Raw genomic sequence first — 187,803 nt, 5'->3', positions numbered from 1 at the left:
ATATTGCTCTTTATTTTAGTGATGTCAACTTATTGGAAGAACTCCAAGAAAATGGACAGTATTATCAGACTGTTGAAAAATCTAGGGGACAGATTGAAGTTAGAGAATACTGGGTGTCTTCCGAGATCAAATGGTTGTGTCAAAATCATCCCAAATGGCATAAGTTACGTGGTATTGGGATGACTCGTAACACGATTGATAAGGATGGACAGCTGAGTCAAGAGGAACGTTATTTTATCTTTAGCTTTAAGCCGGATGTCCTCACATTTGCCAATTGTGTACGAGGTCATTGGCAGATAGAGAGTATGCACTGGTTATTGGACGTTGTTTATCATGAAGATCATCATCAGACATTGGATAAAAGAGCCGCATTTAACCTAAATCTTATCCGAAAAATGTGCTTATATTTTCTCAAAGTGATGGTATTTCCTAAAAAAGACCTCAGTTATCGTCGCAAACAACGGTATATTTCTGTCCATTTGAAAGATTATTTAGTCCAATTATTTGAAGAAAGAGGCTAAGCAGATGATTGATTTAAAAAGGAATCTTTTCAAAATTGATGTCCGGGCACAAAAGGATGAAGAGAAAGTTTTCATGCGTACGGCGTGGATTTTAGTGCGATTTTGAATGCTATTTGAATTGAAATATGGTAAAATAGAAAGTACTAATTATTTTGGAGATGACATGAGTATCGATGATTATAGGCCGACCTATACGGTAGAGGCTGTTTATGATTTAAGGGCAAATGATTTGTTGCGTCAGGGAATTTCAGCTGTTTTAGTGGATTTGGATAATACTTTGATTGCTTGGAATAATCCGGATGGCACGCCAGAGGTTCGTGCTTGGCTGGATGAGATGACAATTGCTGACATTAGTGTTGTAGTGGTGTCAAATAATAATCATGCTCGAGTTGAGCGTGCCGTTTCGCGATTTGGTGTTGACTTTATTAGTCGTGCGATGAAGCCATTTGCTTATGGTATTGATAAGGCAATTGACCGTTATGGTTTTGATCGTGAAGAAGTGATTATGGTTGGTGATCAGTTGATGACTGATATCCGAGCTAGTCATAGAGCAGGAATTAAATCAGTATTGGTGAAGCCTCTTGTTCAGTCCGATGCTTGGAATACAAAGATTAATCGCTGGCGAGAACGTCGTGTTTTAGCGAAGTTAGAAGAAAAATATGGTAAATTATCATATCAAAAAGGAATTTAATGGAAGAATTATTTTGTATAGGCTGTGGTATCCAGATTCAATCTGAAGATAAAGAAAAAGCTGGTTTTACGCCAGCTGCTGCTTTGAAAAAGGGTATGGAAACAGGAGAGCTCTATTGTCAGCGCTGCTTTAGATTGCGGCATTATAACGAGATTACGGATGTTCATATTACCGATGATGAATTTTTAAGACTTCTTCACGAAGTGGGTGATAGTGATGCTCTTGTGGTTAATGTGATTGATATTTTTGACTTTAATGGTTCTATTATTCCCGGTTTGTCTCGCTTTATTTCTGGTAATGATGTTTTACTAGTTGGGAATAAAAAAGATATTTTGCCAAAGTCTGTTAAGGGTGGTAAAGTTACTCAATGGTTGACCGAACGTGCACACGAAGAAGGTCTTCGCCCTTTAGACGTTATGTTAACGAGCGCTCAAAATAAATATGCGATTAAAGACTTGATTGAGCGTATCAATGAGTTACGTAATGGTCGAGATGTTTATGTTGTGGGGGTCACTAATGTTGGTAAATCGACCTTAATTAATGCCATTATTCAAGAAATTACAGGGGATAAAGATGTGATTACGACGTCCCGTTTCCCTGGAACGACCCTTGATAAAATTGAAATCCCACTGGATGACGGTAGCTTCATATTTGATACGCCAGGTATTATTCATCGCCATCAAATGGCTCATTATTTATCCCCTAAAGAGCTAAAAATAGTGAGTCCTAAGAAGGAAATCAAACCTAAGACGTATCAATTAAACCCAGAACAAACTCTCTTTTTAGGTGGTTTGTCTCGCTTTGACTTTATCAATGGGGAGCGTCAAGGGTTTACAGCTTTTTTTGACAATCAACTAGAATTACATCGTACAAAATTAGCAGGAGCAAATGCTTTTTATGATAAGCATGTTGGAACTTTGTTAACTCCGCCAGGTAAGAAAGAGTTGACAGCATTTCCTAAATTGGTTCGTCATGAATTTACAATTAATCAGAAAATGGATATTGTTTTTTCTGGTCTAGGATGGATTCGTGTTAATGGTCAAAAAGACTCAAAAGCAATAGTTGCTGCATGGGCTCCTGAAGGCGTCGCTGTCATTGTTCGTAAAGCGATTATTTAAAAATAAAAAAAGAAGTTGGAAAAAAATGCTTACAAGTAAACAAAGAGCTTTCTTAAAATCTGAGGCTCATAGCTTAAAACCGATTGTACAAATTGGTAAAAATGGATTAAATGATCACATTAAGACTAGTATTCGTCAAGCTTTGGATGCTAGAGAATTGATAAAGATCACTTTGTTGCAAAATACTGATGAAGATCTTCATGAAGTTGCAGAGATTTTAGAAGAAGAAATTGGGTGTGATACGGTTTTGAAAATTGGTCGTATCTTGATTCTCTATAAGGTTTCTGCTAAGAAAGAAAACCGCAAGTTGTCCCCTAAAGTTAAAGCAATCTAGTCCTTTTATTTGTATAGGGGCTGGTCTTATGAGACGAGGACTATTGTCGCGAGAATTTTGGAGAAAGTATGGCATTAGAATTGTTGACGCCTTTTACGAAGGTGGAATTAGAGGAAGAAAAAAAAGAAAGCAACCGCAAACAGATTGGGATTTTAGGAGGGAATTTTAATCCTATTCACAATGCACACCTTGTGGTTGCAGATCAAGTTCGCCAGCAATTAGGATTAGATCAGGTGCTATTGATGCCTGAATTTAAACCACCGCATGTGGATGCCAAAGAGACTATTGATGAGAAGCATCGTCTTCGCATGTTGGAATTGGCTATTGAAGATGTTGAAGGGCTAGCTATTGAAAGCTGTGAACTTGAACGTCAGGGAATCAGCTATACTTATGATACGATGCTTTATTTGACTGAGCAGCATCCTGATGTTGATTTTTATTTTATCATCGGAGCTGATATGGTTGATTATTTGCCAAAGTGGCACCGTATTGATGAATTGGTCAAACTCGTTCAATTTGTTGGGGTTCAACGTCCAAAATATAAAGCTGGAACCTCTTACCCAGTGATTTGGGTAGATCTTCCTTTGATGGATATTTCTTCTAGTATGATTAGGGATTTTATTAAAAAAGGTCGCCAACCCAATTATCTCTTACCTAAGCGGGTTTTAGATTACATTACTCAAGAAGGTTTATATCAATGACATATGAAGATTATCTTCCTTATAGCAGGACTGAACTGTTAGCAAAAATTGCAAAGCAGATGAGCCCTAAACGTTTTAAACATGTACTTGGCGTGGAAAAAGCTGCCTTGAGTTTGGCAGAGCGGTATGGTTGTGATTCTAACAAAGCAAGCTTAGCAGCTCTTTTGCACGATTATGCTAAGGAATGTCCTGATCAGGTATTTTTAGACTTGATTGACAAGTACCAATTATCTCCAGAATTAGCTAAATGGAATAATAATGTCTGGCATGGTATGGTTGGTATTTATAAGATTCAAGAAGACCTAGGGTTGCAAGATAAAGAGATTTTGCGAGCTATTGAAATTCACACCGTTGGTGCTGCTGAGATGACCTTGCTGGATAAGGTCTTATACGTTGCTGATTATATTGAACAAGGTCGCATCTTTCCTTTGGTTGATGACGCTAGAAAAATCGCGCAGCTTGATTTGGATAAGGCTGTTGCCTATGAAACAGTGAACACTGTCGCCTATTTAGCCTCAAAAGCGCAGCCTATTTTTCCACAGACCTTAGATACATATAATGCGTTTTGCAGTTATTTAAAGGAGAAGTAATTGAAAAAGGCATTGATAACTTGGTAATGATAGGAATGCTCACTAATTATTGTATGGATACGACAGTGAGGGTTGCTTTTGAACTAGGCTATGAGGTGTCAGTGATAGAACATGGTTCAACAACTTTTGACGATGAGGACATTCAGGCTTCACTCCTGATTGACTACCATGAGAGTTTGTGGGATGGTAATTTTGCTCGAGTAGAGCCTTTAGATGTGATTTTAAATGAGGAATAAAATGAAAAAAGAAGAATTATTAGAGATTGTGGTTAAGGCTGCAGATGAAAAGCGGGCTGAAGATATGTTAGCCCTCGATTTAGAAGGTTTAACCAGTTTGACTGATTATTTTGTGATTGCGAGTGCAACAAATAGTCGTCAATTAGAGGCTATTGCAGATAATATTCGGGAAAAGGTAAAAGAGGCTGGTGGAGATGCTAGCCATATTGAAGGTGATAGTCAAGCAGGCTGGGTCTTGCTTGATTTGACTGATGTGGTGGTACATATTTTTTCTGAGGATGAGCGTTACCACTATAATCTTGAAAAATTGTGGCATGAAGCGCCTGCTGTGGCTCTAGATGCCTATTTAGCTTAACGTTACAAAGAGACCTTGTCAATACGACAGGGTTTTTGAGGATGATAATGGAACATAATTATGAAAAATTTGCATCAGTTTATGATGCCGTGATGGACGACTCTCTATATGACTTGTGGACAGATTTTTCACTTCGACATTTACCAAAGTCTAAGGGTCGAAATCGTTTGTTAGAGTTGGCCTGTGGAACTGGTATTCAGTCAGTTCGTTTTGCTCAAGCAGGTTTTGATGTGACTGGCTTAGATTTGAGTCAAGACATGTTGACTATTGCTGAAAAACGGGCTCAGTCTGCTAAAAAGAAAATTGATTTTATTCAAGGCAATATGCTGGATTTGTCACAGGTGGGGCAGTTTGATTTTGTCACTTGCTATTCGGATTCCATTTGTTATATGCAAGATGAGCCTGAGGTAGGTGATGTTTTTAAAGAAGTCTATGATGTTTTAGCGGATGATGGCATCTTTATTTTTGATGTACATTCAACCTATCAAACAGATGAACTTTTCCCAGGTTATTCCTATCATGAGAACGCAGATGATTTTGCAATGGTTTGGGATACGTATGCTGATGAAGCACCTCATTCTGTTGTTCATGAATTGACATTCTTTCTTCAAGATGAAGATGGGCGTTTTTCTCGCTTTGACGAAGTGCATGAGGAGCGAACGTATGAGTTGTTGACCTATGATATTTTGTTGGAGCAAGCTGGTTTCAAGTCATTTAAGGTCTATGCGGATTTTGAGGATAAGGAGCCGACTGAGACTAGCAAGCGTTGGTTTTTTGTGGCGCAAAAGTGAAGATAGACCTGTTTTCATAGACTGGTCATTGACAGGCTTTTAAATCGGTAAATAATCAAGAAGATGAGGATCTTATGACGGTTACAGGTATTATTGCGGAATTTAATCCTTTTCATAATGGGCACAAATACCTCTTGGAGCAAGCGCAGGGCTTAACGGTTGTTGCCATGTCTGGTAATTTTATGCAACGGGGAGAGCCAGCACTTGTGGATAAGTGGACAAGAGCTCAAATGGCATTAGCAAATGGAGCTGACCTAGTGGTTGAGCTCCCTTTTCTGGTTTCTGTGCAATCTGCCGATTATTTTGCTCAAGGGGCTGTGGCTATTTTGGAAAAACTAGGCATTGATCAGTTAATGTTTGGTACAGAAGACTATTTAGATTATCAAAGCTTGGCGACTATTTATGAGGCAAAAGCAGAGCAGATGGCAGCCTATGTGGCTGACTTACCAGAGTATCTGTCTTATCCACAAAAAACACAACATATGTGGCAGGCATTTGCAGACGTGTCGTTTACGGGTGACAAACCTAATCATATTTTAGGCTTGGCTTATACGAAGGCTTGTGCAGGTAAAGGCATTGCTCTGACTCCCATTAAGCGTCAAGGTGCGGGTTATCATTCGAAAAATAAGTCACATCAGTTTGCTTCTGCCACAGCTATTCGTAAACACCTTTCGGACAAAGTATTTGTGGATAAGTCTGTTCCTGACGCTAGCTTATTATTAACTTCTCCACAGGTTTCTTGGGATAATTATTTCCAATTGTTGACTTATCAAATTCTTACTCATGCGGACTTAACACAAATTGTTCAGGTTAATGAAGAGTTGGCAAATAGAATCAGCGCAGCAATTCGGACTGTAGAGACAATAGACGAACTGATTGATCAAGTAGCGACCAAACGTTATACGAAGGCGCGTGTACGGCGCGTGCTGACTTATATTTTGGTCAATGCCATGGAAACTTCACTACCTGAAGCAGTACATGTTTTGGGATTCTCTGATAAGGGGCGTGTCCATCTGAAGTCACTCAAACAACGTGTCTCTATCGTTTCTCGGATTGGATCAGAGCCTTGGGATGCTTTAACCCAACAAGCGGATGCGATTTACCAGCTAGGCAATCCAGCTATGGCAGAACAAACTTGGGGACGCTGGCCAATAATGCGAACAGAAAAATAAAATCATTCTTGACCCTCACGTTAGGTCATAGCTTATACTGTTTGTTAAGGTGAGACTGAGAATACTAGTAACTTAGTATCACCTTGCTGAGGAGGAAGTGGTTTGAAAACGGTAAAAGAAGTCAGTCAATTAGTTGGGCTGAGTGTGCGTACCTTGCATTATTATGATGAGATTGATTTGTTAAAACCAACCTTAGTTGGGGATAATGGCTATCGTTTTTATGATGATTATGCGCTAGCACAGCTTCAAGATATTCTACTGTTTCGCGAATTGGACTTTCCTTTGAAGACCATAAAAACATTACTGAATAGTCCGGCTTATGTTCAAGGAGCAGCTCTTGCTGATCAGATTAGATTACTGGAAATGCGTCAACAGCATTTGCAAGAACTTATCCAGCATGCTAGGGCTTTACAAGAAGGAGGAGAACAAATGGGTTTTAAGGCTTACGACCATTCTCATATTCAAGCCTTTGAAGAAGAGGTGAAGGAACGTTGGGGAAAAACAGATGCTTATGTGGCTTATGCGACTAAAACTGCTATGAGGCCAGAGCAATTATGGCAAGACATGCGAGAAATCTTTAGGGGCTTTGGAGATATCAAGGATCAAGCTGTATCTAGTCAGGCAGCTCAAAAACAGGTAGCCAAATTACAAGACTATATTAGCCAGAATCTTTATCCTTGTGAAATGGAGATATTAGAAAGTCTAGGGCTTATGTACGTTAGTGATCAGCGTTTCAAAGAGACAATAGATCAGATGGCAGGTATTGGGACAGCTACGTTTGTTAGTCATGCCATTAGTCACTATTGTCAATCCTAAAAACTGGTTCTTTATTTGTTAGGTAAAAGGTCTATGACCAATCTTGCTATGAATCATCATTACCAAAGGAGACATCTTAATACTCCTTTGGTTTTTTGTTTAGCCATAATGGGACTAATCATTGAAAAGAGGGTTTCTATGAACTCCTACGAACTTGAGGAAGCTCCCTAATGTAAGCAGGCAGTATTGTCGTCAAAATTAAGGAGGAAAGATGATACCGTTTGTTCTTATGTTTAATAGTAACAGGAATTAAGGTGAGAAAAAAGAAATAAAAACCTGCTATTCCTGAGATTGACCTAATAAACTAGTGATAAGTCTTTGTTTTAGTGATATACTTAACTAGTAAAAAATTAACTAGTTAACAGTTAAGATATGATCTTTTAAAGGAGTATAATCATTAACAATGAAACCAAGAAAACGTTTATTATGTTTAATGGGACTTGTCTTGACCTGCCAGCTAAGTTTAGCCGCTTGTCAGTCACAGGTCAAAACAGATAAGGCAGCAGAACCTAAAAAGCATCACACTCATAAAAAGAGTAAGAAAACAAGTGCTGTTAGGAGTAAGAAAAATGATAAGAAAACCGGCGTTGCTGGGATTGATAAGCCAACAGATGATGTTTTTTTATTGACAGATGAATCACAAATTGAAAGTAAAACGGCAACAGGAATTATCGTGAAACATGATGGTCATAGCCATTTTTTCTTCTAGTCTGATTTAAAAGGAAGTAAGTGGGATTATTTAATTCCTAAAGGCTATAAAGATACTTCGCGCCAAGAAACGACCTCAGCGGCAACATCAAAAGCAAGCACAACAGGTCATCACGGGGATGCACCTGCTTCAGATGGTTATGTCTTTAATCCTAATGATATTGTGTCAGAAGATGCTAAAGGCTATACGGTTCGTCATGGAGATCACTATCACTATATCTGGAAAAAGGATTTGGTAGTGACTGCTCGTCCAACAGTCCAGCAAGGACCTCAGCAATCACCATCAACAAATAGCTCTTCTGCTCATCATAAGGATAACAAGCAACCAAATGGTTCTGAGAATGGTAACCACCATGACAATATTGGTTCTCAGTATAACCATGTGGATCCATTAGGGGCCTATAGGGTTAATGCAGAAGGAAAGAAAGAATTTTCTGGAATTCACTATGCAACAAGTGATGGCTTCTTATTTGATGGTAAGCACATTATCGGAAACACAGCGGATGGTCTGCTAGTGGCTCATAATGGTCGTAAAGAAGATGTTCATCTTGTTCCTTATGCACAATTAGTGGACAGCAAATGGGCACATTTGATTCCAGAAGACAAGCGTCAGCAGGCTGAAAAGCATTATCATGGAGAAGCTGATGAAACTCCTAAAACATCTGAAAAAGGACAGGTGATGACAGGTGAAGATTTTGTCAATCAGGCCAAAGACCTTGATCCAGAATTACAACGGATTATTTTAGACAAAATAGAACGTGTTTTCCGTACCAATGCTGGGCGCTCAAAAGAAGAATTGTCGCCATTAATCAAGATTGATTTGGAAAATAATATTTTCACCTACCCGCACGATGATCATAGTCACATGGAACCCATTGATGCTTCTAAGCCATTCGGTAAAGGGGATAAGATTTATGATTTTGTTGATTACAATCTTCCAAGTAAGCCAAAATTGGAAAAACACGATGTGATTGGACCAATTTTCACAAATACCAATAGTTCTCGTGATTTAGACAAGAAAAAACTCTTAGAAACTCATCCAGAATTAAAAGAGCATTAATAGTTTTTATGCCTTGAGTTTCTTAGCGCAAGATAGTGGTGGTCAAGAAGGTTACATCAAACAGCCAGGCTCTCTTCGTGTTGGAAGTCAAGAGACTCAAGCTGTTACCTATCTCATCAAAAAAGGGCAAACGATTAACAACTTGAAAATAGAGGTACCAACTCCTCTAGCTAAGGAGCAGTATTTCTTTAAAAAATGGTCCAGTCAGTTGCCAACAGATGGTAAACTGGAGAAAGATTTGGTTCTCACAGCAGCCTTCCGTCATGATAAACATAAAAATACCCAAGCTTTCTTTACCGGAGACCCTAAAGATTTAGATGTGAATATTGGGGATTATTCCGTCGTGAATTTCACAACACTAAATCATGGGAAATTAAACTATAAAGGCAACTCACTTGCAGGCTTTAGTTTCCGAGTCCGTAATGATTTAACATGGAAGAGTGTTCTAGATAGTGGTTTCATTTTTCCGACACCTGTTCCAAATGATGATAATATCGAATTTATTCGTTGGGGAGGATCAGTAGATTTTCCGGAAGGAGCAGCTGTCAATAATAAAGTCGAGGCAAGTATTTTCTTGGATAAATTTGGTCTAAAACGTCCAATTATTGGGGCATATGTTCCAAGTGATGCTAAGAATCCGACTAAGGCTGATGATCCAAAACGTTTGCACACGAATAGTGTGACAGATCCTTATGATGAATCAAAATACATGACCATTGTGATCGATGCAGGTGAACACGCAACATTGCGGACACATTCTACGGAGAGTCGTCAATTAGCGTTTGTAGTGCGTCAAGGAACAACATAGGATGAATTTGCGAAAACTTTGGTAAATGTAGCAGTGATTCCTGAAAAAGGCTATGTTTATAAAGGACACGATTTAGCCCTTTCAAAAGGCTCTGACAAGGTTCAGCCTGGTGTTTATAAGGAAATAGTGGTTGAACAGGCGTCTGATAAGGACAAAAAACCATCTCAGGACAACTGGTTGGATGAATTCACAAAAGCTGAAGAGAAAGATGCTCAAGTAAAAACAGATGGAGCTAAACCAGGGAAGGAAGCAGAGGCTGAAAAACCAGCAGGACCTAAATCAGAAACCAATAGTCCAGAAAAAGCTGATAAAGAACCTCAAAATGCAACTCCTATTAGTTCATCAACTGATCAGGAAAAACCTAACAAATGGCATTTAGGGGATGATGAGCCAGTATCTGGGGAACCTGCGCCATTACCTCCTGTATCTGAAGAAGACGGAGATGACTTATTGCCTTAACTCCTAAGAAATGGTTATGTTAACACATCCTTAAAAAGAAACCTATGCCAGAACATTAATCGTTCTGAGCGAGGTTTCTTTTGTGTTTTTCCTTGAAAGTTCTTTCTTTTTAAAAAGTAAACCTATATAATAAACCTAGGTAACAATAAAAAGGAGACTAAAAGTGAATAAAACAGAAGCTTTAGCTATTTTGGCAAGTGGAGCAGATTGGTGGCCATACTACGCCCAAGCTATCCTAGTAAAGCAGGAGAAGTCAGGTAATCGTATTCGGCTAAACACGCTTTTAAATGCCAAAAGTGGTCTTTGTTCAGAAGATTGTGCGTACTGTGCCCAATCAAAAGATAGCAAGGCGCCTATTAATCGCTATGGGCTTTTACCAAAAGATGAGATTATTCGTAAGGCTCTAATTGCTAAGAAAAATAAATCAAGCGTTTTTTTTATTGCTTTGAGTGGTACACGATCTACAACGAGAGAAATTGCCCTTTTATGTGATGCGATTCAAGAAATCAAACACGCTATGGATATGGAAATTTGTCTCTCTATTAGTCTGGTGACTAAAGAACAGATTCAACTCTTAAAAGAGGCTGGGGTTGATCGATTGAACCATAACATTAATACCCCTCGTGAGAATTATGATAAGATTACCACGACACATACCTATCAAGACCGCGTGGATACTCTTGAAATGCTTAATGAAATAGGGGTAGACACTTGTTCAGGTTTTATTTGTGGTATGGGTGAAACGGACCAGCAATTGGTAGATCTGGCCTTTGAGCTAAAGGCTTTAGGACCTTATTCTGTTCCAGTTAATTTTTTACTGCCTATCGATGGGACAAAATTAGAGGGGCACCACCAACTAACACCAACAAAATGCCTAAAAATCCTAGTTATGCTCCGCTTATTATTTCCTGAAACAGAGTTGCGAGTTAGTGCAGGTCGGGAATATCATTTGGGCGAACTCCAACAAATGGCCTTGTTAATTGTAGATTCTATCTCTTTAGGGAATTACCTGACTGAAAAGGGAGCAGACATTTCAGACGATCAAAAGATGATTGATCAGTTAGGTTTAGCTGTTGAGGGAGTTTGTTAGGTCTAGCAATTGACTTGTTAGTTACAACCTATTACGGTGTCTTGCCTGCCTTGGAATTCTTAATTTACTATCTTTTTTGAAAGTGCTATAATAAGAGAGTTAAGATTCCTTTCGACTGAGCAGGTTGGAAAAGAAGACTATTAAAATTGTTATTAAGAGGAGACAAAAATGGGACGTAAGTGGGCAAATATTGTTGCTAAGAAAACGGCTAAAGATGGAGCAACTTCAAAAGTTTATGCTAAGTTTGGTGTTGAAATTTATGTGGCTGCCAAACAAGGTGATCCAGATCCAGAGCTAAACACAGCCCTTAAATTTGTTATTGATCGTGCGAAACAGGCACAAGTTCCAAAACACGTTATCGATAAAGCTATTGACAAAGCAAAAGGTAATACAGATGAAACCTTCGTTGAAGGTCGCTACGAAGGCTTTGGACCAAATGGTTCAATGATCATTGTGGATACCCTAACGTCAAATGTTAACCGTACGGCTGCCAATGTCCGCACAGCTTATGGTAAAAACGGAGGTAACATGGGGGCTGCTGGTTCAGTATCTTACATGTTTGATAAAAAAGGGGTTATCGTTTTTGCAGGAGACGATGCTGACAGTATCTTTGAACTGTTACTAGAAGCAGATGTTGAAGTTGATGATGTTGAGGCAGAAGAAGGAACAATCACTGTTTACACTGCTCCAACAGATCTTCATAAGGCTATCTTGGCTCTTCGTGAATCAGGTATTGCTGAATTCCAAGTCACAGAGCTTGAAATGATTCCTCAATCAGAAGTAACGCTTGAAGGTGATGATCTTGCGACTTTTGAAAAATTAGTAGACGCTTTGGAATCTGACGATGATGTTCAAAAAGTTTACCATAACGTTGCAGATTTTTAATCTAAACAAGCAAAGGAAGAGCTGAAAATGGATTTCGGCTCTTTTTGAAACGTTATCTAAGAAACTGTTGCTAAAAAGATGTTAGGTTGTTTGCTTTATTCATAAAAAAGGTAATAGCAAAAGTGTATCAGCTTGATAGGAATTAATTATTAGTTAACTCTAATTAAAAGTGGTACACTAGACACAAGAACAAAAAGGAGAGATAGGATGATTAAAAAACAATATTTAGGAATGGCAACAATTGCCCTAGCATCAACCCTTGTGCTAGCAGCTTGTGGGTCCTCAAAAACAGCTGAGTCAGGAAATCAGGGGAGTTCTAAAGAAGTCTTATTTGCAACGGTTGGAACAACAGCTCCCTTTTCTTATGAAAAAGGTGGTCAACTAACTGGTTACGATATTGAGGTGGCTAAAGCAGTCTTTAAAGGATCGGATGATTACAAGGTGTCCTTTAAGAAAACAGAATGGTCTTCTATCTTTACAGGTTTGGACTCAGGAAAATACCAGATGGGTGGTAACAACATTTCCTTTACCAAAGAGCGTTCAGCTAAGTACCTCTTTTCCTATCCAATCGGTGCAACACCGTCTGTTTTAGTTGTTCCAAAAGACAGTGATATCAAATCTTATGATGATATTGAGGGGCACTCTACTCAAGTCGTTCAAGGAACAACCAGTGTTACCCAGCTAGAAGCCTTTAATAAGGAACACAGTGACAAACCGGTTACTCTAAAATTCACCAATGAGAACATTACCCAAATGTTAACCAATTTGAGTGAAGGTAAGGCAGATTTCAAGATTTTTGATGCCCCAACCGTTAATGCCATTATTAAAAATCAAGGGTTAGATAATCTCAAAACAATTGAACTCACCTCAACAGAGCAACCATTTATTTATTTTATCTTTAGTCAAGATCAAGAGAAATTGCAAAGCTTTGTTAACAAGCGTATTAAAGAATTGACTGCTGACGGAACTCTTAGCAAGCTCGCCAAAGAGCACCTTGGCGGTGACTATGTGCCATCAGATAAAGAGATAAAACTTCCTAAAGCTAACTAAACCAGCTATTAACCAGTTATTCATCTAGAAGACTGGTTTTTTTGTCAATTGATATATAGTTTTTAACTATAGATTTTCCTAAAAAATGCCAATTTGAAAACTATAACAACTTGAGCTAAACTAAAACACATAGAAAGCAGAAAGGAATTAGGAAATGACAATAAAACGATTTGTAACCATTTTAGGAGTAGCTGCCTGCGCTGGGGTAGTTTTGACAGCTTGTTGTGGTAAAAAAGAAGATGCTAAAACCGTCACTGTTGGTTTAATGACAAAAACAGCTTCAGATGAGGCACGTTGGGACAAAATTGAGGAGACCTTGAAGAAAGATGGGATCAAACTAGTCTATAAAGAATTCACGGATTACTCGCAACCCAATAAGGCTGTCGCTTCTGGCGAAGTAGATATCAATGCCTTCCAAACTTATAATTACCAAGATAACTGGAACAAAGAAAATAAGGGAAATCTGGTGACTATTGCTGAAACTTATATTAGTCCTCTTAACCTCTTTTCTGGAACAGATCAGGCTGGCAAAGCCAAATATCAGTCAGTAGATGATTTGCCAAAAGGAGCTCAAATTGCTATTCAAAATGATGCCACAAATGCTAGCCGTGCCCTCTTTGTGTTACAGGGTGCGGGGTTGATTACCTTAAATGTTTCCAGTGACAAGTTAGCCAGTCAAGCTAATATTGTGGAGAATAAAAAAGGCATTACTATTAAAGAGTTAGACGCCAGTCAAACAGCGCGTGCACTTAAATCGGTTGATGCAGCTATTGTCAACAATAACTATGCCGTCCCTGCTAAATTAGACTATAAGTCATCACTATATAAAGAAAAGGCGGACGAAAATGCCAAGCAGTGGTTTAATATCTTAACAGGAAAGAAAGGTTGGGAAAAGTCACCTAAAGCTAAAGCCATTAAAGCCCTCGTCAAGGCATACCAAACCGATGAGGTCAAAAAGATTATTATCAAGACATCCAACGGCGTTGATTTGCCGGTTTGGGACAAGTAAGACTAAAGGAGCGTTTCTCAACCTCTAAAAAGTCTAAGCTTTTTTAAAAGCTTGGGCTTTTTAAAACATCAAGATATAGTTTTAAACTATATATAATACTAGCTATTTCCAATTTGAAAACTATATCTGAATAAGATAGAATAGACACAGTTATTAAATGAATTGAGGATAGATGAATGACATTAAAAAAAGTTATTGGATTAGTTGGGATTGCTCTTGCATCAACAGTATTGGTGGCTTGTTCAGGACAACAAGATGATAAAAATACCTTAACGATTGGGGTCATGACAAAAACATCATCAGACCAAGCCAGATGGGACAAAGTCGAAGAACTGTTGAAAAAAGACAAGATTACCTTGAAGTACAAAGAATTCACAGATTATTCCCAACCTAACAAGGCTGTTGCCAATGGTGAGGTTGATATTAATGCCTTCCAACACTATAATTTCTTGAACAACTGGAACAAGGAAAATAAGGAACATTTGGTGGCTATTGCTGATACCTACATCAGTCCAATTAACCTTTTCTCTGGAACGAGTCAAGATGGGAAAGCTAAATACAAGTCAGTAGCTGATCTGCCAAATGGTGCTCAAATTGCAGTACCAAATGATGCGACCAATGAAAGCCGTTCTCTTTATGTGTTGCAATCAGCTGGTCTCATTAAATTGAATGTTTCTGGTGATCAATTAGCAACCATTGCTAATATTTCAGAAAACAAAAAGAAATTAGATATCAAAGAATTAGATGCTAGCCAAACTGCACGCGCCTTGGTATCAGCTGATGCGGCTATTGTCAATAATAGTTACGCTGTTCCTGCAAAAATTGACTACAAAACCTCTCTTTTCAAAGAAAAAGCAGATGACAATTCAAAACAGTGGATTAACATTATTGCAGGTCAAAAAGATTGGGAAAAATCAGAGAAGGCTGATGCTATTAAAAAACTCATCAAGGCTTACCAAACTGATGACGTGAAGAAGGTAGTTGATAAGACTTCAAATGGTGTTGATGTGCCCGTATGGTAAAGCTTTAACAATTGTTATAACAGGAGGATAGAGGCGTGTCTAGCACGCCCTTTCTTGCATTAAGGAGGAAAAGTATGGAGATGTCCACAATAGAGGAACAGTTAAAAGATTGTTGGGAGCACCCTATAACCAAAGATTATCTAGTCGTGCTGCGTCAGTTAATTGCTCACCGCTCTATTTTTGCACAACAACTAGGGCTTGAAGAAACTGCTCAGTTTTTAAAAGAGATTTTTAGTGCTGCAGGAGCTCAAGTTATTGTGGATCAGTCCTATGCGGCTCCTTTTATATTAGCTACCTTTAAGAGCCCTCGACCAGATGCCAAGACAGTCATTTTTTATCAGCACTATGACACGGTACCTGCTGATTCTGACCAAAAATGGTCTAGTGATCCCTTTACCTTAACAGAACGAGAAGGTCATTTGTATGCAAGAGGCGTAGATGATGATAAGGGGCATATTATTGCTAGGTTAACAGCTCTTGTGAAATACCTTTCTCAAGCACAGACTCTGCCTGTTACCATTGTGTTTATGTTGGAAGGCGCCGAAGAATCTGCCTCAGTAGACTTAGAAAAATATCTGAAAAAGTATGCAAGGAACTTGCAGGAAGCAGACCTCTTGATTTGGGAACAAGGTATTCGAAATGAACAAGACCAATTGGAATTAACTGGCGGCAATAAAGGGATTTTAACCTTTGATATGACTGTTGAGAGTGCTAAGCTTGATATCCATTCTAAATACGGTGGGGTAATTGATTCAGCAACCTGGTATTTGCTAGAAGCTATCGCTTCTTTGCGAGATAGGAATGGCCGTCTTTTAGTGCCAGCCATTTATGAGCAGGTGCAGGAACCAACTAAGCGAGAACTAGATCTGATTGAGACCTATGCTATCGAACAGTTGGATGATTTTAAAAAGCTTTACGGACTAGAGCTTCCTATGTTACAATCAGAACGGCGTGATTTTTTGAAAACCTATTATTACCAACCGTCCATAGGTATTCAAGGAATACAGTCGGGTTATCAGGGACAGGGCGTCAAAACCATTATTCCTTCACAGGCTTCCGCTAAGATGGAGGTTCGTCTAGTGCCTGGACTTGATCCCAAAATCGTGTTCGAGCAGATTCAAACTCATTTGTTAGACAAAGGTTTTGATAAGGTCAATGTGACCTATACGTTGGGAGAAAAAAGTTATCGTAGTGATTTGTCTGCGCCAGCTATTCAACAAGTGATAGAAGTGGTGAAGTCCCTTTACCCTAAAGGATTATCCCTTTTACCAACGTCAGCTGGAACAGGGCCTATGCACACTGTCTTTGAAGCACTTGGAGTTCCAATTGTAGCATTTGGGTTGGGTCATGCTAATAGTCGGGATCATGCAGGCGATGAAAATATTGCTATCGCAGATTATTGTCGCCATATCGTACTAATAGAGGAGTTATTAAAATCTTATGAATGAAGCGATTATTCAATTAGATCATATTGATATTACCTTTCATCAAAAAAAACGGGTTATTGAGGCCGTTAAAGATGTCACGGTTCATATTAATCAGGGAGATATTTATGGCATTGTGGGGTATTCAGGTGCTGGGAAATCAACCCTTGTGCGTGTGATTAACCTACTACAAGCACCAACAAATGGGAAAATCATCGTAGATGGAGACGTAACCTTTGACCGAGGGAAAATTCAATTGCCAGCTGAGGCCCTTCGCCAAAAACGTCGTGATATTGGCATGATTTTTCAGCATTTCAATTTAATGGCTCAAAAAACAGCCAAAGAAAATGTTGCCTTTGCTCTCCGCCATTCGTCGTTAAGTAAGACTGAGAAAGAACAGAAAGTTATCGAGCTGCTAGAACTTGTAGGTTTATCAGAGAGAGCAGATAACTATCCTGCCCAGTTATCGGGTGGGCAGAAACAAAGGGTGGCTATTGCGCGTGCCTTAGCCAATGATCCTAAAATTTTAATTTCAGATGAGGCCACATCAGCACTAGATCCAAAGACCACCAAACAAATCTTGGCGCTCTTGCAGGAATTAAACAGCAAACTTGGCCTCACCATTGTCATGATCACCCATGAAATGCAAATTGTTAAGGATATTTGTAATCGTGTTGCTGTTATGCAGAATGGTGTGTTGATTGAAGAAGGTTCTGTTCTCGATATTTTTTCAGATCCAAAAGAGGCATTGACACAGGAATTTATTACCACTGCAACGGGGATTGATGAGGCTTTAGAAAAAATTAACCAACAAGACATTGTCAAACACTTACCTGCAGATGCCCTTCTAGCTCAGTTGAAATATGCAGGAACGTCTACTGATGAGCCTTTGCTGAATAGTATTTACCGTCAATTTGAAGTGACAGCTAATATTTTGTATGGCAACATTGAAATTTTAGATCATGTCCCAGTTGGTGAAATGATTGTTGTACTGGAAGGTAATGCAGCGAATATTGCTGCGGCTGAAAAAGCTTTGCATGAAGCTGGTGTTGATGTCAGCATATTGAAGAGAGGAGCCTAGATGACACAGTTAATTCAAACCTATTTACCAAATGTTTATGAGCTTGGCTGGTCAGGTGACGCGGGTTGGGGACTAGCTATTTGGAACACTTTATACATGACCATCGTGCCTTTTATTGTTGGTGGGACCATTGGTCTGTTTGTTGGCTTATTACTTGTACTAATGGGGCCTGGTGGTGTGATAGAAAACAAGTTAGCTTGCTGGATTATTGATAAAATCACTTCTATTTTCCGTGCTATTCCTTTTATCATTTTAATTGCTATTTTAGCTAGCTTTACTTACCTGATTATGGGAACTATTTTAGGAGCAACTGCTGCCTTGGTACCATTGACCTTTGCAACTTTTCCTTTCTTTGCTCGTCAAGTACAGGTTGTTTTTTCAGAACTTGATAAAGGAGTAATTGAAGCAGCACAGGCTTCGGGAGCTACCTTCTGGGATATTGTCAAAGTGTATTTGAGCGAGGGTCTCCCTGACTTGATCCGTGTGTCAACTGTAACCTTGATTTCCTTGGTTGGTGAAACAGCGATGGCGGGAGCTATCGGAGCTGGAGGTCTAGGAAATGTGGCCATTTCTTACGGCTACAATCGTTTTAATAATGATGTGACCTGGGTTGCAACTATTATTATCCTTTTGATTATTTTTGCTATCCAATTTATTGGTGATAGCTTGACCAGACGGTTTAGTCATAAATAAACGAAACAACACCCTAAGTAAAAACTTAGGGTGTTGTTGTTTAGATGATGTCATTAGCTTTTCTTCGTTTTACTTAGAATGAGTCCGAGTAGGAATCCAATAATGGCAAAGATAATCCATCCCATTGAAAATTGTCCAAGTGGAACTGTTTTTTGGAAGAAAGTTGTCACTGGCTCTGGCAAGTTGAAGAGACCAGTCATTTGAGAAAGTGTGGATAAGGCATCAAAAATAGCAGGAATAATAGTGAGTCCAATAGTTGTTCGATAAACGATAGAATCATTGTTAAAGTATTTTTGTGCCAAGACAAGGAAAATTAAATCGACTGTTAATGGGTATAAAAGGAATAAAACAGGTGCCGACCAGTTGATGATAACAGATAAACCACCAAAGTAGAAGAAGGCAGAAACCAGAGTAAAAATAGTTGACCAGACAATATGAGATAGAGCAGGAACTAATTTATGGAAATATTCAGCACTTGAGGTGATTAATCCTGTGGAGGTGGTTAGACAGGCCAAAAAAATGACAATAGCAAGAAAGGCTTGCCCGATACTACCTAGATAGAAACGAGAGGCATGACTTAAGATCTGACCACCATTGACAGGACTACCATCGAGGGTAAAACTGCCATCAATAAAAGGAAACAGGGATTGTGAGGTCGCTCCAATACGGCCAACAAAGATATAGACAAAAGCTAATAAGAAAATAGCAATGGTTCCAGAGATAAGGGTGACTTTGGTAACTTCTTTGTCAGTTTTAGCTCCAAATTGTTTGGTCGCTTCAATGACGAGAATGGCAAAAACAAGTGATGCCAAGGCATCCATAGTCCCATACCCTTGAATCAGTCCTGCAATAAAAGGAAGGTCTTTGAAAGCATTGTTAACCCCAATCCCTGCGTTGAAGGCATTCCCATAATCACCTGCTGGGTGAACAAAAGAAGCAATGACCAAGATAGCAATCACAACTAACAAGGTTGGCGTCAAGAATTTACCGATGTTTTCAGCCAATTTACTAGGTCTAATGGCCAGAAAATAAGATAGCCCAAAGAAAAGAACAGCATAGATAGCTTTATTGGTAAAATTATCTCCTAAAATCGGTGCAATCCCCACTGAAAAGGAAGTAGCACCTGTTCTTGGGATGGCAAAGAAAGGCCCGATAGAGAGGTATAGAACAGAGGAGTAAAAGATAGCGTACCATTTGGAAATAGGACGTGCTAAGCTCTCCACATCATCTGAACCAGACTTAGCGACAGCAATTACTCCTAAGAGGGGCAAGGAAACACCGGTTAAACAAAAACCAATAATGGACCATAAAATGTTATGACCTGAGTAGATGCCTAGAAATGCTGGATAAATGAGGTTGGCAGCTCCGAAAAAGAGGGCAAATAACATAAACCCGATAACAATATATACATTTTTCTGTTTCATTTATGAATAGTCTTTCTATTAATACTAATTTGAAGATTCTAACAATTTTAACGATATATATGTTAAAATGACAACAGAAGCTATTATATCGAAGATTAGTCTTATCGTCAATAGAAGATCAGTGCAGAAGAAGCGCGCTACCCTCTTTTCTTCTCTCCGACTCACCCGATTTGACGAATAGCTAGAATTATATTATTATAAAAAACATGTAACTTTATAACTTTAGTAAGGATGTGACGAATGAAAAAAGTATGTGAACTATGGGTTAGGGTTAGCCTAATCAAAAAAATTGGTATTGGTGTGGTCATTGGTGTTATTTTAGGACTTCTTGTTCCTGATTTTACGGGATTAAGCATTCTAGGGAAGTTATTTGTAGGTGGTTTAAAAGCTATTGCTCCTTTCCTTGTTTTTGCTTTGGTTTCTCAAGCTATTTCTCATCAGAAAAAAGGGAAAGAGACCAATATGACCCTAATCATTGTTCTCTATTTATTTGGGACTTTTGCAGCAGCTTTGGTAGCTGTTTTGACGACCTATTTATTCCCGCTGACCTTGATTTTAAATACGCCAGTCAATACTGAATTTTCAGCACCTCAAGGGGTGGCCGAAGTCTTTCAAACACTCTTACTAAAACTGGTTGATAATCCTATCAATGCCTTGGCGACAGCTAATTATATTGGTGTTTTATCATGGGCTTTAGTCTTTGGACTAGCCTTAAAAGCAGCAAGTAAAGAAACAAAGCATCTTATCAAAACAGCAGCAGAAGTAACCTCACAAATTGTGGTTTGGATTATTAATTTGGCACCAATCGGAATCATGAGTCTAGTTTTTGCGACTATTTCAGAAAATGGCATTGGGATTTTATCTGATTATGCCTTGTTAATTCTTGTTTTAGTGGGGACTATGGCTTTTGTTGCTCTCGTCATTAACCCTCTCATTGGGTTTGTGGTGATGAGACAAAATCCTTATCCCTTGGTGTTAAGATGTTTACGTGAATCAGGTATCACCGCTTTCTTCACAAGAAGTTCAGCAGCTAATATTCCAGTTAACATGCAACTTTGTGAAGATCTTGGGCTAAGTAAAGATACCTATTCGGTGTCAATCCCTCTTGGGGCAACCATCAATATGGGTGGTGCAGCCATTACGATTAATGTTTTGACACTTGCAGCGGTTCATACATTCGGTATTCAAATTGATTTTCTAACGGCTCTCTTATTGAGTGTTGTTGCAGCAGTATCTGCCTGTGGTGCTTCAGGTGTTGCAGGAGGATCCTTACTCCTTATCCCAGTAGCATGTAGTTTATTTGGTATCTCAAATGACCTTGCGATGCAGGTTGTTGGTGTTGGCTTTATTGTTGGGGTGATTCAAGACTCTTGCGAAACAGCTCTCAATTCATCAACCGATGTCCTTTTCACAGCTATTGCTGAAAATGCTTTTTGGAAACGTAAGCAAGCCTAATGAAGGTAACAAAAATATCTAAAAACGATTCTTGGAGTTCTCCAAGAATCGTTTTTGTTATTTAAGATAGCCAAGATAATCAAATTTTTCAAACGTGTGGTCATTAGCGATGGCTACAATGATAGTATTGGGTTCTAAAGGTTCGAAAGGTTTGACATTGGTATCTAAGGTTTTAACTTCTTTTTGACGCATGCCAATCACATTTAATTCATATTTGCGACGAACATCTAGTTCGGAAAGAGATTGTCCTTCCCAGCTTTTAGGAATGACAAATTCAATCATCGAAATACCATGTTCCAAATAGATGATGCTTTCAATATGTCGTCTGAGAAGGTTTGAAGCAACACGTTTTCCGGAATCACGCTCAGGAGTGATGACTTTAGTTGCTCCGATACCATATAGAACTTCTTCAAAAATTTTATTTTTAGCTTTGGCAATAATGGTTGGAACACCCAATTTTTTACAGTGCATGACAGCAAGAACTGAGGATTCCAAGTTATTTCCTGAAGCGATAACTACGGTGTCACAATGTTCAATCCCGACAGCTAGTAAAAATTCTTTGTCAGTAATGTCTCCCACAGCAGCCTTAGTCACTAAATCAGCAACTTCTTTGACATGGCTTTCTCGAATATCAATGGCAATAACATCTTGATCGAAATTACTTAATTCTCTAGCAACAGTACGGCCAAAGATACCAAGACCAAGAACACCGACAGTTTTACGTTTTAACATGTTTTCTCCTTAACCCACTAGAATATCGGTAGTGGCATATTGAATGGTTTTTTCTTTTCGTTGAATTAAACTGATGAGGACAGTGATTGGGCCAACACGGCCAACAAACATAAGGACAATAATAATCAGACGTCCTGCTGTTGATAGCTGTGGTGTTAAATCCATGGACACACCAACAGTGGCGATGGCTGAAATAGATTCGAATAAAAGGGGAATCGGAGCAATATTTGGCTCCACACTAAGCAAAAGGATATAGCCTGTCATCAAGACGGCAAAGAAGAAAATGAGCACCGTCATGGTCTGCTTAATAGTTTTATTAGCAATAATGCGATTTCGGAAGGTAACTTCTGATTGTCCAGATAGTTCTGCTTTGAAGAGTAAAAAGGTGATGGCAGCTGTTGTTACTTTGATACCACCCGCAGTCCCTCCAGGAGCGCCTCCGATAACCATTTGAATCATATAAAGAATATTGGTGGGTGCCAGAGTATCGTTATAGGAAATTGTTGCAAAACCCGCAGTCCTCATGGTAACTGTTTGGAAGAAAGAAACCATGAATTGTTGAAACTGATTGTAATTGGCAATGGTTTTACTGTTGTCTTTTTCTAAAAACCAAGATAAGAAAGTTCCAAGAACCAGAATGACAGTAGTTGTTTGAATAACTAATCTAGATTGATTGGATAACTTACGAAAGGTTGCACCATAGCAGTGGGGCCGCTCGAAAAAGAATTTTTTGACAGCGAGTCCAAGATCTACCCAAACAGCAAACCCTAAACCTCCTGAAATAATTAAGAAGGTAACAATAAGATTGAGTGTGGGATTCAAAACAAAGTCCTTGAGACTAGAATTTCCCAAGTTATCAAAGCCAGCATTACAAAAGGCAGAGATGGCTAAAAAGATACTGTTAAAAATGCCATTTTTCCATCCAAAACGAGGAATAAAGTCCGTCATAATGACAAGCGCAGCGATTGCTTCAAGCCCAAAGGTCACTTTATAAGCAAAGAAAAGATAGTGCTTTAAATCCTTACTATCCCCACGGTTCAAGGCTGATTGGAGCAAAGTTTGATCGCTCAGCCGCATTTTACGTTTCAAGGCAAAGGTACTCATGGCAATCAAAGTGACCAAACCAAGTCCGCCAATTTGCATGAGCATCATGGTAATGGTTTGTCCGATGCCATTATAGACCTCAGCAACGGGAACAACGGATAGTCCTGTCACACATACCATTGAAACCACATTAAAGAAATGGTCAAGATAGACAGTTTCAGGTCCGTTTTGATAATGGGTAAAAGGCATGGATAACAAGAGAGTCCCAATCAAAATCACAATCGCAAAACTAAAGGTTAAACGCTGTGTGACCGATAAGGATTTGATAAATGAGCGTTTCATGTTTCCTCCATAATAATATCTCATACTATGATAACAAAAATAAGCTAAAAAAGCTAAGTTTGCTCTTAGCTTTTAACTAGTCTTTATAAAGGTTTCTTGTTGGGTAATCCTGCTTTGCGAGGGTATTTATTTGGGGTTTCCTTTTTCTTTTCAACAACGGTGATATAGCGAGCATCCCCGTTTGGTAATTGATAATGATGGTTAGTCGTTACCTTACCAAAGAGAAAGGAGAGGGCTGTTTTGGCATCTTCTAATTCTTGGTCAGCGGCTTGTGCTTTTAAAGCAATCAGCCTTCCGCCAATTTTTAGAAAAGGAATCGTTAATTCAGCTAAAACTTGCATCCGGGCGACTGCTCTAGCGGTGACGACATCAAATTGTGCACGGAAGTCCTTGTCCTGACCAAAATCTTCTGCTCTACCATGGAAAAAATGCACCTTGTCTAATGCTAAGGATTCTGCCAAATGCGTTAGAAAAGCAATTCGTTTGTTGAGAGAGTCGATGATAGTAACTTCGAGATTTGGAAAGAGAATCTTCATAGGTAGGCTAGGAAAGCCAGCTCCTGCCCCAATATCTAATAAACGAATCGGTTCATTGGCTAAAAAGCCCTGTAAGATAGGAGCGATAGAGTCATAGAAATGCTTGAGATAAACGTCATTTTCTTCCGTGATGGCGGTTAAATTAATCTTGTTGTTCCACTCCACTAGCAATTTGAAATAAGTATCAAATTGCTCTTTTTGTTTCATGGTTAAAGGAAAACCATCTTCCTCTAAGGTGTGGTAAAATTCTTGGGGTGTCATTTGTATCCTCTGTCTTTGATTATTGCTATTATTTTACCATAAAATACAGGAATAAAAAAATCTCATAAAAATCATTAGAAATAGGTCCTCAATACTTGCTATTAACTTGAAAATTGCTATAATTGAGACACAAAGATTAAAGGAGACATACTATGCCAACAGTTTTGATTATCTTAGTCGTTTTAGGGTTGCTTGCTCTATGGTTGATGGTAAGTTACAATAGCCTAGTCAAATCTCGAATGCATACCAAAGAAGCTTGGAGTCAAATTGATGTGCAGTTGAAACGTCGTAATGACTTGATTCCAAATCTTATTGAGACTGTTAAAGGTTATGCTAACTACGAGCAAAAAACATTTGAAAAAATCACTGATTTGCGTGCGCGTGTTGCTAATGCCTCAACCCCTCAAGAAACCATGGCAGCTTCTAATGAATTGAGTAAACAGGTGACCCATTTATTCGCGGTCGCTGAGAATTACCCAGACTTAAAAGCCAATGAAAACTTTTTGAAATTGCAAGAAGAGTTGACTAATACGGAAAATAAAATCTCATATTCTCGTCAACTATACAATTCAACAACTTCTAATTATAACTTGAAATTAGAATCTTTCCCAAGCAACATCGCAGGTAAACTATTCGGCTTTAAACCAAGTGAATTCTTGCAAACACCTGAAGCTGAAAAAGAGGTGCCTAAAGTAGGCTTTACCTTTTAAGCTTCAGCAAGAAACGACAAATCATCGTAAGAGAAGGGAGTAGCATGCTTTACCAACAGATTTCACAAAACAAGCAACGTACCGTTTTGTTGTTAGTTGTCTTCTTCCTTCTGCTAGCTCTTATTGGAGCTTCCGCAGGTTACCTCCTGGTGGACAATTATGTGATAGGCGTGACTCTGGCCCTTATTATAGGTGCGATTTATGCGGTTAGCATGATTTTTCAGTCTACAACTCTTGTGATGAGCATGAATTCTGCTCGAGAAATTAGCGAGTCAGAAGCTCCAGATTTTTATCATATTGTAGAAGATATGGCTATGGTAGCACAGATTCCTATGCCAAGAGTCTTTATTATTGAAGACCCTTCTTTAAATGCTTTTGCCACAGGGTCTAGTCCTAAAAATGCAGCCGTAGCAGCAACCACAGGCTTACTTCAAGTGATGAATCGTGAGGAACTTGAAGGGGTTATTGGGCACGAAGTTAGTCATATCCGTAATTATGATATTCGTATTTCAACGATTGCGGTTGCCTTAGCCAGTGCGGTAACGCTCATTTCAAGTATTGGGGGGCGGGCACTTTGGTATGGGGGTGGTTCGCGTAAACGTAGTAACAATAATGATGAAGGCTTAGGCATCATCTTGTTGCTCCTGTCGTTGTTGTCTCTCGTTTTAGCGCCGTTAGTAGCGAGTTTGGTTCAGTTAGCGATCTCTCGCCAAAGAGAGTATTTGGCAGATGCGAGTTCAGTTGAACTGATTAGAAATCCCCAAGGGATGATAAGGGCTCTTGAAAAATTGAAACAATCTCAGCCGGTAAAATACCCTGTTGATGATGCTAGTGCGGCCTTGTACATTAACGAGCCCCGCAAAAAAGGTAGTTTCAGTTCATTATTTAGTACTCATCCTCCCATTGAAGAGAGGATTGAGCGATTACAACACATGTGAGGGCTTGAGGCTAGCTCAAGCCTCATTTTCTTTCGTTTTTGCTTTTTAATATTCAGAAAAAAGAAGGTTATTCTAAGAAAACAGGGCTCCCTTAACCTATTTTTGATCCAAATGATTGTAGAAAAGCTTAGAAGGAGAGGAGAATCCTTTATTTTGAGGATTATCAGATGTTAAGGTTAAAAAATGTAAGAAAATTGTCATATAACTATTGACAAATACCTGATATAATAGTAAAAATAGATTAGAATTTTATTAGGAGAAAATGATGTTAATTCTTTCTGAAATCAGAAAACGTCCAGACGGTCTTCATTTTGACCAAGTGTGCGACGTTAAAGAAAAATTATTGGAACGCAACCCACAAATTCTGGATCTTAAAGACGTTAGGGTTGTGGGAGATGTGCACTATGATGCTGGTTTGTACTTGTTACATTATCAGCTAAGCTATGAGGTGACCTTGCCTTCAAGTCGATCGATGACTCCTGTCAGCTTAAAAGAAGTTCAAGACGTTCAGGAATTGTTTATTGAAGCCACAGATGTAGCAGGTAAACAAGATATGGTTGATAATCAGTTAGTTTTGGTCTTAGAGGAAGACAACATCGATCTTGACGAAAGCGTTGTGGACAATATCTTGCTTGCGATCCCTTTACAGGTATTGACTGAGGAAGAAAAACAATCTCAAGAATTACCAACAGGTAAGGACTGGACCGTTCTGACTGAGGATCAATATCAATCTTTAAAAGAGGAAAAACAAAAAGAAAATAATCCTTTTGCAAGCCTCCAAGGATTGTTTGATGAATAAAACTGAATATTAAAGATGTCTGTAATTTTTATTTGAAAAAAGGATTATTCTTTGATATACTCTTTAGAGAATGTAGTTGCTCGTTTGTAAAGGCCTTTTATCGGCCGCACAGGAGTGAAGAAGGTGATATTATCAGAAACTTTCGTACTCATTAAGTGATAATAAGTAACCATTTGAGACTTGGCTCTCAAAGATGAAAAAATTAGATTGACCTCGTGGCCTTCTTTCTGGGAGAGAAAGAAAGTCTGAGAGGATAAGGGTTGGTGTAAATGACAAAGAAAATTTTAATTATTGAAGATGAAAAGAACCTTGCACGGTTCGTTTCACTCGAATTGCAACATGAAGGTTATGAAGTAACTGTTGAAGTAAATGGTCGCGAAGGTTTGGAAACTGCCTTAGAAAAGGATTTTGACTTGATCCTCCTTGACCTAATGCTTCCTGAAATGGATGGTTTTGAAGTGACTCGTCGCTTACAAACTGAAAAAACAACTTACATCATGATGATGACTGCGCGTGATTCGATTATGGATGTGGTTGCGGGATTAGACCGTGGAGCGGATGATTACATTGTGAAGCCATTTGCTATTGAAGAGTTATTGGCTCGTATCCGTGCCATTTTCCGTCGCCAAGATATCGAATCTGAGAAGAAAACCCCTAGTCAAGGAATTTACCGTGATTTGGTCTTGAACCCACAAAACCGTTCAGTTAACAGAGGAGATGATGAAATCTCTTTGACGAAACGTGAATATGATTTGCTTAGCATTTTGATGACTAATATGAATCGTGTCATGACACGTGAAGAGTTATTGTCAAATGTTTGGAAATACGATGAAGCTGTTGAAACAAATGTAGTGGATGTTTATATTCGTTACCTTCGCGGCAAAATCGATATTCCAGGTAAGGAGTCTTATATCCAAACCGTTCGCGGTATGGGCTATGTTATTCGTGAGAAATAAGTAAGATGGTAAAGCAGAAACAGAAGAAATATAAAAAATCGTTACCAAAACGTTTATCGAATATCTTTTTTGTTCTCTTTTTCTGCATTTTCTCTATTTTTACACTGATTGCCTACAGTTCAACTAATTATTTCTTGTTGAAAAAGGAAAGGCAATCGGTTTTTCAAGCCGTAAATATTGTTAGAGTTCGTCTTTCTGAGGTGGACTCTAATTTTACATTAGAGAACTTAGCAGAAGTTTTGTATAAAAATGATAAGACACACCTTAGAATTAATGACCGAAATGGGAGTCGTGTGATTCGAAGTGAGCGGGATATTACCAATACCCTTGATGCCAATCAGGACATTTACGTCTATAATGTGGACAAGCAGATGATTTTTACCACAGACAATGAGGAAGCTTCTCCTGGTTTGAGAGGTCCTATCGGTAAAGTTTTTCATGATCACATTGAAGATCAGTATCGTGGCTTTTCCATGACACAAAAAGTTTATTCCAATCGAACAGGAAAATTTGTAGGGTATGTTCAAGTTTTTCATGATTTGGGAAATTATTACGTGATTAGGGCCCGCTTACTCTTTTGGTTGCTTATGGTGGAACTATTTGGCACAAATCTGGCCTATTTGATTATTTTAATTGCCACTCGACGTTTTTTGAAGCCGTTGCATAATTTGCATGAAGTGATGCGCAATATTTCCGAAAATCCTAACAATTTAAACTTACGTTCTGACATTTCGTCAGGGGATGAAATTGAAGAACTGTCGGTTATTTTTGATAACATGCTGGATAAGGTCGAAACGCATACCAAGCTGCAATCTCGCTTTATTAGTGATGTTAGTCATGAGTTACGGACGCCGGTTGCTATTATTAAGGGGCACATTGGTCTCTTGCAACGCTGGGGCAAAGATGATAGTGATATTCTCGAAGAAAGTTTGACGGCTACTGCGCACGAGGCGGATCGGATGGCAATTATGATTAACGATATGCTGGATATGATTCGGGTGCAAGGGTCCTTTGAAGGGCATCAAAATGACACCACGGTTTTAGAAAATTCTATTGAGACAGTCATTGGAAACTTCCGTGTGTTGAGGGAAGATTTTGAATTTACATGGCACTCAGAAAATAACGAAACTGTGGCGCGTATTTATAAAAATCATTTTGAACAGGCCTTGATGATTCTGATTGACAATGCGGTTAAATATTCTCGTCAAGATAAGAAAATCTCGATTGATCTTAAGGTGAACGATAAGCAAGAAGCTATTGTTAGAGTCCAAGATAAGGGAGAAGGGATTTCTAAAGAAGATATTAAACACATCTTTGAACGCTTTTATCGGACAGATCAATCTCGTAATCGAACCAGTACTCAGGCTGGTTTAGGCATAGGCTTGTCTATCCTCAAACAGATTGTGGATGGCTACCACTTACAGATGGAAGTTGAAAGTGAATTGAATCAGGGATCTGTCTTTATTTTACACATTCCACTAGCGGTTTCGAAAGATAGCCAGTGAATTGATGATCAATTATAATGAAAAAAGAATGGCAGTGGACGTTACCACAAGATGGTAGGTTCAAGGGCTGTTCTTTTTTCTGGATTTTGCTACCTCATTTGAAACAATTTCCCTTAGCCAGATTCCCTGACATATCCTTTTGTTATCCTTGAAAATATGATAGAATAGAGTACTAGATTAATTTGATAGAATTGGGGTGTTTGCGTGCGTTGTCCAAAATGTAATTATAATAAATCAAGTGTTGTCGATAGTAGACAAGCTGAAGATGGCAATACCATCCGCCGTCGACGAGAATGTGAAAAATGCCATACTCGTTTTACAACATTTGAACGTGTTGAAGAACTCCCTTTGTTAGTCATAAAAAAGGATGGCACAAGAGAGCAATTTTCACGAGATAAGATTTTGAATGGCGTTGTTCAAAGCGCCCAGAAACGCCCAGTCTCAAGTACGGATATTGAGAACTTAATTTCGCGTATCGAGCGAACCGTTCGTACAACTTATGAAAATGAAGTGTCAAGTACTATTATCGGTAATTTAGTGATGGATGAATTGGCAGAACTCGATGAAATCACTTATGTTCGTTTTGCCAGCGTCTATAAGAGTTTTAAAGATGTTGATGAAATTGAAGAATTATTGCAACAAATTACCACTCGTGTGCGAGGAAAAAAGAAAAGTAGTTTAAATGATGAAACCCATTGATACCTTTACCTATCTTAAACGCAACAAAGTTTCCTGTGATGCGACAAGCCTAATTCAGTTGTATTTCCCTATTATTGGAAGTGACGCAACTGCGGTTTACCAATATTTTCTTCATTTTTTTGATGATGGGGCTAGAGCCCACAAATTTAGCGGTGTTTTAAACCATTTACAGTTTGGTATGAAACGTTTCGAAGATGCTATGGTTATGCTAACAGCAATGGACTTGGTGGTTTTATATCAGCTTCCGGACGCCTATTTGATCAAATTGCAGCAGCCACTAGGACATGAAGCATTTTTAAAAGAACCTGTCTACTCTCGCTTACTCGAACAAAAAATTGGAGAATCAGCAGTGTCTGAATTACAATTAGCTATTCCTAACCAGGCGAGAAATATTTCTAAGCGGTTTTCGGATGTTTTTGGCACCGATGGCCTATCTCCTAAAACCTCTCAAAGTGCTCGAAAAACGTTTGATCTAGATAGTTTCCAACAATTGATGACTAGGGATGGCCTCCAATTTGAAGATAGCCAAAAAGATGTGATTAGTCTTTATAGTATTTCAGAACAATACGAAATGAATTGGTTTGATACCTACCAACTGGCTAAGGCGACGGCTGTTAATGGGAAAATTCAACCTAAGCGCTTGCTGGCCAAGAAACAACAGGCTGCTAAAGAGCCAAGTAATGATACTTTTTCTCAAGCAGAGCAGGTCATTTTACGGGAGGCTAAGCAAGACAGTTCGCTTATTTTCTTGGAGAAGATTAAAAAAGCGAGACGAGCAACGGTCACTAAAGATGAAAAAACCTTGTTGCAGACTTTGGCTAAAATGTCTTTTCTTGATGATGTGATTAATGTCATGGTCCTCTATACCTTTAATAAGACCAAGTCGGCTAACTTACAGAAAAGTTATCTGATGAAGATTGCCAATGATTTTTCCTACCAGCAGGTATCAACAGCCGAAGAGGCTATGTTAGCCTTACGAGCATTTACAGATCGTCAAGGCAGTCGGCAGGCAAAACCAAAAACAAGTCAACAAACAAATGTTCCTAAGTGGAGCAATCCTAATTATCAGGAAACGACAAGCCAAGAAGAACAAGCTAAACTAGATGAATTCAAGCAGGCAGCTTTGAAGCGACTAGAAAACCTTAGAAAGGGTGGTGACTAGATGGAAAAGATTGGAGATACCATGGCAAAATTGGGTCAAAACAGTCGTGTTAATAGCGACCAATTGATTCAGACCATTTTGGCAGATCCTGAAGTGGCTGATTTTATCAGCCGACACCATCTGTCACAAGAACAAATTAATCTGAGTTTGTCTAAATTTAATCAATTTTTGGTAGAACGTCAGAAATATCAGCTCAAGGATGATTCTTATATTGCTAAGGGATACCAACCTATTCTAGCCATGAATGAAGGTTATGCTGATGTCTCTTATTTGGAAACCAAAGAATTGGTAGAGGCTCAAAAACAGGCCGCTATCTCAGAACGGATTCAACTGGTCAGTTTGCCAAAGTCTTATCGCCATATTCATTTGTCGGATATTGATGTTAATAACGCTAGTCGTATGGAAGCCTTCTCGGCTATTTTGGATTTTGTGGAACAATACCCATCATTAGAGCAAAAAGGATTGTACCTATATGGGGACATGGGGATTGGCAAGTCCTACTTGTTGGCTGCTATGGCTCATGAATTGTCTGAGAAAAAAGGTGTCTCAACCACTCTTTTGCATTTTCCGAGCTTTGCCATTGATGTTAAAAATGCCATTTCAAATGGCTCTGTTAAAGAAGAAATTGATGCGGTGAAGAATGTGCCGGTGCTCATTTTAGATGATATTGGTGCAGAGCAAGCCACTTCTTGGGTCCGTGATGAGGTGTTGCAGGTGATTTTGCAGTACCGCATGTTAGAAGATTTACCGACTTTCTTTACGTCCAATTATAGCTTTGCAGATTTGGAGCGTAAATGGGCGACTATTAAAGGAAACGACGAGACTTGGCAAGCTAAACGGGTGATGGAACGTGTCCACTATTTGGCTAGGGAGTTTCATTTAGAAGGAGTTAATCGCCGTTAAGTTTGGGATAACAATCAAGAAGAATAGACAAGTGTATTAGTGAGAGAAAGAAAAGGAGAATCATGGTTTTACCTACCGTTGCCATTGTGGGCCGTCCAAATGTGGGCAAGTCCACCTTATTTAATCGAATTGCTGGAGAGCGTATTTCAATTGTGGAAGATGTCGAAGGCGTTACTCGAGATCGTATTTATGCTACTGGAGAATGGCTTAATCGCCAGTTCTCATTGATTGATACAGGTGGTATTGATGATGTTGATGCCCCGTTTATGGAACAAATCAAGCACCAGGCTCAAATTGCTATGGAGGAAGCGGACGTTATTGTCTTTGTCGTTTCTGGTAAAGAAGGGGTGACCGACGCTGACGAATATGTGTCTAAAATTCTGTATCGAACCAATACCCCAGTCATTTTAGCCGTTAATAAGGTTGATAATCCTGAAATGCGTAATGATATTTATGATTTTTATTCACTTGGTTTGGGTGATCCTTATCCAGTTTCTTCTGTTCACGGGATCGGAACAGGGGATGTCTTGGATGCCATCGTTGAAAACTTACCAGTAGAAGAAGTCGAAGAAAATGATGATATTATCCGCTTCAGTTTAATCGGTCGTCCTAATGTTGGGAAATCTAGCTTGATTAATGCTATTTTAGGTGAGGATCGCGTTATTGCTAGTCCTGTCGCAGGGACAACACGTGATGCCATTGACACGTATTTTACTGATGCCGACGGTCAAGAATTCACCATGATCGATACTGCTGGAATGCGCAAATCTGGCAAGATTTACGAAAATACAGAGAAATATTCTGTCATGCGAGCGATGCGTGCCATTGACCGCTCTGATGTGGTCTTGATGGTTATCAATGCTGAAGAGGGAATCCGTGAATACGATAAGCGAATTGCTGGTTTTGCACACGAAGCTGGTAAAGGAATGATTATTGTCGTTAACAAATGGGATACCATTGACAAAGATAACCACACGGTCTCCCAATGGGAAGCGGATATTCGGGATCAATTCCAATTTTTGGCTTATGCTCCAATCATTTTTGTGTCAGCTTTGACAAAGCAGCGCTTGAATAAACTACCAGAATTGATTAAGCGTATTAGTGACAGTCAGAATAAACGTATCCCATCTGCTGTCCTTAATGACGTTATTATGGACGCTGTTGCTATTAACCCAACACCAACCGATAAAGGGAAACGCTTGAAGATTTTCTATGCGACACAAGTTGCGGTCAAGCCGCCAACATTTGTGATTTTTGTTAATGAGGAAGAATTGATGCACTTCTCTTACCTACGTTTCTTGGAAAATCAAATTCGTGCAGCCTTTACCTTCGAGGGAACACCGATTCATCTGATTGCACGCAAACGGAAATAAGGAACGGTCCTCTGTTAAAATAGTAATTTTAAAAAGACATTATCAGTCACTGATAAGGATTGTCGTCTGTATGTCACAGGAGGCAATCCTTTTTATGATGCTTTTTAGAGGTAGGGAAAGAGTCTTTAGCATCAAACAAAGAAAACAAGAAAAAGGATTTTTCCAAGAAATCTCATTTGATTTTTGTTATAATGAAAAGATAAGCAAAAAGGTGGGATGGATATGGCTAGATTAATTCCAGGACGGATACGGAATGAAGGTATAGAGCTCTATGAACAAGGTTTAGTCAGAATACTAGATGATCATGAGGGACTTCTACAAGCTGAAGTAGGGCCCTATCACGTTCAATATGGGGCTGATGATGAGGACGTAACTTGCCAATGTGATGTGTTTGAGGCGAGACAGTATTGTAAACATATTGCAGCAGTGGAGTACTTTTTAAAAAATGATGAGGAAGGCAAACGATTTTCAGAGCAACTGAGTGATCAAACCGAACATAAGGCAGAAACGCAAAAAATGACCTCTTTTGGAAGTCTCTTTTTGGATAGTCTAGCAATGAACGACGATGATACCATTAAATACCGCTTATCAGCCTTAGGAAGTCGTAGTCCTTTTTCGTCAGATTACTGGTGGAGTTTGAAAATTAACCGTTTGCCAGATGACCGTTCTTATGTGATTCGAGACATCAAAGGCTTTTTGCAATTGGTCAAAAAGGAAGGGTTTTATCAGATTGGTAAAAACTATTTTGAACAGCTGTCTTGGTTACAATTTGATCAGCCAAGTCAAGAATTAATCGACTTTTTATGGCGGTTGTCTTCTGATACAGATAAAGGGGAGCAAGATAATGTCTTTCCTAATCATGGAAGGCATTTACGCCTACCTAGTGGCTTTTTTGAGGAAGGTATCCACCTACTAACAGGTCTTTACGATTTCAGTTTTGAGGGACCTTCTCAAACCTATCATCATCTGTTTGTTCGTCCTTTAGATGCAGAAGCAGGGCTTTACCACTTTAAGGTAGAAGTGCATCGACAATCGATTGAGTTGCAAATTACCGAAAAAAATGTGCAATATTTTTTCGACAATGCTTATCTGCTTTACCAAGATACTTTCTATCACCTATCTTTAAAACAAGCTAAAATGGTTCAAGCTATTCGTAGTCTACCAATTGATGCTGATTTGGCAAAACACATTCATTTTGACTTAGATGACCAGGCTAAACTGGCTGCTAGTTTATTAGAGTTTAAGCAAATTGGAAGTGTAGAGGCTCCTAAGAGTTTTACCATTCGTGATTTTGACGTGACTTTCCAGTTTGACTTAGTTGGACAGGATGAAATAAGTTGTCAACTGCTCTTCGACTACGGGCATTACCAGGTGGCTGATAAGGCAACTTTGGATCAGCTTCCCTTTGCTAGTAACTACAAAAAAGAAGAGAAAATCAATCGTTCTTTGAGGGCCTTTGGCTTTTCCCCGCAGTTTTATTCTAAAAAACGGTTATCTAGTAAAGCAGAACTTTATGCCTTTTTCACGGAAATGGTTCCATATGTTGAACGTATAGGGACAGTAGTGTTAAGTTCATCATTAGAAGGACTAAGGTCTAAGGAAAGGCCTCAGATTGCTATTGAGCGCAAGGGAGGATTATTGGATATTTCCTTTGATTTTTCGACAATCGTGGAAGATGATATCGATGATGCCCTAACTGCCCTTTTTCAAAATAATTCTTATTTCGTGAGCCAATCGGGGCAGCTCGTTGTTTTTGATGAGGAGACGCAAAAGGCTAGTCACAGTTTACAAGAATTAAGGGCAAAACATCTCAAAAATGGGCATATGCAACTGGATGGCATTGCTGCCTTACAAGTGTCACAACTTTTTGAAGGGATGTCTTCAGTACACCTTTCGAAAGAGTTAGAAGAATTGGTGCATCATTTGCAACATCCGGAAACGTTTGCTATCAAACCGCTATCGGTACAAGCTCAGGTAAGAGATTACCAAAGACAAGGGATTCAGTGGTTATCGATGTTAGACCATTATGGATTTGGAGGCATCTTAGCCGATGATATGGGACTTGGAAAAACCTTACAAACCATAGCTTTCTTATCTAGTCAGCTGAAACCCGATAGTAAAGTATTGATTCTATCGCCTTCAAGCCTTATTTATAATTGGTTGGATGAATGCCAAAAATTCACTCCTCAGCTAGACGTTGTGGTTTCCTATGGCTTGAAGCAAGTCAGAGATCACCTTATTGAAGAAGGCCACCAGATTACGATTACAAGCTATTCTTCTTTTAGACAAGACTTTGAGACTTATCAAGCCTTCGAGTACGATTATTTGATTTTGGATGAAGCGCAAGTGATTAAGAATGCTCAGACAAAAATTGCGAAATGTTTGCGTGCTTTTAATGCCAAAAATTGCTTTGCTTTATCAGGGACACCGATTGAAAATAAATTGCTGGAAATTTGGTCCATTTTTCAAATTGTTTTACCAGGTCTTCTTCCTGCTAAAAAAGAGTTTTTAAAAATGACGGCCAAGCAGGTATCGCGATATATCAAGCCCTTTATTATGCGTCGTAAAAAAGAAGACGTCTTACCAGAATTACCTAACCTGATTGAAATGACTTATCCAAATGAAATGACGGATAGCCAAAAAGCAATCTACTTAGCACAGCTAAGGCAAATGCAGGATCAGATTCGAACTGCCAGCGATGCAGATATTAACCGTCGTAAAATTGAAATTTTGTCAGGGATTACGCGATTGAGGCAGATTTGTGATACTCCAAGTCTCTTTATGGACTACGATGGGGAAAGTGGTAAGTTAGAGAGTTTGCGAACTTTGTTACTACAAATCAAGGAAAACGGGCACCGCGCCTTGATTTTCTCTCAATTTAGGGGAATGTTGGACTTAGCTAAGCAGGAGATGGATGCTTTAGGTCTCACGGCCTACCAAATGACAGGATCAACCCCTGCTAATGAGCGCCAAGAAATGACAAGAGCCTTTAATAACGGTTCTAAAGATGCCTTTTTGATTTCTCTTAAAGCAGGAGGGGTTGGACTCAATTTAACAGGAGCAGACACAGTGGTGTTAATTGACCTATGGTGGAATCCTGCCGTTGAAATGCAAGCTATTAGCCGCGCACACCGGATTGGGCAAGAAGATAACGTAGAAGTTTACCGCCTAATCACTCGGGGTACTATTGAAGAAAAGATTTTAGAATTACAAGAAAGCAAACGCAATCTGGTAACAACTGTCTTGGATGGGAATGAAAGCCGTGCAAGTATGTCTATTGAAGAAATTAAAGAGATTCTAGGTTTAGAAATCTAGAGATGTTGGTCAGTTTCGCTAAAGAAACTGACTTTTTCGATGTCGAGAGTCAAAATTGATGACAAGAACTACTTTCGTCTAGTGAAACTAGTAACAAGTAAGGGAAAAAGCACACGATGTCGTCTCTTGACGTACGACTCAAGTGTTTTATTCAAGTAGAATTCTATAGGAATACTTTGAAAAATAAGAGTAATTACGCTATAATAGGGAATGCTACATGAAGGGAGAAGCAGAAAAAGGATGACAAATACTCAATTTCCTCTGGTTGCAGATGGTGTTCCGATTATTGATACAGCCAAGCAGATGGCTTTATACGAGAACGAAGACCTCATCACTAATATCCATGGCTATTATCAAGACAAGGATTATGATGATGTCACAAAAAATTACCAATTTGCAGACCAAATCATGTCTCATCAAAGCTCTTCTTCTCATCAGCGTCTTCAAACCATCAACGAAGGTCGTAGCTATGCCAAAGAGGCACGCAAAAAGGCAAAACAAGATCTTAAGGAAAAAAGACAGGCTTATCTTGCCAAAGAGATGACTTATGTTCCTAAGCAAGTGCCAAAGACAAAACGTCCTGCTGAATCAGTTCTGCCTAAACAGAGACCTGAAACTGAGATGAGTCGCTTTACCGAAAAACTGCATCAAGAAGATTATATTTTAGCAGAGCTTCCTCGGGAGTATAAAGAGCCTGACAATTCATCACATCAAGGTTCAGCAAAGAAGAATAATTACGATTTTTTGAAGCGTAGCCAAATTTATAATAACAAAGAAACTAGAGAACAACGTGAAAAAACAATTGCGCAAGAGCTTAACCTAAGCCGATTCAAAGACCTTGAATAAGGGGATTTTTATCAGGCGCAAGTAGGATTACAAAGGAGTTAAGATGTCAAAAACCTATCATTTTATTGGAATTAAGGGATCTGGAATGAGTGCCCTAGCTCTTATGTTGCATCAAATGGGACATAAGGTTCAAGGGAGTGATGTTGAAAAATATTATTTTACCCAGCGAGGCTTAGAACAAGCTGGAATCACGATTCTTCCTTTTAGCGAAGATAACATTACCGAAGATATGGAACTTATCGCAGGAAATGCCTTCCGTGAAGATAATAACAATGAAGTTGCCTATGCTATCCAACATGAGATTCCATTCAAACGCTATCATGAGTTTTTAGGAGACTTTATGAAGCAGTTTATTAGTTTTGGTGTGGCAGGTGCTCACGGGAAGACGTCAACCACAGGATTATTGTCCCATGTCTTAAAGAATATTACGGATACTTCCTACTTGATTGGAGATGGCACTGGCCGTGGTTCAGCCAATGCACAATATTTCGTTTTCGAATCAGATGAATATGAGCGTCATTTCATGCCTTATCATCCAGAATATTCCATCATTACCAATATTGATTTTGATCATCCTGACTATTTTACAGGGATTGATGATGTGCGAAGCGCCTTTAATGATTATGCCAAACAGGTTAAGAAAGCCTTGTTTGTCTACGGTGAAGATCAGGAATTAAAGAAAATCACAGCTAACGCTCCGATTTATTACTACGGTTTTGAAGAGGGGAATGACTTTGTGGCATCTGATATTGCTCGCACCACCCATGGCTCTGATTTTACAGTGAAACATGATGGTCAAATTATTGGTCGGTTCCATGTGCCGGCTTATGGTCGTCATAATATCTTGAATGCAACGGCAGTGATTGCTAATCTATTTGTTGCTGGTATCGATATGGAACTTGTGGCAGAACACCTGAAAACTTTCTCAGGGGTCAAACGTCGCTTTACTGAGAAATTAATTAATGAGACGATTATCATTGATGATTTTGCTCACCATCCGACAGAAATTGTTGCGACCATTGATGCTGCGAGACAAAAATACCCAAATAAAGAGATTGTAGCCATTTTTCAGCCGCATACCTTTACGCGAACTATTGCTCTCTTGGATGACTTTGCCTTGGCCTTGAACGAGGCGGATAGCGTCTATTTAGCACAGATTTACGGCTCTGCTCGTGAAGTGGATAAAGGAGAGGTCAAGGTCGAAGATTTAGCTGCTAAGCTGACTAAGCCTGCTAAGATCGTTACTGTGGATAATGTATCGCCTCTTCTTGACCATGACAATGCGGTTTATGTCTTTATGGGAGCTGGAGATATCCAGTTGTACGAACGGTCTTTTGAAGAATTATTGGCAAACTTAACCAAAAATAATCAATAAACAATTCCTGCCCTAGGCAGGTTTTATCGTCCTAAAGGAGGTTTTGATGCTTATTAGACAGGTCCAAGAAGCTGATTGGGAGACTATTGCTGCTATTGAACGTGATAATTTTTCACCACAAGAAGCGGCGACAAAGGAAGCTATTGGAGAACGAATTCGCCTTATTCCCGATACTTTTTTAGTGGCTCTTATTGATCAAAAAATTGTTGGTTACATCGAAGGACCAGTTATGGCTAAGCCTATTTTGGAAGATCATCTTTTTCATCATGTTAAAAGCAATCCTGTAAGTGGTGGCTATATTGCCATCACTAGCCTTTCGATTGATAAGGCTTTCCAACAACAAGGAATTGGGATCGCTCTTTTGGCAGCAATGAAAGATCTCGCAGTAGCTCAGCGTAGAGATGGTATTATTTTGACTTGTCATGATTACCTTATCCCTTACTACGAGATGAATGGGTTTCATAATCAAGGTCTCTCAGAATCAGAGCATGGTGGAGCTATTTGGTATCAAATGTTTTGGCACCCTTAAAAGTCATGTCATCATCGGTCATTATTTGTTAAGAATAAGTAACAAACGCGTGATTTAATTGCATTTATAAGGCTTTTAAGTTATAATGGCGGTTGATTATATTTAGGAGGATTGGCTTTGACCGATTTTAAGGAAGATGACTACAAAAACCAGCAACGAAGCTTTAAAGAGCAGATTCTTGCTGAGTTGGAAAAAGCAAATCAAATCAGAAAAGAAAAAGAAGAAGAGCTTTTTCAAAAAGAACAAGAGGCAAAAGAAGCTGCTCGGCGTACAGCCCAGCTTTATGCTGAGTATAAGAGACAGGATTATTTGAAAAAAGCGACAGCGACAGCGACAGGGAATCCCCAATCAGATGATCAGTTAGCTGGTGACCCCTCTCTCACATACCCTGAGCATCAAAGTATACCAGAATCAACAGAGGCTAATAATGAAACTGTTGATAAGAATCTGGAAACAGAGAATCCACCTGCATCTGCAGCAGATATGGAAACAAGTCGAGAAGAAGTCGGTAGACAAGACGCTTTTTCTGATATGACTCAGGAGGAAGTAAGAACTGAGAAAGGCGAAGCAGTGAGACGAACAGTAAATAAACGCCAACAGACAGATCGCATGGCGAAAAAGATTTCAACCATTTTGATTAGTTCCATTATCATTGCTCTTTTAGCTGTCGGTTTAGCAGGAACGGTGTATGTTTATAGCGCCCTTAACCCTGTTGATAAAAACAGTAAGGAGTTTGTTCAAGTTGAGATTCCTTCAGGATCTGGTAATAAATTAATTGGACAGATTCTCCAAAAAGAAGGCTTGATTAAAAATAGCACCGTCTTTAGTTTTTATACGAAATTCAAAAACTTTACCAATTTCCAAAGCGGTTATTATAATTTGCAAAAAAACATGAGTTTAGAAGAAATTGCTAAAGCTTTACAAGAAGGTGGAACAGCAGAGCCGACCAAACCCGCGCTAGGCAAAATCCTTATCCCAGAAGGATATACCATCAAGCAAATTGCCAAAGCTGTTGAACACAATAGCAAAGGAAAAGACCAAAAAGCTAAAACTCCATTTCATGAAAAAGATTTCTTGAATTTAGTGGCAGATGAGACTTTTATTCAAAAAATGGTCAAGAAATACCCAAGATTATTGGGAAGTATTCCAACAAAGGAAGCAGCTGTTTACCGCTTGGAGGGATACCTTTTCCCTGCAACTTATAATTATTACGAAGAAACCACATTAGAGAGTCTTATTGATGACATGTTAGCAGCTACAGATGCTACTTTAGCACCTTATTACGATCAAATCGCTGCAAGTGGCAAGTCAGTTAATGATGTTTTAACCTTGGCTTCTTTAGTTGAAAAAGAAGGTTCCACCGACGATGATCGACGTCAAATTGCAAGTGTCTTTTACAATCGACTTAATAATGGGATGGCCTTGCAGTCAAATATTGCAATCTTATATGCTATGGGAAAACTTGGTCAAAAAACAACTTTAGCTGAAGACGCTGCTATTGACACAACCATCAATTCTCCTTATAATATTTATACCAATACAGGATTGATGCCTGGTCCGGTTGATAGCTCAGGTCTTTCTGCTATTGAAGCAACGATAAACCCCGCTTCAACGGATTATTTATACTTTGTGGCCAATGTCCATACTGGTGAAGTCTACTACGCAAAAACATTTGAAGAGCATTCCGCAAATGTTGAGAAATATGTAAATAGTCAAATTCAGTAAATACAAACATGATGCCTAGGCATCATGTTTGTATTTCTGATTAGTTAAAAAGAAAAAGAAAAGAGAACGATTATGGCTGAAAAAACCTATCCAATGACCCTAACTGAAAAAGAACAACTTGAAAAAGAATTAGAAGAATTAAAACTTGTTCGTCGCCCAGAAGTTGTGGAACGCATTAAAATTGCTCGTTCATATGGAGATCTTTCTGAAAACTCTGAGTATGATGCTGCTAAAGATGAACAAGCTTTTGTGGAAGGTCAAATTTCAACTTTGGAAACAAAAATCCGTTACGCTGAGATCATTGATAGTGATGCAGTAGCAAAAGATGAAGTTGCTATTGGTAAAACTGTTGTGGTTCAAGAAGTTGGTACGACAGACAAAGACACTTACCACATCGTTGGTGCTGCAGGAGCAGATATTTTCTCAGGTAAAATTTCCAATGAAAGTCCGATTGCACAAGCCTTAATTGGTAAAAAAACAGGTGATAAGGTTAGAATTGAATCACCAGCAGCTACTTATGATGTTGAAATCATCAGCGTTGAAAAAACAAATTAATCAGATGAAGTCATTATTTGCCTAACCACTATGTGTTTTGGTCGCTAATGGCTTTTTTTGTACAGTCTTATGAGGTGGTCTGACAATGGGGTTAAGTAATAGCATTGATATCAGGTAAACTAGCGATTTTCTGATGTCTTTCTGGTATTAACGAATAGCAAATCAAAAGGCTAGGACCATTTAGGTCTAGCCTTTTTTAGTTATTCTAGTTAACGTTTTCGTTGTTTTCCAGCGTTACGGTTTGATTTTGTTTTTTTAGGCAAAATAGCTTGTTCCATGTTTTGTGAAGGAGTAACATCCTTACGAGAAGAAGTTGATTGGTATGCCTTAGGCGGGTTTTTAGCGTATTCTTCTTCGATTTGTTTATGCAATCGAGGTTTCAAGATGTAAGTGGTGATTAACTGTTGAATGATACTAAAGAAACCACCAACTAGCCAGTAAAGACCAACACCTGCAGGAAGGGAGAAGGACATGACTATCATCATGATAGGCATGGTGTACATCATCGCCTTCATTTGCTCGCGTTGTTCTTCTGAAACGGCCATCATTGACAACCATGATTGGAAGAAGTAAAGAGCAGCGATAATTGCTGTTAACACTAAACTACGGCTACCAAGGTCAATGCCCATAAAGGTGCTTGTCGATACCCCTTTAGTGTATTGAGCGGCAAAGTACATGGCAGAGAAGAATGGCATCTGGATGAGAAGAGGTAAACACCCGATACCTCCAAGAGGATTAATCCCATGGGCACGCTGAGCAGCCATTAATTCTGTTTGGGCAGCCATTTTTTCCTCTTGGCTACTTGCCTGTTTGATACGCTTATTGATTGGTTCAAAAACGGGTTTCAAGAAGGCCATTTTCTCAGATTGATAACTTGCTTTCCAAGATTGGTAAAGTCCCAGAGGTAAGATAAGCGTTCTCACAACAATGGTAACAATGATAATAGCAAGTCCATAACCTAGTCCGGCATTGTTTGCAAAGTAATCAATAAAATATGACATGGGTTTTCCAAGAAATTCCCAAATCATACCTTTGGGATTTCCGTGAGCGTCTCTTCCCACACAGCCTGTCAAAGTGAATAGAATTGACAGAGCTAGTCCTGAAAAGAGGATGCGATTTAATTTTAGTTTCAATGTGTTTATCCTCTAATTTTTAATATACTTATCTATTTTACTGTTTTTTTCAGAAATTCACAATAGTTCTGAAGTCCGATTTTTAATTGCTTATTCGAAAGTCCTGAAAGTCTTCAAAATTAGCCATGGTAACATCTACATAAGTGACTTTTGCCCATTTGGATGGTCCTTTGCGGACTTCTTGAATAAATTTGGCTATTTTATCGGAATCTTTTGATTGAGCCAGAATTTCAACGGTCCCATCGCTATTATTCCAAACACGGCCATAAATATCTCCCATGTCTAGAGCTAAAGTATAGGTAGCGTATCGAAAACCAACACCTTGTACACGTCCAGAGACCAGTAAGCGAACTTTTTTCATCAGCAGTCCCTCCTTGGCTTTATTATACCACATGCTTAACAGGAAATCCCTTCAGCCAATTGCCTACTTTCTATCACTTTTACTAAAGACAAGAAGACATAAACGAGATAGTCGGCAGGGCTAACCGTAAATGAGATTGGCCTATATTTTAAACATCGTATCAGAAGATAGTCTTTTAAATCTAAAACATTGAACTGACCAAAGCTTGATTATCTAGCAAGTTAGTGCTTTAAAATATTGACGTGTATGATATAATAGGCGCATGGTTATTACATCAAAAGCAAATCAACTGATTAAACAAACGAAAAAATTACTGCAGAAAAAGCATCGCCAGCACTCCTATTTAATTGAAGGATGGCACCTTTTTGAAGAAGCTCAACAATCTGGTCAAGGTTTTCGACATATTTTTGTTCTAGAAGAATTGGCTGAGCGTGTCGCTGATCAAGAAAAAGTGGTTCTTGTTAGTGCAGACGTATTAAAAGAATTAACAGACTCCCCCAGCCCTCAAGGGATTATCGCTGAGGTCGACATGCCCCAGTTAGCCTTTCCAACAGACTACCAAGGGAAATACTTGATTTTAGAAGATGTTCAGGACCCAGGTAATCTAGGTACCATCATTCGTACAGCAGACGCTGCCGGATTTGATGGGGTGTTTCTTTCAGAAAAATCAGCAGATGTTTACAATTCAAAGACTCTACGTTCTATGCAAGGAAGTCACTTTCATCTTCCCATTTGGCGGACAGATATCTACAAAATTTGTCGGGAAATGCAAGAACATAACACCCAGGTTTTAGCGACGACACTATCAAAAGTCTCTGTTGACTACAAAACAGTTCCACACCAAGAGAGTTTTGCATTGGTCATGGGTAATGAAGGGCAGGGCATTAGTGCTGAAATGACAATCTTAGCTGATCAATTGGTTCACATCACAATGCCAGGTCAGGCAGAAAGTTTAAATGTTGCTGTAGCGGCAGGAATCCTCATTTTCAGCTTCATTTAAGCTAATATGCTATAATGGAAGTGTGAGGTGATTAAAATATGCATTATACAGAAGATAAAGAATACATGGAACATGTTGGTCATTTGATTGCTCATCCTCGCTTCCAAAAATTAGATGGTATTGTTCAGCACCACCATTCGACACGTCTAGAACATTCTATAAACGTTTCTTATTCAAGTTATAAGTTGGCTAAACGATTTGGCTGGGATGCTAAAAGCACTGCCAGAGGGGGATTACTCCATGACTTCTTTTATTATGATTGGCGCGTGACCAAGTTCAACAAAGGTCATGCCTGGGTTCATCCGCGTATTGCTGTACGAAACGCGAAAAAATTGACAGAACTCAATAAAAAAGAAGAAGATATTATTTTAAAACACATGTGGGGAGCAACGGTCGCTTTTCCACGCTATAAAGAAAGCTATATTGTGACTCTGGTCGATAAATATTGGGCTGTTAAGGAGGCCGCAACCCCCTTGAGGCAAAAATGGACGAATCGACGGTTTTTACGTCGTAAGACACTTCAAAGTCACAATCGCTAAGTAAAGGAGATTTTATGAACGATCATGTCATTTACACGCAATCCGATGCGGGTCTAAATCAATTTTTTGCAAAGATTTATAGTCTGGTAGGTATGGGAATTGGCCTGTCAGCCTTTGTTTCTTATTTGATGCTCTACCCTTTTAGAGACAACCTCGTATCTATCATTGCTAATCAACCCATGGTCTACTATGGGGCTGTGATTATTGAGTTAATTTTGGTTTTTGTGGCAAGTGGTGCTGCTCGTAAAAATACACCAGCTGCCTTGCCTCTTTTTCTCATTTATTCTGCCTTAAACGGTTTCACGCTTAGTTTTATTATTGCTATTTACACACAAACAACTGTATTTCAAGCCTTTGTTTCCTCTGCTGTTGTTTTCTTTGCAATGTCAGTGCTTGGTGTGAAAACCAAACGTGATATGACCGGTCTAAGGAAGGCTATGTTTGCTGCTTTGATTGGGATTATTGTAGCTAGTCTGATTAATCTCTTTATTGGCAGTGGGATGATGAGTTATGTCATTAGTATTATTTCCGTGCTAATTTTCTCAGGTCTCATCGCATCAGACAATCAAATGATTAAACGTGTTTATCAAGCGACAAATGGTCAGGTTGGAGATGGCTGGGCGGTAGCTATGGCCCTTAGTCTATATCTAGACTTTATTAACTTATTCATTAGTCTTCTTCGTCTTTTTGGACGAAATGATTAAGGTTGAAAAAGAAAATGTTTAACACTCTCTTTTCAGATTGAAGAAAAAGTCTGCTTGCTTCACAGTTATTATTTTTCATGATACTTGACTTAGGTAGCACGGACGGTAGCAACTCCCTACGGGATTTCATACCTAGAGTTGAGCCTAAGTCTCAAAATCTCTGAACGCCAGAAATGTTATGTTTCTGGCGTTTTTGCTACGTCGTAAAGTATAGAGCTTGGGCTCATTTCGCTTGCCTACGACTAAAACAATGTAAAAAGTGATACTATTTTTTGATGACATGGTAAACAAATCCTCTTAGAGGTTCTTTGTCTACAACCTGAAGAGAGGGTTCAACGCTCCCTTTTGTCTACTTTCTATATGAGTCATCAGATAACAGGACTTCTATGAAAAAGGTTGCGTTAGTTGAGATGATGCTTGTAAAAAAAGCAAGAGAAAGTCGTGAAAAGCCTATGTCTTAATTTGTAAACTCTTCCTTTTTTTGGTATACTATAAAAGATTAAAAACGAGGAGAATATAGATAGATATGTCAACAACTATTTGGATTTTATTACTTATTGTTGCCCTTGGGGTAGGTGTTTTTGGTGGGATTTTTATTGCCCGTAAACAGATTGAAAAAGAAATTGGTGAACACCCACGTTTAACACCAGAGGCTATTCGTGAAATGATGAGCCAGATGGGGCAAAAACCAAGTGAAGCAAAAATCCAACAAACTTACCGTAATATTGTGAAACAATCAAAAGCAGCCGTTGCTAAGGGTAAAAAATAAGAAATAGTTGCTATAAAGGAACCTTGTTAGTATCGTTAAGAGTGAACAGTCTTTGATTTTCAATGTTCGTTAGAACATGTCTTGTCAGTTAGGGTTGTCAACTGTTCAGGGTTTAAAAAGGAACTCAGTTGGCTATTACCAACTGAGTTTTTCATGTTGTCAATAAGAAAGTAGTAGTGATGGATACAAGACCAATTGGTTTTTTAGATTCTGGTGTGGGAGGTTTGACCGTAGTTCGTGAGTTGATGCGGCAACTTCCTCATGAAAAAGTGGTATATATTGGTGATTCAGCTAGGGCCCCTTATGGTCCAAGACCTGCTGAGCAAATTAGAGAATACACATGGGATCTTGTCCGTTTTTTGCTGACCAAAAATGTGAAAATGATTGTTTTTGCTTGTAATACAGCAACAGCAGTAGCTTGGGAAGAGGTCAAAGAAGCTTTGGACATTCCTGTTTTAGGTGTGATTTTACCTGGATCGAGTGCAGCAATCAAATCGACAACCAAAGGTCAGGTTGGTGTGATTGGAACACCGATGACAATAGCTTCGGACATTTACCGTCAAAAAATTCAATTACTAGCACCAACAGTAGAGGTGACTAGCCTAGCTTGTCCTAAATTTGTCCCCATTGTCGAGTCTAATGAAATACGTTCTAGCGTCGCTAAAAAAGTCGTCTATGAAAGTTTGACGCCCTTGGTGGGTAAAATTGACACGCTCGTTCTAGGCTGTACGCATTATCCTCTGCTTCGTCCGATTATTCAAAACGTTATGGGGCCGTCGGTCAAGTTGATCGATAGCGGGGCAGAATGTGTTCGGGATATTTCTGTTCTTTTAAACTACTTTGAAATTAATGGTAGTCGCTGTCAAGAAAAGGTGAAACACCATTTTTACACAACGGCAAGTCCTGAAATCTTTCAAGAGATTGCCTCAGTATGGTTAAACCAAAAAATAGATGTGGAGCATGTGACCTTATGAGTGAGAAAATTTATGAATACAAAGATGAGACCAATTGGTTTATCGGGAAGATGACCGGTCATAATATGATTACGGGGTGGGGAATAGACCGTGAAATCATTAAAAGAATAGATGATCTTTTAGATGGTATTGCCGCAACGTTAGACTGGGAAAATCCTAAAGGTTATGATGTTTCAGTGGTGCGGTACCAGTCTCCTTTGTCTCTCATCACCTTTATTATCGATATGATTAACCAAGAAACCCAGCGTGAGATTAAGGTGATTCCCCATGCAGGCACGATTCTGTTAACGGAAAATGGGCAACTACTTGCTGTTTATCTCCCAGAAGGTGGTGTGTCAACAGATGCGTTTTTTGCTTCCAGTACGGATGGTTTTGGGGACACTCTTTTAATTGCCACCAGAAATGAGGGGAAAACCAAAGAATTTCGTCGTTTGTTTGGAGACCTCGGGTATCGTGTAGAAAATCTCAACGATTATCCTGAATTGCCAGATGTAGCAGAAACGGGTGTCACTTTTGAAGAAAATGCCCGCTTGAAGGCGGAAACCATTTCACGCTTAACAGGGAAGATGGTTTTGGCAGATGATTCGGGATTAAAAGTAGATGCTTTGGGTGGCTTACCTGGGGTTTGGTCTGCGCGTTTCTCAGGACCAGATGCCACTGATGATAGCAACAATGCTAAATTATTACACGAGTTAGCAATGGTTTTTGATAAAAAGGACCGTTCAGCACAATTCCATACAACGTTGGTAGTAGCTGCTCCCGATAAAGATAGCTTGGTTGTTGAAGCTGAATGGCCAGGCTACATTGCTACACAACCGAAGGGAGACAACGGCTTTGGCTATGATCCTCTCTTTATTGTAGGAGAGACAGGACGTCATGCAGCAGAATTAGAGGCTGATGAAAAGAATCACCTGTCTCATCGAGGTCAAGCTGTTCGAAAATTAATGGAGGTCTTTCCAATATGGCAAGCAAAACAATTATAGTAATGAGTGATTCTCATGGCGATCGAGACATCGTTCAAGCCATTAAAGATAAGTATCTTGGTCAAGTTGATGCTATTTTCCATAATGGGGATTCTGAATTGAAAAGTTCGGACCCTATTTGGGATGGGATTTATGTGGTTGGAGGAAACTGTGATTACGACGCTGGTTACCCAGATGATCTCGTCACACAACTAGATAATCTTACCATTGCTCAGACACACGGACATTTGTACCACATTAATTTTACGTGGGATAAATTGGACTATTTTGCTCAAGAAGCAGAGGCAGATTTCTGCCTATATGGTCACCTACACCGTCCAGCAGCCTGGCAAGTTGAGAAAACGATTTTTGTTAACCCTGGATCTGTTTCACAACCTCGTGGTGAGGTCAATGAAAAACTATATGCCCGTATTGACGTAACAGATACTACTATTAGGGTCAACTATTTTACCCGACAACATGAGATTTACCCATTACTGTCTAAGGAATTTAAACGATGATTGCAAAAGAATTTGAAACGTTTTTAATGAGTCATTTGGATAGCTACCTCATTCCAGCGGAAGATTTAGCCATTTTTATTAACACGCATAATGCAGACCATGTGATGCTACTCTTAGTTAGCAACGGGTTTTCAAGAGTTCCGGTGATTACGCGGGAGAAAAAATATGTGGGAACGATCAGCATCTCTGATATCATGACTTATCAAGCTCAAGGACAGTTGACTGACTGGGAGATGCGTCAAACGGATATCGGAGAGATGGTTAATACAAAAATCGAAACCATTAGTATTACTTCTAGTTTAACGGAAATCATGCATAAGTTAGTTGATTATCCTTTCTTGCCAGTTGTAGATCAAGAAGAGCGCTTTGTCGGTATTATCACTCGAAAATCGATTTTAAAAGCAGTCAACAGCCTTCTGCATGATTTTACAGACGATTATACCATTACTAAAAAATGATAACCTATATTGAAGCTTTTATTGCGAGTAAAACCTTATCTTTAAATAGTCAAAAGGCTTACCAATACGATTTGCAGCAGTTTTCTCAAGTTGTTGGGGAACGTATTAGTCAGGACAAATTGTCCCTTTATCAAAACAGTTTATCGGCAATTAGCCCATCCGCTAAAAAACGAAAGATATCTACGGTTAATCAGTTTTTGTATTACTTGTATCAGGAAAATCATTTGAGCCATTATTTTAGAATAACGGACCGAACAAAGATTCCGACAGCTAACAAACAAGACCTTGCTCTAATTGATCGGGACTGTTTTTACCAAGATACTCCATTGGCAGCGGGCCAGTTAATCGCTTTGTTGATGCTAGAACTAGGATTGACGCCGAGTGATTTAGCCTGTATTGAGGTGGCGAATCTCGATTTAACCTTCCAAGTGTTGAGGTTACAGACAGCAAAAGGTGTTCGTGTATTGCCGTTATCTCACCAGCTTATCCCGTTCTTAGAAAGACAACGAAATGGTAAAAAGAGATACCTCTTTGAACACCAAGGTCAAGCTTTTTCAAGGCAGTGGTTTTTTAACCAACTAAAAGGATTTCTCGAAAGCATAGGGTATAAGGAATTAACCGCACAAAAATTACGGGAGCAGTTTATTTTGAAGGAAAAGTCGAGAGGAAAATCAATCATGGAGCTTAGTCAGTTTCTAGGATTGAAAAGCCCAGCGACTTTAGAAAAATATTACAAATCATAATGGATATAAAAGTTAAAGATTTTGAAGGACCTCTAGATTTACTGCTGCATTTGGTGTCCAAGTACAAGGTTGATATTTACGAGGTACCGATTGTAGAAGTCATTGAACAGTACCTTGCCTACATTGAAACCTTGCAGGCTATGAAATTAGAGGTTGCTGGCGAATACATGCTGATGGCAAGCCAATTAATGCTCATTAAAAGCAGACGTCTTCTTCCCAAAATTGTCGAAGAACCTCAAGACGATGACAATCTAGAGCAAGACTTGCTGGATAAAATTGAAGAATATAGTCGTTTTAAAGCTCTTAGCCAGGAATTAGCTGAGCTGCACAATCGTCGGGCCAAATATTATTCAAAGCCCAAGCAAGAATTGATTTTTGAAGATGCTGTTTTGCAAGAAGACAAAACCGTGATGGATTTATTTCTTGCTTTTTCCAAAATCATGACGGCTAAACGAGAAGCCTTTAAAAATAACCATACGGTGATTGAACGTGATGATTATCGAATTGAGGACATGATGGTGTCGATTGAAAAACGGCTGGAGAAGGATAAGGTGGTTAGCCTATCTGCTATCTTTGACGATTGCCAGTCCCTAAACGAAGTGATTACCTTATTTCTAGCCAGCTTGGAATTAATCAAGATGCACTTAGTTATTGTAGAACAAGCCACAAATTTTGGTCAGATTATTTTGAGAAAGGAGATGCCATGAAGAGCTATTTGTCACAGATAGAAGCATTGCTATTTGTTGCAGGTGAAGAAGGATTGAGCCTAAGGCAGTTGGCAACCATGCTCTCCTTGACTCCAACAGCTTTACAACAACAATTGGAAAAGCTCTCTCAAAAATATGAATCTGATTCAGACTCTAGCCTTTGCTTAATGGAATCATCAAATACTTATAAACTGGTGACCAAGGAAATTTTTGCTGATCTTTTACGAGATTATGCTAAGGCTCCTATCAATCAAAGTTTATCTCGTGCCAGTTTAGAAGTATTATCTATCATTGCTTACAAGCAACCTATTACTCGGATAGAGATTGATGATATTCGAGGGGTCAATTCAAGTGGTGCCTTAACCAAGTTATTAGCTTTTGAACTCATAAAAGAAGCTGGAAAGAAAGAAGTGATTGGCCGTCCTCGCTTGTATGCCACGACAGATTATTTTCTTGATTATATGGGAATTAATCATCTGGACCAGTTAGTGGATGTGTCAGCTATCGAATTAGCCGATGAAGAAAGTGCTCTTTTCAAACAGGAGACTGAGAATGACTGACTAGGTCTCACTCGAGTTCCTTGGCATTTAAAAAGAGGGACATGACTTTGGCTTACCCAAGCTTACTGGTAATATCGTGACGACCAGTTGCCCAAAAGAAAGAAGAAAAAGAATGAGAATTAATAAATACATTGCCCATGCGGGTGTTGCCAGTCGTCGTAAGGCTGAAGAATTGATTAAGCAAGGCCTAGTCACCTTAAATGGTCAGGTCATTACGGATTTAGCAACCACTGTTAAATCGGGAGACGTGGTTGAAATAGAAGGAAGTCCTATTTACAACGAGGAAAAGGTTTACTATTTGCTTAATAAGCCACGCGGTGTTATTTCCAGTGTGTCAGATGATAAAGGCCGTAAAACGGTACTGGATTTACTGCCTCAGGTTAAAGAACGGATTTACCCTGTTGGGCGTTTAGACTGGGATACATCAGGTGTTCTTATTCTAACCAATGATGGTGATTTTACTGATACCATGATTCACCCAAGAAATGAGATTGATAAGGTTTATTTAGCGCGTGTCAAAGGTATTGCAACGAAAGAGAATCTTCGTCCGCTAACGCGAGGAGTGGTGATTGATGGGAAGAAAACGAAGCCGGCTCGTTATAATATTATCCGTGTAGAAGCAGATAAGAATCGTTCCATTGTCGAACTGACAATTCATGAGGGACGAAATCATCAGGTTAAAAAAATGTTTGAATCTGTGGGGCTATTGGTAGATAAATTGTCCCGTACACGTTTTGGAACTCTTGAGTTGACTGGTTTAAGACCAGGTGAATCAAGACGATTAAATAAGAAAGAAATTAGCCAACTGCATAATTTGGCCAATACCAAAAAATGATCACAACATTATTAGTAGCACCTGTTAAAGCTTATCAACGTTACATTTCCCCTTTATTTCCGCCAACATGTCGTTACCGACCAACATGTTCAGCTTATATGATCACTGCTATTGAAAAGCATGGAGCTAAAGGGGTATTAATGGGATTAGCAAGAATATTGAGGTGCCATCCCTTTGTTTCTGGTGGTGACGACCCTGTTCCTGATTATTTCAGTTTAAAAAGAAATAATAAGGCTCTGAAAAAATGAAAAAAAGACGGGACTTTGGCAAAAATAGATTGACATTCATTGTTAAAGTGTTATAATAACAAATAAGTATTCGTTGGTTTAAATCAAACCTGTTATGATTTAAGTTAGCGAGTCACCATCAACCACATTGTTTGCTGAGCATGACTCCGGGCAGTGTGGTTTTTTTAATGAAAAGAATAAGTGAGATTGTCATGAGAAAAGAAATCCTTAACCCAACCTATAAAGAAGAAAATAGTCGTAACCATGTTGTCTTGTTTCAACCACAAATTCCCCAAAATACAGGAAATATTGCGAGAACTTGTGCAGCGACCAACGTTCCTCTTCACATTATTAAGCCTATGGGCTTCCCTATTGACGATCGTAAAATGAAACGGGCTGGTCTGGATTACTGGGATAAGCTAGATGTGCGTTTTTATGATAGCTTAGAAGATTTTGTTGCTCAATGTCAGGGGAAACTACATCTGATTAGCAAGTTTGCAGACAAGGTTTATTCTGAGGAAACCTATGCTGATGATCAGCCTCATTATTTCTTGTTTGGCCGTGAAGACACGGGTTTGCCGGAAGCATTTATGCGAGAACATGCAGAGAAGGCATTGCGTATTCCTATGAATGATGACCACGTTCGTAGTTTGAATGTCTCAAATACGGTCTGCATGATTGTTTATGAAGCATTGAGACAACAGGAATTCAAAGGCCTTGAATTGAGCCATACTTATCAGCATGATAAGTTAAAATAGAGCAGATTGCGGTGTGAAAAATAGGTTAATCCTAGAGAAAACTGTGTTTGGGAGAAAGGCTTTGCCAGCTAGTAGAAATAGTGTCGCATCGTCTCATGTAGAAGGCGTTGTCATGTCTGTTAGTCTGTAAATTGGTTATGGCGTGACTTCTTGACGAGTGTTGGTACCATAGCTCACCTCGTCATATCTTTATTGTTACCACCTCATAAAGATGACGGAATAGTTAGCATGGTAAGACGGTCACATATCCTAAAATAATGAAACACAAAGAGAGTAGGTTAAGAAACTGCTCTTTTTTTGTTTAAAAAATAGTCAAACCTATTGCTATCTAGTGATAAATTTGCTATGCTATAAGTGTCTTCAGGGCAGGGTGTGATTCCCGACCGGCGGTAACTAGGTAACTAGAAGTCCGCGAGCGCAAGCTGATGTGGTGCGATTCCACAACCGACAGTATAGTCTGGATGAGAGAAGACCGGGTTTTTTGCGTAGGCTTTTTTGGGCTACACAATTACGAAGGAACTTCTTTCAATTTGAAAAAATTGGAGGAATTTTTTAATGTCAAAGACACATAAAATGGTTATGGTTGCCATCCTTTCAGCCATCTCGTTTGTTCTGATGCTATTTAGCTTTGCCATCATTCCTGGCGCTGAGTTCCTAAAGATTGAGTTTAGTGTCATACCAGTGTTACTTGGCTTGGTTTTAATGGATTTAAAGAGTGCTTACTTGATTTTGTTATTGAGGTCCTTGTTGAAACTCTTTTTGAACAATCGTGGGGTTAATGATTTTATTGGTCTCCCAATGAATATTATCGCTATCGCTTTATTTGTGACGGCTTTTGCCTTAGTTTGGAACCGTCAAAAAACGCTTAGTCAATATGTATTTGCTAGCTTACTAGGCACAGGTTTATTAACGTTTGGCATGGTTGTTCTCAATTATATTTTTGCGATTCCCCTCTATGCTAAATTTGCTAATTTTGATATTGGTGCCTATATTGGGATTGCTAAGTATATGGTGGCTATGGTGATTCCATTTAACCTTGTTGAGGGGTTGATATTTGCAATTGCTTTCTATTTCGTGTATATTGCAAGTAAGTCTATTTTAGAAAGATATCAACACTAATATTATGAAAAACAAACAAAACCACTTTTTAATAGCTTCTTTTGCCCTACTGATTTTTGTCATGATTGGCTATACGGTTAAATTTTTCCCTGAGAGTTTGACGTCGCTTGATAGCAGTATTCAAACTGCTATAAGGGGGACGCTTCCTCAGAGCGTGACCCGTTTTTTTAGGATTATCACAGTATTTGGAAATGTAACGACACAACTTCTTGTAGTGACTGTATCAGTTATTGCTTTCCTCTTCATAAAGTGGAAAATGGAAGCCCTTTTGGTTTTGTCAAACGGTTTTGTGGCTGCTTTATTGATTTCAAGTTTTAAATTATTGTATCAACGACCAAGGCCAAGCATTGAACACCTGGTTTATGCTGGTGGTTTCTCTTTCCCAAGTGGTCATGCTATGGGGAGCATGTTGATTTTCGGAAGTCTGTTAATTGTTTGCCATCAGCGCATCAAATCAAGACCCCTACAAGTAGCAGTAGATGCTTTGTTTGTGACCCTGATCTTATTGATAGGCCTGTCTCGTGTTTATTTGGGTGTCCATTATCCAAGCGATGTCTTGGCAGGATTTATTTTAGGGTTTGGGATTCTTCATTTCCTCTATCCTTGTTATGATCAAAAACGCTTTGAATGGCGGTTCCTCTTGAAACAGGACTAGGGAACTTAGAAAACAGAAAAGATATTCGTCTGGAGATATCATTATTAAGAATGTGTCTGGTAGTCAAAAGGGTAAGCTTTTGAATGCTAGTCATATTCTTTTTTTGATACCGTCTTAGCAGTTTTTTCTGCAAGATGGTGATCTTGCTGCTTGTCTTTTATGCTACAATAGGAGTTATGAAGAAACGATACCAGACTTTGAACGATTACTATCGTACCCTTTTCGGGGCAAAAATTTTTAAAGTACCTATTGATGCGGGATTTGATTGCCCTAACCGTGATGGAACGGTGGCTCATGGTGGTTGTACTTTTTGCACAGTTTCAGGTTCTGGAGATGCTATTGTAGCACCAGATGCCCCGATTCGGGAACAATTTTACAAAGAAATTGACTTTATGCACCGTAAATGGCCAGAAGTTAAGCAGTACTTGGTTTACTTCCAAAATTTTACGAATACCCATGATAAAGTTGAGGTGATTCGAGAACGTTACGAGCAAGCCATCAATGAACCGGGAGTCGTTGGTATTAACATTGGGACAAGGCCTGACTGTCTACCCGAGGAGACCATTGCTTACTTGGCAGAATTGGCAGAGCGCATGCACGTGACGGTGGAATTGGGCTTACAAACGACCTATGAAAAGACATCTGAAATGATTAACAGAGCTCATTCCTACGACCTCTACAAAGAGACGGTGAAGCGGTTAAGGCAATACCCTAAGATTGAAATTGTGTCGCATTTGATTAATGGATTGCCAGGTGAGACACATGAGATGATGCTAGAAAACGTCAGACGCTGTGTGACAGATAATGATATTCAGGGAATCAAACTTCATTTGTTACACTTGATGACCAATACTAGAATGCAAAGGGATTACCATGAAGGACGCTTGCAGTTGTTGAGTCAAGAGGACTATGTTTCAATTATTTGTGACCAATTAGAAATTATTCCTAAGCATATTGTGATTCATCGTATCACAGGGGATGCCCCACGTGACATGTTGATTGGCCCTATGTGGAGCCTAAATAAGTGGGAAGTGCTGAATGCCATTGACAAAGAAATGGAGAGACGTGACAGTTGGCAGGGCTGTAAGGTAAGGCTGACCGACAGCTATATGCCCAAGGATGACAGATTTGGATAGGAGAAGAAAATGATAAAACGCCCTATTCACCTCTCGCATGACTTTTTAGCAGAGGTTATGGATAAGTCTAGTGTGGTTGTGGATGCCACGATGGGCAATGGGAATGATACTGCCTTTTTGGCACAATCAGCGAAAAAAGTTTATGCTTTTGATGTGCAAGAACAAGCTATTAGAAAAACAAGTGAGCGGTTAGCGCACCTAGGATTATCAAATGCTGAGCTGATTTTAGCGGGTCATGAAGCGGTTGATCAGTATGTGACAGAGCCGGTGCGCGCAGCTATTTTCAACCTTGGTTATTTACCCAGTGCGGATAAGTCTGTGATTACCTTGCCAGCTACCACACTATTAGCTTTATCAAAAATTCTAAAGCTTTTGGAAGTTGGTGGTCGGGTTGCTATCATGGTTTATTATGGGCATGAGGGTGGCGATATGGAAAAAGATGCCTTGCTTGATTTTGTGCGGCAGTTGGATCAGCGTTTGGTTTCTGCCATGCTCTACAAGCCTCTCAATCAAGTCAATACACCACCTTTTTTAGTGATGTTAGAGAAATTAGCAGATTTCTAGCTTTGAAACAGCTTGGAAACCAGGGGATTATTTATGTGGAAAAAGAAGAAATCCCTAGGCTTTGCCCATAAATGTGATATAATGAAGTCACTATATTATTTTCTAGGAGTTACATTAACATGGAAGACCCTGTGAGTCAGCCTTTAGTCATTCAATTTTTAGTATTATTTATTTTAACCTTGTTGAATGCCTTCTTCTCAGCTAGCGAGATGGCATTAGTCTCTTTGAACCGCTCTCGTGTAGAGCAAAAAGCTGCTGATGGTGATAAAAAATACGCTCGTTTATTACGAGTGTTAGAAGAACCTAACCACTTTTTGTCAACCATCCAGGTTGGCATTACCTTTATTAGTCTCTTATCAGGGGCTAGTTTATCAGCTTCCCTTGGAAAGGTGGTTTCAGGTTGGTTAGGAGGTTCAGCGACTGCTCAAACAGCAGGTGGAATCATCTCTTTGATTTTCTTAACTTACGTTTCGATTGTTTTGGGAGAATTGTATCCAAAACGGATTGCCATGAACCTTAAAGACAAGCTGGCGATTGTCTCAGCTCCTATCATCATTGGACTAGGTAAGGTGGTAAGCCCCTTTGTTTGGCTCTTGTCAGCATCAACGAACTTGTTGAGCCGTATTACCCCAATGACCTTCGATGACGCGGATGAGCAGATGACGCGTGACGAAATTGAATACATGTTATCAAACAGTGAGGCGACTCTAGATGCTGAGGAAATCGAAATGTTACAGGGGATTTTCTCGCTAGATGAAATGATGGCGCGTGAAGTCATGGTTCCAAGAACAGATGCCTTCATGATTGACATTAATGATGACCCGCTTGAGAATATTCAAGAAATTTTAAAACAAAGTTTTTCGCGTATTCCTGTCTATGATGTGGACAAGGACAAGATTATTGGCTTGATTCACACCAAGCGCTTGTTAGAATCAGGTTTCCGTCAGGGCTTTGAAAACATTAATATGCGAAAGATTTTACAGGAACCTCTGTTTGTTCCTGAGACGATTTTTGTGGATGACCTTTTACGTCAGCTGCGCAACACCCAAAATCAAATGGCCATCTTGCTGGACGAATATGGGGGTGTGGCTGGTTTAGTGACCTTAGAAGACCTGCTTGAAGAAATAGTTGGTGAAATTGATGATGAAACCGACAAGGCTGAGCAATTTGTGCATGAAATTGGGGAAAATACCTATATTGTCGTTGGTACCATGACGCTAAATGAATTCAATGAGTATTTTGATACGGAATTGGAGTCAGATGATGTGGATACCATCGCTGGTTTTTATTTAACTGGTACCGGAACCATTCCAAGCCAGGAACAAAAAGAAGCCTACGAAATAGATAGCCAAGACAAACACTTGGTCCTTATCAATGACAAGGTCAAAGATGGGCGTATCACGAAATTAAAATTAATCCTGTCTAATATAGAACAGATTATTGAGGAAGACTAGGCTTCATGCCTAGTCTTTTTTATGAAAAGTGTTATAATGAAAATGTAAAAACGTTTACAAGAAATGAAGGAGATGCAATGACTGAGATAGATTATGGACAAGTAACAGGAATGGTGCATTCGACAGAAAGCTTTGGTTCTGTGGATGGCCCAGGAATCCGTTTTATCATTTTCTTGCAAGGCTGTAAAATGCGTTGCCAGTATTGCCATAATCCGGACACTTGGGAGATGGAAACCAATAACTCAAAACTTAGAACGGTTAATGACGTTTTAAAAGAAGCCCTTCAGTATAAACATTTTTGGGGAAAAAAAGGTGGTATTACAGTTTCAGGTGGTGAAGCTATGCTCCAAATTGACTTTATCACTGCCTTGTTCACTGAGGCAAAAAAATTAGGCATCCATACGACACTGGATACCTGTGGTTTTGCTTATAGACCTACACCTGAATACCATGAGGTTCTGGACAAATTACTGGCAGTGACAGATTTAATCCTATTAGACCTGAAAGAAATTGATGAAGAACAACATAAGATTGTGACGCGTCAGCCTAATCAAAATATTTTAGAATTTGCTAGGTATTTATCCGACAAGCAGATTCCTGTCTGGATTCGACATGTTTTAGTGCCGGGATTGACCGATATTGACGATCATTTGGTACGATTGGGTGAGTTTGTAAAGACCTTGAAAAATGTCGATAAATTTGAAGTTTTGCCTTACCATACTATGGGAGAATTCAAATGGCGTGAACTAGGTATTCCTTACCAGCTGGAAGGGGTTAAACCACCGACCAAGGAAAGGGTTCAAAATGCCAAAAACTTGATGCAAACCGAGTCTTATACAGAATACATGAATCGGATTCATCAGTCATAAGCTTTTCTTGAAGTTGGGAAATATCCCAGCTTTTTGTGTTTACAAGGTGAGTGCTCGGCAATCCCCCTTTGATTTTAGGGGGCAATTTTGCTAAAATAAGATGAATAAAGAGAATGAGGTAGAATTATTATGTCAAAAATTTTAGTTTTTGGTCACCAAAATCCTGATACGGATGCCATCGCATCGTCATATGGCTTTGATTACTTGTCACAAAAAGCCTTTGGCTTGGATACTGAAGTGGTAGCTTTAGGAACTCCTAACGAAGAAACAGCTTTTGCCCTTGATTATTTTGGTGTTGAAGCACCGCGTGTGGTTGAATCTGCTAAAGCAGAAGGGGCTGAACAAGTGATTTTGACAGACCACAATGAGTTTCAACAATCTATTGCAGATATCCGTGAGGTTGAGGTCTATGGTGTGGTAGACCATCACCGTGTGGCAAACTTTGAGACTGCTAATCCATTGTATATGCGAGTGGAACCTGTCGGTTCTGCCTCATCTATCGTTTACCGTATGTTCAAAGAAAATGGTATTGATGTCCCTAAAGCGATTGCTGGAATGCTCTTGTCTGGTTTGATTTCAGATACCTTGTTATTGAAATCTCCAACAACTCATGTGTCTGACCATCGTGTCGCTGAAGAATTGGCAGAGCTAGCAGAGGTCAACTTGGAAGCTTACGGCATGTCTCTTCTAAAAGCTGGTACAAATCTTGCAAGCAAATCAGAAGCAGAATTGATTGATATTGATGCTAAAACCTTTGAATTAAACGGGAATGCTGTACGCGTGGCACAAGTGAACACTGTTGACATTTCAGAAGTTTTAGAACGTCAAGAAGCTATTGAAGCAGCGATTAAAGATGCTATGGCTGCAGAAGGTTATTCAGATTTTGTCTTAATGGTAACTGATATTGTTAACTCAAACTCTGAAATCTTAGCTATTGGTGCTAACATGGATAAGGTGGAAGCAGCCTTTAACTTCACTCTTGAAAACAATCATGCCTTCTTGGCAGGTGCCGTTTCTCGTAAGAAACAAGTGGTTCCACAATTGACAGAAAGTTTTGGAGCTTAATGAAAAGACTCTTTAAAAGGGCTTGGTTTTTTGACCAAGCCCTTTTTTCACTCTTCTATGCTATAATAGAAGGTATGATAACAGTATTTCATTCAGATAAGCTCACCAGACAATCTTTTTTTCAAGACCTTATCAATTATCTCGACCAGCATGATCACGTTATTTTACGAGATATCAAAAAAGCCTTTCCTAATATCACAGGTATCGACAAGGCTATTGAAAGTTACGTTCAAGCTGGCTATATTCGCCGTGAAAATAAGCGTTACGGCATCAATCTTCCCATAGTGACTTCTGATCAGCAACTAGCCTTAGACACCATGCTTTTTGTGGACACCTGTTCAGTTAAGTATGAGGATTTTTTAGCGGTTACCTTTGAGACTCAGTTAGCTAACCAGACCAATCAAGTGATCATCAAGGAAAAGACCAACATCACGAGAAGTCAGTTGACTCTAGCTAATTATTTTTATCGTCTCACAAGAGGTGAAAAACCATCGGCTGAGCAGATGGATCTGTACAAACTCTTGGGAGATGTGAATCAGGAATACGCCCTTAAATACATGACCACCTTCTTACTTAAATTCACGCGTAAAGACCTTGTGATGCAAAAACGGCCGGATATTTTTGTGGAAGCCTTAGTCAAGCTTGGGTATTTGGTACAGGTGGAGCCTACAAAATACCAGCTGCTAATGACCTTGGATAAAGAAAGTTTAACCTTTACAGCACCATAGAAAAACGCTAAGAATATACTTTGTTCTTAGCGTTTTGATTATCTTTATTTTGTTTTTGCCATTAAGTAAAGGAAGTATGGTGCTCCAATTAGCGATACTAAGATGCCTGTTTGGATATTACTGCCAACGAGATAGACTCGTCCTATTGTATCTGCAATCAGAAGGATTAGCATACCGATGAATAAGCTAGTAGGTATGGTTAAGCGGTGGTCGTTTCCAACAAGACGTTTGCTGGTATGGCCTGCCATTAGGCCGATAAAACTAATATTACCAACCAAAAGCACGCTCAAGGCGGCAAGAGCAGTAGCTAATGCCAATGTTACTAATCGTTGAGCATTTAAGGCTAGACCAAGTCCAATAGCGGTATCGTCGGATAAGGTCATGATGTTAAGGTAGTGTGCTTGATAAAAACCCACTAGCCAAAGCAAAATGAGCAGTGGAGCAATGAGTGTCAGGGTTGGCCAATCGTCGCCCGTAAGTTGACCACTCAACCAGTTAATCACCAAATCAACTTTGTAGCGGTTGACATTGCCAACAAGGGCGACCATTAAACTGGACAACATAGTGGTGACCCCGACACCCGTAATCATCAAGCGGGTAGGGTTGATTTTTCCTTGCTTGGTTAGTGAGAGCTGGTAGACACTCAAAATCGTTAGGCTAGCGCCAAGCATGGCAAATAAAGGGAGGAACTGGCTAAGGATAGTCTGATTAAGAGAAGAAAAAGAAACAAAGATAGCAAGTGTTACCCCTGCTCCCGTATTAATCCCTAAAATACCAGAATCAGCTAGAGGATTTCGTGTCAAGCTTTGTAGCAAAAGTCCTGATAGAGCAAGTGAGCCCCCTCCAACACAAGCTGCTAAAATTCTTGGTAGACGAATCTTAGTGATGATTAAGGTCATGGCACTGTTGGATTCTCCTAGTAAAACCTTGATTACACTAAGGAGAGACATGTTGGACTCTCCTATAGACAAGGACATCAAGATAAGTCCTAAAAGAAGAAGGAACAATCCCAAGTAAAAAGGGGCTACTTGTTTAAACGATTTCAATGAGTACCTCCTTTTCTAAGCAACCATAAGAAACACGGAAAACCAACCAGACTAACGAGGGCAGATAGGGGTGTTTCATAAGGAGGGTTGAGATTGCGGCATGCAAAATCAACCCATAGCATGAAACTAGCTCCTAATAAGGCAGATAGTGGGATAATCTGGCGATAATTTTTGGCAGCAAAGACCTTGATGAGATGAGGAACCATCAGACCAACAAAGGAAATACTTCCAGCGATAGCCACAGCTGCCGAGGATAATAGAAGAACCAAGAGCATAAAGATAGCACTCATCAACGTGGTCCTTTGGCCGAGAGCCTTTGCTTGATAGTCGCTCAAACTAAGAATAGTGAGGTGATAAGATAAGAGCTGTGCAAGGACAAGGCTGGCCACGACAAGAGGTGCTATGTAGGCCACCATCTGCCAGTTAACGCCGACTAATCCTCCTGCTTGCCAACCGATAATGGCATTAGCCAGATGATAGTAATTGGTGACACCTTGACCTAGTGCTGATAGCAGTATGGAAACCATAGCTCCTGCCAGAACAAGGCGAAGCTGATGATAGCCTTTTCTAGCTTGGTAAGAAAGTCCAAATACTAAAGCAGCTGCAAGGCAAGAACCCAACAACGACAGCAGAATAATGAGAGAGTAGTGCAGATGAGGCACAAAAGCGTACGCCAAAACCAAGGCTAATCCAGCGCCAGAATTAATACCCAAGAGGCCAGGCTCAGCAATAGGGTTGTGCGTAATGCCCTGCATAATTGCACCAGAAACAGCGAGGGCAGCCCCAACTAAAGCAGCAGCCATTAGTCGAGGGATACGAATATCAAGAAGGACATTGGCCTTATGGCCTCCTTGCTTTCCGAGAAAAATACGGCTGATATCCTGATGAGATAGATGAATGGCTCCGAAGCGAAGATTGCAATAGATGGCAAGGACTAAGCTTAGGCTGATAAGAGCAAAAAGAAGCCAAAAAGTCTGTGACTTAGTGACTCTTTTAGTTTTTTGAGTAGGTAAATAGATGTAATCAGGTGACTTATGCATTACTTTCACTTGAGAGAATTGCCTTTCGCAAGGTCTTCAATTGGTATTCCAAAGACAGTGGGTCTGTAAAATAAAAGACATTAGCATTGACTTTAATGACATGATTTTTCTGAATGGCTGGAAGAGATTTCCAAAGATCGCTTTCATATAAGGCAGAGCCAGTCTTGTCGTCTTCAGCAGCAACCACTATATAATCTCCAATGTAGTCGGGAAGGACTTCTTGGGATAGAGACAGGTAGCCTTGTTTAAAGACATCCTGTTTGACTTTTTCAGGAGCATCATAGTGGAAAGCTTGGTGGATAATCTCCCCACCGCGTCCCCAGTCTTTACCGAAGAGGTAAATCTCTTTTTCGTAAAGTCCCATAATGGTAAATGTCGCTTTGTCACCTGTAACAGCCTTGACTTCTTTTTCATAAGCTGCTGTTTTTGTTTCCCAGTCTTTTAGCCATTTGGCTGTTTCTTTTTCTTTGTTAAAGACACGTCCAAAGTCCGAGAAGACTTGGAGATAATCCCGTTTACGGTATTCAATCGAAATAACAGGAGCGATTTCTGCCAATTGTTTGATATTTTCTTCTGTAGAGCCCACCACAATAACATCAGGTTCTAATGCAGTGATAGCTTCTAAATCAGTCGCAGCCACTTGTTTAGCATTTTTAATCGTCTTAGCAAGGACAGGGTTTTTCTTGTCGTAAGAAGTGACACCAACTAAGTTTAAATCTAATTTTTTGAGGTAACCAGTGTAAGTGGAAGCCAGACTGACCACTCGCTTTGGTTGACTAGGAATATCTCCATAGTAGGTCATACCAGCAATGTTTGGCATACTTGATAGGCTATTTGAACTGGAATTTGGCTTACTGCTTGTTTGATTACCACAGGCAACTAAGGTAATGGTTGTCAAACAAAGTGTTAATAGTAGGGCTAATTTTTTCATGTATTCTATTCTCCTAGAATAAATTTATTGGAGCTGATAGGTCAGCAATATTGGGCAGTTGTGGATAGGATCATCAATAAGTTGTGCCTTGATGTGGAAAAGATCTTGGATAACGGCTGGCGTCATCACTTCTCTGACAGAGCCAACGTATTTGATTTGTCCTTCTTTCATGGCAATCAGATGATCAGAGTAACGTGCTGAAAGATTAAGGTCGTGAAGGACCATCACCATCGTCTTACCTGATGTTTGATTCAAGCTTTTGAGTAAGTCTAAGATTTCTAGTTGATGGTTCATGTCTAGATAAGTTGTTGGCTCATCTAAAAAAATGGTATCAGTATCTTGGGCCAGTGCCATAGCAATCCAGACTCGTTGTCGTTGTCCACCAGATAGGGTATCGACAGGTTGGTTAGCATAGGCTGTTATCTTAGTAGCCTCCATGGCCCAATGAATGGTATCTTTATCAGTTTGGCTGAGTTTTCCGAGGCAGGATTGGTGAGGAAATCGACCGTAGGAGACCAATTCGTAAACCGTTGTGCCATCAGTTGTCTCTTGGACTTGAGGAAGTAGAGCAATCTTTTTAGCCACTTCTTTGGTCGCAAGCTTCGCAATACTTTGTCCATCTAAATAAACGGCCCCTTTGTTGAGTGGCAATAGTCTGGTTAATCCTTTTAGCAAAGTTGATTTACCAGAACCATTGGCGCCAATAATAGTTGTTATTTCTCCTTGAGGAATGCAAAGGGACAAATCGTCTATAATAGTCATCTTATCATAAGCAATGGCAATTGCTTCAGCACTGATTTGTGTCATAGGTTACCTCCTTTCTAAACATCATAAAAATGATCGATTAAGATGTCAAGAGAACTCATCTTACCGACTCTTTTGGAATCATCTGAGAAAAATAATGTTTTCTCAAAATCTCCATCATTATAGCATAGAAAAAAGGCCTAAAAAAGCCTTTTCCTTATGTGAGATTTGATTTTACTAAAAAAGTTTTCCTCATTAGAATGGTTAAAAAGAGTAGCAATAATCATTCTTATTAAGTGCATTTGGGCTTATTAAAGATAACGTTGGGCAACAGCCAAATCACCTGCATAGGGTGCTTTTTCCCCTTTGACAATCTGGTAGGCATCCGCCCCTTTACCAGCAATAATGACAGCATCTTCTGGCCCTTGGCAAAGAGACATGGCTTTTTGAATGGCTTGCTCACGGTCACTAACAATGTCAATCGGGCGCGTGATATGGCTAGCAATTTCCTGCGAAATATCTTCTGGATCTTCGAAATTAGGATCATCAGCAGTGAGAATAACGGTGAGATTAGGATGCTGGTTAATCACTGCTCCAAAATCTGCTCGTCGGCTTTCTCCTTTATTTCCTGGGGCTCCTAAGATTAATACCAGGTTACCAGTTTGATGTTCCTCCACGACGCTGAGTAATTTTTCTAAGCTGTCACCATTATGGGCGTAATCGACGAAAACTTTGGCATGATTAGTCATGGTAAGAACTTCCATGCGGCCTGGCACGCGAGTCTTAGCGATACCCTTTTGAATATCAGCTAAGCTAGCCCCTAAGCGAAGACAAGCCAATCCAGCAGCCATAGCATTTTCTTGATTGAAGTGCCCGATTAATTGGATCTCATAGTGCCCAGCCAATTGTCCATTGGCCTCAAATGAAAAAGCTTGGCTAGTGGTGATCTGGTTGTCAGATAAGGCACCATAGAAAGCGTGCTCTTGATTAGCTACCTGATCAGCTAGAAATGGGAAATGATCCATACCGCTATTGATCACAACAGCTCTGCTATTCTCCATTAAAAGACGTTTGTGGTAAAAATAGTCTTCAAACGTTGGGTGCTCAATAGGACCAATGTGGTCAGGACTGATGTTGAGGAATACTCCGACATCAAACGTAAGCCCATAGACGCGGCCAACAAGATAAGCCTGACTAGATACTTCCATAATCAAGTGAGTCATGCCATTTTTAACACACTCGGCCATCATAGCAAAAAGGTCTAGACTTTCAGGAGTTGTCAATTGTGATTTGAAGAAAGTTTGACCGTCCAAGGTAGTGTTCATCGTAGACAACAAGGCAGGTTTATAGGATTCTTTCAAAATATGGTAGGCAAAATAAGCAGCTGTTGTTTTGCCTTTTGTTCCAGTAAACCCTAAGAGTTTGAGCTGATCCTGAGGATTATCATAGAAAGCCATAGCGATTAAACTCATGGCCTTTTTAATATCAGTGACCAAAACAACGGGAATATCAAGCTTATAATCTACTTCTGAGACATAAAGAGTAAGTCCCTTAGCGATTGCTTCTTTAAGGTATTCAGCCTTGAATGTAGCTCCCTTAGCAAAAAAGAGGGTTTTGTCATCTACTTGACGGCTGTCATAACTAAGCCGTTCAAATTGTAACCCTCGGTAGTGGTAGTGATAGCCCTGTGCATCAAGGACTTCTCGAAAATTATGGTCTTTTTTTAAAATGTTTAATACGTGTTCAATGCTTATCATACCCTTATTTTATCTTTAAAGTTCCTGTTTTACAAGTCACAAGCAAAAGTTTATAATAAAGCTAATAGAAACTAGGAAAGAATAGATATGTCGACAGAAAAAAAACAACTGACACAAGAAGAATTGATGGTTCAGGGAGCAGCCTGGTCCACAGCTGGTAATTTTATTAGCCGACTTTTAGGAGTATTATACATTATTCCCTGGTACATTTGGATGGGGCAATACGCGATTCAAGCCAATGCTCTTTTCAATATGGGGTATAATGTTTATGCTTATTTTTTATTGATTTCAACCACAGGACTTAATGTTGCGATTGCTAAGCAAGTCGCCAAATACAATTCTATGGGGCAGACGGAGCATAGCTACCAATTGATTCGGAGCACGTTAAAACTCATGCTTGGTTTGGGTGTTGTGTTTTCGGCAATTATGTATCTAGGTTCTCCCTTATTTACCAGTTTATCTGGTGGGGATGCTAAGCTTATTCCAATTATGCATAGTCTTTCCTTGGCTGTCCTTGTCTTTCCAGTCATGAGTGTCATTCGAGGTATTTTTCAGGGGCACAATAACATTAAGCCCTATGCCATTAGTCAGATTGCTGAGCAATTGATTCGAGTCATTTGGATGCTTCTGACCACCTTCCTTATCATGAAATTAGGTTCTGGTGATTACGCTTCAGCAGTGACTCAGTCAACTTTTGCAGCCTTTATCGGGATGGTGGCTAGTATGGGTGTTCTGGGATACTATCTTTGGAAACAGGGACTTCTAGCAGTTATTTTTAGTAAGCCAGATCATACCGTTTCTATTGATATCAAGGGCTTGTTGCTTGAAACCTTAAAAGAATCTATCCCCTTTATCGTGACAGGAAGTGCTATTCAAGCCTTTCAGTTGATTGACCAGTGGTCCTTTGTGAACACCATGAGTCTGTTTACAGATTATAGCCGCTCTCAATTATTGGTTTTATTTGGTTATTTTAACGCTAATCCTGCTAAAATTACCATGGTTTTAATCGCTGTAGCAGCTTCTATCGGAGGGGTTGGTATTGCCTTGTTGACAGAAAATTATGTCAAAAAAGACATGAGAGCAGCGGCACGCCTGATTATCAATAATATTGAAATGTTGATGATGTTCTTATTGCCAGCTTTGACAGGGGCCATTATTCTAGCTAGACCACTTTATTCTGTTTTTTATGGAGCTAGTGAAGACCGTGCCATTCATCTTTTTGTGGCTGTCTTATTCCAAACCTTGCTACTAGCTCTTTATACCCTTTTTTCACCCATGCTTCAGGCTCTTTTTGAAAATCGCAAAGCTATTTATTATTTTGCTTATGGGATTCTCATCAAGCTCGTCTTACAAGTACCGTTAATTTACCTTATGCATGCCTACGGGCCACTGTTAGCAACAACCATTGCTCTTTTAGTCCCTATTTACCTCATGTATCGTCGCTTGCATCAGGTTACTCGATTTAATCGTAAACTGTTACAAAAACGTCTCTTATTGACCCTGATTGAAACGATAATCATGGGCTTGGTTGTTTTTATTGCTAATTGGCTTTTGGGCTATGCCTTTAAACCAACAGGTCGTCTAACCAGTCTTTTTTACCTCTTGATTATTGGAGGTTTGGGAATGGCAGTTTACACGACTCTCACCTTGCTGACACATCAACTTGACAAGTTAATCGGTAGCAAGGCTAGTCGTCTTCGTCAGAAATTAGGTTGGCACTAAAGAGTTATCAAGAGAAACGATTTCACGATGAACTGATTGTGAAGTGGTTTCTTTTTTGCCATTTATCGGTAAGGAAATCAGGAGTATAAAGAAAAGGAGGAAAGATAATCAATAAAAATCAGGATTTCCCGAGCAAAGTGACCAGTTTTTTGGTATAATGGTAAAAGTGTAAAAAAATATAGAAGGAAGTATATCAACATGGGAAAATGTCAAGTTATTTCGCATCCGCTCATTCAGCATAAACTCTCAATCTTACGTCGTCAAACAACATCGACAAAGGATTTCCGTGAATTGGTTAATGAAATTGCCATGCTTATGGGATACGAAGTGTCTCGTGACCTTCCATTGGAAGATGTGGAAATTCAGACACCAGTTTCTAAGACTGTGCAAAAACAACTAGCTGGTAAAAAACTTGCTATCGTTCCTATTCTCCGTGCCGGTATTGGAATGGTTGATGGTTTCTTGAGCCTTGTACCAGCAGCAAAAGTTGGGCATATCGGTATGTACCGCGATGAAGAGACCTTAGAACCTGTTGAGTACTTGGTGAAATTACCAGAAGACATTGACCAACGTCAAATTTTCCTTGTTGACCCAATGTTGGCAACAGGTGGTTCGGCTATCTTAGCAGTTGATTCGTTGAAAAAACGTGGAGCAACCAACATCAAGTTTGTCTGCTTGGTAGCAGCCCCAGAAGGGGTTAAAAAACTTCAAGAGGCTCATCCAGATGTTGATATTTTCACTGCTGCCCTTGATGAGCGTCTCAATGAACATGGTTACATTGTTCCAGGTTTGGGAGATGCTGGCGATCGTCTTTTCGGGACTAAATAGTCAACTAGAAGCTCACTAAACTAAGGATATGGGGTGGAAACCTGATTTGATTTCCTAGAAATCAGAGAGGGTCCCCCTCTTTTTTAAAAGTAAGTTTATCATTTGACCTTTCTTGACCAAAAGATTATAATAGGGTCAATCATTATAAAAGAGGGCATTTATAGTAGGACCCCCTCTAGGTTAGGGACTACTTTGGAACCTTTGTAGATTGGAGATTTTTTATGATTCCTGTTGTTATTGAACAAACTAGTCGTGGTGAACGTTCTTATGACATTTACTCACGCTTATTAAAAGACCGTATTATCATGTTGACAGGCCCTGTTGAGGACAACATGGCAAACTCTGTCATTGCGCAGCTTTTATTCCTTGATGCTCAGGACAATACGAAAGACATTTATTTGTATGTCAACACACCTGGTGGTTCTGTTTCAGCGGGTTTGGCTATTGTCGACACCATGAACTTTATCAAAGCTGATGTCCAAACCATTGTTATGGGGATGGCCGCTTCTATGGGGACTGTCATTGCTTCATCAGGTACTAAGGGCAAACGCTTCATGTTACCAAATGCAGAATACATGATTCACCAACCAATGGGTGGTACAGGTGGTGGTACACAACAAACAGATATGGCCATTGCTGCAGAGCACCTCTTAAAAACTCGTCACCGTTTAGAAAAAATCTTAGCACAAAATGCTGGAAAGACCATTAAACAAATTCACAAAGATGCTGAACGTGATTATTGGATGAGTGCTGAAGAAACCTTGGCTTACGGTTTCATTGATGAAATCATGGAAAATAACGAATTAAAATAAAAGGTTTTCCTGAACAAACGCTTTAAATGACCAGTTTCTTCTGACTAGAGGACTGGTCATTTTGCTTATCTTGGAAGGGGAATGAGTCCTGTGAGCTGTTGTGAGGCTAAGGAGAAAAAAGTTTTACTTATCTGATGAGCTTTTGATGAGCCCTTCCTATGGTTAAGAGTTCCTTAGTTATTTGCTAGTGAATGATAATCCTATCAGTGTGAGAAAACAGGAAAAAATCATTTCATGATGATTATGAGACCGTTAAGGATTTGAGTGACCGTGTGGTCTTGACTATGTTATCCTAAAGTGATGGTATTGCCATATAATAAAATGAATTTATTGTGCTGACTTTCCCATCCTGTTTGGACTCATCTCACCCATTTTATAGTGAAAAGGAGATTATTGATGACACCACATGATGTTCAAAAACTTCAAGAACTTGAAGAAAAATATGAGGCTTTTTTTCCTAAATTAGAGGAATTAATTATCAGTTTTGCTCAAGTTGAGGCAGCTTATGACGATTATAGGGCCTTGAGGGCCTTTTATGGTAGCGAGGACTGGTTTCACTTCAGAACCCAAGAAATTGAGGGACTCAAAGCAGGTATCCTCAGTGAAGATCAACTCTATGAGCTCATTTGTGAGCATAATGACTTGTTAGGAAGGTTGTTGCGCTTTTCGTCAACCATGTACCGACATCTGTAAGCTATTGTGCTGACATTTTTCGCTCCTTATCGCTTCCCCCTTACCTTTTGATTAAAGTATGGTATAATCAAGTTATGTTAGTCATAAGTGAAGAATTCATTGCCATTGAAGAAGCTATTGATCAGCTTGTGGCATGTCTAAAAAAAGTGCCTCAATATCAGGCTTATGCTGAGGCTAAAGCAGCTGTTGAAGCAGATGGCAACTTGCAAGTTGAGATGAACCGGTTTCAAGATATCAAAAAACGTTATGACGCAAGTAAAGCCTTACAGGAGTTTAGACCTGAAGTAAGGCAGTTGCGTCGGGAAATGTTACTGCAAAAGCGTAGCTTGGATTGTCATCCTTTGGTCGTTTCCATGCGCTTGGTCCAAATGGATTTGCAAGAAATTTTGGCTAACATTTCTGAAGAAATTGCTGGTGCGGTGTCTGACAGTATTTTTGTAGATACAGGCCTTCCTTTGGCACCCAAACGGCCGAAACACCCATCAGGACCATACCAAAATATTAAAGAAAAGGGCTTATCATGTTTCAAAAACAAGAACGTATAGGGCTTGTGATTTACCTTTATTATAATCGCGATGCTAGAAAATTATTAAAGTTTGGGGACTTGTATTACCATTCCAAACGCTCACGTTATTTAGTCATTTATATTAATAAAAATGATTTGGAAACGAAAGTAGACGAAATCAGTCGTTTAAAATTTGTCAAAGAAGTAAAACCATCAGCTTTTGATGATATTGATCGTCAGTTTGTGGGTAACCTTCATCGGGAGGAAAACACTATGACATTGACCGAAGGAGCAAGTCAAGCCTAGAGATGCCTTTTGTCGGACTGATCAACCAGTATGATTAGTTTTATTCAAGCATCCAAAAAAGAGATGCCACTCACCAGAAATAATGGCTGAGTGGCATCTCTTTTTTATAGATTAACGTCTTTTTTTGGATTCAATTTTTGTTATTTTGCCATTTTTCAAAATATTTCAAAAATAAGTATTGACAATTTTCTGATAATTCTGTATTCTTGTTTACATATTATTTTTTAAGGGTTAAATAAGGAGTAGTTATGAAAAAGAAATTATTATTTTCAGGTTTAGTATTATTATCAACGACAAGCCTCGCAGCTTGTAGTGCAGCACCAGGTGCTAGCTCTCAAGCTGCTAGTGGAACTGAGATTGGCAAGACACTTAAAATTGGATTGAATTTGGAGTTAACCGGAAATGTTTCTGCTTATGGTAGCGCTGAAGAAAAAGGTGCTAAATTAGCTGTTGATGAGATTAATAAGGCTGGCGGAGTTGATGGTAAAACGATAGAAGTCATCACTAAAGATAATAAGTCAGATAACTCTGAAGCTGCGACGGTAACGACTAATTTAGCAACTGAGAGCAAAGTCAATGTCGTGGTCGGACCGGCAACTTCTGGAGCAACGGCAGCTGCTTCACCAAATGCTAGCAAAGCAGCAGTACCTTTAATTACTCCATCTGGGACAACAGATAATTTAACCCTTACCAGTGACGGTAAAACCAATCCTTATGTTTTTAGAACAACCTTTGTGGATAGTTACCAGGGGGATGTCTTAGCCAAATACGCTAGTGATCATTTGAAAGCTAAACAAGTGGTACTCTTCTATGACAATTCCAGTGACTATTCTAAAGGGATTGCGAAACGTTTCAAGAAAGTATACACAGATACCATTGTAGCAGAAGCTACTTTCCAATCAGGGGATACCGATTTTCAATCAGCTTTGACCAAACTAAAAGATAAGGAATATGATGCCATCGTCATGCCAGGGTATTACCAAGAAACAGGGACCATTATCAAGCAGGCGCGTGAAATGGGAATTGCCAGTCCAATCCTTGGTCCTGACGGGTTTGCGGATGATAAGTTAGTTGAATTAGCAGGGGCTTCAAATGTTAATAAGGTTTATTACATTTCGGGCTTCTCTGCTTCTACTTCAGACAAGGCGGCTCAGTTTGTCAAGGCCTACCAAGCCAAATATGGTACTAGCCCATCTATGTTTGCTGCGCTAGCCTATGATTCTATTTACATGGCGGCCGATGCTGCTAAAGATAGCAAGACATCTGTTGACCTTGCTAAACGTCTAGCTAAATTAAAAGATTTTGAAGGGGTAACAGGCACCATGACCATCGACAAACAACACAACCCCATCAAGCCTGTTTCGGTTGTTGAACTAACTAACGGGAAAGAATCGTCAGCAACAACAGTAACTGCTGATTAAACACATGTAGGTAGGAAGTTGAGGAACAGTTACTTTCCTCAATTTCTTTTAGGTTAAGGAGAAGAGTAGTGTGGTTGCAGAATCATTATAGACAATTTTTTGTCAACAATTGAGAGCTTTCAGGTTATTATCTGTTGCTATTCTCTTACCTTATTTTTGATGACTCTTATTAGAAAGTTTGGTATTTTATGCTCCAACAACTTGTTAATGGACTTATTCTAGGAAGCGTTTATGCTTTACTGGCTTTAGGTTATACCATGGTGTACGGTATTATTAAGTTAATCAATTTTGCCCATGGGGACCTTTACATGATGGGAGCCTTTATCGGTTATTACTTGATTAATGCTCTGCAGTTGAACTTTTTCTTAGCCTTGATATTGACCATGGTTTTCACAGCTTGTCTTGGTGTTTTGATTGAGTTCTTGGCTTATCGCCCTTTACGGCAATCGACAAGAATCGCTGCGCTGATTACAGCGATTGGAGTGTCTTTTTTACTGGAATACGGCATGGTCTATTTTGTCGGAGCAGAAGCACGCGCTTTTCCGCAAGCTCTAAAAGTTGTGAAATATCACTTGGGACCTATCAGTGTCACTAATGTCCAATTGATCATTTTACTGGTCTCCTTGACCTTGATGTTAGCCCTGCAATTTATCGTCAAACAAACCAAAATGGGGAAGGCCATGCGGGCCGTTTCGGTGGATAGTGATGCCGCTCAGCTTATGGGGATTAACGTTAACTCAACCATTAGTTTTACCTTCGCCTTAGGCTCTGCGCTTGCGGGAGCAGCAGGAGTGTTAATTGGACTTTACTACAACTCGATTAATCCTCTGATGGGAATGACGCCGGGTCTGAAAGCCTTTGTAGCTGCTGTTCTAGGAGGCATTGGGATTATTCCTGGGGCAGCCTTTGGTGGGTTTATTATTGGTCTTCTTGAAACCTTCTCGACAGCTATTGGGTTATCTAGTTACCGTGATGCGGTGGTTTATGTTGTTTTGATTATGATTTTATTGGTCAGGCCAGCTGGTCTTTTAGGAAAAAATGTAAAGGAGAAGGTGTAGGTCATGAAAAAAGAACACAAAGCACTGTTGGCTTGGATCTTTATCCTTGCTCTTGTTTATCTCATATTGACCCTACTGATTGGCACAGGTATCTTAGGTCCTTACTATGTTCAAATTTTGATGGGGATTGGGATTGCTATTATCATGGCTATGGGGACCAATTTGGTACTAGGCTTTTCAGGGCAATTTCCTCTAGGTCAGGCCGGTTTTATGGCAGTTGGTGCCTATGCCACAGCGATTTTGACCAAATATATGCCAACCTATCTGGGATTTTACTTATCTATGCTGGTAGGTGTTTTGGTAGCTGGTTTGATAGCGGTAATTGTTGGTTTTCCTACACTTCGTTTAAAAGGAGACTATCTGGCTATTGCAACCTTGGGTGTTGCTGAAATTATTCGGATTGCTATTATCAATGGTGGTGAGCTGACGAATGGCGCAGCTGGTTTAACAGGGGTCTTACAATATACCTCTTGGCCAGTTGTTTATGCTTTTGTGGTCGTTATCGCGATTGTCATGTTAAATTTTATTCGAAGCGCTACGGGGCGACAAGTGATTGCGGTGCGTGAAGACGAGATTGCTGCCGAATCCATGGGGGTTAATACGACGAAAATTAAGGTTATCACCTTTGCTTTAGCGGCTATGACTGCTAGTATGGCAGGGTCCTTATATGTTGGTTATATTGGAACGGTTGTTCCCAAAGATTTTACCATTATGCGTTCTATTGATTACCTTATCATTGCGGTCTTGGGTGGTCTCGGTTCGATAACGGGGACCATTGTCGCCGCTATTGTGTTAGGCCTATTGAACATGTACCTTCAAAATTTCTCTGATGTGCGCATGATTATTTATTCCTTGGCCTTGATTTTAGTAATGGTTTTTAGACCAGGTGGTCTACTAGGCACTAGAGAATTCCGCCTGTCAACTCTATTGTCAAAAAAGGAAAAAGGAGGCAACTAGATGGCATTACTTGAAGTTAAACAGCTGAGTAAACACTTTGGTGGCCTAACGGCTGTTGGAGATGTCACCATGGCTTTGGAAATGGGTGAATTAGTAGGGCTGATTGGACCTAATGGAGCTGGAAAAACCACACTCTTTAATCTCTTGACTGGGGTGTATGAACCTAGCGAGGGAACGATTGCCCTAAATGGTCAACTGTTGAATGGCAAGTCTCCTGATAAGATTGCCTCACTAGGCCTATCACGAACCTTTCAAAATATCCGCTTGTTTAAAAACATGACCGTTTTGGAAAATGTTTTGATTGGTTTGGCCAACCAGGGCAAATCCCATTTCTGGTCCAGCCTCCTGCGTTTGCCTAAATTTTATCAGACAGAAGCAGCCTTAAAGGAAGAAGCGCTATCCTTATTGGCTAGATTTCAGTTAGAGGGAGAGGCAGAAACCTTGGCTAAAAACTTACCCTATGGGCAACAACGTCGTCTGGAAATTGTGCGCGCTTTGGCAACCAAACCTAAAATCCTCTTTTTAGATGAGCCAGCTGCAGGCATGAACCCTCAAGAAACGGCTGAATTGACGGCTCTTATTCGCCAGTTGAAAACAGATTTTGGTATAACCATTATTTTGATCGAACATGATATGAGTCTGGTTATGGAAGTGACCGAACGAATTTATGTGTTAGAGTATGGTCGCTTGATTGCCCACGGGAGTCCACAAGACATCAAAAACAATCCACGTGTTATTGAAGCGTATTTAGGAGGTGACCTCTGATGGCCATGTTATCAGTGAAACAGTTATCGGTGAATTATGGAGCCATTGAGGCTGTTAAAGATGTTTCTTTTGAGGTTCACGAGGGAGAAGTTGTCACCTTAATAGGGGCTAATGGAGCCGGAAAAACCTCCATTTTAAGAACCATTTCAGGTTTGGTTAAGCCAAAATCAGGTAGTATTTCCTTTTTAGGACAAGACCTCTTAAAACAACCAGCCCGCAAAATTGTAGCTGCTGGGCTCTCACAAGTTCCTGAAGGCCGTCACGTCTTTGCTGGTTTGACTGTTATGGAAAATCTAGAAATGGGGGCTTTTCTTAGTCGGAATCGTGAGCAAAATCAGAAGAACCTCCGCCTTATTTTTGATCGTTTTCCAAGACTAGAAGAACGCAAGCATCAAGATGCGGCGACCTTGTCAGGTGGTGAGCAACAAATGCTAGCGATGGGACGAGCTTTAATGAGTCAACCCAAGTTGCTTTTACTAGATGAGCCATCTATGGGTCTTGCCCCCTTATTTATCAAGGAAATCTTTGATATTATTCAGGCGATTCAAAGGCAAGGGACAACGGTGCTACTCATTGAGCAAAATGCTAACAAGGCCTTAGCCATTGCGAATCGTGCCTATGTGTTAGAAACTGGTCAACTCGTTCTTTCAGGAACTGGTCAGGAATTATTAACTTCTGAAGCAGTTAAAAAAGCTTATCTTGGTGGTTAAACCACTTACTCAGGACATTTGAAATCAAAGAAAAAGGAGAAGTCATGTCAGTTAAAGATTATATGACGAAGGAAGTCATCAGCATTTCACCCGAGGAAAGTGTTGCCCATGCAGCTGATCTGATGCGCGACAAGGGATTGAGACGCTTGCCTGTTATCGAAAAGGGGCAGCTAGTTGGTCTTGTGACCGAGGGGACTATGGCAGATGCAAGACCGTCAAAGGCAACCAGTTTATCTATCTATGAGATGAATTATTTGCTTAATAAAACTAAAATCCGAGACATCATGATTCGTCAGGTCGTGACCGTAGAACCAGACGCTAGCTTGGAAGATGCCATTTATGAAATGATGACCTACAAAGTAGGTGTCTTACCTGTTGTCCAAAACAATCAAGTGGTTGGTATTATTACAGATCGTGATGTCTTTAAAGCTTTTTTAGAGGTCTCTGGATATGGAGTGGAGGGCATTCGTGTGGTTTTGTTAGCGGATAATGCCGTTGGCGTTCTCGCCAAAATTGCGGACTGCTTGTCACAAGAAAACCTGAACATCCGGCGTACCGTTGTTGCCAATCGTTCCAATGGGAAAACAGTTATTGAGATGCAATTAGATGGAACGACAGCTCCACAATGGTTATCTGAACGGTTAGCAGCAGCAGGAATTACCGTGGAATCTGTTCTTAAAACACTTGCTAAGCCTGATCTATCCTAAAAATTGAACGCTGCCAAGAGAATTGGCAGTGTTTTTTTGAGCAATTTTTTGGTAAAATAGAACTAATATAGAACGAAGGAAGTCAAATGATTACAGGAAAACTTATCACAGTCGAAGGGCCAGATGGCGCAGGAAAAACTACTGTTTTGGAACAAGTCGTTCCTTTGTTAAAAGAGCGTCTTAGCCAAGAGATTGTGACCACAAGAGAACCGGGTGGTGTTGCGATTTCAGAGCACATTCGGGAGCTTATTTTGGATGTCAATCACACGACGATGGATCCCAAAACCGAACTCTTACTTTATATTGCAGCTCGCCGGCAGCATTTGGTGGAAAAGGTGCTACCAGCTCTTGAAGCAGGTCAGTTGGTTTTTATTGATCGTTTCATTGATAGTTCGGTAGCTTATCAAGGTGCGGGACGAGGGTTGTCAAAGACTGACATTCAATGGCTCAACAGATTTGCGACAGATGGTCTAGAACCTGATTTGACCCTTTATTTTGATGTACCTTCCGAAATTGGTTTGGCTCGTATTGCTGCCAATAAAAATCGTGAAGTGAATCGTTTGGATCTTGAAGCAGTTGATATGCATCAGCGGGTACGCGAAGGGTATTTGGTTTTGGCTCAAGAACAACCTAATCGCATTGTAACCATTGATGCCTCAAAACCTTTAGAAGATGTCGTTGGTGTTGCTTTAGCACATATTTTGGCTCTCATGGAAGCCTAGAAAAGGAGGATGGGAATGGATTTAGCACAGAAGGCCCCTAAAGTCTATCAAGCATTTCAGGATATTTTAAAGAAGGACCGTCTAAACCATGCCTATCTTTTTTCTGGTGATTTTGCCAATGCCGAGATGGCTCTTTTTTTAGCTAAGGTCATCTTTTGTGAACAGAAAAAGGATCAGACACCCTGCGGGCACTGTCGATCTTGTCAATTGATTGAACAGGGAGATTTTGCTGATGTGACGGTATTGGAACCAACAGGGCAAGTGATTAAAACGGATGTGGTCAAAGAAATGATGGCTAACTTTTCACAGACAGGATATGAAGGAAAACGACAAGTTTTTATTATCAAAGATTGTGAAAAAATGCATGTCAATGCCGCTAATAGCTTGCTAAAATACATTGAGGAACCTCAAGGGCAAGCTTACATGTTTTTGCTGACCAATGATGATAACAAAGTGCTTCCGACCATTAAAAGTCGCACACAGGTGTTTCAATTTCCGAAAAATGAAGCCTATCTCTTCCAGTTAGCCCAAGAGCGAGGTTTATTAAGAAGTCAAGCTGATTTAGTGGCCAAACTGGCTAAAAATGTTGACCAATTAGAAGATTTGGCACAAAATAGTCATTTTTTAGAAGTGATGACTCAGACTGAACGTTTTGTTTCAATCTGGTTAAAAGACCAGCTGCAAGCTTATTTAGCCTTGAATCGCCTGGTACTGTTGGCAACCGAAAAAGAAGAGCAAGAGTTAGTTTTGACCCTTTTGACACTACTCTTGGCAAGAGAGCAATCACAAACGCCCTTTAAACAATTGGAGGCTGTCTATCAGGCTAGGCTCATGTGGCAGAGCAATGTCAATTTTCAAAACACATTAGAATATATGGTGATGTCATGATAGGTGCAATTGGAATTCGTTATGGGGAAACGGAGCTTGTCAAATACGCTCAGACAGATCAGGAGTTTCCTAAAGGGACCTTGTTAGTGGTCAAAGATGATAAAGGAAGCCATCTGGCAAAGGTCTGCCAAGTGAAAAAGACCTTTTCTGAGAGTAGTCTCCCAAAGGGATTGCCAACCGTTGTAAGACTTGCTACGGCAATGGATAAAAAGGCTTTTGAGGATAATGCCAAGTTTGCAGCAGCATCAAAGGCAGAAGTAGTGGCTTTGATTGCCAAAAATGGGCTAGACATGAAACTTATCGATATTGTCTTTCCTTTAGATCGGCATTATGTCCTAATTACCTTTTCAGCAGAAGAGCGCGTGGATTTTCGGCAACTATTAAAAGATTTAGCGGCTTATTTTAAGACTAGAATCGAACTGCACCAGATTAACAGTCGAGAAGAAGCCAAGATTTATGGGGGCTTAGGACCTTGTGGACGTCCTCTATGCTGCTCGAGCTTTTTAGGAGAATTTCCAGCTGTCTCTATCAAGATGTTGAAAAATCAAGGTTTGTCTTTGAATTCTGGTAAGTCAACGGGCTACTGTGGACGTTTACTCTGTTGTCTCCAGTATGAAGAAAGCTTTTATCAGGAAAGCAAGAAAAAATTCCCTGATTATGGTACCATAGTAGAGACAAGTGATGGTCCTGCGACGGTAGCGGCTATTGATATTTTTACAGATACCGTTAAGGTACGGTTGAAAGACCAGTTGACCTTGGTCACTTATGCTTTAGAGGAGGTTAAAGTAGGTGAATAAAAAAGAATTATTCGATGCTTTTGATGGGTTTTCACAAAATTTAATGGTTACTTTAGCTGAAATTGAAGCCATGAAAAAACAAGTGCAATCACTAGTAGAAGAAAACACTATTCTTCGCCTTGAAAATACAAAACTACGAGAACGTTTGAGCCAGTTGGAACATGAAACGGTAGCTAAAAATCCTTCCAAACAAGGAAAGGACCATTTAGAAGGTATTTACGAAGAAGGGTTTCATATCTGTAATTTTTTCTACGGTCAGCGTCGTGAAAATGATGAAGAATGTATGTTTTGTAGGGAATTATTAGATAGAAAGTAAGGGCATGCAGGTTCAAAAAAGTTTTAAAGACAAGAAAACAAGCGGGACCTTGTATTTGGTTCCAACTCCGATTGGCAATCTGCAGGACATGACCTTCAGAGCAGTGGCAACGCTAAAAGAAGTTGACTTTATTTGTGCCGAAGACACTCGAAACACGGGTCTTTTGCTGAAACATTTTGAGATTGACACCAAGCAAATCAGCTTTCATGAACACAACGCCTATGAAAAGATTCCTGATTTAATTGATTTATTAACGTCGGGCCGTTCACTGGCTCAGGTTTCTGATGCAGGAATGCCATCTATTTCTGATCCTGGGCATGATTTGGTCAAGGCCGCTATTGATAACGATATCGCAGTGGTCGCTTTACCGGGAGCATCAGCAGGGATTACAGCCTTGATAGCTAGTGGGCTTGCTCCTCAACCTCATATTTTTTATGGGTTTTTACCTCGAAAAGCGGGGCAACAAAAATCTTTTTTCGAGAGTAAGTCACCTTACCCAGAAACACAAATTTTTTATGAATCGCCATATCGTGTCAAGGATACCCTGGCCAATATGTTGACTTGCTACGGGGACCGTCAAGTAGTGCTTGTCAGAGAATTAACCAAGTTATTTGAGGAATACCAACGGGGGTCTATTTCAGAAATCTTATCCTACCTTGAGGAAACACCACTCAAAGGGGAATGTCTGCTAATTGTGTCTGGATCCCAAGTAGACAGTGAGGTTGAGTTGACAGCTGAAGTTGACTTAGTTTCTCTAGTGCAAAAAGAAATCCAAGCAGGTGCCAAACCAAACCAGGCTATCAAAACAGTTGCTAAAGCTTATCAGGTTAATCGCCAAGAGCTTTACCAACAATTTCATGACTTATAAGTCATCATATAATAGGAGAAAAACTAATGACAGAAGATCAAACAACAGTTCTTATTTTAGGGATATATGGAATCATATTGGCTATATTCTTATTATCAGCCTTACTATGCCTTATCGCTAACTGGCGACTCTTTAAAAGAGCGGGTTACAAAGGATGGTACAGCCTTATTCCTTTCTATGCAGGTTTTGTTAAACACAAAATCACTTTTGGAGAAGATAATAAATGGTTTTACTTTATTGGTTGGGTGATTGCTATTTATTATTATTATGTTCACTTTTGTTATGTTCGTGCTTTTGGTGGATCAAAGGGGCTAGCAGTATTTGGCTTGTTTTTCCCAGGTATTGCTACCTTGATTATCGCTTTTGGAAAAGCTTATACCGCAGAAGAATACCACCCTGTGCCACATCTTTTAAACTAAGAGAGAAAAGACCATCAATTGGATTTATTGATGGTCTTTTAGGTGTTTAGATGATTTTTGTGCCGTGAACAATGGCTGTTCCAGTGAGTTGACTCAAGCTTTGGCAATTCTCAGCAGTGACGCCTCCTCCAATCATGATTTCAATGCGTTTATTGGCATACGTAATAAGGTCTTTTAGTTGTTCCACATTGTCTGTAATAGGAGTAGCTTCAGGTGAGCCATGAGTTAGTACACGTACAAAGCCATAATCAATCAGTTGATCAAGCGCTTGGTGCTGGTGGTCAGTCGGAATCTGGTCAAAGGCCATATGAAAGACCAAAGGAAGTCCTTGTGTTGCAGGTAGTAACTGCTCGATAGCATCCGTATCGAGTTGATTTTCCGAAGTCAGCAGGCCTAACACAAGCGCATCAGAGCCAGCCTCAATGGCTTTGAGAATGTCTTCTTCCATAGCCTTTAGTTCGAGGTCGTTATAGACAAAATCACCACCACGAGGACGAATCATGGTTGCTACACTGATGTTTTTATCGTGTAAAAGCTGGCAGGCTTCTTTGATGACACCGTAAGATGGCGTTGTTCCTCCGACAGCTAGGTTATCACAGAGTTCCACACGGGTAACTTGACCAGCATCAAGGGTTGGAAGTAGCGTTAGGTTCTCAGCACAAAATTCTTTAATCATTTTTAAATCTCCTTTATCACTAGTATTATAGCACGAATTAAGCTAGTCATCAGGAAATATTTTTGTCAAATCAAGGACAATATGCTATACTCACTAGTATTATAGGGAGGTACTCTATGAGCCAGTATTATTTTTCTGCCGGTCCAGCAGTGTTGTCAAGATCTGTCTTGAAACAAGCACAAGCAAGCTTGTTGGATATTGATGGAAGAGGGACGAGCATACTAGAATTGTCTCATCGGTCCCAGAGGTTTGAAGATATTATCCAATCAGCAGAAGAGTTGCTGAGAGAACTGATGGCTATTCCGGATAATTACCGGGTACTCTTCTTACAAGGTGGGGCTTCTACCCAGTTTAGCATGCTACCTTTAAATGTAGCAAGAGGAAAAACGGCTTACTACCAGGTGGCAGGCCACTGGGGGAAAAAAGCTTATTTAGAAGCCTTAACTTTAGCTAGAGAGATTGAGGTTAAGCCTATTTTACTGGCCAGTTCGGAAGCTGATGCTTTTGAGTATATCCCGACCTTTGACCCTAAAATTCTCGATGCTGAAGCTGCCTATGTGCATATTACCACCAATAATACCATTGAAGGCACAGCTCTTTACGACTTGCCTCAAACAAATGGCATTCCCTTAGTGGCGGACATGTCCTCAAATATTTTGACCTATCCTTACCAGGTGGAAGATTTTGCTATGATTTATGCTAGCGCCCAGAAAAATATGGGTCCAGCAGGGGTGACAGTGGTTATTATTGATGAAGATTTTTTGAATCAGGAACCCACCTTATCAAGCATGTGGGACTACCGTGTTCAAGCAGAAGCACATTCTCTTTACAATACCCCACCAACCTTTAGTATTTATGTTCTTTCCTTGGTTCTTGACTGGCTGAAAGGTATGGGAGGTGTGGCAAAAATGACAAAGCGTAACCAGGAAAAAGCACAGCTTCTTTATGACTACTTAGATCAGTCAAGGTTTTACCATAACCCTGTTCGCTATGCCAATCAACGCTCCATGGTTAATGTTCCCTTTACTTGCCCAAATCCGGCTTTGGATGCCTTGTTTATTCAAGAAGCGGAGGCACGGGGTCTCTATGGGTTACAGGGGCATAGCAGTGTGGGAGGCATGCGAGCCAGTCTGTACAACGCTTTTCCCAAAGAGGGTGTATTGGCCTTGATCGAGATGATGGCAGCATTTGAAGCGAAATATCAGTAATCAAATCATGAAAAGAGGAGTAACAATGGAAATTAGACTAGCCTTTCCAAATGAAGTGGCTCAAGTGATGAACGTGATTGAAGATGCTAAGGCGGTGATTGCTGCTTATGGGAGTGACCAGTGGCAAAATGGCTACCCCAATGAAGAGGTGATTATTGATGATATTTTAAAAGGTCACGCTTATGTAGCTCTAAATGATGAGGGGACGATTGTAGCCTACGCAGCAGCCATTTATGGTAATGAAGAAGCTTACAATGCTATTTACGATGGCCAGTGGAGAACGCCCAATCAAGATTATGTGACCTTTCATCGCATTGCGGTATCGAAAGACCATCAAGGTCAAGGTGTTGCCCAAACTTTTTTACAGGGCTTAATCGAAGGCTTTGACCAAAAGGATTTTCGTTGTGATACCCATGAAAAGAACAATGTCATGCAGCACCTCTTGACCAAATTAGGCTATGTCTATTGTGGTAAAGTGCCCTTGGATGGGGTTCGCTTGGCCTATCAAAAACTTAAAGAGAGTTATGAACAAGCTGACTATCAGGAGATAGACGAAGACAGCCGCTATGGCTTATAAAGAAGGATTGCGGAATCCTGTTTAGCCACTGTCTTTGCTAAACGTTTAAAACGAAGAAAGTAAAACCCATGACCTTAACAGAATCTTATTATGATAGTCCATTAGGAAAGATATCTTTAGTGGCAACAGACCACGCTTTGGTGGGGGCTTGGTTTTCAGGACAGGCTTATTTCCAAGCAGGTCTTGACCGCCTCCCTCAAAGAGGAACCAACGCTATCTTGCAAGCGGCTGCCAGTTGGTTAGATACTTATTTTGAAGGAAATCCAACTGCTATTTCCATTAATCTAGCCCCCAAAGGGACCCCTTTTCAACAGAACGTTTGGGAAGCCTTACGCCAGATTCCCTATGGAGAAACGATAACCTATGGTCAACTCGCAACACAAGTTGCCTGTCAATCGGCCCAAGCTGTTGGCGCAGCTATTGGTCGTAATCCCCTAAGTCTCTTTATTCCCTGCCACCGTGTGATAGCAGCATATGGACAGCTTAGAGGTTATGCCGGCGGCCTAGATAAAAAAGCTTGGTTACTCAAGCATGAAAGATCACTGATAACAAAGGAGAAAAAATGATTACCATCTACCAATACCCAAAATGCAGTACCTGTCAAAGAGCCATGACTGAACTAAAGCAACTGGTTAGTGACTTTGAAGTCATTGATGTCAAAGCTAATCCACCCAAAGCTCAGGACCTCAAACATTGGATGGAAACATCTGGCTATACCATCAAGAATTTCTTTAATACCAGTGGTAACAGCTATCGTGACTTGGGACTTAAAGATAAGATAGACCATCTTAGCCTTGACGAAGCTGCTGAACTCTTAGCCACAGATGGTATGTTGATTAAACGGCCTATTCTGATTAAGGACGGTAACGTCTTACAAGTTGGCTATCGCAAGCCATATCAAGACTTGAACCTCTCCTAAAAGGAGTATAAAAAAGAGACACCTCTTAAAGAAGGAGGATTGTCTCTTTTTTAATGTTCTGCTTTTAATTCGGTATTTAACTGCCACATCATTCCAAATTGGTCGGTAATATTAGCGTAGGCAGGGCTCCAGAAGGTTTTTTGGAGGGGAAGGTTGATTGCCTTAGCATTGGTGATTAACTTGTCGTAAATACGCTGGGCTTCTTCGATGCTATCTACCATAATAGAAGCTGTCATATTGACACCAGCTTGATAACCAACATCAGGATTTTCATCTGAGAGATCCAAACGAATACCATCAATATCTAGTTGAGCGTTGAGGACAAGATGTTCATGAGTTTTCGGGCAATCAGGAACACCATCTTTCCACAAGAGTAGATTAACTACTTTTGCTTGAAAAACCTCTTGGTAGAATGCGACAGCCTTTTGACCGTTACCATCAGTAACGAGATAAACATTAATGGCAGTAACCATACTAAGCTCCTTTAGGTGATGTTGATTGACGAACAGCGATGTAATGACCTTCATTATCAGAGAAGGTGAAATGAATCATGCCTTGGTATTCCATAATAGGATTGGTTGCGACACCAGCGGCCGTTAGACGTTCGTAATCTGCCTGAAGATGATCCGTTTCAAATAAAAGAGATGGAAAACCTAGATCCATACCAGGATTAGCAGCAGCCACGATTTCCTTGTTGTGTAGGCAAAAGCTTATAGCTGATTCCTTATTTGGGGCAATCTCATAGGAGGAAGTCCCTTCTTGTTGCGCTTGATCAATTAAGACAAAGCCCACTTGCTCAGACCAAAATTGTAGAGCGGCCTCTGTATCTGCGACATAAAGTATTGTTGTTGATTTTGTAATCATTTCTCTCTCCATTACTAATATTTAGTGATAAATAATTATACCTTTCCTATTGTTAAAGAGCAATTTAAAAGTATTCGAAATGGGATGTATATGCTATTGAGACATAAAAAAAGAAGGGTTCCCTTCTTTTTCTTTAGTCGAGTTGTCAGGCTACTTGGACATTATAAGTCAATATCCAAGAGGATTGGCGTATGGTCTTGGCGTTCCCCAGAAGAAATCATCTCAGAGCGGTTAATCTTATCCACAAGTCGGTTTGACGTTAACCAATAGTCAATTCTCCAACCGGTATTGTTGATTTTGCTGGTTTTGCTACGTTGTGCCCACCAGGTATAAACATTGGGAATATCTCCGTGCAAGTAACGGAAGGTATCTGTAAAGCCTCTTGCCAATAGGTTAGTAAAACCTTGACGCTCTTCGTCGGTAAAACCGGGTGAACGACGATTGCTACCTGGATTTGCCAAATCAATTTCTTTGTGGGCAACGTTGTAATCTCCCGTAGCCAAAACAGGCTTTTGAGCATCAAGTTCAACCAAGTAATCAGCGTATTTTTGATCCCAAATTTGACGGTCTTCTAAACGTCTAAGGCCATCGCCGGCATTAGGGGTGTAAACCTGTGTGACAAAAAAGTCTTCAAATTCTAGAGTAATCATACGGCCCTCGGCATCCATCGTTGTGGGGGCACCAATTTCTGGAAAGGTAATGACAGGGTTTAGTGTGTTTTTGTAAAGGAACATGGTTCCTGCGTAGCCTTTTCGAGCAGGCTCTACTGAAGAACGCCAAACATGCAAATAGTACGGAAAATAACTAAGCAGGGTCTCAACATGTTTCTTGGTAGGGCCCTTAGCAGATAATTTGGTTTCTTGAATGGCAATAATATCCGCATCTTGAGCGACTAAAGTGTCTAAAACAGCGCGTGATAGAAGGGCACGAGGAGATTCTCCTGTGAGGGCAGCATTTAAGGAATCGATGTTCCATGAGATAAGTTTCATTAGGTTTCTCTTTCTAACAGATAATCTTACTTTTATTGTAACAAAAAAATAAGCGAGCAGCGACCTTTGGAGCCTGGATCATTATTTTCAAAAAATGAAAATAGTGTTTCCTTAGGGTTAAGAGTGCTATGATAAAGGGAAATAGCAAAGACTATTGTGCTTATTCTAGGAGAAATTCAGCTGTCATTAAAGAAGGTGTTTTTGTATCCAGAAGTGCTATAATAGTGATAAGTTGAAAAAGAAGAAGTAGAGGATGTTGCTCCCATGTTCAAGGAGGTTTGAGAATAATGTTATCAAAAAAACTAACAGTGCTAAGCAGTCTTGTCACGCTAAGTCCTATTATTCTTGGTCTAATACTGTTGCAGTACCTTCCTGAAAAAATCCCAACTCACTTTGACCTAACAGGGCAGGCAGATGGCTTTTCAACGAAGTTGGAAGGTATTATGGCTTTACCGCTTATCATACTAGGAATCCATCTCATCACCTTATTTATTGGAACTAAGAAACCCATAATTACACAGAAAGGTGCTGCTTTATACCTCATCTATTGGCTGTTGCCTAGTTTGTGTCTGGTGGTTCAGACAGGTATTCTATTAACCTCGGCTGGTTTTGTCAACCGTAATCTATTCAATCCAATAGCAGGACTTGCCTGTCTTTTGATAGTATTGGGGTTTCTCCTACCCTATCTTAAGCAAAATCCTATCATGGGTATTCGCCTTCCTTGGACCTTAGCAGATGAAGATAACTGGGCCAAAACCCATCGCTTTGCTGGACCTATATGGCTTGTTGGTGGTAGCTTTCTCTTTGCTCTCAGCTATTTCAAGGCTGATGTTCAGAGTGCTGTTATGGTAGTCTTAGGTGCTATGCTGGTCGTTCCTATTGTTTATTCTTACTTATTGAACCGAGCTGAGAAAAAGTAGTTCTCTAACGGTAAATATGTAAACAACAAGTAAAAGACACACACGTTAGTCATAACTAGCGTGTTTTTATGTCGGAAAAGAAAAAGAGTCGAGCGATCCTAAAATTATGAAAAAAATAATTTGAAAGCTAAGAATCTGATAACATCAGGGTTAGAGGAATATCTCACTTTGAAATCATTAAATGGTGTGAGCATTAGAGTTGACGGAAAGACTAAGGTTTAATAAAATAAAAGAGAATTTGTAAGCGCTAACAAATTATGATAACATTACTTTTATATTTTAGTTATAGAGAGGTCCTTTGATAACCATGATTCAAACATTATTTGCAATCATTCCTATTGTTTGGCTTATTCTGTCCCTAGCCGTTTTTCGGATTCGCGGCGATTTGGCCTGTTTGATAGGACTAGTGATTACCATTGTAACCAGTATCTTTGCTTTCGATTTTAAGGTCACTGATAGTCTGACTGCTGCATTAGAAGGCGCCATGATGGGATTTTGGCCGATTGTCTATATTATTGTAGCAGCGGTCTTTACCTACAATCTCACAACGGCTTCAGGTGGTATGTCCGTGATCAAGCAATTACTGACAAGTATTTCAAACGATAGGCGCATCTTAGTGCTTATCCTTGCCTGGGGATTTGGAGGATTTCTTGAAGCCATTGCAGGATTTGGTACAGCAGTTGCCATTCCGGCTAGTATTTTAGTGGCCTTAGGCATGAAACCTTTAAGAGCAGCCTTGATTTGTTTAATCGCAAATACAACACCAACAGCTTTTGGAGCTATTGGATTGCCTGTAACGACTCTAGCTCAAGTAACAGGGCTAGAAGTTAAACAACTCTCTGTTATTGTTTCTATCCAGCTATTTCTGTTAATCGTTGCTATTCCTTTTGTCCTTGTTTCTCTAGCAGGAGAGGGAGATCGTTCGTTTAAAGGGATTTTTGGGTTAACCTTAGCTTCTGGACTTTCCTTTGCCTTACCACAAATCGTTATTTCTCACTATTTGGGAGCTGAGTTACCATCTATTATTGGATCACTCCTTTGTATTTTGGTAACTGTTTTATTTGTTAAACTCAAAGAAAAAGGAAATGTTAGCTCAGAAACTGCTGAACCAGTATCCTTAAAAGAGGGTGTTATGGCATCCCTACCTTTTCTTCTTGTTTTCATCTTTATCATGTTGACCTCGTCTTTATTCCCTGCTATTAATCAATTATTGTCAAAAGTATCGACTACTTTTTCCATTTATACAGGCGATCATGCTAAGCCCTATACGATTAATTGGCTAACCTCACCGGGAACCATGATTATCTTAGCGACTGTTTTGGCAGGATTAGGTCAAGGCATGAGCATTGGTCAAATTGGTCAGATTCTCGCGAAAAGCATCAAACAACTGACTAAAACGATGGTAACGGTGGCTTCCATTGTTGCCCTCTCTAAGGTGATGAGTTATAGTGGAATGATTGGAACAATCGCTGTTAGTTTAGTAGCAGTGACAGGTGGTTTTTATCCTTTTATCGCACCAATCATTGGTTCATTGGGAACATTCATCACAGGAAGTGATACGTCTGCCAATGTCTTATTTGGAGAATTACAAGTCAAAGCAGCAAGTAACCTTAACATGAATCCTTACTGGTTAGCAGCGGCCAATATGTCAGGTGCTACCGCTGGTAAAATGATTTCACCACAAAGTATCGCGGTTGCTGCGGTCGCAATTGGGTTAGAAGGGCAAGAAGGACGCTTGTTGAAAGAGGTCATGAAATTCTGTTTCCTCTACATCCTACTCACTTGCTTGGTTGTCTTTATTATGGGTAAAGCATTAGGTTATCTATAGATAGAAAAGATAGAACTGAAGAAGACATTAAAAAATAAAAGATGTGTGAGCATATACTTTGACAGCTACAAATCAATCTAATATAATTTAGGTATAATTTGTAAGCGCTCACAAATAATTTAACAACACAGGAGAATATAAATGGCACAAAAAACAGTCGTTACAGAAGAAACTACTGACTTCGTTATGGATTTTAAAACGAGTAGCGCTGAAGGAAACGTTGATTTTATTAATGTTTTCGATTTAGAAAAGATGGCTCAGCAGGTCATCCCTAAAGGAGCCTTTGGATATATTGCAAGTGGTGCTGGTGATACCTTTACCCTCCACGAAAATATTCGTTCTTTTAACCACAAATTAATTGTCCCTCATGGTTTGAAAGGTGTGGATAACCCAAGCACTGAAATTACATTTGATGGTGACCGTTTAAGTTCTCCAATTATTATGGCACCAGTAGCTGCCCATAAATTAGCTAATGAACAAGGAGAGGTAGCTTCAGCTAAAGGTGTGAGTGAGTTTGGAACGATTTATACAACTAGTTCATACTCAACCACTGATTTACCTGAAATCACGACTGCTCTAAACGGAGCGCCTCATTGGTTCCAATTCTATTATAGTAAAGACGACGGCATTAACCGCCACATTATGGATCGTCTAAAAGAACAAGGGGTTAAATCAATTGTTTTAACGGTGGATGCGACAGTTGGAGGAAACCGAGAAGTTGATAAACGTAATGGTTTTGTCTTCCCAGTTGGTATGCCGATTGTTCAAGAATACCTTCCTGATGGAGCTGGTAAGACGATGGACTATGTTTACAAATCAGCTAAACAAGCTCTCTCTCCAAAGGATGTGGAATACATTGCCCAATATTCAGGGTTACCAGTGTATGTGAAAGGTCCTCAATGTGCCGAAGATACCTTGCGTGCCTTGGATGCTGGAGCTTCTGGTATTTGGGTAACTAACCATGGTGGCCGACAGTTAGATGGTGGACCAGCTGCCTTTGACTCTTTACAAGAAGTAGCAGAAACTGTTGATAAGCGTGTTCCAATTGTCTTTGACTCTGGTGTCCGTCGTGGTCAACATGTCTTTAAAGCGATTGCTTCAGGAGCAGATCTTGTTGCCCTTGGTCGTCCAGTTATCTATGGTTTAGCAATGGGTGGAAGCATCGGCACACGCCAAGTCTTTGAAAAATTAAATGATGAACTGAAGATGGTTATGCAGCTTGCTGGAACTCAAACTGTTGAAGATATCAGAAACTTCACTTTACGTCACAATCCATACGATTCTTCTATTCCGTTCGATCAGAATGCCCTTCGCTTAGACTAAGCAATAGATTAGCAAACAAGGAATAACCTTTGTTACCCTGAGATAGGGAGCAAAGGTTTTTTGTGTTTGACTTATCACTATGACTTTTCTTTTTTATTAAAATATTAAAAAGCAAAACTTCTTACATTATTACTATTTGGGATTTATTTTATTGGAAAAATATGGTTAAATGCTCAAATATTATTAATATGAAATGAGTTATTAATTAATTTAAAAATAACTTCATTTTAGTCCAATTTAGGAGGAAGTTAAGTGGAGAAGAAACAACGTTTTTCCCTTCGAAAACACAAATTAGGGACGGTTTCAGTTTTAATTGGAAGTCTGTTATTCCTTGCAACAAGTAGCATATCAGCAGAGGAGGTAGCAACTACCAGCCTAACGGCTAACGGAAGTGTCACTCAGTTGCCAGCGCAAGAGCATCAGGCTAAAGAGTCTCCGGTTTTACCCGTGCCTGCAACAAAGGATTCAGACATGGCAGGGGAGGTTGGAGTTGACGTTGGTAAAGGTGCTCAACCACCAATAGAATCAGCCACACAAGAAGATAATGGAACAAATAAGGGTGGTGAGGTAACAGACCTTCATCAGACCTCGGAGTTGCCTCCAGTCAATAGGGATGTTCATGACTGGGTTAAGACAAAAGGAGCCTGGGATAGAGGATTCAAAGGTCAAGGCAAGGTGATTGCGATTATTGATACTGGCATTGATGCTAATCATCAAGCTATGCGCTTAACCGATGTGTCCACGGCAAAAGTAACTTCCAAAGCAGCTATGGAAGAACGTAAAAAAGCAGCTGGCATCCAGTATGGGGTGTGGTTAACTTATAAAGTGATCTTTGCTCATAATTATGTGGAAAATAATGACAAGGTCAAAGAAGTTAAGTTTGATTTGTTTGGTGAGGAAGAGTTGGAAGGCCTTGATATCAAGGTTGATGTTCAAAAAGTTAAGTCATCCAAGCATTATCGTCCACAAGCGGTTGAGCCTCCAAAAGAAACGGTTATTAAGATAGAGGATATTCAGGGATCACTTGAGATTGACTGGCCAGAAATAGATGATGACACCAAATACGAATCACATGGCATGCACGTTACGGGGATTGCCGCAGGAAATGGCATCGAAGCAGCAGCTACTGGAGAGGGCTTTTTAGGAATTGCTCCAGAAGCACAGGTCATGTTCATGCGTGTTTTTGCAAATGATGTCATGGGAACAGGGGACTCTCTTCATTAAGGCTATTGAAGACGCAGTGGCTCTAGGAGCTGATGCCATCAACCTTAGCCTTGGATCTGCCAACGGTTCCCAACTTAGTGGTAACCGAGCTCTTATGGAGGCTATTGAAAAGGCAAAACAAGCAGGCGTATCTGTGGTAGTTGCCGCAGGAAATGAGCGCGTGTTTGGTTCTGATCACGATGATCCTTTTGTGACTAATCCTGATTATGGCCTAGTGGGCTCTCCGTCGACAGGTCGTACGCCAACGTCTGTAGCGGCCATTAATAACAAATGGGTCATTGAACGCTTAATGACCGTTGAAGGGTTACAGGATCGTGCTGATCTTAACAATGGTAAAGCGATTTATGTAGAATCTGTTGATTTTAAAGATATCAAAAACAGCCTTGGTTATGACTTGTCCTATCCGTTTGTGTATATTGAGCAATTAACAGAAGCGGGTTACACAGCTAAGGATATTAAAGATAAAATCGTTTTAATTGAACGTGATCCAGAGAAAACCTATGATGACATGATTGCACAAGCCAAAGCCCATGGCGCCGTAGGTGTTGTCATGTTTAACAATGTCCCAGGTCAGGCTAATCGTTTGATACGTTTAAATCCTCATGGGATGGTGCTTCCACTTGCCTTTATATCTCATGAATTTGGTAAGGCTATGTCAACCTTAAATGGGAATGGGACAGGAAATTTAATGTTTGATAGCAGCTTATCAAAAGCGCCTAGTCAAAAGGGCAATGAGATGAACCATTTTTCAAATTGGGGACTGACTTCGGATGGCTATTTGAAACCTGATGTAACAGCACCCGGTGGGGATATTTACTCAACTTATAATGATAATCACTATGGTAGCCAAACGGGGACCAGTATGGCTGCTCCTCAAATTGCAGGAGCTAGCCTATTGATTAAACAATATCTTGAGCAAATTAAGCCTGATCTGCCAAAAGACCAAGTAGCAGATTTGGTTAAAAATATCATGATGAGTAATGCTCAGGTCCATGTGAATCCAGTGTCAAATGTCACAACATCCCCACGTCAGCAAGGAGCTGGCTTACTGAATCTTGAGGCGGCGGTAAGCAGTGGCCTTTATGTAACAGGAAAAGACAACTACGGCAGCATCTCTTTGGGGAATGTCACAGATAATTTTTCATTTGAGGTAACTGTTCATAATTTATCTCAAGAAGCTAAAAGCTTGCGCTATGAGACAGAGTTGTTAACAGATAAAGTCAATCCTGAAGAAGGGCGATTTACCCTGACCTCTCGCTTGCTAAAAATCTATCCGGGTGAAATCATTGAAGTTCCTGCTAATGGTCAAAAAACAATCACTATCACTCTGGATGCGTCAGCTTTCACAGAAGAGCTAAGTCAGCAAATGCCAAACGGTTATTATTTAGAAGGATTTGTGCGTTTTGTGGATAGTAACAATCAACAAAACAACCAGGTTACGATTCCTTTTGTAGGATTTAAAGGCGAGTTTGAAAACCTTGCAGTCGTCGAAGAATCAATTTACCAGCTAAAAGCTAAAGGAGAAAAAGGCTTTTATTTTGATGAGTCAGGCCCTAAAGATGATATCTATGTTGGTAAACATTTCACCGGCTTAGTGACATTAGGAACAGATACTAATGTCTCGACAGCGACTATCTCAGATAATGGCTTGCATACTCTTGGGACATTTAGAAATCAAGATGGTAAATTCATCTTAGGTCGAAATAATCAAGGACAGCCTGTCTTAGCGATTTCACCAAATGGAGATCATCATCAAGATTTTGCTGCTTTTACAGCAGTCTTTTTACGGAAATACCAAGGTCTAAAAGCCAGCGTTTATCAAGCCAGTGACAAGGAACATCAATCTCCTCTTTGGCTTAGCCCGAAAAGTTTTAAAGGGGATAAAAACTTTAACAGTGATATTCGTTTTGCGAAATCAACGACCCTATTAGAAACAGAATTTTCTGGCAAATCTTCAACAGGTGCTGATTTACCGGATGGTCATTACCATTATGTGGTATCTTATTACCCAGACGTGGTCGGTGCCAAGCGTCAGGAAATGACGTTTGAGTTAATTTTAGATCGTCAAAAACCTCTTTTAAATCAGGCAACATTTGATCCAAGGACCAATCAATTCAGTCCCACGGCCATAGAAGATCTTGGTCCGTCAGGTGTTCTAAGAGATAGTGTCTTTTACTTGGAAACTAAAGATAACAAACCTTACACCATTAGCATTAACAATGGTTACAAATATGTTTCTGTAGCAGACAATAAACAATTTGTGGCTCGTCAAGCAGATGGTAGTTTCATCTTGCCGCTTGATAAGGCAGCACTAGGTAACTTTTATTATATGGTGGGAGACTTTGCAGGTAACATTGCCATTGCTAAATTAGGGGATCATTTACCAAAAACTATCGGCAATGACTTGGTGCATCTGACACTGACAGATGGTAATTATCAGAAAAAAGTTGGTTACGAGGATAATCTTGACATGGTAGCAACTGACACCGGATTGGTTACCAACCAAGCTCAGCTAGCCGTCAGCCACCGCAATCGTCCTCACAGTCAATTGGTGACACTAAAACAAGACTTCTTTATTTCACCAAATGACGATGGTAATAAAGACTTTGTAGCTTTCAAAGGATTGCCAAACAAGACCTATAATAACTTACAGGTCACGGTTTTTGCTGCAGAAGATCAACAACGTTTAACGCCTATTTGGTTCAGTCAACCAGGTGCAGACCTATCAGATATTGTAAGTACTGCTTGGCGTGGAATCACTGCTGGAGGTGAGAAAGTTCTATCTGGCAGCTACCAATACGTTATCACCTATCATGATGCCAATAATCACGCGCAGGAGAAGGTTTTCAAAGTATCAGTGAATCATAACAAAACAATCCTGACGCAAGGGAGTTTCCGTAAGGATAATGACGTTGAATTCTTCACTCCAGGGCAGCCACAGGCGATTAGTAGCTCAGGGATTGCTCGTGTCGAGGTGTTCTGTCTCACTAAGAAAAATGGTCGACTATTTGATGTGACCGAGTCCCAACATTCTGTTACTGTTACTGATAACAAGGTTCTGATTCCTCAAAATGAAGACGGCTCTTATACCATTTCAACAGTAGAGGGCGTATCTCTAGGAGATTATTATTACCTTGTGGAAGATAAGTCTGGTAATATTGCTTTTACGACGCTGCAGAATCTAAGAGCGGTTGGTCAAGGAAAAGGGGGCTTAAGTTTAGCGCTAGATGTAAATGCTCTAGAAGGAAAACACCCAATTAGCTTTACCTATCTTGTCCGCGATGCAGCTGGTAAACCGATTGAGACCTTAGATTATTTCAACCAATCAGCTAACAGCCTGATATTACCATTTGGACAATATACGGTTGAACTGTTGACTTATGACACTAATCTTGTTGAGCTGCAATCTGACAAGGTAGTTAGCTTTACCTTAACGGAAGATAACCCTTTCCAACACATTGCCTTTGCGATGGCAAAAATGGATTCTTCTCAAGTGACGGTTCATTTTGATCGCTTGTTACCAGAAGGCAGTCAGGTTAGTCTTAAAACGCCTCAAGGACACTTGATTCCTCTCAAGCAATCTCTATATGTTCCAAAGGCTTATGGAAAAACAGTTAGAGATGGCAGTTACCAACTTGTGGTAACCCTGCCAAAAGGCTATCGTGTTGAGGGAGAGACAAGGGTGCAGGCTAAACAAAATGAAGTTCATGAGTTAGCCTTACGCCTAGTGAAGGATGCAAGTGAGCAGTTGCTTGTCTCAGATGATCATCAACAGGGGATTACCTCAGTTGAGACGAACACAGAGAGTTCTGCGGTACCGACGATGGTAAGCCCTTCACACAATCAGAAAAAGTCAGAAGCGGCAGTTCAATTACCAACAACAGGTGATAAGGCACTGGTGAAATGGAGTATACTTGGCTTCTTACTGATTAGTTTAGCCGCTCTATTTAGCCGTAAAAAAATGGATTAACATTTCTGAAGGTTTAAAACTAAAAAACTAGTACTTTTGTTTAAATTGAAGGCAAGTATCTAACAGACCAAGAAAAGTTGAAGAGGGAGTGGTAAAAGGCCATTCCTTCTTTGATTTTTAAGGTTTCTTAACATTTTTTAAGGTGAAATATGATAAAATACAATAAAGAAAAGCTTTTAGATTAAGGGTTTCATTTGGTTAGGAGGTTATTATGATGAAAAAAAGGCTATCGCTGATATTATTTGGGCTAGACTTCCTCTTGCTAGCAGCATGTTACTGGATTTACTTGCCAGCTTTAAATATATGGAGTTTAGCTTTCTGGTCTTTTGTGATTTTTGCTCTGATTCTATTATTAATCACTTTGGTTATCCTATCAGCCTTTGATATGACAACGACGGTAACCCGTTCCTTTAAACAAGGGCTTGGTCGTAAAGATGTCACGGGCAGTTTTTCCAAGCATTCCTTAACGGGTTCGGTGAAGTGGCTGAGCTTAGTCATTGTAATGCTTGTAGGGATTCTCTCATTGATTACAGTGGTTAACACAAAACTCTTTCGTGCCAAGTCTTATGCCCAGGTTATTGAGGTTAAAAACGCCGACTTCAACAAGGATTTTCCAGAAACGGATTTATCAGCGCTAGCTTTATTGGACCGTGATTCTGCCGAAAAAATTGGCGATACTTATTTAGGAACCATTGATAAAGTTTCTCAGTTTGGTATTTCAGACGAATACCGTCAGATCACTATCGGTAAGCGCCCTTACCGCGTCTCACCTCTGGAATACAAGTCTTTTTGGAAATGGGTGACCAACCGTCAAGAGGGAATTGATTACTATGTCAAGGTTAATCAGACTACAGGTAAAGCAGAACTAGTCAAATTAAACAAGGCCATGAAGTATTCTCATTCAGAATATCTCTTGCGTGACACCATGAGGCATTTGCGTTTCCAATACCCAATGACCATTTTTGCTGATCCATCTTTTGAGGTAGACGATAATGGCAATCCTTATTATGTCGCAACAACTTATGCACCAAAATTTGGCTTATCCTCACAAGACCCAACAGGAGTCATCTTACTGGATGCTGTTAGTGGGAAGTCTAAATACTATAACTTGAAATCAGTACCTAGATGGGTAGACCGTGTTTACTCTTCTGAGAATGTGTTAGAAAGGGTTAATGATCATTACACCTATCAAAATGGCTACTGGAATACCATCTTTAGTCAAACAGGCGTCAAACAAACGACTGATAGTTACAATTACATCACCATTGGTTCTGACATTTACCTCTACACAGGTATTACATCAGCAACGGCCGATTCGTCAAATCTTGGCTTTATCTTGGTTAATATGCGGACAAGAGAAATTACCAATTACAAGTTGGCTTCGGCCACTGAACGCTCTGCCATGAAATCTGCAGAAGGAGAAGTACAAGAGAAAAACTATTCGGCAACTGCACCGACGCTTGTTAAACTGAACGACAAAGCCTATTATTTGATTTCATTAAAAGACGCGGCAGGTCTCGTTAAGTCCTATGCCCTTGTAGATGCTGAAGATTACCAGCAAGTTACCGTCAATAATGACATTCAGACCCTCATCGCTCAGTTTACGGATCGTGATACCAGTTCCTTGTCCTCAGCCACTGTTTCTCAGAAAAAAGCTAAGATGGTTTCGGGACAGGTTGAACAATTAGCCAGCCAAATCATTTCAGGAACAACCGTTTATTACCTTGCTTCTGATGGCAATGTGTATAAAGTCAAAGCAAGTAGTGAGACGACAGATCTTTTGCCCTTCTTAAAAGTTGGCGATCACTTCGAAGCAGAAATGATAGATGATCATTTTCTTAAAGGATTTACCATAGTGGAACCAAATGACCAGCAATAATAGGAGAGACAATCAAAAAAGCAAGTGACAAACTTGCTTTTTTGATGTCAGAATAGGGAAGTAAAGCTGCTGAGGAAGTAGCTGAGAGGCTTGATTTAACAGGCTTTATGTGCTATACTAAGCCTATCATTTGGAGGGTCATCACCTTTGTTAAGAACGGAGTACCTAGTGATGTGCTTACCGAGAAAGGTAGTAAACTCTCCTTAAAGCGAGCAAAATACTGTTCTTCAGTATTTTTTCTTTTGCAATGTGAGGTTAGAAAAGGGGATTAAAAGGGCAATTATGTCGAGAAAGAAACGAAAAAAATATCAAGTTTATGAGGGGTTGCGATGTGCCATGATGCTCTGTTTTATCAGTGGCTATGTCAATGCCTTCACCTATATGACCCAAGGCAAACGCTTTGCCGGTGTGCAAACAGGGAATCTGTTATCTTTTGCTATCCGTTTGTCAGAAAAGCAACTGGAAGAGGCGCTACAATTTTTACTTCCCATGCTCGTTTTTATGCTTGGGCAGTCTTTTACCTACTTCATGCACCGCTGGGCAAAGCAAAAAGGATTACACTGGTACTTATTATCAAGCTTTATCTTAACAGGGATTGCTTTTGGAACAGCCTTATTCACGCCTTTTCTCCCTTCCAATTTTACGGTGGCAGCCTTGGCTTTTTTTGCTTCTATTCAAGTGGACACCTTTAAGACCTTACGAGGGGCTAGCTATGCTAATGTCATGATGACAGGAAACATCAAAAATGCCGCCTATTTATTGACCAAGGGACTTTATGAAAAGAATCAAGAGATTACCCATATTGGTCGGAACACCTTGATTGTGATTTTATCCTTTGCCTGCGGAGTGGTTTGCTCCACCATCTTGTCCTTAACTTATGATGAATATGCTCTCACACCTATCTTGATTCCGCTGCTGTATGTCAATTATTTATTGGCTCAGGAATTCTACCATATTCAAACGAAAATCAAACCCATTAAAAGAGCTTAAGCCGAAGTCACATCAATTGATCTAAAGCCTCTATCTTTGAAGAGATAACAGTTTTTCCTTAGAAAGGTAGGTTTTGTTCGTCTCTAAAATATGGTATAATAAACCATTAATGGCTGTTTGTTTTCAGCTAACCTTTTCTTAACAGGAGACTGATAAAGAAGGTTTCATTTGCCTTGATAAACGGTGTTTCAACAGAAAACCACGAGGTCTGATACGATATATCTCAATCCTACTTTCATCTGAGTATGATTTTGAAAGGAAACTATGATGAAAAAACCATTTTACATTACGACACCCATCTATTACCCATCTGGTAAATTACACATCGGTTCTGCCTACACCACCATTGCCTGTGATGTTTTGGCACGCTACAAGCGCCTAATGGGACATGAAGTCTTCTATCTCACAGGACTTGATGAACATGGGCAAAAAATTCAAACCAAGGCAGCAGAAGCAGGCATTAGCCCTCAAACCTATGTTGATAACATGGCAAAGGATGTCAAAGACCTTTGGCAATTGCTAGATATTTCTTATGATAAATTTATCCGGACAACTGACGATTACCACGAAGAGGTCGTTGCTGCTGTTTTTGAAAAATTACTGGCGCAAGATGACATTTACCTTGGTGAATACTCTGGTTGGTATTCTGTCTCTGATGAAGAATTCTTCACTGAAAGCCAACTAGAAGAAGTTTTTAGAGATGAAGACGGTAAGGTTATTGGAGGGATTGCTCCTTCAGGTCACCAAGTAGAGTGGGTATCAGAAGAATCTTACTTCCTACGCCTTAGCAAATACGCTGACCGTCTCGTAGCCTTCTTTAAAGAGCAACCTGACTTTATCCAACCAGATGGTCGTATGAATGAAATGTTGAAAAACTTTATTGAGCCAGGTCTAGAAGATCTAGCAGTCAGTCGTACTACCTTCACTTGGGGTGTACCTGTTCCATCAAACCCAAAACACGTGGTTTATGTGTGGATTGATGCCCTCCTAAACTATGCGACAGCCCTTGGTTATGGTCAAACGGACCATGCTAACTTTGACAAATTCTGGAATGGAACGGTTTTCCACATGGTTGGAAAAGATATCTTGCGTTTCCACAGTATCTATTGGCCAATCTTGTTGATGATGCTTGATCTACCAATGCCAGAACGCTTAATTGCCCATGGTTGGTTTGTTATGAAAGACGGTAAAATGTCTAAATCAAAAGGCAATGTCGTTTACCCAGAAATGTTAGTTGAGCGATTTGGACTGGATCCACTTCGTTATTACCTCATGCGTTCCTTGCCGGTTGGTTCAGACGGTACCTTTACCCCTGAAGATTATGTGGGTCGTATTAACTATGAATTGGCCAACGATCTTGGTAATTTATTGAATCGTACCGTTGCGATGATCAACAAGTATTTTGATGGCACGGTGCCAGCTTACGTTGAAAACGGGACTGCCTTTGATACTGAGTTAAGTCAGTTGATCGATGCTCAGTTGGCCGACTATCATAAGTACATGGAAGCGGTGGATTACCCACGCGCCTTAGAAGCCATTTGGACTATCATTGCTCGTACCAACAAATACATTGATGAGACAGCTCCTTGGGTGCTAGCTAAAGAAGATGGAGACAAAGCTCAATTGGCCTGTGTCATGGCACACTTGGCAGCCAGCTTGCGTGTGGTTGCTCATTTGATTCAACCATTTATGATGGAAACATCAGCTGCTATCATGGCACAACTTGGCTTGGAACCTGTTTCTGATTTGTCAGTTCTTGCTTTAGCAGATTTTCCTGACAATACAAAGGTTGTTGCCAAAGGGACACCGATTTTCCCACGTCTTGACATGGAAGCTGAAATCGACTATATCAAAGCTCAAATGGGTAGTAGCTCAGCTATTTCCCAAGAAAAAGAATGGATACCTGAAGATGTCGAGCTCAAATCTGAAAAAGACGACATCAAATTTGAAACCTTCGATGCTGTGGAAATTCGTGTGGCAGAAGTCAAGGAAGTATCAAAAGTGGAAGGTTCCGATAAATTGCTTCGTTTTAGATTAGATGCAGGGGATGGGGAAGACCGTCAAATCTTGTCAGGTATTGCCAAATTCTATCCCAACGAACAAGAATTAGTTGGCAAAAAACTACAAATTGTTGCTAATCTCAAACCTCGTAAAATGATGAAAAAATACATCAGTCAAGGGATGATTCTATCAGCAGAGCATGGGGATCAGCTAACGGTTTTAACCGTTGATCCATCTGTCCCAAATGGAAGTGTGATTGGTTAAATTCCAGAAGTTGCTAACTGAAACTATTTTAAGCATTACAAAACATGAAAAAGGTCGTGGACGATTGTCCCGGCCTTTTTGTCTTGCATACATACAGACATATAAAAACCTTGGTTTTGTCACTCTAGAATTACCTTTTGTCCCCTAAAAAATGATTCTGTTCGTTTGTTTGTTTTTTTACATAAGCTTTACAACTACAGTATGAGGGTGTTGGAGAAGTCTTGCTACTATATATTGTCATAAAAATATTGCAAAGCACTATATCTTGTGGTATCATGGTTTTATAAAAATTAAGTATGCTTAATTTTTCGAGAAAAAACGAACAGTGATGGTTGTTCAATAAGACAGTTGATAACATTCTAAATAGGAATGTTCAAGCACCTAACATTTACCAATAGAAAAGCGCTGCTTAAATGCAAGTCTTTTTGTGCTACTTAAAACTCAGTGACGTTCTTTCTCTCATCTAGTGACATCTTAGGCTTAATGGCACTAGTTACTCTTGTGAAAATATAAGCCTTGAAGGAGACGAATGACTCAACATTACTATGAGCGATCTCAATCGCCAATTGATTACGCCTTATCTAAGACCAAAAAGCAGTTGCGTTCGGTTAACTGGAATCACCTCAATGACGACAAAGATTTGGAGGTTTGGAACCGTGTCACCCAGAATTTTTGGTTACCTGAAAAAGTCCCTGTTTCTAATGACCTAACCTCTTGGCGGTCTCTAGGTGAGGACTGGCAGCAATTAATCACCAGAACTTATACTGGTTTAACGCTGCTAGATACGGTGCAAGCAACTGTTGGAGATGTGGCACAAATTCAGCATTCACAAACAGACCATGAGCAAGTCATCTACACGAATTTTGCCTTTATGGTTGCCATTCACGCACGGTCTTACGGGACAATTTTTTCGACTCTTTGCAGCAGCGAACAAATTGAAGAAGCTCATGAATGGGTGGTTTCCACTCAAAGTCTACAAGAACGAGCGCGTGTCTTAATCCCCTACTATACTGGCAATGATCCGTTGAAGTCAAAAGTGGCAGCAGCCATGATGCCAGGTTTCTTATTGTACGGCGGCTTTTACCTTCCTTTTTACTTATCAGCTCGCGGGAAAATGCCAAACACCTCTGACATCATTCGCCTCATTTTGCGGGATAAGGTGATTCACAATTATTACAGTGGCTATAAATACCAACAAAAAGTAGCAGGTCTTAGTCCAGAAAAACAGGCTGAGATGAAGACCTTTGTGTTTGACTTGCTCTATGAGTTGATTGATCTTGAAAAAGCTTATTTAAAAGAATTGTACGATGGTTTTGACTTGGCAGAAGACGCTATTCGTTTCAGCCTCTATAACGCTGGAAAGTTTCTTCAAAATTTGGGATACGAGTCGCCATTTACAGAAGAAGAAACGCGCGTTTCACCAGAAGTTTTTGCCCAGCTATCCGCGCGTGCAGATGAAAATCATGACTTTTTCTCAGGAAATGGTTCTTCTTATGTCATGGGCATAACAGAAGAAACCACCGATGACGATTGGGAGTTTTAAGGGATGGCAGAGCTGATTATTGTTTATTTTTCATCTAAGTCCAATAACACCCATCGCTTCGTGCAAAAATTAGGGTTGCCCGCCCAACGTATCTCGATAGATGATAGCCCAGTTGAGGTAGGTGTTGACTACCTACTGATTGTACCAACCTATGCTGCGGGCGGTTCAGATGCTAAAGGAGCAGTGCCTAAACAAGTCATTCACTTTCTCAATAACCCTACTAATCGTAAGCATTGTAAGGGAGTGATTTCTTCTGGAAATACCAATTTTGGAGATACCTTTGCCATTGCAGGACCTATCATTTCTCAAAAATTACAGGTGCCTCTTTTACACCAATTTGAGCTATTAGGAACCACTACAGATGTCAAAAAGGTACAGGCGATTTTTGCCCGCTATCAACATCAGAAACATCCAAAACTTAAAAACAGACCGATGAATACAATACAGAAAGGACAACCTCATGTCACACCCCAATGAGTCATACCTCTCATTCAATGCCTTAACCCGCTTTAAAAAAACAGACGGAAGCTACCATTTTGATAGCGATGCCATTGCTGTTGAGCGCTACCTAGACGAACAGATTTCTCCCAATCGAATGATGTTTCCATCTTTAGAAGAGAAACTAGCTTATCTCATTAAGGAAGGCTATTATGAGCAAGCTATCTTTGATCCCTATCCTGATGACGTTATCAAGGAAGCCTTTCAATATGCCTACCAACAAGACTATCGTTTTTTAAACTTGATGGGAGCCATGAAATTTTACCAATCTTATGCCTTAAAAACTTTAGATGGCAAGTATTATCTAGAAACAGTTGAAGACCGTGTGGTCATGAATGCTCTCTTTTTAGCAAATGGGGATCAAACGTTACTATTTAACTTGATAAAGGACATGTTACACAGGCGATTTCAACCAGCAACACCAACTTTTTTAAATGCTGGTAAAAAACGACGGGGAGAATATATCTCTTGCTACCTTCTGCGTATTGAAGATAACATGGAATCCATTTCACGAGCAATAGGGACCAGTCTTCAACTGTCTAAGAGAGGAGGAGGGGTGGCCTTATGCTTGACCAACCTACGAGAAATTGGGGCACCGATTAAAGGAATTGAAAATCAGGCAACGGGTATCGTTCCTGTCATGAAATTATTAGAAGATTCCTTTTCCTACGCCAACCAATTAGGACAGCGTCAAGGTGCAGGTGCCGTTTACCTACATGCCCATCACCCAGAAGTTCTTACCTTTTTGGATACCAAAAGAGAAAATGCCGATGAGAAAATTCGTATCAAGTCACTAGCCTTAGGGTTAGTTATTCCAGATATTACCTTTCAATTGGCAAAAGAAAACAAAGAAATGGCCCTCTTTTCGCCATACGATATTAAACGCGTTTATGGTAAGGACATGTCAGACATTTCCATCACAGAGGAATATAACAAACTGTTAGCCAATCCAGCCATTAAAAAGACCTATATCAGCGCTAGAAAACTTTTCCAATTGATTGCAGAATTGCATTTTGAATCTGGGTACCCTTACCTCTTGTTTGATGATACGGTCAATCAGCGTAATCCTCATGCTCAAAAAGGACGGATTGTCATGTCAAATTTATGTTCTGAAATTGCTCAAGTGAGTACAGAAAGTACCTACAACGATGATCTGAGCTTCAAAGACATTGGAGAAGACATTTGTTGTAATCTGGGGTCAATCAATATCGCTGAAGCCATGGCTAATGCCAAACACTTTAGCCAGCTAATCACGACAAGTATCAGAGCTTTAGATCAAGTATCAAGAGCTTCTGATTTGTCTTGCGCCCCTTCTATTGAAAAAGGCAATGCAGCTAATCACGCTGTTGGCCTAGGAGCAATGAATTTACATGGCTTTTTGGCAACCAATCATCTTTACTATGATTCAGAAGAAGCTGTTGACTTTACAGATTTGTTTTTCCATACTATGGCCTATCACGCTTTTAAAGCCTCTTGTCAATTGGCTAAAGAAAAGGGGGCTTTTGCAGATTTTGAACAGTCGACCTATGCCGATGGTTCTTACTTTAAGCAGTATGTGATAGAAGATGCCAAACCTAAAACAAAACGGATTGCTGCCTTGTTAAAAAGTTATGGCTTCCAATTACCAACTGTTGCTGATTGGAAGGCATTGGTAAGGGATATTCAAACCTATGGCTTAGCCAATGCACATTTATTGGCTGTCGCTCCGACAGGGTCAATCAGTTACTTATCTTCTTGCACTCCAAGTTTACAGCCAGTTGTTGCTCCTGTTGAAGTGCGTAAAGAGGGGAATTTAGGTAGAATTTATGTCCCGGCTTATCAGATTAATCAAGAAAATTATGCTTATTATGAACGTGGGGCCTATGAAATGGGTCCAGAACCCATTATTAAGATTGTAGCAGCAGCTCAAAAACATGTGGATCAGGCCATTTCATTGACTTTATTTATGACTGATCAGGCTACCACACGTGATCTTAACCGTTCTTATATTCAAGCTTTTAAACTAAAATGTGCTTCGATTTATTATGTTCGAGTGAGACAAGAAGTTTTAGCAGGCAGTGAGCAATACGACGAGGATAGCCAGTTGGATAGTGTAGATAAAAATGGGCTTACAGACACAATCAATGAGTGTCAAAGTTGCATGATTTAGAGGAGTTGCATTGAAAAGTAAGTAAAGGAGTTTGAGAGCGATCTCAGCTCCTTTTAGCCTTTTTAAAATCGCATTAAAACAGAAGTTATTCTCACTGATTATCCTTAAACAAACAACTGTCGAAATAGTTAGAAAATTTTGGAAAAAATGTGGTATTTCTTCTAAATTTTGTTATAATAAAAACCAACTATTCAAATGAAGAGCGTTAATACCTGGTCATTAGGATTGCTACACTCATTTGAAAGGGTATGATTTATGGAAAGGATGCTAGTCACGCGATTAGCATAAGTGGTCGCCTATGGTAAAAAAAGGCTTTTTAACAGGATTACTCTTATTTGGTATTTTTTTCGGAGCAGGGAATCTCATTTTTCCACCAGCTTTGGGAGTGGCATCAGGTCAAGACTTTTGGCCAGCTATTCTAGGATTTTGTTTATCAGGTGTTGGCTTAGCTATTTTGACCTTGCTTTTAGGTACCGTGACGAATGGTGGCTACAAGACAGAAATGGCTCAAAAGTTTAGTCCCTGGTTTTCGCTCACATTCCTTGTTATCCTTTATTTAACTATTGGACCCTTGTTTGCTATTCCGAGAACGGCAACTGTTTCTTTCGAAGTTGGTTTGAGCCCAATTGTGGGGCACAGTCCTATCGCTTTATTGCTCTTTTCCGCTTGTTTTTTTGTGGCCGCCTATTTGCTTGCTATTCGACCAAATGGTATTTTAGATAGTGTAGGTAAACTCTTGACACCAGCATTTGCCCTGCTCATTTTATTACTTGTCCTAGTAGGAGCTGTTGTTTATGGCCATAACGATAGTGCTAAAACAAGTGTTGAGTATGCAGGGAAAGCTTTTGGGACTGGTATTCTTGCTGGTTATAATACTCTCGATGCCCTGGCGGCTGTTGCCTTTTGTTTGGTGGCCACAGAAACCCTCAAGAAATTTGGATTTCAAAGTAAAAAAGAATACCTCTCGACTATTTGGGTAGTAGGCATTGTTACCAGCGTCGCTTTTAGTATCTTGTATATCGGTCTGGGCTTTTTGGGAAATAAGTTTCCTGTCCCAGCAGATGTCTTGGCTGATCCTAATATTAATAAGGGAGCTTACGTGCTGTCACAAGCTTCTTACCATTTATTTGGTTCCTTTGGCCGCTTCTTCTTAAGTATTATGGTTACTCTGACTTGCTTTACTACAACGGTTGGATTGATTGTGTCGGTCTCTGAATTCTTTGCTAAAAGCTTCCGTTTTGGTAGCTACACGTTTTTTGCTAGTGTTTTTACCTTTGTTGGCTTTTTGATTGCTAATTTAGGTTTGAATGCTGTAATTACCTTTTCTATTCCAGTGCTGACTCTCCTTTACCCAATTGTTATCGTGATGGTACTGATTATTTTGATGAACAAATGGGTTCCCTTATCTAAAAAAGGAATGTCTCTGACCATTGGTTTGGTGACCTTAGTCTCCTTTATTGAGGTCTTAGCTAGCCAAGTTCACCAAGACGCCTTAACACATTTAGTGGAACTACTGCCTTTTCACGCGGTTTCAATGGGATGGTTGTTACCAACGCTTCTTGGCTTAGTCGTTGCCTTGCTATTACCAGATAAACAAAAGGGCACATCATTTGATTTAAGCCAATTCGATTAACCAGATAAGGAACTAAACAATCTAAATGATAAACATCAGCACCCTGAACGCTAGAGTTAACCTCTAACGTTCAGGGTGCTTTTATCATGTTTGACGGTTGTCAAGTGTTAAGCAGATTGTCAGAAACTGGGAGTTTAAGGATAAAGGATAGGATTATAATGGCTAGGTATTGTTGGATTTATCCTATGGACAAGGTATTTATTAAAACAGGAGAAAAAATGAGTAGGACAAGCGTTGAAGGTCTTTGTGAGAATTTATAATGAGCATAAAATGATATTATGTAATATAAAAATGAGTTTTATATTATTTTTTTAAAATTATTTGCTATAATAAAAGCGTACTCGACAGTACAAGGATATATGAGAGAGGTATACATCATGTCAAAATACAAGATTGCTGGATTAACAGCGATTACTACAATGTTTTTCATCACTGGCGGTGCCGTAAGCGCTGATAACGTTACTTTACAGTTTGAAGGACCAACTTCTTACAAAGTTTCAGACCCATGTGAGGTTACGTCTGAAACTGTTAAAGCAACTTTTGAAGGGGCAACTCATCGAACTTCAGACCCTTGTCTTGCTGAAGAAAGAATTCCTTCAGTAACCAGAGAAAACTTTGTGAACTATGCAGGGTCAGGTGACCGAGGAACAGAGGGCAGCTTTTCTCCAGAGTTGCACGAGAAACTCGCAAAGCTTAAACTCCCTTACTTCTTCCAATTTAATAACCGTTGATCTTCTAATAGTTGATAAGGCTGAGAATTGATAAGACAAAGACCAAGTGAACAAATTTGGTCTTTTTTGATGATAGCCATTTCTTTCAGTTGGGTCATCTTTTGCCTCAGTTGGATAGCTTAACAGCTGGTTTTAGATTCTCTCGAAGCATGTCTGTTTCAAGTGGACATTCTCGGACAAATAGGCTTCTCTCCAATGGTAAAAAAGAGAGCCTTATGCTATAATTGTCGCAATAACCCCTCTTTTTTGCGCAGTGCCCTAAAAGAGAAGAGGTCAAGCAGTTTCCTATGATAATTGGGACTGACAAGAAGACAACACCTCACAATCGTTAACAGAGACAAAGGAGAAAACCATGACATTTGAAGAGATTTTACCAGGCCTCAAAGCAAAGAGAAAATATGTTCGGACAGGCTGGGGAGGCGCTGAAAACTATGTCCAACTCTTTGATAGCATCGAACAAAATGGCCAAGCACTTGAAGTAACGCCTTACTTCTTGATTAATGTGTCTGGCGAGGGAGAGGGCTTCTCCATGTGGGCACCAACCCCATGTGATGTGCTAGCCACCGATTGGGTAGAAGTTCATGACTAAACGCGTCCTCATCACAGGAGTATCATCAGGCATCGGCCTAGCGCAGGCTCGTCTTTTTTTGGAGAATGGCTACGCAGTCTATGGCGTTGACAAGTCGGCTAAGCCTGACTTGCCCGGTAACTTTCAGTTTTTACAACTGGACCTTAGCGGCGATTTAGCTGCGCTTCACGACTTTGCACCGCATGTGGACATCTTATGCCACACCGCAGGAATCCTAGACGACTATAAGCCCTTACTTGATATTAGTGATGCCGATATTGACAAAATTTTTCAGGTCAACCTTTTTGCTACTATCCGAATTACTCGCCGTTACTTACCCCAAATGGTTGCTAATGGTTCTGGCATTATCATCAACATGTGTTCTATTGCCAGTTTTTTAGCAGGAGGTGGCGGAGTAGCTTATACAGCTAGCAAGCACGCCTTGGCAGGTTTTACCCGTCAGCTAGCTCTTGATTATGCCAAGTCTGGTATTCAGGTTTTTGGCATTGCACCAGGCGCCGTTAAAACGGCCATGACACAAGCGGATTTTGAACCTGGAGGCTTGGCTCAATGGGTGGCCGATGAAACTCCGATTGGGCGCTGGTTAGACCCAGCAGAAATTGCTGATCTTACCCTCTACTTAGCTTCAGGAAAAGCAGGAGCGATGCAGGGAGAAATCCTTAAAGTTGATGGTGGCTGGAGTTTGAAATGACCAAGTATATTGAGATTGGCTTGGGCAATTCTTGGTTGGTTCGCACAGAATACGAAAAAGATGATGGAACGGAAGTTGAGGTTAGAGGTATTTCAGGAGCTGTTCATCCGAGGTCTATTTACCTTAGAATTTGGCTGGGTTATACCGTTTGGATTTTGGATTTCAAAGAAGGATTTAAACAGCAAACTAAGTCTCGTAAGTCCTTCAAATGTGTTGTTGGCATTGTATCAGAGCTTTGAAAGATAAAGGAGAAAAATGACAGCAGAAGAATTATGGCAGGCCTATCAAAAGATTAATCCTGGTATTGGTGATGAGATTGACGCTTGGGCCTTTGGGGTTCAACCGGATTTATTGGCACAGCTCGTCCTAAAAGGAATTAAAACAGCAACGGCTTCTGCTTATGATTTGTATGAATTGGATCAGGAACCTCTGCCAAAGGTCGGAACTTATGATGTGGTGTTAGATGGACAAGGACAGGCAGTTTGTATTGTTCACATTACTAAGGTTGAGGTGCTTCCTTTTGATCAGGTATCAGCAGAACATGCTTACAAAGAAGGAGAAGGGGATAGGAGTTTGGCTTGGTGGCGACAGGCTCATCAGGACTTTTTTCAACCTTATTTTGAAGAGGCAGGGCTTGTTTTTTCTGAACAAAGTCCCATTGTTTTAGAAGAATTTCAAGTGGTTTACCCACAGTTAGGAGATTAAGATGAAATTAGCCATTTTAGGGACCGGTATGATTGTCAAAGATCTTTTACCTATCCTACAAGAAATTAAGGGTATTGACCTTAACGCTATTGTTTCCACGCCTCGTAGTGTAGATGTGGCTAGAGAATTAGCAAAAAGCTTTGCTATTCCAACAGCGACAAGTGATTTTGACAGTGTTCTTGCCTCAGAAGATCTAGACACCGTTTATATCGCAACCCCTAATCATTTGCATTATGAGGGGGCAAAAAAGGCTCTTCTAGCCGGCAAGCATGTCATCTGTGAAAAACCTTTTACCCTGACAGCGGGGGAATTAGATGAACTAGTGGTAATCGCTAAAGAACGAAAGCTCATTTTGTTAGAAGCGATTACCAATCAGTACCTGAGCAATATGACCTTTATTAAAGAGCACCTTGATCAACTGGGAGATATCAAAATTGTAGAGTGCAACTATTCTCAGTATTCGTCTCGTTATGACGCCTTTAAACAAGGTGACATAGCACCAGCCTTTGACCCTCAAAAAGGTGGCGGAGCCTTACGCGATTTAAATATCTACAATATTCATTTTGTGGTAGGCCTATTTGGCAGTCCCAAAAAGGTTCAATATTTAGCCAATATGGACAAGGGCATTGATACGTCAGGTATGCTTGTCATGGATTATGAGCAGTTTAAAGTGGTTTGTATTGGGGCGAAGGATTGCACGGCAGAAATCAAGTCCACTATTCAAGGCAACAAAGGCTCACTTGCAGTGCTTGGAGCAACGAATACCCTCCCTCAAGTTCAGTTAAGTCTACACGGTCACGAAGCAGAAGTGGTTAATCTTAACAAACATGAACACCGCATGTATGAAGAATTCCTTGCTTTTAGGGATATGATTGACCAAAGAGACTTTGAGAAAGTGAATCAGGCTTTGGAACATAGCAGAGCGGTCATGGCTGTGTTGGAGCGTGCTGTTAATTCTCAATGAGACATAGCAAAACAGACAAGTCGTGCGTGACTTGTCTGTTTTTTTTACAGTTTAAATGTCAAAAAGTGGTTGATCTAGGGAAAAGAGAGGAAGAATCGAGAAAAAGAGAGAAAATATGCTATAATGGGAAGGTATTTATCACATTATTAAGGAAAAACGTATGACAAATTATGCAATTATTCTAGCTGCGGGTAAGGGCACCCGCATGAAATCAGACCTTCCTAAAGTGCTTCACCATGTTTCTGGCTTAACCATGTTAGAACACGTTTTTCGCAGCGTAGCAGCGATTGAACCTGAGCAAAATGTGACCGTTATTGGCCACAAAGCAGATATGGTACGTGCCGTATTAGCAGACCAATCCGAGTTTGTGTTACAAACAGAACAGCTAGGCACAGGACATGCTGTTATGATGGCCGAAGAAAAGTTAGCAGGACTAGAAGGTCATACCTTGGTGATTGCAGGCGATACCCCTTTAATCACTGGTCAAAGCCTAAAGAGTCTTATTGATTTTCATGTTAATCATAAAAATGTTGCTACGATTTTGACTGCCACAGCGCAGGATCCCTTTGGCTATGGTCGTATTATCCGTAACAAGGATGGTGAAGTGATTAAAATTGTTGAGCAAAAAGATGCCAGCGATTTTGAACAACAAATCAAAGAGATTAACACAGGAACTTATGTCTTTGACAATAAGCGTTTGTTTGAAGCCCTTAAAAACATTACAACAAACAATGCCCAAGGGGAATATTACCTAACAGATGTGATCTCCATTTTTAGAGATCATAAAGAAAAAGTCGGCGCCTACACCCTCAGAGACTTCAATGAAAGTCTTGGTGTTAATGATCGTGTTGCTTTAGCAACTGCTGAAGCAGTGATGCGCCAACGCATCACCAAAAAACATATGGTCAATGGGGTGACTTTCCAAAATCCTGAAACAGTCTATATCGAAAGCGATGTTGAGATTGCACCGGATGTTTTAATTGAAGGAAATGTGACCTTGAAAGGGAAAACACGCATCGCAGCCGAATGTGTCTTGACGAATGGTACTTATATTGTGGATTCTGAAATTGGTCAAGGAAGTATCATCACCAACTCAATGATTGAATCTTCAAATTTAGCTTCAGGTGTCACTGTTGGGCCTTACGCCCATATTCGCCCAGGAACAAGCTTGGCTAAAGATGTGCATATCGGTAATTTTGTAGAAGTAAAAGGATCCCATATCGGAGAAAAAACCAAAGCGGGACACTTGACCTATATCGGAAATGCTCAAGTAGGTTCTAAAGTGAATGTTGGAGCAGGCACCATTACCGTCAACTACGATGGTCAAAATAAATACCAGACAGTTATTGGAGATTACGCTTTTATCGGCAGCAATTCAACCCTCATTGCTCCTTTGGAAGTTGGAGATAATGCTTTAACTGCAGCTGGCTCAACTATTTCTAAGACAGTACCAGCTGATAGCATTGCTATTGGGCGCAGCCGACAAGTGACCAAGGAAGATTACGCTAAGCGTCTTCCTCATCACCCAAGTCGAAGCAAATAATTCAAGATCTATTTAGTAAGGAGGCCAGGCATGGAATTTGAAGAAAAAACGCTGAGAAGACAAGATATTTTTGATGGTCATATTTTTAAAGTTGTTGTGGATGATGTTGAACTTCCCAATAATCTGGGGCAATCCAAGCGAGAATTGATTTTTCATCGTGGTGCCGTTGCTGTTTTGGCGGTTACTCCTGATAAGAAAATTGTGATTGTCAAACAATACCGTAAAGCTATTGAAGCCGTTTCTTATGAAATTCCAGCCGGTAAGTTGGAAGTGGGTGAATCGGGATCAGAGCTAGAAGCTGCTGCACGGGAATTAGAAGAAGAGACAGCTTATACTGGTCACTTATCCCTTCTATATGAGTTTTACACAGCCATTGGTTTTTGTAATGAAAAAATCAAACTTTATTTAGCAACTGATCTTGAAAAGGTACCCAATCCTAAACCTCAAGATGAGGATGAAGTGATTGAGGTATTAGAATTGACTTATGAAGACTGTATGGAGCTCGTTTCCCAAGGAAAGTTAGCAGATGCTAAAACCTTGATAGCTTTGCAATATTATGCCTTACATTTTGGAGGTGATCGGTAAATGGGGAAGCCGTTATTAACTGATGAGGTGATTGAAAAAGCTAAACGTGGGGAGTCGTTTGAAGCTGATGAGTATGCGGATTTTGACACCAAAATCATGCCCCTGCCAGACCATGAGGAATCAGAACGTATCTATAAGAGTCGGCGCATCGAAAATGCTAGAAGGAGTCAATTGCAATCCAAATTGAACTTGATTCTTATTGCAGTGATTATTCTTATCGCTCTTTTAGTCTATGCTGTCTTTTACCTATAACTAGATAAGGAACTATTATGAAAATCGGAATTATCGCTGCTATGGAGGAAGAATTACGCCTCCTTTTGGAAAATGTGTTGGATTGTCAAGCTCATCAAGTGTTATCCAACACTTACTATACGGGTCGATTGGGTCAGCATGACTTAGTGCTAGTGCAGTCAGGTATTGGTAAGGTCATGTCTGCGATGACAGTTGCTATCTTGGTAGATCATTTTGATGTGGATGCCATTATCAACACTGGGTCAGCAGGAGCGGTAGCACCAGGTCTAGCCATTGGTGATGTGGTGGTTGCTGATCAGTTGGTTTATCATGATGTTGATGTGACTGCTTTTGGCTATGCTTATGGTCAAATGGCAGCACAGCCTTTGTATTTTAACTGTGACTCCCAATTTGTGAATACTTTTAAAGAAGTTTTAGCTCAGTCATCAACAGGTAGTCGAGTTGGTTTGATTGCAACTGGAGATAGTTTTATTGCGGGGCAAGATAAGATTGATAACATTAAAACAGTCTTTCCTACAGTTCTAGCAGTAGAAATGGAAGGAGCGGCAATTGCACAAGCTGCCCATGTCACAGGTAAACCATTTATCGTGGTAAGAGCTATGAGTGATACCGCAGCCCATGACGCCAATATTACCTTTGACCAATTTATCATTGAAGCTGGCAAAAAATCTGCCCAAACATTGATGGCATTTTTAGAAAAGTTAGCTGTCTAAAGACATTTCTCAAAAAACAAAACCCTCAACTTATGATTAAATAATCGGAAGTTGAGGGTTTTGTTTTATCATTTAAAGAGCTGTCACATATAACTGCTTGGCAATATTCTCAGGAATAATCAATTCTTTGTCCAAATACTGAATCGTATAGGTTTTTGCAAACGTGTCAATTTGAGTTAGCTCCAACTCAGTGTTGATTTTAAGTCCATGGGCTTCTAAATATTGAATTAAATCAAATTGGTCATGGATGCGACTCAGGCGGAAGCGTCCCAGATCTGTAATAGTGTTAAGGGTTGTATGGTTTATTTCCACAAGAGGCTGTCCGTTTCGCGGGATAGTGCCACCATGAGGACAGAAAGTTGGAAAACCAAGGGTTTCATCCAAACGATCAATAAACGTATCTGAAACAGTGTGTTCCAAGACCTCAGCTTCTTGGTGAACTTCTTGTGCATTGTATCCCAATTGGTGGATGAGAAAAACCTCGATCAAACGGTGTTTACGATAAAGATTAGCAACAAGCGCCTGTCCTTTGTCAGTTAATAGATAGCCTTTTGCCTTTTCTTTGACAATCCACCCTTGTGAAATCATTTTTTTAATCATCTCAGAAACAGCTGGCGCAGAAACCTGCATTTTTTCAGCCACCATCTTGTTTGAAATTTTAGATTCTTGTTCCCCAATTTCGTAAATACATTTCAAGTAATCTTCTTTGTTAGGCGTCATAGCAATATGCCTTTCTCTTATTTATAATCATTATTATATCAGATTTTTAGGAAAAAATCTTGACAAAAAACCAACAATAATATATCCTTATATTATATTTAACTATACTTAATTAAATAAATAAAATATCCTAAGGAGATATGTGATGAAAAAGAAAATTAGCCTCATTTTGAGTGCCTTTTTAGCTGCTTTTCTGTTAGTAGCCTGTTCCTCATCAGGAAGCCAAGCTGATAAGAGTGATAAACTTAAAGTGGTGGTAACCAATTCTATCCTTGCAGACATGACAAAAACGATTGCAGGAGATAAGATTGATTTGCATAGTATCGTGCCAATCGGGCAAGATCCGCATGAGTATGAGCCATTACCAGAGGATGTCGAAAAAACGAATAATGCAGACGTGATTTTCTACAACGGTATTAATCTTGAAGATGGTGGACAAGCCTGGTTTACAAAACTTGTTAAAAACGCTCAAAAGAAAAAGAACAAAGATTACTTTGCTGCTTCAGATGGCGTTGATGTGATTTACCTAGAAGGTGAAAGTGAGAAGGGCAAAGAAGACCCTCACGCTTGGTTAAATCTAGAAAATGGCATTATTTATTCTAAAAACATTGCCAAACAATTGATGGCCAAAGATCCTAAAAACAAAGAAACTTACGAAAAAAATCTTAAGGCCTATGTTGCTAAGTTAGAAAAACTTGATAAAGAAGCCAAATCAAAATTTGACGCTATTCCAGCTAACAAAAAACTGATTGTGACAAGTGAAGGATGCTTCAAGTACTTCTCAAAAGCCTATGGTGTACCATCAGCTTACATTTGGGAGATTAACACCGAAGAAGAAGGAACTCCTGACCAAATGTCATCATTGATTGAGAAATTGAAAGTGGTCAAACCAGCTGCTCTTTTTGTAGAATCAAGCGTTGACAGACGTCCAATGGAAACTGTTTCTAAAGATAGCGGTATTCCAATCTATGCTGAAATCTTTACCGATTCAGTTGCCAAAAAAGGCGAGGATGGGGACAGTTACTATGCGATGATGAAATGGAACCTTGATAAGATTTCTGAAGGTCTAGCAAAATAAGATAAGAATAAAGCACAGCGTCTTCAGTGTTGTGCTTTGTTTTATTTCTAAGAAGGAGAGCAATATGATTACAACTACTAATCTTTCTGTCAGCTATGATGGAGATAGCAATGCCCTAGATAATATCAGTTTAACCATTGAAGGCCCTGCGATTGTTGGGATTATTGGTCCAAACGGAGCAGGTAAGTCAACCTTTATGAAGTCCATCCTCAATTTGATTGATTATAGGGGTCAAGTGAGGGTTGATGACAAAGATGGTCGTAAACTTGGGCATACGGTCGCGTATGTTGAACAACGAAGCATGATTGATTATCATTTTCCCATTACAGTACAGGAGTGTGTTGCACTCGGAACCTATCGTAAATTGGGGCTTTTTCGTCGTGTTGGCAAAAAAGAATTTGACCAGGTTGAACGCTTCTTGGAGCAGGTTGGCTTAGCAGGTTTTGGCAATCGCCCCATTAAATCCTTATCCGGCGGACAATTTCAACGTATGCTAGTGGCCCGCTGCTTGATTCAAGAATCTGATTATATCTTTTTGGATGAGCCATTTGTTGGCATCGATTCGGTCAGCGAAAAAATCATTGTAGATCTTCTCAAAGAACTAAAAGCAGCTGGGAAAACCATCTTGATTGTACACCATGATTTAAGCAAGGTTGAACATTATTTTGACAAACTCTTGATTTTAAACAAAACCTTGGTGGCCTATGGTAAAGTTGACGATGTTTTTACCGTCGATACCTTGTCAAAAGCCTATGGTAATCATTTGATTTTAGGAAAGGAGATGGTGTAAATGTCTCTGAAATTTTTTGAAGGCTTGATGTCTTATCACTTTTTACAGAATGCTTTGGTAACAGCCATTGTCATTGGTGTGGTCTCTGGTGCCGTAGGATGCTTCATCATTTTAAGATCCATGTCTCTCATGGGAGATGCAATCTCGCATGCTGTTTTGCCAGGTGTTGCTCTTTCTTTTATCTTAGGCATTAACTTCTTTATTGGGGCTATTGTTTTTGGCTTATTAGCCTCTGTTATTATTACTTACATCAAGGAAAATTCTGTTATCAAAGGAGATACTGCTATTGGTATAACCTTTAGTTCTTTTTTAGCTTTGGGAATTATTCTAATCGGTGTGGCTAATAGTTCGACTGACCTGTTTCACATCTTATTTGGTAATATCTTAGCAGTGCAAGATAGTGATAAATGGATTACTATCGGGGTGTCTGTTTTTGTATTAGGCGTCATTATTCTTTTCTTTAAAGAGTTGTTAATCACGTCCTTTGACCCAATATTAGCCAAATCAATGGGTATGAATGTCAATGCTTATCATTACATGCTGATGATATTATTGACCCTGGTGTCAGTGACAGCAATGCAAAGTGTTGGTACCATTCTGATTGTGGCACTCCTTATCACACCAGCCGCGACAGCTTATCTTTATGCTAATAGTTTAAAAGTCATGCTAGTGATGTCATCTGCTATTGGAGCTTTGAGTTCTGTATTAGGGCTCTATCTAGGATACACCTTCAATGTTGCCGCAGGGTCAAGTATTGTGTTGACATCAGCAGCCATTTTCCTAATTAGTTTTTTTATCTCACCTAAGCAAGGTTATATCAAGAAAGTGATGATGACAAAATCAAAATAGACGAATAAGTCACTCTTACTTCCAACACCTCACATGATATACTGACTCTGATCAGAATATCATCGAGGTGCTTTTTTAACGACAAAAGAACCATCGAATCACTCGATGGTTCTTGAAAAGTAGTTGTCTGTTATTTGTTAAAGCGGTAGTCTTTAATGACCTCAATAGAATGAATGGTAATGTCATCCACCGGTTTATCGTTTTGACCAACAGCAACCGCAGCAATGTTATCAACAATATCCATGCCTTCGATGACCTGGCCAAAAACAGTATAGCCTCCGTCTAAACTTGGATTTCCTCCCTGCTCATAGGCTGAGATGATAGGTTTTGGATAGTTAGCGCTAGACAATGCCTTACTTTGATTCTTCTTATTTTGGTTAATGAAGAATTGGCTACCGTTAGTATCAGCGCCAGCATTTGCCATGGCCAGAGCACCTCGAATATTATATAAAAATGGAGAAATTTCATTAGCAAAACCATTGCCAGCATCTTTTTTGGCATCTTTGCCTTTCCAAATGGACTCGCCGCCAGTACCATTTCCTTTAGGATCGCCTGCTTGGATCATGAAATCGTTAATCACACGATGGAAGGTTACCTTATCATAATAACCGTTTTTAGCATGCGTGAGGAAGTTTTCTACGGCTAGTGGAGCATATTTAGGGAATAGTTTTAGCGTGATATCACCCTGACTAGTTTTCATGACTACTTTGGCTTCATCTTTACCAACTTCTTTGTTTAATTGAGGGAATTGGCTAGCGTCGGCTTTAAGAGCTTTTTGAATATTTTCTTCATAAGCTTTTGAAGCTGCTTCACTTTCTTCCTTCGCAATTTTTCCATCCACGTACTTATCACCTTTTATGGCTCTGTCGACGGATTCGCAAGCACTTAAACTAAGTAAACTAACAGCTAATAGGCTGAGGGATAGTAATTTTTTCATGTCTACTCCTAGGAAATATTTTCTTTAATTTTACCATAAATGGAAAGGAAAACAGCAGTTAAGGAATTAAAAAGAAGCGTTTTCCACCTCATCATCTGACATTCCTAAAAAGGATGTTATGACAGTTATTATAGCACAAGATAAGGAGTATACCCTTAAAATAGCCAGCTTTTTTAGGTTCTATTTCCTAATGTCCAAAAAATGGTATAATGATATTATGGCTAAAAGAACACAAAGGAAAAAAAGCGCACCTAAAAAGCGCTTAACAAAGGCAGAAATTGAAAGGCAACGTGCTATTAAAAGGATGGTTTCATCTATTTTAATCGCTCTCTTGCTTGTTTTTGCGATGATTCGACTAGGCGTTTTTGGGATTACCGCTTATAATATCATTCGTTTTATGGTAGGTAGCCTAGCTTATCCGTTTATGCTAGCAATTTTGGTGTACCTCTTTTTCTTTAAGTGGTTACGCCAAAAAGATGGTGTTATTGCTGGGTTTATCATTGTTTTTATAGGGTTATTAATTGAATGGCATGCCTATCTGTTTGCCATGCCCAAAATGATTAACCAGGATGTTTTTAGAGGGACCGCTAGTCTTATCACTAGAGATTTAATGGCTTTTCGTGTGACGGAATTTGTAGGTGGCGGGATGTTTGGTGCCCTTCTCTACAAACCAGTGGCTTTTCTTTTTTCAAACATTGGTTCTTACTTTATTGGCTTCCTGTTTATTCTACTAGGTCTATTTTTAATGACACCCTGGGATATTTATGATGTGAGTCATTTTGTGAAAGAGGCTGTTAACAAACTAGCAATGGCTTATCAGGAAAATAAAGAAAAGCGGTTTATCAAGCGAGAAGAGCGCCGGTTACTAGCTGAACAAGAGGCTTTAGAGAAGCAAGCACAAGAGGAAGAAAAACGTCTGGCAGAATTGACGGTTGATCCTGAGACGGGAGAGATTGTTGAGAATAGTCAGTCTCAAGCCAGCTATGATTTGGCTGATGATATGATAACAGAGCCGGAAATTCTTTCTTATGATAGTCACCTTAAAGACGATGAGACAAGCTTGTTTGATCAAGAAGACTTGGCTTATGCTGAGGAGGAAATTGGGGCTGAGGACAACCAGTTATCTGCTTTAGAATCTTCTGAAGATGAGATGGATATGGATGAACCTGTTGAAGTTGATTTCACACCAAAAACCAATCTTCTTTATAAACTTCCAACGATTGATTTATTTGCGGCGGATAAGCCAAAAAACCAGTCTAAAGAGAAAAACTTAGTCCGCAAAAACATCAAGGTGCTTGAAGATACCTTCCAAAGTTTTGGGATTGATGTCAAGGTAGAGCGAGCAGAAATCGGGCCTTCCGTCACCAAATATGAAATCAAGCCCGCTGTCGGGGTCCGAGTTAATCGTATTTCAAATCTTGCTGATGATTTGGCGCTTGCTCTGGCTGCTAAAGATGTTCGTATTGAAGCCCCTATTCCTGGGAAGTCTCTCGTTGGGATTGAGGTGCCAAATTCCGAAATTGCCACCGTTTCTTTCCGTGAGCTCTGGGAACAGTCCAACACGTCAGATGATAAACTTTTAGAAGTTCCTCTAGGAAAAGCTGTTAATGGCAGTGCTAGAAGTTTTGATTTGACACGCATGCCGCATCTACTCGTAGCTGGTTCTACGGGCTCTGGTAAATCGGTTGCTGTTAATGGCATTATTTCAAGTATTCTAATGAAGGCTAGACCAGACCAAGTGAAATTTTTGATGGTCGACCCTAAGATGGTTGAGTTGTCTGTTTATAATGATATTCCCCATTTGCTGATTCCAGTAGTGACCAATCCTCGTAAAGCCAGCAAGGCGTTGCAAAAAGTCGTTGACGAAATGGAAAACCGCTATGAGCTCTTTAGTAAGGTTGGGGTTCGAAATATTGCTGGTTACAATGCAAAAGTTGAGGATTACAATAGGCAATCTGAGCAAAAACAAATACCTTTACCATTGATTGTGGTTATTGTGGATGAGTTAGCTGATTTGATGATGGTGGCTAGTAAAGAAGTGGAAGACGCTATCATCCGTCTGGGGCAAAAGGCGCGTGCGGCAGGTATTCACATGATTCTTGCAACCCAAAGACCATCTGTGGATGTTATTTCTGGACTGATTAAGGCCAATGTGCCATCCCGTATTGCATTTGCCGTATCTTCAGGAACAGATAGTCGAACGATTCTGGATGAAAATGGCGCTGAAAAGCTCTTAGGACGTGGAGATATGCTCTTTAAGCCGATTGATGAAAATCACCCTGTTCGTCTGCAAGGGTCTTTCATCTCAGATGATGATGTGGAACGAATTGTAAACTTTATCAAAGACCAAGCTGAAGCTGATTATGACGATAGTTTTGATCCTGGTGAAGTTAGCGACAATGATCCTGGTTTTTCTGGAAATGGCGGAGCTGCTGAAGGCGATCCTCTTTTTGAAGAAGCAAAAGCTTTAGTGTTAGAGACACAAAAGGCCAGTGCCTCAATGATTCAAAGGCGTTTGTCGGTCGGATTCAATCGTGCTACGCGCTTGATGGATGAATTGGAAGAAGCAGGTGTTATCGGTCCAGCAGAAGGAACTAAACCTCGTAAAGTATTGCAAACAAACTAAAAGAACCTGACGTCTCATCATGAGATGTCAGGTTCTTTTTTGTGATGTCAGGTCAGTTGATGAGATGCCTAGGCTAGTGTAAAAATAAAGATAACTAAAATAAGGTAGAAAATAAAGGTGACTAAAAAGCCAACTCGCCAAAATAACTTCATGAAGCGATGGTAAGAGAACGACTGAGTTCGAACGACCAACAATAGTGAAATGACGATGGCTAGCAGGGACATGATAATAAGATAATAAGGTAGTAAATTATGGGTAAAAAATTTTCCTGAGACAAGTACAATTTCTATTGCAAAGAGAAAAAGTGCGACATCTGGAAATTTAAGTCCCTTTTTATTAAGTCTCAAAAGAGAGGTTACAATCATGGCAAAAAGAGGCGTCAATATCAGGAAAGCTAAGGCAGTTAATTTATAGATCATCATAGGTCTATTTTATACTCAAATGGCTCTCTTGTAAACTGATACTTGCCTGTTGTGATAGAAAATCCTCTCTGAGGGGAGCAGAGCCTGCTCCAATTTAAAAATGGAAAGAGACGTCAGATATTTTGAAGAAAAGACTTGATTTATTTTGACAATAAGATATAATAGTAAGGTATGCAATTTGCATATCTGTGGGAGGTAAAAATCTTAATTACCGCCAAAACCACAACAGGAGGATTTTTAAAATGGCTAAAAAAGTCGAAAAACTTGTAAAACTTCAAATCCCTGCTGGTAAAGCTACACCAGCTCCACCAGTTGGACCAGCTCTTGGTCAAGCAGGTATCAACATCATGGGCTTCACTAAAGAATTTAATGCTCGTACAGCTGATCAAGCTGGTATGATCATCCCAGTTGTTATCTCAGTTTACGAAGACAAATCATTTGATTTCATCACTAAAACACCACCAGCTGCTGTTCTTTTGAAAAAAGCTGCAGGTGTTGAAAAAGGATCAGGTACACCTAACAAAACTAAAGTTGCGACAGTTACTCGTGCACAAGTACAAGAAATTGCTGAAACTAAGATGCCAGATTTAAACGCTGCAAACATTGAAGCTGCAATGCGTATGATCGAAGGTACTGCTCGTTCTATGGGATTCACTGTTACTGACTAATCAGTAAAGAACCCCAATTACCCGCACGACTTCATCATAAGAGATGAGTGACGTGGGAGATTTTAAATCAAATCGATATGACCACATTACAAGGAGAATTTTAAAATGGCTAAAAAAAGCAAACAAATGCGTGCTGCACTTGAAAAAGTAGATAGCACAAAAGCGTACAGTGTAGAAGAAGCTGTAGCATTAGTAAAAGAAACTAACTTCGCAAAATTTGATGCGTCTGTTGAAGTTGCTTACAACTTGAACATCGACGTTCGTAAAGCAGACCAACAAATCCGTGGCGCAATGGTATTGCCAAACGGAACTGGTAAAACACAACGCGTTCTTGTTTTTGCACGTGGTGCAAAAGTTGAAGAAGCAAAAGCAGCTGGTGCAGACTTCGTTGGTGAAGACGACCTTGTTGCAAAAATCAATGGTGGATGGCTTGACTTTGACGTTGTTATCGCAACGCCAGATATGATGGCTATCGTAGGTCGCCTTGGACGTGTCCTTGGACCTCGTAACTTAATGCCAAACCCTAAAACTGGTACAGTAACAATGGATGTTGCTAAAGCAGTTGAAGAGTCTAAAGGTGGTAAAATCACTTACCGTGCTGACAAAGCAGGTAACGTACAAGCTCTTATTGGTAAAGTATCATTTGATGCAGACAAATTGGTTGAAAACTTCAAAGCGTTCCACGATGTTATGGCTAAAGCTAAACCAGCAACAGCTAAAGGAACTTACATGACAAACGTATCAATCACATCAACACAAGGTGTTGGTATCAAGGTTGATCCTAACTCACTTTAAGAGATGATGAAAACTAGGACTTGTCCTAGTTTTTTTGATGAGTACAGCCACCGTATGCTTTAAATAGAGCCTATTTCGTTCTGTCTTAGTAAGAGGGAAAGACAAACAGATGAGTAGAAACTTAGTCAATAATATTAAGTAGAGGGAAAAGAGAGGGAGAAAATAGTTAACTTAGCTTCCTATCAGAGTTTCTGTAGTTGAGTACAGTGACGTAACAATATTAAAAAACTGACCTTAAGTTCTTAAGGTCAGTAAATCGCATTTGGAAGTAGATTTCTAAGGAAGGCTAGGATCTTCATTTTGGGCATCTTTACCTGGTACAGCCCATAAGCTAGGGTCTTCGTTTTGGGCATCTTTACCTGGTACGGCCCAAAGGCTAGGGTCTTCGTTTTGGGCATCTTTGCCTGGCACAGCCCAAAGGCTAGGGTCTTCGTTTTGGGCATCTTTACCCGGCACGGCCCATAAGCTAGGGTCTTCATTTTGGGCATCTTTGCCTGGCACGGCCCAAAGGCTAGGGTCTTCATTTTGGGCATCTTTACCTGGTACGGCCCAAAGGCTAGGGTCTTCATTTTGCGCATTTTTGCCCGGTGTAACTTCTTGAAGTTGAGAGGTTAGCGGTTGCCAGGTATCTGCGTGGACGCTAGTTGATGATAAATTTCCTAGAGCTAAGGTAGAAGCGCTTAAACATCCAAGAATGAAAAGACGATTGAGTTTCATAAGGTGACCTCCTAATAGGTTAAAAGTTAGATAAAGATTCTGATATTTTAAGTATAACATTTTAGGAATGATAGTCAAATTAAAAGTTGTAAGCGCTTCTTTTCGGTAAAATACTGACGAGGTCTATGATGATGACTAAGGACTTTTCCTATTCTTCACTCTTTGTTATCGGTTAGAGACAAGCCATCGTAATAAAAATTCTTTTTCTGAACTGGCCTTGCCCTATCAAAAATGGAGTGTTTATGGTAGAATAGTAAGGACAAACTAAGGAGATAATAATAGTGGAACCTAAATATCAACGCATTTTAATTAAACTATCTGGCGAAGCTTTAGCTGGTGACAAGGGAGTTGGCATTGACATCCCAACTGTTCAATCAATAGCAAAAGAAATTGCTGAAGTTCATGCTTCGGGTGTGGAGATTGCTCTTGTCATTGGTGGTGGTAACCTTTGGCGTGGGGAACCTGCGGCAGAAGCTGGAATGGACCGTGTTCAAGCAGACTATACTGGAATGCTTGGAACCGTGATGAATGCTTTGGTAATGGCTGATAGTCTTCAACATTATGGGGTTGATACTCGTGTTCAGACAGCTATTCCAATGCAAAATGTAGCTGAGCCCTACATTCGTGGCCGTGCCCTACGTCATTTAGAAAAAGGGCGTATCGTTGTATTTGGAGCTGGTATTGGCTCACCTTATTTTTCAACGGATACAACAGCTGCTCTTCGTGCTGCAGAAATCGAAGCGGATGCTATTTTAATGGCTAAAAATGGTGTTGATGGGGTTTACAATGCTGATCCGAGAAAAGATGCTAACGCTGTCAAGTTTGACGAATTGACTCACGGTGAAGTGATTAAGCGCGGACTCAAAATCATGGATGCTACAGCATCAACCTTATCAATGGATAATGACATTGATCTAGTTGTTTTCAACATGAACGAAGCTGGCAACATTAAACGTGTTGTTTTTGGAGAGCATATTGGGACAACCGTATCAAATAAAGCCTGTGAGTAACAGTAAAAAAAGAAAGAGAGTAAAAAAACATGGCAAATGCAATCATTGAAACTGCAAAAGAACGTTTTGCACAGTCTCACCATTCCCTATCACGCGAGTACGCTAGCATTCGTGCTGGTCGTGCCAATGCTAGTCTTTTGGATCGTATCCAAGTTGACTATTATGGGGCGCCCACTCCGTTGAATCAATTAGCCTCAATCACAGTGCCAGAAGCACGTGTCTTATTGATTTCACCTTTTGATAAATCATCTATCAAGGATATTGAACGTGCGCTTAATGCGTCTGACTTAGGCATCACACCGGCTAATGATGGTTCAGTGATTCGTTTGGTTATCCCAGCTTTAACAGAAGAAACACGTAAAGAGTTGGCCAAAGAAGTGAAAAAAGTTGGTGAAAATGCAAAAATTTCAATCCGTAACATTCGTCGCGATGCTATGGATGATGCTAAAAAGCAAGAAAAAGCAAAAGAAATCACTGAAGATGAGCTTAAAACATTGGAAAAAGATATCCAAAAAGCAACCGATGATGCTATCAAAGAAATCGACCGCATGACGGCTGAGAAAGAAAAAGAGTTACTTTCAGTTTAATGCTTAAAGCTACTCAACACGACGTGTAGTAGCCTCATACAGATAAAGAAAGGTAGGCGACAATTCCAGAAGCGTTTGTTTTTGACTTGTCCCTATTTTTTTAAAGAAAGATAAAAGATATGAATGATTTACTAGCAACAGTAATTACTGGGCTTATTAGAGAAGAAAACGCTAATGACTATTTTATCCAAAGGGAAGGACTAACCTTTGCCTTGTCTAAAGGAGAAGGTGAACGCCAGATTGGTGATATGGTCACAGGGTTTGCCTACACAGATATGAAGCAAAAGGCACGCCTCACAACCAAGGAAATCAGTTCAACTAGAACAAGCTATGGTTGGGGAGAGGTGACAGAAGTCCGCCGAGACTTAGGTGTCTTTGTCGACACAGGAATCCCAAATAAGGAAATTGTGGTCTCTTTGGACGTGTTGCCTGAAATGAAAGAACTATGGCCTAAAAAAGGGGACAAACTCTACATTCGCTTAGAAGTGGATAAAAAAGACCGTATTTGGGGAATTCCAGCAGAGCCTGAGGTCTTTCAAAAAATGGCCAGTCCTGCATACAATAATATGCAAAATCAACATTGGCCAGCAATTGTTTATCGCCTAAAATTAACAGGAACTTTTGTTTACCTGCCTGAAAACAACATGTTAGGCTTTATTCACCCAAGTGAACGCTACGCAGAACCGCGCTTAGGTCAGGTTTTAGAAGCCCGTGTGATTGGGTTTAGAGAGGTCGATCGTACCTTGAATTTATCGTTGAAACCACGTTCTTTTGAGATGTTGGAGAATGACGCTCAGATGATTCTCACCTATCTTGAATCGAATGGAGGCTTCATGACCTTAAATGATAAATCAAGTCCGGAGGATATTAAAGCAACCTTTGGTATTTCAAAAGGCCAGTTTAAAAAAGCCTTGGGTGGATTGATGAAAGCTAAACGCATTAAACAAGATGCTACAGGAACTGAATTAATAGGATAAAAATGCTTTGCCACTGGCAAAGTTTTTTGTTACAATGAAATCCATTAACGGAAGAAAAGGGGTTATAGAGAATGGAAAGAGCTATTTTTGCAGGAGGTTGTTTCTGGTGTATGGTGCAACCTTTTGAGGAACAAGCAGGAATTTTGTCAGTCAGAAGTGGTTATACGGGTGGTCATCTCCCGAATCCTAGTTATGAACAAGTTTGTGCCAAAACAACAGGCCATACTGAAGCAGTTGAAATTATTTTTGATCCTGAAGAGATCAGCTATGAGGAATTAGTTGAATTGTATTGGGCCCAGACGGACCCAACAGATGCCTTTGGACAATTTGAAGATCGAGGGGACAACTACCGTCCTGTCATTTACTATACAACGGAAAGACAAAAAGCAATTGCAGAGCAATCGAAAGCCAACTTGCAAGCTTCAGGACGTTTTGACCAACCAATTGTTACCACTATTGAACCAGCTGAGCCATTTTACTTAGCTGAAGAGTACCATCAAGGTTTCTATAAGAAGAATCCTCAGCGATATGCACAAAGCAGTGCTATTCGTCATCAGTTTTTAGAGGAGAACTGGTCATGAGAAAATCATTTTACAGTTGGTTGATGACACAACGTAACCCTAAATCAAATGAACCGTTAGCGATTTTAGCAGATTTGGTGTTTGACGACACCACTTTTCCCAAGCATACAAACGATTTTGAAACTATTAGTCGCTACTTAGAAGATCAAGCTGGCTTTTCCTTTAATTTAGGAGAATTCGACCATATTTGGGAAGATTATTTGGCTCACTAATGGTTGCCGTAATAGCAGGATAAAAAAGAAATGTTACAAAATGACATCACTTTCTTTCAAAAAAATGACAAGCTACTTTTTTTCTTAAAAATATGCTATGATGTAAGATAGAAAAAAAGAAAAGGGAAGTCTACCTAGATGATTATTAATAAAAAAAGCTTATTTGTGACAACCGTAGCTTTGTCTTTGGTGCCTTTTGCAACGACTGAAGCGCAAGAGTGGACACCACGTTCTGTTGCAGAGATTAAGTCAGAACTTATTTTGACAGACAATGTGCTGACATATACCGTAAAATATGGAGATACATTAAGCACTATTGCTGAAGCAATGAACATTGATGTTAACGTTCTAGGAAGAATCAATAATATTGCTAATATTGATTTAATCTTCCCAGATACTATTCTAACAGCAACTTACAATTACCAAAATCAAGCGACTACCTTAACTGTTCAAGCTCCATCAAGCCAAGCATATCTTGGGGATGCCAACGCGAACTTGGCGACAGACCAAGTAACCGTTCAAGATCAAACCACTGGTGTAACAGCTCCTTCAGCAATGACAGGTGCAGTGGCAGCAACTCCAGTAGTTCCAACAGTTCCGTCAACACCAGCACCAGCAGCACCTACGGTAATGGCTCCAGTAGCTGAAGCGCCAGTGGAAACTGCTCCTGAAGTGCCAGTGACAGTTCCAACAGAAGTCATCACTGATGCGCCAGTTGCTCCGGCAGTGCCAGAAGTTCAACCAGCAGAAGTTGTTGCTGAGCCTGTAACTGAAGAGCCTGCAGTTGTAACAAATCCAGAAGTAACAGTTGAAGAGGAAGTACCAGCTACTCCTGAGACAGTTGTTGAGCCTGTAGCACCAGTTGTTCCTGTTGAAGAAACACCAGCAGCAGAAGTAGCTGCTCCAGCTGAACCTGTAGCTGACCCAACAACTATTGCGACTTCAAATGGCCTTTCATATGCACCAAATCATGCTTACAATCCAATGAATGCAGGCCTTCAACCAAAGACAGCTGCCTTCAAAGAAGAAGTTGCCTCAGCTTATGGAATCACATCATTTAGTGGGTACCGTCCAGGTGATCCAGGAGATCATGGTAAAGGATTAGCCATTGACTTTATGGTACCGGTTAGCTCTACGCTTGGTGATCAAGTTGCACAACATGCTATCAACAACATGGCAAGTCGAGACATTTCTTATGTAATTTGGAAACAACAATTTTATGCTCCATTCAATAGCATTTATGGACCAGCTAATACTTGGAACCCAATGCCAGACCGTGGTAGCGTGACAGAAAATCACTATGACCATGTCCACGTTTCTTTTAACGGTTAAAAAGACATTACTGAAACCTTACGTCTAGACGTGAGGTTTTCTTTTTTTAAAAATAATAGTCTGAGTTGTTTCTTTTAACATGTGAAAAGATTTTTGTATCCGTTTTCTTTTTTAGACAGTTTTCTGATAGTGTCCAAATGCCTACTTTTTTATTAGCAGAAGTTGTTAATAAGGAGTACAATAAACATTATTAATCCTATATGACGATAACAGTAAGGAAAAACGAGCAAGTTGATAACAAGGCGACAGTTTTTTTCTAACTGTTTGAGAATTCATATATGTCTATTTGAGATAAAAGGAGGTCTTGAAATGTATTATACTAGTGGTAATTATGAAGCTTTTGCGACACCTCGAAAACCGAAAGGTGTGGATCAGAAGTCAGCTTATATTGTTGGTACTGGCTTAGCTGGCTTAGCAGCTGCTGTTTTCCTTATTCGCGATGGGCATATGGCTGGGGAACGCATTCATCTCTTTGAAGAATTGCCGTTAGCAGGTGGATCGCTAGACGGTATAGAAAAACCTCACCTTGGCTTTGTGACCCGGGGTGGTCGTGAGATGGAAAACCATTTTGAGTGTATGTGGGATATGTATCGGTCTATTCCCTCGCTGGAAATTCCTGGTGCTTCCTACTTAGATGAATTTTATTGGCTGGATAAGGATGATCCTAACTCATCCAATTGTCGCCTCATTCATAAGAGAGGTAATCGTGTGGATGATGACGGCCAGTATACGCTCGGTAAGCAGTCGAAAGAATTAATCAATTTAATCATGAAGACAGAAGAATCTCTAAGGGACCAAACCATTGAAGAGTTCTTCTCAGAAGATTTCTTTAAGAGTAATTTTTGGATCTATTGGGCAACCATGTTCGCTTTTGAAAAATGGCATTCTGCTGTAGAAATGCGGCGCTATGCTATGAGGTTTATCCACCATATTGATGGTTTGCCAGATTTCACCTCCCTCAAGTTCAACAAATATAACCAATATGATTCTATGGTCAAACCGATTATTGCTTACCTAGAATCACACGGTGTTGACATCCAATTTGATACTAAAGTCACCGATATTCAGGTGGAACAAACAGCTGGTAAAAAGGTAGCGAAAACCATTCACATGACTGTGGCTGGAGAAGCTAAAACCGTTTCCCTCACCCAAAATGATTTGGTTTTTGTGACCAATGGTTCCATTACAGAAAGCACTACCTATGGTAGCCACCAAGAAGTCGCTAAACCAACCAAAGCTTTAGGTGGTTCTTGGAATTTATGGGAAAATCTAGCTGCTCAATCAAACGATTTTGGACATCCGAAAGTATTTTACAAGGACTTACCTGCTGAAAGCTGGTTTGTATCTGCCACAGCAACCATAAAACACCCAGCTATCGAGCCTTATATTGAACGTTTGACTCACCGTGATTTGCACGATGGTAAAGTGAACACTGGTGGGATTATCACTATTACAGATTCCAACTGGATGATGAGCTTTGCTATTCACCGTCAACCTCATTTTAAAGAACAAAAAGATAATGAGACCACTGTATGGATTTATGGTCTTTATTCCAATATTGAGGGAAATTACATCCACAAGAAAATTGAGGACTGTACAGGTCAGGAAATCACAGAAGAATGGTTGTATCATCTTGGGGTACCTGTGGATAAAATCAAGGATTTAGCTAGTCAGGACTATATCAATACAGTTCCTGTTTACATGCCTTATATTACGAGTTACTTTATGCCTCGTGTTAAGGGAGATCGCCCGAAAGTTATCCCAGATGGTTCAGTCAACTTGGCTTTTATTGGGAACTTTGCAGAATCTCCATCTCGAGATACCGTCTTTACGACTGAGTATTCTATTCGGACTGCCATGGAAGCAGTGTATAGCTTCTTGAATGTGGAACGTGGGGTTCCAGAAGTCTTTAATTCAGCCTATGATATTCGTGAATTGCTCAAAGCTTTCTATTACCTTAACGATAAAAAAGCAATCAAGGATATGGATTTACCAATTCCAAGATTGATTGAAAAAATCGGTCGTAAGAAACTTAAAGGTACTTTTATCGAAGAATTGCTTCAAGAGGCTCATCTGATGTAAGAATGACCACTACCTCAACAGCTGATAAGGGGATCTTATCAGCTGTTTTTTTGATGGGGAGTTTAGAAGTTGACAAGGAGAAATCTATTTTAAAACCAACATTGGTCCCTAAAATTTGTTATAATGTAAGCAATAAAGACGAAAGAAAGAGGGACTCTATTTGCAAGAGTATTCTGTTGATATTACGTTAACGCATCCTGATGATGTTCTGGCATTATTTGGAAGTAATGAACGCCATTTGAAATTGATTGAAGAACACTTGGGTGTTATTATTCATGCCAGAACTGAGCGCATCCAGATCATTAGCGATGATGAGGAGGCTGTAGCATTAGCTCGGTTGACCATTCAAGCCTTATTAATCTTAGTTGCGCGTGGTATGGTGGTTAACACGTCAGATGTTGTGACAGCTTTGTCTATGGCGGAATCAGATAAAATTGACCAATTTGTGGCCTTATATGAAGAAGAAATCATTAAAGATAACTACGGTAAGCCAATACGAGTTAAAACATTAGGACAAAAAGCCTATGTGGATAGTGTTAAACGTCATGATGTGGTTTTTGGTGTAGGGCCAGCAGGAACAGGAAAAACCTTCCTAGCTGTTACGCTAGCAGTCACTGCTCTGAAAAGAGGGCAAGTCAAACGAATTATTTTGACACGACCGGCGGTAGAAGCTGGTGAAAGTCTAGGTTTTTTACCAGGAGACTTGAAAGAGAAAGTAGATCCTTATCTTAGACCTGTTTACGATGCTCTTTACCAAATTTTAGGCAAGGAACAAACCACACGCTTAATGGAACGAGAAGTGATTGAGATTGCTCCGTTAGCTTATATGCGGGGTCGTACTCTGGATGATGCATTTGTTATCCTAGATGAAGCTCAAAACACGACTATTATGCAAATGAAGATGTTTTTGACCCGACTTGGTTTTAATTCAAAAATGATTGTCAATGGTGACACGAGTCAGATTGACCTCCCTCGGAATGTCAAGTCTGGCTTGATTGATGCTACACAGAAATTACAAAGCATTAAACAGATTGATTTTGTCTATTTCTCTGCTAAAGATGTTGTGCGTCACCCTGTTGTCGCTGATATTATCAAAGCTTATGAAACATCTTCAGAGGAAACGAAGGACTTAGCAGAGCCTAAGGCTAACAATAGCGATGATGACCATCAGTCAGGCCTGACTCAGTATCCAGTGATTGGACAAAATCCGAACGATAATTAAAAAGGATACAACACGTTTATTTTGGTATATTCCCGGGGAGGACTCTATGGATGATCTCACAACAGCCATTATGGCAGATGAGGACAATCGTTACTACACTGAAAGAGGCATTGAACCTTTGTACGCTGCTCCTAAAACGGCCAGAATTATTATTGTTGGTCAGGCTCCAGGAATAGTGGCACAAGAAACCAAGCTGTATTGGAATGATCGTAGTGGCATACGCTTACGAGACTGGCTAGGCGTAGACAATGATACCTTTTATCATTCAGGATTGTTTGGCATTATCCCTATGGATTTTTATTATCCTGGGAAAGGAAAATCAGGTGATTTACCACCAAGGAATGGTTTTGCAGCTAAGTGGCATCCACCGTTGAGAGAATTGATGCCAGAAGTTGAATTGACGATTTTGGTTGGTCGCTATGCTCAGGACTTTTACCTTGGTAACAAGGCTTACAAAACCTTAACTGAAACAGTCCGTCACTTTGCGGATTACTTGCCAGACTATTTTCCACTTGTTCATCCTTCTCCAAGAAACCAATTATGGTTAGCTAAGAATCCCTGGTTTGAGCAGGACTTATTACCTATCTTGCAAAAACGTGTGGAGGCAATTCTAGCCAAATAAGCCTTGATTAACCTAGCATTCCCATTTTAAGAAGGCTTGTGGTATAATGAGTAAATAACAAATGCTGATTGAAAGGATAAGGGAATTTATCTGTCAGATAATAATGGGTGCCCATAATATCAAGTGAGGTGGGTAGCCTTCCCCTAACAATTAACCTTATGTATATCGAGATGATTGACGAAACGGGACAAGTTTCGCAAGAGATTATGGAGCAAACAATTGATTTGCTCAATTTTGCTGCTCAAAAGACTGGTAAAGAAGAAAAGGAAATGTCTGTCACTTTCGTGACCAACGCCAGAAGTCATGAGCTAAATTTGGAGTATCGAGATACTGATCGTCCAACAGATGTGATTTCTCTAGAGTACAAGCCAGAGACACCTATCTTATTTAGTCAAGATGATTTGGCTGCTGACCCTAGTTTGGCTGAGATGATGGCAGAATTTGATGCTTATATTGGCGAACTGTTTATTTCTATTGACAAGGCGCATGAGCAGGCTCAAGACTATGGGCACTCTTTTGAGCGTGAAATGGGATTCTTGGCTGTTCACGGTTTCTTACATATTAATGGGTATGATCATTACACCCCTGAAGAAGAAAAAGAAATGTTTACCTTACAGGAAGAGATTTTGACTGCTTATGGCCTTACACGACAATAACACCACCAAACGGAAATGGAAAAACAGAACCATTACCTCAAGCTTGGAGTTTGCCTTGACAGGAGTCTTCACGGCTTTTAAAGAAGAACGCAATCTCAGGAGTCACCTGTTTTCAGCTTTTTTAGCTTGTGTCGCCGGTTTGGTGTTTAGCATTTCAGCCATCGAATGGCTCTTCTTGCTCCTAGCTATTTTTTTGGTTATTACTTTAGAAATTGTCAATTCTGCTATTGAGAACGTTGTTGATTTAGCTAGTGATTATCACTTTTCCATGTTGGCTAAAAACGCCAAGGACATGGCAGCAGGTGCTGTCTTGATGATTTCTGGTTATGCTGTCTTGACAGGACTTATTATCTTTATTCCTAAACTCTGGAATATTCTTGTTCATTAATTAAAGGAAAGGAATGGGCTATCCTGTGTGATGATACGATAGGATAGCGATAGAGGCAAAGCGCTTGACCACACTGGTCAGTTTAGCCTAGCTATCTATTGTTGATGCCCGTAATTATCTATGTTTAAATCAGGCTTTGTAGCCATTCTTGGTCGTCCAAATGTTGGGAAATCTACCTTTTTAAATCACGTCATGGGGCAAAAAATTGCCATCATGAGTGACAAGGCTCAGACCACCCGTAATAAAATTATGGGGATATACACCACAGAAACAGAACAAATTGTCTTTATTGACACCCCAGGCATCCATAAGCCGAAAACGGCTTTGGGAGATTTCATGGTTGAATCTGCTTACAGTACCCTTCGTGAAGTGGAAACCGTTCTCTTCATGGTACCAGCAGATGAAAAACGTGGTAAGGGTGACGACATGATTATCGAGCGCCTAAAAGCAGCTAAGATTCCCGTTATCTTAGTCATCAATAAAATTGACAAGGTGCACCCTGACCAACTTTTGGCACAAATCGATGATTTCCGTAGTCAAATGGAGTTCAAAGAAGTAGTACCAATTTCTGCCCTAGAAGGTAATAATGTGCCAACTTTGATCAAGTTATTAACTGATAATCTTGAAGAAGGTTTCCAATATTTCCCAGAAGATCAGATTACCGACCACCCAGAACGTTTTCTTGTGTCAGAAATGATCCGTGAAAAAGTGTTACACCTCACCCAGCAAGAGGTTCCACATTCCGTAGCGGTTGTGGTCGAATCCATGAAGCGAGATGAGGAAACCGACAAAGTGCATATTCGTGCAACCATTATGGTGGAGCGCGATAGCCAAAAAGGTATTATCATCGGTAAACAAGGAGCCATGCTCAAAAAAATCGGAAAAATGGCACGTCGTGATATTGAACTCATGCTAGGAGACAAGGTTTACCTTGAAACGTGGGTCAAAGTGAAGAAAAACTGGCGGGACAAAAAGCTTGATTTAGCTGATTTTGGCTATAATGAGAAAGAATACTAACATAGTAAAGCGAGATCATATGCCACAAGACTACATTTCTTATATCCGCTCCAAAGTTGGGAATGATAAGATTATTCTTAACTTTGCTGGTGGGATTTTGACCAATGATGACGGCAAGGTGCTGATGCAGTTGCGTGGTGATAAGAAAACCTGGGCTATTCCTGGTGGCACTATGGAACTGGGTGAGAGCTCTTTAGAGACTTGCAAACGTGAGTTCTTAGAGGAAACCGGAATTGAGGTTGAAGCTGTTCGCTTACTGAATGTTTACACTCATTTTGAGGAAGTTTATCCCAACGGTGATGCTGTTCAGACTATTGTCTTTATCTATGAACTAACGGCTGTTTCTGATATGGCTATTGATAACTTTCATAATGAGGAAACGCTCAAGTTACAGTTTTTCTCTCATGAGGAGATAGCAGAGTTAGAGAGTGTCTCAGCCAAACATCGCCTGATGTTAGAGGAATATTTTAGTGATAGCTTTGCTATGGGGCATTAAGAACTCTCTAGGACAGTTGGAGTATTTTTGGAGATTGGCTTGTTAAAAAAATTTTTGAAAGACGATGTTTCGAGAGCTTATGCTCTCTTTTTTTGCTTCCAATTTTTCTGATTAAGTCTGAATAATTTTGTTAAATGTTAACAGGATTTTCTTTCCAATTGATACTAGCAGACATCAAACATTTGTTTTAGAGTTATGACGAATTGCCACCTAGCCATGCATGACTTAGGCAAGTTGAACCTAACTGTGGCAATAGACTTGGAAGGGGTGACAAGAATCATTTCCTAAAAGAATTGATGAAGTGCCTATCAATTATTCGAATTGTAAAGTTCGTCTAAGTAAAGTTGAATTTGATCTCGAATGGACTTTAATGATTTATGACTTGTTGTGTCAATAACACCAAAAACTCGATAATGATTTTTAAATATTTCCTCGTAATTAATATGATTTCCGATTAGAATAATATGAGCATGAGGATAACGCATACGTATTTCGTTTAGAAGGTCATATACTTGCTCAGATTTAAAAAAGTATGATTTATGATAAAATAAACCTGACATTTGTATTTATAATCTAAGTTTTTCCCACTAATAATTTGAGTTTTTAGAAAGTATCTCTTGAGGTAATAGTTAATATAGATAGATATCATATATCCTAAAAGAGAACGATGTAAGATTTGAATAACTATCATAATTTTCTCCACGTATTGAACAATCAATTGACTATGTCCATCATCAACAAGGTCAAACGTTAGCTGAAGACTCCTTTATTTTTAAAGATGCCAAGACTCAGGTTCAGATTGCATTCAGATTCCATTTGCAGACTTACTTTATATTGAAACGTCATATATTGCTCATAAATTGGTTCTTTATTCTACTAGAGAAAGGATTGAATTTTATGGGGAGTTATCTGAAATCGTTAAGCAAGAACCAAGATTATTTCAATGCCATCGATCATTTGTTGTTAATCCCTACAATATATCTTCAATACAACGATTAGAACGTAAGGTTTATTTAAAAAAACGGTTCATCTTGTCTAGTATCAAGGCTAAAAGTTACTGCTCTAAAAGAAGCAGTTGAAAATCTACATAATAAGGAGACTTAGATGACTAGCATCTTCTTTCTAGCACTTACTTTTACTCATGTCATTATTTTGATAATTTTACATGCTAAAGTATATGTATATAAAGTAACTGTGAAAAATCTTTCGCTTTATACGCTTTTCTTTTTTTATATTCTGCCCAGTTTGGAAATAGGTATCGAATTTCAAGATATGAATATCGTTTCTGATATTTATCAGAATGTCCTCTTGACTAGTGGAGTGATTGGCACCTAGGGTTAAGTTTTCTAAGATAGATCCACTAAAGATATAAGCTTGTTGGGGGAGATAGTTGATATGCTGACGAAGTACTTTTTTATCAATCATTTTAAGATTTTGATGATTAATAGAAATCTGTCCCTTGTAAGGTTCAAAGAAATTAACAATCATTTTAGCTAATGTTGTCTTGCCAGAACCATTAATACCAACTATACTGACTTTTTCACCCTCCTTAATGGTCAAACTGATATCAGATAAGGTATCACGACCAAAGCCGTATTTATAAGACAAGTCTGCAAATTGGATATCTCCATATAGACAATAGGTATCTGTTAATGCCTGCTCTTTTTGGAACTCAGATTTAACCAGGTAAACTTCATTAAGCCGATTATTGGCAACCTTAGCGGATTCCAGTTTAGTTTGAAGATTAATGATATTTTCCAAAGGATTAGTAAAGTAGAATAATAGTGTATTAAAAGTGATGAGTTGACCAACAGATATTTTACCATTCATAACTAGTCGTGCACCTACCCATAAGATAGTAATATTTAAAATGAGTTGTGCTCCTTGCTTTAGACTACTTTGTAGAATAGAATACTTACTTAACTTAAAAGATTTATCCAAATAGTCTACAAATTCACTATCGATTTTCTGATAACGAATTTCCTCGCTAGTCAATGATTTGATTGTTTCAATGCCATTAATATCTTCGATAATAGCAGAGCTGATCATGGAATTACTCTGCATGATATTGTTATTCATCTTTTCAAAAGGTTTCATAAAAGTAAAAATGATGATAATGTAGATTGGGATAGAAATTAATGATAGAAGAAATAGTTTAGTGTTTTGTACGAGTAACACACCACCTACAATACTTAAAATAGAGACATCTAAAAATAGAGATAGAATTGTAGAAGCAAGTGCATCAGTAATAGAATTAGCATCTGTAAACCGTGAAATGATTTCTCCTGTTCTGTGAGTTGCAAAAAAAGACATGGGTAATTCAAAAATATGGCGAATGTAAGATAAAATGACGTCAATGTTCAATCGCTGACTGAGTACAGTCAAGAGGTAGTCACGTGAAAAACTCATCGTTTGTTGTAGGATATAGGTAACGATAAGTCCAATTGAGATTATACCGAGTGTTGACTTCATCTGATTTGGAATATATTCATCCAAAATGCCTTGTAGATAGTAGGAACCACCAATGTTTATCAAGGTAACTAAGAGGCTCGCTAAAACGATAAAGAAGATTAATGACCCTTGTTTAAAAATTAGAGGTAGAAAACTCATTAAGCCATTCTTTTTATCCTTGTGAGGCTTATAGCCAGGTTCAGGTGCTAAAAAGATAGCAACTCCTGTCCATTCAGAAGCAAATTTTTCTTTGCTCATTTTGCTTACTTTAACGGAGGGATCTGGATCTCCAATGATGAGATGTTCTTTCTTAGCTTGATATATAACATAGTAGTGTTGGAGTTTTCCTTCTTTATTGACATGGACGATAAAAGGGTAAGGGACATCACTCATATCAAATAGGGTCATATCTGCTTGTATAGCTCTCGTTTCAAAGCCCATCTCCTTGGCCGCCTTTACGATTCCAAGGGCTGTTGTTCCTTCTTTATTAGTCTTTGCCAATTCTCTCAGATGTGCCAGAGAATAGTCAGACCCGTAGAATTTTGCAATCGAAGCTAGAGCAGCAATTCCACAATCTCTTGCATCAATTTGTGGTACAAACGTACGTTTACATGATGTCATTAATATATTTCCTTCCAGTAAATTACAAATTCATTATTGCAAAACTACTGATAAGAAATTCGAAAATTCTTAAATGGTATCTAGTATATCCTGAATGGTATTTTAAAATTAAAAGTAATAAGTTTCTAGTGATTATTTTCTAATTCGAAACGATTAAAAAACTATGAAAAAAATCATTTCATGATGAAAAAAGAACATTTAAAGATTTTACGAGGCACAGATTTCTAAAGATGCTATACTGAACATGTCAAGGTTGCAACAAGACATAATAAAAAATTATATAAGGAGATATTCGTTATGAATACAAAAACTTTGAAACAATTTGAAGTGATGAACTCTGAAATGCTTGCTGGTGTTGAAGGAGGCTGGGGCGGTTGGGGAGAAGCAATTGCCGGTCTATTAGGAGGCTTTGCTCCTTCACCAACATTAGATCAATTAAATGGCAAATGGCCAATTAGAAAACCTTCCAAACCTTGTAGTCCTTACGGAACTGGTGGGACACCTAATGCGTGTAATGGTTTATAAATTAGGACATATTTAAGTGTTTATGCAATAAAGGAAGTGGAGGTAGATATGCTGACTCTATACAAAAGACAAATCGCAGAAGTTTGGGAGATTGGGAGAGAAACGCCTCAGCCAGAGTGGGTACGTGATGCTTTTCGCAAGAATTACATCTGTTGGTTGGATGAGCATGTTCGTATTCTCATGACTGGACTAAATCCTTCGCTGACAACAAATTTAAAGATTGGTGCAACAGGAACAGTAGGTGGAGGATTTGCTGGATATGGTATGTATGTCCTTGGTTATCCAGGTGATTTCTTAGATGTGACCAACCATCGAGTTATTTCTGCCAAAAAATTCCATAAAGAATATCAGATTATTGATGGATAGAAAGAGCAGACTATGAACTTTTATGACTGGTTTAATTTCGAGGGTTTACAACAAAAAGGAACTCTTCGGAAAATTGTAGGAAGTATTTTCTTTGTCGGTTTTCATTTATTCATCATCTATTTGGTACAAAGATAATATGAAAATTCTAAACTGTCACATGTTCAAGTAGAATGTATGGCAGTTTTTTAACCTTAAATGGTCAATATTTTTTCATAAAAAGTATCTATCTCGAATGGTTATGATTAACCGTTCAGGAAGAATTTGATGCATTTCATGATAAAAAATCGTATATTTGAGGATTTTTATGAAGGATGAATTTAAAAATTGTTATACTAAACTCGTCAAGGTTGCAACTGGACAAAATATAAAAATTATATAAGGAGATATTCGTTAGGAATAAAAAAATTTTGGAACAATTTGAAGTGATGAACTCTGAAATGCTTGCTGGTGTTGAAGGAGGAAAAAACAATTGGCAAACTAATGTTTGGGAATGTGGATTATCTGCTGTTGCTGGTTGGGGATTCGGTGTATCAATTTGTGCAGCGAGTGGTGTTGGGGCACCGTTAATGGGAGCTTGTGATTATCTTGGAGCTAAATCTGCTGTAACTTTATGGGCAGCAATGACTGAAGCAACAGGTGGAGTTTAGGAGAATGGAATAGATGAATATTTTTTATAACATAGAGGAATATCACTTGAGCAGTACTAGTGGGGTAATGCAGCTTGAGCAGCTGTTTGCGGATATTCTGCCAATAAAGCTTCAGGTGGCTGAGTATAGAGAATTTTTTGCTAATCGTCATTTCGATTTTTCAAATTTATTTGATTTATTTATCACTAAAAGGTTCTGATAAACATAATAGAATTATTGAAATTACTGGAATAAACACTTTCTTTATTCTTTTTTTAATTTATCATCACATCAATTTCTTCTGTATGGGATATATCATTTTTGTTATTTTCATATTAGGATTATATAGAAAATCGTAAGAGTTCTTGTGGTGACATCAATTCTTTTTTGTTGAGACTTGAGATGACATTATTTTTTGAGTGGTATGGTAGGGGCAGCTGAAGGAGTAACATTTTGTGCTCAAGGAGACTCATATGAAGTTATTAAAACTTTTTTTCTTGATTTTTTTAACAATCTTATTAAGTTTGGTGATTCAAATTCCAACTTATTTGGGAATGAATTATTTTGAAAACAATACTGTTTGCAACATCCTGATAGGATTAGCAGCTTTTGAAAAGGCAACACTTTTCTGTACAACATTTATAAAGTGTTTTCTAGGCAATTAATCTTTTAGTCATTGGTGTTTGGTAGTTGAGACTACCAAACACCAATGAACATAGTCTTTAGTCTTAAGAGCTAGTTCTTCCAGCGATTGAAAAGTTTCTTGATAAACAAATTCAATTTTGAAAGCACGATACGTACTTTCAGCTACGGCATTGTCATAAGGACAACCAGCCTGACTAAGCGAACGTGTGATTCCAAAGGCTTCCAATATTTCATCAATTAACTGATTATCAAACTCTTTGCCACGATCTGAATGGAACATCTTGACTTTGGTCAGAGCGTAAGGGATGCTTTGTATGGCTTGCTTAACGAGTTCAGCGGTCTTGTGTCAACCAAGAGACAGGCCGATGATTTCACGATTGAAGAGGTCAATGATGAGACAAACGTAAGCCCAGCGGTCATTAACACGAACATAAGTCAAGTCGGTCACTAGGGCTTCAAGCGGCTTTTCTTTGTCAAATTGTCTGGCTAAACGATTTGAAATCGGGGCTTCATTCTTGCCTCTGGAATGTGGTTTGAAGGTGGCTTTCTGATAAACAGAAACCAAATTGAGTCGCTTCATAATGCGTCGAATCCGACGACGTGAAAGTGTGATACCTTCGTTATTCAAGCATATTTTGATTTTTCTGGATCCGTATCTGGCCTTACTTTCGAGAAAAATAGCTTTGATATTTTCTTCAAGTTCCGCTTCAGATACTGGCTCTACAGCTTTGTAATAATAGCTAGAACGAGGAATGTTCAACCAACGACACATGGCTGAAATGCTATAGTTATCCTTATTAGCAGTGATTATTTCCCTTTTTGTGCCATAATCACCGCCGCTTGCTTTAGGATATCTAATTGCATTTCGAGTTCTTTATTGCGTTTCCTGAGTTCAATCAGCTCCCGCTGTTCATCTGTCAGATTATCAACAGACTTGAATGAACCTGTTGTTTTGGCTTGTCTAACCCACTTATCGAAGGTGGAAGGGGTTAGCTCATATTCCTTGATGAGACTGCTACGCTTTCTACCAGCATTGTAAAGGTCAACAATTTGTTGCTTAAAATCATCGGTGAAGTGGCGACGTATTTTTCTAGACATATCTGTTCTCCTATTTTCTTTAGTGTAGAACACTTTATAATTTCTGTCTAGTTTAGTGTAACCGATTCATGTAATGCTACAATCTTATAATTATAGATTCCTTAGTGATATGTAAAAAAATTAATTTTTATGATAAAATAGATATTAAACTTATAAAACTAAAATTTTTGAAGCAATTTTTATAAATAGTAAGGGAAAATAAAGGTTAAAATGAATATTTTTGTCTTAGAGGACGATTTTTTACAACAAACTAGAATTGAAAAAATTATTTATAAGATTTTGACTGATAATAAGTGGGAGATTAACCACTTGGAAGTTTATGGTAAACCTAATCAGCTGCTTGAAGATATATCAGAGAGAGGAAGACATCAGCTTTTTTTTCTTGACATTGACATTAAGGGAGAAGATAAAAAAGGAATGGAAATTGCTGTGGAGATTAGAAATAGAGATCCGCACGCAGTGATAGTTTTTGTGACCACACATTCAGAATTTATGCCGGTATCTTTTCAATACCAGGTTTCAGCTTTAGACTTTATTGACAAAGAGTTGCCAGAGAAGTTATTTAGTCATCGCATTGAAAAAGCTATAACTTATGTACAAGATAACCAAGGAAAAACGTTAGCGGAGGATTCATTTGTTTTTACTAATGTAAAGTCCCAGATACAAGTCCCCTTTTCAGATTTGCTGTATATTGAAACCTCACTAATTCCCCATAAACTCATTCTCTATTCTACTAAACAAAGAGTAGAATTTTATGGCCAATTATCAGAAATTGTTGAGCAAGATGATCGATTATTTCAATGTCATCGTTCCTTTGTTGTTAATCCCTATAATATATCATCAATAGATAGATCCGAACGGTTAGTTTATTTAAAGGGGGGATTATCTTGTATTGTTTCGAGATTGAAAATACGATCATTAACAAAAGTAGTAGAAGAGTTGCACACTAAGGAGAAATAGTTGATATATTTAATTAATACGGTAGTCATAACACTTAATGTGGTTGTGCTATTGTTAATTCATGCGAGAATATTTGGCTATCGTATGGACACAAAAAAGAGCTTATTAGGGATTTTAACATTTTATATCTGTTCTCTTTTATCTACTTCTTTATCCAACCTACTATCAGTGGGTTTTTTAGGAGGACTATTACTTTATCCATTATTTTTTTTGTTATACACTCGCTATATTGCAAGACGAAAGGTCAATGGTTCACTTCTTTTATTTTATAGTTTGTTTCCTATTGCTTTTTGGGATGTAATTCATAGTTTTATTGTTTACTTTATTGTTTTTAATATTTCTTTTCTAAAAAATAACTATCATTCAAATATCATTATTATGATTGTTTCTATTGTTGCTGGTACTATGGTTTTGCTGCTGATTCAAGCTTTTAATTATGACTTTAGTCATTTAAGAAAAAAGAAACTAAATCAACGTACTAGAACGATTATATCTATTGCCAACTTTAGCATGATATTGTACTTTATTACCATTCCAATGATAGATTTTATCGAAGAAGTTGAAAATATTAATTTTACGAACTATCAAGAGATGATAACAGCAATTTATTTTCTTTTATTTATTTGTTTTGTAAATTTATTGGATCGGAACTTACGCCAAGAATTACAAAAGCAAGTTGTTCTACAAAAAGAGTTACAATTACAAAATATGGCTCGCTATAGTAAGCAAATCGAAGGACTGTATCAAAATATCAGAAGTTTTAGACATGATTATGCAAATATTTTAACAAGCTTGAAAATAGGCATTGATTGCAAAGATATTGAAATGATTTCAAGCATTTATCATAAGGTGTTGAAAGATTCAGGGAAGGTTTTAAGGGGAGAAAAATTCAATCTAGCAAGGCTGAGAAATATAAACGACCTTCCTCTGAAAAGTTTACTGTTTGTTAAATTATCAGAAGCTCAACGCTTATCCATACCTGTATCTATAGAAATTGGGGAACCGATTTCTATAAAAAACATTGAGTTAATCGATTTTTTAACCCTTGTTTCTATCTTGATAGATAATGCAATCGAAGGTGCAGCAGAGTCGGGAATAGTTCTTTGTTTTTTTGAACAATTTGGTAAACAGATATTAATTGTTCAAAATGATACTTTTGAAAAACAGATTAATCTTTCCACGATTTTTGAGCGAGGTGTTTCTTCAAAAGGAAATAATAGGGGAGTTGGTTTATCAAATGTTAGAGAGATATTAGAATCATATCCCACTGTTACCCTCAAAACAGTAAGTAATCATTTTGTTTTTAAACAGATTCTAGAAATAGAAATCCTATAATGTAATACTTTTCTTTTTTATCACTAAAATAAAATATTTATAAAAGCTTCCAAGGGTCTGTAGTAGGCTAAACCTGCTAAAGACTCTTGGAAGCTTTTATGAATGATGAATTACTAGTTTATATTTTAAAATTATTTTAGAAGGAACTTACTTTTTTCTCGCTTTCATACTAATATGATCTATGACAAGTTTAAAAATATCTCCACCAATCACTTTAAGTAATTCAGATTCAGATAATGTTGAAAAGTTATTTTTTGTTTTTTTATTGTTCATTGTAATATCTCCTAATAAAATTATATGAAATTTTAGTTTTTAATAATTTCCATAATAAATTGGAATTTTATTATATTTAATTAAAACTGTTGAGTATCTTCTCTTTATAGTAATTGAAATAGCTTTTCCGTGTAATGACACTTGTTACACGTCCTTGCAATCCATACTGTACGACGTCACTGTCTTTATTAGAAAGTTTGGAGAGTGCAGTAACCTTGAAGAGATTACCTTGATCAGTCTTTGTGGCAGATTTATCAATAGTCTGAATCGTTCCATTAATTGTTAGAGTTTGGTTTCCAACTTTTTCAAGACTAAGACGAACAGCTTGCTTTTCTTTTAACAATGAGACATGTTCTGAAGTGACGTAGTAGGTAATGAATACTTCCTTTATTTTTTTGATATCTGGGTAGATTTGAGCCACCTCACTTCCATTAGGAATGAGAGATTTCCCTTCAAATTCACTGTTTAGATGTATCGTTCCTGTTTCAGGAGCTATAATTATATTGTTCTTTAGCTGAATATTGGCTTACTCAATTTGATTTTTAAGTTCAGTAATTTGATTTTCAACTGTGGTAAGTTGTTGGGAAGCATTTTGCAGAAATTGTGTTTTTAAAATATCTATTTTGATCCTATGACTAGTGTCTGGAAGAGAAAAATTTCCTGTACTAGCACGTTGGATACTAAGGTTTGCCATTGAAGATTCAAGTTCTGAGATATTTTGTGAGATTTGAGAAAGGTATTCTTCTTTTAAAGCTGAGTTATCTTCTTGTGCTTGAAATTGAGTTTGATATTTTTTTAGGGCAGTTTGATGTGGATTCTCAGGTGAAAGCTTATATTCTTGATTATTAATAGCTTGCTTTAGCTCTTCATAATCTGTAATTTTTTGATGAAGTTCGTCAAGCTGACTAGTAATAACTGAAATGGCATGATTAGCAAGACTTGCTTGATTATTGACTTCAGCATTTTTTTTAGCAATTCCAATGATTATATCTTGGGTTTGTTTGAGAAAATGATTAAACGTATCGCTATAGCCGAATTCATCTTCTCCCTTAAATAAGTTAGTTTCTTGTTCTAGACTGGTTCTGAGTATTTGGAGTCCATTTTTTTGTTTGTTAAGAGTGGCTAATTGTTTTTCTAAAGCTTTTTTTTGAGAATTTTCCATTGTTTTTGAGTATTGGATAATAACATCACCTTTCTTAATAAATTTATTGTTTTTTAAATTGTTGATGACAATAGTATGGTCACTAGTTGATTGGACTGAAGCAATAACTTTTGTTGGCGTCATTTCTCCTTGTGAAGTAATGGTAATTTCTTTTTTAGCAAAGAGAGCAAAAATAACTAAGAAGCTCACTAACAAAACGGATGGCAAAATCAAGAAAGTTGCAAAGTTATGATGACGTCGATGATAAAATTCCGCACTTTTAAAAAGGTTTGGATTCATGTTATTCTCCTTAACTACTAAATAAATGATGATAGAAACCTTGTTTAGTCATTAATTCTTGATGAGATCCTATTTCAATAATTTTGCCCTCATCAAGCACAATGACTTGATTGGTCCGCGCTGAAATGCTGAGACGATGAGCTACGAAAATAATAGTTTTATCCGTCATAGCCAAAAGATTATCAATAACCCTCTTTTCAGTTAGTACGTCAAGACCGCTTGTAGCCTCATCTAGAATAAGCACAGACGCCTTGGTTAGGAGAGCTCTGGCAAGCGCAATTCGTTGCTTTTGGCCTCCTGAGAGTCCGGCACCATCAGAAAGCTCTGTTTGATAGCCCATAGGCATTTGTTCAATATCTTGTCGAATTTCTGCAACCTCACAAGCTCTTAGAATATCTTCATGACTAGTACAGTCATTAGCACCTAAGGTTAAATTTTCTAAAATAGAACCATTAAAAATATAGGCTTGTTGGGGGAGATAATTAATATGTTGGCGAAGACTTTTTTTATCAATCATTTTTAAGTCATTATGATTAATGGTAATTCGGCCGTTATAAGGCTCAAAAAAATTAACAATCATTTTAGCTAGAGTCGTTTTACCAGATCCACTGATACCAACAAGGCTAACTTTGTCCCCTTGCTTAATAGTGAGATTAATATTTGATAGAGTATCGCGTCCAAAGCCATATTTATAGGATAACTCTTCAAATTGAATGTCTCCGTGTAATAATTCTTGATTGACTAATGTCCCAGCCTCTTGAAATTCAGAATCGACTAGGTAAACTTCATTGAGACGATTATTAGCTACCTTGGCTGATTGAAGTTTGGTTTGAAGATTAATGATATTTTCTAAAGGATTGGTAAAATAAGATAAGAGAGTATTAAACGTAATCAACTGACCAACAGAAATTTTTCCTCCCATAACTAATTTGGCCCCAAACCATAAGACTATCACGTTAAGGATTAGTTGCGCCCCTTGTTTGAGACTGCTTTGTAAAATAGAGTACTTACTTAACTTGAAGGATTTATCCAGATAGTCCACAAATTCACTATCGATTTTCTGATAACGATTTTCTTCACTGGTCAGTGATTTAATAGTTTCAATGCCATTGATATCTTCGATAATGGCTGAGCTAACCATAGAGTTACTCTGCATGACATCATTATTCATCTTTTCAAATGGGTGCATAAATATAAAGATAATAACAATATATAGAGGGACTGAAACCAGAGATAGAAGAAAAAGATTGGTATTTTGCACTAACAGGACTGTCCCTACGATAGTTAAAATACTGACATCAAGAAAAAGAGACAAAATAGTAGAAGCGAGTGCATCAATAATAGCATTAGCATCTGTAAACCGTGAAATGATTTCTCCTGTTCTGCGAGTTGCAAAAAAAGACATGGGAAGCTCAAAAATATGGCGAATGTAAGATAAAATGACGTCAATGCTTAATCGCTGACTCAGTACAGTCAGGAGATAGTCTCGCGAAAAACTCATCATCTGTTGGAGGATATAGGTAATGATAAGACCAATTGAAATAATGCCGAGTGTTGATTTCAGTTGATTTGGAATATAGTCATCTAATATACCTTGTAGGTAATAAGAACCTACAATATTAATCAGAGTAACGAGTAGGCTAGCTAATATGATATAGAAAATCAGAGATCGCTGTTTAAAAATGAGAGGTAAAAAGCTTATTAGACCATTCTTTTTGTCCTTATGAGGCTTGTAGCTGGGCTCGGGTGCTAGAAAAATAGCGACACCCGTCCATTCAGAAGTAAATCGCTCCTTTGTCATCTTAGTGACTTTTACTGTCGGGTCAGGGTCGCCGATTATCAGATAATTTTTTTTGTTTTGATAGACGACATAGTAGTGTTGGAATTTACCTTCTTTATTAACATGAACAATAAAAGGATAAGGGACATCTTCTATATCAAAGAGGGTCATGTCTGCTTGAATAGCTCTTGTTTCAAATCCCATTAATTTGGCAGCTTTGACGATGCCAAGCGCTGTTGTTCCCTCTTTATTTGTTTTAGCTAACTCTCTTAAATGAGCTAAAGAGTAGTCTGAACCGTAATATTTAGCGATGGAAGCAAGAGTAGCCACACCACAGTCTCTAGCATCAATCTGAGCAACAAATGTTTTTCGATAGGATATCATTTGTAAAAGACCTTTCTATTAAATACTAAGCTATTATGACATATATATAGGGAGTTTTTATCAAAAATCTTAAAAGGTATTTATAAAAGCATGAATGGTATCATTTAAACTTCTTAATTAATTAACTATTGTCACAGCGTAAGTGTAGAGAGGATAAAAAGACATTTCATGATGAAAAAACGGCCTTTTAAGATTTTGAAGTCATGATACTGTTCTTTATGATATTCTGTACTAGTCGAGGTTGCAACAAGACAAAATCCTAATTTTAGAAGGTGCTATAATGAATACAACAAAAAAACAATTTGAAGTTATAGATGACATTAAACTCTCTCTTATGGGAGGTGGGAGCAAAATAAGTGTTGGAGAAGTGGGACAAGCGTTAGCAGTCTGTACTTTAGCTGGTGCAACAATCGGTAGTGTTTTTCCTATTGCTGGTACTTTAGGCGGAGCAGTTTTAGGTGCACAGTATTGTACAGAAAAGTGTTGCCTTTTCATATAAATGACTATCTATCACTGATGTATAAGTAGTAGAGGAGTGGTATGAAAATTTTAGATATTATTTTTAACCTATCTGATAGAAAGATGATATTTCTAGAAAATGTTGAAAAGCTGGGAGGTTACATTGTCCCTTTTACCCTTATCATCTTGAGTGTAGCCTACAACTTTAGGCACCCTTATCCTATTTGGGCTGCTGTACTAGGAGGTATATCCCTTATTGTGATCTTTATTTATTTTATACTTATTGTTTATCTATATTTGCGTTATAGATACTTGGTATGGAAAAAAATACCAGAAATTAAGATTAATTCTATTGAGCTATAATGCAATCACATTTAAGGGGAAAATGGATTACTTATACAATATCAGTACTTATGATATTTAACTTTAGAGACTAAAGAGTTAAAAGCAAAATGCGTATTGAAAATTGGTTAAAAAAGTTATAACTATCTCTGATAACAGGAATAACAATTTGTTCGGTTATATTTGCTACCGATAGAGTAGAGGAGGTGAAGATATGCGTAATATATTAAGATTTTTAGGTATTATTATTATTTCTGCAGTGATTCTATTTAGTATAGGTAGTTTCTACGATTTACCATTAATGAAAAATATACAACTTATCTGTTGGAGTTTTATCCTTGATTTATTCGTTTTTGTCTACAAACAAAGACAAACGACAGAAGTGCTCACATGGTATCAAGTTGTTAAGCAATTTTGGTTATTTATTAAGTGTACTATTCTTATTCCTACCTTAATTGCTTTTATTATAATAATAGGATGTTTGACGAGTATATCAGAGGTATCAATTTACTTTTATTTACACCTTATTGTTGTTTGCTATACAATAGGAATGATTTTATCATTAGGTCGTCTTATTTCTCCTAATCACTCTATATTTAATAAACTTAAAAAGCGAAATGAATAATATTTAAAGTTTGTTTTTAAATAATGGGACTAGTTTAGTGTAACCGATTCAATTAAAGAATAGTTCGTGACAAGAAGATACCTTTGAAGTTTCAGAAATAATCTGTTTTCTATCCTGTTATACTCATCTTTGCCAAAGTTGCAACAACACAATAATAACAATTGCCTGGGCATTGGGTGATTAGTTTACTATCAATAGGGTTAGAGTGGAGATGGAGTATATGGGTTGGCATTAATCTTATAGTGGTGTTTCTGCTGAGTTATGTGCTAACAAAAAGAAAATCAATTTGTAACCATCAAGGGTCACCATCTAAGCTCAAAAAATGGCTATTTGCGATTGGTGCCTTTATCGTTTTATTTTGTTGGGCCCTGCTAGTCAAAACATTTTTCCCAATAACGCAGAACCAGTAGTGATTGATAACTGATATGAATCAGGTCAATCACTACTTTCGAGTGCTTTTACTATTGACTATCTGTCTTTTTGCCCCAATTTACGAAGAGATAACGTTCAGGTTGTTTGTCATGAGAACATTTGGGAACTCGCTGAGTGGTCCCTTGGTTGTGATCTTATCTTCTATACTATTTAGCTGGTCTCACTTGCATGGTTTGTCCATCATTGACTTTGTTGTCTATTTTGGTATAGGTTTGATTTTCGCTAGTTTGTACCACTATACAAAATCCATTCATTATTCGACTGGCGTGCATATTGTTTGAAATAGTTTGCCCTATATTTTTTATTTTCTAGTATTTTTGCTTGATTTATTCTAACTAATAAGTTTGGGAGACTAATCATTACTGAGACATTACTGACAGTTTAAAAGAGCCTTTCGGCTCTCTTGTTGTTCGTTTTCTAATTAACAAAATGATGTTTTTTATTTTTTTATAAATAAAGTTCGTTATTTTATTTAATTTTTATCAATGCTAGAACTATTCGTTCGACTAATTTGAGAAAATATAGTATGATGAACTCCTAAATAAAAAAATAATGAAAGGAACATGATGATGTTAAAAGATGTTAATGTTGGAATGAGTCGTTCATTAGTTAGAGGTGCCGTTGCTCTAGTAGTAGGGATTGGTTTTTCTGTTGCAACGGATTCAGTAAGTGCTTCGAGTAGAGGCTTTGGGATAGGTTATCGGGAAGAAAAGACACAGATGTTCTCGTCGGATCAGCCTTATCAAGTGGTTTTATATCGAGGTGAGTCTAACACGGTTAGGTTTACCTACACCAATCAGATGTATCTGATGAAAGATATTCGCATTGCTTTGGATGGTTCTGGTAAGTCTTTGACCGCTCAGACTGTTCCTGGTATGGGTCATTTTTATGAGGGCTTTCAAACTTCTGCTAGAGGGATTTTTACGATGTCAGGAGTTCCTGAAAGCACTATTCCCGTTGCTAACCCTAATGCACAAACCAAATATACAAGGTATTTCAAAGTCATTGATGATATGCATAACACAATGTATAAAGGAACTGTTTTTCTTGTTCAGCCGCAAGCTTGGAAATACACCATGAAATCCATTGATCAGTTAGTTGTAGATGATTTGAATCATATCGGTGCTGATGATATTGAGCGAATGACAACTCTGATTAAGACTGCGGGTGCCCTTTTAACCACAGGAGGTAGTGGGTCTTTACCAGATAATATTAAGGTATCTATTAATCCAAGAGGTGGCCAAGCCACGATTATTTACGGAGATGGCTCTACGGATATTATTCCGCCAGCGGTGTTATGGAAAAAACGATTGGAAAAAGATAATGCCGAGGAAGGTCTAACAATCTCTCCCAAAATTGTTCATGATGTTAGAGATTCTGAACAAGAAGAAGGGGATCATGACGATGAAGAGCAAACGGAAGAACCCATTTTTTGAGGAGAAAAGAATTAAGCAGGACGCTCTTTAAGAATCTCGGTAAATAAAAAAACCATTTTGGTTACATAAAAAGGAACACTGTCAAAAAAATGACAGTGTTCCTTTTTATTTTAGGAGAGAGCTAAGGTTGGTCATCTAATGGGATTTCTACCTGTTCAACTGTCATAGTAATGACAGGTTTGACAACGCCATCCTTATTTGGGAGAGAAGGAGCCTTGTTTTGGGGTTTATTTTGATCAAGGGCTACTTTTTTTAAGGGATGTTGTTTTTTGTAAGTTGTAGTCATCGCAGTAGATGTCCTTTCCATCGTGTGTTTAGGAGTTGGTGGTTTAGGGGTAACAGCAAGAATAAAACACAGTACACTAATCGTTAAGATGAGATAAAACTGTTTCTTAGACACTTACTGTTAGCCTTTCTATAAACACACTCTGATAAGGTTATGCTCTGTGATAGTTAGTAGATGGAATAGAGTGTGTTAAGTGTTCGTACTGACTATCCAAACGGTGCTCGGTATCCATAACATCTTTTCCTGCAAGGAAGTATTTTGTGGTATGAGCTGAGTCATTCCAAGTGGTATCAACGTAGTAGTTAACACCATCAATCGTAACGATATTCCAGGCATGATTTTCATTCAATCCTTTTCCTGTTACATACCAAGCAGACAAACCAGCAGCTGTTGCCATATCTTTAAACATTACTGCATAAGCTTGGCAGACACCGCGTTTATCTTTGTATAGGGCTTCAGGGGCATGGATACTTATTCCACTTGCAGTTTCACGATTGCTAGCTAACTCTTCTGTTGCGTATGTATACTCATTGACTATATGGTCATGGATAATTTTAGCTTTTTCGTAATCACTTGTGATATTTTTGTTAGTGATGTTTTCTCTAACAAAGTTGTCCACAAATTGTTTGTATTCTTGGTGTAAAGCCACCATGTCATCTTTGAGGGTATAAGTGATGGTAACATCTGTGTTAACAACGATACGTTGGATTTCTCCGCCAAGCGTGTAAGTGCTAATACGACTTTGTGAAGCAAAGGAAGTTGCAGTCCCAAGTTCATCTCCGATTGCTCGGATGATTCCGCCAAGTTGTTGTTGGTATTCATCGACTTGGTCTTGGGTTTTGAATTCCATTTGCACACTGATGTGAGGGACGTGGTTACTGATATTGCTGCGTAATACCTCTTTTAAGTTATCATAATCAGCAATATTAGTAGACTCTGCTTGAGGGGCAACTGGAACAGGAGTTGCAGAATGCTCTTCGCGCTCAGCAGCTTCCTGGTCAGTTTCTGTAGCTAATGGTTGTGTATGGGTATCTTCCACATGGTCTGTGCTGACACGGACTGGAGAGTTACCATTTACAGGAATAGCGGCAAGTTTAGCTGTTTCTGCTTCGATAGCATCGGTAGAAATAGCATCAACTTCTTGTTGGAGATTAGCAACCTCCGCTTTGTAACCATTCACAGCAGTGACATAAGGATTCACCTGATTGTTAAGAGAAGTGAACAATTGCTCAGCTTCTGGCATAGAGCGAACGGCGTTATAGTTAACCGCCTCTAAAATAGCACGAATATTAGCAACTGCTTGGTTGCGTTGTCCGACTAATTGAGCGTATTGGTTTTGGCTAGTCTGAAGTTTACTATTTTCTTGGTCAACCAGATGTTGAACAGTTTGGCTAATAGCATTTCGCTGTTGGACAATAGCGTTATAGTTGCTATTGCTAATGCGACCTACTTTAAGTTGAGCGAGTAGCTGATCATCTGTTTGCTTAAATGATGCTATAGCACTATTTAAGCGATCAACTGCTGACTTGGCATTTAGCTGATCGAAGGCATTTACATTTTCAACAACATATTGATTAAGGAGACGATGTTGTTCATTAATATAATTAACAATTTGTCCATAACGATCTTGTTGAGTAACGTAATAATGATATCCATCAGTAGTATCATCAGCTTTAACCTCATAATTAAGGGCTGATAGTGAGCTTACAAGTAAGGCTGCAGCAAGGCTGCTAACAATTTTCTTAATCTTCATTAGTTCTCCTGTTATAAACTAAGTAAAATAGTGGTTTCTATCATAAACAGTGTTATGAAACGAAAAGGTTATCCACCAACGATAATCAGGATGTCCATGATTAATGTCAACAATAATGCTTTATTAATTTTTTTCATGACAGCTTCCTTTCTGATTTTCTATTTTGTACTTGTATTATATAATGGATTTGACGGATTTGAATTTTTGTTGTGAAAGTGGGAAAAATGGAAAAAGAACTCGGTAAAACCTTAAGGCGACTACGCCAAGGAAAACAAGTTAGTATTTCATCTTTAGCAGATGAACACTTATCTAAGTCACAAATTTCACGTTTTGAACGTGGAGAGTCAGAAATCAGCTGTAGTCGTTTACTTAATCTTCTTGATAAACTCAATATTACCATTGATGAATTTGTCTCAACACATTCGAAGACCCATACCCATTTTTTTACACTGCTAAGTCGGGTAAGGAAATATTATGCTGAGAAAAATGTAACCAAACTACTCAAGTTGCTTGAAGTCTACGCGCACAAAGATTATGAGAGTACCATGATCAAAGCCATTTTATCCTCAATTGAGCCGACCGTAGAGCCAAGCGAAGAGGAAGTGACTCGCTTGACAGATTATTTGTTTAGTGTCGAACAGTGGGGGTATTACGAAATTATTTTGTTAGGCAATTGCTCACGCTTTATTAATTACAACACCTTATTTTTATTAACAAAAGAAATGGTAACATCGTTTGCTTATTCAGAACAAAATAAGACAAACAAAACATTAGTAACTCAGTTATCGATTAATTGCCTGATTATCAGTATTGATTATTCCTATTTTGATCATAGTCATTATTTAATTGAAAAAATTGAGTTTTTGTTGCGAGACGAGCTTAACTTTTATGAAAAGACTGTCTTTTTATATGTGCATGGTTACTACAAGCTAAAACAGGAACAGGCTTCAGGAAAAGATGATATGCGTCAAGCCCTGCAGATTTTCAAATATCTTGGAGAAGACGCTCTTTACTACAGCTATAAGGAACATTACCGTAAGGAAGTCCTTGGAGATGAAGAAGATGAGGAAGAAGGTTAAAGGAGAATCAGTTGATTTCTGCTATTTTTCCTCGTACAATAACAGTGAGAAAGGAAAAGGACATTGTGCTGATGAGCACAATTGATGGGCTAGGCATCAGCGATTTGGACGATTCTCTGTTAGGAGTGATGACCATTGTCAAGCTGGATGAGAAATCTAGTTGTCCTTGAAGGAAACAATTATGCCAGAATTACCAGAAGTTGAAACGGTTCGACGAGGACTCGAGTCTTTAGTGCTAGGTCAGGAAATTGTTGCTGTCAAGGTAGAAGTGCCTAAGATGGTCAAGTCGGATTTGAGGATGTTTCTTCAGACATTACCTGGCCAAACGATTCAAACTATTGGTCGGCGGGGTAAATATTTAATGTTTGATTTCGGTCAGACGGTCCTTGTGTCACATCTACGCATGGAAGGTAAGTATTTGCTTTTTCCAGAGGAGGTGCCTGAACAGAAACATTTTCATGTTTTCTTTACCTTAAAAAATGGATCGACCTTAGTGTATCAAGACGTGCGTAAATTTGGGACCTTTGATCTTATTCCTAAATCCCAATTGTCTGATTTTTTTGCCCAACGAAAACTTGGTCCAGAACCAAGGAAAGAGACCTTTAAACTTAAACCATTTGAAGTTGCTCTGCAATCTTCCAAAAAACTAATTAAGCCCTATCTTTTGGATCAGACGCTTGTTGCTGGTTTAGGAAATATTTATGTTGATGAAGTACTCTGGGCAGCTAAAGTTCACCCTGAGCGTCTCTCTTTTAGTTTAAAAAAGGCAGAGATAAAACGGCTACATGATGAAACCATTCGTATCTTGCAGCTAGGGATTGAAAAAGGTGGTTCAACTGTTCGAACCTATCGAAATGCTTTAGGAGCGGATGGGACGATGCAGCATTATTTGCAGGTGTATGGCCAAGCAGGAAAACCTTGCCCACGTTGTGGTCAGGCTATTAGTAAACTAAAAGTTGGAGGAAGGGGGACACACATTTGCCCGAAATGTCAGAAAAAAAGGTCCTAATGATTGGTATCACCGGAGGAATTGCCTCAGGAAAATCAACAGTAGTGGCCATGATTAAAGAAGCTGGCTATCAGGTGATTGATGCGGATCAAGTGGTTCACCAGTTACAAGAAAAAGGCGGCCGCTTATACGAGGCTCTGAAGCAGGCTTTTGGTAATGAGATTTTAAAAGAAGATGGTGAGTTAAATAGGAAAAAGTTGTCAGAAATGGTTTTTTCAAATCCGTCTCACATGGCAACCTCATCCGCTATTCAAAATCAAATCATCAAAGAAGAGCTAGCTGCTGAGCGTGATCAGTTGGCTCAAAGCCAAACAGTCATTTTTATGGATATTCCTTTGTTAATTGAATTGGGCTACCAAGACTGGTTTGATGCGATTTGGTTGGTTTATGTAGATGCCCAAACCCAATTGCGGCGTTTAATGGCTAGAAATCATTTGAGGGAAATTGACGCCAAAAAACGCTTATCCAGTCAGTTATCAATAGAGAAAAAAAGACCTTATGCCAGTCTAGTGATTGATAATAGTGGAGATATGGAAACGTTAAGAAAGCAAGTTCACAAAGCCTTAGAACAGTTACCTAAGCCATACTGATCAGATTGTTTGAGTTAAGGAAGCAAATCCTTCTATTAGAAGGTCTTGCTCAAACTGAAGAAAAAGTCTGTTTTCTTCAAAATTATTATTTTGTTATGATACTTGACTTAGGTAGCAGAGATGGTAGCAACTCCCTCCGGGATTTCATACCTAGATGTTGAGCCTAGTTCTTAAAATCTCCGAACGCCAGAAACGCCATGTTTCTGGCGTTTTTGTTACGGCATAAAGTATCGAGTTTGAGCTTGTGTCACTCGCCTATGACCAATACAATGCAAAAGTGAGACTATTTTTTGATGACATTGTAAACAAATTCTTTTAGAGGTACTTTGTCTACAACCTGGAGTTTCTATTAGAAGGTCTTGCTTTTTATTCTTATCTTTTTTAAGCATTCTTGTTATTTACGTTGCTTTTGGATACAATGAAAGAAAAGGTTTTCAGAGAAGGAGAAGGCAATGGAGTTGGTTATTAGAAATATTCGGAAAAATTTTCAGGAAAAAGAGGTGTTAAAAGGAGCTTCTTATACCTTTCGTGAAGGGGAGATTACAGGTCTTCTTGGTCGAAATGGTGCAGGTAAAACCACTCTTTTTAACATTTTATATGGAGAACATCAGGCCGATCAAGGAGAGATTTTTCTGGTAGAAAATGGGGTAGAACGCCCATTAGAGTTAGAAGAGATTGGCATGGTTTTCTCGGAAAACTACCTACCTGAGTTTTTAACGGGTTATGAATTTATTAAATTTTATCTCGACCTACATCCAGGCAAGGACCAGTTAGCAATTGATGACTATCTTGATTTCATGGAGATTAATGAGGTTGATCGCCACACAATCATCAAAGGTTACTCAGATGGAATGAAAAGCAAATTATCTCTCATCTGTATTTTAATCAGCAAACCTAAAGTTATTTTGTTAGATGAACCTCTGACTGCAGTTGATCTAGTGTCCAGTATTGCTATTAAGCGTTTATTGTTAACTCTACGAGACAAACATATCTTGATCTTATCGACCCATATCTTAGCCTTAGCAGAAGATTTATGTGATCATGTTGCGATTTTACATAATGGCACTTTAGAAACCATGCCTTTATCAACGACAGATGAAACTTTTGAAGCTAAGCTCTTGGAAATCTTACAAGGAGAAAGCCATGACAACTAAGGATTTGTTGCGTATTCTCTGGCAGATAGATGGGGTAACTCGTTACAATACCTTGATTTATTGGTTACAGAAATTGCCTCTTATTGGGAGAAAGATACCGCAAGCTTGCTATCGCCTAAAAGAAGGAAAAGTGTTTTTAACCGTGATTCATGGTCTAATATTTCCCTTTTCTATTCTAGCGCAAATGGCTCTATATGTGGGTATTTGCTTTACCTCGGCTCATGTTGTGAGGGCTTGGTTTAGTGAGTATACTTGGTATGCTAGTCCGAAGCCGTTTACCTTAAGTTTGCTTTGGTTGGTTATTTTTTCTCTCTTGCTCATGACCGCTTTAGATATTAAACTCGTGACACGTGATGATATGGACTTGGCCAAGGCCATTCGTCAATTTCATTTGCTTCCAAGAGATTACTTGAAAGCCAAGCAACTCATGCTGTTAGGTCGTGAACTGCTCTTTCATGTCTTGGTATTAGGGATTTATTTTACACTCAATCAATTTGCTTTTTGGCATGCCATTAGCTTTACCTTGCTGGTGTCGGGCGTGAGGCTTTTCCTAAAGGTCATTTTTTTACCCCTTTACGATAGGAAAGGAGACGATAAGGAAAAATACCTTAACAGGCTCCTGTTTAGTCTTTTTGGGATAGCTTTTCTGGTGAGCGGCGGATTATTAGTTTTAGGAAATCACTTCGCACCGCAAATCTTTTTCTCCATTCCTGCGGGGTGCTTGGGCATTGTCTTGTGGGGTTATGGGTTTTACCGTTTGGTAAGTGATGCTGAGTTAGATACCCTTACCCGTAGTGTGGTAACGCATGAGACCATGAAGGAACGAGTGGCTGTGATGGAGAATGTGCATACGGTAGAAGTTGCTGTTAAAGAAAAGGATATTGACTTATCTCCTCAAAAGAAGCATCGCTTGCAAGGCCTAACGGGGATAGCTTATCTGAACGCTATCTTTTTACAACGGATGGGAAAACGTCTTCGAAAAGGTGTGACCATACGCTTGCTTATTGTAGGCTTAGCCATTGTGGCTGAACTGATTGGTCTCTATTATTTTAGGCATCAGTTGGGACAAGTGAAACACCAGGAATTTGTCCGAATCTTATACGTGTCGTTAGTATCGGGGTATTTGATTTATGTAGGAGAATCATATATTAAGTTTTGTTTTTACCATTTGGACCGGCCCTTATTAAAATTTAACGATTATAGACAACGCGAAGTGATTTTAGCGACCTTGAAGACCCGTTTTTGGTCTATTATTAAGCATAATATTCCTATTTTTGTAGCGGCTAATCTCTTTGTCTTGATCTTATATGTGGCTTTGTTTCCTCTCGTTTGGACAGAAATAGTTCTTATTGTCATGGTGCAATTCTTGTCTATGAGTTTCTTTTCACTTTATTTTTTATATTTGTATTTTCTTTTGCAACCTTTCACAGAAGGGTTGAAGTCTAAAAATGTGCTTTATAATGTACTGACCTTTATTGTTTATTATTTAGGTTATCAGTTATTTCGATTTACCACCGATATGACCATGCCTATTTTCTTGATTATCCTCTTTGGAATGATCCTTATCTTGGGAGTGGGGTATTTAGCTGTTTATTACCTGGCACCTAAAACCTTTAGGCTCAAATAAGGGAAAAGCTTGTGCTATAATATCATTAAGGGTGAGGAAGCTATGCTAGGCATTCAGGTTGCTCACAAATGCGTTTTCATAAGCTGTTTATCAGGAAAAAGAGGAATTTTATGACTACAATAACAATTGCAAAAGGCGACCAACCTGTAGCATTACAATTAGGGATGCTAAACCGTCATGGTTTAATAGCTGGAGCGACGGGAACAGGAAAAACGGTGACTCTAAAAGTTCTGGCAGAGCAATTAAGTTTGGCAGGTGTACCAGTCTTTTTGGCAGATATCAAAGGTGACCTTTCCAATCTCGCTAAGGCGGGGGAAGTGACAGAAAAACTAGCTACTCGTCTAGCTAAAATGGGAATAACAGATTACCAACCTCAAGCTTTTCCAGTTAGGCTCTGGGATGTTTTTGGACAGACTGGGCAGCCTTTACGGACAACGATTTCTGAGATGGGTCCTATGATGTTGTCGCGTTTATTAGGACTGAATGATACTCAAACGGGAGTTATGACCATTGTCTTTAAAATCGCCGACGAGAAAGGCTGGCTCTTGATTGATTTGAAAGACTTGCAGGCCATTCTAAAAGAAGTTGGTGACCATGCCTCAGACTATTCCAGCCATTACGGTAATGTGACCAAACAATCTGTCGGAGCTATCCAAAGAAGTCTCTTGACTTTGGAACAAGAAGGGGCCGAACAATTTTTTGGAGAGCCTGCTTTAGAGGTGGCTGATTTAATCCAACGAGATGTGGTTTCGGGTCAGGGAGTCATTAACATTTTGTCAGCGACTAAGCTTTTCCAATCACCCACACTTTACACGACCTTCTTACTTTGGTTATTATCAGAGCTGTACGAATTATTACCAGAAGTTGGGGATTTGGACAAACCTAAGATGGTTTTCTTCTTTGATGAAGCTCATCTATTGTTCAAAGATGCTCCTAAGGTCTTTTTGGAAAAAGTTGAACAGATTGTGCGGCTTATTCGTTCAAAGGGAGTTGGAATTTTCTTTGTGACTCAAAACCCACTTGATTTGCCAGAAACGGTTTTGGCTCAACTGGGAAATAGAATTCAGCATGCCTTGCGCGCTTATACACCGAAAGAACAAAAGGCAGTTCGTGTCGCTGCGGATACTTTCCGCCAAAATCCTGACTTAGATGTGGCAAGGGTGATTACAGAACTAGAAGTCGGCGAAGCTTTGATTTCTGTTTTGAATGACAAGGGACAACCATCCATCGTTGAACGTGCCTATATCATGCCGCCTAAGAGTAGCTTTGCTCTTTTGTCAGAGATAGAGAGTCAGCAGATTGTCCAGTCTTCTCCGTTTGCCACTAAATATAGCCAAGCCATAGATCGTGACTCCGCTTATGAAAAATTAGCTGCTAAGGTTTTAGAAGACCAACGACTGGCTGAAGAAGCACTTGCGGCTGCACAACGGGAAAAAGAGGCTAAGGAAGCCATCAAGGCACAAGCCGCTGCTGAAAAGGCTAGCCGCCGATCAGTTGGACGTCCCCGCAAAACAGTTGTGGAAAAGGCAACAGATGCCTTTATTAGTACGACAGTTCGAACCATTGGTAGGGAGCTTGTTAGGGGGCTTCTTGGCAGTCTACGTAAGCGCTAATCACACAGCAAAATGACGTAAAAGCTTTCTGAGGGGTCTTGTCCTGTTGGGCCTGAGGAAAGCTTTTCTCTTTCTGCTCAGTTTAGTTAGCCTGCTTTTTGCTTGCCTGTGAGAGAATTGTGGTATAATAGTCAGAGGTATTTTGGAAAGAAGATGATGACCTATTAGCGAAGAAGCGATAACAACTGTCAATTGGAAACAAAATTTAAAAGTAGCTTGGCTTGGTAACTTCTTTGCTGGGGCAAGCTTTTCACTTGTCATGCCATTCATGGCCCTGTATGTTGAAGAACTAGGAGCCCCTAAGGCATTGGTGGAGTGGTATGCCGGTTTGGCAGTTGCCATTACGGCACTAGCGTCAGCTATATTTGCGCCACTTTGGGGAAAACTTGCTGATCGTTATGGTCGAAAACCGATGATGCTTCGAGCAAGTTTTGTCATGACCTTTACCATGGGAGGGTTAGCGGTTATTCCTAATGTGTTTTGGCTGCTTGTTTTGAGGCTGTTAACGGGGATTTTTTCAGGCTATATCCCCAATTCAACGGCTTTGATTGCCAGCCAAGTTCCTCAAGAAAAATCCGGCTATGCCCTAGGGACTTTGGCAACGGGAGTGACAGCTGGTGCCTTAATTGGCCCTCTTATTGGAGGAGTTTTAGCAGAACTATTAGGTATTCGTCAGGTCTTTTTATTGGTAGGGATAATCTTATTGCTCTGCTCCTTAATGACAGTTTTTTATGTCAAAGAAGATTTTGAGCCTATTGAGAAGTCTCAAATGGTACCTACCAAAGATATTTTAAAGCAAGTAAAGAGTCGAAAAATCATGCTCGGCCTATTTGTAACCAGTATGATTATTCAGATTTCTGCTCAATCGGTTGCCCCTATTTTGTCCCTATATATTCGACATCTTGGGCAAAAGCAAAACCTCATGTTTGTGTCAGGTCTGGTGGTCTCAGCCATGGGTTTTTCCAGTCTTTTGAGCAGCTCTTACCTCGGTAAATTAGGTGACCGTTTTAGTAACCATCGTTTACTTTTAGGAGCTTTACTCTACAGTTTTATCATGTATGTCATAAGTGCCCTAGCACAAACCAGTCTTCAGTTGGGCTTGTTACGCTTTGCCTATGGGTTTGGAGTAGGGGCGTTAATGCCAAGCATTAATTCTCTGCTGACTAAATTGACACCAAAAGCAGGTATTTCCAGAGTTTTCTCTTATAATCAAATGTTTAGTAATATTGGTCAGGTTTTGGGCCCTTTTATTGGGTCAAATGTTGCGATTGTCTTAGATTATCGATCCGTTTTTTATGTGACCAGTATGATTGTCTTTGTCAATTTGGTTTGGAGTTTGATTTTATTTAAAAAGTACATCAAGGTTAAGGATATCGTGTGAGAATAAAAATTAATTTAGAATGCAGCCAGTGTGGCAGCAAGAATTATTTGACCAGTAAAAATAAGAGCAGTCACCCGGAAAAGATTAAGGTTCCTAAGTACTGCCCTAAGGAGAGAAAAGTGACCCTACATGTTGAATCTTGATAAGATTTGTGTTAGAATGGTCAAGACAATAGTGGAGGAAATAACATGTACAACTTACTACTTACAATATTGCTCGTGTTATCGGTTTTACTTGTGATTGCTATCTTCATGCAACCTCAAAAAAACCCAAGTAGCAATGTTTTTGATAGCAGCGGTTCAGAAGCCTTATTTGAACGTACCAAAGCTCGTGGCTTTGAAGCATTCATGCAACGGTTTACAGCAGTTCTAGTATTTTTCTGGCTAGCAATTGCGCTTGCGCTTGCCATTTTATCAAGTAAATAAGGAGTGAGCTTGACAGAGTTAGTCTAGCTCATTTTTTTATCAGTGAGCTAGATTGATGATGTAAAACGATTAAAACAGAAATAGAAATTAGGTATTATGAAAGAAAGAATTATGACTTACCTCAAGGAGCATGGCAAGTCCAACGTGAACGACTTGGCTGCTGCCTTAGAGATGGCTGGAGCCAAGCATTTTCCCAGCCTTATTAAAACCATTTCCAAAATGGAAAGTCAAGGGCTTTTACGGTTTTCAAATGATGGTAGTTTAGCACTTAGAAAAGAGCGTGAAAAGAAGAAAGAGGCTACTGTTCAGGGGATTTTCCGTGCCAACAAAGCAGGTTTTGGTTTCTTGTCCGTGGATGAGAATGAAGACGATATGTTTATCGGCCGTAATGACGTTGGTTACGCCATTGATGGCGATATCGTAGAAGTAACTATTAAAAAACCAGCAGACCGTCTCAAAGGCGCTGCGGCTGAAGCTAAAGTGGTAGCGATTGTAGAACGCTCATTAAAAACGGCTGTTGGAACTTTTATTTTAGATGATGAAAAACCAAAATACGCTGGTTATATTAAGTCAAAAAATCAAAAAATTCAACAAAAAATCTACATTAAGAAAGAACCTGTTGTGCTTAAAGGCACTGAAATCATCAAGGTTGATATTGATAAATACCCCACAAGGGGACACGATTATTTTGTGGCCAGTGTCCGTGATATTGTAGGCCATCAAGGAGATGTTGGGATTGATGTCTTGGAAGTCCTTGAATCGATGGATATTGTTTCAGAATTTCCAGCAGAAGTTTTAGCCGAGGCCAATGCAATTCCAGAAGCACCAACTGCTAAAGATTTAATAGGCCGTGTTGATTTGCGCTCAGAAACCACCATTACTATTGATGGTGCGGACGCCAAAGACTTAGATGATGCTATCCATATTAAGCTATTGGATAACGGTAACTATGAACTTGGGGTACATATTGCGGATGTCTCTTATTATGTGACAGAAGGATCTGCCCTTGATAAGGAAGCTGTTAGGCGTGGTACCTCTGTCTATGTCACAGATCGTGTGGTTCCGATGTTACCAGAGCGTTTGTCAAATGGCATCTGCTCTTTGAATCCTAACGTCGAGCGTTTGACCCAGTCAGCCTTAATGGAAATTAACCCGCAGGGGCGCGTGGTCAACTATCAAATCTGTCAATCAGTGATTAAGACAACTTACCGAATGACGTATAGTGCGGTCAATGACATGATTGCAGGAGATGAAGAAGCGCTCCAAGAATTTGCTAGTATTACTGATGATGTGACCCTTATGGTGGCTTTGCATCGGATTTTGGAAACGATGCGTTCAAAACGAGGAGCCTTAAACTTTGATACGCAAGAAGCAAAAATTATTGTCAATGATAAAGGGATGCCAGTAGATGTGGTGCTTCGTCAAAGGGGCATTGCGGAGCGGATGATTGAATCCTTTATGCTAGCAGCCAATGAGTGTGTTGCGGAGCATTTTGCAAAAGCTAAGTTACCATTTATCTACCGTATTCACGAAGAACCAAAGGCCGAAAAACTTCAAAAATTTATTGATTACGCTAGCATATTCGGTATTCAAATTCAAGGAACAGCCAATAAGATTTCTCAGGAAGCCTTGCAAGCCTTTATGGCAAAAGTCGAAGGTCAACCAGGAGCAGAAGTGCTTAACATGATGCTCTTACGCTCTATGCAACAGGCAAGATATTCTGAACATAATCATGGGCATTACGGTTTGGCCGCGGAATATTACACCCACTTCACCAGTCCGATCCGTCGCTATCCTGACTTATTGGTGCATCGCATGATTCGTGAGTACAATCAGCCTAGTCAAGAAAAACGTGACCATTTTGCCCAAGTCATTCCAGAGTTGGCAACATCTTCTTCACAGTTAGAGCGTCGTGCTATCGATGCGGAGCGCGTGGTGGAAGCCATGAAGAAAGCAGAGTACATGGCTGAATATGTTGGCGAAGAATTTGATGGTATTGTGGCAAGCGTAGTTAAATTTGGTCTCTTTGTAGAGCTACCAAATACGATTGAAGGTTTGGTTCACATCACTAGCTTACCGGAATACTATCACTTTAACGAGAGAACGCTAAGTCTTCAAGGTGAAAAATCAAGTAAAGTCTTTAAAGTTGGTCAACCTATTCGTGTGAAATTGGTTAAGGCTGACAAGGAAACTGGTGACATTGACTTTGAGTATTTACCGAGCGACTTTGATGTGGTTGAAAAAATCAAGATGTCGGATAAAGCTAGTCGACGAGATCGCCGTAAATCCTCAAAATCATCTAAAGGGACAAAGAAAAAAGAACCTAAAGAAGTAGCTAAGGCAAAAACCAAGAGTAAAACTAAAAAAGGGTCTAAAAAACCATTTTACAAAGAACAAGCAAAAAAGAAGAGTCGTAAAAGGAGTTAACTATGGCAAAAGGGGAAGGTCAGTTACTGGCGCAAAATAAAAAGGCTAGACATGATTATCACATTGTTGAAACCGTTGAAGCAGGGATTGTCTTAACGGGAACTGAGATTAAAAGTGTTCGTGCAGCCCGTATTCAACTGAAAGATGGCTTTGCCCAAATTAAGAATGGGGAAGCGTGGTTGATCAACGTTCATATTGCTCCTTTTGAACAAGGTAATATTTGGAACGCTGATCCTGAACGGACCCGCAAACTGCTGCTCAAAAAACGTGAGATTACACATCTGGCAAATGAACTCAAAGGAACTGGAATGACCTTAGTTCCTTTAAAGGTTTACTTGAAAGATGGCTTTGCTAAAGTTCTCATTGGTTTGGCTAAAGGGAAACACGATTATGACAAACGCGAAACCATTAAACGCCGTGAGCAGGATCGTGATATCAAACGCGTGATGAAAAGTGTGAATCATCGCTAATCGTTTTAAGCCTGCTGAGTGATGACAGACAGGAGTTGAGGATGAGAAGACCGAGGTTTATAAGCTGGCTCAGGTCTTATTGTTAGTGGGTTTAGCGTAGACGATCTTGATTGATTTTGAAATAGTTGTGACCATTGGTCATAAAGAGTGTCTATGAATGAGCAAAGGAAATTGATTGATGACAAAATCTTTGGTTATCTTAAGAGAGGCAATAGCTAGACTTTTGGTAGTATTCTTAGCGCTTTTGATAACATGCTTAATCAAGGGAGAGCCGATTAGGTTACATTACATGGGACTGATGATGATATTTATTCCCATGTTTATCTTCTCATTGTCAATGACTAGGAAGAAAAAGTGTTTGAACCTTGGACTAGCCTTTGTTGCTGTTTATGGGTTAGGGAAGTTGGTGGAGGCACTAACAGGACAGTTTGATTGGTCTGCGGTTAACCCTTTGCCAGTTTTGGTGGGAATAGTGGTGGTTTTGTTTCTGATTTGGCTCTTTTTGAAAAGCTTACCAATAAAACCAACCGAGTAAGATTTAGCAGTAGGTAGTTAACGAAAAAGAAGAGGGGAATGAAATGTCCTCTTCTTTTTGACTATTAATGCTTTTCTTTGATGATATAGACAGGTCTTTTTTTGGTTTCAAGGAATATTTTTGAGATGTATTTCCCGATAATGCCCATGCAAAAGAGTTGAATACCTCCCATAAATAAAATGATTGAGACAGTACTGGCCCAGCCGGAAACAGGATCACCAAAGAGTAATTTTCGAATCACAATAAATAAGATAGCAAGAATGGAAATTAAGAAACTAAAGGTTCCTGTCCAAGTTGCAATGGTCAGAGGCATTTCTGAAAAATTAACAAAGCCATCTAGGGAATAGCGAAACAGGCCCCAAAAACTCCAATGGCTTTTCCCATGCTGACGCTTGCGGTTGTCGAAGCTGATGTAGGTCGTCCGGTAACCGACCCATGAAAATATACCTTTTGAAAATCGATTGACTTCGCCTAGTTCAAGGATGCTGTCCACAACCTGTCTGGTCATTAATCGGTAATCGCGAACCCCACTAACAATTTCAGTATCGGATAAGTTTTGAATAAGGCTATAAAATAAATGAGACAAAGCAGATCGCCACCAAGGTTCTCCTTGTCTATTGTGACGTCTCGTGACAACTACATCATAACCTTCGCTTATTTTGGCAAACATGAGTGGGAGAAGTTCAGGTGGGTCTTGTAAATCCACATCCATTACAGTAATGTAGTTGCCTTTGGCTTCTTCTAATCCAGCTAATAGCCCAGCTTCTTTGCCGAAATGGCGCGAAAAGGACAGGTAATGAACGTTTGGAAAGCGAGTAGCTAAATCACGTAAGATGTTCAGAGTCTGGTCTTTAGAACCATCATCAATAAAAATATATTCAAAGGCGAGTTGACTAGTCATTGAAAGTTCCAACTGACGCATCTCTTCAAAATAAGGAAGAATAGCTTTTTCTTCATTAAAACAGGGAATAATTACAGATAAAAGCGTCATAGGGGTGTCCCTTTCTAGTCTTTTGACAAATTGTATCACAAAAGCCAAGATATTTCAAAAAACTGTCAAATGATAGCGATTTCCCAAAAATAAAAAAACTGCTGAGGTAACGTCGCCGCACCTCAAGCAGTTTTCATTAATGAGTTGGTTCCGCACTAGAATGCTTTTTGCCTCTGCTTAAAGCATCTTGTTCTGTCATTTCAACGAGCCTATCTAAGTTGACGCCAGCTGGAAGGTTTTCTTTATGGTACCAATAGACAGGAGAGCTTCCGTTACTTGCAACATACACAATCCTTTGACTGTCTACGTCAGTAGCGGTATCCTCTGTAGCTGCATCTGGACTGATCTGATCAGTGCCTTCTTCATCTGTAGCAGGTTCTTTGGTATCCTCTGTGAGAGTGTCGTCACTATCAGTCGTTGTTTCTTCTTCAAGTGTTACATCAGATAGAAGACCTCCATTTTGGAAATCGATAGTAAAGCCATTGGCGGTGTTGAAAACACGCACCTTTTCATCGATGACACCGTCAGAAGATAAAGCTGAAACAACCACGTAACGAGGAACTAGCTCTGTTCCCACATAGACGGGTTCTGCTTTGTAGTAAACATGTACACTAGGATTTTGATTGATGTAGGTTAAGACTTTAGTTTCAATATATTGCATACCGCCTTTACGGTCATTATTGCCTACATTTTGAGTGCGGGTTCCAGTAATCAAATTGTTACGGTATGGGCGTCCACCTAAGCTGTCTGCAATGAGATGACTACGGTCAAAGAGGTAGCCGTGACGAACTTTACCATTACTTAAAACAATACTGACTTCCTGATTATTTGGGATGCGTTTTACCTGTCTTGGACTATGCTTGTAATCATTCTCAGTAGCAGCTCGACCGTCTGCTTTAAATTGATAGGAGAACCAGCCACTTGGGTTGTAGTCGTTTTCCCATTTTTCACGAGAGCCTGCTGACATGTCAATCATATCTTTAGTGATAATGCCATAAGCTACTCCAGAACGATTGTAACCATCTAGATCAGCATATTGAAGGTCCGAGACAGTGACATGTTTTGTGCTACGACCACTTTTTTTATAGACCTTCTCAGTCGTTGTTTTCAATTGAGGAAAGTCCTCTTTTTGAATAGCCGATTTTCCTTCAATGACATAATAGTCTGGATACTGAGCCAACGTCCAGTCTTGCGTGACAGCTGTTTCTTGAGCATAGGTAACACTATCGTGAGGTTGAGCATTAGGAATGAATCCTAACGATAAGGTCATTGCTAAGGCTACAAGAGAATGGGAAAGCCATTTCCTTCTGAGTTTAGACATGAGAAGTTCTCCTTTTTTATTTACTAGTTAAGTATATCATTATTAAGGTTAAAATGTATGAATTTATTAAAAATAATTTTAAGCAATGTAATGTTATAAAAATGAATGAAAGATAATATAAAATAATCAAAAAAATGAGTGTTTTTGATATGAACGAAAGAAGAAAACAACTTGTCTATTTGATAGTTCAAAGGATTTTGGGCTGTTTTAAGGTAATCTTTAGATATTATTTTCTCTTTTTTACAGAAAAGGATTGTGATAGGTGGTTTCTTATTTGATTTAAAAAGCCTAAAAGAGTGATAACATCATAAAAAAACAGAGGGATTTTCCTCTGTTTTTATCCTATTAACGATTTAAGTCAATGACTTCAATTTTATAGCCATCGGGATCTTGAATAAAGTAGTAGCGAGCTGATTTGTCAGTTAACCCTTTAATATCTGTGACAGGAAATCCTGCTTGACGATGTTTTTCGTGGTCTTCTTCGAAATTGTCAGAGCCAAGGGCGATATGGCCATAACCATCTCCTAAATCATAGTCACCGTGATCATAATTATAGGTCAACTCTAGCTCATAACTTTCTCCTTCAAGCGCTAAATACACGAGAGTGAATTGGCTGTCTGGAAAATCTCTTCGACGGGTTTCCTTAAAAGGAAAGGCCTTGGTGTAAAAGTCCACTGATTTGTCGAGATCTTTGACGCGGATACAGGTGTGTAATGCTTTCATAATATTCTCCTTATTTCACTACTGAAATCACTTCTTCACGAGGTTTGCGAACTTGAGGATGTCTGGGATCTCTGAGACGGTAGCCCAAGGACAACATGCTGGCAATACCTTCTTTGTCTTTATTAATAATACCATGAGTTGCTAAAATAGTGTCAACTTTTGCATAGTTGAACCCTTCAATAGGACAGGAATCTATTCCTAACAGGGCAGCTGTCATCATCATATTGCCAAGAGCGATATAGGTCTGTTTTGCAGTCCAATCAAAGAGCGCTCTAGGGTCATCTGCCATGTCCATGTCCTCTTTTTGGAAGGCCTCGTAAAGTCTTAAACGACTCTCAAGTCCCTCTCCCTCTTCTATTCCTCTTCTTAGGAGACTATTTTTAATAGCAGGGCTATCGTACCTAGCATTTCTTTCAGCAATTAACAGCACAAAATGGCTAGCTGTTTCAAGTTGATATTGGGCACCCCAGGCAAAGGGTTTGATTTCCTCTTTTATTTGCTTATTATCTAGAACTACAAAGCGCCAGCCTTCTAAGCCAACAGAAGAAGGGCTTAGCCAAGCAGCATCCAAAATAAGGTTCAAGTCTTCCTCGGAAATCGTTTCATCTTTATAAACACGAACGGCTGTCCTAAAGTGTAGTGCTTGTTGTAATTGGTGATGAATGGACTGGTTCATAAGAATAACCTTCCTTTCGTTAGGAGTGATGTCTGGGTAAGGATTAACCTTCAAAGTAAAGCAATTCTTTTGGGGTATGGGTAAAGACTTCAAAGCCATCTTTAGTGACATAACCGCAATCTTCAATGCGGACACCAACTTTACCTGGAATATAAATGCCTGGTTCCACAGAGAAGCACATGCCTTCTTCAATCACAAGCTCATTCCCAGCCATAATGGATGGGAATTCATGTACATCCATACCGATACCATGCCCCAGGCGGTGGTTGAAGTACTCTCCATAGCCAGCTTTTTCGATGACTTGGCGGGCAGCGGCATCGACTTGAGCTGCTGTAACACCTGGTTTAATAAAGTCAATAGCTGCTTGATGTGCTTCAAGGCAAAGGTTATACATGTCGATTTGGAATTGATCGGGCTTACCGACAGCAACTGTTCGTGTCATATCACTGGTGTAGCCTAAGGTTTCAACTCCTAAGTCAAAGAGAAGAAGAGCATTGTTTTCAATCTTGTTGGTACCCGGAATCCCATGAGGATTGGCAGCATTGTTACCCGTTAAGACCATAGTGTCAAAGCTCATTTTGTTAATGCCTTGTTTTTTCATTTCAAATTCAATTTGAGCGATGATGTCTGTTTCGGTAACATCCAAGGAGATGTTATCAAAACCAACTTGAACGGCCTTGTCAGCGAACTGACCAGCAATCATCATTTTCTCAATTTCATCAGCTGATTTGATGAGGCGCATGCCTTGAACAAATGGGGTTAGATTAGCAAATTGCCCTGAAAAGACTGTCTGCAACCCATGGAATTTACTGACGTTAAGGTGGTCAAATTCGGCATAAATGGTTTTGGCCGCTGTATTTGGTAAAACGGCTTTGATTTTTTCCCAAGGATTTTCAGAATCCACATAGCCAAAGACTGGGAAGTCAACTTCTTGGCTAGCTCTGGCCACCTCAAGGGCAGGTACAAAAAGCACAGGAGCTAAATCATGGTAGACAAACAAAAATAGTTGTCTCTCATGCGGGTCACAGAAGAATTCAGTCAAATAATTAATGGTAACAGGATCTGAAAAAATAGCCAGTTCAGCTCCTTTTTGCTCAAGATGCAAACGTATTTGGTCTAATTTTGTCATAGGAAAACCTTCTTTCTGCCTACTATTTTTCCAAAAAAAGCTTAAAAAATCAAGCTTTGGGTCAATCTTTGAAAACTTTTTCAAAAATTAACCTTTAATACTTGAAAGTGGTTACAAAACATGCTAAAATATTTTTTGAAAGCGTAATTTTCAAATAGAAAGGAAGACAAAAAATGAATACAGATGATACCATCACGATTTATGACGTTGCCCGTGAAGCTGGTGTTTCTATGGCAACTGTTAGTCGTGTTGTTAATGGCAACAAAAACGTTAAGGAAAACACGCGTAAGAAAGTTTTAGAAGTCATTGACCGCCTAGATTATCGTCCAAATGCTGTCGCACGTGGTCTCGCCAGCAAAAAAACAACAACCGTCGGGGTTGTGATTCCGAATATTGCAAACAGTTATTTTTCTATTTTAGCCAAAGGTATTGATGATATCGCCGCTATGTATAAATATAATATTGTACTTGCCTCTAGTGATGAGGATGATGACAAGGAGGTTAACGTTGTTAATACCCTCTTTGCTAAGCAAGTTGACGGTATTATCTTTATGGGGCACCATTTGACTGAAAAAATCCGTGCGGAATTTTCACGCTCACGCACCCCGATTGTTTTAGCAGGGACAGTTGACCTTGATCATCAATTACCAAGTGTTAATATTGACTATAAGGCAGCTGTGTCTAATGTGGTTGATATTTTGGCAGAAAACCATCAGAGCATTGCCTTTGTGTCAGGACCACTTATTGATGACATCAATGGTAAAGTACGTTTGGCGGGTTACAAAGAAGGCTTGAAGCACAACAAACTTGACTTCAAAGAAGGACTTGTTTTTGAAGCTAATTATTCTTATAAAGAAGGCTTTGAATTGGCACAACGTGTGATTAACTCAGGAGCAACAGCAGCTTATGTGGCTGAAGATGAGTTAGCAGCGGGTCTTTTAAATGGTTTGTTTGAAGCAGGCAAACGCGTTCCAGAAGATTTTGAAATCATCACCAGCAATGATTCACCAGTTGTTCAATATACCCGTCCAAACTTGAGTTCTATCAGCCAACCCGTTTACGACTTGGGAGCTGTCAGCATGCGGATGTTGACTAAAATCATGAACAAAGAAGAGTTGGAAGAAAAAGAAATTCTTTTGAATCATGGCATTAAAAAACGCGGAACCACTAAATAGGTTACCGTAGGGTATTATTTGTTAAAAAACGAAATACTAAAAGATAGTACTTTGTGTTGTCCCTAAAAAGAGGCTCAATTTCTTTTATTGGTATAAGTAAGACAGATAGAGGCTGGGGAAACTGATATCCCAGCCTTTTTTAGGAGAGAAGTAATGACAAATCAACTAATCATGCAGGCTTTCGAGTGGTATCTTCCTGCAGATGGTAACCACTGGAAAACAGTGAAAGCAAGTATTCCACAATTACAGCATTTAGGAGTGACTGAGCTCTGGCTTCCTCCTGCTTTTAAAGGAACTGGTATTAATGATGTGGGATATGGTGTTTATGATTTATTTGACCTAGGGGAATTTGATCAAAATGGCACAGTCATTACCAAATACGGTAGTAAACAAGAATATCTCGAACTTATTGCAGCCTTGAAAGAAGCTGCAATCAAACCAATCGCAGATATTGTTCTTAACCATAAAGCCAATGGGGATCATAAGGAACGTTTTTTGGTCATCAAAATGAATCCTGAAAATCGCCAAGAAGCTCTGACAGAACCTTATGAGATTGAAGGCTGGACTGGTTTTGATTTTCCTGGTCGAAATGGTTGCTATAATGATTTTAAATGGCATTGGTATCATTTCACAGGGCTTGATTATGATGCCAAGAGCAATGAAACTGGCATTTACATGATTACAGGTGACAATAAGGGCTGGGCCAACAATGACTTGATTGATGACGAACATGGTAATTTTGATTACCTCATGTACAATGATTTGGACTTCAAACACCCAGAGGTTATTCAAAACTTGCAGGATTGGGCTAAGTGGTTTATTGAGACAACAGGAATCGAAGGTTTTCGTCTAGATGCCGTCAAACACATTGATTCTTATTTTATCCAAACCTTTGTCAATGATATTCGCACTCAAATCAAACCAGATTTAGAAGTTTTTGGTGAGTATTGGAAGTCAGACCAAGACTCCATGGAAGACTACTTGGAAGCCACCAATGAACAGTTTGCTTTAGTAGATGTCGGTCTTCACATGTCTTTTTTTAACGCCAGTCATCAAGGAAAGGATTTTGATTTAACACATATCTTTGAAGGAAGTTTAGTGGCTAGCAGGCCTGACTTGGCTATTACTTTTGTTGAAAATCATGACACGCAACGTGGTCAAGCTTTGGAGTCCACAGTGGAAGATTGGTTTAAACCTCTGGCCTACGGCTTAATTCTCTTACGCCAAGAAGGCAAACCTTGTCTGTTCTATGGCGATTACTATGGTATTTCCGGAGACTTTGCTCAAGCTAGTTTTAAAGAAGTGCTTGACAAGTTGACGCTGTTGCGTAAAGAGGCTGTTTACGGGCAACAAGTCGATTATTTTGATCACGCTAATTGCATTGCCTGGACTTGTTTAGGCGATGAAGAACATCCCCATCCGCTGGCAGTTATCCTATCAAATGGTGATGAAGGTTGGAAGCATGTGGAAATCGGTCAAGACTTTATCGGGCAGACCTTTGTCGATTACTTAGGCCATTGTTCAGAAAAGGTAGTGGTGGCTGAAGATGGTTGGCTTGATATTAAGGCGGAGGCAGGCTCTATTTCAGCCTGGGTACCTGAAGAAAGAAGCTTTTAAAATGGGAAATCAGTCTTTGGGCTGATTTTTCGTTATCCTAGTGAAAATTCCTATAAAATGAGCTATAATAGAGGTTATGAAAGTTCTATTATATTTAGAAGCAGAAAATTATTTAAAAAAGTCAGGAATTGGACGTGCTATCAAGCATCAGGCAAAAGCCTTGTCTTTGGTGGGTCAGAATTTCACCACCGATCCCAATGACGATTATGATTTGGTTCATCTCAATACCTATGGTTTAAAAAGTTGGCTCTTGATGGCTAAAGCGCAAAAAGCAGGCAAAAAGGTCATCATGCATGGGCACTCTACAGAGGAGGACTTTAGAAATTCCTTTATTTTTTCAAACCTCTTGTCACCTTTGTTTAAGAAATACCTCTGTCAATTTTACAATAAGGCTGATGCTATTATTACCCCTACCTTGTATTCCAAGTCTTTAATTGAGCAGTATGGTGTGAAAACACCTATTTTTGCGGTGTCCAACGGTATTGATTTGGAACAGTATGGAGCAGATTCTGAAAAAGAAGCTGCTTTTCGTCAGTATTTTGACATTAAAAAGGGCGAAAAAGTAGTGATGGGAGCAGGATTGTTTTTCCTTAGAAAAGGGATTGATGACTTTGTCAAAGTTGCTCAAGCTATGCCAGATGTAAGGTTTATCTGGTTTGGAGAGACTAATAAATGGGTAATTCCCGCTCAAGTTCGTCGCCTCGTAAATGGTAAGCATCCTAAAAATCTCGTTTTTCCAGGCTACATTAAGGGTGAGGTTTATGAGGGTGCTATGACTGGTGCCGATGCCTTTTTCTTCCCAAGTCGCGAAGAAACAGAAGGCATTGTGGTCTTAGAAGCCTTAGCGAGTCGTCAGCACCTTGTTTTACGTGATATCCCAGTTTACGATGGTTGGGTTGATCAAAATAGTGCTGAATTAGCAACTGATATCCCAGGTTTTATCCAAGCTTTGACCAAAATTTTAGCTGGTGACAGCAACAAAATTGACGCTGGTTACAAGGTTGCCCAAAGTCGGCGCCTAGAAACAGTTGGTCAAGCATTAGTAGATGTCTATAAAAAAGTAATGGAGTTATAAGATGCGTGTAGGTTTATTTACAGATACCTATTTTCCACAAGTTTCTGGAGTTGCCACGAGCATTCGTACCTTAAAAGAAGAACTTGAAAAAGAAGGCCACGAGGTCTATATTTTCACCACCACTGATAGAGATGTCAAACGCTTTGAAGATCCAACGATTATTAGGCTGCCAAGCGTTCCTTTTGTGTCTTTTACGGATAGGCGCGTGGTTTATCGTGGCTTGATTTCTTCTTATAAAATTGCTAAGCAGTATGACCTTGATCTTATCCATACCCAGACAGAATTTAGCCTTGGGTTATTAGGAAAGATGGTGGGCAAAGCCTTACGAATTCCTGTTGTTCATACTTACCATACCCAGTATGAAGACTATGTTAGCTATATTGCTAACGGTAAAATTATTCGCCCAAGCATGGTTAAGCCTCTTCTCAGAGGCTATTTGAAAGACTTGGACGGTGTGATTTGTCCAAGTCGAATTGTCCTCAACCTACTGGAAGGTTACGAAGTCACTATCCCTAAGCGTGTGATCCCAACAGGCATTCCTTTAGAAAAATACATTCGTGATGATATTAAAGCAGAAGATGTTGCCAGTTTAAAAGAGGAATTGGGCATTGCTGCTGATGAGACCATGTTGCTAAGCTTGTCACGGATTTCTTATGAAAAAAATATTCAGGCTATTATTAATCAGATGCCAACGGTCTTAGCCAAACATTCAAAAATTAAACTGATTGTTGTGGGAGATGGTCCTTACTTAGAAACCTTAAAAGACTTGGCGATGCAATTAAATGTCGAGCAGCATGTGATCTTTACAGGCATGGTTCCTCATGACAGGGTGGCTTTGTACTATAAAGCTTGTGATTTTTTCGTCTCAGCATCAACTAGTGAAACGCAGGGCTTGACCTATATTGAAAGTCTGGCCAGTGGTAAGCCTATTATCGCGCAGAGTAACCCGTATTTGGATGATGTGATTACAGACAAGATGTTTGGGACGCTTTACCATGCTGAAGAAGACCTAAGTGATGCCATCATTGATGCCATCGTAGAGACACCGGTTATGGATCAGCAATTACTAGAAGAAAAACGTTACGAGATTTCAGCTGAGCATTTTGGAAAATCTATTTACACCTTTTATTTAGACACTCTGATTGCAAGAAATAATAAGGAACCACAAAAATTAAGCCTTTATCTCAACCATTCTGGTAAGAATAGTTCTCTTAAACTGGTGCAAGGGGCTATTCATTTGCCTAAGCGAGCTGTTAAGGCGACAGCTCTGACTTCTGTCAAAGTGGTCAAGGCTCCTATCAAGTTGGTCAATGCGATCAAAGATTTTCTGGATTAAGGCTTGTAAATTTTTGAAAACTTGCTATAATAATCTTGAAGACAAGTTAGATTGCACAAAATCTTTTAAGCGAGTGCTGGTTGGTGGAAAGAGCACAAAGGTGGATAATCTAATACTCCTTCCTGGTTTTTATGTAAACATAAAAGGGTGGCTCCCTTATCGCCAATAGAGGTGCACGGCATGCTTTTTTGTCCTGCATAAATCAAGGTGGAACCACGCTGATTGCGTCCTTTGGGATGCAGTCAGCTTTTTTGTTTTTGACGTCTCACCAGACCTTTATTGAAAGAGAGGGAAGAATGCTTATCTCAAAGCTCTAAAGCCGAGTGTTAATGTACCTAGGATGACCTTTCAACCTCTTGTTTCTGACTTGTTTTACTATCCATGTTTAAGTGGAAATCTTAACTGACTTAAAGGAGAAAGCAAATGATTAAGATTACTTTTCCAGATGGCGCCGTTCGTGAATTTGAATCTGGCGTAACAACGTTTGAGATTGCTGAGTCCATCAGTAAAACGTTAGCTAAAAAAGCTTTGGCTGGTAAATTCAATGGCCAACTAATTGACACCACTCGTGCCATTGAAGAAGATGGTAGTATTGAAATTGTGACACCTGATCATGAGGATGCTTATGATGTGCTTCGTCACTCTGCAGCCCACTTATTTGCCCAAGCTGCAAAACGTTTGTTCCCAAATCTTCATTTGGGTGTTGGCCCTGCCATTGCAGAAGGTTTTTACTACGATACAGATAACGCTGACGGCCAAATTTCGAACGAAGATTTGCCACGTATTGAAGCTGAAATGCAAAAAATCGTGAAAGAAAACTACCCATGTATTCGTGAAGAAGTGACTAAAGAAGAAGCTTTGGAATTGTTCAAAGACGATCCTTACAAGGTAGAGTTGATTAATGAGCATGCTGGTGCTGGTTTGACTGTTTACCGTCAAGGTGAATTTGTAGACCTTTGCCGCGGCCCTCACGTGCCATCAACAGGTCGCATCCAAGTCTTCCACTTGCTCAACGTGGCGGGTGCTTACTGGCGTGGTAACAGTGACAACAACATGATGCAACGTGTCTATGGAACAGCGTGGTTTGATAAAAAAGACCTTAAAGCTTACTTAACCCGTCTTGAAGAAGCCAAAGAGCGTGATCACCGTAAACTTGGTAAAGAACTTGACTTGTTCATGATTAGCCAAGAAGTTGGTCAAGGTTTGCCATTCTGGTTACCAGATGGAGCAACTATTCGTCGTACTCTTGAACGCTATATCACAGACAAGGAATTAGCTTCAGGCTACCAACACGTTTACACACCACCTCTTGCTTCTGTGGAATTGTACAAGACATCAGGTCACTGGGAGCACTACCAAGAAGACATGTTCCCTGTGATGGACATGGGAGATGGGGAAGAATTTGTCCTTCGTCCAATGAACTGCCCACACCACATTCAAGTGTATAAAAACCATGTGCATTCTTACCGTGAATTGCCTATCCGTATTGCCGAACTAGGGATGATGCACCGTTATGAAAAATCAGGTGCCCTATCTGGCTTGCAACGGGTACGTGAGATGACCTTGAATGATGGCCATATCTTCGTGACACCAGAACAAATTCGTGATGAATTTAAACGTACCCTTCAATTGATTATTGACGTTTACGAAGATTTTAACTTGACCGATTACCGTTTCCGTTTGTCCTACCGTGACCCAGAAGATACTCATAAATATTATGACAATGACGAAATGTGGGAAAATGCGCAAGCCATGCTAAAAGGTGCCATGGATGACATGGGTGTAGACTACTTTGAAGCAGAAGGTGAAGCAGCTTTCTATGGGCCAAAATTAGATATTCAAGTGAAAACAGCTCTTGGTAACGAAGAAACCCTATCAACTATTCAGTTGGATTTCTTATTACCAGAACGCTTTGACCTCAAATACATTGGTGCTGATGGCGAGGAACATCGTCCAGTCATGATTCACCGTGGGGTTATTTCAACAATGGAACGCTTCACTGCGATTTTAATCGAGACTTACAAGGGTGCTTTCCCAACTTGGTTGGCACCTCACCAAGTGACGGTGATTCCAATTTCAAATGAAGCACACATTGACTATGCTTGGGAAGTAGCCAAAACACTTCGTGACTGTGGTGTTCGTGCAGATGTGGATGACCGCAATGAAAAAATGCAATACAAGATTCGTGCGTCACAAACCAGCAAAATCCCTTACCAATTGATTGTTGGGGATAAAGAAATGGAAGAGAAATCAGTTAACGTGCGCCGCTATGGTAGCAAGGCGACTCACACCGAATCTGTGGAGGACTTTGTGGAAAATATCTTGACAGATATTGCTCGCAAATCACGCCCAGATGCACAAGCTTAATCAATGATGAAAGGAAGTCCAAAGTGAACTGCATTCCAAAAGTTAGACAACAAATCTAACTTTTGGGGGTCACTTCAAAGGGCTTCTTTTCTTTTTTAAAACCTCGGGCAAGCGGTTGCGCTTGCTTTCTCATAGTGTTATAATGAGTTACTTACTAACTGATAAAAGAAATGAGGGTTAGCAGATGGCAATGATAGAAGTATCTCATCTTCACAAACAGTTTACTAAAACCATTAAAGAGCCTGGGTTAAAAGGGGCGATGAAATCGTTTTTGAACCCGCAAAAAGAGGTATTTGAGGCTGTTAAAGACTTGTCTTTTGAAGTGCCTAAGGGGCAAATTTTAGGATTTATTGGCGCCAATGGTGCAGGAAAATCAACAACAATTAAGATGTTAACAGGAATTTTAAAGCCAACATCTGGTTATTGTCGCATTAACGGGAAGATTCCGCAAGACAATCGTCAAGATTATGTCAAAGATATTGGCGTTGTTTTTGGGCAACGGACCCAACTGTGGTGGGATCTGGCCTTGCAGGAAACCTATGCTGTGTTAAAAGAAATTTACGATGTGCCTGAAAAAGACTTTCGCAAGCGTATGGATTTTTTAAATGAGGTCTTAGAACTTAATGAGTTTATTAAGGATCCTGTTCGAACGTTGTCACTAGGACAACGCATGCGAGCTGACATTGCAGCCTCTTTATTGCATAATCCGAAAGTGCTTTTTTTAGACGAACCAACGATTGGCTTGGATGTTTCTGTCAAAGACAATATTCGACGTGCCATCACTCAGATTAATCAAGAAGAAGAGACAACCATTCTGTTGACAACTCATGATTTGAGTGATATTGAACAGCTGTGTGATCGGATTATCATGATTGATAAGGGCCAAGAAATCTTTGATGGCACGGTGACCCAACTCAAACAAACATTTGGGAAGATGAAAAGCTTATCTTTTGAATTGGAAGCGGGACAGGAAGAAGTTGTTTCTCAGTTTCTTGGGTTGCCTGATATAACTGTGGAACGACACGAATTAACTTTGGAAATTCAATATGACAGTTCCCGTTATCAAACAGCAGAGGTTATTCAACGAACCATGGCTGATTTTGTAGTGAGAGACTTGAAAATGACAGATGCTGATATTGAAGATATCATCCGTCGTTTTTACCGAAAGGAGCTGTAACATGCAATCATTCTGGAAACGCTATAAGCCCTTTATCAGTGCAGGAATTCAAGAATTAATGACTTATCGGGTCAATTTCTTTCTCTATCGACTAGGGGATGTTATGGGAGCTTTTGTGGCTTTTTATCTTTGGAAGGCTGTATTTGATTCTTCCAAACAGTCCTTGATTAATGGTTTTACTCTGTCAGATATGACCTTTTATATTATCATGAGTTTTGTGACGGCTTTGTTAACGAAATCGGATAGCTCCTTTATGATTGGTGAGGAAGTGAAAGATGGGTCTATTATCATGCGGTTGCTTCGGCCAGTTCACTTTGCGGCTTCTTACCTTTTTATGGAGATAGGCTTTCGGTGGATTGTTCTCATCAGTGTTGGCTTTCCGTTTTTGCTGGTAATTTTCGGAATCAAATTAATGGCGGGAATGTCATTTTGGCAACTTCTAGCTACTGTTTTTCTCTACCTGCTTAGTCTTTTATTGGCCTTCTTGATTAATTTTTATTTCAATATCTGTTTTGGCTTTTCTGCCTTTGTTTTCAAAAACCTTTGGGGTTCTAACTTATTAAAGAATGCCTTGGTTGCTTTTATGTCAGGCAGTCTGATTCCATTGGCCTTTTTTCCTAAAGTGGTTGCTACCGTCCTTGGATTTCTCCCGTTCTCCTCTCTCGTTTACACCCCTGTCATGATTGTGATTGGGAAATATCGGTTTGAGCAGATAGGGGTAGCCATAGGCTTGCAATTCTTTTGGTTGATGGTCATGATGCTCTTGTCCCACGTTATTTGGAAACAGGTTCAGGATCATTTAACGATTCAAGGAGGATAAGATGGCAAAATTGAGACGTATGCACGCTATTTTTATCAAACAATACCTCAAACAAATCATGGAATACAAGGTTGACTTTGTGGTTGGGGTGTTGGGTGTTTTTCTCACACAAGGCTTGAATTTACTCTTTTTGAAGGTGCTTTTTCAGCACATTCCCTCTTTAGACGGCTGGACCTTTCAGCAAATTGCGTTTATTTATGGCTTTTCTTTGATTCCCAAAGGGATTGATCATCTCTTTTTTGATAATCTTTGGGCTTTGGGACAACGTCTTGTACGTAAGGGGGAATTTGATAAATACCTAACGCGCCCAATTAGTCCTTTGTTTCATGTTTTAGTAGAGACCTTTCAAGTGGATGCCTTGGGAGAATTATTGGTTGGGATTATCTTATTAGTCACAACGATGGGAACCTTGACATGGACCATTCCTAAAGTCCTTCTTTTCATACTAGTGATTCCATTTGCTACCTTGATTTACACTTCTTTAAAAATTGCGACCGCTAGTATTTCTTTTTGGACCAAGCAATCAGGAGCAGTCATTTATATTTTTTACATGTTCAATGACTTTTCCAAATACCCCATGTCCATTTATCATTCACTGTTGAGGTGGATTATTAGTTTTGTGATCCCATTTGCTTTTACGGCCTATTACCCAGCCTCTTACTTTTTGACAGGTCAGCATCTGGCTTTTAATATTGGAGGCTTGGTAGTGATATCCTTGCTGGTTTTGGCCTTATCGCTTAAGCTTTGGAATTGGGGACTAGATGCTTATGAAAGTGCTGGTTCCTAGAGAGACTCTTAAACAAATCGAAAATCGTTTATGGTAGAATATGGAAAACCTAGATAATGAAGAAAGGCAGCTGTTGTAAAAACGGCTGCCTTTTTTGTGATGGTTTACCAAGCGTAGGCATTGGTTGGAGCTTGTAAGTAGTCCAGCCACTGTCTATCTTTAAGACGGCAAAGGGTAACAGAGATACCAGTCATGTCAAGGCTAGTCATGAATTTTCCATTTTTGATAAAAGGAAGATGAAGCCCTTCAAGATCTAAAAGTTGATGGATATCATTCAGAAAAATGCCTTGTTCCAAGTCGGTTGCTGTTCCTAAATTATTGACTAGAAGAATAAAATGTTCGTCTTCTTGCCAATGAAATTTAATTTGAAGCTTATTAACAATTTCCACAGCAAGATGCTCTGATGACATAAATGGGACCGTGCGATAGCCTTCTTCGCCATGAATACCAATTCCATATGAAATCTGATGATTAGGCAAGTCAAAAAGAGGTAGTCCCGCATTGGGTAGGCTAGCAGATTTGGTTGCAAATCCGATGGTAGCAATCTCTGTGGCAAGGTCAAAAGCTAGGTGTTCAAGGTCATCCAAACTTGCCCCACTTTGTGCAGCTGCTCCTAAGATTTTGTGAAGCAATATGGTTCCAGCGAGACCTCGGTGGCGCATTTGGAATTGCTTTTTAGGTTCAACCGAGATATCGTCGTGGGAAATAATATATTTGATGTTACGACCTTCTTGTCGTGCTAGATGAATGGCTTGGCTAAATTCACGAATGTCGGCTTCAAAGTTTTTGATAATCACAAAGACCCCCTTACCTTTATCTAGAAATCGCAGGGCTTCTAAGATATCTGTGGCAGTTGGGGGAGTAAAAATATCGCCATAGATAGCAGCTGACAGCATACCATCACCAACGAAGCCGGAATGAGCAGGTTCGTGTCCGGATCCTCCTCCGGATAAAATTGGGATGAGTTGATCATCGAGATGCCTATTATAAATAATAGGCAAATCCTGTAATTGGGCTAGGTGGGGATGGGCTGCTAATACACTTGCTATATATTGGGAAATAAGCGTTTGTGTTTGATTTAATATGGTTACCATAACGTTTTCCTCGTTTAATGAATGCTGGTTAAGATAAGCTGCTTGAGATAGGTAAGACAAGGTTTAGGTTCACTCTGACTAACATAACCTTTAATCATATCTGCTAATGCCCTAGCGTGATAATGGGTTAAAAAAGCAAGGTAATCAGCATCATCAGATTGGCTCATTTCTTGACTTTGGTATTCAGAAATGATTTTAGCCATTAAGATCTGACAGTAGTCCACAAAGTAGCTGTAAAAATCATTTTGCCCTTTGATATCAAATAGTTGGGCATAAAACGTCTTATTGCGTTCAAAATAAAAGAGTAACTCTTCTAACAGTTGAAAGCCACTGATGTAATTGAGATTGTGTGTGACCTGTTCCTGAAGTTCAGTCTCAAAAATCCAGTCTAACAGTTCATACTTATCTAGAAAATGATTGTAGAAGGTTTGCCGCCTGATTTGGGCCTGATCCATAATATCAACGACAGAAATTTTATCAAAGCTTTTCACTGCTAGTTGCTTTTTGAAAGCCTTGGCAATTTTTTTCTTGGTGATGAGAGAAGTTGCCATAAGTAATCCTTTAATATGAAATATCTTCTGCCATTATACCTTATCAAAGGCATTTTAGGAAGAAAAGGGACAAATCTGAGGATTTGTCCCTTACGTTTTGGGAGGGGCTATTTTATAATGAAAGCGTAAACAAAAAATCGGAGGAAGATCCATGAAAAAAATTATGAATGATGCCACTCAGATTGTGGACGATATGTTGCAAGGTTTAGCTTATATGCATGATGACTTGGTGGAACGCCTAGATGGTTATGATGTGATTGTTCGTAAAGCAGAGAAGACGGGAAAAGTAGCCATTATTTCAGGTGGTGGTTCTGGACATGAGCCATCTCATGCTGGTTTTGTTGGTGAAGGCATGTTGTCAGCAGCAATCTGTGGTGCAGTCTTTACTTCCCCAACTCCAGATCAAATTTTAGAAGCTATCAAAGCAGCTGATGAAGGTGCTGGTGTCTTTATGGTCATCAAAAATTATTCAGGTGACATTATGAACTTTGAAATGGCCCAAGAATTAGCAGAAATGGAAGGCATTGATGTTGCCAGTGTTGTCGTTGATGATGATATTGCGGTTGAGAATAGCCTCTACACTCAAGGACGTCGTGGGGTTGCGGGAACCATTCTTGTTCACAAGATTTTGGGGCATGCTGCGCGTGAGGGCAAATCATTAGCGGATATTAAAGCTCTTGCTGATGAATTGGTCCCAAATATTAAAACTATTGGTCTGGCTCTTTCTGGAGCAACTGTTCCTGAAGTTGGCAAACCTGGTTTTGTGCTTGAAGATAATGAGTTTGAATACGGTGTTGGTATTCACGGTGAACCAGGCTACAAAAAAGAAAAATTACAATCATCATCAGTATTAGCTCAAGAGTTGGTAACTAAATTGGCAGATAGCTTTGACATGAGCGCAGGACAACATTATGGCGTCTTGGTCAATGGTTTGGGAGCTACACCATTAATGGAACAATACGTTTTTGCGAATGATGTAGCAAAACTCTTGGCAGAAAAAGATGTCACAGTCAGCTTCAAGAAAATTGGTGACTACATGACGTCTATTGATATGGCTGGTTTGTCTTTGACCTTGATCAAACTTGACAAGGATGAATGGACAGAAGCTCTTCAATCAGATGTTATCACACCAGCTTGGTAAGGAGGAAATCATGCAAGCACAAGATGCAATCAAATGGATGACCTTATTTAATGATAAAATTCAAGTGAATAAGGATTATTTAAGTCAATTGGATACGCCTATCGGAGATGGTGACCACGGTGGCAATATGGCGCGCGGGATGTCTGCTGTGATGGAAAATCTTGACGGTAAAGAATTTGCGAGCGCAGCGGATGTCTTTAAGGTCGTTGCTATGCAGTTGCTAGGCAAAGTTGGTGGAGCTTCAGGTCCATTGTATGGTTCTGCCTTTATGGGGCTTTCAAAAGCTAGTGAGGATAGCAGTTTGGCAGATGCTTTGCAGGCTGGATTGGACATGATTCAAAAACGTGGTAAGGCAGAAAAAGGTGAGAAAACCATGGTGGATGTTTGGATTCCTGTGATTGAAGCCTTGAAAAATGACGGGTTAACCAAGGATGTGGTTGAAGAGGCTGTTTTAGCTACCAAAGACATCCAGGCAACTAAAGGACGCGCTTCTTATGTAGGAGAACGCTCAGTGGGTCATATTGATCCAGGTTCCTTCTCATCAGGACTCTTATTTGAAGCCATGTTGGAAGCAGAGGTGGTTTAATGTCAGATTTAGGAATTATTATTGTATCGCATTCTAAAAATATTGCTCAGGGAGTTGTCGACCTGATTTCAGAGGTGGCGACAGATGTTGCCATCACCTATGTCGGTGGTACAGAAGATGGTGGTATTGGCACCAGTTTTGACCAAGTGCAGGCTATCGTTGACGCCAATCCTAAGGATGACTTATTGGCTTTCTTTGATCTTGGATCTGCCCGCATGAATATCGAAATGGTTTCAGATTTTTCTGACAAGACCATTACCTTGAATGTGGTCCCCATTGTCGAAGGGGCTTACACAGCAGCAGCTCTTATTCAGGCTGGCGCGGACAAGGATGCTATTTTAAGTCAGTTAGAAGAGTTAGCTATCAATAAATAAATAGCAAGGAGATTATCATGAATTTTATCGGTGAACTGTTAGGAACGTTTATTTTGGTTTTATTAGGAGACGGTGTGGTTTCTGCTTGTATCTTGAATAAAACCAAAGCTCAAAATAGTGGCTGGATTGCTATTGTTTTGGGCTGGGGAATTGCTGTAACCGTTGCGGTTTATATTAGTGGTTTCATGAGTGGTGCCCACTTAAACCCAGCCGTGACACTCGCTATGGCAGCCATTGGCTCATTACCATGGTCTCAGGTAGTGACTTATCTTGTGGCTCAATTTCTTGGAGCAATGCTTGGAGCCTTAGTTCTCTACTTGCATTACTACCCACATTGGAAGGAAACCAAAGATGCTGGTACGATTTTAGCTTGTTTTTCAACTGGGCCAGCAATCCGCCACACTTGGTCAAACCTTTTTGGCGAAGCTTTAGGAACAGCTGTTTTAGTGATTACGGTAATGGCCATTGGTCCTAATAAAGTAGCTGCTGGTTTTGGTCCGATTATTGTTGGTTTTGTGGTTATGGCAGTTGGTTTTTCACTTGGAGCAACAACAGGTTATGCCATCAACCCAGCGCGTGACCTTGGGCCACGTATCATGCATTCCTTACTTCCAATCCCAAATAAAGGAGATTCTGACTGGTCATACGCTTGGATTCCAGTTTTAGGTCCAATCCTTGGTGGGGTCGCAGGTGCCTTGATTTATCAAGTGATTTTAAATATGATGTAATGAACCAAAAAAAGTTGAGTCTAGGACTCAACTTTTTTTGGTGGCTAAGAAGTGTTCTTTTACAGGTTTTCCCTTTTCTTGGACCGGAGCTTTCAGTATAATAAAGTTAACGTGATTGAAAAATGAGGGTGACAATGAGAAGACTACTAAGTACCATGATTAAGTGCAACCAAGATTTACCAAAGAACAGCCTGGTGGTTGACATGACCTTAGAAAAAGCTGCGCAATTATATGAAAATCAAGTGCTCACGGATACCCAACGTTTCCGGAAAATAAGGTTGAGTGAATCAGGGCTGACGCTTGAGGTCCGATTCTTGAAGAAGCAACCAGTTCAGTGGTTATCAGAACCCACCAATAGTAATCAATTAGAAGAAAAGGCTAATAAGTTTTTAGCAAATGATGATCAGACAATAAATATCAGTCAAGCTGCTCTTGCTCAATTTCTAGAGGATACCGGGGATCAAAATCCTATTCACCGAAAAGCGCCTTATGTTTTACCCGGAGCATTCTTACTCGAGCAGGTGAGTGATAGGTTAGCTATCGATTATCGTCGATTACATTTGCGCTTTTATGCGCCAGCGGTTTTAGATAGCCCTATCCAATTGATGGTGAAAGGTAGAGCCATTGGCCTGTTTCAAGCTGGTAAATTAGTAGCTAAAGGAGATTATGACCATGACGGATATTTATATTGCTGCAGGCCTTAGAACCCCTATCGGTTTAGTAGGGAAACAATTTGCTAAAGAACAACCAGAAATCCTTGGAGCAAAGCTCATCAATGCTTTACAAAATAAGTATCCAGCTCCTATTGACCAAGTGATTTGTGGCAATGCCGTCGGAACTGGTGGTAATATTGGGCGCTTGCTGACCCTGTATTCTCATTTAGGAGAATCTGTCCCTGCTTTGACGGTTGATATGCAATGTGCTTCGGCTGGAGCAGCTCTTTCCATGGGTTATGCTAAAATCAAGGCAGGTATGGCAAGTAACCTTTTAGTGGGAGGGATTGAAAGCAGCTCCTTACAACCTGAATCGGTATACGCTTCAGCTGATTGGCGACAGGGAGCCTACAAAGTTGCACAGTTTTCTCCAGATAGCAACAGTCCATTTGCGATGATTGAGGGGGCAGAACGAGTAGCAGCTGAGTATGGCTTTACTAAGGAGTATTTGAATCACTGGACATTGAAGAGTCATCAAAAGGCTAGTCGTTGCCAGGAGCAAGCCCTGTTAGTTGACCTTATATTAGACCTGCCAGGAGCCAGTGATCAAGGCATTCGACCGCGCTTGTCAAGTAAGGTGTTGTCAAAAGTGCCTCCTATCTTAGGAGAGGGTCACGTGATTAGTGCAGCCAATGCCTGCCTCACCCATGATGCTGCTGCCTTTTTACAGCTAAGTAGTCAGCCTTCAGCTTTTAAACTGATCGATGTGGTAGAAGTAGCAGGAGACCCACAGCGTAGCCCCTTAATGGTGGTTACAGCTAGTCAAGTCCTTTTGGCAAAACATGGTCTAGGGATGGCAGATATGACAGCTATTGAATGGAACGAAGCCTTTGCCGTTATTGATGGTTTATTTGAAACCCATTACCCAGATTTATTGGACCGCTATAATATATTTGGAGGAGCTCTGGCCTACGGGCATCCTTTTGGAGCTTCGGCAGCTATTATTCTCTTACATTTAATGAAGGCTTTAGAAATTAAGCAAGGGCGGTATGGTTTGGCAGCTATTCCAGCAGCGGGAGGGCAGGGAGTTGCCTTCTTGGTAGAATGCAATCAGGAGTGGTGCAATGCTAACTAGACTGAATCAGTGGGCGAAGGAATGTCCTGATAAGAGAGCTGTTGTGACGGATCAACAAACCTTGACCTATTATGAATTATGGCAAGTTATTATCACTGATCAGAAGGTGCCGCCAGAAAAGTACCCACAGGTTATTCACGAGCAACATTACCTCAAGCAGTTGATTGCCTTTTTACAAGGGTTACGGCAAAATAATCGCCCTCTTATTGCCCATCCCAATATGCCTGATGGCTACCAACAGCGGATTAGGCAGGATAATCAAAAGCCACCGACCCAGGCTGACTTTGCAGTCTTGAGTTCGGGTTCCACAGGTCAAGCTAAATTATTTTGGCGGTCATTGTCTTCGTGGACTGAGATGTTTGACTATCAAAATCAGGTTTTTGGCCTGAATGCAGATACAAGTCTTTTTTTGCATGGGAGTTTTAGTTTTACTGGTAATTTAAATTTGGCCTTGGCACAGCTTTGGGCAGGTGGTTGTATTGTTTGGACACAAAAACCATCTTTTAAGACCTGGCTTATGTTATGGCAAAAAGAGCAAGTTAGTCATCTTTATCTGTTGCCGACTTATCTCAATCGTATATTACCCTACCTCACTAAGGCCAATATGACAGCTACCCACCTCTTAACTTCTTCGCAACTGATGTCACCTGACTTACTCCAGCGTTATTATCAGACATTTCCTCAGCTCGAAGTTATTATTTTCTATGGAGCTAGTGAATTGTCGTTCATCACTTGGTGTAATGGCAAAGACGCTTTAGAAACAGCAGGTTTGGTGGGTCATCCTTTTCCAGGTGTCAACATCAGTCTTGTGGATAAACAAATTTTTGTGGAAACCCCTTATGCCATTGAAGGTATTAAACAGCCCTATAGCGTATCAGATATTGGAGACATGTGCTCCGCTGGTTTAATATTGAAAGGACGACGAGATGACTGGGTCAACCAACAAGGCGTCAAATGCCATCTTCCTAGCCTTGTGGAATTGGTCGCACAAGCTCCAGGTGTAAAGGAAGCCACCGCGCTCAAAGTGGGGAGCGGTTTAAACCAAGCTATCCTTTTGGTCTTAGTCTTGACTGAGAATCAGAAGTTGGAAGCGATTAAAGACTTTTTAGTCTCTCACCTTAGCCCTTGGCAATTGCCTAAATATTATCTTCTTGTAGACCATCTTCCGCTCAACGATAGCGGTAAAATTGATCGAGCAGCTCTGCTGGCTTTATTACCATCTAAAGGGACATAGGTTTGGCAGTGGCAGCTTACTTTTAGAGGTTATCAACTGACCCGAAATGTTGAATATGGTATAATAAGGTCCAACAATGAAGGGGGAAAAGGCAATGACACAGGCTATTCTAGATCGTTACCAAGCTTTGAAAGAGTATCAAAGAGCTGGTTTATCGAACCAATCCTTTCGAGCGTTAGCGGAAGAAGCAGTCATTGATAGTCGTCTTGGGTCCCTTAGTTTCTGGATGATTTGGCCAATTGAAAAAAAGGCGAAAACAATCAAAGCATTACTGACATTTTTACTTGATTTGGTAGAAATGCCTGTCGAGTTAAGCGGTCAGCTAGAGGATACCAAGGCCTTGCTCGCTCACTTTTCTCCTGACTTATCACCAGACCATCCTTTTTGGAAAGAGTTGGCTAGCTTAGTTGACCAAGCTTTTCCGGCTAGAACTTTAGGAGAAGTGGGTGACTTGGAAAGACGTCTGCATCAATTTCGCTATGTGATTTCCAGTCAGCAGGCTCAATATATTCGGAACCATTACAAACAAGAAGAAATGACCGACGGCCAGGCTTTGGCTATTTTTCTGAGAGCTAAAAAAGGACCTGCTTTATGGCGGCGTTCCCCTGATTATACTTTGCTGGATTCAGCTAGACTACATAACAAACTAAAAATTGAGGGAGAAAAAGTCATTTTTCCCGATCAAGAGCTTTCTTATAACATTAAAGTTTTGCTTTGGTTTCATACCGAATTCATCCTTGACAATAAGGGATTTTTCCTGAATGAAATCGATGGAGAGGTGGTGACCGAAAAAGGAATTGTGAATGGTGCTTCCTTTAACTATGGTACAGATGGTCCTAGGCATTGGAATTTGGATGTTGATCCCATAAGGCGTCATGATCCCAATTTTAGACGTGAGGTGGCTAGAGGTTTCCAATCCCCGTCGCGAGTTTTTCGAAAATGGTTTAAGCGAAATAGAAATGATTTTGCCTTTTCTTACTTTAATGCTAAGGGGCTTTATAGTTCAGACCATAAGAGTAGCTTTTCTATGGTCAAACAAGAGGCAAAAAAGTTTAAACGACTTATCAAGTATGGAATCTCCAAGAAATAATGGCGATAAAAAAGAAGAGTTTTTGACGTGACCCCCTGGACTTGTCAAGAAAAAATAGACATAAAGTTAAGCTAATTAGTAACTATTTTTTCAAATTCTACAGGTGAGAGATACCCTAAAGCTGAATGCAGACGTTTAGGGTTATAGTAAGTCTCAATATATTTAAAAATCTCAAGCTGAGCTTGCTCAATAGTTGCGAAATGAGCATCATT

The 187,803-nt window shown here is 39.5% G+C and carries 196 protein-coding genes, 8 pseudogenes and 1 riboswitch; of the genes and pseudogenes, 168 read left to right on the top strand and 36 right to left on the bottom strand.

Features of this window, described 5'->3' with window-relative positions; translation table 11 throughout:
* The 23 genes from ACYTR8_RS01020 to ACYTR8_RS00910 form a co-directional block, all read left to right on the top strand.
* The coding region (locus ACYTR8_RS01020; protein WP_479641502.1) for an ISAs1 family transposase at window positions 1-521 on the top strand (521 nt) is incomplete at its 5' end.
* Window positions 522-684: 163 nt separating this feature from the next.
* Entirely contained in the window at window positions 685-1,212 is a 528-nt protein-coding gene (locus ACYTR8_RS01015) for a YqeG family HAD IIIA-type phosphatase (RefSeq protein WP_164714870.1), read from the top strand.
* Window positions 1,212-2,330: a ribosome biogenesis GTPase YqeH gene (yqeH, locus tag ACYTR8_RS01010; RefSeq protein ID WP_111715194.1), complete on the top strand. Its 1,119-nt coding sequence runs from the start codon at window positions 1,212-1,214 to the stop codon at window positions 2,328-2,330. Before ACYTR8_RS01015 ends, yqeH begins: the two co-directional genes overlap by 1 nt.
* 25 nt (window positions 2,331-2,355) lie before the next feature.
* Window positions 2,356-2,664, top strand: a complete 309-nt coding sequence (gene yhbY, locus ACYTR8_RS01005) for a ribosome assembly RNA-binding protein YhbY (protein WP_111715196.1) — start codon at window positions 2,356-2,358, stop codon at window positions 2,662-2,664.
* A 68-nt stretch (window positions 2,665-2,732) separates the two neighbouring features.
* Complete coding sequence (locus ACYTR8_RS01000) at window positions 2,733-3,365, top strand: nicotinate-nucleotide adenylyltransferase (RefSeq protein ID WP_218655088.1); 633 nt, start codon at window positions 2,733-2,735, stop codon at window positions 3,363-3,365.
* Complete coding sequence (yqeK, locus tag ACYTR8_RS00995; RefSeq protein WP_111715199.1) at window positions 3,362-3,955, top strand: bis(5'-nucleosyl)-tetraphosphatase (symmetrical) YqeK; 594 nt, start codon at window positions 3,362-3,364, stop codon at window positions 3,953-3,955. Before ACYTR8_RS01000 ends, yqeK begins: the two co-directional genes overlap by 4 nt.
* A complete protein-coding gene (locus ACYTR8_RS00990; RefSeq protein WP_231872004.1) occupies window positions 3,931-4,191 on the top strand; it encodes an isochorismatase family protein in 261 nt (86 codons plus the stop codon). The genes yqeK and ACYTR8_RS00990 overlap by 25 nt, the downstream gene beginning before the upstream one ends.
* A gap of 1 nt (window position 4,192) precedes the next feature.
* Window positions 4,193-4,546 (top strand): ribosome silencing factor, encoded by a 354-nt coding sequence (rsfS, locus tag ACYTR8_RS00985; RefSeq protein ID WP_003049699.1) that lies wholly within the window; start codon window positions 4,193-4,195, stop codon window positions 4,544-4,546.
* Window positions 4,547-4,593: 47 nt separating this feature from the next.
* On the top strand, window positions 4,594-5,337 hold the full coding sequence (locus ACYTR8_RS00980; protein ID WP_111715207.1) for a class I SAM-dependent DNA methyltransferase: 744 nt from the start codon (window positions 4,594-4,596) through the stop codon (window positions 5,335-5,337).
* A 74-nt stretch (window positions 5,338-5,411) separates the two neighbouring features.
* Entirely contained in the window at window positions 5,412-6,509 is a 1,098-nt protein-coding gene (locus tag ACYTR8_RS00975; protein WP_269760357.1) for a nucleotidyltransferase, read from the top strand.
* 102 nt (window positions 6,510-6,611) lie between these two features.
* Window positions 6,612-7,325, top strand: a complete 714-nt coding sequence (locus tag ACYTR8_RS00970; protein ID WP_111715213.1) for a MerR family transcriptional regulator — start codon at window positions 6,612-6,614, stop codon at window positions 7,323-7,325.
* A gap of 403 nt (window positions 7,326-7,728) precedes the next feature.
* Window positions 7,729-8,034, top strand: a complete 306-nt coding sequence (locus ACYTR8_RS00965) for a hypothetical protein (protein ID WP_479641501.1) — start codon at window positions 7,729-7,731, stop codon at window positions 8,032-8,034.
* Between the two features lie 33 nt (window positions 8,035-8,067).
* Window positions 8,068-9,093 (top strand): pneumococcal-type histidine triad protein, encoded by a 1,026-nt coding sequence (locus ACYTR8_RS00960; RefSeq protein WP_479641505.1) that lies wholly within the window; start codon window positions 8,068-8,070, stop codon window positions 9,091-9,093.
* A gap of 13 nt (window positions 9,094-9,106) precedes the next feature.
* Window positions 9,107-9,901 carry a hypothetical protein gene (locus ACYTR8_RS00955; RefSeq protein ID WP_479641500.1) on the top strand — a complete coding sequence of 265 codons (795 nt, stop codon included), beginning with the start codon at window positions 9,107-9,109 and terminating at the stop codon, window positions 9,899-9,901.
* 18 nt (window positions 9,902-9,919) lie between these two features.
* A complete protein-coding gene (locus ACYTR8_RS00950) occupies window positions 9,920-10,360 on the top strand; it encodes a prolipoprotein diacylglyceryl transferase (protein WP_231872006.1) in 441 nt (146 codons plus the stop codon).
* Between the two features lie 163 nt (window positions 10,361-10,523).
* Window positions 10,524-11,450 (top strand): biotin synthase BioB, encoded by a 927-nt coding sequence (gene bioB, locus ACYTR8_RS00945; protein ID WP_479641499.1) that lies wholly within the window; start codon window positions 10,524-10,526, stop codon window positions 11,448-11,450.
* A 168-nt stretch (window positions 11,451-11,618) separates the two neighbouring features.
* The gene (locus tag ACYTR8_RS00940) at window positions 11,619-12,335 is read left to right on the top strand and encodes a YebC/PmpR family DNA-binding transcriptional regulator (RefSeq protein WP_003049713.1); all 717 of its coding nucleotides are present in this window, start codon (window positions 11,619-11,621) and stop codon (window positions 12,333-12,335) included.
* Between the two features lie 207 nt (window positions 12,336-12,542).
* On the top strand, window positions 12,543-13,385 hold the full coding sequence (locus tag ACYTR8_RS00935; RefSeq protein WP_111715223.1) for an amino acid ABC transporter substrate-binding protein: 843 nt from the start codon (window positions 12,543-12,545) through the stop codon (window positions 13,383-13,385).
* Window positions 13,386-13,539: 154 nt separating this feature from the next.
* The gene (locus tag ACYTR8_RS00930) at window positions 13,540-14,394 is read left to right on the top strand and encodes a MetQ/NlpA family ABC transporter substrate-binding protein (protein ID WP_479640211.1); all 855 of its coding nucleotides are present in this window, start codon (window positions 13,540-13,542) and stop codon (window positions 14,392-14,394) included.
* Between the two features lie 176 nt (window positions 14,395-14,570).
* On the top strand, window positions 14,571-15,416 hold the full coding sequence (locus tag ACYTR8_RS00925) for a MetQ/NlpA family ABC transporter substrate-binding protein (protein ID WP_443597688.1): 846 nt from the start codon (window positions 14,571-14,573) through the stop codon (window positions 15,414-15,416).
* Window positions 15,417-15,490: 74 nt separating this feature from the next.
* A complete protein-coding gene (locus ACYTR8_RS00920) occupies window positions 15,491-16,864 on the top strand; it encodes a M20/M25/M40 family metallo-hydrolase (protein ID WP_479641498.1) in 1,374 nt (457 codons plus the stop codon).
* On the top strand, window positions 16,857-17,921 hold the full coding sequence (locus ACYTR8_RS00915) for a methionine ABC transporter ATP-binding protein (RefSeq protein WP_479641497.1): 1,065 nt from the start codon (window positions 16,857-16,859) through the stop codon (window positions 17,919-17,921). The genes ACYTR8_RS00920 and ACYTR8_RS00915 overlap by 8 nt, the downstream gene beginning before the upstream one ends.
* Window positions 17,922-18,614, top strand: coding sequence for a methionine ABC transporter permease (locus tag ACYTR8_RS00910; RefSeq protein WP_003059039.1), 693 nt, complete (start codon window positions 17,922-17,924; stop codon window positions 18,612-18,614). It abuts the gene before it with no gap.
* A gap of 53 nt (window positions 18,615-18,667) precedes the next feature.
* Here the strand turns inward: ACYTR8_RS00910 and brnQ (ACYTR8_RS00905) are convergent, their stop codons facing one another.
* Window positions 18,668-20,038, bottom strand: a complete 1,371-nt coding sequence (gene brnQ, locus ACYTR8_RS00905) for a branched-chain amino acid transport system II carrier protein (RefSeq protein WP_269760366.1) — start codon at window positions 20,036-20,038, stop codon at window positions 18,668-18,670.
* Window positions 20,039-20,278: 240 nt separating this feature from the next.
* Here brnQ (ACYTR8_RS00905) and sstT point away from each other — a divergent pair, with 240 nt between their 5' ends.
* Complete coding sequence (gene sstT, locus ACYTR8_RS00900) at window positions 20,279-21,493, top strand: serine/threonine transporter SstT (protein ID WP_111715239.1); 1,215 nt, start codon at window positions 20,279-20,281, stop codon at window positions 21,491-21,493.
* 57 nt (window positions 21,494-21,550) lie between these two features.
* On the opposite strand, the gene ktrA is transcribed toward sstT, so the two are convergent.
* The 3 genes from ktrA to rsmG all read right to left on the bottom strand — a co-directional run bounded on the left by ktrA (window position 21,551) and on the right by rsmG (window position 24,408).
* Window positions 21,551-22,225, bottom strand: coding sequence for a potassium uptake transporter gating subunit KtrA (gene ktrA / locus ACYTR8_RS00895; protein WP_002991064.1), 675 nt, complete (start codon window positions 22,223-22,225; stop codon window positions 21,551-21,553).
* Between the two features lie 9 nt (window positions 22,226-22,234).
* Entirely contained in the window at window positions 22,235-23,611 is a 1,377-nt protein-coding gene (gene ktrB / locus ACYTR8_RS00890; RefSeq protein WP_111715242.1) for a potassium uptake transporter channel subunit KtrB, read from the bottom strand.
* Window positions 23,612-23,694: 83 nt separating this feature from the next.
* Complete coding sequence (rsmG, locus tag ACYTR8_RS00885) at window positions 23,695-24,408, bottom strand: 16S rRNA (guanine(527)-N(7))-methyltransferase RsmG (protein WP_443597687.1); 714 nt, start codon at window positions 24,406-24,408, stop codon at window positions 23,695-23,697.
* Window positions 24,409-24,560: 152 nt separating this feature from the next.
* Between rsmG and ACYTR8_RS00880 the strand changes: the two genes are divergently transcribed.
* From ACYTR8_RS00880 to greA, 17 genes and pseudogenes are all read left to right on the top strand, one after another.
* On the top strand, window positions 24,561-25,118 hold the full coding sequence (locus tag ACYTR8_RS00880) for a LemA family protein (RefSeq protein WP_111715248.1): 558 nt from the start codon (window positions 24,561-24,563) through the stop codon (window positions 25,116-25,118).
* A gap of 44 nt (window positions 25,119-25,162) precedes the next feature.
* On the top strand, window positions 25,163-26,056 hold the full coding sequence (gene htpX, locus ACYTR8_RS00875) for a zinc metalloprotease HtpX (protein WP_479641496.1): 894 nt from the start codon (window positions 25,163-25,165) through the stop codon (window positions 26,054-26,056).
* A 265-nt stretch (window positions 26,057-26,321) separates the two neighbouring features.
* Window positions 26,322-26,855: a YceD family protein gene (locus tag ACYTR8_RS00870; RefSeq protein WP_111715253.1), complete on the top strand. Its 534-nt coding sequence runs from the start codon at window positions 26,322-26,324 to the stop codon at window positions 26,853-26,855.
* 269 nt (window positions 26,856-27,124) lie between these two features.
* Window positions 27,125-27,811 carry a two-component system response regulator CovR/CsrR gene (gene covR, locus ACYTR8_RS00865; RefSeq protein ID WP_003049736.1) on the top strand — a complete coding sequence of 229 codons (687 nt, stop codon included), beginning with the start codon at window positions 27,125-27,127 and terminating at the stop codon, window positions 27,809-27,811.
* 5 nt (window positions 27,812-27,816) lie between these two features.
* On the top strand, window positions 27,817-29,316 hold the full coding sequence (locus ACYTR8_RS00860) for a HAMP domain-containing sensor histidine kinase (protein ID WP_479641495.1): 1,500 nt from the start codon (window positions 27,817-27,819) through the stop codon (window positions 29,314-29,316).
* Between the two features lie 204 nt (window positions 29,317-29,520).
* Window positions 29,521-30,015 (top strand): transcriptional regulator NrdR, encoded by a 495-nt coding sequence (gene nrdR, locus ACYTR8_RS00855; protein ID WP_003049740.1) that lies wholly within the window; start codon window positions 29,521-29,523, stop codon window positions 30,013-30,015.
* On the top strand, window positions 29,999-31,177 hold the full coding sequence (locus ACYTR8_RS00850) for a DnaD domain protein (RefSeq protein ID WP_111715260.1): 1,179 nt from the start codon (window positions 29,999-30,001) through the stop codon (window positions 31,175-31,177). Before nrdR ends, ACYTR8_RS00850 begins: the two co-directional genes overlap by 17 nt.
* Window positions 31,178-32,080: a primosomal protein DnaI gene (gene dnaI / locus ACYTR8_RS00845; protein WP_479641494.1), complete on the top strand. Its 903-nt coding sequence runs from the start codon at window positions 31,178-31,180 to the stop codon at window positions 32,078-32,080.
* Window positions 32,081-32,142: 62 nt separating this feature from the next.
* Window positions 32,143-33,453: a ribosome biogenesis GTPase Der gene (gene der / locus ACYTR8_RS00840; protein WP_443597684.1), complete on the top strand. Its 1,311-nt coding sequence runs from the start codon at window positions 32,143-32,145 to the stop codon at window positions 33,451-33,453.
* A gap of 94 nt (window positions 33,454-33,547) precedes the next feature.
* Window positions 33,548-33,688, top strand: coding sequence for a hypothetical protein (locus ACYTR8_RS00835; RefSeq protein WP_003062082.1), 141 nt, complete (start codon window positions 33,548-33,550; stop codon window positions 33,686-33,688).
* The gene (locus tag ACYTR8_RS00830; protein ID WP_479641493.1) at window positions 33,676-36,768 is read left to right on the top strand and encodes a pilus expression-regulating Snf2 family helicase; all 3,093 of its coding nucleotides are present in this window, start codon (window positions 33,676-33,678) and stop codon (window positions 36,766-36,768) included. The genes ACYTR8_RS00835 and ACYTR8_RS00830 overlap by 13 nt, the downstream gene beginning before the upstream one ends.
* Before the next feature lie 240 nt (window positions 36,769-37,008).
* The gene (gene zapJ, locus ACYTR8_RS00825; RefSeq protein WP_479641492.1) at window positions 37,009-37,614 is read left to right on the top strand and encodes a divisome accessory protein ZapJ; all 606 of its coding nucleotides are present in this window, start codon (window positions 37,009-37,011) and stop codon (window positions 37,612-37,614) included.
* Between the two features lie 43 nt (window positions 37,615-37,657).
* Entirely contained in the window at window positions 37,658-38,989 is a 1,332-nt protein-coding gene (gene murC / locus ACYTR8_RS00820; RefSeq protein WP_111715426.1) for a UDP-N-acetylmuramate--L-alanine ligase, read from the top strand.
* A 46-nt stretch (window positions 38,990-39,035) separates the two neighbouring features.
* Complete coding sequence (locus tag ACYTR8_RS00815; protein ID WP_443597450.1) at window positions 39,036-39,518, top strand: GNAT family N-acetyltransferase; 483 nt, start codon at window positions 39,036-39,038, stop codon at window positions 39,516-39,518.
* Window positions 39,519-39,629: 111 nt separating this feature from the next.
* Window positions 39,630-39,831 (top strand): annotated as a pseudogene (locus tag ACYTR8_RS00810) (endolytic transglycosylase MltG); the annotation flags it as partial.
* Window positions 39,832-40,070: 239 nt separating this feature from the next.
* Window positions 40,071-41,243 (top strand): annotated as a pseudogene (gene mltG, locus ACYTR8_RS00805) (endolytic transglycosylase MltG); the annotation flags it as partial.
* Between the two features lie 72 nt (window positions 41,244-41,315).
* Window positions 41,316-41,798 (top strand): transcription elongation factor GreA, encoded by a 483-nt coding sequence (gene greA, locus ACYTR8_RS00800; RefSeq protein ID WP_003046783.1) that lies wholly within the window; start codon window positions 41,316-41,318, stop codon window positions 41,796-41,798.
* 209 nt (window positions 41,799-42,007) lie between these two features.
* Here the strand turns inward: greA and yidC are convergent, their stop codons facing one another.
* Both yidC and ACYTR8_RS00790 read right to left on the bottom strand, forming a co-directional pair.
* A complete protein-coding gene (gene yidC, locus ACYTR8_RS00795; RefSeq protein WP_003062080.1) occupies window positions 42,008-42,931 on the bottom strand; it encodes a membrane protein insertase YidC in 924 nt (307 codons plus the stop codon).
* A gap of 82 nt (window positions 42,932-43,013) precedes the next feature.
* Complete coding sequence (locus ACYTR8_RS00790) at window positions 43,014-43,292, bottom strand: acylphosphatase (protein WP_111715433.1); 279 nt, start codon at window positions 43,290-43,292, stop codon at window positions 43,014-43,016.
* Between the two features lie 262 nt (window positions 43,293-43,554).
* Between ACYTR8_RS00790 and ACYTR8_RS00785 the strand changes: the two genes are divergently transcribed.
* The 22 genes from ACYTR8_RS00785 (at window position 43,555) to ACYTR8_RS00680 (ending at window position 60,639) form a co-directional block, all read left to right on the top strand.
* Entirely contained in the window at window positions 43,555-44,292 is a 738-nt protein-coding gene (locus ACYTR8_RS00785) for a TrmH family RNA methyltransferase (RefSeq protein WP_269760876.1), read from the top strand.
* Window positions 44,293-44,330: 38 nt separating this feature from the next.
* Window positions 44,331-44,831, top strand: a complete 501-nt coding sequence (locus tag ACYTR8_RS00780; RefSeq protein WP_003049766.1) for an HD domain-containing protein — start codon at window positions 44,331-44,333, stop codon at window positions 44,829-44,831.
* A 14-nt stretch (window positions 44,832-44,845) separates the two neighbouring features.
* Window positions 44,846-45,535 carry a Bax inhibitor-1/YccA family protein gene (locus ACYTR8_RS00775; RefSeq protein WP_003059008.1) on the top strand — a complete coding sequence of 230 codons (690 nt, stop codon included), beginning with the start codon at window positions 44,846-44,848 and terminating at the stop codon, window positions 45,533-45,535.
* Window positions 45,536-46,061: 526 nt separating this feature from the next.
* Window positions 46,062-46,304 carry a YneF family protein gene (locus ACYTR8_RS00770; RefSeq protein ID WP_003049770.1) on the top strand — a complete coding sequence of 81 codons (243 nt, stop codon included), beginning with the start codon at window positions 46,062-46,064 and terminating at the stop codon, window positions 46,302-46,304.
* 179 nt (window positions 46,305-46,483) lie between these two features.
* A complete protein-coding gene (gene racE, locus ACYTR8_RS00765) occupies window positions 46,484-47,278 on the top strand; it encodes a glutamate racemase (RefSeq protein WP_003049772.1) in 795 nt (264 codons plus the stop codon).
* Window positions 47,275-48,261, top strand: a complete 987-nt coding sequence (locus tag ACYTR8_RS00760) for a nucleoside-triphosphate diphosphatase (RefSeq protein ID WP_479641491.1) — start codon at window positions 47,275-47,277, stop codon at window positions 48,259-48,261. Before racE ends, ACYTR8_RS00760 begins: the two co-directional genes overlap by 4 nt.
* Window positions 48,240-48,761, top strand: a complete 522-nt coding sequence (locus ACYTR8_RS00755) for a metallophosphoesterase (RefSeq protein WP_479641490.1) — start codon at window positions 48,240-48,242, stop codon at window positions 48,759-48,761. Before ACYTR8_RS00760 ends, ACYTR8_RS00755 begins: the two co-directional genes overlap by 22 nt.
* Complete coding sequence (gene cbpB, locus ACYTR8_RS00750) at window positions 48,758-49,219, top strand: cyclic-di-AMP-binding protein CbpB (RefSeq protein ID WP_003061373.1); 462 nt, start codon at window positions 48,758-48,760, stop codon at window positions 49,217-49,219. Before ACYTR8_RS00755 ends, cbpB begins: the two co-directional genes overlap by 4 nt.
* The gene (xerD, locus tag ACYTR8_RS00745) at window positions 49,216-49,962 is read left to right on the top strand and encodes a site-specific tyrosine recombinase XerD (RefSeq protein WP_065358858.1); all 747 of its coding nucleotides are present in this window, start codon (window positions 49,216-49,218) and stop codon (window positions 49,960-49,962) included. Before cbpB ends, xerD begins: the two co-directional genes overlap by 4 nt.
* Entirely contained in the window at window positions 49,962-50,669 is a 708-nt protein-coding gene (locus ACYTR8_RS00740; RefSeq protein ID WP_111715450.1) for a segregation/condensation protein A, read from the top strand. Before xerD ends, ACYTR8_RS00740 begins: the two co-directional genes overlap by 1 nt.
* Window positions 50,666-51,229: an SMC-Scp complex subunit ScpB gene (scpB, locus tag ACYTR8_RS00735; protein WP_111715453.1), complete on the top strand. Its 564-nt coding sequence runs from the start codon at window positions 50,666-50,668 to the stop codon at window positions 51,227-51,229. Before ACYTR8_RS00740 ends, scpB begins: the two co-directional genes overlap by 4 nt.
* A gap of 112 nt (window positions 51,230-51,341) precedes the next feature.
* A complete protein-coding gene (locus tag ACYTR8_RS00730) occupies window positions 51,342-52,064 on the top strand; it encodes a pseudouridine synthase (RefSeq protein WP_111715455.1) in 723 nt (240 codons plus the stop codon).
* A complete protein-coding gene (gene yidD, locus ACYTR8_RS00725; protein ID WP_269760882.1) occupies window positions 52,061-52,312 on the top strand; it encodes a membrane protein insertion efficiency factor YidD in 252 nt (83 codons plus the stop codon). The genes ACYTR8_RS00730 and yidD overlap by 4 nt, the downstream gene beginning before the upstream one ends.
* 191 nt (window positions 52,313-52,503) lie before the next feature.
* Window positions 52,504-53,049, top strand: coding sequence for a tRNA (cytidine(34)-2'-O)-methyltransferase (locus tag ACYTR8_RS00720; protein WP_111715460.1), 546 nt, complete (start codon window positions 52,504-52,506; stop codon window positions 53,047-53,049).
* Between the two features lie 352 nt (window positions 53,050-53,401).
* A riboswitch (FMN riboswitch) is annotated at window positions 53,402-53,526 on the top strand.
* A gap of 78 nt (window positions 53,527-53,604) precedes the next feature.
* A complete protein-coding gene (locus tag ACYTR8_RS00715) occupies window positions 53,605-54,168 on the top strand; it encodes an ECF transporter S component (protein WP_012766607.1) in 564 nt (187 codons plus the stop codon).
* 4 nt (window positions 54,169-54,172) lie between these two features.
* Window positions 54,173-54,823, top strand: a complete 651-nt coding sequence (locus ACYTR8_RS00710; protein WP_111715463.1) for a phosphatase PAP2 family protein — start codon at window positions 54,173-54,175, stop codon at window positions 54,821-54,823.
* Between the two features lie 176 nt (window positions 54,824-54,999).
* Complete coding sequence (mnmL, locus tag ACYTR8_RS00705; protein ID WP_269760883.1) at window positions 55,000-55,959, top strand: tRNA modification radical SAM protein MnmL/YtqA; 960 nt, start codon at window positions 55,000-55,002, stop codon at window positions 55,957-55,959.
* Window positions 55,960-55,968: 9 nt separating this feature from the next.
* Entirely contained in the window at window positions 55,969-56,523 is a 555-nt protein-coding gene (mnmM, locus tag ACYTR8_RS00700) for a tRNA 5-(aminomethyl)-2-thiouridylate-methyltransferase MnmM (protein ID WP_111715468.1), read from the top strand.
* 119 nt (window positions 56,524-56,642) lie between these two features.
* Window positions 56,643-57,977, top strand: a complete 1,335-nt coding sequence (locus ACYTR8_RS00695) for a hemolysin family protein (protein WP_111715470.1) — start codon at window positions 56,643-56,645, stop codon at window positions 57,975-57,977.
* 77 nt (window positions 57,978-58,054) lie between these two features.
* Complete coding sequence (pflA, locus tag ACYTR8_RS00690) at window positions 58,055-58,846, top strand: pyruvate formate-lyase-activating protein (RefSeq protein WP_003054166.1); 792 nt, start codon at window positions 58,055-58,057, stop codon at window positions 58,844-58,846.
* A gap of 129 nt (window positions 58,847-58,975) precedes the next feature.
* Window positions 58,976-59,911, top strand: coding sequence for a manganese-dependent inorganic pyrophosphatase (locus ACYTR8_RS00685; RefSeq protein WP_111715473.1), 936 nt, complete (start codon window positions 58,976-58,978; stop codon window positions 59,909-59,911).
* Between the two features lie 74 nt (window positions 59,912-59,985).
* Window positions 59,986-60,639: a DUF1803 domain-containing protein gene (locus tag ACYTR8_RS00680; RefSeq protein WP_111717891.1), complete on the top strand. Its 654-nt coding sequence runs from the start codon at window positions 59,986-59,988 to the stop codon at window positions 60,637-60,639.
* A gap of 44 nt (window positions 60,640-60,683) precedes the next feature.
* On the opposite strand, the gene ACYTR8_RS00675 is transcribed toward ACYTR8_RS00680, so the two are convergent.
* The 5 genes from ACYTR8_RS00675 to ACYTR8_RS00655 all read right to left on the bottom strand — a co-directional run bounded on the left by ACYTR8_RS00675 (window position 60,684) and on the right by ACYTR8_RS00655 (window position 66,157).
* The gene (locus ACYTR8_RS00675) at window positions 60,684-61,685 is read right to left on the bottom strand and encodes a FecCD family ABC transporter permease (RefSeq protein ID WP_269760884.1); all 1,002 of its coding nucleotides are present in this window, start codon (window positions 61,683-61,685) and stop codon (window positions 60,684-60,686) included.
* Window positions 61,682-62,725 (bottom strand): iron ABC transporter permease, encoded by a 1,044-nt coding sequence (locus ACYTR8_RS00670; RefSeq protein ID WP_111715478.1) that lies wholly within the window; start codon window positions 62,723-62,725, stop codon window positions 61,682-61,684. The genes ACYTR8_RS00675 and ACYTR8_RS00670 overlap by 4 nt, the downstream gene beginning before the upstream one ends.
* On the bottom strand, window positions 62,718-63,656 hold the full coding sequence (locus ACYTR8_RS00665) for an iron-hydroxamate ABC transporter substrate-binding protein (protein ID WP_479640196.1): 939 nt from the start codon (window positions 63,654-63,656) through the stop codon (window positions 62,718-62,720). Before ACYTR8_RS00665 ends, ACYTR8_RS00670 begins: the two co-directional genes overlap by 8 nt.
* 24 nt (window positions 63,657-63,680) lie before the next feature.
* On the bottom strand, window positions 63,681-64,463 hold the full coding sequence (locus ACYTR8_RS00660; RefSeq protein ID WP_479641489.1) for an ABC transporter ATP-binding protein: 783 nt from the start codon (window positions 64,461-64,463) through the stop codon (window positions 63,681-63,683).
* A 248-nt stretch (window positions 64,464-64,711) separates the two neighbouring features.
* A complete protein-coding gene (locus ACYTR8_RS00655) occupies window positions 64,712-66,157 on the bottom strand; it encodes a UDP-N-acetylmuramoyl-L-alanyl-D-glutamate--L-lysine ligase (RefSeq protein WP_479641488.1) in 1,446 nt (481 codons plus the stop codon).
* Between the two features lie 87 nt (window positions 66,158-66,244).
* Between ACYTR8_RS00655 and ACYTR8_RS00650 the strand changes: the two genes are divergently transcribed.
* The 18 genes from ACYTR8_RS00650 (at window position 66,245) to ACYTR8_RS00565 (ending at window position 80,651) form a co-directional block, all read left to right on the top strand.
* On the top strand, window positions 66,245-67,879 hold the full coding sequence (locus ACYTR8_RS00650; RefSeq protein ID WP_111715488.1) for a putative polysaccharide biosynthesis protein: 1,635 nt from the start codon (window positions 66,245-66,247) through the stop codon (window positions 67,877-67,879).
* Window positions 67,880-68,077: 198 nt separating this feature from the next.
* Window positions 68,078-68,707, top strand: a complete 630-nt coding sequence (gene upp / locus ACYTR8_RS00645; RefSeq protein ID WP_003058279.1) for a uracil phosphoribosyltransferase — start codon at window positions 68,078-68,080, stop codon at window positions 68,705-68,707.
* A gap of 221 nt (window positions 68,708-68,928) precedes the next feature.
* Window positions 68,929-69,519, top strand: a complete 591-nt coding sequence (locus ACYTR8_RS00640) for an ATP-dependent Clp protease proteolytic subunit (protein WP_002985850.1) — start codon at window positions 68,929-68,931, stop codon at window positions 69,517-69,519.
* Window positions 69,520-69,915: 396 nt separating this feature from the next.
* Complete coding sequence (locus ACYTR8_RS00635; protein WP_479641487.1) at window positions 69,916-70,212, top strand: DUF4298 domain-containing protein; 297 nt, start codon at window positions 69,916-69,918, stop codon at window positions 70,210-70,212.
* A gap of 74 nt (window positions 70,213-70,286) precedes the next feature.
* Window positions 70,287-70,757, top strand: coding sequence for a YlbF/YmcA family competence regulator (locus tag ACYTR8_RS00630; protein ID WP_443597437.1), 471 nt, complete (start codon window positions 70,287-70,289; stop codon window positions 70,755-70,757).
* Window positions 70,733-71,023, top strand: coding sequence for a YlbG family protein (locus tag ACYTR8_RS00625; RefSeq protein WP_003060978.1), 291 nt, complete (start codon window positions 70,733-70,735; stop codon window positions 71,021-71,023). The genes ACYTR8_RS00630 and ACYTR8_RS00625 overlap by 25 nt, the downstream gene beginning before the upstream one ends.
* A gap of 248 nt (window positions 71,024-71,271) precedes the next feature.
* Window positions 71,272-72,444: an ABC transporter substrate-binding protein gene (locus ACYTR8_RS00620; RefSeq protein WP_479641486.1), complete on the top strand. Its 1,173-nt coding sequence runs from the start codon at window positions 71,272-71,274 to the stop codon at window positions 72,442-72,444.
* 188 nt (window positions 72,445-72,632) lie between these two features.
* Window positions 72,633-73,502, top strand: coding sequence for a branched-chain amino acid ABC transporter permease (locus tag ACYTR8_RS00615; protein WP_003060403.1), 870 nt, complete (start codon window positions 72,633-72,635; stop codon window positions 73,500-73,502).
* 3 nt (window positions 73,503-73,505) lie between these two features.
* Window positions 73,506-74,459 (top strand): branched-chain amino acid ABC transporter permease, encoded by a 954-nt coding sequence (locus ACYTR8_RS00610; protein ID WP_111715498.1) that lies wholly within the window; start codon window positions 73,506-73,508, stop codon window positions 74,457-74,459.
* Window positions 74,460-75,224, top strand: a complete 765-nt coding sequence (locus tag ACYTR8_RS00605) for an ABC transporter ATP-binding protein (protein ID WP_022554291.1) — start codon at window positions 74,460-74,462, stop codon at window positions 75,222-75,224.
* Window positions 75,225-75,229: 5 nt separating this feature from the next.
* Entirely contained in the window at window positions 75,230-75,934 is a 705-nt protein-coding gene (locus tag ACYTR8_RS00600; protein WP_171841621.1) for an ABC transporter ATP-binding protein, read from the top strand.
* 44 nt (window positions 75,935-75,978) lie between these two features.
* On the top strand, window positions 75,979-76,641 hold the full coding sequence (locus ACYTR8_RS00595; protein ID WP_479641485.1) for a CBS domain-containing protein: 663 nt from the start codon (window positions 75,979-75,981) through the stop codon (window positions 76,639-76,641).
* A gap of 86 nt (window positions 76,642-76,727) precedes the next feature.
* Window positions 76,728-77,363, top strand: coding sequence for a dTMP kinase (gene tmk / locus ACYTR8_RS00590; RefSeq protein WP_111715504.1), 636 nt, complete (start codon window positions 76,728-76,730; stop codon window positions 77,361-77,363).
* 15 nt (window positions 77,364-77,378) lie between these two features.
* Entirely contained in the window at window positions 77,379-78,251 is an 873-nt protein-coding gene (locus ACYTR8_RS00585) for a DNA polymerase III subunit delta' (RefSeq protein WP_269760892.1), read from the top strand.
* On the top strand, window positions 78,248-79,048 hold the full coding sequence (ricT, locus tag ACYTR8_RS00580) for a regulatory iron-sulfur-containing complex subunit RicT (protein WP_269760893.1): 801 nt from the start codon (window positions 78,248-78,250) through the stop codon (window positions 79,046-79,048). Before ACYTR8_RS00585 ends, ricT begins: the two co-directional genes overlap by 4 nt.
* Window positions 79,041-79,364, top strand: a complete 324-nt coding sequence (gene yabA, locus ACYTR8_RS00575; protein ID WP_003058686.1) for a DNA replication initiation control protein YabA — start codon at window positions 79,041-79,043, stop codon at window positions 79,362-79,364. Before ricT ends, yabA begins: the two co-directional genes overlap by 8 nt.
* A 4-nt stretch (window positions 79,365-79,368) precedes the next feature.
* Window positions 79,369-80,232, top strand: a complete 864-nt coding sequence (gene rsmI / locus ACYTR8_RS00570; protein ID WP_111715512.1) for a 16S rRNA (cytidine(1402)-2'-O)-methyltransferase — start codon at window positions 79,369-79,371, stop codon at window positions 80,230-80,232.
* A 26-nt stretch (window positions 80,233-80,258) separates the two neighbouring features.
* A complete protein-coding gene (locus ACYTR8_RS00565) occupies window positions 80,259-80,651 on the top strand; it encodes a DUF5684 domain-containing protein (RefSeq protein WP_111715515.1) in 393 nt (130 codons plus the stop codon).
* A 46-nt stretch (window positions 80,652-80,697) separates the two neighbouring features.
* Here ACYTR8_RS00565 and ACYTR8_RS00560 read toward each other — a convergent pair whose 3' ends face one another.
* Entirely contained in the window at window positions 80,698-81,327 is a 630-nt protein-coding gene (locus ACYTR8_RS00560; RefSeq protein ID WP_111715517.1) for a copper homeostasis protein CutC, read from the bottom strand.
* Between the two features lie 116 nt (window positions 81,328-81,443).
* Between ACYTR8_RS00560 and serC the strand changes: the two genes are divergently transcribed.
* The 4 genes from serC (at window position 81,444) to ACYTR8_RS00540 (ending at window position 84,031) form a co-directional block, all read left to right on the top strand.
* Window positions 81,444-82,535, top strand: a complete 1,092-nt coding sequence (gene serC / locus ACYTR8_RS00555; protein ID WP_269760896.1) for a 3-phosphoserine/phosphohydroxythreonine transaminase — start codon at window positions 81,444-81,446, stop codon at window positions 82,533-82,535.
* A gap of 25 nt (window positions 82,536-82,560) precedes the next feature.
* The gene (locus tag ACYTR8_RS00550) at window positions 82,561-83,112 is read left to right on the top strand and encodes an N-acetyltransferase family protein (protein ID WP_479641484.1); all 552 of its coding nucleotides are present in this window, start codon (window positions 82,561-82,563) and stop codon (window positions 83,110-83,112) included.
* Window positions 83,113-83,180: 68 nt separating this feature from the next.
* Window positions 83,181-83,678, top strand: a complete 498-nt coding sequence (locus ACYTR8_RS00545) for a methylated-DNA--[protein]-cysteine S-methyltransferase (RefSeq protein ID WP_479641483.1) — start codon at window positions 83,181-83,183, stop codon at window positions 83,676-83,678.
* A complete protein-coding gene (locus ACYTR8_RS00540) occupies window positions 83,675-84,031 on the top strand; it encodes an arsenate reductase family protein (protein WP_111715527.1) in 357 nt (118 codons plus the stop codon). Before ACYTR8_RS00545 ends, ACYTR8_RS00540 begins: the two co-directional genes overlap by 4 nt.
* 50 nt (window positions 84,032-84,081) lie before the next feature.
* Here the strand turns inward: ACYTR8_RS00540 and ACYTR8_RS00535 are convergent, their stop codons facing one another.
* The 3 genes from ACYTR8_RS00535 to ACYTR8_RS00525 all read right to left on the bottom strand — a co-directional run bounded on the left by ACYTR8_RS00535 (window position 84,082) and on the right by ACYTR8_RS00525 (window position 85,884).
* Window positions 84,082-84,504 (bottom strand): VOC family protein, encoded by a 423-nt coding sequence (locus ACYTR8_RS00535; RefSeq protein ID WP_222819527.1) that lies wholly within the window; start codon window positions 84,502-84,504, stop codon window positions 84,082-84,084.
* Between the two features lies 1 nt (window position 84,505).
* On the bottom strand, window positions 84,506-84,895 hold the full coding sequence (locus ACYTR8_RS00530) for a VOC family protein (protein ID WP_269760901.1): 390 nt from the start codon (window positions 84,893-84,895) through the stop codon (window positions 84,506-84,508).
* Between the two features lie 161 nt (window positions 84,896-85,056).
* Window positions 85,057-85,884, bottom strand: coding sequence for an exodeoxyribonuclease III (locus ACYTR8_RS00525; protein ID WP_111715535.1), 828 nt, complete (start codon window positions 85,882-85,884; stop codon window positions 85,057-85,059).
* A 287-nt stretch (window positions 85,885-86,171) separates the two neighbouring features.
* Here ACYTR8_RS00525 and ACYTR8_RS00520 point away from each other — a divergent pair, with 287 nt between their 5' ends.
* The 21 genes and pseudogenes from ACYTR8_RS00520 (at window position 86,172) to ACYTR8_RS00420 (ending at window position 112,879) form a co-directional block, all read left to right on the top strand.
* Window positions 86,172-86,804 (top strand): SdpI family protein, encoded by a 633-nt coding sequence (locus ACYTR8_RS00520; protein ID WP_462692966.1) that lies wholly within the window; start codon window positions 86,172-86,174, stop codon window positions 86,802-86,804.
* 307 nt (window positions 86,805-87,111) lie between these two features.
* Window positions 87,112-88,632: an L-lactate permease gene (locus tag ACYTR8_RS00515; RefSeq protein ID WP_479641482.1), complete on the top strand. Its 1,521-nt coding sequence runs from the start codon at window positions 87,112-87,114 to the stop codon at window positions 88,630-88,632.
* Between the two features lie 141 nt (window positions 88,633-88,773).
* Window positions 88,774-89,955 (top strand): L-lactate oxidase, encoded by a 1,182-nt coding sequence (lctO, locus tag ACYTR8_RS00510; RefSeq protein WP_111715540.1) that lies wholly within the window; start codon window positions 88,774-88,776, stop codon window positions 89,953-89,955.
* Window positions 89,956-90,207: 252 nt separating this feature from the next.
* Window positions 90,208-95,149: pseudogene (locus ACYTR8_RS00505) on the top strand (S8 family serine peptidase).
* Between the two features lie 211 nt (window positions 95,150-95,360).
* Complete coding sequence (locus ACYTR8_RS00500; protein WP_443597869.1) at window positions 95,361-97,028, top strand: hypothetical protein; 1,668 nt, start codon at window positions 95,361-95,363, stop codon at window positions 97,026-97,028.
* Between the two features lie 282 nt (window positions 97,029-97,310).
* Window positions 97,311-98,018 (top strand): YoaK family protein, encoded by a 708-nt coding sequence (locus ACYTR8_RS00495; protein ID WP_111715545.1) that lies wholly within the window; start codon window positions 97,311-97,313, stop codon window positions 98,016-98,018.
* Between the two features lie 267 nt (window positions 98,019-98,285).
* Window positions 98,286-100,283, top strand: a complete 1,998-nt coding sequence (gene metG, locus ACYTR8_RS00490; RefSeq protein ID WP_443597704.1) for a methionine--tRNA ligase — start codon at window positions 98,286-98,288, stop codon at window positions 100,281-100,283.
* Window positions 100,284-100,812: 529 nt separating this feature from the next.
* Window positions 100,813-101,826 carry a class 1b ribonucleoside-diphosphate reductase subunit beta gene (nrdF, locus tag ACYTR8_RS00485; protein WP_111715547.1) on the top strand — a complete coding sequence of 338 codons (1,014 nt, stop codon included), beginning with the start codon at window positions 100,813-100,815 and terminating at the stop codon, window positions 101,824-101,826.
* Between the two features lie 3 nt (window positions 101,827-101,829).
* On the top strand, window positions 101,830-102,303 hold the full coding sequence (gene nrdI, locus ACYTR8_RS00480) for a class Ib ribonucleoside-diphosphate reductase assembly flavoprotein NrdI (RefSeq protein ID WP_479641481.1): 474 nt from the start codon (window positions 101,830-101,832) through the stop codon (window positions 102,301-102,303).
* Complete coding sequence (gene nrdE / locus ACYTR8_RS00475) at window positions 102,287-104,473, top strand: class 1b ribonucleoside-diphosphate reductase subunit alpha (RefSeq protein ID WP_479641480.1); 2,187 nt, start codon at window positions 102,287-102,289, stop codon at window positions 104,471-104,473. Before nrdI ends, nrdE begins: the two co-directional genes overlap by 17 nt.
* Window positions 104,474-104,771: 298 nt before the next feature.
* On the top strand, window positions 104,772-106,106 hold the full coding sequence (brnQ, locus tag ACYTR8_RS00470; RefSeq protein ID WP_479641479.1) for a branched-chain amino acid transport system II carrier protein: 1,335 nt from the start codon (window positions 104,772-104,774) through the stop codon (window positions 106,104-106,106).
* Window positions 106,107-106,483: 377 nt separating this feature from the next.
* Window positions 106,484-106,837: a hypothetical protein gene (locus tag ACYTR8_RS00465; RefSeq protein WP_479641478.1), complete on the top strand. Its 354-nt coding sequence runs from the start codon at window positions 106,484-106,486 to the stop codon at window positions 106,835-106,837.
* 352 nt (window positions 106,838-107,189) lie between these two features.
* Window positions 107,190-107,426, top strand: coding sequence for a DUF2829 domain-containing protein (locus tag ACYTR8_RS00460; protein ID WP_003054401.1), 237 nt, complete (start codon window positions 107,190-107,192; stop codon window positions 107,424-107,426).
* Window positions 107,419-108,117: a 3-oxoacyl-ACP reductase gene (locus ACYTR8_RS00455; protein ID WP_111715558.1), complete on the top strand. Its 699-nt coding sequence runs from the start codon at window positions 107,419-107,421 to the stop codon at window positions 108,115-108,117. Before ACYTR8_RS00460 ends, ACYTR8_RS00455 begins: the two co-directional genes overlap by 8 nt.
* Entirely contained in the window at window positions 108,114-108,356 is a 243-nt protein-coding gene (locus ACYTR8_RS00450; protein WP_003049859.1) for a DUF3977 family protein, read from the top strand. The genes ACYTR8_RS00455 and ACYTR8_RS00450 overlap by 4 nt, the downstream gene beginning before the upstream one ends.
* Window positions 108,357-108,372: 16 nt before the next feature.
* Window positions 108,373-108,822 carry an ASCH domain-containing protein gene (locus tag ACYTR8_RS00445; RefSeq protein WP_111715561.1) on the top strand — a complete coding sequence of 150 codons (450 nt, stop codon included), beginning with the start codon at window positions 108,373-108,375 and terminating at the stop codon, window positions 108,820-108,822.
* 1 nt (window position 108,823) lies between these two features.
* Entirely contained in the window at window positions 108,824-109,786 is a 963-nt protein-coding gene (locus ACYTR8_RS00440; RefSeq protein ID WP_269760936.1) for a Gfo/Idh/MocA family protein, read from the top strand.
* 160 nt (window positions 109,787-109,946) lie between these two features.
* Complete coding sequence (gene glmU, locus ACYTR8_RS00435; protein ID WP_111715566.1) at window positions 109,947-111,329, top strand: bifunctional UDP-N-acetylglucosamine diphosphorylase/glucosamine-1-phosphate N-acetyltransferase GlmU; 1,383 nt, start codon at window positions 109,947-109,949, stop codon at window positions 111,327-111,329.
* Window positions 111,330-111,359: 30 nt separating this feature from the next.
* The gene (locus ACYTR8_RS00430) at window positions 111,360-111,914 is read left to right on the top strand and encodes an NUDIX hydrolase (RefSeq protein ID WP_269760935.1); all 555 of its coding nucleotides are present in this window, start codon (window positions 111,360-111,362) and stop codon (window positions 111,912-111,914) included.
* On the top strand, window positions 111,915-112,166 hold the full coding sequence (gene macP / locus ACYTR8_RS00425; protein ID WP_003054365.1) for a cell wall synthase accessory phosphoprotein MacP: 252 nt from the start codon (window positions 111,915-111,917) through the stop codon (window positions 112,164-112,166).
* 17 nt (window positions 112,167-112,183) lie between these two features.
* Window positions 112,184-112,879, top strand: a complete 696-nt coding sequence (locus ACYTR8_RS00420) for a 5'-methylthioadenosine/adenosylhomocysteine nucleosidase (RefSeq protein WP_479641477.1) — start codon at window positions 112,184-112,186, stop codon at window positions 112,877-112,879.
* Window positions 112,880-112,951: 72 nt separating this feature from the next.
* Here the strand turns inward: ACYTR8_RS00420 and ACYTR8_RS00415 are convergent, their stop codons facing one another.
* Window positions 112,952-113,599 carry a metal-dependent transcriptional regulator gene (locus tag ACYTR8_RS00415; RefSeq protein WP_269760933.1) on the bottom strand — a complete coding sequence of 216 codons (648 nt, stop codon included), beginning with the start codon at window positions 113,597-113,599 and terminating at the stop codon, window positions 112,952-112,954.
* Window positions 113,600-113,744: 145 nt separating this feature from the next.
* Here ACYTR8_RS00415 and ACYTR8_RS00410 point away from each other — a divergent pair, with 145 nt between their 5' ends.
* The 3 genes from ACYTR8_RS00410 (at window position 113,745) to ACYTR8_RS00400 (ending at window position 116,316) form a co-directional block, all read left to right on the top strand.
* Window positions 113,745-114,677 (top strand): metal ABC transporter substrate-binding protein, encoded by a 933-nt coding sequence (locus tag ACYTR8_RS00410; protein ID WP_003054333.1) that lies wholly within the window; start codon window positions 113,745-113,747, stop codon window positions 114,675-114,677.
* Window positions 114,678-114,741: 64 nt separating this feature from the next.
* On the top strand, window positions 114,742-115,467 hold the full coding sequence (locus ACYTR8_RS00405; RefSeq protein WP_479641476.1) for a metal ABC transporter ATP-binding protein: 726 nt from the start codon (window positions 114,742-114,744) through the stop codon (window positions 115,465-115,467).
* Window positions 115,468-116,316 (top strand): metal ABC transporter permease, encoded by an 849-nt coding sequence (locus ACYTR8_RS00400; protein WP_003054335.1) that lies wholly within the window; start codon window positions 115,468-115,470, stop codon window positions 116,314-116,316.
* A 130-nt stretch (window positions 116,317-116,446) separates the two neighbouring features.
* Here ACYTR8_RS00400 and ACYTR8_RS00395 read toward each other — a convergent pair whose 3' ends face one another.
* Window positions 116,447-117,253, bottom strand: coding sequence for a peptidylprolyl isomerase (locus tag ACYTR8_RS00395; RefSeq protein WP_154412273.1), 807 nt, complete (start codon window positions 117,251-117,253; stop codon window positions 116,447-116,449).
* A 217-nt stretch (window positions 117,254-117,470) separates the two neighbouring features.
* On the opposite strand from ACYTR8_RS00395, the gene ACYTR8_RS00390 reads away from it, so the two are divergent.
* A complete protein-coding gene (locus tag ACYTR8_RS00390) occupies window positions 117,471-119,879 on the top strand; it encodes a DNA translocase FtsK (protein ID WP_479641504.1) in 2,409 nt (802 codons plus the stop codon).
* A gap of 68 nt (window positions 119,880-119,947) precedes the next feature.
* Here ACYTR8_RS00390 and ACYTR8_RS00385 read toward each other — a convergent pair whose 3' ends face one another.
* The gene (locus tag ACYTR8_RS00385; RefSeq protein ID WP_012766635.1) at window positions 119,948-120,301 is read right to left on the bottom strand and encodes a DUF3397 domain-containing protein; all 354 of its coding nucleotides are present in this window, start codon (window positions 120,299-120,301) and stop codon (window positions 119,948-119,950) included.
* 242 nt (window positions 120,302-120,543) lie between these two features.
* Here ACYTR8_RS00385 and rplK point away from each other — a divergent pair, with 242 nt between their 5' ends.
* Both rplK and rplA read left to right on the top strand, forming a co-directional pair.
* On the top strand, window positions 120,544-120,969 hold the full coding sequence (gene rplK, locus ACYTR8_RS00380) for a 50S ribosomal protein L11 (RefSeq protein ID WP_003049875.1): 426 nt from the start codon (window positions 120,544-120,546) through the stop codon (window positions 120,967-120,969).
* Window positions 120,970-121,074: 105 nt separating this feature from the next.
* The gene (gene rplA, locus ACYTR8_RS00375; RefSeq protein WP_479641475.1) at window positions 121,075-121,764 is read left to right on the top strand and encodes a 50S ribosomal protein L1; all 690 of its coding nucleotides are present in this window, start codon (window positions 121,075-121,077) and stop codon (window positions 121,762-121,764) included.
* Window positions 121,765-122,040: 276 nt separating this feature from the next.
* Here rplA and ACYTR8_RS00370 read toward each other — a convergent pair whose 3' ends face one another.
* Window positions 122,041-122,481, bottom strand: coding sequence for a hypothetical protein (locus tag ACYTR8_RS00370; protein WP_269760397.1), 441 nt, complete (start codon window positions 122,479-122,481; stop codon window positions 122,041-122,043).
* A gap of 281 nt (window positions 122,482-122,762) precedes the next feature.
* Here ACYTR8_RS00370 and pyrH point away from each other — a divergent pair, with 281 nt between their 5' ends.
* The 13 genes from pyrH to ACYTR8_RS00305 all read left to right on the top strand — a co-directional run bounded on the left by pyrH (window position 122,763) and on the right by ACYTR8_RS00305 (window position 133,663).
* Entirely contained in the window at window positions 122,763-123,491 is a 729-nt protein-coding gene (gene pyrH, locus ACYTR8_RS00365) for a UMP kinase (RefSeq protein ID WP_003049878.1), read from the top strand.
* 29 nt (window positions 123,492-123,520) lie between these two features.
* Entirely contained in the window at window positions 123,521-124,078 is a 558-nt protein-coding gene (gene frr, locus ACYTR8_RS00360; protein WP_111715585.1) for a ribosome recycling factor, read from the top strand.
* A 119-nt stretch (window positions 124,079-124,197) separates the two neighbouring features.
* A complete protein-coding gene (gene cvfB / locus ACYTR8_RS00355; RefSeq protein WP_443597730.1) occupies window positions 124,198-125,055 on the top strand; it encodes an RNA-binding virulence regulatory protein CvfB in 858 nt (285 codons plus the stop codon).
* Window positions 125,056-125,126: 71 nt separating this feature from the next.
* On the top strand, window positions 125,127-125,636 hold the full coding sequence (msrA, locus tag ACYTR8_RS00350) for a peptide-methionine (S)-S-oxide reductase MsrA (protein WP_111715591.1): 510 nt from the start codon (window positions 125,127-125,129) through the stop codon (window positions 125,634-125,636).
* Window positions 125,633-125,848: a YozE family protein gene (locus ACYTR8_RS00345; protein WP_003060598.1), complete on the top strand. Its 216-nt coding sequence runs from the start codon at window positions 125,633-125,635 to the stop codon at window positions 125,846-125,848. The genes msrA and ACYTR8_RS00345 overlap by 4 nt, the downstream gene beginning before the upstream one ends.
* A 138-nt stretch (window positions 125,849-125,986) precedes the next feature.
* Window positions 125,987-127,180 carry a LysM peptidoglycan-binding domain-containing protein gene (locus ACYTR8_RS00340; RefSeq protein ID WP_479641474.1) on the top strand — a complete coding sequence of 398 codons (1,194 nt, stop codon included), beginning with the start codon at window positions 125,987-125,989 and terminating at the stop codon, window positions 127,178-127,180.
* 309 nt (window positions 127,181-127,489) lie between these two features.
* Window positions 127,490-129,262, top strand: a complete 1,773-nt coding sequence (locus tag ACYTR8_RS00335; RefSeq protein WP_479641473.1) for an oleate hydratase — start codon at window positions 127,490-127,492, stop codon at window positions 129,260-129,262.
* A 160-nt stretch (window positions 129,263-129,422) separates the two neighbouring features.
* Entirely contained in the window at window positions 129,423-130,484 is a 1,062-nt protein-coding gene (locus ACYTR8_RS00330) for a PhoH family protein (protein WP_479640687.1), read from the top strand.
* A 46-nt stretch (window positions 130,485-130,530) separates the two neighbouring features.
* Window positions 130,531-131,106, top strand: coding sequence for a uracil-DNA glycosylase family protein (locus ACYTR8_RS00325; protein WP_111715607.1), 576 nt, complete (start codon window positions 130,531-130,533; stop codon window positions 131,104-131,106).
* A gap of 158 nt (window positions 131,107-131,264) precedes the next feature.
* Entirely contained in the window at window positions 131,265-131,762 is a 498-nt protein-coding gene (gene ybeY, locus ACYTR8_RS00320; protein WP_111715610.1) for an rRNA maturation RNase YbeY, read from the top strand.
* Window positions 131,743-132,150 carry a diacylglycerol kinase family protein gene (locus ACYTR8_RS00315; protein ID WP_003054389.1) on the top strand — a complete coding sequence of 136 codons (408 nt, stop codon included), beginning with the start codon at window positions 131,743-131,745 and terminating at the stop codon, window positions 132,148-132,150. The genes ybeY and ACYTR8_RS00315 overlap by 20 nt, the downstream gene beginning before the upstream one ends.
* 120 nt (window positions 132,151-132,270) lie before the next feature.
* Window positions 132,271-133,167: a GTPase Era gene (era, locus tag ACYTR8_RS00310; RefSeq protein WP_003047080.1), complete on the top strand. Its 897-nt coding sequence runs from the start codon at window positions 132,271-132,273 to the stop codon at window positions 133,165-133,167.
* A gap of 19 nt (window positions 133,168-133,186) precedes the next feature.
* Window positions 133,187-133,663, top strand: a complete 477-nt coding sequence (locus ACYTR8_RS00305) for an NUDIX hydrolase (protein ID WP_479641472.1) — start codon at window positions 133,187-133,189, stop codon at window positions 133,661-133,663.
* A 308-nt stretch (window positions 133,664-133,971) separates the two neighbouring features.
* Here the strand turns inward: ACYTR8_RS00305 and ACYTR8_RS00300 are convergent, their stop codons facing one another.
* The gene (locus ACYTR8_RS00300) at window positions 133,972-134,223 is read right to left on the bottom strand and encodes a hypothetical protein (protein WP_080589767.1); all 252 of its coding nucleotides are present in this window, start codon (window positions 134,221-134,223) and stop codon (window positions 133,972-133,974) included.
* Between the two features lie 300 nt (window positions 134,224-134,523).
* Between ACYTR8_RS00300 and ACYTR8_RS00295 the strand changes: the two genes are divergently transcribed.
* Window positions 134,524-134,742 (top strand): LytTR family transcriptional regulator DNA-binding domain-containing protein, encoded by a 219-nt coding sequence (locus tag ACYTR8_RS00295; RefSeq protein ID WP_072135532.1) that lies wholly within the window; start codon window positions 134,524-134,526, stop codon window positions 134,740-134,742.
* Window positions 134,743-134,938: 196 nt separating this feature from the next.
* On the opposite strand, the pseudogene ACYTR8_RS00290 reads toward ACYTR8_RS00295, so the two are convergent.
* Window positions 134,939-136,735: pseudogene (locus ACYTR8_RS00290) on the bottom strand (peptide cleavage/export ABC transporter); the annotation flags it as partial.
* Window positions 136,736-137,032: 297 nt separating this feature from the next.
* On the opposite strand from ACYTR8_RS00290, the gene ACYTR8_RS00285 reads away from it, so the two are divergent.
* The 5 genes from ACYTR8_RS00285 (at window position 137,033) to ACYTR8_RS00265 (ending at window position 138,917) form a co-directional block, all read left to right on the top strand.
* Window positions 137,033-137,260, top strand: a complete 228-nt coding sequence (locus tag ACYTR8_RS00285; RefSeq protein WP_022554332.1) for a Blp family class II bacteriocin — start codon at window positions 137,033-137,035, stop codon at window positions 137,258-137,260.
* Window positions 137,261-137,308: 48 nt separating this feature from the next.
* Window positions 137,309-137,626, top strand: a complete 318-nt coding sequence (locus ACYTR8_RS00280; protein WP_002994587.1) for a hypothetical protein — start codon at window positions 137,309-137,311, stop codon at window positions 137,624-137,626.
* Window positions 137,627-138,009: 383 nt separating this feature from the next.
* Complete coding sequence (locus tag ACYTR8_RS00275; RefSeq protein WP_443597734.1) at window positions 138,010-138,273, top strand: Blp family class II bacteriocin; 264 nt, start codon at window positions 138,010-138,012, stop codon at window positions 138,271-138,273.
* 13 nt (window positions 138,274-138,286) lie between these two features.
* Complete coding sequence (locus ACYTR8_RS00270; protein ID WP_443597723.1) at window positions 138,287-138,472, top strand: hypothetical protein; 186 nt, start codon at window positions 138,287-138,289, stop codon at window positions 138,470-138,472.
* A 253-nt stretch (window positions 138,473-138,725) separates the two neighbouring features.
* The gene (locus ACYTR8_RS00265) at window positions 138,726-138,917 is read left to right on the top strand and encodes a hypothetical protein (protein WP_479641471.1); all 192 of its coding nucleotides are present in this window, start codon (window positions 138,726-138,728) and stop codon (window positions 138,915-138,917) included.
* Here ACYTR8_RS00265 and ACYTR8_RS00260 read toward each other — a convergent pair.
* Window positions 138,906-139,995 (bottom strand): annotated as a pseudogene (locus ACYTR8_RS00260) (IS3 family transposase). The gene ACYTR8_RS00265 and the pseudogene ACYTR8_RS00260 overlap by 12 nt on opposite strands.
* Window positions 139,996-140,205: 210 nt before the next feature.
* Here ACYTR8_RS00260 and ACYTR8_RS00255 point away from each other — a divergent pair.
* Complete coding sequence (locus ACYTR8_RS00255) at window positions 140,206-140,955, top strand: response regulator transcription factor (RefSeq protein ID WP_479641470.1); 750 nt, start codon at window positions 140,206-140,208, stop codon at window positions 140,953-140,955.
* Window positions 140,956-142,290, top strand: coding sequence for a sensor histidine kinase (locus tag ACYTR8_RS00250; RefSeq protein ID WP_479640689.1), 1,335 nt, complete (start codon window positions 140,956-140,958; stop codon window positions 142,288-142,290).
* Window positions 142,291-142,437: 147 nt separating this feature from the next.
* On the opposite strand, the gene ACYTR8_RS00245 is transcribed toward ACYTR8_RS00250, so the two are convergent.
* The 3 genes and pseudogenes from ACYTR8_RS00245 to ACYTR8_RS00235 all read right to left on the bottom strand — a co-directional run bounded on the left by ACYTR8_RS00245 (window position 142,438) and on the right by ACYTR8_RS00235 (window position 146,168).
* Window positions 142,438-142,563 carry a ComC/BlpC family leader-containing pheromone/bacteriocin gene (locus tag ACYTR8_RS00245; protein ID WP_011017462.1) on the bottom strand — a complete coding sequence of 42 codons (126 nt, stop codon included), beginning with the start codon at window positions 142,561-142,563 and terminating at the stop codon, window positions 142,438-142,440.
* A gap of 76 nt (window positions 142,564-142,639) precedes the next feature.
* A pseudogene (locus tag ACYTR8_RS00240) lies at window positions 142,640-144,004 on the bottom strand (bacteriocin secretion accessory protein).
* Window positions 144,005-144,014: 10 nt separating this feature from the next.
* The gene (locus ACYTR8_RS00235; protein ID WP_479641469.1) at window positions 144,015-146,168 is read right to left on the bottom strand and encodes a peptide cleavage/export ABC transporter; all 2,154 of its coding nucleotides are present in this window, start codon (window positions 146,166-146,168) and stop codon (window positions 144,015-144,017) included.
* A gap of 280 nt (window positions 146,169-146,448) precedes the next feature.
* Between ACYTR8_RS00235 and ACYTR8_RS00230 the strand changes: the two genes are divergently transcribed.
* From ACYTR8_RS00230 to ACYTR8_RS00205, 6 genes and pseudogenes are all read left to right on the top strand, one after another.
* Window positions 146,449-146,667, top strand: a complete 219-nt coding sequence (locus tag ACYTR8_RS00230) for a Blp family class II bacteriocin (RefSeq protein ID WP_479641468.1) — start codon at window positions 146,449-146,451, stop codon at window positions 146,665-146,667.
* A gap of 41 nt (window positions 146,668-146,708) precedes the next feature.
* Entirely contained in the window at window positions 146,709-146,990 is a 282-nt protein-coding gene (locus tag ACYTR8_RS00225; protein WP_479641467.1) for a hypothetical protein, read from the top strand.
* A 193-nt stretch (window positions 146,991-147,183) separates the two neighbouring features.
* Window positions 147,184-147,594 (top strand): hypothetical protein, encoded by a 411-nt coding sequence (locus ACYTR8_RS00220; protein WP_003061293.1) that lies wholly within the window; start codon window positions 147,184-147,186, stop codon window positions 147,592-147,594.
* 242 nt (window positions 147,595-147,836) lie between these two features.
* Window positions 147,837-148,085 (top strand): annotated as a pseudogene (locus tag ACYTR8_RS00215) (hypothetical protein); the annotation flags it as partial.
* Window positions 148,059-148,307: a CPBP family intramembrane glutamic endopeptidase gene (locus tag ACYTR8_RS00210; protein ID WP_443597575.1), complete on the top strand. Its 249-nt coding sequence runs from the start codon at window positions 148,059-148,061 to the stop codon at window positions 148,305-148,307. The pseudogene ACYTR8_RS00215 and the gene ACYTR8_RS00210, both read left to right, overlap by 27 nt.
* A 282-nt stretch (window positions 148,308-148,589) precedes the next feature.
* A pseudogene (locus tag ACYTR8_RS00205) lies at window positions 148,590-149,509 on the top strand (hypothetical protein).
* Between the two features lie 74 nt (window positions 149,510-149,583).
* On the opposite strand, the gene ACYTR8_RS00200 reads toward ACYTR8_RS00205, so the two are convergent.
* The 3 genes from ACYTR8_RS00200 to shp2 all read right to left on the bottom strand — a co-directional run bounded on the left by ACYTR8_RS00200 (window position 149,584) and on the right by shp2 (window position 151,638).
* Complete coding sequence (locus tag ACYTR8_RS00200; RefSeq protein WP_479641466.1) at window positions 149,584-149,862, bottom strand: StcA family protein; 279 nt, start codon at window positions 149,860-149,862, stop codon at window positions 149,584-149,586.
* A 37-nt stretch (window positions 149,863-149,899) separates the two neighbouring features.
* The gene (locus ACYTR8_RS00195; RefSeq protein WP_479641465.1) at window positions 149,900-151,501 is read right to left on the bottom strand and encodes a transglutaminase domain-containing protein; all 1,602 of its coding nucleotides are present in this window, start codon (window positions 151,499-151,501) and stop codon (window positions 149,900-149,902) included.
* 68 nt (window positions 151,502-151,569) lie between these two features.
* A complete protein-coding gene (gene shp2, locus ACYTR8_RS00190) occupies window positions 151,570-151,638 on the bottom strand; it encodes a peptide pheromone SHP2 (RefSeq protein ID WP_134771781.1) in 69 nt (22 codons plus the stop codon).
* Between the two features lie 87 nt (window positions 151,639-151,725).
* Here shp2 and rgg2 point away from each other — a divergent pair, with 87 nt between their 5' ends.
* The 13 genes from rgg2 to ACYTR8_RS00125 all read left to right on the top strand — a co-directional run bounded on the left by rgg2 (window position 151,726) and on the right by ACYTR8_RS00125 (window position 163,811).
* Entirely contained in the window at window positions 151,726-152,580 is an 855-nt protein-coding gene (gene rgg2 / locus ACYTR8_RS00185; protein ID WP_111715631.1) for a quorum-sensing system transcriptional regulator Rgg2, read from the top strand.
* Window positions 152,581-152,591: 11 nt separating this feature from the next.
* On the top strand, window positions 152,592-152,750 hold the full coding sequence (locus ACYTR8_RS00180; RefSeq protein ID WP_479641464.1) for a hypothetical protein: 159 nt from the start codon (window positions 152,592-152,594) through the stop codon (window positions 152,748-152,750).
* 11 nt (window positions 152,751-152,761) lie between these two features.
* On the top strand, window positions 152,762-153,589 hold the full coding sequence (gene mutM / locus ACYTR8_RS00175) for a DNA-formamidopyrimidine glycosylase (RefSeq protein ID WP_111715633.1): 828 nt from the start codon (window positions 152,762-152,764) through the stop codon (window positions 153,587-153,589).
* Entirely contained in the window at window positions 153,568-154,179 is a 612-nt protein-coding gene (gene coaE / locus ACYTR8_RS00170; RefSeq protein ID WP_172454452.1) for a dephospho-CoA kinase, read from the top strand. Before mutM ends, coaE begins: the two co-directional genes overlap by 22 nt.
* A 452-nt stretch (window positions 154,180-154,631) precedes the next feature.
* Window positions 154,632-155,333 (top strand): ABC transporter ATP-binding protein, encoded by a 702-nt coding sequence (locus ACYTR8_RS00165; protein WP_003056868.1) that lies wholly within the window; start codon window positions 154,632-154,634, stop codon window positions 155,331-155,333.
* Window positions 155,323-156,960 (top strand): hypothetical protein, encoded by a 1,638-nt coding sequence (locus tag ACYTR8_RS00160; RefSeq protein WP_479641463.1) that lies wholly within the window; start codon window positions 155,323-155,325, stop codon window positions 156,958-156,960. Before ACYTR8_RS00165 ends, ACYTR8_RS00160 begins: the two co-directional genes overlap by 11 nt.
* Window positions 156,961-157,070: 110 nt before the next feature.
* Window positions 157,071-158,573, top strand: a complete 1,503-nt coding sequence (locus ACYTR8_RS00155; protein WP_269760608.1) for a helicase HerA-like domain-containing protein — start codon at window positions 157,071-157,073, stop codon at window positions 158,571-158,573.
* Window positions 158,574-158,751: 178 nt separating this feature from the next.
* Window positions 158,752-159,954 carry a multidrug efflux MFS transporter gene (locus ACYTR8_RS00150; RefSeq protein WP_479641503.1) on the top strand — a complete coding sequence of 401 codons (1,203 nt, stop codon included), beginning with the start codon at window positions 158,752-158,754 and terminating at the stop codon, window positions 159,952-159,954.
* Window positions 159,951-160,097: a 50S ribosomal protein L33 gene (gene rpmG, locus ACYTR8_RS00145; protein ID WP_003047126.1), complete on the top strand. Its 147-nt coding sequence runs from the start codon at window positions 159,951-159,953 to the stop codon at window positions 160,095-160,097. Before ACYTR8_RS00150 ends, rpmG begins: the two co-directional genes overlap by 4 nt.
* 45 nt (window positions 160,098-160,142) lie before the next feature.
* Window positions 160,143-160,379: a preprotein translocase subunit SecG gene (secG, locus tag ACYTR8_RS00140; RefSeq protein WP_003047129.1), complete on the top strand. Its 237-nt coding sequence runs from the start codon at window positions 160,143-160,145 to the stop codon at window positions 160,377-160,379.
* A 96-nt stretch (window positions 160,380-160,475) separates the two neighbouring features.
* Window positions 160,476-162,806 (top strand): ribonuclease R, encoded by a 2,331-nt coding sequence (rnr, locus tag ACYTR8_RS00135; protein ID WP_479641462.1) that lies wholly within the window; start codon window positions 160,476-160,478, stop codon window positions 162,804-162,806.
* Window positions 162,807-162,808: 2 nt separating this feature from the next.
* The gene (smpB, locus tag ACYTR8_RS00130; RefSeq protein ID WP_022554349.1) at window positions 162,809-163,276 is read left to right on the top strand and encodes an SsrA-binding protein SmpB; all 468 of its coding nucleotides are present in this window, start codon (window positions 162,809-162,811) and stop codon (window positions 163,274-163,276) included.
* A 178-nt stretch (window positions 163,277-163,454) separates the two neighbouring features.
* Window positions 163,455-163,811: a cell division protein FtsW gene (locus ACYTR8_RS00125; RefSeq protein WP_269760610.1), complete on the top strand. Its 357-nt coding sequence runs from the start codon at window positions 163,455-163,457 to the stop codon at window positions 163,809-163,811.
* Between the two features lie 64 nt (window positions 163,812-163,875).
* Here the strand turns inward: ACYTR8_RS00125 and ACYTR8_RS00120 are convergent, their stop codons facing one another.
* From ACYTR8_RS00120 to ACYTR8_RS00100, 5 genes are all read right to left on the bottom strand, one after another.
* Complete coding sequence (locus tag ACYTR8_RS00120) at window positions 163,876-164,802, bottom strand: glycosyltransferase family 2 protein (protein WP_111715650.1); 927 nt, start codon at window positions 164,800-164,802, stop codon at window positions 163,876-163,878.
* Between the two features lie 136 nt (window positions 164,803-164,938).
* Entirely contained in the window at window positions 164,939-166,123 is a 1,185-nt protein-coding gene (locus ACYTR8_RS00115) for a DNA/RNA non-specific endonuclease (protein WP_479641461.1), read from the bottom strand.
* Window positions 166,124-166,468: 345 nt separating this feature from the next.
* Window positions 166,469-166,846: a lactoylglutathione lyase gene (gene gloA, locus ACYTR8_RS00110; protein WP_003049924.1), complete on the bottom strand. Its 378-nt coding sequence runs from the start codon at window positions 166,844-166,846 to the stop codon at window positions 166,469-166,471.
* Window positions 166,847-166,856: 10 nt separating this feature from the next.
* Window positions 166,857-167,522: an NAD(P)H-dependent oxidoreductase gene (locus ACYTR8_RS00105; protein ID WP_479641460.1), complete on the bottom strand. Its 666-nt coding sequence runs from the start codon at window positions 167,520-167,522 to the stop codon at window positions 166,857-166,859.
* A 43-nt stretch (window positions 167,523-167,565) separates the two neighbouring features.
* Window positions 167,566-168,651 carry a M24 family metallopeptidase gene (locus tag ACYTR8_RS00100; protein ID WP_111717901.1) on the bottom strand — a complete coding sequence of 362 codons (1,086 nt, stop codon included), beginning with the start codon at window positions 168,649-168,651 and terminating at the stop codon, window positions 167,566-167,568.
* A 173-nt stretch (window positions 168,652-168,824) separates the two neighbouring features.
* Here ACYTR8_RS00100 and ccpA point away from each other — a divergent pair, with 173 nt between their 5' ends.
* The 8 genes from ccpA to ACYTR8_RS00060 all read left to right on the top strand — a co-directional run bounded on the left by ccpA (window position 168,825) and on the right by ACYTR8_RS00060 (window position 179,005).
* Window positions 168,825-169,826, top strand: a complete 1,002-nt coding sequence (gene ccpA / locus ACYTR8_RS00095; protein WP_003049927.1) for a catabolite control protein A — start codon at window positions 168,825-168,827, stop codon at window positions 169,824-169,826.
* Window positions 169,827-169,979: 153 nt separating this feature from the next.
* A complete protein-coding gene (locus ACYTR8_RS00090) occupies window positions 169,980-171,443 on the top strand; it encodes an alpha-amylase (RefSeq protein ID WP_479641459.1) in 1,464 nt (487 codons plus the stop codon).
* 76 nt (window positions 171,444-171,519) lie between these two features.
* On the top strand, window positions 171,520-172,518 hold the full coding sequence (locus ACYTR8_RS00085) for an LTA glycolipid anchor biosynthesis glycosyltransferase, IagA/BgsA family (protein ID WP_479641458.1): 999 nt from the start codon (window positions 171,520-171,522) through the stop codon (window positions 172,516-172,518).
* 1 nt (window position 172,519) lies between these two features.
* Window positions 172,520-173,854, top strand: coding sequence for a glycosyltransferase family 4 protein (locus ACYTR8_RS00080; RefSeq protein WP_111715663.1), 1,335 nt, complete (start codon window positions 172,520-172,522; stop codon window positions 173,852-173,854).
* Window positions 173,855-174,277: 423 nt separating this feature from the next.
* Window positions 174,278-176,221: a threonine--tRNA ligase gene (thrS, locus tag ACYTR8_RS00075; RefSeq protein WP_479641457.1), complete on the top strand. Its 1,944-nt coding sequence runs from the start codon at window positions 174,278-174,280 to the stop codon at window positions 176,219-176,221.
* 184 nt (window positions 176,222-176,405) lie between these two features.
* Complete coding sequence (locus ACYTR8_RS00070; RefSeq protein WP_269760617.1) at window positions 176,406-177,398, top strand: ABC transporter ATP-binding protein; 993 nt, start codon at window positions 176,406-176,408, stop codon at window positions 177,396-177,398.
* Window position 177,399: 1 nt separating this feature from the next.
* A complete protein-coding gene (locus ACYTR8_RS00065; protein WP_443597560.1) occupies window positions 177,400-178,218 on the top strand; it encodes an ABC transporter permease in 819 nt (272 codons plus the stop codon).
* A gap of 1 nt (window position 178,219) precedes the next feature.
* The gene (locus ACYTR8_RS00060) at window positions 178,220-179,005 is read left to right on the top strand and encodes an ABC transporter permease (protein ID WP_111715675.1); all 786 of its coding nucleotides are present in this window, start codon (window positions 178,220-178,222) and stop codon (window positions 179,003-179,005) included.
* Between the two features lie 104 nt (window positions 179,006-179,109).
* On the opposite strand, the gene dhaQ is transcribed toward ACYTR8_RS00060, so the two are convergent.
* Together dhaQ and dhaS are read right to left on the bottom strand one after the other, a co-directional pair.
* Complete coding sequence (gene dhaQ, locus ACYTR8_RS00055) at window positions 179,110-180,099, bottom strand: DhaKLM operon coactivator DhaQ (RefSeq protein WP_479641456.1); 990 nt, start codon at window positions 180,097-180,099, stop codon at window positions 179,110-179,112.
* Window positions 180,100-180,113: 14 nt separating this feature from the next.
* Entirely contained in the window at window positions 180,114-180,650 is a 537-nt protein-coding gene (dhaS, locus tag ACYTR8_RS00050) for a dihydroxyacetone kinase transcriptional activator DhaS (protein ID WP_111715680.1), read from the bottom strand.
* A gap of 151 nt (window positions 180,651-180,801) precedes the next feature.
* Between dhaS and dhaK the strand changes: the two genes are divergently transcribed.
* The 8 genes from dhaK to ACYTR8_RS00010 all read left to right on the top strand — a co-directional run bounded on the left by dhaK (window position 180,802) and on the right by ACYTR8_RS00010 (window position 187,591).
* Window positions 180,802-181,791, top strand: coding sequence for a dihydroxyacetone kinase subunit DhaK (dhaK, locus tag ACYTR8_RS00045; RefSeq protein WP_479641455.1), 990 nt, complete (start codon window positions 180,802-180,804; stop codon window positions 181,789-181,791).
* Between the two features lie 10 nt (window positions 181,792-181,801).
* Window positions 181,802-182,377, top strand: a complete 576-nt coding sequence (gene dhaL, locus ACYTR8_RS00040; RefSeq protein ID WP_003057236.1) for a dihydroxyacetone kinase subunit DhaL — start codon at window positions 181,802-181,804, stop codon at window positions 182,375-182,377.
* The gene (gene dhaM, locus ACYTR8_RS00035; RefSeq protein ID WP_003057223.1) at window positions 182,377-182,751 is read left to right on the top strand and encodes a dihydroxyacetone kinase phosphoryl donor subunit DhaM; all 375 of its coding nucleotides are present in this window, start codon (window positions 182,377-182,379) and stop codon (window positions 182,749-182,751) included. Before dhaL ends, dhaM begins: the two co-directional genes overlap by 1 nt.
* Window positions 182,752-182,765: 14 nt before the next feature.
* On the top strand, window positions 182,766-183,479 hold the full coding sequence (locus ACYTR8_RS00030; protein ID WP_443597574.1) for an MIP/aquaporin family protein: 714 nt from the start codon (window positions 182,766-182,768) through the stop codon (window positions 183,477-183,479).
* Window positions 183,480-183,613: 134 nt separating this feature from the next.
* Window positions 183,614-184,183: a hotdog family protein gene (locus ACYTR8_RS00025; protein ID WP_111715690.1), complete on the top strand. Its 570-nt coding sequence runs from the start codon at window positions 183,614-183,616 to the stop codon at window positions 184,181-184,183.
* Entirely contained in the window at window positions 184,152-185,267 is a 1,116-nt protein-coding gene (locus tag ACYTR8_RS00020) for an acetyl-CoA C-acyltransferase (protein WP_111715693.1), read from the top strand. The genes ACYTR8_RS00025 and ACYTR8_RS00020 overlap by 32 nt, the downstream gene beginning before the upstream one ends.
* The gene (locus ACYTR8_RS00015; protein WP_479641454.1) at window positions 185,257-186,501 is read left to right on the top strand and encodes an AMP-binding protein; all 1,245 of its coding nucleotides are present in this window, start codon (window positions 185,257-185,259) and stop codon (window positions 186,499-186,501) included. The genes ACYTR8_RS00020 and ACYTR8_RS00015 overlap by 11 nt, the downstream gene beginning before the upstream one ends.
* A 94-nt stretch (window positions 186,502-186,595) precedes the next feature.
* Window positions 186,596-187,591, top strand: coding sequence for a DUF3114 domain-containing protein (locus ACYTR8_RS00010; protein ID WP_443597557.1), 996 nt, complete (start codon window positions 186,596-186,598; stop codon window positions 187,589-187,591).
* A 71-nt stretch (window positions 187,592-187,662) separates the two neighbouring features.
* Here ACYTR8_RS00010 and ACYTR8_RS00005 read toward each other — a convergent pair.
* Window positions 187,663-187,803 (bottom strand): IS3 family transposase (locus tag ACYTR8_RS00005; RefSeq protein ID WP_243096516.1); only part of this gene is annotated, 141 nt, incomplete at its 5' end.

Source organism: Streptococcus sp. F2, assembly GCF_056500955.1.
The sequence above is the reverse complement of the archived record's forward strand: the minus strand, read 5'-3'. Positions and strand labels throughout refer to the sequence as shown.

What these genes read in the sequence shown, in the direction of transcription:
- ACYTR8_RS01015 (WP_164714870.1), top strand. Translation starts at nt 685, where the DNA reads ATGAGTATCGATGATTATAGGCCGACCTATACGGTAGAGGCTGTTTAT.
- yqeH (WP_111715194.1), top strand. Translation starts at nt 1,212, where the DNA reads ATGGAAGAATTATTTTGTATAGGCTGTGGTATCCAGATTCAATCTGAA.
- yhbY (WP_111715196.1), top strand. Translation starts at nt 2,356, where the DNA reads ATGCTTACAAGTAAACAAAGAGCTTTCTTAAAATCTGAGGCTCATAGC.
- ACYTR8_RS01000 (WP_218655088.1), top strand. Translation starts at nt 2,733, where the DNA reads ATGGCATTAGAATTGTTGACGCCTTTTACGAAGGTGGAATTAGAGGAA.
- yqeK (WP_111715199.1), top strand. Translation starts at nt 3,362, where the DNA reads ATGACATATGAAGATTATCTTCCTTATAGCAGGACTGAACTGTTAGCA.
- rsfS (WP_003049699.1), top strand. Translation starts at nt 4,193, where the DNA reads ATGAAAAAAGAAGAATTATTAGAGATTGTGGTTAAGGCTGCAGATGAA.
- ACYTR8_RS00980 (WP_111715207.1), top strand. Translation starts at nt 4,594, where the DNA reads ATGGAACATAATTATGAAAAATTTGCATCAGTTTATGATGCCGTGATG.
- ACYTR8_RS00975 (WP_269760357.1), top strand. Translation starts at nt 5,412, where the DNA reads ATGACGGTTACAGGTATTATTGCGGAATTTAATCCTTTTCATAATGGG.
- ACYTR8_RS00965 (WP_479641501.1), top strand. Translation starts at nt 7,729, where the DNA reads ATGAAACCAAGAAAACGTTTATTATGTTTAATGGGACTTGTCTTGACC.
- ACYTR8_RS00940 (WP_003049713.1), top strand. Translation starts at nt 11,619, where the DNA reads ATGGGACGTAAGTGGGCAAATATTGTTGCTAAGAAAACGGCTAAAGAT.
- ACYTR8_RS00935 (WP_111715223.1), top strand. Translation starts at nt 12,543, where the DNA reads ATGATTAAAAAACAATATTTAGGAATGGCAACAATTGCCCTAGCATCA.
- ACYTR8_RS00930 (WP_479640211.1), top strand. Translation starts at nt 13,540, where the DNA reads ATGACAATAAAACGATTTGTAACCATTTTAGGAGTAGCTGCCTGCGCT.
- ACYTR8_RS00925 (WP_443597688.1), top strand. Translation starts at nt 14,571, where the DNA reads ATGACATTAAAAAAAGTTATTGGATTAGTTGGGATTGCTCTTGCATCA.
- ACYTR8_RS00920 (WP_479641498.1), top strand. Translation starts at nt 15,491, where the DNA reads ATGGAGATGTCCACAATAGAGGAACAGTTAAAAGATTGTTGGGAGCAC.
- ACYTR8_RS00915 (WP_479641497.1), top strand. Translation starts at nt 16,857, where the DNA reads ATGAATGAAGCGATTATTCAATTAGATCATATTGATATTACCTTTCAT.
- ACYTR8_RS00910 (WP_003059039.1), top strand. Translation starts at nt 17,922, where the DNA reads ATGACACAGTTAATTCAAACCTATTTACCAAATGTTTATGAGCTTGGC.
- brnQ (WP_269760366.1), bottom strand. Translation starts at nt 20,038, where the DNA reads ATGAAACAGAAAAATGTATATATTGTTATCGGGTTTATGTTATTTGCC.
- sstT (WP_111715239.1), top strand. Translation starts at nt 20,279, where the DNA reads ATGAAAAAAGTATGTGAACTATGGGTTAGGGTTAGCCTAATCAAAAAA.
- ktrA (WP_002991064.1), bottom strand. Translation starts at nt 22,225, where the DNA reads ATGTTAAAACGTAAAACTGTCGGTGTTCTTGGTCTTGGTATCTTTGGC.
- ktrB (WP_111715242.1), bottom strand. Translation starts at nt 23,611, where the DNA reads ATGAAACGCTCATTTATCAAATCCTTATCGGTCACACAGCGTTTAACC.
- rsmG (WP_443597687.1), bottom strand. Translation starts at nt 24,408, where the DNA reads ATGACACCCCAAGAATTTTACCACACCTTAGAGGAAGATGGTTTTCCT.
- ACYTR8_RS00880 (WP_111715248.1), top strand. Translation starts at nt 24,561, where the DNA reads ATGCCAACAGTTTTGATTATCTTAGTCGTTTTAGGGTTGCTTGCTCTA.
- htpX (WP_479641496.1), top strand. Translation starts at nt 25,163, where the DNA reads ATGCTTTACCAACAGATTTCACAAAACAAGCAACGTACCGTTTTGTTG.
- ACYTR8_RS00870 (WP_111715253.1), top strand. Translation starts at nt 26,322, where the DNA reads ATGTTAATTCTTTCTGAAATCAGAAAACGTCCAGACGGTCTTCATTTT.
- covR (WP_003049736.1), top strand. Translation starts at nt 27,125, where the DNA reads ATGACAAAGAAAATTTTAATTATTGAAGATGAAAAGAACCTTGCACGG.
- ACYTR8_RS00860 (WP_479641495.1), top strand. Translation starts at nt 27,817, where the DNA reads ATGGTAAAGCAGAAACAGAAGAAATATAAAAAATCGTTACCAAAACGT.
- ACYTR8_RS00850 (WP_111715260.1), top strand. Translation starts at nt 29,999, where the DNA reads ATGATGAAACCCATTGATACCTTTACCTATCTTAAACGCAACAAAGTT.
- dnaI (WP_479641494.1), top strand. Translation starts at nt 31,178, where the DNA reads ATGGAAAAGATTGGAGATACCATGGCAAAATTGGGTCAAAACAGTCGT.
- der (WP_443597684.1), top strand. Translation starts at nt 32,143, where the DNA reads ATGGTTTTACCTACCGTTGCCATTGTGGGCCGTCCAAATGTGGGCAAG.
- ACYTR8_RS00835 (WP_003062082.1), top strand. Translation starts at nt 33,548, where the DNA reads ATGATGCTTTTTAGAGGTAGGGAAAGAGTCTTTAGCATCAAACAAAGA.
- ACYTR8_RS00830 (WP_479641493.1), top strand. Translation starts at nt 33,676, where the DNA reads ATGGCTAGATTAATTCCAGGACGGATACGGAATGAAGGTATAGAGCTC.
- zapJ (WP_479641492.1), top strand. Translation starts at nt 37,009, where the DNA reads ATGACAAATACTCAATTTCCTCTGGTTGCAGATGGTGTTCCGATTATT.
- murC (WP_111715426.1), top strand. Translation starts at nt 37,658, where the DNA reads ATGTCAAAAACCTATCATTTTATTGGAATTAAGGGATCTGGAATGAGT.
- ACYTR8_RS00815 (WP_443597450.1), top strand. Translation starts at nt 39,036, where the DNA reads ATGCTTATTAGACAGGTCCAAGAAGCTGATTGGGAGACTATTGCTGCT.
- greA (WP_003046783.1), top strand. Translation starts at nt 41,316, where the DNA reads ATGGCTGAAAAAACCTATCCAATGACCCTAACTGAAAAAGAACAACTT.
- ACYTR8_RS00790 (WP_111715433.1), bottom strand. Translation starts at nt 43,292, where the DNA reads ATGAAAAAAGTTCGCTTACTGGTCTCTGGACGTGTACAAGGTGTTGGT.
- ACYTR8_RS00785 (WP_269760876.1), top strand. Translation starts at nt 43,555, where the DNA reads ATGGTTATTACATCAAAAGCAAATCAACTGATTAAACAAACGAAAAAA.
- ACYTR8_RS00780 (WP_003049766.1), top strand. Translation starts at nt 44,331, where the DNA reads ATGCATTATACAGAAGATAAAGAATACATGGAACATGTTGGTCATTTG.
- ACYTR8_RS00775 (WP_003059008.1), top strand. Translation starts at nt 44,846, where the DNA reads ATGAACGATCATGTCATTTACACGCAATCCGATGCGGGTCTAAATCAA.
- ACYTR8_RS00770 (WP_003049770.1), top strand. Translation starts at nt 46,062, where the DNA reads ATGTCAACAACTATTTGGATTTTATTACTTATTGTTGCCCTTGGGGTA.
- racE (WP_003049772.1), top strand. Translation starts at nt 46,484, where the DNA reads ATGGATACAAGACCAATTGGTTTTTTAGATTCTGGTGTGGGAGGTTTG.
- ACYTR8_RS00760 (WP_479641491.1), top strand. Translation starts at nt 47,275, where the DNA reads ATGAGTGAGAAAATTTATGAATACAAAGATGAGACCAATTGGTTTATC.
- ACYTR8_RS00755 (WP_479641490.1), top strand. Translation starts at nt 48,240, where the DNA reads ATGGCAAGCAAAACAATTATAGTAATGAGTGATTCTCATGGCGATCGA.
- cbpB (WP_003061373.1), top strand. Translation starts at nt 48,758, where the DNA reads ATGATTGCAAAAGAATTTGAAACGTTTTTAATGAGTCATTTGGATAGC.
- xerD (WP_065358858.1), top strand. Translation starts at nt 49,216, where the DNA reads ATGATAACCTATATTGAAGCTTTTATTGCGAGTAAAACCTTATCTTTA.
- ACYTR8_RS00740 (WP_111715450.1), top strand. Translation starts at nt 49,962, where the DNA reads ATGGATATAAAAGTTAAAGATTTTGAAGGACCTCTAGATTTACTGCTG.
- scpB (WP_111715453.1), top strand. Translation starts at nt 50,666, where the DNA reads ATGAAGAGCTATTTGTCACAGATAGAAGCATTGCTATTTGTTGCAGGT.
- ACYTR8_RS00730 (WP_111715455.1), top strand. Translation starts at nt 51,342, where the DNA reads ATGAGAATTAATAAATACATTGCCCATGCGGGTGTTGCCAGTCGTCGT.
- yidD (WP_269760882.1), top strand. Translation starts at nt 52,061, where the DNA reads ATGATCACAACATTATTAGTAGCACCTGTTAAAGCTTATCAACGTTAC.
- ACYTR8_RS00720 (WP_111715460.1), top strand. Translation starts at nt 52,504, where the DNA reads ATGAGAAAAGAAATCCTTAACCCAACCTATAAAGAAGAAAATAGTCGT.
- ACYTR8_RS00715 (WP_012766607.1), top strand. Translation starts at nt 53,605, where the DNA reads ATGTCAAAGACACATAAAATGGTTATGGTTGCCATCCTTTCAGCCATC.
- ACYTR8_RS00710 (WP_111715463.1), top strand. Translation starts at nt 54,173, where the DNA reads ATGAAAAACAAACAAAACCACTTTTTAATAGCTTCTTTTGCCCTACTG.
- mnmL (WP_269760883.1), top strand. Translation starts at nt 55,000, where the DNA reads ATGAAGAAACGATACCAGACTTTGAACGATTACTATCGTACCCTTTTC.
- mnmM (WP_111715468.1), top strand. Translation starts at nt 55,969, where the DNA reads ATGATAAAACGCCCTATTCACCTCTCGCATGACTTTTTAGCAGAGGTT.
- ACYTR8_RS00695 (WP_111715470.1), top strand. Translation starts at nt 56,643, where the DNA reads ATGGAAGACCCTGTGAGTCAGCCTTTAGTCATTCAATTTTTAGTATTA.
- pflA (WP_003054166.1), top strand. Translation starts at nt 58,055, where the DNA reads ATGACTGAGATAGATTATGGACAAGTAACAGGAATGGTGCATTCGACA.
- ACYTR8_RS00685 (WP_111715473.1), top strand. Translation starts at nt 58,976, where the DNA reads ATGTCAAAAATTTTAGTTTTTGGTCACCAAAATCCTGATACGGATGCC.
- ACYTR8_RS00680 (WP_111717891.1), top strand. Translation starts at nt 59,986, where the DNA reads ATGATAACAGTATTTCATTCAGATAAGCTCACCAGACAATCTTTTTTT.
- ACYTR8_RS00670 (WP_111715478.1), bottom strand. Translation starts at nt 62,725, where the DNA reads ATGCATAAGTCACCTGATTACATCTATTTACCTACTCAAAAAACTAAA.
- ACYTR8_RS00665 (WP_479640196.1), bottom strand. Translation starts at nt 63,656, where the DNA reads ATGAAAAAATTAGCCCTACTATTAACACTTTGTTTGACAACCATTACC.
- ACYTR8_RS00660 (WP_479641489.1), bottom strand. Translation starts at nt 64,463, where the DNA reads ATGACACAAATCAGTGCTGAAGCAATTGCCATTGCTTATGATAAGATG.
- ACYTR8_RS00655 (WP_479641488.1), bottom strand. Translation starts at nt 66,157, where the DNA reads ATGATAAGCATTGAACACGTATTAAACATTTTAAAAAAAGACCATAAT.
- ACYTR8_RS00650 (WP_111715488.1), top strand. Translation starts at nt 66,245, where the DNA reads ATGTCGACAGAAAAAAAACAACTGACACAAGAAGAATTGATGGTTCAG.
- upp (WP_003058279.1), top strand. Translation starts at nt 68,078, where the DNA reads ATGGGAAAATGTCAAGTTATTTCGCATCCGCTCATTCAGCATAAACTC.
- ACYTR8_RS00640 (WP_002985850.1), top strand. Translation starts at nt 68,929, where the DNA reads ATGATTCCTGTTGTTATTGAACAAACTAGTCGTGGTGAACGTTCTTAT.
- ACYTR8_RS00635 (WP_479641487.1), top strand. Translation starts at nt 69,916, where the DNA reads ATGACACCACATGATGTTCAAAAACTTCAAGAACTTGAAGAAAAATAT.
- ACYTR8_RS00630 (WP_443597437.1), top strand. Translation starts at nt 70,287, where the DNA reads ATGTTAGTCATAAGTGAAGAATTCATTGCCATTGAAGAAGCTATTGAT.
- ACYTR8_RS00625 (WP_003060978.1), top strand. Translation starts at nt 70,733, where the DNA reads ATGTTTCAAAAACAAGAACGTATAGGGCTTGTGATTTACCTTTATTAT.
- ACYTR8_RS00620 (WP_479641486.1), top strand. Translation starts at nt 71,272, where the DNA reads ATGAAAAAGAAATTATTATTTTCAGGTTTAGTATTATTATCAACGACA.
- ACYTR8_RS00615 (WP_003060403.1), top strand. Translation starts at nt 72,633, where the DNA reads ATGCTCCAACAACTTGTTAATGGACTTATTCTAGGAAGCGTTTATGCT.
- ACYTR8_RS00610 (WP_111715498.1), top strand. Translation starts at nt 73,506, where the DNA reads ATGAAAAAAGAACACAAAGCACTGTTGGCTTGGATCTTTATCCTTGCT.
- ACYTR8_RS00605 (WP_022554291.1), top strand. Translation starts at nt 74,460, where the DNA reads ATGGCATTACTTGAAGTTAAACAGCTGAGTAAACACTTTGGTGGCCTA.
- ACYTR8_RS00600 (WP_171841621.1), top strand. Translation starts at nt 75,230, where the DNA reads ATGTTATCAGTGAAACAGTTATCGGTGAATTATGGAGCCATTGAGGCT.
- ACYTR8_RS00595 (WP_479641485.1), top strand. Translation starts at nt 75,979, where the DNA reads ATGTCAGTTAAAGATTATATGACGAAGGAAGTCATCAGCATTTCACCC.
- tmk (WP_111715504.1), top strand. Translation starts at nt 76,728, where the DNA reads ATGATTACAGGAAAACTTATCACAGTCGAAGGGCCAGATGGCGCAGGA.
- ACYTR8_RS00585 (WP_269760892.1), top strand. Translation starts at nt 77,379, where the DNA reads ATGGATTTAGCACAGAAGGCCCCTAAAGTCTATCAAGCATTTCAGGAT.
- ricT (WP_269760893.1), top strand. Translation starts at nt 78,248, where the DNA reads ATGATAGGTGCAATTGGAATTCGTTATGGGGAAACGGAGCTTGTCAAA.
- rsmI (WP_111715512.1), top strand. Translation starts at nt 79,369, where the DNA reads ATGCAGGTTCAAAAAAGTTTTAAAGACAAGAAAACAAGCGGGACCTTG.
- ACYTR8_RS00565 (WP_111715515.1), top strand. Translation starts at nt 80,259, where the DNA reads ATGACAGAAGATCAAACAACAGTTCTTATTTTAGGGATATATGGAATC.
- ACYTR8_RS00560 (WP_111715517.1), bottom strand. Translation starts at nt 81,327, where the DNA reads ATGATTAAAGAATTTTGTGCTGAGAACCTAACGCTACTTCCAACCCTT.
- serC (WP_269760896.1), top strand. Translation starts at nt 81,444, where the DNA reads ATGAGCCAGTATTATTTTTCTGCCGGTCCAGCAGTGTTGTCAAGATCT.
- ACYTR8_RS00550 (WP_479641484.1), top strand. Translation starts at nt 82,561, where the DNA reads ATGGAAATTAGACTAGCCTTTCCAAATGAAGTGGCTCAAGTGATGAAC.
- ACYTR8_RS00545 (WP_479641483.1), top strand. Translation starts at nt 83,181, where the DNA reads ATGACCTTAACAGAATCTTATTATGATAGTCCATTAGGAAAGATATCT.
- ACYTR8_RS00540 (WP_111715527.1), top strand. Translation starts at nt 83,675, where the DNA reads ATGATTACCATCTACCAATACCCAAAATGCAGTACCTGTCAAAGAGCC.
- ACYTR8_RS00535 (WP_222819527.1), bottom strand. Translation starts at nt 84,504, where the DNA reads ATGGTTACTGCCATTAATGTTTATCTCGTTACTGATGGTAACGGTCAA.
- ACYTR8_RS00530 (WP_269760901.1), bottom strand. Translation starts at nt 84,895, where the DNA reads ATGATTACAAAATCAACAACAATACTTTATGTCGCAGATACAGAGGCC.
- ACYTR8_RS00525 (WP_111715535.1), bottom strand. Translation starts at nt 85,884, where the DNA reads ATGAAACTTATCTCATGGAACATCGATTCCTTAAATGCTGCCCTCACA.
- ACYTR8_RS00520 (WP_462692966.1), top strand. Translation starts at nt 86,172, where the DNA reads ATGTTATCAAAAAAACTAACAGTGCTAAGCAGTCTTGTCACGCTAAGT.
- ACYTR8_RS00515 (WP_479641482.1), top strand. Translation starts at nt 87,112, where the DNA reads ATGATTCAAACATTATTTGCAATCATTCCTATTGTTTGGCTTATTCTG.
- lctO (WP_111715540.1), top strand. Translation starts at nt 88,774, where the DNA reads ATGGCACAAAAAACAGTCGTTACAGAAGAAACTACTGACTTCGTTATG.
- ACYTR8_RS00500 (WP_443597869.1), top strand. Translation starts at nt 95,361, where the DNA reads ATGATGAAAAAAAGGCTATCGCTGATATTATTTGGGCTAGACTTCCTC.
- ACYTR8_RS00495 (WP_111715545.1), top strand. Translation starts at nt 97,311, where the DNA reads ATGTCGAGAAAGAAACGAAAAAAATATCAAGTTTATGAGGGGTTGCGA.
- metG (WP_443597704.1), top strand. Translation starts at nt 98,286, where the DNA reads ATGAAAAAACCATTTTACATTACGACACCCATCTATTACCCATCTGGT.
- nrdF (WP_111715547.1), top strand. Translation starts at nt 100,813, where the DNA reads ATGACTCAACATTACTATGAGCGATCTCAATCGCCAATTGATTACGCC.
- nrdI (WP_479641481.1), top strand. Translation starts at nt 101,830, where the DNA reads ATGGCAGAGCTGATTATTGTTTATTTTTCATCTAAGTCCAATAACACC.
- nrdE (WP_479641480.1), top strand. Translation starts at nt 102,287, where the DNA reads ATGTCACACCCCAATGAGTCATACCTCTCATTCAATGCCTTAACCCGC.
- brnQ (WP_479641479.1), top strand. Translation starts at nt 104,772, where the DNA reads ATGGTAAAAAAAGGCTTTTTAACAGGATTACTCTTATTTGGTATTTTT.
- ACYTR8_RS00465 (WP_479641478.1), top strand. Translation starts at nt 106,484, where the DNA reads ATGTCAAAATACAAGATTGCTGGATTAACAGCGATTACTACAATGTTT.
- ACYTR8_RS00460 (WP_003054401.1), top strand. Translation starts at nt 107,190, where the DNA reads ATGACATTTGAAGAGATTTTACCAGGCCTCAAAGCAAAGAGAAAATAT.
- ACYTR8_RS00455 (WP_111715558.1), top strand. Translation starts at nt 107,419, where the DNA reads ATGACTAAACGCGTCCTCATCACAGGAGTATCATCAGGCATCGGCCTA.
- ACYTR8_RS00450 (WP_003049859.1), top strand. Translation starts at nt 108,114, where the DNA reads ATGACCAAGTATATTGAGATTGGCTTGGGCAATTCTTGGTTGGTTCGC.
- ACYTR8_RS00445 (WP_111715561.1), top strand. Translation starts at nt 108,373, where the DNA reads ATGACAGCAGAAGAATTATGGCAGGCCTATCAAAAGATTAATCCTGGT.
- ACYTR8_RS00440 (WP_269760936.1), top strand. Translation starts at nt 108,824, where the DNA reads ATGAAATTAGCCATTTTAGGGACCGGTATGATTGTCAAAGATCTTTTA.
- glmU (WP_111715566.1), top strand. Translation starts at nt 109,947, where the DNA reads ATGACAAATTATGCAATTATTCTAGCTGCGGGTAAGGGCACCCGCATG.
- ACYTR8_RS00430 (WP_269760935.1), top strand. Translation starts at nt 111,360, where the DNA reads ATGGAATTTGAAGAAAAAACGCTGAGAAGACAAGATATTTTTGATGGT.
- macP (WP_003054365.1), top strand. Translation starts at nt 111,915, where the DNA reads ATGGGGAAGCCGTTATTAACTGATGAGGTGATTGAAAAAGCTAAACGT.
- ACYTR8_RS00420 (WP_479641477.1), top strand. Translation starts at nt 112,184, where the DNA reads ATGAAAATCGGAATTATCGCTGCTATGGAGGAAGAATTACGCCTCCTT.
- ACYTR8_RS00415 (WP_269760933.1), bottom strand. Translation starts at nt 113,599, where the DNA reads ATGACGCCTAACAAAGAAGATTACTTGAAATGTATTTACGAAATTGGG.
- ACYTR8_RS00410 (WP_003054333.1), top strand. Translation starts at nt 113,745, where the DNA reads ATGAAAAAGAAAATTAGCCTCATTTTGAGTGCCTTTTTAGCTGCTTTT.
- ACYTR8_RS00405 (WP_479641476.1), top strand. Translation starts at nt 114,742, where the DNA reads ATGATTACAACTACTAATCTTTCTGTCAGCTATGATGGAGATAGCAAT.
- ACYTR8_RS00400 (WP_003054335.1), top strand. Translation starts at nt 115,468, where the DNA reads ATGTCTCTGAAATTTTTTGAAGGCTTGATGTCTTATCACTTTTTACAG.
- ACYTR8_RS00395 (WP_154412273.1), bottom strand. Translation starts at nt 117,253, where the DNA reads ATGAAAAAATTACTATCCCTCAGCCTATTAGCTGTTAGTTTACTTAGT.
- ACYTR8_RS00390 (WP_479641504.1), top strand. Translation starts at nt 117,471, where the DNA reads ATGGCTAAAAGAACACAAAGGAAAAAAAGCGCACCTAAAAAGCGCTTA.
- ACYTR8_RS00385 (WP_012766635.1), bottom strand. Translation starts at nt 120,301, where the DNA reads ATGATGATCTATAAATTAACTGCCTTAGCTTTCCTGATATTGACGCCT.
- rplK (WP_003049875.1), top strand. Translation starts at nt 120,544, where the DNA reads ATGGCTAAAAAAGTCGAAAAACTTGTAAAACTTCAAATCCCTGCTGGT.
- rplA (WP_479641475.1), top strand. Translation starts at nt 121,075, where the DNA reads ATGGCTAAAAAAAGCAAACAAATGCGTGCTGCACTTGAAAAAGTAGAT.
- ACYTR8_RS00370 (WP_269760397.1), bottom strand. Translation starts at nt 122,481, where the DNA reads ATGAAACTCAATCGTCTTTTCATTCTTGGATGTTTAAGCGCTTCTACC.
- frr (WP_111715585.1), top strand. Translation starts at nt 123,521, where the DNA reads ATGGCAAATGCAATCATTGAAACTGCAAAAGAACGTTTTGCACAGTCT.
- cvfB (WP_443597730.1), top strand. Translation starts at nt 124,198, where the DNA reads ATGAATGATTTACTAGCAACAGTAATTACTGGGCTTATTAGAGAAGAA.
- msrA (WP_111715591.1), top strand. Translation starts at nt 125,127, where the DNA reads ATGGAAAGAGCTATTTTTGCAGGAGGTTGTTTCTGGTGTATGGTGCAA.
- ACYTR8_RS00345 (WP_003060598.1), top strand. Translation starts at nt 125,633, where the DNA reads ATGAGAAAATCATTTTACAGTTGGTTGATGACACAACGTAACCCTAAA.
- ACYTR8_RS00340 (WP_479641474.1), top strand. Translation starts at nt 125,987, where the DNA reads ATGATTATTAATAAAAAAAGCTTATTTGTGACAACCGTAGCTTTGTCT.
- ACYTR8_RS00335 (WP_479641473.1), top strand. Translation starts at nt 127,490, where the DNA reads ATGTATTATACTAGTGGTAATTATGAAGCTTTTGCGACACCTCGAAAA.
- ACYTR8_RS00325 (WP_111715607.1), top strand. Translation starts at nt 130,531, where the DNA reads ATGGATGATCTCACAACAGCCATTATGGCAGATGAGGACAATCGTTAC.
- ybeY (WP_111715610.1), top strand. Translation starts at nt 131,265, where the DNA reads ATGTATATCGAGATGATTGACGAAACGGGACAAGTTTCGCAAGAGATT.
- ACYTR8_RS00315 (WP_003054389.1), top strand. Translation starts at nt 131,743, where the DNA reads ATGGCCTTACACGACAATAACACCACCAAACGGAAATGGAAAAACAGA.
- era (WP_003047080.1), top strand. Translation starts at nt 132,271, where the DNA reads ATGTTTAAATCAGGCTTTGTAGCCATTCTTGGTCGTCCAAATGTTGGG.
- ACYTR8_RS00305 (WP_479641472.1), top strand. Translation starts at nt 133,187, where the DNA reads ATGCCACAAGACTACATTTCTTATATCCGCTCCAAAGTTGGGAATGAT.
- ACYTR8_RS00300 (WP_080589767.1), bottom strand. Translation starts at nt 134,223, where the DNA reads ATGTCAGGTTTATTTTATCATAAATCATACTTTTTTAAATCTGAGCAA.
- ACYTR8_RS00285 (WP_022554332.1), top strand. Translation starts at nt 137,033, where the DNA reads ATGAATACAAAAACTTTGAAACAATTTGAAGTGATGAACTCTGAAATG.
- ACYTR8_RS00280 (WP_002994587.1), top strand. Translation starts at nt 137,309, where the DNA reads ATGCTGACTCTATACAAAAGACAAATCGCAGAAGTTTGGGAGATTGGG.
- ACYTR8_RS00270 (WP_443597723.1), top strand. Translation starts at nt 138,287, where the DNA reads ATGAATATTTTTTATAACATAGAGGAATATCACTTGAGCAGTACTAGT.
- ACYTR8_RS00265 (WP_479641471.1), top strand. Translation starts at nt 138,726, where the DNA reads ATGAAGTTATTAAAACTTTTTTTCTTGATTTTTTTAACAATCTTATTA.
- ACYTR8_RS00255 (WP_479641470.1), top strand. Translation starts at nt 140,206, where the DNA reads ATGAATATTTTTGTCTTAGAGGACGATTTTTTACAACAAACTAGAATT.
- ACYTR8_RS00245 (WP_011017462.1), bottom strand. Translation starts at nt 142,563, where the DNA reads ATGAACAATAAAAAAACAAAAAATAACTTTTCAACATTATCTGAATCT.
- ACYTR8_RS00235 (WP_479641469.1), bottom strand. Translation starts at nt 146,168, where the DNA reads ATGATATCCTATCGAAAAACATTTGTTGCTCAGATTGATGCTAGAGAC.
- ACYTR8_RS00230 (WP_479641468.1), top strand. Translation starts at nt 146,449, where the DNA reads ATGAATACAACAAAAAAACAATTTGAAGTTATAGATGACATTAAACTC.
- ACYTR8_RS00225 (WP_479641467.1), top strand. Translation starts at nt 146,709, where the DNA reads ATGAAAATTTTAGATATTATTTTTAACCTATCTGATAGAAAGATGATA.
- ACYTR8_RS00220 (WP_003061293.1), top strand. Translation starts at nt 147,184, where the DNA reads ATGCGTAATATATTAAGATTTTTAGGTATTATTATTATTTCTGCAGTG.
- ACYTR8_RS00195 (WP_479641465.1), bottom strand. Translation starts at nt 151,501, where the DNA reads ATGAAGATTAAGAAAATTGTTAGCAGCCTTGCTGCAGCCTTACTTGTA.
- rgg2 (WP_111715631.1), top strand. Translation starts at nt 151,726, where the DNA reads ATGGAAAAAGAACTCGGTAAAACCTTAAGGCGACTACGCCAAGGAAAA.
- mutM (WP_111715633.1), top strand. Translation starts at nt 152,762, where the DNA reads ATGCCAGAATTACCAGAAGTTGAAACGGTTCGACGAGGACTCGAGTCT.
- coaE (WP_172454452.1), top strand. Translation starts at nt 153,568, where the DNA reads ATGTCAGAAAAAAAGGTCCTAATGATTGGTATCACCGGAGGAATTGCC.
- ACYTR8_RS00165 (WP_003056868.1), top strand. Translation starts at nt 154,632, where the DNA reads ATGGAGTTGGTTATTAGAAATATTCGGAAAAATTTTCAGGAAAAAGAG.
- ACYTR8_RS00160 (WP_479641463.1), top strand. Translation starts at nt 155,323, where the DNA reads ATGACAACTAAGGATTTGTTGCGTATTCTCTGGCAGATAGATGGGGTA.
- ACYTR8_RS00155 (WP_269760608.1), top strand. Translation starts at nt 157,071, where the DNA reads ATGACTACAATAACAATTGCAAAAGGCGACCAACCTGTAGCATTACAA.
- secG (WP_003047129.1), top strand. Translation starts at nt 160,143, where the DNA reads ATGTACAACTTACTACTTACAATATTGCTCGTGTTATCGGTTTTACTT.
- rnr (WP_479641462.1), top strand. Translation starts at nt 160,476, where the DNA reads ATGAAAGAAAGAATTATGACTTACCTCAAGGAGCATGGCAAGTCCAAC.
- smpB (WP_022554349.1), top strand. Translation starts at nt 162,809, where the DNA reads ATGGCAAAAGGGGAAGGTCAGTTACTGGCGCAAAATAAAAAGGCTAGA.
- ACYTR8_RS00125 (WP_269760610.1), top strand. Translation starts at nt 163,455, where the DNA reads ATGACAAAATCTTTGGTTATCTTAAGAGAGGCAATAGCTAGACTTTTG.
- ACYTR8_RS00120 (WP_111715650.1), bottom strand. Translation starts at nt 164,802, where the DNA reads ATGACGCTTTTATCTGTAATTATTCCCTGTTTTAATGAAGAAAAAGCT.
- ACYTR8_RS00115 (WP_479641461.1), bottom strand. Translation starts at nt 166,123, where the DNA reads ATGTCTAAACTCAGAAGGAAATGGCTTTCCCATTCTCTTGTAGCCTTA.
- gloA (WP_003049924.1), bottom strand. Translation starts at nt 166,846, where the DNA reads ATGAAAGCATTACACACCTGTATCCGCGTCAAAGATCTCGACAAATCA.
- ACYTR8_RS00105 (WP_479641460.1), bottom strand. Translation starts at nt 167,522, where the DNA reads ATGAACCAGTCCATTCATCACCAATTACAACAAGCACTACACTTTAGG.
- ACYTR8_RS00100 (WP_111717901.1), bottom strand. Translation starts at nt 168,651, where the DNA reads ATGACAAAATTAGACCAAATACGTTTGCATCTTGAGCAAAAAGGAGCT.
- ccpA (WP_003049927.1), top strand. Translation starts at nt 168,825, where the DNA reads ATGAATACAGATGATACCATCACGATTTATGACGTTGCCCGTGAAGCT.
- ACYTR8_RS00090 (WP_479641459.1), top strand. Translation starts at nt 169,980, where the DNA reads ATGACAAATCAACTAATCATGCAGGCTTTCGAGTGGTATCTTCCTGCA.
- ACYTR8_RS00085 (WP_479641458.1), top strand. Translation starts at nt 171,520, where the DNA reads ATGAAAGTTCTATTATATTTAGAAGCAGAAAATTATTTAAAAAAGTCA.
- ACYTR8_RS00080 (WP_111715663.1), top strand. Translation starts at nt 172,520, where the DNA reads ATGCGTGTAGGTTTATTTACAGATACCTATTTTCCACAAGTTTCTGGA.
- thrS (WP_479641457.1), top strand. Translation starts at nt 174,278, where the DNA reads ATGATTAAGATTACTTTTCCAGATGGCGCCGTTCGTGAATTTGAATCT.
- ACYTR8_RS00070 (WP_269760617.1), top strand. Translation starts at nt 176,406, where the DNA reads ATGGCAATGATAGAAGTATCTCATCTTCACAAACAGTTTACTAAAACC.
- ACYTR8_RS00065 (WP_443597560.1), top strand. Translation starts at nt 177,400, where the DNA reads ATGCAATCATTCTGGAAACGCTATAAGCCCTTTATCAGTGCAGGAATT.
- ACYTR8_RS00060 (WP_111715675.1), top strand. Translation starts at nt 178,220, where the DNA reads ATGGCAAAATTGAGACGTATGCACGCTATTTTTATCAAACAATACCTC.
- dhaQ (WP_479641456.1), bottom strand. Translation starts at nt 180,099, where the DNA reads ATGGTAACCATATTAAATCAAACACAAACGCTTATTTCCCAATATATA.
- dhaS (WP_111715680.1), bottom strand. Translation starts at nt 180,650, where the DNA reads ATGGCAACTTCTCTCATCACCAAGAAAAAAATTGCCAAGGCTTTCAAA.
- dhaK (WP_479641455.1), top strand. Translation starts at nt 180,802, where the DNA reads ATGAAAAAAATTATGAATGATGCCACTCAGATTGTGGACGATATGTTG.
- dhaL (WP_003057236.1), top strand. Translation starts at nt 181,802, where the DNA reads ATGCAAGCACAAGATGCAATCAAATGGATGACCTTATTTAATGATAAA.
- dhaM (WP_003057223.1), top strand. Translation starts at nt 182,377, where the DNA reads ATGTCAGATTTAGGAATTATTATTGTATCGCATTCTAAAAATATTGCT.
- ACYTR8_RS00025 (WP_111715690.1), top strand. Translation starts at nt 183,614, where the DNA reads ATGAGAAGACTACTAAGTACCATGATTAAGTGCAACCAAGATTTACCA.
- ACYTR8_RS00020 (WP_111715693.1), top strand. Translation starts at nt 184,152, where the DNA reads ATGACGGATATTTATATTGCTGCAGGCCTTAGAACCCCTATCGGTTTA.
- ACYTR8_RS00015 (WP_479641454.1), top strand. Translation starts at nt 185,257, where the DNA reads ATGCTAACTAGACTGAATCAGTGGGCGAAGGAATGTCCTGATAAGAGA.
- ACYTR8_RS00010 (WP_443597557.1), top strand. Translation starts at nt 186,596, where the DNA reads ATGACACAGGCTATTCTAGATCGTTACCAAGCTTTGAAAGAGTATCAA.